The organism is Streptomyces sp. NPDC107522, assembly GCF_055657525.1.
Map to the genome: position 1 here is coordinate 1 of NZ_JBVKAU010000009.1, position 230686 is coordinate 230686.

Annotated in this window: 184 protein-coding genes, 1 tRNA gene, 1 rRNA gene, 5 pseudogenes and 1 riboswitch (1 of these 192 cut by a window edge); of the genes and pseudogenes, 116 read left to right on the top strand and 75 right to left on the bottom strand. The window is 70.6% G+C overall.

What is annotated here, in order from left to right; translation table 11 throughout:
- From rrf to ACZ7L6_RS26900, 3 genes are all read left to right on the top strand, one after another.
- Positions 1-95: ribosomal RNA gene (gene rrf, locus ACZ7L6_RS26890) — 5S ribosomal RNA — on the top strand; the annotation flags it as partial.
- A gap of 113 nt (positions 96-208) precedes the next feature.
- The gene (locus ACZ7L6_RS26895; protein WP_471928582.1) at positions 209-871 is read left to right on the top strand and encodes a DegT/DnrJ/EryC1/StrS family aminotransferase; all 663 of its coding nucleotides are present in this window, start codon (positions 209-211) and stop codon (positions 869-871) included.
- A gap of 78 nt (positions 872-949) precedes the next feature.
- Positions 950-1022 (top strand) — tRNA-Thr (locus ACZ7L6_RS26900).
- Between the two features lie 63 nt (positions 1023-1085).
- Here ACZ7L6_RS26900 and ACZ7L6_RS26905 read toward each other — a convergent pair.
- Positions 1086-3836: a SpoIIE family protein phosphatase gene (locus tag ACZ7L6_RS26905; protein ID WP_471928138.1), complete on the bottom strand. Its 2751-nt coding sequence runs from the start codon at positions 3834-3836 to the stop codon at positions 1086-1088.
- A gap of 386 nt (positions 3837-4222) precedes the next feature.
- On the opposite strand from ACZ7L6_RS26905, the gene ACZ7L6_RS26910 reads away from it, so the two are divergent.
- From ACZ7L6_RS26910 to ACZ7L6_RS26950, 9 genes are all read left to right on the top strand, one after another.
- Positions 4223-9697, top strand: coding sequence for a HAMP domain-containing protein (locus tag ACZ7L6_RS26910; protein ID WP_471928140.1), 5475 nt, complete (start codon positions 4223-4225; stop codon positions 9695-9697).
- A gap of 244 nt (positions 9698-9941) precedes the next feature.
- A complete protein-coding gene (locus ACZ7L6_RS26915; protein ID WP_471928142.1) occupies positions 9942-10622 on the top strand; it encodes a response regulator in 681 nt (226 codons plus the stop codon).
- 171 nt (positions 10623-10793) lie between these two features.
- Entirely contained in the window at positions 10794-13535 is a 2742-nt protein-coding gene (locus tag ACZ7L6_RS26920) for a DNA translocase FtsK (protein WP_471928144.1), read from the top strand.
- Positions 13536-13813: 278 nt separating this feature from the next.
- Positions 13814-14644, top strand: coding sequence for a helix-turn-helix domain-containing protein (locus ACZ7L6_RS26925; RefSeq protein ID WP_471928146.1), 831 nt, complete (start codon positions 13814-13816; stop codon positions 14642-14644).
- 94 nt (positions 14645-14738) lie between these two features.
- On the top strand, positions 14739-16220 hold the full coding sequence (rimO, locus tag ACZ7L6_RS26930; protein ID WP_471928148.1) for a 30S ribosomal protein S12 methylthiotransferase RimO: 1482 nt from the start codon (positions 14739-14741) through the stop codon (positions 16218-16220).
- Complete coding sequence (gene pgsA, locus ACZ7L6_RS26935) at positions 16217-16996, top strand: CDP-diacylglycerol--glycerol-3-phosphate 3-phosphatidyltransferase (RefSeq protein ID WP_471928150.1); 780 nt, start codon at positions 16217-16219, stop codon at positions 16994-16996. Before rimO ends, pgsA begins: the two co-directional genes overlap by 4 nt.
- The gene (locus ACZ7L6_RS26940; protein ID WP_471928152.1) at positions 16993-17538 is read left to right on the top strand and encodes a CinA family protein; all 546 of its coding nucleotides are present in this window, start codon (positions 16993-16995) and stop codon (positions 17536-17538) included. Before pgsA ends, ACZ7L6_RS26940 begins: the two co-directional genes overlap by 4 nt.
- A 109-nt stretch (positions 17539-17647) precedes the next feature.
- Complete coding sequence (locus tag ACZ7L6_RS26945) at positions 17648-18028, top strand: helix-turn-helix domain-containing protein (RefSeq protein ID WP_471928154.1); 381 nt, start codon at positions 17648-17650, stop codon at positions 18026-18028.
- A gap of 276 nt (positions 18029-18304) precedes the next feature.
- Complete coding sequence (locus ACZ7L6_RS26950) at positions 18305-18583, top strand: hypothetical protein (protein ID WP_471928156.1); 279 nt, start codon at positions 18305-18307, stop codon at positions 18581-18583.
- Here ACZ7L6_RS26950 and ACZ7L6_RS26955 read toward each other — a convergent pair.
- The 3 genes from ACZ7L6_RS26955 to ACZ7L6_RS26965 form a co-directional block, all read right to left on the bottom strand.
- A complete protein-coding gene (locus tag ACZ7L6_RS26955) occupies positions 18531-19292 on the bottom strand; it encodes an SDR family NAD(P)-dependent oxidoreductase (protein WP_471928158.1) in 762 nt (253 codons plus the stop codon). The genes ACZ7L6_RS26950 and ACZ7L6_RS26955 overlap by 53 nt on opposite strands.
- A gap of 32 nt (positions 19293-19324) precedes the next feature.
- Positions 19325-20203 (bottom strand): Fpg/Nei family DNA glycosylase, encoded by an 879-nt coding sequence (locus ACZ7L6_RS26960; protein ID WP_471928160.1) that lies wholly within the window; start codon positions 20201-20203, stop codon positions 19325-19327.
- Positions 20204-20467: 264 nt separating this feature from the next.
- Positions 20468-25438, bottom strand: a complete 4971-nt coding sequence (locus ACZ7L6_RS26965; protein WP_471928162.1) for an ATP-dependent helicase — start codon at positions 25436-25438, stop codon at positions 20468-20470.
- A 142-nt stretch (positions 25439-25580) separates the two neighbouring features.
- Here ACZ7L6_RS26965 and ACZ7L6_RS26970 point away from each other — a divergent pair.
- The 3 genes and pseudogenes from ACZ7L6_RS26970 to ACZ7L6_RS26980 all read left to right on the top strand — a co-directional run.
- A pseudogene (locus tag ACZ7L6_RS26970) lies at positions 25581-26560 on the top strand (AraC family transcriptional regulator); the annotation flags it as partial.
- Complete coding sequence (locus ACZ7L6_RS26975) at positions 26443-27174, top strand: AzlC family ABC transporter permease (RefSeq protein ID WP_471928164.1); 732 nt, start codon at positions 26443-26445, stop codon at positions 27172-27174. The pseudogene ACZ7L6_RS26970 and the gene ACZ7L6_RS26975, both read left to right, overlap by 118 nt.
- Positions 27171-27479 (top strand): AzlD domain-containing protein, encoded by a 309-nt coding sequence (locus tag ACZ7L6_RS26980; protein WP_471928166.1) that lies wholly within the window; start codon positions 27171-27173, stop codon positions 27477-27479. The genes ACZ7L6_RS26975 and ACZ7L6_RS26980 overlap by 4 nt, the downstream gene beginning before the upstream one ends.
- A 6-nt stretch (positions 27480-27485) precedes the next feature.
- On the opposite strand, the gene ACZ7L6_RS26985 is transcribed toward ACZ7L6_RS26980, so the two are convergent.
- A complete protein-coding gene (locus tag ACZ7L6_RS26985) occupies positions 27486-28430 on the bottom strand; it encodes a hypothetical protein (RefSeq protein WP_471928168.1) in 945 nt (314 codons plus the stop codon).
- An 80-nt stretch (positions 28431-28510) separates the two neighbouring features.
- On the opposite strand from ACZ7L6_RS26985, the gene ACZ7L6_RS26990 reads away from it, so the two are divergent.
- The 4 genes from ACZ7L6_RS26990 (at position 28511) to recX (ending at position 32465) form a co-directional block, all read left to right on the top strand.
- Positions 28511-28705: a DUF3046 domain-containing protein gene (locus tag ACZ7L6_RS26990; protein ID WP_433048907.1), complete on the top strand. Its 195-nt coding sequence runs from the start codon at positions 28511-28513 to the stop codon at positions 28703-28705.
- Between the two features lie 60 nt (positions 28706-28765).
- Complete coding sequence (locus tag ACZ7L6_RS26995) at positions 28766-30037, top strand: AI-2E family transporter (RefSeq protein ID WP_471928170.1); 1272 nt, start codon at positions 28766-28768, stop codon at positions 30035-30037.
- 291 nt (positions 30038-30328) lie between these two features.
- Positions 30329-31456: a recombinase RecA gene (gene recA / locus ACZ7L6_RS27000; RefSeq protein WP_433048913.1), complete on the top strand. Its 1128-nt coding sequence runs from the start codon at positions 30329-30331 to the stop codon at positions 31454-31456.
- A gap of 4 nt (positions 31457-31460) precedes the next feature.
- Positions 31461-32465, top strand: coding sequence for a recombination regulator RecX (gene recX, locus ACZ7L6_RS27005; protein WP_471928172.1), 1005 nt, complete (start codon positions 31461-31463; stop codon positions 32463-32465).
- A gap of 372 nt (positions 32466-32837) precedes the next feature.
- On the opposite strand, the gene ACZ7L6_RS27010 is transcribed toward recX, so the two are convergent.
- From ACZ7L6_RS27010 to ACZ7L6_RS27055, 10 genes are all read right to left on the bottom strand, one after another.
- Positions 32838-33269 carry a rhodanese-like domain-containing protein gene (locus tag ACZ7L6_RS27010; RefSeq protein ID WP_471928584.1) on the bottom strand — a complete coding sequence of 144 codons (432 nt, stop codon included), beginning with the start codon at positions 33267-33269 and terminating at the stop codon, positions 32838-32840.
- Between the two features lie 98 nt (positions 33270-33367).
- The gene (locus ACZ7L6_RS27015) at positions 33368-33916 is read right to left on the bottom strand and encodes a cupin domain-containing protein (protein ID WP_471928174.1); all 549 of its coding nucleotides are present in this window, start codon (positions 33914-33916) and stop codon (positions 33368-33370) included.
- An 88-nt stretch (positions 33917-34004) separates the two neighbouring features.
- Positions 34005-34091 carry a putative leader peptide gene (locus ACZ7L6_RS27020; protein WP_313960178.1) on the bottom strand — a complete coding sequence of 29 codons (87 nt, stop codon included), beginning with the start codon at positions 34089-34091 and terminating at the stop codon, positions 34005-34007.
- Positions 34092-34205: 114 nt separating this feature from the next.
- A complete protein-coding gene (locus ACZ7L6_RS27025; protein ID WP_471928176.1) occupies positions 34206-35849 on the bottom strand; it encodes an FAD-dependent monooxygenase in 1644 nt (547 codons plus the stop codon).
- A 758-nt stretch (positions 35850-36607) separates the two neighbouring features.
- Positions 36608-36952 carry a hypothetical protein gene (locus ACZ7L6_RS27030; protein ID WP_471928178.1) on the bottom strand — a complete coding sequence of 115 codons (345 nt, stop codon included), beginning with the start codon at positions 36950-36952 and terminating at the stop codon, positions 36608-36610.
- 305 nt (positions 36953-37257) lie between these two features.
- Entirely contained in the window at positions 37258-37395 is a 138-nt protein-coding gene (locus ACZ7L6_RS27035) for a hypothetical protein (protein WP_471928180.1), read from the bottom strand.
- A gap of 946 nt (positions 37396-38341) precedes the next feature.
- Positions 38342-39250 carry an amino acid ABC transporter permease gene (locus ACZ7L6_RS27040; protein ID WP_471928182.1) on the bottom strand — a complete coding sequence of 303 codons (909 nt, stop codon included), beginning with the start codon at positions 39248-39250 and terminating at the stop codon, positions 38342-38344.
- The gene (locus tag ACZ7L6_RS27045; protein ID WP_471928184.1) at positions 39247-39912 is read right to left on the bottom strand and encodes an amino acid ABC transporter permease; all 666 of its coding nucleotides are present in this window, start codon (positions 39910-39912) and stop codon (positions 39247-39249) included. Before ACZ7L6_RS27045 ends, ACZ7L6_RS27040 begins: the two co-directional genes overlap by 4 nt.
- 79 nt (positions 39913-39991) lie before the next feature.
- Positions 39992-40834, bottom strand: a complete 843-nt coding sequence (locus ACZ7L6_RS27050) for a glutamate ABC transporter substrate-binding protein (RefSeq protein ID WP_471928186.1) — start codon at positions 40832-40834, stop codon at positions 39992-39994.
- 99 nt (positions 40835-40933) lie between these two features.
- On the bottom strand, positions 40934-41710 hold the full coding sequence (locus ACZ7L6_RS27055) for an amino acid ABC transporter ATP-binding protein (RefSeq protein ID WP_471928188.1): 777 nt from the start codon (positions 41708-41710) through the stop codon (positions 40934-40936).
- 288 nt (positions 41711-41998) lie between these two features.
- On the opposite strand from ACZ7L6_RS27055, the gene ACZ7L6_RS27060 reads away from it, so the two are divergent.
- Positions 41999-42685, top strand: a complete 687-nt coding sequence (locus ACZ7L6_RS27060) for a response regulator transcription factor (protein WP_433048937.1) — start codon at positions 41999-42001, stop codon at positions 42683-42685.
- Between the two features lie 9 nt (positions 42686-42694).
- Positions 42695-44086 carry a sensor histidine kinase gene (locus ACZ7L6_RS27065; RefSeq protein WP_471928190.1) on the top strand — a complete coding sequence of 464 codons (1392 nt, stop codon included), beginning with the start codon at positions 42695-42697 and terminating at the stop codon, positions 44084-44086.
- A 180-nt stretch (positions 44087-44266) separates the two neighbouring features.
- Here the strand turns inward: ACZ7L6_RS27065 and ACZ7L6_RS27070 are convergent, their stop codons facing one another.
- Positions 44267-45262: a TAXI family TRAP transporter solute-binding subunit gene (locus ACZ7L6_RS27070; protein WP_471928192.1), complete on the bottom strand. Its 996-nt coding sequence runs from the start codon at positions 45260-45262 to the stop codon at positions 44267-44269.
- A gap of 355 nt (positions 45263-45617) precedes the next feature.
- Here ACZ7L6_RS27070 and ACZ7L6_RS27075 point away from each other — a divergent pair, with 355 nt between their 5' ends.
- Positions 45618-46022 (top strand): pyrophosphohydrolase domain-containing protein, encoded by a 405-nt coding sequence (locus ACZ7L6_RS27075; protein ID WP_471928194.1) that lies wholly within the window; start codon positions 45618-45620, stop codon positions 46020-46022.
- Here ACZ7L6_RS27075 and grpE read toward each other — a convergent pair.
- The 3 genes from grpE to ACZ7L6_RS27090 form a co-directional block, all read right to left on the bottom strand.
- Positions 45946-46521 (bottom strand): nucleotide exchange factor GrpE, encoded by a 576-nt coding sequence (gene grpE, locus ACZ7L6_RS27080; protein WP_471928196.1) that lies wholly within the window; start codon positions 46519-46521, stop codon positions 45946-45948. The genes ACZ7L6_RS27075 and grpE overlap by 77 nt on opposite strands.
- Before the next feature lie 40 nt (positions 46522-46561).
- Positions 46562-48415 (bottom strand): molecular chaperone DnaK, encoded by a 1854-nt coding sequence (gene dnaK, locus ACZ7L6_RS27085; protein ID WP_471928198.1) that lies wholly within the window; start codon positions 48413-48415, stop codon positions 46562-46564.
- 115 nt (positions 48416-48530) lie between these two features.
- Positions 48531-48914: a J domain-containing protein gene (locus tag ACZ7L6_RS27090; RefSeq protein WP_471928200.1), complete on the bottom strand. Its 384-nt coding sequence runs from the start codon at positions 48912-48914 to the stop codon at positions 48531-48533.
- Between the two features lie 199 nt (positions 48915-49113).
- Here ACZ7L6_RS27090 and ACZ7L6_RS27095 point away from each other — a divergent pair, with 199 nt between their 5' ends.
- Positions 49114-49542: an Hsp20/alpha crystallin family protein gene (locus ACZ7L6_RS27095; protein ID WP_471928202.1), complete on the top strand. Its 429-nt coding sequence runs from the start codon at positions 49114-49116 to the stop codon at positions 49540-49542.
- A 77-nt stretch (positions 49543-49619) separates the two neighbouring features.
- On the opposite strand, the gene ACZ7L6_RS27100 is transcribed toward ACZ7L6_RS27095, so the two are convergent.
- Positions 49620-49760 carry a hypothetical protein gene (locus tag ACZ7L6_RS27100; RefSeq protein WP_471928204.1) on the bottom strand — a complete coding sequence of 47 codons (141 nt, stop codon included), beginning with the start codon at positions 49758-49760 and terminating at the stop codon, positions 49620-49622.
- A gap of 350 nt (positions 49761-50110) precedes the next feature.
- Between ACZ7L6_RS27100 and ACZ7L6_RS27105 the strand changes: the two genes are divergently transcribed.
- Entirely contained in the window at positions 50111-51169 is a 1059-nt protein-coding gene (locus tag ACZ7L6_RS27105; protein ID WP_471928206.1) for a hypothetical protein, read from the top strand.
- A gap of 102 nt (positions 51170-51271) precedes the next feature.
- Here the strand turns inward: ACZ7L6_RS27105 and ACZ7L6_RS27110 are convergent, their stop codons facing one another.
- A complete protein-coding gene (locus ACZ7L6_RS27110) occupies positions 51272-52276 on the bottom strand; it encodes an alpha/beta fold hydrolase (protein ID WP_471928208.1) in 1005 nt (334 codons plus the stop codon).
- Positions 52277-52442: 166 nt separating this feature from the next.
- Here ACZ7L6_RS27110 and miaB point away from each other — a divergent pair, with 166 nt between their 5' ends.
- Both miaB and ACZ7L6_RS27120 read left to right on the top strand, forming a co-directional pair.
- The gene (miaB, locus tag ACZ7L6_RS27115; RefSeq protein WP_471928210.1) at positions 52443-53969 is read left to right on the top strand and encodes a tRNA (N6-isopentenyl adenosine(37)-C2)-methylthiotransferase MiaB; all 1527 of its coding nucleotides are present in this window, start codon (positions 52443-52445) and stop codon (positions 53967-53969) included.
- 233 nt (positions 53970-54202) lie between these two features.
- Complete coding sequence (locus tag ACZ7L6_RS27120) at positions 54203-54931, top strand: class III extradiol dioxygenase subunit B-like domain-containing protein (protein WP_471928212.1); 729 nt, start codon at positions 54203-54205, stop codon at positions 54929-54931.
- An 85-nt stretch (positions 54932-55016) separates the two neighbouring features.
- Here ACZ7L6_RS27120 and ACZ7L6_RS27125 read toward each other — a convergent pair whose 3' ends face one another.
- Together ACZ7L6_RS27125 and ACZ7L6_RS27130 are read right to left on the bottom strand one after the other, a co-directional pair.
- Positions 55017-55286, bottom strand: coding sequence for an antitoxin (locus tag ACZ7L6_RS27125; RefSeq protein ID WP_471928214.1), 270 nt, complete (start codon positions 55284-55286; stop codon positions 55017-55019).
- Between the two features lie 24 nt (positions 55287-55310).
- Positions 55311-55592, bottom strand: coding sequence for a hypothetical protein (locus ACZ7L6_RS27130; RefSeq protein WP_471928216.1), 282 nt, complete (start codon positions 55590-55592; stop codon positions 55311-55313).
- Between the two features lie 182 nt (positions 55593-55774).
- On the opposite strand from ACZ7L6_RS27130, the gene miaA reads away from it, so the two are divergent.
- From miaA to hflX, 6 genes are all read left to right on the top strand, one after another.
- Positions 55775-56713 carry a tRNA (adenosine(37)-N6)-dimethylallyltransferase MiaA gene (gene miaA, locus ACZ7L6_RS27135; protein WP_471928218.1) on the top strand — a complete coding sequence of 313 codons (939 nt, stop codon included), beginning with the start codon at positions 55775-55777 and terminating at the stop codon, positions 56711-56713.
- A 108-nt stretch (positions 56714-56821) separates the two neighbouring features.
- Positions 56822-57325, top strand: coding sequence for a hypothetical protein (locus ACZ7L6_RS27140; RefSeq protein WP_471928586.1), 504 nt, complete (start codon positions 56822-56824; stop codon positions 57323-57325).
- A 72-nt stretch (positions 57326-57397) separates the two neighbouring features.
- Positions 57398-58291, top strand: coding sequence for a diaminopimelate epimerase (gene dapF / locus ACZ7L6_RS27145; RefSeq protein WP_471928220.1), 894 nt, complete (start codon positions 57398-57400; stop codon positions 58289-58291).
- Between the two features lie 299 nt (positions 58292-58590).
- Complete coding sequence (locus tag ACZ7L6_RS27150) at positions 58591-60804, top strand: RelA/SpoT family protein (RefSeq protein WP_471928222.1); 2214 nt, start codon at positions 58591-58593, stop codon at positions 60802-60804.
- 302 nt (positions 60805-61106) lie between these two features.
- Entirely contained in the window at positions 61107-62801 is a 1695-nt protein-coding gene (locus tag ACZ7L6_RS27155) for a M1 family metallopeptidase (RefSeq protein WP_471928224.1), read from the top strand.
- A gap of 191 nt (positions 62802-62992) precedes the next feature.
- The gene (gene hflX / locus ACZ7L6_RS27160; RefSeq protein WP_471928226.1) at positions 62993-64486 is read left to right on the top strand and encodes a GTPase HflX; all 1494 of its coding nucleotides are present in this window, start codon (positions 62993-62995) and stop codon (positions 64484-64486) included.
- A 58-nt stretch (positions 64487-64544) separates the two neighbouring features.
- Here hflX and ACZ7L6_RS27165 read toward each other — a convergent pair whose 3' ends face one another.
- Entirely contained in the window at positions 64545-65756 is a 1212-nt protein-coding gene (locus ACZ7L6_RS27165; protein ID WP_471928228.1) for a trypsin-like serine peptidase, read from the bottom strand.
- Positions 65757-65930: 174 nt separating this feature from the next.
- Entirely contained in the window at positions 65931-67151 is a 1221-nt protein-coding gene (locus ACZ7L6_RS27170) for a trypsin-like serine peptidase (RefSeq protein ID WP_471928230.1), read from the bottom strand.
- Positions 67152-67508: 357 nt separating this feature from the next.
- Between ACZ7L6_RS27170 and ACZ7L6_RS27175 the strand changes: the two genes are divergently transcribed.
- The 4 genes from ACZ7L6_RS27175 (at position 67509) to ACZ7L6_RS27190 (ending at position 75027) form a co-directional block, all read left to right on the top strand.
- Positions 67509-69224, top strand: coding sequence for a diaminobutyrate--2-oxoglutarate transaminase family protein (locus ACZ7L6_RS27175; protein WP_471928232.1), 1716 nt, complete (start codon positions 67509-67511; stop codon positions 69222-69224).
- Positions 69225-69613: 389 nt separating this feature from the next.
- The gene (locus ACZ7L6_RS27180) at positions 69614-71653 is read left to right on the top strand and encodes an IucA/IucC family protein (RefSeq protein WP_471928234.1); all 2040 of its coding nucleotides are present in this window, start codon (positions 69614-69616) and stop codon (positions 71651-71653) included.
- An 84-nt stretch (positions 71654-71737) separates the two neighbouring features.
- Positions 71738-72571, top strand: a complete 834-nt coding sequence (locus tag ACZ7L6_RS27185; protein ID WP_471928236.1) for a GNAT family N-acetyltransferase — start codon at positions 71738-71740, stop codon at positions 72569-72571.
- 473 nt (positions 72572-73044) lie between these two features.
- Entirely contained in the window at positions 73045-75027 is a 1983-nt protein-coding gene (locus ACZ7L6_RS27190) for an ATP-dependent DNA helicase (RefSeq protein ID WP_471928238.1), read from the top strand.
- Positions 75028-75239: 212 nt separating this feature from the next.
- Here ACZ7L6_RS27190 and lexA read toward each other — a convergent pair whose 3' ends face one another.
- Positions 75240-76019: a transcriptional repressor LexA gene (gene lexA / locus ACZ7L6_RS27195; protein ID WP_093911680.1), complete on the bottom strand. Its 780-nt coding sequence runs from the start codon at positions 76017-76019 to the stop codon at positions 75240-75242.
- A gap of 563 nt (positions 76020-76582) precedes the next feature.
- Between lexA and nrdR the strand changes: the two genes are divergently transcribed.
- On the top strand, positions 76583-77152 hold the full coding sequence (nrdR, locus tag ACZ7L6_RS27200) for a transcriptional regulator NrdR (RefSeq protein WP_471928241.1): 570 nt from the start codon (positions 76583-76585) through the stop codon (positions 77150-77152).
- Positions 77153-77317: 165 nt separating this feature from the next.
- On the top strand, positions 77318-80212 hold the full coding sequence (locus tag ACZ7L6_RS27205; protein ID WP_471928243.1) for a vitamin B12-dependent ribonucleotide reductase: 2895 nt from the start codon (positions 77318-77320) through the stop codon (positions 80210-80212).
- 188 nt (positions 80213-80400) lie between these two features.
- On the opposite strand, the gene ACZ7L6_RS27210 is transcribed toward ACZ7L6_RS27205, so the two are convergent.
- On the bottom strand, positions 80401-80934 hold the full coding sequence (locus ACZ7L6_RS27210) for a TerD family protein (protein WP_471928245.1): 534 nt from the start codon (positions 80932-80934) through the stop codon (positions 80401-80403).
- A gap of 155 nt (positions 80935-81089) precedes the next feature.
- On the opposite strand from ACZ7L6_RS27210, the gene ACZ7L6_RS27215 reads away from it, so the two are divergent.
- The 3 genes from ACZ7L6_RS27215 (at position 81090) to ACZ7L6_RS27225 (ending at position 83392) form a co-directional block, all read left to right on the top strand.
- Positions 81090-81695 (top strand): YdbC family protein, encoded by a 606-nt coding sequence (locus ACZ7L6_RS27215; RefSeq protein ID WP_433049054.1) that lies wholly within the window; start codon positions 81090-81092, stop codon positions 81693-81695.
- 119 nt (positions 81696-81814) lie between these two features.
- Complete coding sequence (locus ACZ7L6_RS27220; RefSeq protein ID WP_471928247.1) at positions 81815-82474, top strand: histidine phosphatase family protein; 660 nt, start codon at positions 81815-81817, stop codon at positions 82472-82474.
- Between the two features lie 12 nt (positions 82475-82486).
- Complete coding sequence (locus ACZ7L6_RS27225; RefSeq protein ID WP_471928249.1) at positions 82487-83392, top strand: ADP-ribosylglycohydrolase family protein; 906 nt, start codon at positions 82487-82489, stop codon at positions 83390-83392.
- A gap of 376 nt (positions 83393-83768) precedes the next feature.
- On the opposite strand, the gene ACZ7L6_RS27230 is transcribed toward ACZ7L6_RS27225, so the two are convergent.
- On the bottom strand, positions 83769-85316 hold the full coding sequence (locus tag ACZ7L6_RS27230; RefSeq protein WP_471928251.1) for an MFS transporter: 1548 nt from the start codon (positions 85314-85316) through the stop codon (positions 83769-83771).
- A 185-nt stretch (positions 85317-85501) separates the two neighbouring features.
- On the opposite strand from ACZ7L6_RS27230, the gene ACZ7L6_RS27235 reads away from it, so the two are divergent.
- The 3 genes from ACZ7L6_RS27235 (at position 85502) to ACZ7L6_RS27245 (ending at position 87619) form a co-directional block, all read left to right on the top strand.
- Entirely contained in the window at positions 85502-86125 is a 624-nt protein-coding gene (locus ACZ7L6_RS27235; protein WP_471928253.1) for a TetR/AcrR family transcriptional regulator, read from the top strand.
- 82 nt (positions 86126-86207) lie between these two features.
- Complete coding sequence (locus tag ACZ7L6_RS27240; protein WP_471928255.1) at positions 86208-86909, top strand: ribonuclease HII; 702 nt, start codon at positions 86208-86210, stop codon at positions 86907-86909.
- A 68-nt stretch (positions 86910-86977) separates the two neighbouring features.
- Positions 86978-87619: a hypothetical protein gene (locus ACZ7L6_RS27245; protein WP_471928257.1), complete on the top strand. Its 642-nt coding sequence runs from the start codon at positions 86978-86980 to the stop codon at positions 87617-87619.
- A gap of 314 nt (positions 87620-87933) precedes the next feature.
- On the opposite strand, the gene ACZ7L6_RS27250 is transcribed toward ACZ7L6_RS27245, so the two are convergent.
- Positions 87934-88569 (bottom strand): hypothetical protein, encoded by a 636-nt coding sequence (locus ACZ7L6_RS27250; RefSeq protein WP_471928259.1) that lies wholly within the window; start codon positions 88567-88569, stop codon positions 87934-87936.
- Positions 88570-89018: 449 nt separating this feature from the next.
- On the opposite strand from ACZ7L6_RS27250, the gene ACZ7L6_RS27255 reads away from it, so the two are divergent.
- Both ACZ7L6_RS27255 and ACZ7L6_RS27260 read left to right on the top strand, forming a co-directional pair.
- Positions 89019-91178 (top strand): RecQ family ATP-dependent DNA helicase, encoded by a 2160-nt coding sequence (locus tag ACZ7L6_RS27255; protein WP_471928261.1) that lies wholly within the window; start codon positions 89019-89021, stop codon positions 91176-91178.
- A gap of 143 nt (positions 91179-91321) precedes the next feature.
- Positions 91322-91582 carry an MFS transporter gene (locus ACZ7L6_RS27260; RefSeq protein WP_471928263.1) on the top strand — a complete coding sequence of 87 codons (261 nt, stop codon included), beginning with the start codon at positions 91322-91324 and terminating at the stop codon, positions 91580-91582.
- A gap of 9 nt (positions 91583-91591) precedes the next feature.
- Here ACZ7L6_RS27260 and ACZ7L6_RS27265 read toward each other — a convergent pair whose 3' ends face one another.
- A complete protein-coding gene (locus tag ACZ7L6_RS27265; RefSeq protein WP_471928265.1) occupies positions 91592-91912 on the bottom strand; it encodes a hypothetical protein in 321 nt (106 codons plus the stop codon).
- A 112-nt stretch (positions 91913-92024) separates the two neighbouring features.
- Between ACZ7L6_RS27265 and ACZ7L6_RS27270 the strand changes: the two are divergent.
- The 10 genes and pseudogenes from ACZ7L6_RS27270 to ACZ7L6_RS27315 all read left to right on the top strand — a co-directional run.
- Positions 92025-92297 (top strand): annotated as a pseudogene (locus ACZ7L6_RS27270) (MFS transporter); the annotation flags it as partial.
- A 112-nt stretch (positions 92298-92409) separates the two neighbouring features.
- Positions 92410-92562, top strand: a complete 153-nt coding sequence (locus ACZ7L6_RS27275; protein WP_471928600.1) for a hypothetical protein — start codon at positions 92410-92412, stop codon at positions 92560-92562.
- Between the two features lie 96 nt (positions 92563-92658).
- The gene (gene mca / locus ACZ7L6_RS27280; RefSeq protein ID WP_471928267.1) at positions 92659-93546 is read left to right on the top strand and encodes a mycothiol conjugate amidase Mca; all 888 of its coding nucleotides are present in this window, start codon (positions 92659-92661) and stop codon (positions 93544-93546) included.
- 435 nt (positions 93547-93981) lie between these two features.
- On the top strand, positions 93982-95658 hold the full coding sequence (locus ACZ7L6_RS27285) for a DUF4192 domain-containing protein (protein ID WP_471928269.1): 1677 nt from the start codon (positions 93982-93984) through the stop codon (positions 95656-95658).
- A 658-nt stretch (positions 95659-96316) separates the two neighbouring features.
- The gene (locus tag ACZ7L6_RS27290) at positions 96317-98236 is read left to right on the top strand and encodes a glycogen debranching N-terminal domain-containing protein (RefSeq protein WP_471928271.1); all 1920 of its coding nucleotides are present in this window, start codon (positions 96317-96319) and stop codon (positions 98234-98236) included.
- 131 nt (positions 98237-98367) lie between these two features.
- Positions 98368-99126 (top strand): NUDIX hydrolase, encoded by a 759-nt coding sequence (locus ACZ7L6_RS27295; RefSeq protein ID WP_403343722.1) that lies wholly within the window; start codon positions 98368-98370, stop codon positions 99124-99126.
- A 175-nt stretch (positions 99127-99301) separates the two neighbouring features.
- Positions 99302-101344 (top strand): ABC transporter ATP-binding protein, encoded by a 2043-nt coding sequence (locus ACZ7L6_RS27300; protein WP_471928273.1) that lies wholly within the window; start codon positions 99302-99304, stop codon positions 101342-101344.
- Between the two features lie 163 nt (positions 101345-101507).
- The gene (locus ACZ7L6_RS27305) at positions 101508-102395 is read left to right on the top strand and encodes a FadR/GntR family transcriptional regulator (protein WP_471928275.1); all 888 of its coding nucleotides are present in this window, start codon (positions 101508-101510) and stop codon (positions 102393-102395) included.
- A gap of 430 nt (positions 102396-102825) precedes the next feature.
- The gene (locus tag ACZ7L6_RS27310) at positions 102826-104355 is read left to right on the top strand and encodes an RNA polymerase sigma factor (RefSeq protein WP_471928277.1); all 1530 of its coding nucleotides are present in this window, start codon (positions 102826-102828) and stop codon (positions 104353-104355) included.
- Positions 104356-104488: 133 nt separating this feature from the next.
- Positions 104489-105325 carry a serine protease gene (locus tag ACZ7L6_RS27315; protein WP_471928279.1) on the top strand — a complete coding sequence of 279 codons (837 nt, stop codon included), beginning with the start codon at positions 104489-104491 and terminating at the stop codon, positions 105323-105325.
- A gap of 115 nt (positions 105326-105440) precedes the next feature.
- Here ACZ7L6_RS27315 and ACZ7L6_RS27320 read toward each other — a convergent pair whose 3' ends face one another.
- Positions 105441-105671: a DUF7455 domain-containing protein gene (locus tag ACZ7L6_RS27320; protein WP_380865525.1), complete on the bottom strand. Its 231-nt coding sequence runs from the start codon at positions 105669-105671 to the stop codon at positions 105441-105443.
- 445 nt (positions 105672-106116) lie between these two features.
- On the opposite strand from ACZ7L6_RS27320, the gene ACZ7L6_RS27325 reads away from it, so the two are divergent.
- The 3 genes from ACZ7L6_RS27325 (at position 106117) to ACZ7L6_RS27335 (ending at position 110534) form a co-directional block, all read left to right on the top strand.
- Positions 106117-108240, top strand: coding sequence for a DNA gyrase/topoisomerase IV subunit B (locus ACZ7L6_RS27325; RefSeq protein WP_471928281.1), 2124 nt, complete (start codon positions 106117-106119; stop codon positions 108238-108240).
- A gap of 282 nt (positions 108241-108522) precedes the next feature.
- Complete coding sequence (locus ACZ7L6_RS27330) at positions 108523-108945, top strand: DUF485 domain-containing protein (protein WP_471928283.1); 423 nt, start codon at positions 108523-108525, stop codon at positions 108943-108945.
- Positions 108942-110534 carry a solute symporter family protein gene (locus tag ACZ7L6_RS27335; protein ID WP_471928285.1) on the top strand — a complete coding sequence of 531 codons (1593 nt, stop codon included), beginning with the start codon at positions 108942-108944 and terminating at the stop codon, positions 110532-110534. Before ACZ7L6_RS27330 ends, ACZ7L6_RS27335 begins: the two co-directional genes overlap by 4 nt.
- Positions 110535-110767: 233 nt before the next feature.
- Here the strand turns inward: ACZ7L6_RS27335 and ACZ7L6_RS27340 are convergent, their stop codons facing one another.
- From ACZ7L6_RS27340 to ACZ7L6_RS27355, 4 genes are all read right to left on the bottom strand, one after another.
- Positions 110768-111448: a response regulator gene (locus tag ACZ7L6_RS27340; protein WP_471928287.1), complete on the bottom strand. Its 681-nt coding sequence runs from the start codon at positions 111446-111448 to the stop codon at positions 110768-110770.
- A complete protein-coding gene (locus tag ACZ7L6_RS27345; protein WP_471928289.1) occupies positions 111445-113121 on the bottom strand; it encodes an ATP-binding protein in 1677 nt (558 codons plus the stop codon). The genes ACZ7L6_RS27340 and ACZ7L6_RS27345 overlap by 4 nt, the downstream gene beginning before the upstream one ends.
- A gap of 121 nt (positions 113122-113242) precedes the next feature.
- Positions 113243-114187 (bottom strand): sucrase ferredoxin, encoded by a 945-nt coding sequence (locus ACZ7L6_RS27350; RefSeq protein WP_471928291.1) that lies wholly within the window; start codon positions 114185-114187, stop codon positions 113243-113245.
- A gap of 151 nt (positions 114188-114338) precedes the next feature.
- A complete protein-coding gene (locus ACZ7L6_RS27355; RefSeq protein WP_471928293.1) occupies positions 114339-115589 on the bottom strand; it encodes a citrate synthase in 1251 nt (416 codons plus the stop codon).
- A gap of 110 nt (positions 115590-115699) precedes the next feature.
- Between ACZ7L6_RS27355 and ACZ7L6_RS27360 the strand changes: the two genes are divergently transcribed.
- On the top strand, positions 115700-116866 hold the full coding sequence (locus ACZ7L6_RS27360) for a citrate synthase/methylcitrate synthase (RefSeq protein ID WP_471928294.1): 1167 nt from the start codon (positions 115700-115702) through the stop codon (positions 116864-116866).
- Between the two features lie 144 nt (positions 116867-117010).
- Here ACZ7L6_RS27360 and ACZ7L6_RS27365 read toward each other — a convergent pair whose 3' ends face one another.
- From ACZ7L6_RS27365 to ACZ7L6_RS27375, 3 genes are all read right to left on the bottom strand, one after another.
- Complete coding sequence (locus tag ACZ7L6_RS27365; protein ID WP_471928295.1) at positions 117011-117670, bottom strand: hypothetical protein; 660 nt, start codon at positions 117668-117670, stop codon at positions 117011-117013.
- A gap of 604 nt (positions 117671-118274) precedes the next feature.
- Positions 118275-118511 (bottom strand): hypothetical protein, encoded by a 237-nt coding sequence (locus tag ACZ7L6_RS27370; RefSeq protein WP_115909518.1) that lies wholly within the window; start codon positions 118509-118511, stop codon positions 118275-118277.
- Between the two features lie 124 nt (positions 118512-118635).
- Entirely contained in the window at positions 118636-119187 is a 552-nt protein-coding gene (locus ACZ7L6_RS27375) for a DUF6082 family protein (protein ID WP_471928296.1), read from the bottom strand.
- Between the two features lie 320 nt (positions 119188-119507).
- On the opposite strand from ACZ7L6_RS27375, the gene ACZ7L6_RS27380 reads away from it, so the two are divergent.
- Positions 119508-120671: a CobW family GTP-binding protein gene (locus ACZ7L6_RS27380; protein ID WP_471928297.1), complete on the top strand. Its 1164-nt coding sequence runs from the start codon at positions 119508-119510 to the stop codon at positions 120669-120671.
- Here the strand turns inward: ACZ7L6_RS27380 and ACZ7L6_RS27385 are convergent.
- Complete coding sequence (locus tag ACZ7L6_RS27385; protein WP_471928298.1) at positions 120668-123124, bottom strand: DNA gyrase/topoisomerase IV subunit A; 2457 nt, start codon at positions 123122-123124, stop codon at positions 120668-120670. The two genes, ACZ7L6_RS27380 and ACZ7L6_RS27385, sit on opposite strands and share 4 nt — an antisense overlap.
- A gap of 468 nt (positions 123125-123592) precedes the next feature.
- Between ACZ7L6_RS27385 and ACZ7L6_RS27390 the strand changes: the two genes are divergently transcribed.
- The 4 genes from ACZ7L6_RS27390 to ACZ7L6_RS27405 all read left to right on the top strand — a co-directional run bounded on the left by ACZ7L6_RS27390 (position 123593) and on the right by ACZ7L6_RS27405 (position 128529).
- Entirely contained in the window at positions 123593-124972 is a 1380-nt protein-coding gene (locus ACZ7L6_RS27390) for a M16 family metallopeptidase (RefSeq protein ID WP_471928299.1), read from the top strand.
- Positions 124969-126357 (top strand): M16 family metallopeptidase, encoded by a 1389-nt coding sequence (locus tag ACZ7L6_RS27395; RefSeq protein ID WP_471928301.1) that lies wholly within the window; start codon positions 124969-124971, stop codon positions 126355-126357. Before ACZ7L6_RS27390 ends, ACZ7L6_RS27395 begins: the two co-directional genes overlap by 4 nt.
- Before the next feature lie 212 nt (positions 126358-126569).
- Positions 126570-126734, top strand: a riboswitch (cyclic di-AMP (ydaO/yuaA leader).
- A 12-nt stretch (positions 126735-126746) separates the two neighbouring features.
- A complete protein-coding gene (locus ACZ7L6_RS27400) occupies positions 126747-127544 on the top strand; it encodes a M23 family metallopeptidase (RefSeq protein ID WP_471928303.1) in 798 nt (265 codons plus the stop codon).
- Between the two features lie 286 nt (positions 127545-127830).
- Positions 127831-128529, top strand: coding sequence for a GntR family transcriptional regulator (locus tag ACZ7L6_RS27405; protein ID WP_471928305.1), 699 nt, complete (start codon positions 127831-127833; stop codon positions 128527-128529).
- 168 nt (positions 128530-128697) lie between these two features.
- Here the strand turns inward: ACZ7L6_RS27405 and ACZ7L6_RS27410 are convergent, their stop codons facing one another.
- Positions 128698-128979, bottom strand: a complete 282-nt coding sequence (locus ACZ7L6_RS27410) for an HPr family phosphocarrier protein (protein WP_016432192.1) — start codon at positions 128977-128979, stop codon at positions 128698-128700.
- 177 nt (positions 128980-129156) lie between these two features.
- Here ACZ7L6_RS27410 and ACZ7L6_RS27415 point away from each other — a divergent pair, with 177 nt between their 5' ends.
- From ACZ7L6_RS27415 to ACZ7L6_RS27430, 4 genes are all read left to right on the top strand, one after another.
- Positions 129157-132003 carry a bifunctional acetate--CoA ligase family protein/GNAT family N-acetyltransferase gene (locus ACZ7L6_RS27415; RefSeq protein ID WP_471928307.1) on the top strand — a complete coding sequence of 949 codons (2847 nt, stop codon included), beginning with the start codon at positions 129157-129159 and terminating at the stop codon, positions 132001-132003.
- A gap of 52 nt (positions 132004-132055) precedes the next feature.
- A complete protein-coding gene (locus ACZ7L6_RS27420) occupies positions 132056-132643 on the top strand; it encodes a DUF5998 family protein (protein WP_471928309.1) in 588 nt (195 codons plus the stop codon).
- Positions 132643-133836 (top strand): alkaline phosphatase family protein, encoded by a 1194-nt coding sequence (locus ACZ7L6_RS27425; RefSeq protein ID WP_471928311.1) that lies wholly within the window; start codon positions 132643-132645, stop codon positions 133834-133836. Before ACZ7L6_RS27420 ends, ACZ7L6_RS27425 begins: the two co-directional genes overlap by 1 nt.
- Before the next feature lie 67 nt (positions 133837-133903).
- Entirely contained in the window at positions 133904-134551 is a 648-nt protein-coding gene (locus ACZ7L6_RS27430) for a thymidine kinase (protein ID WP_471928313.1), read from the top strand.
- Positions 134552-134589: 38 nt separating this feature from the next.
- Here ACZ7L6_RS27430 and ACZ7L6_RS27435 read toward each other — a convergent pair whose 3' ends face one another.
- Complete coding sequence (locus ACZ7L6_RS27435) at positions 134590-135393, bottom strand: VOC family protein (RefSeq protein WP_471928315.1); 804 nt, start codon at positions 135391-135393, stop codon at positions 134590-134592.
- A gap of 295 nt (positions 135394-135688) precedes the next feature.
- Between ACZ7L6_RS27435 and ACZ7L6_RS27440 the strand changes: the two genes are divergently transcribed.
- A complete protein-coding gene (locus ACZ7L6_RS27440; RefSeq protein ID WP_471928317.1) occupies positions 135689-136540 on the top strand; it encodes a sulfurtransferase in 852 nt (283 codons plus the stop codon).
- A 371-nt stretch (positions 136541-136911) separates the two neighbouring features.
- Here ACZ7L6_RS27440 and sepH read toward each other — a convergent pair whose 3' ends face one another.
- The 3 genes from sepH to ACZ7L6_RS27455 form a co-directional block, all read right to left on the bottom strand.
- Positions 136912-137958 carry a septation protein SepH gene (sepH, locus tag ACZ7L6_RS27445; RefSeq protein WP_471928319.1) on the bottom strand — a complete coding sequence of 349 codons (1047 nt, stop codon included), beginning with the start codon at positions 137956-137958 and terminating at the stop codon, positions 136912-136914.
- A 463-nt stretch (positions 137959-138421) separates the two neighbouring features.
- On the bottom strand, positions 138422-139741 hold the full coding sequence (locus ACZ7L6_RS27450) for a D-arabinono-1,4-lactone oxidase (protein ID WP_471928321.1): 1320 nt from the start codon (positions 139739-139741) through the stop codon (positions 138422-138424).
- Complete coding sequence (locus ACZ7L6_RS27455) at positions 139701-140939, bottom strand: MFS transporter (RefSeq protein WP_471928323.1); 1239 nt, start codon at positions 140937-140939, stop codon at positions 139701-139703. The genes ACZ7L6_RS27450 and ACZ7L6_RS27455 overlap by 41 nt, the downstream gene beginning before the upstream one ends.
- 220 nt (positions 140940-141159) lie before the next feature.
- Between ACZ7L6_RS27455 and ACZ7L6_RS27460 the strand changes: the two genes are divergently transcribed.
- Positions 141160-142287: a ferrochelatase gene (locus tag ACZ7L6_RS27460; protein WP_471928325.1), complete on the top strand. Its 1128-nt coding sequence runs from the start codon at positions 141160-141162 to the stop codon at positions 142285-142287.
- Positions 142288-142295: 8 nt separating this feature from the next.
- Positions 142296-143120, top strand: a complete 825-nt coding sequence (locus tag ACZ7L6_RS27465; RefSeq protein ID WP_471928327.1) for an inositol monophosphatase family protein — start codon at positions 142296-142298, stop codon at positions 143118-143120.
- Positions 143121-143432: 312 nt separating this feature from the next.
- Here ACZ7L6_RS27465 and ACZ7L6_RS27470 read toward each other — a convergent pair whose 3' ends face one another.
- Positions 143433-143606, bottom strand: coding sequence for a hypothetical protein (locus ACZ7L6_RS27470; RefSeq protein ID WP_198948432.1), 174 nt, complete (start codon positions 143604-143606; stop codon positions 143433-143435).
- 420 nt (positions 143607-144026) lie between these two features.
- Here ACZ7L6_RS27470 and ACZ7L6_RS27475 point away from each other — a divergent pair, with 420 nt between their 5' ends.
- The 4 genes from ACZ7L6_RS27475 to ACZ7L6_RS27490 all read left to right on the top strand — a co-directional run bounded on the left by ACZ7L6_RS27475 (position 144027) and on the right by ACZ7L6_RS27490 (position 147561).
- Positions 144027-144680, top strand: coding sequence for a response regulator transcription factor (locus ACZ7L6_RS27475; protein WP_393456645.1), 654 nt, complete (start codon positions 144027-144029; stop codon positions 144678-144680).
- Positions 144681-144686: 6 nt separating this feature from the next.
- The gene (locus ACZ7L6_RS27480; RefSeq protein ID WP_471928330.1) at positions 144687-145919 is read left to right on the top strand and encodes a sensor histidine kinase; all 1233 of its coding nucleotides are present in this window, start codon (positions 144687-144689) and stop codon (positions 145917-145919) included.
- Positions 145920-146324: 405 nt separating this feature from the next.
- On the top strand, positions 146325-146621 hold the full coding sequence (locus ACZ7L6_RS27485; RefSeq protein ID WP_003997302.1) for a DUF4193 domain-containing protein: 297 nt from the start codon (positions 146325-146327) through the stop codon (positions 146619-146621).
- A gap of 13 nt (positions 146622-146634) precedes the next feature.
- The gene (locus ACZ7L6_RS27490) at positions 146635-147561 is read left to right on the top strand and encodes a hypothetical protein (RefSeq protein WP_471928332.1); all 927 of its coding nucleotides are present in this window, start codon (positions 146635-146637) and stop codon (positions 147559-147561) included.
- Positions 147562-147673: 112 nt separating this feature from the next.
- Here ACZ7L6_RS27490 and ACZ7L6_RS27495 read toward each other — a convergent pair whose 3' ends face one another.
- Positions 147674-148135, bottom strand: coding sequence for a DUF3093 domain-containing protein (locus ACZ7L6_RS27495; RefSeq protein ID WP_471928334.1), 462 nt, complete (start codon positions 148133-148135; stop codon positions 147674-147676).
- A 58-nt stretch (positions 148136-148193) separates the two neighbouring features.
- Between ACZ7L6_RS27495 and ACZ7L6_RS27500 the strand changes: the two genes are divergently transcribed.
- The 8 genes from ACZ7L6_RS27500 (at position 148194) to ACZ7L6_RS27535 (ending at position 156054) form a co-directional block, all read left to right on the top strand.
- The gene (locus tag ACZ7L6_RS27500) at positions 148194-148778 is read left to right on the top strand and encodes a PaaI family thioesterase (RefSeq protein WP_471928336.1); all 585 of its coding nucleotides are present in this window, start codon (positions 148194-148196) and stop codon (positions 148776-148778) included.
- Positions 148775-149335, top strand: coding sequence for a dUTP diphosphatase (gene dut / locus ACZ7L6_RS27505; RefSeq protein ID WP_471928338.1), 561 nt, complete (start codon positions 148775-148777; stop codon positions 149333-149335). Before ACZ7L6_RS27500 ends, dut begins: the two co-directional genes overlap by 4 nt.
- Position 149336: 1 nt before the next feature.
- Positions 149337-150095, top strand: a complete 759-nt coding sequence (locus ACZ7L6_RS27510) for a DUF3710 domain-containing protein (protein ID WP_471928340.1) — start codon at positions 149337-149339, stop codon at positions 150093-150095.
- Between the two features lie 160 nt (positions 150096-150255).
- A complete protein-coding gene (locus ACZ7L6_RS27515; RefSeq protein WP_471928342.1) occupies positions 150256-151419 on the top strand; it encodes an alginate lyase family protein in 1164 nt (387 codons plus the stop codon).
- A gap of 147 nt (positions 151420-151566) precedes the next feature.
- A complete protein-coding gene (locus tag ACZ7L6_RS27520) occupies positions 151567-154122 on the top strand; it encodes a DUF4118 domain-containing protein (RefSeq protein WP_471928344.1) in 2556 nt (851 codons plus the stop codon).
- On the top strand, positions 154119-154802 hold the full coding sequence (locus ACZ7L6_RS27525; RefSeq protein WP_471928346.1) for a response regulator: 684 nt from the start codon (positions 154119-154121) through the stop codon (positions 154800-154802). Before ACZ7L6_RS27520 ends, ACZ7L6_RS27525 begins: the two co-directional genes overlap by 4 nt.
- Positions 154803-154929: 127 nt before the next feature.
- Positions 154930-155328, top strand: a complete 399-nt coding sequence (locus ACZ7L6_RS27530; RefSeq protein ID WP_125525889.1) for an OB-fold nucleic acid binding domain-containing protein — start codon at positions 154930-154932, stop codon at positions 155326-155328.
- A 3-nt stretch (positions 155329-155331) separates the two neighbouring features.
- Entirely contained in the window at positions 155332-156054 is a 723-nt protein-coding gene (locus ACZ7L6_RS27535) for a DUF3159 domain-containing protein (RefSeq protein WP_471928348.1), read from the top strand.
- 195 nt (positions 156055-156249) lie between these two features.
- On the opposite strand, the gene ACZ7L6_RS27540 is transcribed toward ACZ7L6_RS27535, so the two are convergent.
- The gene (locus ACZ7L6_RS27540) at positions 156250-156927 is read right to left on the bottom strand and encodes a potassium channel family protein (RefSeq protein ID WP_471928350.1); all 678 of its coding nucleotides are present in this window, start codon (positions 156925-156927) and stop codon (positions 156250-156252) included.
- Complete coding sequence (locus ACZ7L6_RS27545; protein WP_433049216.1) at positions 156927-157598, bottom strand: potassium channel family protein; 672 nt, start codon at positions 157596-157598, stop codon at positions 156927-156929. The genes ACZ7L6_RS27540 and ACZ7L6_RS27545 overlap by 1 nt, the downstream gene beginning before the upstream one ends.
- A 505-nt stretch (positions 157599-158103) precedes the next feature.
- Here ACZ7L6_RS27545 and ACZ7L6_RS27550 point away from each other — a divergent pair.
- Both ACZ7L6_RS27550 and ACZ7L6_RS27555 read left to right on the top strand, forming a co-directional pair.
- Positions 158104-160152 (top strand): APC family permease, encoded by a 2049-nt coding sequence (locus ACZ7L6_RS27550; protein WP_471928352.1) that lies wholly within the window; start codon positions 158104-158106, stop codon positions 160150-160152.
- 140 nt (positions 160153-160292) lie between these two features.
- On the top strand, positions 160293-161621 hold the full coding sequence (locus ACZ7L6_RS27555) for a class I SAM-dependent RNA methyltransferase (RefSeq protein WP_471928354.1): 1329 nt from the start codon (positions 160293-160295) through the stop codon (positions 161619-161621).
- A 177-nt stretch (positions 161622-161798) separates the two neighbouring features.
- Here the strand turns inward: ACZ7L6_RS27555 and ACZ7L6_RS27560 are convergent, their stop codons facing one another.
- Positions 161799-164471, bottom strand: a complete 2673-nt coding sequence (locus ACZ7L6_RS27560; RefSeq protein WP_471928588.1) for a ricin-type beta-trefoil lectin domain protein — start codon at positions 164469-164471, stop codon at positions 161799-161801.
- Between the two features lie 464 nt (positions 164472-164935).
- On the opposite strand from ACZ7L6_RS27560, the pseudogene ACZ7L6_RS27565 reads away from it, so the two are divergent.
- A pseudogene (locus ACZ7L6_RS27565) lies at positions 164936-165094 on the top strand (alkaline phosphatase family protein); the annotation flags it as partial.
- Between the two features lie 149 nt (positions 165095-165243).
- Here ACZ7L6_RS27565 and ACZ7L6_RS27570 read toward each other — a convergent pair.
- From ACZ7L6_RS27570 to ACZ7L6_RS27590, 5 genes are all read right to left on the bottom strand, one after another.
- Positions 165244-165516, bottom strand: a complete 273-nt coding sequence (locus ACZ7L6_RS27570; RefSeq protein WP_471928356.1) for an HIT family protein — start codon at positions 165514-165516, stop codon at positions 165244-165246.
- A 106-nt stretch (positions 165517-165622) separates the two neighbouring features.
- The gene (locus ACZ7L6_RS27575) at positions 165623-166525 is read right to left on the bottom strand and encodes a carbohydrate ABC transporter permease (RefSeq protein WP_471928358.1); all 903 of its coding nucleotides are present in this window, start codon (positions 166523-166525) and stop codon (positions 165623-165625) included.
- Positions 166522-167508: a carbohydrate ABC transporter permease gene (locus ACZ7L6_RS27580; RefSeq protein ID WP_471928590.1), complete on the bottom strand. Its 987-nt coding sequence runs from the start codon at positions 167506-167508 to the stop codon at positions 166522-166524. Before ACZ7L6_RS27580 ends, ACZ7L6_RS27575 begins: the two co-directional genes overlap by 4 nt.
- Positions 167509-167709: 201 nt before the next feature.
- Complete coding sequence (locus ACZ7L6_RS27585) at positions 167710-168954, bottom strand: sugar ABC transporter substrate-binding protein (RefSeq protein ID WP_471928360.1); 1245 nt, start codon at positions 168952-168954, stop codon at positions 167710-167712.
- Positions 168955-169091: 137 nt separating this feature from the next.
- The gene (locus tag ACZ7L6_RS27590) at positions 169092-170156 is read right to left on the bottom strand and encodes a LacI family DNA-binding transcriptional regulator (RefSeq protein WP_471928362.1); all 1065 of its coding nucleotides are present in this window, start codon (positions 170154-170156) and stop codon (positions 169092-169094) included.
- Between the two features lie 127 nt (positions 170157-170283).
- Here ACZ7L6_RS27590 and ACZ7L6_RS27595 point away from each other — a divergent pair, with 127 nt between their 5' ends.
- Together ACZ7L6_RS27595 and ACZ7L6_RS27600 are read left to right on the top strand one after the other, a co-directional pair.
- A complete protein-coding gene (locus ACZ7L6_RS27595; RefSeq protein ID WP_471928364.1) occupies positions 170284-172407 on the top strand; it encodes an amylo-alpha-1,6-glucosidase in 2124 nt (707 codons plus the stop codon).
- Positions 172408-172846: 439 nt separating this feature from the next.
- Positions 172847-174118, top strand: coding sequence for an MFS transporter (locus tag ACZ7L6_RS27600; RefSeq protein WP_471928366.1), 1272 nt, complete (start codon positions 172847-172849; stop codon positions 174116-174118).
- Between the two features lie 294 nt (positions 174119-174412).
- Here ACZ7L6_RS27600 and ACZ7L6_RS27605 read toward each other — a convergent pair whose 3' ends face one another.
- Together ACZ7L6_RS27605 and ACZ7L6_RS27610 are read right to left on the bottom strand one after the other, a co-directional pair.
- Complete coding sequence (locus ACZ7L6_RS27605) at positions 174413-175405, bottom strand: immunity 49 family protein (protein ID WP_471928368.1); 993 nt, start codon at positions 175403-175405, stop codon at positions 174413-174415.
- 98 nt (positions 175406-175503) lie between these two features.
- Entirely contained in the window at positions 175504-176445 is a 942-nt protein-coding gene (locus tag ACZ7L6_RS27610) for a LysR family transcriptional regulator (protein WP_471928370.1), read from the bottom strand.
- Positions 176446-176565: 120 nt separating this feature from the next.
- Here ACZ7L6_RS27610 and ACZ7L6_RS27615 point away from each other — a divergent pair, with 120 nt between their 5' ends.
- From ACZ7L6_RS27615 to ACZ7L6_RS27645, 7 genes are all read left to right on the top strand, one after another.
- On the top strand, positions 176566-177549 hold the full coding sequence (locus ACZ7L6_RS27615) for a fumarylacetoacetate hydrolase family protein (RefSeq protein ID WP_471928372.1): 984 nt from the start codon (positions 176566-176568) through the stop codon (positions 177547-177549).
- Positions 177546-178508, top strand: a complete 963-nt coding sequence (locus tag ACZ7L6_RS27620; protein ID WP_471928374.1) for a cyclase family protein — start codon at positions 177546-177548, stop codon at positions 178506-178508. Before ACZ7L6_RS27615 ends, ACZ7L6_RS27620 begins: the two co-directional genes overlap by 4 nt.
- A gap of 177 nt (positions 178509-178685) precedes the next feature.
- Positions 178686-179816, top strand: a complete 1131-nt coding sequence (locus tag ACZ7L6_RS27625; protein ID WP_471928376.1) for an FAD-dependent oxidoreductase — start codon at positions 178686-178688, stop codon at positions 179814-179816.
- The gene (locus ACZ7L6_RS27630; RefSeq protein ID WP_471928378.1) at positions 179813-180811 is read left to right on the top strand and encodes an amidohydrolase family protein; all 999 of its coding nucleotides are present in this window, start codon (positions 179813-179815) and stop codon (positions 180809-180811) included. The genes ACZ7L6_RS27625 and ACZ7L6_RS27630 overlap by 4 nt, the downstream gene beginning before the upstream one ends.
- 12 nt (positions 180812-180823) lie before the next feature.
- Positions 180824-181762, top strand: coding sequence for a VOC family protein (locus ACZ7L6_RS27635; protein ID WP_471928380.1), 939 nt, complete (start codon positions 180824-180826; stop codon positions 181760-181762).
- 120 nt (positions 181763-181882) lie between these two features.
- On the top strand, positions 181883-182854 hold the full coding sequence (locus ACZ7L6_RS27640) for a fumarylacetoacetate hydrolase family protein (protein WP_471928382.1): 972 nt from the start codon (positions 181883-181885) through the stop codon (positions 182852-182854).
- A complete protein-coding gene (locus ACZ7L6_RS27645) occupies positions 182851-183594 on the top strand; it encodes an SDR family NAD(P)-dependent oxidoreductase (protein ID WP_471928384.1) in 744 nt (247 codons plus the stop codon). The genes ACZ7L6_RS27640 and ACZ7L6_RS27645 overlap by 4 nt, the downstream gene beginning before the upstream one ends.
- 69 nt (positions 183595-183663) lie before the next feature.
- On the opposite strand, the pseudogene ACZ7L6_RS27650 reads toward ACZ7L6_RS27645, so the two are convergent.
- Positions 183664-183765: pseudogene (locus ACZ7L6_RS27650) on the bottom strand (SDR family oxidoreductase); the annotation flags it as partial.
- 33 nt (positions 183766-183798) lie between these two features.
- On the opposite strand from ACZ7L6_RS27650, the pseudogene ACZ7L6_RS27655 reads away from it, so the two are divergent.
- Positions 183799-184173, top strand: a pseudogene (locus tag ACZ7L6_RS27655) (MmyB family transcriptional regulator); the annotation flags it as partial.
- Between the two features lie 85 nt (positions 184174-184258).
- Here ACZ7L6_RS27655 and ACZ7L6_RS27660 read toward each other — a convergent pair.
- Positions 184259-184423, bottom strand: a complete 165-nt coding sequence (locus tag ACZ7L6_RS27660; protein ID WP_471928386.1) for a hypothetical protein — start codon at positions 184421-184423, stop codon at positions 184259-184261.
- A gap of 482 nt (positions 184424-184905) precedes the next feature.
- Positions 184906-185448: a hypothetical protein gene (locus ACZ7L6_RS27665; protein ID WP_471928388.1), complete on the bottom strand. Its 543-nt coding sequence runs from the start codon at positions 185446-185448 to the stop codon at positions 184906-184908.
- Between the two features lie 83 nt (positions 185449-185531).
- Between ACZ7L6_RS27665 and ACZ7L6_RS27670 the strand changes: the two genes are divergently transcribed.
- The 4 genes from ACZ7L6_RS27670 to ACZ7L6_RS27685 all read left to right on the top strand — a co-directional run bounded on the left by ACZ7L6_RS27670 (position 185532) and on the right by ACZ7L6_RS27685 (position 191337).
- Positions 185532-185750 (top strand): hypothetical protein, encoded by a 219-nt coding sequence (locus tag ACZ7L6_RS27670; RefSeq protein WP_471928390.1) that lies wholly within the window; start codon positions 185532-185534, stop codon positions 185748-185750.
- Positions 185751-188690, top strand: a complete 2940-nt coding sequence (locus ACZ7L6_RS27675) for a S8 family peptidase (protein ID WP_471928392.1) — start codon at positions 185751-185753, stop codon at positions 188688-188690.
- Between the two features lie 753 nt (positions 188691-189443).
- A complete protein-coding gene (locus ACZ7L6_RS27680) occupies positions 189444-190610 on the top strand; it encodes an MFS transporter (RefSeq protein WP_471928394.1) in 1167 nt (388 codons plus the stop codon).
- Between the two features lie 85 nt (positions 190611-190695).
- Positions 190696-191337 (top strand): superoxide dismutase, encoded by a 642-nt coding sequence (locus ACZ7L6_RS27685; protein WP_471928396.1) that lies wholly within the window; start codon positions 190696-190698, stop codon positions 191335-191337.
- Positions 191338-191473: 136 nt separating this feature from the next.
- Here ACZ7L6_RS27685 and ACZ7L6_RS27690 read toward each other — a convergent pair whose 3' ends face one another.
- Positions 191474-193147 carry a purine-cytosine permease family protein gene (locus ACZ7L6_RS27690; protein ID WP_471928398.1) on the bottom strand — a complete coding sequence of 558 codons (1674 nt, stop codon included), beginning with the start codon at positions 193145-193147 and terminating at the stop codon, positions 191474-191476.
- Between the two features lie 236 nt (positions 193148-193383).
- Between ACZ7L6_RS27690 and ACZ7L6_RS27695 the strand changes: the two genes are divergently transcribed.
- Entirely contained in the window at positions 193384-193680 is a 297-nt protein-coding gene (locus tag ACZ7L6_RS27695) for a hypothetical protein (protein WP_471928400.1), read from the top strand.
- Between the two features lie 312 nt (positions 193681-193992).
- Here ACZ7L6_RS27695 and ACZ7L6_RS27700 read toward each other — a convergent pair whose 3' ends face one another.
- Both ACZ7L6_RS27700 and eno read right to left on the bottom strand, forming a co-directional pair.
- Positions 193993-195243: an ATP-grasp domain-containing protein gene (locus ACZ7L6_RS27700; protein WP_471928402.1), complete on the bottom strand. Its 1251-nt coding sequence runs from the start codon at positions 195241-195243 to the stop codon at positions 193993-193995.
- A 144-nt stretch (positions 195244-195387) separates the two neighbouring features.
- On the bottom strand, positions 195388-196671 hold the full coding sequence (gene eno / locus ACZ7L6_RS27705; protein ID WP_471928404.1) for a phosphopyruvate hydratase: 1284 nt from the start codon (positions 196669-196671) through the stop codon (positions 195388-195390).
- A gap of 134 nt (positions 196672-196805) precedes the next feature.
- Here eno and ACZ7L6_RS27710 point away from each other — a divergent pair, with 134 nt between their 5' ends.
- Positions 196806-197669 (top strand): winged helix-turn-helix transcriptional regulator, encoded by an 864-nt coding sequence (locus tag ACZ7L6_RS27710; protein ID WP_471928406.1) that lies wholly within the window; start codon positions 196806-196808, stop codon positions 197667-197669.
- A 48-nt stretch (positions 197670-197717) separates the two neighbouring features.
- Here the strand turns inward: ACZ7L6_RS27710 and ACZ7L6_RS27715 are convergent, their stop codons facing one another.
- Complete coding sequence (locus ACZ7L6_RS27715; protein ID WP_471928408.1) at positions 197718-198185, bottom strand: DUF6174 domain-containing protein; 468 nt, start codon at positions 198183-198185, stop codon at positions 197718-197720.
- 202 nt (positions 198186-198387) lie between these two features.
- On the opposite strand from ACZ7L6_RS27715, the gene ACZ7L6_RS27720 reads away from it, so the two are divergent.
- The gene (locus ACZ7L6_RS27720) at positions 198388-199161 is read left to right on the top strand and encodes a carbonic anhydrase (protein WP_471928410.1); all 774 of its coding nucleotides are present in this window, start codon (positions 198388-198390) and stop codon (positions 199159-199161) included.
- A 79-nt stretch (positions 199162-199240) separates the two neighbouring features.
- Here the strand turns inward: ACZ7L6_RS27720 and ACZ7L6_RS27725 are convergent, their stop codons facing one another.
- Complete coding sequence (locus tag ACZ7L6_RS27725) at positions 199241-202378, bottom strand: FAD-binding and (Fe-S)-binding domain-containing protein (RefSeq protein ID WP_471928412.1); 3138 nt, start codon at positions 202376-202378, stop codon at positions 199241-199243.
- Between the two features lie 71 nt (positions 202379-202449).
- Positions 202450-202932, bottom strand: a complete 483-nt coding sequence (locus tag ACZ7L6_RS27730; protein ID WP_471928414.1) for a MarR family winged helix-turn-helix transcriptional regulator — start codon at positions 202930-202932, stop codon at positions 202450-202452.
- Between the two features lie 123 nt (positions 202933-203055).
- Here ACZ7L6_RS27730 and ACZ7L6_RS27735 point away from each other — a divergent pair, with 123 nt between their 5' ends.
- Positions 203056-203574 (top strand): YceI family protein, encoded by a 519-nt coding sequence (locus ACZ7L6_RS27735; protein ID WP_471928416.1) that lies wholly within the window; start codon positions 203056-203058, stop codon positions 203572-203574.
- Here ACZ7L6_RS27735 and ACZ7L6_RS27740 read toward each other — a convergent pair.
- Entirely contained in the window at positions 203552-205252 is a 1701-nt protein-coding gene (locus ACZ7L6_RS27740) for a hypothetical protein (RefSeq protein ID WP_471928592.1), read from the bottom strand. The two genes, ACZ7L6_RS27735 and ACZ7L6_RS27740, sit on opposite strands and share 23 nt — an antisense overlap.
- Positions 205253-205380: 128 nt before the next feature.
- Positions 205381-209424 carry a molybdopterin-dependent oxidoreductase gene (locus ACZ7L6_RS27745; protein ID WP_471928418.1) on the bottom strand — a complete coding sequence of 1348 codons (4044 nt, stop codon included), beginning with the start codon at positions 209422-209424 and terminating at the stop codon, positions 205381-205383.
- A gap of 265 nt (positions 209425-209689) precedes the next feature.
- Between ACZ7L6_RS27745 and ACZ7L6_RS27750 the strand changes: the two genes are divergently transcribed.
- The 4 genes from ACZ7L6_RS27750 to ACZ7L6_RS27765 all read left to right on the top strand — a co-directional run bounded on the left by ACZ7L6_RS27750 (position 209690) and on the right by ACZ7L6_RS27765 (position 212464).
- On the top strand, positions 209690-210079 hold the full coding sequence (locus ACZ7L6_RS27750) for a cell division protein SepF (protein WP_048587163.1): 390 nt from the start codon (positions 209690-209692) through the stop codon (positions 210077-210079).
- A 93-nt stretch (positions 210080-210172) separates the two neighbouring features.
- The gene (locus ACZ7L6_RS27755; protein ID WP_471928420.1) at positions 210173-211486 is read left to right on the top strand and encodes an AAA family ATPase; all 1314 of its coding nucleotides are present in this window, start codon (positions 210173-210175) and stop codon (positions 211484-211486) included.
- Positions 211483-211809, top strand: a complete 327-nt coding sequence (locus ACZ7L6_RS27760; RefSeq protein ID WP_471928422.1) for a nucleotide pyrophosphohydrolase — start codon at positions 211483-211485, stop codon at positions 211807-211809. Before ACZ7L6_RS27755 ends, ACZ7L6_RS27760 begins: the two co-directional genes overlap by 4 nt.
- A gap of 184 nt (positions 211810-211993) precedes the next feature.
- The gene (locus ACZ7L6_RS27765) at positions 211994-212464 is read left to right on the top strand and encodes a DUF6099 family protein (protein WP_471928424.1); all 471 of its coding nucleotides are present in this window, start codon (positions 211994-211996) and stop codon (positions 212462-212464) included.
- Between the two features lie 359 nt (positions 212465-212823).
- Here ACZ7L6_RS27765 and ACZ7L6_RS27770 read toward each other — a convergent pair whose 3' ends face one another.
- Positions 212824-213000: a hypothetical protein gene (locus ACZ7L6_RS27770; RefSeq protein WP_471928426.1), complete on the bottom strand. Its 177-nt coding sequence runs from the start codon at positions 212998-213000 to the stop codon at positions 212824-212826.
- A 243-nt stretch (positions 213001-213243) separates the two neighbouring features.
- On the opposite strand from ACZ7L6_RS27770, the gene ACZ7L6_RS27775 reads away from it, so the two are divergent.
- Positions 213244-214167: an LLM class F420-dependent oxidoreductase gene (locus tag ACZ7L6_RS27775; RefSeq protein WP_471928428.1), complete on the top strand. Its 924-nt coding sequence runs from the start codon at positions 213244-213246 to the stop codon at positions 214165-214167.
- A 109-nt stretch (positions 214168-214276) separates the two neighbouring features.
- Here ACZ7L6_RS27775 and ACZ7L6_RS27780 read toward each other — a convergent pair whose 3' ends face one another.
- Genes ACZ7L6_RS27780 through ACZ7L6_RS27790 form a run of 3 tightly spaced genes read right to left on the bottom strand, consistent with a single transcriptional unit; the run spans position 214277 to position 217645 of the window.
- Positions 214277-215287 carry a nucleotidyl transferase AbiEii/AbiGii toxin family protein gene (locus ACZ7L6_RS27780; protein ID WP_471928430.1) on the bottom strand — a complete coding sequence of 337 codons (1011 nt, stop codon included), beginning with the start codon at positions 215285-215287 and terminating at the stop codon, positions 214277-214279.
- A gap of 7 nt (positions 215288-215294) precedes the next feature.
- Complete coding sequence (locus ACZ7L6_RS27785) at positions 215295-215474, bottom strand: hypothetical protein (protein WP_471928432.1); 180 nt, start codon at positions 215472-215474, stop codon at positions 215295-215297.
- On the bottom strand, positions 215471-217645 hold the full coding sequence (locus tag ACZ7L6_RS27790; RefSeq protein ID WP_471928434.1) for a hypothetical protein: 2175 nt from the start codon (positions 217643-217645) through the stop codon (positions 215471-215473). Before ACZ7L6_RS27790 ends, ACZ7L6_RS27785 begins: the two co-directional genes overlap by 4 nt.
- Positions 217646-217820: 175 nt before the next feature.
- On the opposite strand from ACZ7L6_RS27790, the gene ACZ7L6_RS27795 reads away from it, so the two are divergent.
- Entirely contained in the window at positions 217821-219308 is a 1488-nt protein-coding gene (locus ACZ7L6_RS27795; protein WP_471928436.1) for a 3' terminal RNA ribose 2'-O-methyltransferase Hen1, read from the top strand.
- Positions 219305-221854 (top strand): polynucleotide kinase-phosphatase, encoded by a 2550-nt coding sequence (locus ACZ7L6_RS27800; RefSeq protein ID WP_471928438.1) that lies wholly within the window; start codon positions 219305-219307, stop codon positions 221852-221854. Before ACZ7L6_RS27795 ends, ACZ7L6_RS27800 begins: the two co-directional genes overlap by 4 nt.
- A 3-nt stretch (positions 221855-221857) precedes the next feature.
- Here the strand turns inward: ACZ7L6_RS27800 and ACZ7L6_RS27805 are convergent, their stop codons facing one another.
- Both ACZ7L6_RS27805 and ACZ7L6_RS27810 read right to left on the bottom strand, forming a co-directional pair.
- On the bottom strand, positions 221858-222757 hold the full coding sequence (locus ACZ7L6_RS27805; protein WP_471928440.1) for an NAD(+)/NADH kinase: 900 nt from the start codon (positions 222755-222757) through the stop codon (positions 221858-221860).
- Positions 222754-223791, bottom strand: coding sequence for an SPFH domain-containing protein (locus ACZ7L6_RS27810; protein WP_471928442.1), 1038 nt, complete (start codon positions 223789-223791; stop codon positions 222754-222756). The genes ACZ7L6_RS27805 and ACZ7L6_RS27810 overlap by 4 nt, the downstream gene beginning before the upstream one ends.
- 120 nt (positions 223792-223911) lie before the next feature.
- On the opposite strand from ACZ7L6_RS27810, the gene ACZ7L6_RS27815 reads away from it, so the two are divergent.
- Complete coding sequence (locus ACZ7L6_RS27815; protein WP_471928444.1) at positions 223912-225135, top strand: arginine deiminase; 1224 nt, start codon at positions 223912-223914, stop codon at positions 225133-225135.
- 61 nt (positions 225136-225196) lie between these two features.
- Positions 225197-226204: an ornithine carbamoyltransferase gene (gene argF, locus ACZ7L6_RS27820; protein WP_471928446.1), complete on the top strand. Its 1008-nt coding sequence runs from the start codon at positions 225197-225199 to the stop codon at positions 226202-226204.
- Positions 226205-226311: 107 nt separating this feature from the next.
- Here argF and ACZ7L6_RS27825 read toward each other — a convergent pair whose 3' ends face one another.
- The gene (locus ACZ7L6_RS27825) at positions 226312-226764 is read right to left on the bottom strand and encodes an ATP-binding protein (protein ID WP_471928448.1); all 453 of its coding nucleotides are present in this window, start codon (positions 226762-226764) and stop codon (positions 226312-226314) included.
- A gap of 325 nt (positions 226765-227089) precedes the next feature.
- Between ACZ7L6_RS27825 and ACZ7L6_RS27830 the strand changes: the two genes are divergently transcribed.
- Both ACZ7L6_RS27830 and ACZ7L6_RS27835 read left to right on the top strand, forming a co-directional pair.
- Positions 227090-227917, top strand: a complete 828-nt coding sequence (locus ACZ7L6_RS27830; RefSeq protein ID WP_471928450.1) for an enoyl-CoA hydratase family protein — start codon at positions 227090-227092, stop codon at positions 227915-227917.
- A 2-nt stretch (positions 227918-227919) separates the two neighbouring features.
- Positions 227920-230313 carry a bifunctional salicylyl-CoA 5-hydroxylase/oxidoreductase gene (locus tag ACZ7L6_RS27835; RefSeq protein WP_471928452.1) on the top strand — a complete coding sequence of 798 codons (2394 nt, stop codon included), beginning with the start codon at positions 227920-227922 and terminating at the stop codon, positions 230311-230313.
- Positions 230314-230349: 36 nt separating this feature from the next.
- On the opposite strand, the gene ACZ7L6_RS27840 is transcribed toward ACZ7L6_RS27835, so the two are convergent.
- Positions 230350-230686, bottom strand: the 3' portion of a protein-coding gene (locus tag ACZ7L6_RS27840; RefSeq protein WP_471928454.1) for a PaaX family transcriptional regulator. The gene runs 476 nt beyond the window's last position; 337 of the gene's 813 nt are visible here — the last part of the coding sequence; the start codon falls outside the window, past its right edge; its stop codon occupies positions 230350-230352.

Here is a 230686-nt window from a genome sequence, read left to right on the forward strand (position 1 = left end):
AAACGCCCGGTTACATTCCGAACCCGGAAGCTAAGCCTTACAGCGCCGATGGTACTGCAGGGGGGACCCTGTGGGAGAGTAGGACACCGCCGAACTCCTTTTATCGGGTTGGACCCGGAACTTCGGTTCCGGGTCCAACCCTTTTTTGTTGTGCGTCACCTGAAGTTCACGTACCGCAACCAACATCCCCCGTATGGGTACTGCTGCAATGCTCAGGGCCGCCGGCGTCGGAGTCGGTGACGAGGTTGTCGTACCGGCGTTCGGGAACGTCGAAGTCGCCGAGGCCGTGGTCCTGGCCGGGGCGCTGCCGGTGTTCGCCGACATAGACCCGCTGACCTACTGCCTGGACGCCGTCGCTGTCGAGGCGGTCATCACTCCGCGGACGGCGGCCGTCGTCGCCGTACACCGCTTTGGTCGGACGGCCGATATCGCTGGGTTGCACGACATCGGGCAGCGGCACGGGTTGTTGGTGCTGGAGCAGGGGGAGTCCGAGGCTCCGTACGACGAGATAGCTCAGCGCCGGGAGCGAGCGTCGTATCTGGACGCGAAGTTGAAGGGCGTGCGCACGCCCGAGGGCGGTGACGGGCACACCTACCAGCAGTACGTCGTGCGCGTGCCCGGTAACGGGCGGCCGGATCGCGACGCATTCGCTCGGGCCGTTCGTGCCAAGGGCGTTGAGTGCCGGGTTCCGGTGAAGACGCCCGTGCATCGGCTGCCGGAGTTCCGGCGGTGTGTATCTCTTCCGGAGACCGAGCGGGCCGCTGATGAAACGTTGGCTCTGCCCGTCGACGCCTCGCTGACCAAGCGGGACTTGCAGAGGGTCGTGTCCGCCTGCAACGCGCTCGGAGGACTGCTCCAGCCCGCCTTCTGAGGCGAATTTGGGAGCACGGGCGTGTTCGGGGTATGATCTATTCCGTTGCCGCGAGGGAAACTTCGCAAAAGGCAGCTGGCCCCTATAGCTCAGTCGGCAGAGCGTCTCCATGGTAAGGAGAAGGTCAACGGTTCGATTCCGTTTGGGGGCTCCGGACAGAAGGCCCCGCCCATTCGGGCGGGGCCTTTCTCATGCCCTTCTCCTGATCTCTTCCTCAGTCCTTGTGGATGCCCGGCACGCGCATCGCCAGGATCGCCATGTCGTCGGACGGGGCGTCCGAGGCAAAGCGTTCGACCGCGCGCATGATGCGGGCCGCGACCGCGCCGGCCGTCAGGCCCGTGCAGGTGGTGAGGACGTCGGCGAGGCCGTCGTCGCCGAGCATGCGGCTGCCTTCGCGGCGCTCGGTGACGCCGTCCGTGACGCAGAGGAGGACGTCGCCCGGGTCGAGGGTGACCGTCTGCTCGTAGAGCTCCAGGTCGTCCATGACGCCGAGGAGTGGCTGGGGTTCGGCGGCCGGTTCGACGGTGCCGTCCTGGCGTAGGCGGAGCGGGAGCGGGTGGCCGGCGCAGACCACCTTCAGCTCGGCACTGCCGTCCTCCTGCGGCCTCAACTCGCCGTAGAGGAGCGTCAGGAAGCGGCTGCGGGCGCCCTCGTCGAGGATCGCGGAGTTCAGGCGCTCCAGCACGGCGGGGCCGCTCAGGCCCTCGCGGGCCAGGAGGCGGAGTGCATGCCGGGCAAGGCCGGTGACCGCCGCCGCGTTCGGGCCCGTACCGCAGACGTCGCCGATGGCGAAGCCGTAGGCGCCGTCGCTGATCGGGAAGAGGTCGTAGAAGTCGCCGCCGACCTCGTTGCCCTCGCCAGCCGCGCGGTAGATGACCTCGACCTCGACGCCGTCGATCTCGGGGAGCTCAGGCGGCAGGAGGCTGCGCTGAAGGGACTGGCTGATGGCTGTGCGCTCGGAGTAGAGGCGGGCGTTGTCGAGGGCGAGGGCGGCTCGGCGGCTCAAGTCCTCGGCGAGTTCCAGGATTTCCTGGCGAAAGTGCTCGTCCGTCGGCTTGCCGAGGGTCAGCATGCCGATGACCCGGTTGCGGGCGACCAGCGGGAGGACCACCGTCTCGCCGCCGACCGCGGACGCCGTGGCCAGGGTGGGGCCGATGCCGGTGCTGATGCGGCCGACGGGCTCGCCCAGGCCCAGGCTGCGCATGGAGGTGCGCAGGGCGGCCTGGTGCGCGGACTCGGCGGGGGCCGACCAGACGCGGGCGCCGGGCGTCGCGATCGGTTCCGGCGGGGGGATCTTGGACAGCAACGACTTGATGCCGTCGATGAGTTCCTCGTCCTCGTGCAGGACGTACGAGAGGTACGGCTCGGAGGCCTGGTCGGCGATCGTGTAGACCGCGCACCAGGTGGCCAGGGTCGGGACCGTCATCTGGGCCATCAGGGCCAGGGTCTGGTCGCGGTCCAGGGTGCCGGCGAGGAGGTCGGAGGCCTCGACAAGGAAGCTGAGGGAGCCTCTGCGCAGGCGTTCGAGTTCGCCGAGGCGGGCGGATTCCACCGCAAGGGCGATGCGGTCGGCGGCGAACTGGAGGCGTAGTGCTTCTTCGTTGGAGTATCTGGCGGGCGCTTCGGCGGCGACGCCGAGGGAGCCGGTGAGGCGCCCCTCGACCTTCAGCGGGACCGTGACGACCGAGCGCATGCCGGTGCCGCGCAGCAGGGGTACGGCGCCGGGGACCATGGTGAGGTCCTCGTGGACCGCGGGCATGCGGGCCGAGCCGTAGCGGCCGGGGCCCGCTTCGACGGGCACGCGCGCGAAGCGCTGGCGGGCGGAGGGCAGGCCGGTCGAGGCACGGACCTCCAGCTCCGTTTCGTCGTCGGTCGCCAGGAGCAGGAACGCGGAGTCGCCGTCGAGCATGTCGCGGGCGCGTTCCACCGTGCGCTGGAGGAGGCCGTCGAGGTCGTCCGGGGCCGGGGAGCCGATGAACACCTCGAAGGGGTCGGTGCTCTGGGACTCGGAGGTGGTGGAGGTGTCGGACGGCGGGACGCGCAGCGGGGTCTGCAGGACGGCGCGTTCGTGGTCCCGGACCAGGAGGCACACCGTGGACGGTTCGCCGTCCGTGTCGCGGACGCGGAGGTGGGAGGCGTAGACCGGGATGACGCGGCCGTTGGCGCCCCTTATGCCGTAGCTGCCTTCCCAGCGCGAGAGTTGGAGCGCCTCCGCGATGCCGGTGCTGGTGCCGGGGGTGTGCGGCCAGGCCGCGAGGTCGGTCAGGGGCTTGCCGATGACCTGCTCCGCGGCGTAGCCGAAGAGATCCTCCGCGTCCTCGTTCCAGGACGAGATGGCGCCCGTACGGTCGATCTGGACCACGGCGACGCGGACGCGGCCGTCGGCGAGCGGGAGGAGGTCGGAGGGCAGGGACGGGCCGGCGGCGCGGGTGCCCACCGGGCGCTCGGGGAGGTCCAGTTGGAACCAGACCTGCTTGTAGGTGGGGGTGTACTCGACGCCCCAGCGGGTGGCCAGGGCCGCGCACAACTGGAGGCCGCGGCCGCCCTCGCGGTCGGGGCTGCCCATGTTGACGGGGGAGCCCTGGAGGGGGATCTCGCGCTCCGGATACCGGTCGGCCACCTCGATCCGCACGCCATCCTCACTGCGCAGACACAGGACGTCCGCGGAGGTGCCCGCGTGCACGACGGCATTGGTCACCAGTTCACTGGTGAGGACTACGGCGTCGTCGACGATGTCGGCGAAGCCCCAGCCCTGGAGGGTGTCGCGGACGAAGGAGCGGGCGCTCGCGACCGATCGCCCGACGGGATCGAAGCTGGCTGCCGCGCGCGCGGTGATCACAGAACTCCTCGTCCGGTTGTCGACGTGCAGGGCTCCGTGGCCGCCCGGGTCGCGCCGCTGGTGCGGCATCTGCGCGCCCGTCGGCCGGTCCGGGGATGGTCCCCCCGGGATCAGTCCGGTGGTCATGTCCGGCTGCCCCTCCGATGCCCGCTCGTGCTCCTCCTGCCACCGCCCAGGCCGGACGGGACCGGCGCGGCTGGACAGCCGCATGCAAGGTTACTTACCTTCGCCGTCCGTGCGGATGCCGGTCTGCAGTGTTTCCGTCCGGAGGGTGTGCGGACGATGTGCGAAGCTGCCGAACTGTTATGGCCGGGTTCAGGCAGGGTGAAACACTGGGCAAGCTTCTTGTGAAGGTCCGGGCAGGCTGAGTGACATTCGCGTACCGCGGGCAGCAGCCCGGGGTGTGGCCTGGTATATCCGGCAGGAATGCCCAGCAGTAACAGGTACACGGGTACGCCGAGCAGTGGAACCCGAGCACAGCAGTAACGGTCGACCCCTGCGGGAGGGACACAGTGGAGTCTGGCGCAGCGACGCGGAGCACTAAGACGCGCGCGAAAGGCGGACCGTCCCTGAAGAACGAGCGCAAGACGCGAGGCGGGACCACTGCGGTGGACACGGCTGCCCTGAACCGGCTGCTGGCGGCCCTGGTGTCGATGCGCGACGGGAACTTCCGGAAGCGGCTCACCGTGTCCGGGGACGGCGTGATGTCGGAGATCGCGGCGGTCTTCAACGAGGTGGCCGACCGCAATCTCCACCTGACGGGTGAGCTGGCGCGTGTGCGGCGCATGGTGGGGCGTGAGGGCAAGCTCACGGAACGGCTGGAGACGGGCGCCTGTGAGGGCTCCTGGGCGGCTGCCGTCGACAACTCCAACGCCCTGGTCGACGACCTCGTACGGCCCGTCTCCGAGGTCAGCAGGGTGCTGTCCGCGGTGGCCGAGGGTGATCTGTCGCCCCGCATGGAGCTGCGGACGCAGGCGCCGGACGGAACCGGGCATCCGCTGCGGGGTGAGTTCCTCAAGGTCGGGCGGACTGTAAACAACCTTGTCGATCAGTTGTCGACGTTCACCGACGAGGTCACACGTGTGGCCAGCGAGGTGGGCACCGAGGGCAAGCTCGGCGGGCAGGCACGCGTGCGTGGCATGTCGGGTTCGTGGAAGGACCTCACGGACTCGGTCAACACGATGGCGTACCGGCTGACTGCTCAGGTGCGGGACATCGCGCTGGTGACCACGGCGGTCGCCAAGGGTGATCTGTCCCGGAAGGTCACGGTTCACGTGGCCGGCGAGATGCTGGAGCTGAAGAACACCGTCAACACGATGGTGGACCAGCTGTCGTCCTTCTCCTCCGAGGTGACGCGAGTCGCGCGCGAGGTGGGCACCGAGGGCGAGCTCGGCGGCCAGGCGCAGGTCCCGGGTGTGGCCGGCGTGTGGAAGGACCTCACCGATTCGGTGAACCTCATGGCCGGCAACCTGACGGCCCAGGTGCGAGGAATCTCGCAGGTGACGACGGCGGTCGCCAACGGTGACCTGTCGCAGAAGGTGACCGTGTCGGCGCGCGGCGAGGTCGCGCAGCTCGCGGACACGATCAACCAGATGACCGAGACGCTGCGGATCTTCGCGGACGAGGTCACGCGTGTGGCCAACGAGGTGGGTGCGGCCGGGCAGCTGGGCGGTCAGGCGAACGTGCCGGGCGCGGCGGGTACCTGGAAGGACCTGACGGACTCCGTCAACACGGTGTTCCGGAATCTGACCATTCAGGTGAGGGACATCGCGGCCGTGACCACGGCGGTCGCCAACGGTGACCTGTCGCAGAAGGTCACGGTCAATGTGGCCGGCGAGATGCTCGAGCTGAAGAACACCGTCAACGGCATGGTGGACCAGCTGTCGTCCTTCGGCTCCGAGGTGACGCGTGTCGCCCGTGAGGTCGGTGTCGAGGGTGAGCTCGGCGGGCAGGCGCAGGTGCCGGGTGCGGCGGGGACGTGGAAGGACCTGACGGACTCCGTCAACACGGCGTTCCGGAACCTCACCGGACAGGTGAGGAACATCGCCCAGGTGACCACGGCGGTGGCCAACGGTGACCTGTCGCAGAAGGTCACGGTCGACGTCTCCGGCGAGATGCTCCAGCTCAAGAACACCGTGAACACGATGGTGGACCAGCTGTCGTCCTTCGCCGACCAGGTCACGCGGATGGCCCGGGACGTGGGTACGGAGGGCCGCCTCGGCGGTCAGGCGGTCGTACCGGGTGTGTCGGGTACGTGGAAGGAGCTCACCGACTCCGTCAACTTCATGGCCGGCAACCTCACCTCTCAGGTGCGGCAGATCGCCCAGGTGACGACGGCGGTGGCCCGTGGTGACCTCTCGCAGAAGATCGACGTCGACGCGCGCGGCGAGATCCTCGAGCTGAAGAACACCATCAACACGATGGTCGACCAGCTCTCCGGCTTCGCCGACCAGGTGACCCGGGTCGCGCGCGAGGTGGGTACCGAGGGCCGGCTGGGCGGTCAGGCGCAGGTGCCCGGCGTCGCCGGTGTGTGGCGGGACCTGACCGACTCCGTGAACGGAATGGCAGGAAACCTTACGGCTCAGGTGCGCAACATCGCCCAGGTCGCCACTGCGGTGGCCCGGGGTGACCTGTCGCAGAAGATCACCGTGGACGCGCGCGGGGAGATCCTGGAACTGAAGAACACGCTGAACACGATGGTGGACCAGCTGTCGTCGTTCGCGGAGGAGGTCACCAGGGTCGCCCGCGAGGTGGGTACCGAGGGCCAGCTCGGCGGTCAGGCCGAGGTGCAGGGCGTCTCCGGCACCTGGAAGGACCTCACCCAGTCCGTGAACTTCATGGCGAACAACCTGACCATCCAGGTGCGTCAGATCGCCGAGGTCACGACCGCGGTCGCCAAGGGCGACCTGTCGAAGAAGATCACTGTTGACGCGAAGGGCGAGATCCTCGAACTCGTCACGACCGTCAACACGATGGTCGACCAGCTGTCCAGCTTCGCCGAGCAGGTGACCCGGGTGGCCCGTGAGGTGGGCACCGAGGGCATCCTGGGCGGCCAGGCGCACGTTCCGGGTGTCACGGGCATCTGGAAGGACCTCAGCGGCAATGTGAACCTGATGGCCAAGAACCTGACCATGCAGGTGCGGAACATCTCCCAGGTCGCGGCGGCCGTCGCCAACGGTGACCTGACGCGGACGGTGACGATCGAGGCGCGCGGTGAGGTCGCGCAGCTCGCCGACACCTTCAACACGATGGTGAAGACGCTGAGTTCGTTCGCCGACCAGGTCACCAAGGTGGCCCGCGAGGTGGGCACGGACGGCATCCTCGGTGGTCAGGCGCATGTGCCGGGTGTGGCCGGTACGTGGAAGGACCTCACCGAGTCCGTGAACCAGATGGCGTCCAACCTGACCGGTCAGGTGCGGAACATCGCCATGGTCACCACTGCCATCGCCAAGGGTGACCTGACCAAGAAGATCGACATCGACGCTCGCGGCGAGATCCTCGAGCTCAAGACGACGATCAACACGATGGTCGACCAGCTGTCGTCCTTCGCCGAGGAGGTCACCCGAGTCGCCCGCGAGGTGGGCACGGAAGGCCAGCTCGGCGGCCAGGCACGCGTGCGTGACGTCGACGGCACCTGGCGCGACCTCACCGAGTCCGTGAACGAAATGGCAGGAAACCTTACTCGGCAGGTGCGTGCCATCGCGCGCGTGGCGACCGCGGTGACCCGCGGTGACCTGAACCTGAAGATCGACGTCGACGCGTCCGGCGAGATCCAGGAACTCCAGGACTACATCAACAAGATGATCGCCAACCTGCGCGACACCACGATCGCCAACAAGGAGCAGGACTGGCTCAAGGGCAACCTCGCCCGGATCTCCGCGCTGATGCAGGGCCGCCGCGACCTGGAGGACGTGGCGTCGCTGATCATGAGCGAGCTGACGCCGGTCGTGTCCGCGCAGCACGGCGCGTTCTTCCTGGCGATGCCGCTGGTCGACGGCAAGGACATGAGCGCCGAGAGCGAGGACCAGTACGAGCTGCGGATGCTGGGGTCGTACGCCTACTCGATGGGGTCCATGCCGACGTCGTTCCGGCCCGGGGAGGGCCTGATCGGGACGGCCGCCATGGAGAAGCGCACGATCCTGGTCGAGAACGCGCCCAGCGGCTATCTGAAGATCTCCTCCGGGCTCGGCGAGGCCCCGCCCGCGCAGGTGATCGTCCTTCCGGTGCTGTTCGAGGGCAAGGTGCTCGGCGTGATCGAGCTGGCCTCCTTCACCCCCTTCACCCAGATCCAGAAGGACTTCCTCAACCAGATCGCCGAGATGATCGCGACCAGCGTCAACACCATCTCCGTCAACACCAAGACCGAGGTGCTGCTGAAGCAGTCGCAGGAGCTCACCGAGCAACTCCGTGAGCGGTCGGCGGAGTTGGAGAACCGGCAGAAGGCCCTCCAGGCGTCCAACGCGGAACTGGAGGAGAAGGCCGAGCTGCTGGCCCAGCAGAACCGCGACATCGAGGTCAAGAACACGGAGATCGAGGAGGCGCGGCAGGTCCTGGAGGAGCGTGCCGAGCAGCTCGCCGTCTCCATGCGCTACAAGAGCGAGTTCCTCGCCAACATGTCGCACGAGCTGCGTACGCCGCTCAACTCGCTGCTGATCCTCGCCAAGCTGCTCGCCGACAACGCCGAGGGCAACCTCTCGCCGAAGCAGGTCGAGTTCGCCGAGACCATCCACGGCGCCGGCTCCGACCTGCTCCAGCTGATCAACGACATCCTCGACCTGTCGAAGGTCGAGGCGGGCAAGATGGACGTCTCCCCGACGCGTATCGCGCTCGTCCAGCTCGTCGACTACGTGGAGGCCACCTTCCGCCCGCTGACCGCGGAGAAGGGCCTGGACCTGTCCGTACGGGTCTCGCCGGAGCTGCCCGCCACGCTGCACACCGACGAGCAGCGGCTGCTGCAGGTGCTGCGGAACCTGCTGTCCAACGCGGTGAAGTTCACCGACTCCGGCTCGGTGGAGCTGGTCATCCGGCCCGCCGGGATGGATGTGCCGCAGTCGATCCGGGAGCAGCTGCTGGAGGCCGGTTCGCTGACCGAGGCCGACGCGCCGCTGATCGCTTTCTCGGTGACCGACACGGGCATCGGGATCGCGGCCAGCAAGATGCGGGTGATCTTCGAGGCGTTCAAGCAGGCGGACGGCACGACCAGCCGCAAGTACGGCGGTACAGGGCTGGGGCTGTCGATCTCGCGGGAGATCGCGCAGCTGCTCGGCGGGGAGATCCACGCGCAGAGCGAACCGGGGCGCGGTTCGACGTTCACGCTGTATTTGCCGCTGCACCCGAGCGAACTGCCTCCGCACGGCTACCAGCAGCAGCTGCCGGCCCTCGACCCGGGCGACCTGGTGGCCTCGGCCGCCGATCTGTCGGAGCTGTCCGACGTGGAGATCGAGACGCCGGCCGAGGTGCGGTCGTACCGGGAGACTCAGAACGGCGCCGCCGCGCTCTTCAGGCGCCGCCGCCGGGCCGCGACCGAGCTGGAGCAGCGGCCGGTGCAGCAGGAGCAGTGGTCGGTGGCGGAGCAGCAGGCGGTGCCGCAGTCGTTCCGGGGCATCCGGTTCGGCGGTGAGAAGGTGCTGATCGTCGACGACGACATCCGTAACGTCTTCGCGCTGACGAGCGTCCTGGAGCAGCACGGCCTGTCCGTCCTGTACGCCGAGAACGGCCGTGAGGGCATCGAGGTCCTGGAGCAGCACGACGACGTGGCGGTCGTCCTGATGGACATCATGATGCCGGAGATGGACGGGTACGCGACGACCACGGCGATCCGCAGGATGCCGCAGTTCGCCGGGCTCCCGATCATCGCGCTGACGGCCAAGGCGATGAAGGGCGACCGGGAGAAGGCGATCGAGTCGGGCGCGTCCGATTACGTGACGAAGCCGGTCGACCCCGATCATCTGCTGGCGGTGATGGATCAGTGGATGAGGGAGCAGTGACAGGAACCAACAGTGTTCACACGGAGTTGCTGACTCAGTGTGCTCGAAGCCGTGTAGAAGTGCGGGATTCGGGGAACCTTCTGGTCTCCTGCTGCGTTTCTGCTACGTGCACAGTGACATCAGGGTGACAGGGTGTGGCGACAGGCGGGGTGCGGCTACCATGACCGGCACGAGGACGGGCGGCGTAAGGGAGTCGTCCCCTGGGGCGGAGCCCGGTGCACTGCCGGGGCGAGGAGGGCGGGCCATGGTGCAGAAGGCCAAGATCCTCCTGGTCGATGACCGGCCGGAGAATCTGCTGGCGCTGGAGGCGATCCTCTCTGCGCTCGATCAGACCCTGGTGCGGGCATCGTCCGGGGAGGAAGCGCTCAAAGCACTGCTGACGGACGACTTCGCGGTCATTCTGCTGGACGTCCAGATGCCGGGAATGGACGGTTTCGAAACCGCAGCGCACATCAAGCGGCGGGAACGGACCCGGGACATCCCGATCATCTTCCTCACCGCGATCAACCACGGCCCGCACCACACCTTCCGCGGCTACGCGGCGGGCGCGGTGGACTACATCTCCAAGCCGTTCGACCCGTGGGTGCTGCGGGCGAAGGTCTCCGTTTTCGTCGAGCTGTACATGAAGAACTGCCAGCTGCGCGAGCAGGCGGCGCTGCTGCGGCTCCAGTTGGAGGGCGGCGGCAAGGCCGGAGGCGCCGAGTCGAAGGAGCCGGCGGGCCTGCTGGCCGAGCTGTCGGCGCGGCTCGCCGCGGTCGAGGAGCAGGCCGAGGCGCTGTCCAAGCAGCTGGACGACGAGTCGGCGGACGCGGCGGCGGTGGCCACAGCGGCCCATCTCGAACGCAAACTCACGGGACTGCGGCGGGCGCTGGACGCGCTGGAACCGGGCGCCGGGAGTGCGTCCTCGGTGCCTTCGCAGAACTGACGGTGCGACGGCGCCGGTTGGCGGGGAACCTCCTCGCGGAAGCGCGGGATCGTCCTGTGCGTGACCGGTCAGTGAACCGGCGTCAGTTCGCCGCATCGGCAAGGGCGACACGAACGGGTGAAGCAGTGGGCACACGTGTCCACTGTCTTCTCCACCGGTAACCTCACATCCATGGCCTCACGTTCCTCCGCAGCCAAGAAGCCGCCCGCGAAGAAGGCGGCCGCTTCAGCGAAGGCTCCGGCGAAGAAGGCCGCCGCCAAGAAAGCCCCCGCCAAGAAGGCGCCGGCCAAGAAGGCCGCGGCGAAGAAAGCCGCGCCGCCGCCGAAGCCCGCACCGAACCCCACCGGGGGCATCTACCGGCTCGTGCGCGCCGTCTGGCTCGGGCTCGCGCATGCCGTCGGCGCGGTGTTCCGCGGCATAGGGCAGGGCGCGAAGAACCTCGACCCCGCCCACCGCAAGGACGGCATCGCGCTGTTGCTCCTCGGCCTCGCGCTGATCGTCGCCGCCGGCACCTGGTCCAACCTGCGCGGTCCCGTCGGTGACCTCGTCGAGATCATCGTGACCGGCGCCTTCGGCCGGCTCGACCTGCTCGTGCCGATCCTGCTCGCGGTCGTCGCCGTACGGTTCATCCGGCACCCCGAGAAGCCCGAGGCCAACGGCCGTATCGTCATCGGACTGTCCGCGCTCGTCATCGGCGTGCTCGGCCAGGTCCACATCGCCGTCGGCTCGCCCGCCCGCAGCGACGGCATGCAGGCCATAAGGGACGCCGGCGGGCTGATTGGCTGGGGTGCGGCGACCCCGCTGACGTACACCATGGGCGAGGTCCTCGCCGTACCGCTGCTCGTGCTGCTCACGATCTTCGGTCTGCTCGTGGTCACGGCCACCCCCGTCAACGCCATCCCGCAGCGGCTGCGGCACCTGGGCGTGAAGCTCGGCATCCTGCCCGACCCCGACGAGGACGAGGAGTTCGCCGAGGACGACCAGCGCTACGACGACCAGTGGCGCGAGGCCCTGCCCGCGTCGCGCGGCCGCAGGCGCGGTCCGGCCCCCGAGGCGTACGACCCCGACAGAGCCGAGCAGGAGGCCCTCTCGCGGCGTCGCGGGCGGCCGAGGCGCTCCGCGGTGCCGCAGCCCGAGATGGACCGTCCCATGGACGCTGTGGACGTCGCAGCGGCCGCCGCTGCCGCGCTCGACGGCGCCGTGCTGCACGGGATGCCGCCCTCGCCGATCGTCGCCGACCTCACCCAGGGCGTCAGCGTGGGCGACCGCGCGGAGACCACCCCGGTGCCGACGCCCGTCCCGGCCGCGCGCCCCAAGCAGGAGAAGCTGCCCAAGGGCGACGTCCCGGACCTGACCAAGTCCGGGGTGCCGGACCTCACCAAGGCCGCGCCCGACGAGATCCGCGACCTGCCTCCGCGCGCCGAACAGCTCCAGCTGTCCGGTGACATCACGTACTCGCTCCCGTCGCTCGACCTGCTCGAGCGCGGCGGCCCCGGCAAGTCGCGCAGCGCCGCCAACGACGCCATCGTCGAGTCGCTCACCACCGTCTTCACCGAGTTCAAGGTCGACGCCCGCGTCACCGGCTTCACGCGCGGGCCTACGGTCACCCGCTACGAGGTCGAGCTCGGGCCCGCCGTGAAGGTCGAGCGGATCACCGCGCTGACCAAGAACATCGCGTACGCCGTCGCCAGCCCGGACGTGCGGATCATCAGTCCGATCCCCGGTAAGTCCGCGGTCGGCATCGAGATCCCCAACACCGACCGCGAGATGGTCAATCTCGGTGACGTGCTGCGCCTCGCGGCCGCCGCCGAGGACGACCATCCGATGCTGGTGGCGCTCGGCAAGGACGTCGAGGGCGGCTATGTGATGGCCAACATCGCGAAGATGCCGCATGTCCTGGTCGCCGGTGCGACCGGTTCCGGTAAGTCGTCGTGCATTAACTGCTTGATCACTTCGGTCATGATGCGCGCGACCCCTGAGGACGTCCGCATGGTGCTGGTCGACCCCAAGCGCGTCGAGCTGACCGCGTACGAGGGCATCCCGCACCTGATCACGCCGATCATCACCAACCCGAAGCGGGCCGCCGAGGCCCTGCAGTGGGTCGTACGGGAGATGGACCTCCGGTACGACGACCTGGCGGCGTACGGCTACCGGCACATCGACGACTTCAACGAAGCCGTCCGGAGCGGCAAGGTGAAGGCGCCGGAGGGCAGTGAGCGCGAGCTCCAGCCGTACCCGTACCTGCTGGTCATCGTCGACGAGCTCGCCGACCTGATGATGGTCGCGCCGCGTGACGTCGAGGACGCGATCGTGCGCATCACGCAGCTCGCGCGCGCGGCCGGCATCCACCTGGTGCTCGCCACCCAGCGGCCGTCGGTCGACGTCGTCACCGGTCTCATCAAGGCGAACGTCCCGTCACGGCTCGCCTTCGCCACCTCGTCGCTCGCGGACTCGCGCGTCATCCTCGACCAGCCCGGCGCCGAGAAGCTGATCGGCAAGGGCGACGGCCTGTTCCTGCCGATGGGCGCGAACAAGCCCACGCGTATGCAGGGCGCTTTCGTGACCGAGGAAGAGGTCGCGGCGGTCGTCCAGCACTGCAAGGACCAGATGGCGCCAGTCTTCCGGGACGACGTCGTCGTGGGGACGAAGCAGAAGAAGGAGATCGACGAGGACATCGGCGACGACCTCGACCTGCTGTGCCAGGCGGCCGAGCTGGTGGTCTCCACGCAGTTCGGGTCGACGTCCATGCTGCAGCGCAAGCTGCGTGTCGGGTTCGCCAAGGCCGGGCGGCTGATGGACCTCATGGAGTCACGGGGCATCGTCGGGCCCAGCGAGGGATCCAAGGCTCGTGACGTTCTTGTGAAACCTGATGAGCTGGACGGCGTGCTTGCCGTGATCCGCGGGGAGGCTTAAAGGGAGTCCGGGGCGGAAACGGCCCCGATGGTCGCCGTACGGGCGGGTGGGCGAGGAGCCGATGCCCGATCGTGACTCATCCGTAAGCGATCATTGAGCAACCGTTTCCCGTCGGCGTACGTCAAGTTGAGCGAAGCGACAATCTCGTACCCCACCATCAGCGTGTCCGGCCATTCTGATGGCGTATAAAGTCCCACCGCCCGGTTGCCTCACCCTTTCGCACCCCCCCTAGACTGAACCTCCAGCACAGGTGGCTTAAACGCTCGAAAGGCGCCCCCGTGTCCATCGGCAACTCCCCTGAAGACGAGCGTCCGTTCGAAGACGTGTCCGAGGAAGCCCGTCCCTCGATCGGCCGTGCCCTGAGGCAGGCCCGCATCGACGCCGGGCTGACCGTCGACGACGTCAGCAGCGCCACCCGGGTCCGCATCGCCATCGTGCATGCCATCGAGGCGGACAACTTCGCTCCCTGCGGCGGCGACGTGTACGCCAGAGGCCACATCCGGACCCTGGCCAAGGCCGTCCACGTCGATCCGGCTCCACTCCTCGCCCAGTACGACGCCTCCCACGGCGGACGACCGGCGCCGACCCCGGCTGCCCCGCTGTTCGAGGCGGAACGCATCCGTCCCGAGCGACGCGGGCCCAACTGGACGGCGGCCATGGTCGCCGCGATCGTCGTGGTGATCGGCTTCGTCGGGTTCACCGCGTTCAAGGGCGACGCCGAGGGCGGGAAGTCGGCGGTGGCTGAAGGCGGCTCGACGCCCACGGCCGACAAGACCAAGCCCATCCCGAAGACCGACAAGCCCAAGGACCCGAAGCCGTCGGACAGCGCCATCGCGGCCGTCCCCCAGGACAAGGTGACCGTCCAGGTCAGCGCCGCGGACGGCAGGAGCTGGATCTCCGCCAAGGACCACAACGGCAAGCTGCTCTTCGACGGACTCCTCAAGCAGGGCGACTCCAAGACCTTCCAGGACAGCGAGAAGATCAACCTCGTCCTCGGTGACGCGGGCGCGATCGACCTCTACGTCAACGGCAAGAAGATCGAGGACGACTGGCAGCCGGGCGCCGTGGAGCGCCTGACCTACACCAAGGGCGACCCGCAGGCCGGATAAGTCCGGCCGAAGGGGTGAGGACCACACGGGGTTGGCCAAGATCGGCCAACCCCGTCGACGTGGGGTGTCAGTCAGACAAAGTAGTCTTGAGCCCATGCCTGAACGCCGTACCGTCGCACTCGTCACTCTTGGCTGCGCCCGTAACGAGGTGGACTCGGAGGAGCTCGCAGGCCGCTTGGAGGCGGACGGCTGGGACCTCGTGGAGGACGCCGCGGACGCGGATGTCGCCGTGGTCAACACGTGTGGCTTCGTCGACGCCGCCAAGAAGGACTCCGTCGACGCGCTCCTGGAGGCCAACGATCTCAAGGGGCATGGGAGAACCCAGGCCGTCGTGGCGGTGGGCTGCATGGCCGAGCGGTACGGCAAGGACCTCGCCGAGGCCCTCCCCGAGGCCGACGGCGTGCTCGGCTTCGACGACTACGCGAACATCTCGGACCGCCTGCAGACCATCCTGAACGGCGGCATCCACGCCGCTCACACCCCGCGCGACCGGCGCAAGCTGCTGCCGATCAGCCCGGCCGAGCGGCAGGAGTCGGCGGCCGGCGTCGCGCTTCCCGGGCATGCCCCCGCCGACCTTCCGGAGGGGCTCGCTCCGGCGTCCGGCCCCCGTGCGCCCCTGCGCCGCCGCCTCGACGGCTCCCCGGTCGCCTCGGTGAAGCTGGCCTCCGGCTGCGACCGGCGCTGCTCCTTCTGCGCCATCCCGTCCTTCCGCGGCTCCTTCATCTCACGGCGCCCGAGCGACGTCCTGAACGAGACGCGCTGGCTCGCCGAGCAGGGCGTCAAGGAGATCATGCTGGTCTCCGAGAACAACACCTCGTACGGCAAGGACCTGGGCGACATCCGCCTGCTGGAGTCCCTCCTGCCCGAGCTCGCCGAGGTCGACGGCATCGAGCGGGTGCGCGTGAGCTACCTGCAGCCGGCCGAGATGCGGCCCGGACTGATCGACGTGCTGACCTCGACCCCGAAGGTCGCCCCGTACTTCGACCTGTCCTTCCAGCACTCCGCCCCCGACGTGCTGCGCGCGATGCGCCGCTTCGGCGACACCGACCGCTTCCTGGAACTGCTCGACACCATCCGCGGCAAGGCGCCCCAGGCCGGTGTGCGCTCGAACTTCATCGTCGGCTTCCCCGGCGAGACCGAGGCCGACCTGGCCGAGCTGGAGCGGTTCCTGAACAGCGCGCGACTGGATGCCATCGGTGTCTTCGGCTACTCCGACGAGGAGGGCACGGAAGCCGCGACGTACGACGACAAGCTCGACGAGGACGTAGTCGCCGAGCGGCTGGCACGTGTCTCCCGGCTGGCCGAGGAGCTCGTCTCGCAGCGGGCCGAGGAGCGCGTCGGGGAGACCGTGCACGTGCTCGTGGAGGCGGTGGACGCCGAGGACTCGGCGGAGGGCGCGTACGGCCGTGGGGCGCACCAGGCGCCGGAGACGGACGGCCAGGTGCTGCTCACGAGCGGCGCGGGGCTGAGCATCGGTCGTATCGTCGAGGCGAAGGTGGTCGGCACGGAGGGCGTCGACCTGGTGGCCGAGCCGCTGCAGGGCACGCTCGCGTGTAGTGAGGAGGCGGGCAGATGACCGGAGTTCCGGCGTCCGCCGCGGGTGGCTCCTCCCCGGCGGGTGCGGCAGGCAAGGTGGGTGCCATGGGTTCGTCCAAGGCCGGTGGCTCGACGGCGACCGGTGCGGAACGCGGTGGCGCCGAAGCCGGTGTGCCGGACGGGGCGAAGCCCGCGCGCGGCGGGAAGATCGTGGCGGCGGCCGTCAACCAGGCCAGCGTCTGGAACATCGCCAACTTCCTGACCATGCTCCGGCTCGTCCTTGTGCCCGTCTTCGTCGTGCTGATGCTGGCCGAGGGTGGATACGACCCCGCCTGGCGCTCGTTCGCCTGGGCGGCCTTCGCTATCGCCATGATCACCGACCTGTTCGACGGTCATCTGGCCCGGACGTACAACCTCGTCACGGACTTCGGGAAGATCGCCGACCCCATAGCCGACAAGGCGATCATGGGTGCGGCGCTCATCTGTCTGTCCGCGCTGGGCGATCTGCCGTGGTGGGTGACGGGAGTCATCCTCGGCCGGGAACTCGGGATCACTCTCCTGCGTTTCCTGGTCATCCGGTACGGCGTGATCCCGGCGAGCCGGGGCGGCAAGCTCAAGACCCTCACGCAGGGCGTGGCCGTCGGGATGTACATCCTGGCGCTGACGGGGTGGCTGGCCACTCTGAGGTTCTGGGTGATGGCTGCGGCGGTCGTCCTGACGGTGGTGACCGGACTCGACTATGTGAGACAAGCCATTGTGCTGCGCAGGCAGGGAATCGCCGAGCGCAAGGCCGCGTTGGAGGAGACGGAAGCGTGAATTCCACGGCCGCCGACGTCGTGCGACTACTCACAGTGAGAGGCGAGACGCTCGCTGTCGCCGAGTCGCTGACGGGCGGACTGGTTGCGGCGGAAGTCACAGCCGCCCCTGGGGCATCAAAGGCGTTCCGGGGGTCGGTGACCGCCTACGCCACCGAGCTCAAGCACCAGCTGCTCGGCGTCGACGCCACTCTGCTGGCCCAGCACGGAGCGGTGAATCCGCAGGTCGCGGCCCAGATGGCGGTCGGCGTACGGAAGGCTCTGGGGGCCGACTGGGGCATCGCGACGACCGGCGTCGCGGGACCCGAGAGGCAGGACGGACAGCCCGTGGGAACGGTTTTCGTGGCCGTGGACGGGCCCTTCGCCCCTGGTTCCGGTTCCGCCGGTGGCGGAAAAGTGGAGGCGCTGCGGTTGAACGGCGACCGCGCGGAAATTCGTATGGAGAGTGTACGGAGCGTACTCGCACTGCTCCTGAAGGAGCTTGCGAGCGAACACACTGGGAATGAGCGGGCACAGGATACGGAACAGAACGGGGGGTTTTGATGTTTGCAGCCCTGAGTGAACACGACATCGCTCCCCGCACGGCCGCGGCGCAAGGCGGTACGGTGGGGCGTGAAGGATGCGGCTACGCGGTCCGAGGAGGGAGCCACCGATGATTCTGCTCCGTCGCCTGCTGGGTGACGTGCTGCGTCGGCAGCGCCAGCGCCAGGGCCGTACTCTGCGCGAAGTCTCCTCGTCCGCCCGAGTTTCACTCGGCTATCTCTCCGAGGTGGAGCGGGGGCAGAAGGAGGCTTCCTCCGAGCTGCTCGCCGCGATCTGCGACGCGCTGGACGTACGGATGTCCGAGCTCATGCGGGAAGTGAGCGACGAACTCGCGCTCGCCGAGCTGGCCCAGTCCGCTGCGGCCACTGCGAGCGAGCCTGTGCCCACGTCGGTCCGTCCGATGCTGGGTTCCGTGTCGGTGACCGGTGTGCCACCGGAACGGGTGACCATCAAGGCGCCTTCCGAGGCGGTGGACGTGGTCGCCGCGTAACGGTGCCGTCGGTGCGCATGGGATGACCATGTGCTGAGAAGTTGTGTGAGGCCCCGGCCGGGCCTTCTCCAGGGAGATCTGGGGGAGTGCGGTCGGGGTTTCGTGCTGTACAGGGCGTGCAGGTCCGTTTGCCGGTGGGTGGCCCGGCGGTCATCGTGGAGGTGTGACGGCGCCTGACGCGCCGTGATGGCGTTGGCCCGCGCTGCATCCGTGTGCCGTTGGTGCGCCCTCCCGGTGGGTGAACGGGCGCCCTAGCCTCGGGCTGGAGGTGAGTGGATGGCACGGCCGATAGCGCGCTGGGGGGTGGCTCTCGGGTTCGGTGCGCTGTGGTGGTGGGCCGTGCTGCGGCTCGCGCTGGTGCCGCAGGCGGGGGCGCTCGAAGGGGCCGTGGCGGCCGGAGGATGGGGTCTGAGCCTGTTGCCGGTGCACTGCGTGCCGAAGGCGCGGGCCGCGGGAGCCGTCGATCCGCGGCGCTGGGCGGAGGCCTGGCGGGCGGGGCGGGCTACCACGGCATCGCCACACCGCCGTTCGGACGAAGGATCTGCCCCGTCGTGAAGGACGAAGCGTCCGACGCCAGGTGCAGCACGGCGTGCGCGACGTCCTCCGGCTCGCCGACCCTGCCCAGCGGCGACATCCGGGCCATGAACGCCTCCGTCTGCGTCTGGGCTTCGCCGTGGTGGTCGGTCATGGGCGTGCGGATCCAGCCCGGTGCGACCGCGTTGACTCTGATGCCGTATCGGCCGATCTCGTTCGCCAGGGTTTTCGTCAGCTGCACGACGGCTGCCTTGGCCGCGCCGTAGCAGAGCAGGCCGGGGCCGCCGGTGTCGACGGCGCCCGAGGCCATGGTGATGATGCTGCCCTTGGTGCGCTGGGAGAGCATCGCGCGGGCGGCCTCCTGGCAGGCGTAGAGCACGCCCTTGAAATTGACGTTCAGTACACGGTCGAGGTCCTCGTCACGGGTCTCCAGGACCGGGCTGCTGTGCATGATCCCCGCGACCGCGGCCATCACATCGAGACGCTCGCAGGAGGCGACGGCCCGGCGGAGCTGGTCGCGGTCGGTGACGTCGAGGTGGTGGGTGCGGGCGGTGCCGCCGCTCGCCTTGATCAGGGTCGCCGTGTCGTGCAGGCCCTGGGCATCGCGGTCGGCGCAGTGCACGGTGGCGCCGGCTTCGGCGAGCAGCACGGCCGAGGCGCGGCCGATGCCGCTGGCCGCGCCGGTGACGAATGCGGTGAGTCCGGTGAGGTCGTACGCCTTGACGGCCATGAAGGGACGGTACGAGGATTTCTGACGGGGCGTCAATTAGTCGTACGGTGCTGAGTCCCGCGGCGTGAGGGGGTGCCGGGTGCCGGGCTCGGGGCGGGGCCCGCCTGGCAGTTGGGGCACCAGTAGGTGGGGCGCTCGCGGGAGCCGTCGCCCTGGTCGGCCGCGCGGATCGGGGTGGTGCAGCGCAGGCAGGGGCGATTCGTGCGGCCGTACACGAACAGGTCCTGGCCGCGGCGGCCCGTCGTACGGCGGATCGGGCGGTCGCGGTTGGCTTCCAGCAGCTTCTTGGCGAGCACGGGCAGTTGGGCGGTGTGCTCGGCGGGGAGGGCGCCGACCGGCAGCCAGGGGGTGACGCGGAGCAGGAAGCAGAGCTCGCTCTTGTACACATTGCCGATGCCGGCGAGGTTGCGCTGGTCCAGCAGGGCCTCGCCGAGGGGGCGGGCCGGGTCCGCGAGGAGGTTGTCGAGGGCGCGGTCGGGGTCCCAGTCCGGGCCCAGGAGGTCGGGGCCGAGGTGGCCGACGGCGCGGTGTTCCTCGGCGGTGTGCAGGAGCTCCAGGACGGGGAGGCGGTAGCCGACGGCTGTGCGGGTTGTGTGGGCTGTGTGGTCTGTGCGGGGTTCGGCGGCAGCGAGGATCACGCGGATCTGGTGGGCGGGGCCGCCCGTCCAGCGTTGCTGGTCCGTGTAGACCTTCCAGGAGCCTTCCATCCCCAGGTGCGAGTGCAGCGTCAGGCCGCCCTCGACGCGGGTGAGGAGGTGTTTGCCGCGTGGGGTGACGTCCAGGACGCTGCGGCCCGTGAGGTCGACCGTGGCGTACTTCGGTACCCGGAAGTCGGTGCGGGTCAGGGTTTTGCCCGCGAGGGCGGTGTGCAGCCGTTTCGCGGTTTGCCAGACCGTGTCTCCTTCGGGCATGGGTCCAGGGTGGCATGGGGTGGGGTGGGGCGTCGGCGGTGCTGGGTGCCGGTTGCGGTGCGAGGTGGGGTGGCCCCGGCGGCTGTGGGTTGCGTGGGGTGAGGGGTGCGGCTGGAGGGTGGCTTGGTGGGATGAAGGGTGCCGTCGGGTGGCGGGTTGGAGGGGATGAGGGCGCGGTCGGTGACCGCACGGTGGGCTGAGGGTGCAGGTGGCGAGCGGGGCGGGGCTCGGGTGGGGCTCAGCGGCCGGGCGGGCGCGGTGTGGTCAGGCGCGTAGGCGTAGGCCTCGGGGTGTTGCGATGAAGCCCGCTCCTTCCAGGAGGGTGCCTAGGGGGGACGTCAGGGCGGAGGCGCCGTTCACGCGTTCCACCGTGACCGTGCCCAGGGAGCCCGCGCGGGCGGCTGCGGCGAGGGCCTCCGCGGCCGTGTGCAGTCGGGGGTCGTCCGCGGGGTCGGTGTCGGGGGCCGAGGGCCAGGCCAGCAGTGTCTTGCCGCCGCGCTCCATGTAGAGGGTCAGCTCACCGTCGACGAGCACCACGAGGGAGCCCGCCTTGCGGCCCGGCTTGTGCCCGGCACCGGTGGGAGGCTCGGGCCAGGCCAGGGCGGCGCCGTACGCGTTCGCCGGGTCGGCGGCGGCGAGGACGACGGCTCGGGTGTCGGCGGCCGGGCGGTTGCGACGGGAGGCGAAGCCTGGGCCGGATCCGTACGGTGTGCCGCCGTTGTGCCACGCGGGGGCTTGCGGGGCGCGCGGGCCGGCCTGGGGTGCGCGGTCGCGGGGCGAGACGTAGTCGCCGGGGCCCAGATGGGCGTCCAGGAAGTCGTGGTCGAGGTCGGGGATGTCGTATGCGGGGGCCGCGTCATGGGCGCCGTACGGGTCAGCGCTGTCAGGGTTGTCGTACGTGCCGAAGTCGGCCGTGGTGCCGAGGCTGTCGGTACCGTCGGGGCCAGGAGGGCCGTAGCCGTCGGGGGCGCTCGGGCCGGGCAGGCCTTCGCCGCGGTCGCGGGCGTTGGCCACCGCGCGCAGGCGGTCCACCGCGCCGTCCATCGCGAACTGGGCGGCGCCCAGTCCCTCGACCACGTAGCCGCGCCGCGCCTGGCCGCTCTCCTCGAAGGCGGACAGGATGCGGTACGTCGCCGAGAAGCCGCCCTCGACGCCCTCCGCGGTGACCGCCCCCCGGGTCACCACGCCATGCCGGTCGAGGAGTGCGCGGGCCAGGGCGTGGGCGCGCACGGTGGGGTCGGGTTCGTGCGCCGGGAGCAGGGACCAGCGGCCGGCGACGGTCGGCGGGCCGGTGCGGGAGGCGGGGCGGGCGGCGGCCGTGAGGGAGCCGTAGCGGCCGCGCGGAACGGTGCGCTTGGCCCGGTGGGCCGTGGAGCCGGCGGTGCGGCCCGAGCCCAGCAGGGAGCGCATGGGTGCGAGCGTGTCGTTCGTCAGGCGGCCCGACCACGCCAGCTCCCAGAGGGCGTCGGCGATCTGGGGGTCGGTGACGTCGGGGTGGGTGGTGACACGGATCTGATCGGCGATCTGGCGGAAGAACAGGCCGTAACCGCCGGAGAGGGCGTCCAGGACGGACTGGTGCAGCGCCGTCAGCTCCAGGGGGTGCGGCTGCGGCAGGAGCAGTGGCGCCGCGTCCGCCATGTAGAGGGAGACCCAGCCGTCCTTGCCGGGGAGCGAGCCCGCTCCGGCCCAGACCACCTCTCCGGCCGCGGTGAGCTCGTCGAGCATCGCGGGGGTGTAGTTGGCGACGCGGGACGGCAGGACGAGCTTCTCCAGGGCGGACGCGGGCACGGATGCGCCCTGCAACTGCTCGATGGCGCGGACCAGTCCGTCGATGCCTCGCAGCCCGTGTCCCTTGCCGATGTGCTGCCACTGGGGCAGGAACTGGGCGAGCGCGGGCGGCGGTACCGGCTCCAGTTCATGCCGCAGGGCGGCGAGGGAGCGGCGGCGCAGGCGGCGCAGGACCGCGGCGTCGCACCACTCCTGCCCGATGCCGGCCGGGTGGAACTCGCCTTGTACGACGCGCCCGCTCGCCGCCAGCCGCTGAAGGGCGCCCTCTGTGATCGCCACGCCCAGGCCGAAGCGGGCCGCTGCCGTGGCCGAGGTGAACGGGCCGTGGGTGCGGGCGTAACGGGCGAGGAGGTCGCCGAGCGGGTCCTTGACCGGCTCGGTGAAGGCCTCGGGCACGCCGACCGGCAGGGCCGTGCCGAGCGCGTCGCGCAGGCGTCCCGCGTCCTCGATCGCCGCCCAGTGGTCGCCGCCGGCGATGCGGACCTTGATGGCGCGGCGGGCGGCGGCCAGTTCCTGGGCCCAGTGCGGTTCGGCGCCCCGCTCGGCCAACTCGGCGTCCGTGAGCGGGCCGAGGAGGCGGAGGACGTCCGCGACGCCTTCGACGTCCTTGACACGGCGGTCCTCGGTGAGCCACTGGAGTTCCTGCTCCAGCTCCGTCAGCACCTCGGCGTCGAGCAGCTCCCGCAGCTCCGCCTGGCCGAGCAGCTCGGCCAGCAGGCGCGAGTCCAGCGACAGGGCGGCGGCACGGCGCTCGGCGAGTGGGGAGTCCCCCTCGTACAGGAACTGGGCGACGTACCCGAAGAGGAGCGAGCGCGCGAAGGGGGACGGCTCGGGGGTGGTGACCTCGACCAGGCGCACCTTGCGGGACTCGAGGTCGCCCATGAGCTCTGTCAGACCCGGGACGTCGAAGACGTCCTGCAGGCACTCGCGGACCGCCTCCAGGACGATCGGGAAGGAGCCGAACTCGCCGGCCACCTGCAGCAGTTGGGCGGCGCGCTGGCGCTGCTGCCACAGCGGGGTGCGCTTGCCCGGGTTGCGGCGCGGCAGCAGCAGCGCGCGGGCGGCGCACTCGCGGAAGCGGGACGCGAACAGGGCCGAGCCGCCGACCTGGTCGGTGACGATCTGGTCGACGTCGCCCTTGTCGAAGACGACGTCCGCCGCACCCACGGGCGCCTGGTCGGCGTCGTACTCCGTGCCGGCCTTCATCGGTTCCTGGTCCAGGAGGTCCAGGCCCATGAGGTCGGCGTCGGGCAGGCGCAGCACGATGCCGTCGTCGGCGTGCATGACCTGTGCGTCCATGCCGTACCGCTCGGAGAGTTTCGCGCCGAGGGCGAGGGCCCAGGGGGCGTGGACCTGGGCGCCGAAGGGGGAGTGCACGACGACCCGCCAGTCGCCGAGCTCGTCGCGGAAGCGCTCGACGACGATCGTGCGGTCGTCCGGGACGTGGCCGCAGGCCTCGCGCTGCTCGTCCAGGTAGGACAGGACGTTGTCGGCCGCCCATGCGTCCAGACCGGCGGCGAGCAGACGCAGGCGGGCGTCCTCCTTGGGCAGCGAGCCGACCTCGCGCAGGAACGCACCCACCGCGCGGCCCAGTTCGAGTGGGCGGCCCAGCTGGTCGCCCTTCCAGAAGGGAAGGCGGCCCGGTACGCCCGGGGCGGGGGAGACCAGGACGCGGTCGCGCGTGATGTCCTCGATGCGCCAGGAACTGGTGCCGAGCGTGAAGACGTCCCCGACGCGGGACTCGTAGACCATCTCCTCGTCGAGCTCGCCGACCCTGCCGCCGCCCTTCTTGGGGTCGGCTCCGGCGAGGAAGACCCCGAAGAGACCGCGGTCGGGGATCGTGCCGCCGGAGGTGACGGCGAGGCGCTGGGCGCCGGGGCGGCCGGTGATCGTACCGGCGACGCGGTCCCAGACCACGCGCGGGCGAAGCTCCGCGAAGGCGTCGGACGGGTAGCGGCCGGCGAGCATGTCGAGGACCGCGGTGAAGGCGGATTCGGGGAGCGAGGCGAACGGGGCGGCCCGGCGGACGGTGGCGAGGAGGTCGTCGAACTGCCAGGTGTCCATCGCCGTCATCGCGACGACTTGCTGCGCCAGGACGTCCAGGGGGTTGGCCGGGACCTTGAGGGACTCGATGGACCCGGTGCGCATCCGTTCGGTGACCACGGCCGCCTGGACCAGGTCACCGCGGTACTTCGGGAAGACCACGCCTGTGGAGACCGCGCCGACCTGGTGTCCTGCGCGGCCGACGCGTTGCAGGCCGGAGGCCACGGAGGGGGGTGATTCGACCTGGACCACGAGGTCGACGGCGCCCATGTCGATGCCCAGTTCGAGGCTGGAGGTGGCCACCACCGCGGGGAGACGGCCCGCCTTGAGGTCCTCCTCGACCAGGGCGCGCTGTTCCTTGGAGACCGAGCCGTGGTGGGCGCGCGCGATGACCGGCGGTGCGCCCTGGGCTGCGCCCGAGCCGCCCATGAGTTCGGCCGGGGCGTGCTGTTCGTCCAGGGTTTCGCCGGTGGCCCGTTCGTAGGCGATCTCGTTGAGGCGGTTGCACAGGCGTTCCGCGAGGCGGCGGGAGTTGGCGAAGACGATGGTGGAGCGGTGGGCCTGGACCAGGTCGGTGATCCGCTCCTCCACGTGCGGCCAGATCGAGGGGCGCTCCGTGCCTTCGGAGCCGTCGGCCACCGGCGAGCCGCCGAGTTCGCCGAGGTCTTCGACGGGGACCACGACCGAGAGGTCGAACTCCTTGCCCGACTTCGGCTGGACGATCTCCACCTTGCGGCGGGGGGAGAGGTAGCGGGCGATCTCGTCGACCGGGCGGACGGTCGCGGACAGGCCGATGCGGCGGGCAGGCTTCGGGAGGAGCTCGTCCAGGCGCTCCAGGGAAAGGGCGAGATGAGCGCCGCGTTTGGTGCCCGCCACCGCGTGGACCTCGTCCAGGATCACCGTCTCGATGCCGGTCAAGGCGTCGCGTGTGGCCGACGTCAGCATCAGGAACAGGGACTCGGGGGTGGTGATCAGGATGTCCGGGGGGCGGGTCGACAGGGCTCGGCGCTCTGCGGCAGGGGTGTCGCCCGAGCGGATGCCGACCTTGACCTCGGGCTCGGGCAGGCCCCGGCGTACGGATTCCTGGCGGATGCCGGTCAGGGGGCTGCGGAGGTTGCGCTCCACGTCGACGGCCAGGGCCTTCAGCGGGGAGACGTAGAGGACGCGGCAGCGTTTCTTGGGGTCGGCCGGCGGGGGTGTGGAGGCCAGCTGGTCCAAGGCCGCGAGGAAGGCGGCCAGCGTCTTGCCGGAGCCGGTTGGGGCCACGACCAGCACGTCCGAGCCCTCGTTGATGGCTTTCCACGCGCCTGCCTGGGCTGCGGTGGGCGCGGAGAAGGCGCCCGTGAACCAGCCGCGGGTTGCGGGGGAGAAGCCGTCCAGGGCTCGGTGTCCTTTGCTGACCATGCGTCCATCCTGCACCCGGGGTCTGACAATGCGGCTGAGCTGGGCGAACGTGATCAGGCTGCGGGTTCGGTGGGAGTGCGCGCCGATGCCTGCGGGTGGGTGCGCCGCTCAGCGGCCCGTCGGCTTCGCTGAGAATGGGGGTATGGCAGGTTCGGGCGAGCGGGCGCGGCACTGGCGGTATGCCGAGTTGCCCGGTGTTGATCTGCTGCGGGCCCAGTACGTGCGGAAGACGTTTGTCCGGCACACCCATGAGCACTTTGTGATCGCTGCCATCGCGGAGGGTGTGGAGGTCTTTCACCATCGGGGTGCCGATCAGTACGCGGGGGCCGGTGCGCTTGCGTTGGTCAATCCGGATACGCCGCATACCGGGCGGGCGGGGGTTCCAGAGGGGTGGCAGTACGGGGCCGTGTATCCGTCGCCGGAAGTGGTGGCGGAGATCGCGGCCGAGACCACCGTGATCCGTGGGACGCCGGGGTTCGTCAGGCCGGTGCTGGATGATCCGTACGCCGTGGGGCTGGTGCATCAAGTGCTGCGTGCCGCGGACGAGGGCAACGCGCTGGCTGCCGACACGTTGCTTCGGGTTGCCGTGACCCGGTTGCTGCGGTTGAACGGTGGGGCGCTGCCGCAGCGGAAGGTGAGGACGGCGGGGGACCGGATCGCGCTACGCGCGCGTGAGGTGCTGGAGGCGCGGATGGCCGAGCCGCCGAGTCTGGAGAAGCTGGCTTCCGATCTGGGGACCGGGCCGTTCGCCTTGTTGCGGGCGTTCCGGGATCTGTATGGGATGCCGCCGCATGCTTGGCTGACCGATGCGCGGGTACGGCGGGCTCGGCGGCTGCTGGACGCGGGTGGCTCGCCGGCGGAGGCCGCCGCTGCCGTGGGATTCACCGATCAGCCGCACCTGAACCGGCACTTCACCAGGATCGTCGGCGTTCCGCCGGGCGCCTATCAGCGGGAGCGCAAGAACGTACAAGACGCCTGGCAGGGGCTGTCCTAGCGTCGCAGGCGTGGCAGAACAGAGAGCTCTCGAAGACCTCCGCGACGTCGGAGGCAAACCCGACGGGGTTGTCGTACGGGACGCCCTGGGCGTCGGAGTGGCCGTCGGGCTGTCCGGGTTCGCCTTCGGGGTGACGTCGGCCGGCAGCGGGCTCACGGTCGTGCAGACCTGTGCGCTCAGTCTGCTGGTGTTCACGGGGGCGTCACAGTTCGCGCTCGTGGGGGCGCTCGCGGCCGGTGGCAGTCCGTTGACCGCGGCCGCGGGGGCCTTCTTCCTGGGCGTGCGCAACGCCTTCTACGGGCTGCGGCTGTCGCAGTTGCTCAGCCTCACGCGCGCGGTGCGGCCGTTCGCCGCGCAGTGGGTGATCGACGAGACGGCCGCTGTCGCGCTCGCGCAGCCGACGCGGCGCAGTGCGCGGATCGGGTTCCTGGTGACAGGGCTGAGTCTGTATGTGCTGTGGAATCTCACCACGCTGGTCGGTGCGCTGGGGGCCGAGGCCCTTGGTGACACCGATGCCTGGGGGCTCGATGCGGCCGGGCCCGCCGTGTTTCTGGCGTTGCTCGCGCCGATGCTGAAGTCCGCGAACGAGCGCGCTGTCGCAGGTCTGGCCGTGGTTCTGGGGCTCGGGTTGTTGCCTGTGCTGCCTGCCGGTGTGCCTGTTCTGGTGGCCGCTCTCGCGGCGCCGGTCGTGCTGTGGGCCGACGGGCGTCGTAGGCGAGACGTGCGGGAGGGGGAGCTGTGAGCACCTGGATCGCCATCGGCGTCACCGCTGTCGGCTGTTACGCCGTCAAGCTTGCCGGGCTGCTCGTGCCCGCGGGGGCTCTGGAGAGGCCTCTCGTCCGGCGTCTTGCAGCACTGTTGCCCGTCGCGCTCCTTGCCGCTCTCACGGCTCAGCAGACGTTCGGCGACGGGCATGCGCTTGTGGTGGACGCAAGGGTGGCCGGAGTCGCCGCGGCTGCCGTGGTGCTCGTACTGCGGGCCCCGTTCCTGCTCGTCGTCGCGGCGGCCGTGGTGGTGACGGCCGGTGTGCGGGCGATCGGTGGGTGAGGTGGGTCAGCCGATGTGGCGGCCGTGCGCCCTGAGCGTGCGGAGCGCCTCGATCGTCACCATGGGGCGGGCTTCAAGGGCGGTGCCCGGCGCCCATCGGCGCCAGCGGATGGGCCAGCCGCCGTCCTCCTGCTGCTCGCCGGCCAGGTGGTCGAGGGAGCGGCTCATCTCGTCGTCCGTGAACCACGCGCGCGCGAGGGAGCGCGGTGTCTTCGCGTAGTCGTGCGGGAAGTGGTGCTCGCCGGGGGCGTAGCCGGGGGAGACCGGGTAGGCGTCCAGGTTCTCCGGCTCCAGAGCCGCCAAGCGCTGTTCGCGCACCAGGCGGCCGAGGCGATCGGCGGCCGCCTCCGCGCGCGTGCGGTCGGGAGCGGAGTCCAGGAAGGCCACGGCGGCCTCGATCTCGTAGGGGTGGGACTTCTCCAGGGACTCGACCGCCTGCCAGCAGAAGTCCGTGGCCCGGAACAGCCAGGCGTGCCACACCTCGTTTCGGTGCAGCAGACCGACCACGGGCCCGGTGGCCAGGAGTGAGCTGGGCGGGTCGTCCACGATCGGGATGAACGGGGCCGCGGGGTAGCCCCGCTGGCCCGGGTGGATCGCCGGGAGGGCGCCGTCCGGGGTGGAGACCGAGGTGAGGTAGCGGCATACGCGGTCCACGCGCTGTCCGCCGCAGCGTTCGATGGCGTCCAGGACGCGGAGTGCGTGACCGGTGTGCAGCGGCTGGCTGACCGGGCCGCGCAGATCGGGCTCCAGTGCGTGGCCGTACCCGCCGTCCTCGTTGCGGTAGGCGTCCAGCGCGGTCTCCACCGGGTCGGCGGCGCCGTTCAGGAAGTGGTGCGCGAAGAGTCGCTGCTCGAGCACGCGCGCGGTGAGCCAGATGAACTGCTCGGCGCGGAAGAGCGGGGAGTGCGCCGGAGGCGGCGGGGGGAGTGGGGAAGCTCCGGTTTCGGCCATGCGTCAGACCGTAGGGCGGAAAGCGGTCTCGGCAAGCGGTCCCGGCGCAGGCCCACCCTCAGGGGCGGGATACTGGACGCATGCGGTTGACGGTCTTCTGGCAGCGGATGGCGGACCACTTCGGTCCGGGATACGCCGACACCTTCGCGCGCGATCACGTCATGTCGGAGCTCGGCGGGCGCACGGTGCACCAGGCGCTGGACGCCGGCTGGGACGCCAAGGACGTGTGGCGTGTGGTCTGCGCCGTCATGAACGTTCCGGGGGAGAAGCGCTGACCGGTCAAGAAGATCGCAGGACGGCAGCTGATTGTCGGCTGCGTGGGTGACACTTGCTCCGTGGCACGCACTGACGAGACCGGGCAGCTCGCCCGGCACGGATCCCCGTTCGGCACGACGCCGCCCACCCCGCCTCCGGGCGAGGGCGCCGCCGGGCCGAGCGCCCGCATGCCGCGCTGGCTGCCGCGCGCCATGGTGCTCGCGCTGGCGCTGGTCGGCGCGTTCCAGCTGGGCAGCTGGGCCTTTCACCAGCTCACCGGGCTGCTGATCAACATCCTCATCGCGTTCTTCCTGGCGCTGGCCATCGAGCCCGCGGTGAGCTGGATGGCCTCGCATCGCATGCGCCGGGGACTGGCCACAGCCATTGTCTTCCTCGCGGTGATCGTCGTGTCGGCCGGCTTCGTGACGCTGCTCGGCTCCATGCTGGCGAACCAGATCATCAAGATCGTCGACGAATTCCCCAAGTACCTCGACTCCGTCATCAACTGGATCAACACGCACTTCAACACCGAGCTGCGCCGCGTTGACGTCCAGGAGGGGCTGCTCCGCTCCGACTGGTTGCGCGACTACGTCCAGAACAGTGCCACCGGCGTCCTGGATGTGTCCGCCCAGGTCCTGGGCGGCCTCTTCCAGCTGCTGACGATCACGCTGTTCTCGTTCTACTTCGCCGCGGACGGCCCCCGGCTGCGGCGTGCGCTGTGCTCCGTGCTGCCGCCCGCCAGGCAGGCCGAGGTGCTGCGTGCCTGGGAGATCGCGGTGAACAAGACCGGCGGGTATCTGTACTCGCGCGGTCTGATGGCGCTCATCTCCGGCGTAGCCCACTACATCCTGCTGGAGTTCCTGGACGTGCCGAACGCGCCGGTGCTCGCCGTGTGGGTCGGCCTGGTGTCGCAGTTCATCCCCACCATCGGCACGTATCTCGCGGGCGCCCTGCCCATGCTGATCGCGTTCACGGTCGATCCCTGGTACGCGCTCTGGGTGCTGATCTTCGTCGTGGTCTACCAGCAGTTCGAGAACTATGTGCTGCAGCCCAAGCTGACCTCCAAGACGGTCGACATCCACCCCGCGGTCGCCTTCGGCTCCGTCATCGCGGGCACCGCCCTCCTCGGCGCGGTGGGTGCGCTGATCGCCATCCCGGCGGTCGCCACGCTGCAGGCGTTCCTGGGGGCCTATGTGAAGCGGTACGACGTCACGGACGACCCCCGCGTCCATGGTCACCGGGGGCGCGGACCGGGGCACAGCCTGGTCACGCGCGCGCGTCAGCTGTGGACGCGACGGCCGACGGAGCAGCCCCCGGCAGAGAGGGGAAGTTCCGGGGACGGCTCCGCCTGAGCCGGTTGTGCGGCCGTCCCGCGACGGCAGCGGGTGATCGGCCCGGAGCCCGGGGCGTTGTCAGGCCGCGGACGTAGTCTCGGAAGTGCCGCGCGGTGCGCTTGACACGAAAATCGAACATCCATTCTCATGGAGGCTCCGGCGAGGCTCTCGGCGGGCATTTCGCCACGTTTTCGACCCAGAGGTGCCCGAGTTATCCACAGGCCGGACGGGCGTCGGGGCGCATTGTCAGTGGCAGGCGTTAGCGTCTTTGACGTGAAGCGATCGACTCAAGCAAACCGGGTGGAACCCATGGCAGGAACCGACCGCGAGAAGGCCCTGGATGCCGCACTCGCACAGATTGAACGGCAATTCGGCAAGGGCGCGGTCATGCGCATGGGCGAGCGGGCGAAGGAGCCCATCGAGGTCATCCCGACCGGGTCGACCGCCCTCGACGTGGCCCTCGGTGTCGGCGGACTGCCGCGCGGCCGTGTCGTGGAGATCTACGGACCGGAGTCCTCCGGTAAGACGACCCTGACCCTGCACGCCGTGGCCAACGCGCAGAAGGCCGGCGGCCAGGTCGCGTTCGTGGACGCGGAGCACGCCCTCGACCCCGAGTACGCGAAGAAGCTCGGCGTCGACATCGACAACCTGATCCTGTCCCAGCCGGACAACGGCGAGCAGGCGCTGGAGATCGTGGACATGCTCGTCCGCTCCGGCGCCCTCGACCTCATCGTCATCGACTCCGTCGCCGCGCTCGTCCCGCGCGCGGAGATCGAGGGCGAGATGGGCGACAGCCACGTCGGTCTGCAGGCGCGTCTGATGAGCCAGGCCCTGCGGAAGATCACCAGCGCGCTCAACCAGTCCAAGACCACCGCGATCTTCATCAACCAGCTCCGCGAGAAGATCGGCGTGATGTTCGGTTCGCCGGAGACCACGACCGGTGGCCGGGCGCTGAAGTTCTACGCCTCGGTGCGCATCGACATCCGCCGCATCGAGACCCTCAAGGACGGCACGGAGGCGGTCGGCAACCGCACCCGCTGCAAGGTCGTCAAGAACAAGGTGGCGCCGCCCTTCAAGCAGGCCGAGTTCGACATCCTCTACGGCCAGGGCATCAGCCGCGAGGGCGGCCTGATCGACATGGGCGTGGAGCACGGCTTCGTCCGCAAGGCCGGCGCCTGGTACACGTACGAGGGCGACCAGCTCGGCCAGGGCAAGGAGAACGCGCGCAACTTCCTGAAGGACAACCCCGACCTGGCCAACGAGATCGAGAAGAAGATCAAGGAGAAGCTGGGCGTCGGCGTGCGCCCGGAGGAGCCGGCCGCCGAGCCGGGCGCGGACGCCGCGGTCTCCGCCGCCCCGGCCGACGCCGCGAAGACGGTGCCCGCTCCGGCGGCGGCCAAGGCAGCCAAGACCAAGGCTGCGACCGCCAAGAGCTGATCCCGTGACACGGCGAACCGACTGGGCCGAGTACGCCGCCTATCCGGACGTCCCGCGTGAGCGGGGGAGAGGCGGCGACGAGGGCCTCTCCGGGATGGGCGGGCACGCCTACGGAGAGGACGCGGCTCATGGCACGGACGGGGGGAACGACGGTACGGCGCCGTACGGCAGGAGGTCGTCGTACGGGGGGTACGGCGACGAGTCGGGCCGGACGTATGACGATCAGCCGGGCTTGGCCCATCAGGGCCGACCGGGCCTGGCATACGGCGATGAGCAGCCCTCTGGCTCGGTGGGCGGTGAAGCGTGGCCCGAGGACGGCCCGGTGCGGCGCGGCGCAGCCGATGCGTCCGGCCGTGGCTCGCGCCGCGGCCGTGGCAGGGCTCGGGGCTCGGAAGGCTCGGATGGCTCGGGCGGTGCCCACGGGCGTCGTCGGCGCGGCCGAACAGAGCCGTCCGGTGAGGACGGAGGCGCCTCTTCCTCGTCGAGGGCCGAGAGGGGTGCGCCCCCCGCGGACCCGGTGGAGCAGGCGCGGGCGATCTGTCTGCGCCTGCTCACCGGGACCCCGCGCACACGGAAGCAACTCGCGGACGCCCTGCGCAAGCGGGAGATCCCCGACGATGCCGCCGAGGAGGTGCTGTCGCGGTTCGAGGAGGTCGGTCTCATCAACGACAGCGCGTTCGCGGACGCCTGGGTGGAGTCACGGCATCACGGCAGAGGGCTGGCCCGACGCGCGCTCGCCCAGGAACTGCGGACCAAGGGCGTCGACTCCACCCTGATCGATGCGGCCGTCGCACAGCTCGACTCCGAGCAGGAAGAGGCGACCGCACGCGAACTCGTCGCCCGCAAGCTCCGCTCCACGCGAGGGCTCGACCGCGACAAACGCCTGCGCCGCCTCGCGGGCATGCTCGCCCGCAAGGGCTACCCCGAGGGGATGGCTCTGCGGGCGGTGCGACAGGCGCTGGAGGAAGAGGGCGAGGACACGGAGTTCCTCGGGGACGAGGGGTTCTGATCCCGGTAGGTGCCTGCGAATAGAGGGCGCCAGGGGGCAGGGGGGGGCTGGGAGTAGAGGGGCTGCAAGTGGGCGGAGGTCCGCGAACGTAGGGTTCCGGCCCCGGACACGGTGGACGCGCGGGGGCGCCCATCGCGTTCGGGGCCGGGTTCGCAGCGAGGGGAGAGACCGGGGGTAGTTGAGGGGCGAGGCTTGCGGTGGGGCCGGGTGGGGAGCTCCGCAGGAAAGCCAACGCGTCGGCCCCCGGGTCAGCGATGTGCTGACTCCGCCGGTCAGCGGTGACACCCCGACGAGTTCGAGCGGGGCAGCGGCACAGGGCAGGTACACGGCCCGCCTTCCCTCTGCCCTCGGCACCGACCCACAGAGCAGCCTCTAAGCTGCCTCCGCCTCCACGCCTGACTGCGCCGCCGTCACCGGGAACCCTTCCGCCCGCCACGCCTGGAACCCGCCGACGAGATCGGTGGCCCGGTGCAGCCCCAGTCGCCGTAGGGATTCGACTGCCAGGCTCGACGCGTAGCCCTCGTTGCAGATCACCACGACTCGCAGGTCGTGGCTCGTTGCCTCGTGGGCGCGATGGCTGCCCTGTGGATCGAGCCGCCACTCGAGTTCGTTGCGCTCGACGACGAGGGCGCCGGGGATCAGTCCGTCCCGTTCGCGCAGGGCCGCGTACCGGATGTCGACCAGCAGAGCCTCGCCGCGCTGCGCGAGCTCGTACGCCGCTCGCGGCTCGATCCGGGTGTAGCCGGCGCGTACCCGCTCCAGCAACTCGTCGATGCCGACCGGTTGTTCCTCCACGCCGTCCACACCTGACTTCCGTTTGCCTCCGTGGACTGCCTGTTCGCCGACGCCGCCCACTCTCACGTTCAGCTCACCCTCGCCGACCGACTGCTCACCCACGCCGCTCACTGCCAGTCCTCCGGCCGCTCCACCTGCTCCAGTCGCAGGATCGGGCCGCTGCGGCTGAAGCGGCGGATCTGCGGTAGGGGCGGATAGTAGGCGTGGACGGAGATCGCATGCTGGTCGGCGGACTCGTTGAGGACCTCGTGCACATGGTGATGCCCGAAGGAACGGCCCTTGCCGGTCGGCAGCCGGCGTTCCCGGTCCACGTCGTCCGTCAGTTCCAGCGTCTTCCAGCCGTCGGCGGGCAGCCGGACGGCGAGCGAGTTCTCCTTGAGCTCACCGGCCGCCGTCACGAAGGCCCCGACCGAGTCGGCGTGGTCGTGCCAGCCGGTACCCGTTCCGGGCGGCCAGCCGATGAGCCAGGCCTCGCTGCCGCCGGGACCTTCGAGCCGTACCCAGGTACGGCCCTCGGGATCGAGCGGAAGCGAGGCGATCAAGTCGGCGTCGGCGGCAGTACGCCGTACGAAGTCGAGAAGGTCCGCCTGCGTCGGCGTGGAAACCGGCGCAACACCCGGATGAGAAGGGGAAACGGCGGCAGAGGAGACAGACACGTGCACCGTCCTGAAGAGAGTTCGCGAAGAGCGCGCCACGCCACAGGCGAAAGGAGTGGCGTGCGCGAGAAGAAAGGGGGATGCGAGTTCAGCAGGACGGGCGACACACGCAGCCCGCATAGCGGACGAGGTCCATATGGACCCTCCGCCACAGGCGCACACAGGTGTCGGTCATGGTCGGGAGTACACCATGGCGGTGCGAACCGGTCAACTCACTGTCACGATGCGGACCGCACAGTGACGGTGAGTGCCGCTTCCGTACGACGCCTTCAATCTCCGTACGACGAAATCAACGCGACCCAGCCGCGGCCCCAGCCTCCGCAGCCGCCCCGGCCTGTGCCTTGACCGGTCCGTCCAGCGCTGCCTCGGCCGCCGAGTACAGGTCGGCCGGCCGCACCCCGCTCAACGCGGTCACCAGGTGGCCGTCGGGCCGGATGAGCAGCACGGTGTGCGCGGCCGCCCCGGGATAGCTCCCCGCGACCAGCAGCTCGGCCGGATAGGGCAGCGCCGTCACCGCCGCCGCCAGCCGGGGCATGACGCCGGCGGACACCCAGTGCTTGCGGTCCCACACCTCCGTGCCCGGGGCGATCAGTACGACCAGCAGCGCGCCGCGTCCGAGCCGGTCCCGCAACCGTACGAAGGAGCCGTCCTCCGCCGTGACCCGCACGTCCATGACCGGCGCGCCGGGCGGCGTGGCCACGGGGACCTCGCCCTCCAGATGCCCGGGAGAGAGTGGCGAGTCGGCGTACGTCCCGGGCGCGCCGATCGCTCCGTGCCCCAGGTGGCCGTCCATCAGCAGCGCGTCATGGCCCCGGGCGGAGCCGGGGACGACCGCGCGCAGCCCTCCACCGCCGCGCAGCAGCGGCAACGCCTGGTCGGCGGCGCGCAGCCGGGCGGCGACGACGGCGCGCCGCTCCGCCTGGTAGCTGTCGAGCAGTGCCTCGCGCGGCCCGTGGTGCCAGGCCGGCGCCAGCTTCCAGGCGAGGTTGTCGGCGTCCCGCAGGCCCTCCTCGAGGCCGTGTGTGCCGAGCGTGCCGAGGCAGTGCGCCGCGTCCCCGGCGAGAAAGACGCGGCCCACGCGCCAGCGGCGGGCCAGGCGGTGGTGGACCGTGTGCACTCCGGTGTCGAGGAGTTCGTACGGCGGTGTAGGCCCGTCGGTCCATCCGGCGAGCGTCTCCCGGATGCGGGCCACGAGCATCTCGGGGGTGACCAGGTCCTTGCCCGGCGGCAGCAGCCAGTCGAGGCGCCACACCCCGTCCGGGAGCGGCCGTGCGGTGACCTCGCCGCCCGAAGGTCCCGACGTCCGCCACGGTGGCATCCGATGGAGCAACGCCCGACCGTCCCACGGAAGTTCCGCCCGCAAGGCGGCCACGGCGTGTCGCTCCACTGCCGTACGGCCGGGGAAGCGGATGTCCTGGAGTTTCCGGACGGTGGAGCGCGGGCCGTCGCAGCCGACCAGGTAACTGCCGCGCCACCAGGTGCCGTTGGGGCCGCGGGTGTGGGCAGCGACGCCCGAGGGCTCCTGCTCGATGGCGTCCAGGCGGCTGTCCACGGCGACCTTGACGAGCGGTTCGCCGGCGAGGGCCGCGCGCAGGGCGCCGGTCAGTACGTGCTGGGCGATGTGCAGGGGGGCGGGGTTCGAGCCGCCCTCGCGCCCTGCTTCGGCGTCGTCGAACGTGACCTCGCGCATCACCTGCTTGCGCCGCATTGCCCGCCATCCGGACCAACGGACTCCGACCTTGGCGAGCGGAACACCCGTCAGACGCTCCATGAGGGCGGCGGTGTCCTCGCGCAGTACGACGGTGCGCGCGAGGCGCGGCTCGTCCTTGCCGGGCCCCTCGTCGAGAACGACGGACGGCACCTCCTGGCGGGCCAGGGCCAGGGCGAGCGTGAGCCCCACGGGCCCCGCTCCGACGATGATCACCGGGTCCACGGCGCGGCGCCCCCTGCCCGCAGTGGTGTCCCGAGGGACGCAAGTGAACAGAAAGTTGGAGCAGGGTGCACGATCACAGAACGTATGCAACCCATTGCCGGTGCTTGCGTCAAGTGACGGAAGTGGTCTAGTGATCATGTCAAGGCAAGTGACTGGGTTCCGCCACTCTCAACAGTTCGACACTGACGGCGTCGGTCGCGAGACCACAGATGTAACTCGTCTCTGCGACAGTGCGAGATCCTCAGCACGCAGCAGACGGTTGCAGATGCCCGCGCACTGAGTTGGGTCGGAAGACCGTTTGGGCGCCTGGGTCACTCGACGGGTGCAAGGGTCCTGTGGGCGCGGCTGAGCCGCCTCGCGGTCGCGTTGCTCGTGATGAGCGCCTTTGCAGGGGCCGATGTCGAGGAACGGGGTCGACTCGGCGGGAGATCCTTGGCTGCCGAGATCGACGCCAGAAGCGACTGCCAGACTGGATGGCCCAAGGAGATATAGCTAATCATTCGCAAGGCGCGGACGTATTCGAATGCTCTACCACTTAACCGCCACCCCACGACCAACTCAGAACAACTGAGGAAGGCGTCTGGGACATTCGACCGGCTCTCAGCAGAGATTGAAGGTGAGGTCCGTTGAACGAGGCAATGATATTTTAGGGTTGCACCGAAAGGAGTAATTGGTGCCCGACATGTGTCGGGCACCAATACGGTTTATTTCATGGCGTGTAAGGAACTCGCCATGGCGCTCTGTCTACGGGTGCAGACCTAGCACTTGTAGATGCCGACGAAGCTGCCGACAAGCCCTTGCTGGAACTCGCGATTTCCCTTCTTCCCGGCAGGGATTGTGAAGCACTGGTGCGATATGTCCCCGTGGTGGTCCATGATCCGGGCCGCGGCGCGCACCGAGTGCGAGCAGTGGTTGTTGTAGTAGACGGTCGTGGTTACGCTTCCGGGCTTGTAGGAGAAGTTCACTCTCTTCGAGCCGGTGTCGCAACCCCATGAGTTCTGCGCTGCCGGACCGTCGAAGGCCTGGGCGTTCCCGCCGAAAGCGGGAATCATGAGAGCGGCGCTAAGGGCAACTGTGCTGACCCTGAAGATTACCTTCCGCAAGGTTCTTCCGTTCCTGTGGGGGTGGGCTTTCTATTGCATCTGCGATGTTTTCATCATCGACAGGGCGAAGCAATGATCTTGAGCTAGATTTGAGCTTGATGATCTTGGTGGAATTTGCAATTCCGCTTACTGTGCTTGAGTTCCGGCTGTCGTTGTTGGTTATGCAGGGCGGAGGATGAGTCCGGTTTCTACGAGACAGCCATTGAGGAGTGTGGGGCGGTACTGGATCTCACGGATATCCTGGCGAACGGTGAGCATGAGGTGGTCTGTGTGGGTGAAGGCGACGTTGGCGGCGTAGCTCCTCCTCACAGCAGCGCCAAGATGCATGTGACTGGGTTGAACTCGGGCGCGTAAGCGGGCAGCCGGACGACGGTCAGCCGCTCCTGACCGCTGGTGAAATGACGCAGGTCCGCGCAGACGTGGGTGCTGAAGGAGTCCCACATCAGGACGATGGGGGCGCCAAGCTGCAGGTGTGTGGCGATGAGCAGGTCAAGGCAGCCCGTCCTGGCAAAGCTCCGACAGCCGTCGGCGTTTGCCGCTGTGTCTTTTGAGCCGGTAGATCAGGGGTGGTGGCTGACCTGCCACGTAACAGGACAAGGCGGCGATGGACAGCTGGCGCGAAGTGCGGCCGCGGACCCTGATCACCGGGGTGTGGCCTTGCCTGGCGTGCGGTCGGCGGCGTCACCGAGAAGCCGGCCTCGTCCTCGATGAAAGGATCCATGCATCGAGCGCTGCCGCGGTGCTTCCACCTGCGACCAGGTTTCCTTCGCCCAGCCGCGGATCGCCTCCTCGTGGAAGCAACGCTTGATCACGGCCCTGATCCCGGGCAGTGTCCACTGCCAATTGGGCCGGCCGTGCGCGACCGGCCTCTAGTCGAGCTCCGCCTCCAGCACAGCGGCCTGGGCCTTGCTCAGCCATGGAGACGAGGCGGAACCGCCGACCGGAAAGCCCGTGGCCCAGGCTCGTCGCCACCGCTGCACGGAGCGCACACTGATCCTTAGCTCCTTGCGATCGCCGAGTTCGGCTCCCTGTGGGCGAAGCGGTCGGTGGCCAGCATCCGGATGCCTTCACGGAACTGCCGTTCACCTGTCAGGCAACCTGCACATACCGCAACAGCGCACCACGACGATCACGCTCTGTCCGCAGCTACGACAACCCGAATTCAAGCTCAGCAGCTTCGGCATTTCTGAGCCCGTCGGATCCTCCGAAGCGCCGTTCAGGCTGCCGCACAGGTTGAGGGCAGCGTGAGGGCCCGGTTGTCGCGCGGGTCGTCGCCGAATCCCACATTTCCAGTCGTCTGGCGGAGGGGTTGCCGATGAGTCACCCGTAGCAGCGTATGGGGGCAGTAGCATCGTGTGCCACTGCCCCCGTGAGTCTCATACTGCCTGGTTACCTCTCGGCACCGGCCCCAAAGCTGCCGCCTACCGCGGCGGGGTTGAGTTCCTCTGTGTCCTCGGCACTGAGCACCGCACCCGTGCTCTTCTTGCTGCGCCTGAGCCTGCCCTCCAGCCAACTGGCGAAGGTCGTGAGGGCGAAATTGATGGCCACGAAGATTACAGCCACAATCGTGAAGCTGGCGATGGTGTTCGCACCGTAGAACGCACTCATCGGTCGGACCGCCGCGAGCAGCTCGGAGAAGTTGAGCAATGCGCCGCCGAGCGCGGTGTCCTTCACGATGACGACCAACTGGCTGACGATCGCGGGCAGCATCGCAGTGACCGACTGCGGAAGCAGCACGGACCGCATTGTCTGGCCCTTGCGCAGGCCGATCGCCATCGCCGCTTCGGACTGTCCCTTGGGCAGGGCCAGGATGCCGGCGCGAACGATCTCCGCGAGTACCGACGCGTTGTATAGGACAAGTCCGGTGACGACCGCGTACAGCGGACGGTCGTCTGTGCTGATGTCGGTGAACTGGGAGTACGCCTGGTTGGCGAAGAGCATCAGAATCAGCACCGGGATCGCACGGAAGAACTCGACCACGGCACCAGAGGGCCAACGCACCCACCCGTGGTCGGAGAGGCGCGCGATACCGAAGAACGCACCCAGCGGCAGCGCGATGACCATGGCGAAGGCCGCTGCGATGAGGGTGTTCTCCAGACCGGGCCAGATGTACGTGGTCCACACTCGGGAGTCGGTGAAGAAGGGCTTCCACTTCTCCCAGTCGAGCTGGTTCCTCTCGTTGAGTTTGTTCACCACCCACCAGGCAGCGGCGGCGAATACGATCACAAACAGCGCCGAGAGGATGACGTTCCGCCGTTTGGCTCGGGGCCCCGGGGCGTCATAGAGGACCGAACTCATCGCTTCACCGCCACCTTCTTGCTCACCCAGCCGAGGAACAGACCGGTCGGGAGGGTGAGGCAGACGAACCCGAACGCGAAAATGGCGGAAATGAGGAGGAGCTGCGCCTCGTTCTCGATCATCTCCTTCATCAGGAACGCGGCCTCAGTCACACCGATCGCCGCCGCAACGGTGGTGTTCTTGGTCAGCGCGATCAGCACATTCGCCAGCGGCCCGACCACCGAGCGGAATGCCTGAGGAAGGATGATCAGGGTGAGCACCTGAGTGAAGTTCAGCCCGATGGCGCGGGCTGCCTCGGCCTGCCCGACGGGCACGGTGTTGATGCCGGAGCGCAGCGCCTCACAGACGAACGCCGACGTGTAGGCGATCAGACCGAGCACTGCGAGCCGGAAGTTGATGGTCTCGAACTCCTCGGAGCCGAGAGAAATACCGAGGGTCTGAAACAGACCCAGCGAGGTGAAGACGATGATGATCGTCAACGGGATGTTCCGCACCACGTTCACGTAGGTGGTGCCGAAGCCGCGCATCAGGGGGACGGGACTGACGCGCATCGCGGCCAGCAGGGTTCCCCAGACGAGGGACCCAATGGCGGAGTAGACGGTGAGCTGCACCGTCGTCCAAAACGCCCCTAGTAGGTCGTAGCCTTCAAGAAAGTCGAACACGATCTCCCGCGCTTCCGCACATGGGGGAGGGCGCGGTGCGCCGCCACAGAGGACGACGCACCTGCCCGACCGCCCTGATTCACTTGACGATGACGCCGATCTTCGGGGCGGGCTCGTTCTTGTAGTTGGCGGGGCCGAAGTTCTTCTTCACGGCCTCCTCCCAGGAGCCGTCCTGGACCATCTTCTCCAGGGCGGTGTTGATCTTCGCCTTGAGGTCGCTGCCCTCCTTGACGCCGATGCCGTAGTTCTCGTTGCTCAGCTTCAGACCGGCCAGCTTGAACTTGCCCTTGAACTGTTCCTGGGCGGCGTAGCCGGCGAGGATCGAGTCGTCGGTGGTCAGCGCGTCGACGGCCTTGTTCTCCAGGCCGGTCAGGCACTCCGAGTAGCCGCCGTAGGTCTGCAGCTGTGCGTTCGGAGCGATCTTGTCCTTGACGTTCTGCGCCGACGTGGATCCGGCGACGGAGCAGAGCTTCTTGCCGTTCAGATCCTCGCCCTTGGTGATGTTGTCGTCGGCGCGAATGAGCAGGTCCTGGTGGGCGAGCAGGTAGGGACCGGCGAAGTCGACCTTCTGGTCACGTTCGTCGGTGATGGAGTACGAGGCGGCGATGAAGTCGACGTCACCGCGCTGGAGCATCGTCTCGCGGTCGGCGCTCTTCGCTTCCTTCCACTCGATGTCGTCGGCGTTGTAGCCGAGCTCCTTGGCCACGTACGTCGCCACGTCGACGTCGAAGCCCTCGTACGAGCCGTCTGCGGTCTTCTGGCCGATACCCGGCTGGTCGATCTTGATGCCGACCGTGATCTTCTTGCCGTCGCCCGAACCCGAGCCACCCTCGTCGTTGCCGTTGTCGCCACCACAAGCAGTAGCGGTGATCGAGAGGACGAGCGCAGCGGCCGCCGCGGCGGAGACCTTGCGGAGCTTCATGGTGAACATCCTTTGCGTGATGAAGAGATGCGTCCCGCCAGAGGGTTGTCCCCTCGGAGGGTTGGATGACGCAGGTCGTCGGGTGCGTGAAGCAGTCCGTCAGTGGTGCAGGATCTTGGACAGGAAGTCCTTGGCGCGGTCGCTGCGCGGGTTGCTGAAGAACTGGTCCGGCACAGCTTCTTCGACGATCTTGCCGTCCGCCATGAACACCACCCGGTTGGCGGCCGAACGGGCGAAGCCCATCTCATGGGTGACGACGATCATGGTCATGCCGTCGCGGGCGAGCTGCTGCATGACCTCCAGGACCTCGTTGATCATCTCCGGGTCGAGGGCCGACGTCGGCTCGTCGAAGAGCATGACCTTGGGGTCCATGGCCAGCGCCCGGGCGATGGCCACACGCTGCTGCTGGCCGCCGGAGAGCTGGGCGGGGTACTTGTCCGCCTGGCTGGCCACACCCACCCGATCGAGCAGGGCGCGGGCCTTCTCCTCGGCCTTCTTCTTGTCCGTCTTACGGACCTTGATCTGGCCCAGCATCACGTTCTCGAGCACGGTCTTGTGCGCGAAAAGGTTGAAGGACTGGAAGACCATCCCGACGTCTGCGCGCAGCCGGGCCAGCTCCTTGCCTTCCTGGGGCAGCGGCTTGCCGTCGATGGCGATCGTGCCGGAGTCGATCGTCTCGAGGCGGTTGATGGTGCGGCACAGGGTGGACTTCCCGGACCCGGAGGGTCCGATGACCACGACGACCTCGCCGCGGGCGATCGTGAGATCGATGTCCTGGAGTACGTGCAACGCGCCGAAGTGCTTGTTCACGTCTTTCAGGACGACCAGCTCGCCGGTCGCGGCCACATCTTCCTTGGCCACCGATACTTCGGTCATCGCTCTCAGGCTCCGTCCTCCTCGGTTTCGGAGGACAGTAGTAACCGTATCCGACCTGCGTCATTACTTCTGAGGGGAATCTGAGCATCACGATCCGATAGCAATCGGACACACGTCGTAGCACTTGTGACCTGGGGCCGTACCGGCCGGAAAACGGAATACGGCCGTAACCGGAACCCTCTTGACGTGGTCGTCGTCCATCAGCGTGACTGCCATGGTGCACGCGCGCGCGTGCCTGCACTGTGTACCCACCTGAATCGTACGGCCGATGAACCGAAGGGGGCCGGGATGAGACTCCTCCTCGTCGAGGACGACAACCATGTCGCAGCCGCGCTGTCCGCGGTCCTGGCGCGGCACGGTTTCGACGTCACGCACGCGCGTAGCGGCGAGGAGGCCCTGCAGGCGCTCGTCCCCGAGGGCAACGGCTTCGGTGTCGTCCTCCTCGACCTCGGCCTGCCCGACCAGGACGGCTACGAGGTCTGCGGCAAGATCCGCAAGCGCACCAGCACCCCGGTGATCATGGTCACCGCGCGCTCCGACGTCCGCTCCCGCATCCACGGCCTCAACCTCGGGGCCGACGACTACGTCGTGAAGCCGTACGACACCGGAGAGCTGCTCGCCCGGATCCACGCGGTGAGCCGGCGCACCGTGCAGGAGGACACCGGCACGGGCGGCGACGGTGTGCTGCGCCTGGGCGCGGTGCACATCGAACTGCCCACCCGTCAGGTCAGCGTGGACGGTTCGGTCGTCCAGCTGACCCGCAAGGAGTTCGATCTGCTGGCCCTGCTCGCGCAGCGCCCCGGCGTGGTGTTCCGCCGGGAGCAGATCATCAGCGAGGTGTGGCGCACGAGTTGGGAGGGGACAGGACGCACTCTTGAGGTGCATGTGGCGTCCCTGCGCGCCAAGCTGCGCATGCCGACGCTGATCGAGACCGTACGCGGCGTCGGCTACCGGCTCGTCGCCCCGGCCGCGTAGCGGGTAAGGGTGCGCACTCGTCTTCTCCCGCTGCTCATCGTCCTGATGGCGGCCGTCCTGCTCGCACTCGGTGTACCGCTCGCCGTCAGCCTGGCCTCGGCCCAGCAGCAGAAGGTGGTCGTCGACCGGATCGACGACACGGCGTACTTCGCGGCCATCGCGCGGCCCGCCGCCGACACGGTCTCCGGATCCCGCGACGACCTGCGCATCCTCAGCCGGGAACTCGAGAGCTACTACGAGGTCTACGGCATCCGGGCCGGAGTGTTCCTGCCCAATGACACGCCGCTGGCCAACGGGCCGACGACCTGGTTCCTGCCCGAGACCGGCGAGGTGCGCGACGCCTTCGAGGAGTCGCTGCTCAGCCGGCGCAGCCACGACCCGAAGCAGGTGTGGCCCTGGCAGCGCAACCGCCTTGTCATCGCTTCGCCGGTCATCCGGGACGGTGACGTCGTCGCGGTCGTCGTCACCGACTCGCCCACCGGGGAGATGCGTTCGCGGATCCTGGAGGGCTGGCTGATCATCGGCGCGGGTCTGACCGCCGCGATGCTGGTGGCCGTCGGAGCCGCGCTCAGGCTGACCGGCTGGGTGCTCAGGCCGGTTCGGGTGCTGGACAGCACCACGCACGCGATCGCCAGCGGGCGCCTGAAGACACGGGTCGCGGTGGCCAGCGGTCCGCCGGAACTCCGGCGGCTGGCCCGGTCGTTCAACGAGATGGCGGACAACGTCGAGGACGTGCTGGAGCAGCAGCGCGCCTTCGTCGCCGACGCCTCGCACCAGCTGCGCAACCCGCTCGCGGCGCTGCTGCTGCGCATCGAACTGCTCGCTTTCGAACTTCCGGAGGGCAATGCGGAGATCGCCTCGGTCCAGGCCGAGGGCAAGCGCCTGGCGCAGGTCCTGGACGACCTGCTCGATCTTGCCCTCGCCGAGCACACCGAAGCCGACCTGCGGCTCACCGACGTCGGTGCGCTGACCGCCGAGCGCGTCGCGGCGTGGGCGCCGACCGCCGAGGCCAAGGGGGTACGGCTGGTGGGGGACTGCCCGGCCACCACGGCCTGGGCCGACCCGGTGGCGTTGTCCAGCGCGCTGGACGCGGTGATCGACAACGCGGTCAAGTTCACTCCGAAGGACGAGCGCGTCGAGGTGACGGTCACCTCGAACGGCGGTACGTCGACGATCGTGGTGGCCGACCACGGCCCCGGCCTCACCGACGAGGAACTCGCCCGCATCGGCGACCGCTTCTGGCGCAGCGGCCGGCACCAGAACATCAAGGGCTCGGGCCTGGGCCTGTCGATCTCGCGGGCGCTGCTCTCGGCGGGCGGGGGCTCGATGTCGTACGGCCGCAACGAACCGCACGGGCTGCGGGTGACGGTGACGGTGCCCAGGACGGCGCCGACGCAGTAGCGGGGGCGGTGTCCACACCGTGGCCGGGTTGGCGCAGGCACAGAGCGGGGTTGGTGCAGGCACAGTGCGGCGTCGGCGCCGGCACAGTGGCGGGGGTGGTGCAGGCGCAGTGGCGGGGCCGGCGCGGGCACAGTGCGAGGTCGGCGCAGGCGCGGTGGCGGGACCGACGCCGACAGGCTTCTACGGTTTGACCGAGCGGTAGTAGCGCCGGGCGCCCTCGTGCAGAGTCAGGGGATCGGTGTAGATCGCCGTGCGCAGGTCGACCAGCTGCGCGGAGTGCACGTGGGCCCCGATGCCGTCGCGGCTCTTGATCACCGTGCGGGTCAGCCATTCGGTGAGCCGGGGGTCCATGTCCTTGCGGGTGATCAGCAGATTGGAGACGGCGATCGTCGGCACCGTGTCGCCGTTCTGGATGGTGGGGTAGGCCGACTCCGGCATGTTGGTCGCGCGGTAGAAGTGGGCCACGTCGCCCTGGGCGTGCACCTTGGCGACGAGGTCGGCTTCGATGGGAACGAACCGGAACGAGGAGGTCTCGGCGAGCTTCTCCAGCCCGTCCGTCGGCACCCCGCTCGACCAGAAGAACGCGTCGAGCTCGTGCCCCAGCCGCGCGGGTCCGGTGTCGATGCCGTCCGACCGGGGCGTGATGTCCTTCTCCGGGTCGATGCCGGCGGCCTCCAGCACGCGCGTGGCGATCAACCGGACGCCCGAGTTCGGCAGCCCTATGGCCACCCGCTTGCCCTTCAGATCCGCGACGGAGCGGATGTCGGAGCCCGGCGGGACGACGAGCTGGACGTAGTCGTCGTACAGGCGAGCGACGCCGCGCAGCCGGTCGATGACGGGCTTGCCGCCGATCTTGTACGTGTCCACCGCGTCGGCGGCGGCGATGGTGAAGTCGGCCTGCCCGGTCGCCACGCGCTCGACGTTCTCCTGCGAGCCGTCACTCGTCAGCAGCCGCACCTTCAGCTGCGGCATGTCCTTGGCGAGCTCCTTGCGCAGCAGGGCGCCGTACTCCTGATAGACCCCCGCGCGCGTGCCCGTACTGAAGGTGATCGTCCCGCTCGGCGGCTCCTCACCCAGGGGCAGCAGCCACCACAGCAGCAGCCCCAGGGCGACGAGCCCGGCGGCCGCGCCCCGCAGGGCCCGGCGCCTGCTGATGCGGGTGAGTGCCTTGGACATGGCCGAGATCCTGCCAGCCGGTACGCGGTGCTGACCAGGGCAGGGGTCACAGGGAGGGGAGGAGAGGGCGGACGTCTGAGCTGGACGCGCCCGATCAAGCTTGGAACGGCTCCACGGTCCAGCCCCTGGAAGCCTCCGCAGCCCAGCCCTGGACGCCTCCGCAGCCCAGCCCTGGACGCCTCCGCAGCCCAGCCCTTGGACGCCTCCGCGGCCCATCCATTTCCAGCCCCTGGACGCCTCCATGGGCCAGCCCTGCCCCTGGACGCCTAGGCAGTCCGGGCCTGGACGGCTCCACGCCCCGGCCCTGGACGCCTCGCCCCCAAGGACTGTCGGACCCGGCCGCTACAGTCGGCGCATGAGCTCCTCGCCCGCCGACCTGGTCCGTGAATTCCACCTCGCCTTCGGGCTGGACGCCCGAAGTACACCGACCGAGGTTTCCCCGGAACTGGCCGCGCACCGTGGGGAACTGCTCGCCGAGGAGGCCGCCGAGGTCGCCGAGGTGTGTGTCAGCGGTCCGCTCGACCGGCTCGCGCACGAGCTGGCGGACCTCGTCTACGTCGCGTACGGCACGGCGCTGGTCCATGGGATCGACCTCGACGCCGTCCTGGCCGAGATCCACCGCTCCAACATGACCAAGCTGGGCCCCGACGGCCAGGTCGCCCGCCGGGCCGACGGCAAGGTGCTCAAGGGGGAGCACTACCGGGCGCCGGACGTGTCGGCTGTGCTGCGCCGTCAGGGGTGGGCGACCGGCGGGGCGTAGGGCTCTCGCCGGTACGCCGGCCCTTCTCGGGGCCCTGTGCGGGTGGAGGCGGACCGGTGGCCTCGACGTGGGCCGGGCGCAGCAGCAGCTCGCCGAGCCGGTAGCCGGGGCGCAGGATCTCCGTGCAGGTCAGGCCGTCGGCGTCGGTGGAGATGTGATGCGTCAGGGCCTCGTGGCACGTGGGGTCGAAGGGGTCGCCCTCCTCGCCGAACGACGTCACCCCCAGCGAGCCGAGCTGGGCCCGCAGGGTGTCGGTGATGTCCTTCAGACCCGGTGTCATCGGCTCGTGCGCGCAGGCGCGGTCGACCGCGTCCAGAACGGGCAGGAGGGCGCGGACGACGTTGGCCACCGCGATCTCCCGTACGGCCATGCGGTCCCGCCGCACCCGCTTGCGGTAGTTGTCGTACTCGGCCTTCACCCGCTGCAGGTCGCCAGTGCGCTCCTCCAGCAGACGCCGCAGCTCGGTGGGGTCCGCGTCCTGCGGCCGTCCCTTCTCCATCGTCACCTCCGTGGGGTGCTCCCCAGCGTCACCTCCGGCGTCAGCCCGTCCGCGGCTTGTCGTCGTCGACGATCTCGGCGTCCACCACGTCCTCGTCGGCGGAGGTGCTCTCCTGCCCGGTCGCACCGCCGGAGGCGGACGGCTGAGCCTGCGCGTACATGGCCTGGCCCAGTTTCTGGCTGACGGAGGCGAGCTTGTCGATGCCGGTACGCAGGGCCGCGGCGTCGGCCTCCTCCTTTAGCTTGTCCTTCAGCTCGGCGACGGCCGACTCGACCTCGGACCTGGTGTCGGCGGGAACCTTGTCCTCGTTGTCCTTGACGAACTTCTCGGTCTGGTAGACGAGTTGCTCGGCCTGGTTGCGGGCCTCGGCCGTCTCCCGGCGTGTGCGGTCCTCCTCGGCGTGCTGCTCGGCCTCGCGGACCATGCGGTTGATGTCGTCCTTGGGCAGCGCCGAGCCACCGGTCACGGTCATCTTCTGTTCCTTGCCGGTGCCGAGATCCTTCGCGGAGACGTGCATGATCCCGTTGGCGTCGATGTCGAAGGCGACCTCGATCTGCGGCACGCCGCGCGGGGCGGGCGGGATGCCGGACAGCTCGAACATGCCGAGCTTCTTGTTGTAGGCCGCGATCTCCCGTTCGCCCTGGTAGACCTGGATGGTCACCGACGGCTGGTTGTCCTCGGCGGTGGTGAAGATCTCCGAACGCCGGGTCGGGATCGTCGTGTTGCGCTCGATGAGCTTGGTCATGATGCCGCCCTTGGTCTCGATACCGAGGGACAGCGGGGTGACGTCCAGCAGCAGGACGTCCTTGACCTCGCCCTTGAGGACACCGGCCTGCAGCGAGGCGCCGACGGCGACGACCTCGTCGGGGTTGACGCCCTTGTGCGGGTCCTTGCCGGTGAGCTCGCGGACCAGGTCCGTCACCGCGGGCATCCGGGTCGAACCGCCCACCAGGATCACATGGTTGATGTCCGACACCTTGATCCCGGCGTCCTTGATCGCGTTGTGGAAGGGCCCCTTGCAGCGCTCCAGAAGATCGGCGGTCAGCTGCTGGAACTGGGCGCGGGTCAGCTTCTCGTCGAGGTGCAGCGGGCCTTCGGCGGAGGCGGTGATGTACGGCAGGTTGATCGTCGTCTCCGTCGAGGAGGACAGCTCGATCTTGGCCTTCTCGGCGGCCTCACGCAGCCGCTGCACGGCCATCTTGTCCTTGCTCAGATCGACGCCGTAGCCGTTCTTGAACTGCTTGACCAGGTGGTCCACGACCCGCTGGTCCCAGTCGTCACCGCCGAGGTGCGTGTCGCCGTTGGTGGCCTTCACCTCGATGACGCCCTCGCCCATCTCCAGGAGCGACACGTCGAAGGTGCCGCCGCCGAGGTCGAAGACGAGGACCGTCTGGTCGTTCTCCTTGTCCAGCCCGTACGCCAGCGCCGCGGCGGTCGGCTCGTTGATGATCCGCAGGACGTTCAGCCCCGCGATCTCCCCGGCCTCCTTGGTGGCCTGCCGCTGGCTGTCGTCGAAGTAGGCGGGCACGGTGATCACGGCGTCGGTGACGTCCTCGCCGAGGTACGCCTCCGCGTCCCGCTTCAGCTTCTGCAGCACGCGCGCGGAGATCTCCTGCGCGGTGTACCGCCTGCCGTCGATGTCGCCCGTCGCCGGGAAGCGCCAGGCGTGGTCCCCCATGTGCCGCTTGACCGAGCGCGCGGTGCGCTCGATGTTCGTCACGGCCTGCCGCTTGGCGACCTCGCCGACGAGCACTTCGCCGTTCTTGGCGAAGGCCACGACCGACGGTGTGGTCCGGGCACCTTCCGTGTTGGTGATGACGGTGGGCTCGCCGCCCTCGAGGACCGAGACCACCGAGTTCGTCGTACCGAGGTCGATTCCGACCGGGCGCGCCATCTGCGTTCTCCCTCCTCATCGCATCCAGGCCCGAGGTCGTCAGCGCAGCCCGTCACCGAGAGCGCCGCTCGTCGCCGAGTGCGCCGCGCCCGGCTGTCGGGCGGGCTCTCGCGGATCAGCGGGTCCACTCCCAGCGGACCGGCCCCACCCGCAGCGCAGGGATACGCCGCCCCGGTCCGCCGATGCGCAGCACCACGGCGGCCGTGACACCTGTGACGCGGCGGGGCCGAACGGGAGCCGGGACGGGGGCCGGGGCCGCGACCGCGGGGGTGCGCCGACGGTCGTAGGCCGCACGCGAGACGGGATCGCGGAGCACGTCGTAGGCGGCCATCACCTCGGCGAAGCGCCGCGCCGTCCCGGCGTCCACCCGGATGTCGGGCCGCAGTTCACGGACCCGGCGGCGGAAGGCCGCGGTGATCCCGGCAGGCGATGCCGACGGCTCCGCCCGCAGTACGGCGTACAGATCCGGCGCGGAGCCGGTGGCGGCCCGAGCCTGCATCGTCCACACCTCCTCGCACCCCCTCCGAGCTGCGGGTTCTGTGTCAACCTGCCTACTGATCTGAATAAAACTTGAGTGCCCTATTGTCAAGCCCGAGAGGGGCGAGGTATACGAAATGGTGCGAAGGAACTCCGGACTCCCGGAGCCCGGAGACGCGGATGCCGCCTAGCGGCTCCCACCAGGCGAAAGGAGTTGAACGATGGTCCTCATCCGCACGGACCCCTTCCGGGAACTCGACCGGCTCGCCGAGCAGGCGTTCGGCACCCTCGCCCGGCCGTCCGCCATGCCGCTCGACGCGTATCAGAGCGGGGACGAGTTCGTCGTCCACTTCGACCTGCCCGGCGTCGACCCGGACGGTGTGGACCTCAGCGTGGAACGCAATGTCCTCACCGTGCGCGCCGAGCGCACCGGCCCCGACGTCAAGGCCGACGACGTCCTCGTCGCCGAACGGCCGCACGGCGTTTTCAGCCGTCAGCTCTTCCTGGGTGAGTCGCTCGACCTGGAGAAGATCAGCGCCGACTACGACGCCGGCGTGCTGACGCTGCGCATCCCGGTGGCCACGGCGGCCAAGCCGCGTCGTATCGAGGTCAGCAGCGGGGACAGCGGGTCGAAGCAGATCGCGACCTGAGCGAGCGGGGGCCGCGGCGTACCGCGATCACTGGGCGTGCGGAGGTACGCCGCGGCCGCCACCGTACGCAGTGGTACTCAGTCCTCGGGGGCGCCGTCGGCCACCCGATAGGTTTTGGTCCAGGTGGCGCCGCAGCGGCAGCGGGAGAACTCGACCAGTTCTCCCTCTTCGCTCACCCGGACGCCGTCCCCGATGCGCACGTGAACGTGCTCGCCCATCACTCGTCTCCCTCCGACCGGTGGAAGGCATCCTTCAGTGGAAGGCCTCATTCAACGGGGTGTCCGAATTGGGGTAAAAGGGTGATCGCATGGTGAGACGGACGGGGAGCGGTTCTGGTGCGTCGAGCTGCGGCCCCCGGCTCCTGGAGAGACCCCGGTGGACAGCACCGCTACGCCTCGCTCGGGCACTCCCCGTTCCGCTTCAACGGGCGATCTTCGCGTGGGTCCCCCAGGATGGTGGCGGTTGCCCGGTCAGGGGGCCGTCGAGGGCAGCCGTTCCCGTGTGCGGCTGACTGCTGCTGCCTTCTGTGCGGCGGACTGCCGCCCCCTTCCTCACCCAGGAGCCCCTCATGGCAGTGATGACGGAGGAACTCGTACCGGCGTTGGAGGACGCGCATCAGGCCCATACCGCGGTCCTCGACCGGCTCCGCACGGATGCGACGGTCACGCCACCCGGCCCGCACCGGCAGTTCCTCGAACGCCAGGCCGCCGAGGTCGAGATCGGCCTCGAGCGCATTCAGCGCCAGAAGCGTGCCCTGCGTCCCCGGGGCGTGCTGGGGACCGCGGCCGGTGTGACGCGTTCCGTCTCGCGGGGCGCGGTGCGTACGGCGATGCTGCCGCTCACGATCGGATCGAAGGCCGTGAAGGGCATGCTGCCCGGCTCGGGCCCGGCCGATCCGCGACAGCTGATGAGGAACGCGGAGGACGAGTACGCGGCGGCCGCGCGGGCGCTGGCGGCGTGCCGGGCGGGGGAGGTCCTCGCCGAGCAGATGGACGACCAGTCCACCGCCGACCTGCTCGGCTCGCTGCGCCGCCAGGACGAGGAACTGCTGCAGGAACTGGAGTACAGCCTCGCCGAACACGCCCGCGCCGTGGCGACGGCCGGCAACGGCCAGGTCCCGAGTGAAGGCGCGAACCCCGGTCTGGCCGACACCGCGGCCCAGGCGATGTGGACAGCCCTCGGCCGCGCACGCGACGTCGCCCAGCGCGGGGTCCGGATGGCCCGGGGCGCGGTCGGAGGCAGGGCGTGGGAGAAGGAGATGCCCGAGCCCGGCCCCATGGCCGAGGAGATCCTGGGAGCGGTCAGGCGGGAGGAGGATCTGCCGATTCCCGGGTTCAGCACGCTCAGCGCACATCAGATCGAGAGGCAGCTGCGCACCCTGTCCCAGCTGGATCTGACGGTCGTCGAGGGTTATGAGCGCGCCCACGACCGCCGCAAGAGGGTCCTGGACGCCATCGAGCAGTTGCGCGCGGCCGAACCGTGGACCGGCTACGACGCCATGGCCACGGACGAGATCTCCGCAAGCCTGCAGGACGCCCCCACCGACGTGGCCCGCCAGGTGCTGGAGTACGAACGACGCCACCGGCAACGCCAGGAGGTCATGACCACCGCCGAGGCACACGTCTGACCGCGACCGGCTGCGGCGTGGCAGGCGGCCTCGGACTTGCTGGACCCTGGACGATCCTGCACGACCTTGACGGTGACGGGCACCAGTCCTATGACTGCTTCCCTATGGCTGCTTCTCGGATCCGGTGGCGTGCAGGATCGTGCGAGCGACCAGCTCGGGTGCGTCCAGCATCGGAATGTGGCCGCAGTCGGGCAACGGCACCAGGCGGGCGTTCGGGATCGCTGCCAGGGCGCGGTCCGCCTGGCGAGGTGGCAGAAGCCGGTCGCGGGTACCCCACGCGATCGTCACCGGCACGTCGGGGATGTCGCCGGTGAACAGACCCGGTGCGCGTCCGGCTGCCAGGGTCGCCTCGAACCCCGCCGAGTCCCGTAGCGTCCGCAGCGCCGCAGCCACGGCCGCCGGCGCGCACAGTTCCGGCCGGCCGTACAGCGTGCCGGTCAGGACGGCGCGGGCGGGCGCGGTACGCACGAGCGCCTCCAGCGCCGGAAACGGCAGCAGTCGTACCCCCTGACGAGCCGCGCTCACCATGGCGTACGTGTACCGCCGCTCCATGCCCGTCCAGAAGCCGGCCGGAGCCAGCGCGGTCACGCTGCGCGCCAGCCCGGCCTGCCCCAGGCGCAGCGCGATCAGCCCGCCCAGCGAGTGCCCCACCACGTGCGGCCGCTCCACGCCGAGCTCCGTGAACACCGAACCCAGCCACAGCACGGCCGTGTCCAGGTCGCGGGGGACACCGGGATCCAGGTCCGGAGACTGGCCGAACCCCGGCAGGTCCATCGCGATGGTCTCGCGCTCGTCGATCAGCAGCGGCATGACCGGATCCCAGGCCAGCCGGTGCGAGCCGAGCCCGTGCAGCAGGACCACGGGTTCGCCGGCCCCCTGCCGCTCGTACGCCACCGTGACGGGCCCCAGGTCCGCGGCCTGCCCCTGCACGAACCAAGCCGCCCGCGGCCCGACGACCACGTGTCCGCACGCACCGTCGGCACCTGCCGCGGACGGCCGCAACAGTGGCGGTCCGCCGGGCAGGAGGTCCCACAGGCATGCTGCGACCCGGCCGACGCGGCCACCGCCCCGGCCGGCCGCTGAAACGAGCGCCGACATCCAGGCCATCGCTGACCACCTCACACGCCCTGGCCCATTCCGTCACAGGACCAAGCTCAGGTAACTCTCATTACGGGAACAAGGCGCCAATCCTCCACATTCCTGACAGGGGCACGGTCCACAGGCCGAAGAGGACGAGTGCCGGCCTTCTCCTGCCAGCGCCTACCCTTGAGCCATGACCAGCAGCAGCGACCGGAGCCCGGCAGTGGACGTCCCCTCTTCGAAGACGTATGAAGTGCGCACCTACGGGTGCCAGATGAACGTCCACGATTCCGAGCGATTGTCGGGGCTGCTCGAAGAGGCGGGTTACGTACGCGCGCCCGAGGGCTCGGACGGCGACGCGGACGTCGTCGTCTTCAACACCTGCGCGGTCCGTGAGAACGCCGACAACAAGCTGTACGGCAACCTCGGCCACCTCGCGCCGATGAAGGCCAAGCGGCCCGGCATGCAGATCGCGGTCGGGGGCTGTCTGGCCCAGAAGGACCGCGACACCATCGTGAAGCGGGCGCCCTGGGTGGACGTCGTCTTCGGCACGCACAACATCGGCAAGCTGCCCGTCCTGCTGGAACGCGCGCGCGTGCAGGAAGAAGCACAGGTCGAGATCGCCGAGTCGCTGGAGGCGTTCCCGTCGACGCTGCCGACCCGCCGCGAGAGCGCCTACGCGGCCTGGGTGTCGATCTCCGTCGGCTGCAACAACACCTGCACCTTCTGCATCGTCCCGGCCCTGCGCGGCAAGGAGAAGGACCGCCGCCCCGGCGACATCCTCGCCGAGGTCGAGGCCCTGGTCGCCGAGGGCGTCTCCGAGATCACGCTGCTCGGTCAGAACGTCAACGCGTACGGCTCCGACATCGGCGACCGCGAGGCGTTCAGCAAGCTGCTGCGGGCCTGCGGAAACATCGAGGGCCTGGAGCGCGTCCGCTTCACCTCCCCGCACCCGCGGGACTTCACCGACGACGTCATCGCCGCCATGGCCGAGACGCCGAACGTGATGCCGCAGCTGCACATGCCGCTGCAGTCCGGCTCGGACACGGTCCTCAAGGCGATGCGCCGCTCCTACCGCCAGGAGCGCTATCTCGGGATCATCGAGAAGGTCCGCGCCGCCATCCCGCACGCCGCGATCACCACCGACATCATCGTGGGCTTCCCGGGCGAGACCGAGGAGGACTTCGAGCAGACGCTGCACGTCGTGCGCGAGGCCCGCTTCGCCCAGGCCTTCACCTTCCAGTACTCCAAGCGCCCCGGCACTCCGGCGGCCACCATGGACAACCAGATCCCCAAGCAGGTCGTCCAGGCGCGTTACGAGCGTCTCGTCGCCCTCCAGGAGGAGATCTCCTGGGAGGAGAACAAGAAGCAGGTCGGCCGCAAGCTGGAGCTGATGGTCGCGGAGGGCGAGGGCCGCAAGGACGGCACCACCCACCGTCTGTCCGGCCGCGCCCCCGACAACCGCCTGGTCCACTTCACCAAGCCGGAGCAGGAGGTCCGCCCCGGCGACGTGGTGACCGTCGAGATCACGTACGCCGCCCCGCACCACCTCCTCGCCGAGGGCCCCGTCCTCGACGTGCGCCCCACGCGCGCGGGCGACGCCTGGGAGAAGCGCAACGCCGCCGAGGCCGCCAAGCCCGCGGGCGTGATGCTGGGCCTGCCGAAGATCGGCGTGCCGGAGCCGCTGCCGGTGGTCACCGGCGGCTGCGCCGTGGACTGACCTCGACCGACCGACCGACCGACCGACCGGACCGACCGACCGACCGACCGGACCGACCGACCGGACCGACCGACCGGACCGACCGACCGGACCGACCGACCGGACCGACCGGACCGACCGGACCGACCGGACCGACCGGACCGACCGGTCCGACCGGGCCACGACTACGGCCGCCTGGCGGGGCGGGAGACGTATCCCGGGTGACGTCGGAGCGTCGCAGTAGGCTGCCGATCATGCTTGTCGCCGCCGCAGTCTGCCCCTGCCCGCCGCTCCTCCTGCCCGAGCTCGCCGCGGGCGCCGCACCCGAGCTGGACGCCGCGCGTGCCGCCTGCACGGACGCGCTCGGCGTGCTCGCGGCCGCCCGGCCGGACCGGCTCGTGGTCGTGGGGCCCGGCGAGGAGAGCGGGCATGCGGCGTATCCGCAGGGGGCGCGGGGTACCTTCCGCGGCTTCGGCGTGGACATCGACGTACGGCTGGGCCGGGCCGAGGGCGACGCGGACGCTCCGGCGCTGACGGAACGCCAGCTTCCGTCCTCGCTGGCCGTGGCCGCGTGGCTGCTGGAGCGGACCGGGTGGTCGGATGCCCCGATCGAGGGACTCGGTGTGGGGGAACCACTGACGGCCGAGCGGTGTACCAATATCGGAAGGGACATCGCCGCCCGGGGCGAGCGGGTGGCGCTGCTGGTGATGGGCGACGCCAGCGCCTGCCGCACGCTCAAGGCCCCCGGCTACCTCGACGAGCGGGCGGCCCCCTTCGACGCGTCCGTCGCGCGTGCGCTGGGCAAGGCGGACGTGGAGGCGCTCAAGGCGCTGGACATCGAGCTCGCGCACGAGCTCAAGGTCTCGGGCCGAGCCCCCTGGCAGGTCCTTGCGGGCGCAGCCGAGGATGCGGGTCTTTCGGGCACCTTGCTGTACGACGCGGCGCCGTACGGCGTGGGGTACCTGGTCGCGACCTGGTCGTAGGGCCCGCCCGCCTGAAAACGACGGATGTGAAAACGACGGACGGCCGGGAGCGGTCAAGCTCCGCGGCCGTCCGTCGATATGCCGGTCAGGTGGTCGGCGGTGGCGCGTCCGGCGGCGGCGTGCTGCTGCCGGTCGCCGTGTCGTCGCCCTTGTGCGCGAGTCGGTCCATGGCCCCCTTGGCCTTGCCCGTACCCGTCTGGATCTTGTTGCTGTACTTGCCCTTGGTCTTCTCGTCGACGACCTTCGCGGCCCTGTCGATGCCGTGCTGGACCTTGTCCTCGTGCCGCTGCGCGAAGTCGGAGACCTTGTCCTTGGCCGGGGCGAGTTTGGCTTTCAAATTATCCATCAGACCCATGCTTCACCTTCCCGCGCGGGGCAGTTACGTGCGGGCGCCCTCGCCGGCCTCACTGTCGGCCACCTCGTCGGCGGACTGCTGCTTGGGGATCTCGACGCCGTCGTCGGTGTCGGCCTCGGCGGACTCCGCGGCCGTCGGCTGTGCCGCCGACCGGTCCGTCTCCTCGGCCTTCGCCTCGGTCGGCTCCTTCGCCTCCGCAGCCTCGTCCGCCGCGGGTTCGGCCGTTGGTGTGTCGGCCTGCGCCGCGGCGGTTGACGCCTCCTCCGTAGCCTTCGACCTCCGGAGAAGCCGTGCAAAAACGCCCATATCCACTCCATACGTTACTCGTGCGGGCGAAATCCCGCGTCGTCCGGTGCGTCCGTTTGCGCCGCCCGGTCGCCGCCTCCGCGAAACCGGCGGCGAGAACCTCGCAACTGGCAACGACCCCGCGCGCGTGCCGTCACGTAACTCGTTCGAGACCACCCCATGAGGTTTGCGAGACTGGGGCGGTGAGCAGTGCACCCCCCGCCCCCCGCGTCATCGCCGTCGTCGGACCCACCGCGGCCGGAAAGTCCGATCTGGGCGTTTTCCTGGCCTGGCAGCTCGGCGGCGAGGTCGTCAACGCCGACTCCATGCAGCTCTACCGAGGGATGGACATCGGCACCGCAAAGCTGACGCCCGAGGAACGGGCCGGCATCCCGCACCACCTGCTGGACATCTGGGACGTGACGGTCACGGCGTCGGTCGCCGAGTACCAGCGGCTCGCGCGGGAGCGGATCGACGCACTGCTCGCCGCGGGGCGCTGGCCGATTCTCGTCGGCGGCTCGGGTCTGTACGTCCGCGGCGCCGTCGACAATCTCGAGTTCCCCGGCACCGACCCCGAGGTCAGGGCCCGGCTGGAGGAGGAGCTCGCGCTGCGCGGCTCCGGGGCCCTGCACGCCCGCCTGGCCGCCGCCGACCCCGAGGCCGCGCAGGCGATCCTGCCCAGCAACGGGCGCCGTATCGTCCGGGCTCTCGAAGTGATCGAGATCACCGGGCAGCCCTTCACCGCCAACCTCCCCGGCCATGACTCGGTCTACGACACGATCCAGATCGGCGTCGACGTCGCGCGCCCCGAGCTCGACGAGCGCATCGCACGCCGGGTCGACCGGATGTGGGACGCCGGACTCGTGGACGAGGTGCGCGCACTGGAGGCGCAGGGGTTGCGTGAGGGGCGTACGGCCTCGCGCGCGCTCGGCTACCAGCAGGTGCTCGCGGCGCTCGCGGGGGAGTGCACCCTCGAAGAGGCGCGGGCCGAGACCGTACGTGCCACCAAGCGCTTCGCGCGCCGCCAGGATTCATGGTTCAGGCGCGATCCACGGGTGCACTGGCTCAGTGGGGCTGCGGCGGATCTCACAGAACTTCCGCAGCTGGCATTGGCGTTGGTCGAACGACCGGTTACAGCCTGATCACGTCATGGCATCGGGACGCTCCGGCCGCCATCCGGGCCTCCGGCGCCGTGCCATCATCGAGCTTCGATCGACCAAGTGGAGTCCGAGTTGGGAGGGCGCGTGGCGATGGAGGCCGGCCCTCGCGACACCGCACAAGGCACCGAGAACGTCACCACCGACGGTGCCGAACGGGAACAGGACGGCGACCTTCCGGTCCCCGGCGGGCTCGACGAGGCGGAGGGCGGCGTCACCGACGACGGCCCCGAGCCCGAGGAGATGTACGCGAGCGGCCCGGAGGTCGAGGTCGAGCTGCGCCCGCAGCGCCGACTGCGCATCTGGCAGCTCGCACCCATCGTGTCCCTGGCCGCGGTCGGCTCCCTGATGTTCGCGTTCCCGCTGGCCTTCGACTTCGGTGACAGCGGGGCCGTGATCGCCATGCTGGGGCTGCTGATCTGCTCCTGCGCGGCCGGCTGGGGCATGATGGCCGCCCGCCGGGTGGGCTACACCTGGCCCGGGCTGCCGCAGCGGGGCTCCGGGCGCCGGCCGGACTGGCGCGTGGTGCTGGCGTACGTCCTTGTCGTCGCCGCGGTCGTCGTGCTCGCCGTGTGGCGCGTGGCCCGGCTGCGCTGACCTCCACGCGCGCGTGGGCCGTCGTAGCCCCGGGCACGACGGGTTGTCGTACCGACCCCTTACGATCGAGGAATGAGCACGCGGATCGCTTTCCTCAAGGGTCACGGCACCGAGAACGACTTCGTGATCGTCCCGGACCCGGAGAACGTCATCGACCTGCCCCCGGCCGCAGTCGCCGCCCTGTGCGACCGCCGCGCGGGCATCGGCGGTGACGGACTGCTGCACGTGGTCCGGTCCGCGGCGCACCCCGAGGCCAGGGACATGGCGGCCGAGGCCGAGTGGTTCATGGACTACCGCAACGGCGACGGCTCCGTCGCGGAGATGTGCGGCAACGGCGTGCGCGTGTTCGCGCGCTATCTCCAGCGCGCCGGACACGTCACCGAGGGCGACCTCGCCGTCGCCACGCGCGGGGGCGTGAAGACCGTGCACATCGCCAAGACTGCATCCAACAGCGGCTCCGCCGCGGGTGACATCACGGTCGGCATGGGCAAGGCGCGGTTCCCCGAGGGGGACGTCACAGTCAGCGTCGGCGAGCGCAGCTGGCCCGCGCGCAACGTGAACATGGGCAACCCGCATGCCGTCGCCTTCGTGGACGACCTCGCGCATGCCGGCGACCTGTACTCCCCGCCGCCGTTCAGCCCGGCCTCGGCCTACCCGGACGGGGTCAACGTGGAGTTCGTGGTCGACCGGGGGCCTGGGCATGTCGCGCTGCGCGTGCACGAGCGTGGTGCGGGCGAGACCCGGTCGTGCGGCACGGGCGCGTGCGCCGTAGCCGTGGCCGCGGCGCGGCGGGACGGGGCCGACCCGGCCGTCACCGGCGCCCCCGCGACGTACACCGTCGACGTGCCCGGCGGCACCCTGGTGATCACCGAGCGGCCCGACGGCGAGATCGAGATGACCGGCCCCGCGGTGATCGTCGCCGAGGGAGAGATCGATGCGGAGTGGCTGGAAACGCTCGGTCGCTGAGTGGTTCCGTGACTTGGCATCAGAGGTTTGGGGAGCTCACGGCCTGAGAGTTGTGTCGTGGGCTTTGCGGACACACTTCGGAATCACGAACTCCGGTTCGCCGTATGGCGCGAAACCGTAAACCTGTGAACCCTCGCTCGAATGGGTGATCCGTTTCACGCTCGGCGAGAGGCGGTCAGCCGCACGTGATGGGCTCGGTAGCATCAAGCACCGGCCCGGACGGGGGAGAAGTCGCCATCCCCTGAGCCGTGTCCGCCATGGGGCACCCCGTCCGCCGGTCCACGCAGCCGGAGGTGCCCATGAGTGCGGAGGCAACGAACCCCGCGACGCCAGGCCCGGTAGCAGGCCCTGCGACGCCTGCCGTGCCCCGCAGGAAGGCCCGCGCCCGGCTCGATCTGCGCCGCCTCGGCCGGGCGGCGCTGCTCGGCCCCGCATCCCGCGACCGGCTGCCCGACGCGATCAGCCATGTCGTCGACGCCCACCGCGCCCACCACCCCGAGGCCGACCTCGAACCGCTGCGCCGCGCCTATGTGCTGGCCGAGTCCTCGCACCGCGGCCAGATGCGCAAGAGCGGCGAGCCGTACATCACGCATCCGCTCGCCGTGACGCTCATCCTTGCCGAACTCGGCGCCGAGACCACGACCTTGACGGCCTCCCTGCTGCACGACACCGTCGAGGACACCGACGTGACGCTCGATCAGGTCCGCGAGCAGTTCGGCGAGGAGGTGCGCTTCCTGGTCGACGGCGTGACGAAGTTGGAGAAGGTCGACTACGGCGCCGCCGCCGAGCCCGAGACCTTCCGCAAGATGCTCGTCGCCACCGGCAACGACGTCCGCGTGATGTCGATCAAACTCGCCGACCGGCTGCACAACATGCGCACACTCGGGGTGATGCGCCCCGAGAAACAGGTCCGCATCGCCAAGGTGACCCGCGACGTCCTCATCCCGCTCGCAGAACGGCTCGGCGTCCAGGCGCTCAAGACCGAACTGGAAGACCTGGTCTTCGCGATCCTGCACCCCGAGGAGTACGAGCACACACGCGAGTTGATCGTCGACAACGCCTCCCGTGCGGACGACCCGCTCGCCGAGATGGCCGACGAGATGCGCACGGTCCTGCGTGAGGCCGGCATCCAGGCCGAAGTCCTGATCCGGCCACGCCATTTCGTCTCCGTGCACCGAGTCGCCCGTAAGCGGGGGCGGCTGCGCGGCGCCGACTTCGGACGGCTGCTGGTGCTCGTGAACGAGGACGCGGACTGTTACGGCGTCCTGGGTGAACTGCACACCTGTATGACGCCGGTCGTCTCGGAGTTCAAGGACTTCATCGCCGTCCCCAAGTTCAACCTGTACCAGTCGCTGCACACCGCCGTCGCCCGCGCGGACGGTCAGGTCGCCGAAGTCCTCATCCGCACCCACCAGATGCACAAGGTCGCCGAGGCCGGCGTCGTCGCGCTCGGCAATCCCTACGCTCCTCCTTCGGAGGAGCAGTCCGCTTCGAGCGACGGCGAGCGCGCGGACCCCACGCGTCCCGGCTGGCTGTCCCGCCTCCTCGACTGGCAGGAGGGCGCACCCGACCCGGACACTTTCTGGTCGACCCTGCGCGAGGACCTCGCCCAGGACCGCGAGATCACCGTCTTCCGGCCCGACGGCGGCACCCTGGGCCTGCCCGAGGGAGCGACCTGTGTGGACGCCGCGTACGCGCAGTACGGCGAGGACGCGCACGCGTGCATCGGGGCCCGCGTCAACGGCCGCCTGGCGACGCTCAGCACGGTTCTGCGGGACGGTGACACCGTCCAGCTCCTCATGGGCCAGGACCCGGCCTCGGAGCCCTCCAGGGAGTGGCTGGAGCACGCCCACACGGCCGCCGCCCGGATCGCCATCCAGCGGTGGCTGGCCGCCCATCCGCCGCAGAGCGACGCCTCCGGTGAGTCCGTGGCGGCGCCGGCGCGGCCCACGGCGGACGGATCGGCGGGCCAGGAGCCTGCCTCGCAGGAGCCGCCCGCCCGCCCGGCTGCCGAGGGCCCGGACTTCCGCCCGGCGGCCGTCCCGACCGGGCGCTCCACGACCGCCAGCGTCCTCGTCGACCGGCCCGGCGCGACCGTACGCCTCGCCGGCTGCTGTACGCCCGTACCACCCGACGAGGTCACCGGATTCTCCGTGCGCGGGGGAGTGGTGACTGTCCATCGTGTCGGGTGCGCCGCGGTGGCGCGGATGAAGAACGCAGGGCGTGCGGAGGTCGGCGTGCGCTGGGGTGACACCACCGAGTGCCGGGTGACGCTGGTCGCCGAATCGTTCGTTCGCCCGCACCTACTGGCGGACCTCACGGAAGCGATGGCCCTGGAGGGCGCGGAAATCGTCTCGGCGACGGTCGAGCCCCCGACCCAGCAGCGGGTCCGCCACACCTACACGGTTCAACTGCCGGATGCGGCTCAGCTCCCGGGGCTGATGCGGGCCATGCGGAACGTGGGGGGCGTGTACGACGTGCGGAGGGCGCAGCCGTCGGAGCAGGGGGCGTGAAGGTGCGAGCTCGCGCCGGGCGGGTTGGCGCGAGGCTGGGGGCGTTGATGCGAGGCCGGGCGCGCACGGTGGAGCCGGCCCACGGAACGTCTTGGACGGGGTCCGCCCCCACGTGCCTCACCGGAACCCTGGGTCGCGACTGATCCCATTGGCCCCATCAGACCTCAAGCACCAGTAGCCCCCCCGGGTCGGCCGCGCACCAGGCTTCGCTCCCGACCCCTGAACCAACTCGACACGCCCGTTCGAGTGTGCCGGTCGCGAGTCGTCGACGCGCGGCACGTGCGCGCTGATAGCGGTGGTGCATGCTGCTCACCCCCCGCACCGAGGCTCAGCGACCAGTCCCTGGCGCCCCTCGCCCTCGTCCCCGCCCTGCCTGGCGCCTCAAGATGCCCACTTTGCTCGCCCTGGCCGTCTCCACCTGCCTCGTCGCCGCGAGCGCTCCCGCCACGCCCCTGGGTGTCGGCGACCGCCTCTACCCGTACCTGGGCAACCCCGGCTACGACGTGGCCTCGTACGACCTCTCGTTCACCTATCCGGGCACCAACAGCAAGCCCCTCCAGGCCGTCACCAGGATCGACGCCTGGACCACCTCGGAGCTCGAACGCTTCAACCTGGACTTCGCCCACGGCAAGGTCGAGTCGGTCGAGGTCGACGGGGAGCCGGCGTCGTTCAGCAGCGCCGGTGAGGACCTCGTGATCACGCCCCAGGAGCCGTTGCCCGAGGGCAGCTGGATGCAGGTCACCGTGCGGCACACCAGCGACCCCAAGTACGGAGCCGACCGGGAGGGCGGCTGGGTGCGGACCGCTGACGGCCTCGCCATGGCCAACCAGGCCGACGCCGCCCACGTGGTGTTCCCGTGCAACGACCATCCCTCCGACAAGGCGCTGTTCACCATCCGGGTCACCGCGCCCAACGGCTACACCGCCGTCGCCAACGGTCTGCGGACCGACGTGGACCGCGCGCGCAAGGCGACGACATGGACGTACCGCACCCGGCATCCCATGGCCACCGAGCTCGCCCAGGTGTCCATCGGCCGCTCCACGGTGCTGCGTCGCACCGGCCCGCACGGACTGCCCCTACGGGACGTCGTGCCCACCGGGCAGCGTGAGCGGCTCGAACCGTGGCTGAAGAAGACCCCCGGCCAGATCTCCTGGATGGAGAGCAAGGTCGGCCCGTACCCCTTCGAGACGTACGGCCTGCTCATGGCCGAGGCCGACACCGGCTTCGAGCTGGAGACCCAGACCCTCTCTCTCTTCGAGAGAAGGCTCTTCACCGAGTCCGCCTTCCCCAAGTGGTACATCGAGTCGATCATGGTGCACGAGCTGGCGCACCAGTGGTTCGGCGACAGCGTCAGCCCGCGCAGCTGGTCCGACCTGTGGCTCAGCGAGGGGCACGCCACCTGGTACGAGGCCCTGTACGCGGCGGAGAAGGCGGGTAGGCCGCTGGAGGCACGGATGAAGGCCGCGTACGCCGCCTCCGACCGCTGGCGTGCGGCCGGCGGACCGCCCGCGGCCCCCAAGGCGGCCGAGCCCGGCAAGAAGAACGGCATCTTCCGGCCCAACGTCTACGACGGCGCGGCCCTGGTCCTGTACGCCCTCCGGCAGGAGATCGGCCGCCCGGCCTTCGAGCGCCTGGAACGCGCGTGGGTGAGCCGCCACGAGCACGGAGCCGCCTCGACCGCGGACTTCGTCGCGCTCGCGGAGGAAGTCTCCGGACGCCACCTCGACGGGTTCATGCATGCCTGGCTGTACGGCAAGAAGACCCCGCCGATGCCCGGCCAGCCGGAGTGGAAGGCTGCGGACCCGGAGAAGACGGCCGGGAAGACCGGCAAGTCAGGGAAGACGGGCAAGTCAGGGAAGACCGAGAAGATCGGAAAGACCGAGAAGACCGAGAAGACCGGAAAGGCCGGCAAGGCCGTCACGGCCTCGAAGAGCGGGAAGGACGCGACGGCCGCGAAGAGCGAAAAGGCCGGGAACACCGCGGGAACCGCGAAATAAGGCGGTGACGAGACGTCCCGTGCCGTGCGACCATCTTCGGGTCGGCACGGCGCGGGACACGGGAATCTCCCGGGGTACTCGTGCGTTGTGAGCAGTGACGGATCAGTTCCCCGGCGCCACGGACCCTTCCGAAGCGCCGGTGTCACTGCCACCGTCGGCACAGACGGATTCCCCATCGACGTAAGGACCCAATGACCTCCTCTTCTTCCTTTTCCCAGGACACTCAGCGCGTGGCGCACAGCTATCCCGAAGGTCTTCGGGCCGATGCCCTGATGGAAGAGGACGTCGCCTGGAGCCACGAGATCGACGGAGAGCGGGACGGCGACCAGTTCGACCGTTCCGACCGCGCGGCTCTACGCCGTGTGGCGGGCCTCTCCACCGAGCTCGAGGACGTCACCGAGGTCGAGTACCGCCAGCTCCGCCTGGAGCGGGTCGTGCTCGTCGGCGTCTGGACCTCGGGGACCGTGCAGGACGCGGAGAACTCGCTCGCCGAACTCGCCGCCCTCGCGGAGACCGCGGGCGCGCTTGTGCTCGACGGCGTGATCCAGCGCCGCGACAAGCCCGACGCGGCCACCTATATCGGCTCCGGCAAGGCCGAGGAGCTGCGGGACATCGTGCTGGAGACCGGCGCCGACACCGTCATCTGCGACGGTGAGCTCAGCCCGGGCCAGCTCATCCACCTCGAAGACGTCGTCAAGGTCAAGGTCATCGACCGTACGGCCCTGATCCTCGACATCTTCGCCCAGCACGCCAAGTCCCGAGAGGGCAAGGCGCAGGTCGCGCTCGCGCAGATGCAGTACATGCTGCCGAGGCTGCGAGGCTGGGGTCAGTCGCTGTCCAGGCAGATGGGCGGCGGCAAGGGCGGCGGCCTCGCCACCCGTGGTCCCGGTGAGACCAAGATCGAGACGGACCGGCGACGGATCCGCGAGAAGATGGCGAAGATGCGCCGGGAGATCGCGGAGATGAAGACCGGCCGCGACATCCAGCGCCAGGTGCGCCGACGCAACAAGGTGCCGTCGGTCGCCATCGCGGGCTACACCAACGCGGGCAAGTCCTCGCTGCTCAACCGCCTCACGGGCGCGGGCGTCCTGGTCGAGAACGCGCTGTTCGCGACCCTCGACCCGACCGTGCGCCGGGCCGAGACCCCGGGCGGGCGGCACTACACGCTCGCGGACACCGTCGGCTTCGTACGCCACCTGCCGCACCACCTGGTCGAGGCGTTCCGCTCCACGATGGAGGAGGTCGGCGACTCCGACCTGATCCTGCACGTGGTGGACGGTTCCCACCCGAACCCGGACGAGCAGCTGGCCGCCGTGCGCGAGGTGATCAGGGACGTCGGCGCCACCGACGTACCGGAGATCGTCGTGATCAACAAGGCCGACGCGGCCGACCCGCTGACGCTCCAGCGGCTGCTGCGGATCGAGAAGCGCTCCATCGCGGTCTCGGCCCGTACCGGCCAGGGCATCGACGAGCTGCTCGCGCTGATCGACAACGAGCTGCCGCGCCCTTCGGTCGAGATCGAGGCGCTCGTGCCGTACACGCTCGGCAAGCTGGTCGCCCGCGCCCACACCGAGGGCGAGGTGATCTCCGAGGAGCACACCCCGGAGGGCACGCTGCTCAAGGTGCGGGTGCACGAGGAGCTGGCGGCAGATCTCGCGCCGTACGTACCCGCTCGCGCGGTCTGAACCGCAAGCGTGAAGTCCCGCCCCCTGTACCAGGGAGCGGGACTTCAGCGTCTCGGCGTCACCGACCGCCGTACGTCTTGCTCATGTTCTGGTACAGCGCCTCGGCGTTCGTCCCCAACTGCGGGCCCGCGAGCCAGGTGTTGTCCTGCGGGCCGATCGACGTGTTCGACACCAGCTTCGTCGCGCCGTCCACCACCCGGAACCAGCCGCCGCCGGACGAACCGCCGGTCATGGTGCAGCCGATGCGATACATCGTCGGCAGCGTCGGGCTCAGCGAGAGGCGGCCCGGCCGGTCGAGGCACCTGAACATCTGCAGCCCGTTGTACGGCGGCGCGGCCGGGTAGCCCCAGGCGCCCATCGTGGCGACGTCGGTCGCAGGCGGCGCCGAGAAGTCCACGTCGAGGGCGGCGCCGACCGTCTCCTCTAGCGACTTGGCGCCCTGCTCCGGCTTGACGTGCAGGACGGCGTAGTCGTACGCGGCACCCGCGCCGCCCGTCTCCGAGCCGCCCTGGATCCACTCGTTCGACGTCGAGACCCAGTCGGCCCACCAGTTGCCGTAGGGGGCGGTCTCCGAGGCCGCGGCGTTGTTCAACTGCGCCTCGGACTGGCCGAGGTCGTTGTAGGCCGGCACGAAGACGATGTTGCGGTACCAGCCGCCGTTGCCACCGGCGTGCACGCAGTGGCCGGCCGTCCAGACGAGGTTGGACTTGCCGGGGTGGTTGACGTCCTTGACGACCGTGCCGGAGCAGACGGCCGGGCCGTCGGGAGAGTCGAAGAAGACCTTGCCGACAGGGGCCGCGTTCTCGTGGTACGGCGTCTTCTCGGCCGTGGCCTCGACGGGCGCCGGCTCAGGGTCGCTGACGCCCTGGTTGGCCGAGGCGTCCTGCGTGGTGATCGTCTTGTTGGCCTCCTTCGCGGACTGCATCCGCTCGGGCTTCCACAGGCCCTCGATCACCGGGTTGACGAAGTCCTTGGCCTCGCTGAGCCACTTGTCCTTGTCCCAGTTCTTCCAGCCGCCGTCGGTCCACTTGTCGACATCGATGCCGTGCTCCTTGAGCTTGTCGGCGATGTCGGCCGGGATCTGGATCTTTCCTCCGTCGCCGTTGTCGGCGGCCCGGGACGCGGCCGCCGCGGCCTTGTCGCTCGCCGCGTCCTGCGCCGAGCCGCCACAGGCTGTCGCGGTGAGCGCCAGGGCGGCGACGAGGCCGGTGGCGGTGAGGAGGGAGCGCCGCCTGCGCCGTGGCGCTGCGGGCGTACGTGTGGAGCGCATGGTGCGATTAACCCCCGTTGGAACGTGCTCTGCGGTCGGCCCTGATGCCCGGTGCGCGACACCCCACTATGCCCGTGGAGTTGAGGCTGATCGGCGGTGAGGCGGTGAAGGTTTCTCCCCACCGCCCCGCCGCCGGCGCCTACGGTGCCGTCACTGACCGGCCTCCCGCGAACGTCACTGACTGGCGAACTTCTCACTCACCGAGTCGAAGATCGTCTTGGCTTCCTTGCCCAGCCGCGGGCCGGCGAGCCAACCCGCTTCCACCGGCCCGATCGAGGTGTTGGACACCAGGGCCGGCTTGCCGTCCGAACCCGTGGCGACCCAGCCACCACCGGACGAACCGCCGGTCATGGTGCAACCGATGCGGTACATCGTCGGATCCGACGCGTTGAGCGACAGCCGACCCGGCTTGTCCTGGCACTGGTACAGCTTCTGTCCGTCGAACGGCGCCGCGGCCGGGTAACCGATCGCCTTGATGCCGGCGACGTCGGGCACGGCCGGGGCGTTGAAGTCCACCGGAAGGGCCGAACCCACCGTCTCCTCCAGGGACTTGCCGTTGCTGCCCGCTTCCGGCTTCACATGCAGCACGGCGAAGTCGTACGAGGCGCCGTCCCCGCCCGTCGGGCCGCCCTGCTTGATCCACTGGTCCGAGGTCTGAGCCCAGTCGGCCCACCAGACGCCGTACGGAGCGACCTCCTCGCGGGTGGCGCCCTCCAACTGAGCCGTGGCCATGCCCGCGTTGTTGTACGAGGGCACGAACGCGATGTTGCGGTACCAGCCGCCGCTCTTGCCCGCATGCACACAGTGGCCCGCGGTCCACACCATGTTGGACTTGCCCGGGTTGGCCGGGTCCTTCACGACCGTCGCCGAACAGACCATCGTGCCTTCCGGGGAGTCGAAGAGCACCTTGCCCGCCTCGGGAGCGTTGGCGTGGTACTCAGGCGGCACGGCCTGCGCGTCCACCGGCTCCGGCGTCGGGTCGGTCACACCCTGGTCACCCGAGAGGTCGCTGTCGTCGACACCGCGGTCCGGGTCCTCGGCCTCCCGCATGCGGTCCGGGTCCCACAGCCCCTCGATGATCGGGTTGATGTAGTCCTTGGCCTCGCGCAGCCAGTCGTCCTTGTCCCACTTCTTCCAGGCGCCGTCCTTCCACTTGTCGATGTCGATCCCGTGCTCTTTGAGCCTGTCCTTGATGTCGTCCGGGATCGTGATCTCGCCTTCACCTCCGGCCGCCGCGGACGCGGTGGCCTCGCCGCCCGCCTCGGCATCGCCCGACTCACAGGCCGTGACGGTAAAGGCCAAGGCCGCGGCGAGCGCGACCACGGGCAGCGGGGAAGTTCTGCGACGCGCGCCCCTCCCCCCGCGAGCGGTGAACGACGGCCGTATGGATCGCATGATCTGACTCCCCGTGAGGTGAACGGTACTGGGCGCCGCGGCCGTGAACTCCCGCTGATCACCTGCTGGTTTCGCGTGGACGGCACGGCACGTCGGAACGGCATCACACACTATGCGCTCGCCGTGGGGGAGTTCCGACGGAACGGCAACGGTTTCGCTACGGCAAGGATCTTGAAGCAACCCGTAACCCGGTGCACGGTCGGCGGTTGGTAGCGGTTGGGGCCCGCTGGAACGTGGGTGGTCCCCAGTGCCCAGTTCCCCGGAGTTTCGAGTGGACGCTCGCGGGGCTTCGTATGTCGGGTCGGGCGAGGATGCGAGAGACCTGCTCGCCCCTGGACAGCGGGAGGACAGGGAGCCATGGCCGTGACCGAATCTTTGCGCGGGGAGACATCCGAGTCGGCAGGGGCGCGTGCCGTGCACGAGGGGATCCTGCGGCGACAGTCGGCGCGCGAGTCGGCGGCCCGAACCTACGCCCGTGCCCTGCCGATAGTGCCGGTACGGGCGCGAGGGCTGACCATCGAGGGCGCGGACGGCCGCCGCTACCTGGACTGCCTGTCGGGCGCCGGGACATTGGCGCTCGGACACAATCACCCGGTCGTCCTGGAGGCCATCCGCAAGGTTCTCGACTCGGGCGCGCCGCTGCATGTCCTCGACCTGGCGACCCCCGTCAAGGACGCCTTCATCACCGAACTGTTCCACACCCTGCCGCCCGGTCTCGCCGGGCATGCGCGTGTGCAGTTCTGCGGGCCGGCCGGCACCGACGCGGTGGAGGCCGCCTTCAAACTCGTCCGGGCCGCGACCGGCCGCACCGGAATCCTCGCCTTCAGCGGCGCCTACCACGGGATGACCGCCGGAGCGCTCGAAGCATCCGGGGGCGCCTACGACGTACGGGTCGCACGCCTGCCCTACCCGCAGGACTACCGCTGTCCCTTCGGCGTCGGCGGCGAACGCGGCGCCGAACTCGCCGCCCGCTGGACCGAGTCCGTTCTGGACGACCCGAAGTCGGGAGTGCCGCGTCCCGCCGGGATGATCCTCGAACCCGTCCAGGGAGAGGGCGGAGTGATCCCCGCCCCCGACGCCTGGCTGCGGCGCATGCGGCAGATCACGGCCGACCGGTCCATTCCACTGATCGCCGACGAGGTGCAGACAGGAGTCGGGCGCACCGGTTCCTTCTGGGCGGTGGAGCACAGCGGCGTCACCCCCGACGTGATGGTCCTCTCCAAGGCCATCGGGGGCAGCCTTCCGCTGGCCGTCATCGTCTACCGCGACGACCTCGACGCCTGGCAACCCGGCGCCCACGCCGGCACGTTCCGCGGCAACCAGCTCGCCATGGCCGCCGGTACGGCCACTCTCGCCTACGTCCGCGAGCACCGGCTCGCCGAGCGGGCCGCTGAACTGGGCTCGCGGATGCTCAGCCAACTGCAAGGTCTTGCAGGGGCGTTCGAGTGCATCGGTGATGTGCGGGGGAGAGGGCTGATGATCGGGGTCGAGGTGGTGGAGCCAGACGATTCCCGGCAGGGAGAGGGCCGCCCCGCGAACCTGGCAGGGGCGGAAGGGGCGGGAGGTAGGCACGGGTTGGACCTCCTGGCTGCTCTCGATGGCGACGGAGGCGTTCCCCACCAGGCCGACGGAGGTGTTCCCCACCAGGCCGAAGGGGGCGCCGCGGCTGATCTCGGTCGTGCCGGAGGCGGCAGGGGCGGCCCGGTAGGGCTCGACCCTGCCGGACATGCACCCGGCTCCTCGGTGGGCCTCGCCTCCACCGGCCGGAGCGCCGGGGCGATGGCAGCGGAGGGCCGGGATCGTCACCCTCGACCCGCTGCCCCCGAAATTGCGGCCGCCATCCAGCAGGAGTGTCTGCGCCGCGGCCTGATCGTCGAACTCGGCGGCCGCCACTCCAGTGTCGTACGGCTGCTTCCGCCCCTGACCATCACCGACGAACAGGCAGCCGCGGTACTGGACAGGCTCGCCGACGCGGTGGACGCGGTGTCCCGCGCCCACACCGGTGACGACCGTACGCACCAGCCGAACCCACGGCACCGTCGGCACGACGACCGTGCCGATTGGGCGGGGTAGCTCGGCAGTCGCTGAGGACGTGCCGACGCACACCCCACCCCGTACACGCACGTCAGCCTGTGTCGCTCCACCCACGCCGGAGCCACCACTCACTCGCCGGCGCCCCATCGCTTCCCCACCGAACCTCGCCTCCAACTGACCAACCCCCGCAACCGCACTTTGGGAACGCGGCCCCTCAAACCCACGCCCACCCTCATTCCAGAACGTCGGCCGTCGCCGTACGGGCCAGAACCACCTCAAGAGGACCAGCCTTGATCACCACCCCTGCATCCGACGGCCGTGCCGACGCCCGAACGCGAGGCTCCTCCGACACCCACCTCTCCCAGCAGGAGCCGCCCGCATCGACGACCGCGCCGGCTCCTCGCGGGCAGGGGCGTGCTGCCGCACCGATGGCTACATCCGCACAGGCAGGTACGTCCGCACAAGCACGTACATCCGCACAGGCAGGAACGTCCGCCCTGGCGGATACGTCCGCAGAGTCCCGCACGCCCGCCCGGGTAGGCGCCCTCGCACAGGGAGGCCCACCCGCACTGGAAGGCGGCGCGTCGCAGGAACGCGCATTGCCGCAGGGAGGTGCGGGTGCGCCAGTGCAGGTACGGGCGACGCCGGCGCAGGCAGTCGCACCGCACATCGAGCAGCTGCACAGTGCCGCTGCCGACCTCCTGGAGCATCCCGACCCGCACACCGCAGCCCAGGCCGCCGCTGTGGAGAACCTGCTCCGCTGCTGGGTACGCGAGACCAACATCCCGGCTCCCGACAACGGAACCCTCCGCGTCCCCCTGCCCGCCACCGGTACGGCCCTGCTGATCCCGGTCCGCTACTGGTCCGCGACGGGGTGGCACCGCTTCGGTCCGCCACGCCTGGCCGACGCACCGGACCACTCCCCACCGACCGACGCCGTCACCCTTGCCGCACTGCTCACCCGGGAGACGCCTGGTGGAGCAGACTCCGCCTCCGCTGCCACCGACCTCGTCGCACGCGTCGCCGACTCCGTCCGACGAACCGCCACATTCATCAGCGAACGCCGGGACAAGCCCACCGAAGGCTCCGACGTCTTCCTCACGGCCGAGCAGGCACTCATGCTCGGACACCCACTCCATCCGACGCCGAAGAGTCGCGAGGGTCTCTCCGAGTCCGAAGCACGGCTGTACTCACCGGAGTTGCGCGGCTCCTTCCCTTTGAACTGGCTGGCGGTCGCTCCCTCCCTCCTCGCCACCGACTCGGCATGGACCGAGCGCGGTCGTGTCGTGCCCGCGGCCCACCTCACGGCCCGCCTGGCCGGCTCTGGGCTGCCGTTGCCCGACGGCTACGGAGCCCTGCCTCTGCATCCCTGGCAAGTGCGCGAGGCCCGGCATCGTCCCGAGATCGCGGCCTTGCTCGATGCAGGACTGCTCCGGGACCTCGGTGCCCACGGCGCACCGTGGCATCCCACCTCCTCCGTTCGAACCGTCCACAGATCCGACGCCACAGCCATGCTCAAACTGTCGCTGGGCCTGCGCATCACCAACTCCCGGCGTGAGAACCTCCGCAAGGAACTGCACCGCGGCGTCGAGGTTCATCGGCTTCTGCGCAGCGGCCTCTCGACGGAGTGGCAGGCCGCGCACCCGGGCTTCGACATCGTGCGCGACCCGGCCTGGCTCGCCGTCGACGCCCCGGACGGTGGCCCCATGGCCGGCCTCGACGTGATGATCCGGCACAACCCGTTCACCCCTTCCGACGACGTGTCCTGCGTAGCCGGACTCGTCTCGCCCTGCCCTCTGGCACAGACAGACACCGCCGCGGGTCGACCCGGGCCGGACAGGCGGCCCCTGCAGTCCCGTCTTGCCGAGGTGATCCTGTGTCTCGCCGCCCGGACAGGCCGTCCCCGCGGGGCCGTGGCCGCCGAGTGGTTCCTGCGCTATCTCGAACATGTCGTCCGACCAGTGCTGTGGCTGGACTCCGAGGCAGGAATCGCCCTGGAGGCACACCAGCAGAACACGTTGCTCCTCCTGGACGGCGACGGCTGGCCTTCGGGCGGCCGTTACCGCGACAACCAGGGCTACTACTTCCGTGAGTCCCGGCACGCGGATCTCGACGCACGACTGCCCGGCATCGGCGAGCACAGCGACACCTTCGTCTCGGACGAGGTCACCGACGAGCGCTTCGCGTACTACCTCGCGATCAACAACGTCCTCGGTCTCATCGGAGCCTTCGGCTCCCAGCGTCTCGCCGACGAACAGGTGCTGCTCGCTGCCTTCCGCCGCTTCCTGGGCGATGTCGCCTCCGGTCCCGCCAGGCTGCGCACGCCACTACCCGCCCAGCTGCTCGACTCACCGGTTCTGCGCTCCAAGGCCAACCTGCTGACCCGGCTGCACGGCCTCGATGAACTCGTCGGCCCGGTCGACACCCAGTCCGTGTATGTCACCATCGCCAACCCCCTGCATTCCTGACCATCACCAATGCCTCTGCTTGTCGCCAACTTCCTTCACCCCTGGGGAACATGACCCACCCCGCCTCCTGAGAGGAGCGTCGCCGTGCCTCCCACCGACGCGAGTGCCAACGCCGGTACCGCCCCCTTCGCGGACATCGACATCGCCATGGGCACAGGTAGTCGCGAGACCTCGATCCACAAGACCGTCGGCGGATCCACAGACAGTGCAGACAGTGAGGACACGCTGGACCTGCGCCTGCCCGACGAATTCGTGGCGCTCTTCGCGGAGGACACCGATGCGGACGGCGCGCGGTGCTCGCGCGGTGCCGGCACTGCCGCGCGCGTCTTCGTCCATCCGATCGCCGATGATCTACTCGACCACGTCGCCGACTGGGGACCCATCGGCACACCAGCTGGAGTGCTGCACCTCGTCCCCGTACGCGTCGAGCGAGACCTTCCGCTCATCAGCCGGTGGATGAACGACCCTGCCGTCGCGGCGTTCTGGGGGCTCGCCGGACCTCAGAACGCGGCTGAAGAGCATCTGTGGTCCCAGCTCTCCGGTGACGGGCGCAGCGTTCCCTGCCTGGGCATGCTGGACGGCACGCCGATGAGCTACTGGGAGATCTACCGAGCCGACCTTGACCCGCTGGCCCGGCACTATCCCGCTCGGCCTCATGACACCGGAGTCCACCTCCTCATCGGTGCCGTCGGCGACCGCGGGCGAGGACTTGGTGGAACCCTTCTCCGAGCCGTTGCCGACCTTGCCCTCGACAAGCGGCCTGCCTGCGCTCGTGTCGTCGCCGAACCCGACATCCGCAACACCCCTTCCGTCGCTGCTTTCCTGAGCGCCGGCTTCCGGTTCTCCGCCGAGATCGAACTGCCCGCCAAGCGGGCCGCCCTCATGGTCAGAGACCGGAGCCTGCGCCATCTGCTGTGACGCCATGTCGCAGCGTCGTCACTTTTGGTACACCGCTCGCGCCGATCCGGTTCCCACTCCCGGCCAACCGATTTCAGGGCCTGGCGGCTCGACTCCTGACGGCTCGATTCCTGCCGACCCGATTGCCGGCCGAACCGACCTCTTCCATGACCGGGTCGATTCCCCGAGGCGTGTGGCGAGCAGGGTCGGTCGGCCCGGCGCACTCGCCGTCCCGCCACAATCCAAGCCGATCAACCTCACAAAGCACCCCGCCTGCAATCCGTGCCCGGCGACCCTCACCGTCCCGGAATCGCCACGGACAACCCCGAACCGACTTCGATCGCGCTCGAACCACTCCTGACCTCGATCGAACCGATCTCGCACGCACCCGAACCGATCCGATCCCCACCCGAGGAACCCCCGGTCTTGATCCAACCCCTCGTCCCCACCGTGATCGCCCGTTTGTCAGTGCCGGGCCGTAGGGTGGTCGCGCTATGACAAAGCCCTCACTCCCCGAACTCCTGCATGCTGCCGTCACTGCCGTCGGCGGTACGGAGCGCCCAGGCCAGGTGACCATGGCCGAATCCGTCGCGGAGGCGATCGACGGCGGTTCCCATCTGCTGGTCCAGGCCGGCACCGGCACCGGAAAGTCGCTGGGCTACCTCGTGCCCGCGCTCGCGCACGGGGAGCGCGTCGTCGTGGCGACGGCCACCCTGGCCCTGCAGCGCCAGCTCGTGGAGCGGGACCTGCCGCGCACGGTCGAGGCACTGCACCCGCTGCTGCGCCGTCGCCCCGAGTTCGCGATGCTCAAAGGCCGGTCGAACTACCTGTGTCTGCACCGCCTGCACGAGGGCGTGCCCCAGGACGAGGAGGAGGGCCTCTTCGACCAGTTCGAGGCGGCCGCGCCCACCAGCAAGCTGGGTCAGGACCTGCTGCGGCTGCGTGACTGGGCGGACGAGACGGAGACGGGCGATCGCGACAACCTGACGCCCGGCGTGTCCGACCGGGCCTGGGCCCAGGTGTCGGTGTCGTCGAGGGAGTGCCTCGGCGCTTCCAAGTGCGCCTACGGCGCCGAATGCTTCGCCGAGATGGCCCGTGAGCGTGCCAAGCTCTCCGAGGTCGTCGTCACCAACCACGCGCTGCTCGCGATCGACGCCATCGAGGGCGCCCCGGTTCTCCCGCAGCACGAGGTCCTGATCGTCGACGAGGCACACGAACTGGTCTCCCGGGTCACCGGAGTCGCCACCGGCGAACTCACTCCAGGCCAGGTCAACCGCGCGGTGCGCCGCGCCGCGAAGCTCGTCAACGAGAAGGCCGCCGACCAGCTCCAGACCGCCGCCGAGGGCTTCGAACGGCTGATGGAGCTGGCTCTTCCGGGCCGCCTGGAGGAGATCCCCGAGGACCTCGCCTACGCGCTCATGGCGTTGCGCGATGCCTGCCGCACCGTCATCTCCGCGATCGGCGCCACTCGCGACAAGTCCGTGCAGGACGAGGACGCCGTCCGCAAGCAGGCACTGGCCTCGGTCGAAACCGTGCACGACGTGGCCGAGCGGATCACCAACGGCTCCGAGTGGGACGTCGTCTGGTACGAGCGTCACGACCGCTTCGGAGCGTCTCTGCGCGTGGCTCCCATGTCCGTGTCGGGACTCCTGAGAGAGAAGCTCTTCGCCGACCGCTCCGTCGTGCTGACCTCCGCGACCCTGAAGCTGGGCGGCGACTTCAACGGCGTCGGCGCGTCCCTGGGCCTAGCCCCCGAGGGCACGGAGGGCGACGACCTCCCCCAGTGGAAGGGCGTGGACGTCGGCTCGCCCTTCGAGTACCGCAAGCAGGGCATCCTGTACGTCGCCAAGCACCTGTCCCGCCCCGCGCGGGACGGCGATCGCGCGGACATGCTCGATGAGCTGACCGAACTGATCCAGGCCGCCGGAGGTCGCACGCTCGGCCTGTTCTCCTCGATGCGGGCTGCCCAGCTGGCCGCAGAGGAGCTTCGCTCTCGCATCCCCGAGTTCCCGATCCTCCTTCAGGGCGAGGAGACGCTCGGCGAGCTGATCAAGAACTTCGCGGCCGATCCGAAGACGTGCCTCTTCGGCACGCTGTCCCTTTGGCAGGGCGTCGACGTCCCCGGTCCCAGCTGCCAGCTGGTCGTCATGGACAAGATCCCGTTCCCGCGTCCGGACGACCCGCTGATGAGCGCCCGCCAGAAGGCGGTGGAGGAGGCCGGAGGCAACGGCTTCATGGCGGTCGCCGCCACCCATGCCGCGCTGCTCATGGCCCAGGGCGCCGGCCGCCTCGTACGGGCGTCGGGGGACCGCGGTGTGGTCGCCGTACTGGACCAGCGGCTGGCCACGGCCCGGTACGGAAGCTATCTGAAGGCGTCACTGCCCGACTTCTGGTACACCACCGACCGTAATCAGGTCCGGAAGTCGTTGGCAGCGATCGATGCGGCGGCGAAGCAGGCGGAGGCGGACCAGCAGTAGCGCGTGGACCAGCCGTAGCGTCGGCGGTTGGCCTGTCATGGCGCCGTGACAGGCCAACGATCCGGAGTCCGCCGACGTCGGCCCTCGGACAGCACGAGGGCGCCCAGCCCGCCCCACCATCGAGCCCACAACAGCACAGGGCCCCGGAACCGGCGCAGGGGTCCCGGGGCCCGGTCAGGGGGCGACGCCTTCGGCTCCGCCCGCTGCAGCCGTCACACGCGGCGCAGCACTGCCACCACCTTGCCCAGGATGGTCGCGTCGTCGCCGGGGATCGGCTCGTACGCCGAGTTGTGCGGGAGGAGCCAGACGTGGCCGTCCTCGCGCTTGAAGCGCTTGACGGTGGCCTCTCCGTCGAGCATCGCGGCCACGATGTCGCCGTTCTCGGCCACCGGCTGGCGCCGGACCGTGACCCAGTCGCCGTCGCAGATCGCGGCCTCGATCATGGAGTCACCGACGACCTTCAGTACGAACAGCTCGCCGTCGCCGACCAGCTGCCGGGGAAGGGGGAAGACGTCCTCGACCGACTCCTCCGCGAGGATCGGGCCACCGGCGGCGATACGGCCGACCAGCGGCACGTACGACGCGGCGGGCTTGCCGGCGGTGTCCGTGGGCTGCACCGAGGCGGCCTGGTCGGAGCCGCGCACCTCGTACGCGCGCGGGCGGTGCGGGTCGCGGCGGAGGAAGCCCTTGCGCTCCAGTGCCATCAGCTGGTGTGCGACCGAGGACGTGCTGGACAGGCCGACCGCCTGGCCGATCTCCCGCATCGACGGCGGGTAGCCACGCCGCTGCACCGAGTCCCGGATGACCTCGATCACGCGGCGCTGCCGGTCCGTGAGCCCCGAGCTGTCCGCCCGGATGCCGGGAGGTCGGCCCGGGAGGGAGCGCTTGTGTCCCTCGGGATTCATGGCTTCGTTCATCGCATGCACCGGCTCGAGTCGGCCCTGGGAGCGGTCCTGGGCAGTGATGGTGGCACTGTCTGCGGTGGTGGTCACGTCGGCCCCTCTCGATGGTCTCCCTGCTGCACAACGGTAGTTGCTTTCGAAAGGTTGCGCCAAACACACGTTCGAGTGAAAAATCGCGAATTGCCTGACGTGATCATGTGTCTGGGTGTATGGCTAACGCGCTGCTCGGCGGACAAAAGGGCCCATTGTTGTACTCTTCACCGTCGGCGTACGACCTCGTGGGTTGTCGCCCCAGTCTGCCATCCGGCATCGGATCAACCGTGGACTGACCCCCATCTGTGCGGGAGTCGCACGTCCCCTCCGTGTGGCGCTCACGGTATCTCCGTATGTGCTGCAGGGATACGGCTGCGCATGCATGTGTGCGGCGAGCCGTCACGGCCACAACGCACATGCCCGTGCGGACGCGACACGCGCGCATGGCGTGCATGTATGAGCCAATCCCCACATCTAGTGGTTGGATTGCAGCAGCAGCCCAGAAGTTGTGGTCCCCCCGGTCTTCGGACGGTCGGAGATCGCCTATGCTTGGGGCTGCTTCGAGGGGCCCATGAGGCCCAGCGAGGCTATTGAGTCTGCTGTGAGGAGGGTTGGGAGTTATGCACTGCCCCTTCTGCAGGCACCCCGACAGCCGTGTCGTCGACAGCCGTACGACCGACGACGGCACGTCGATCCGCAGGCGCCGCCAGTGTCCTGACTGCTCCCGTCGTTTCACGACCGTGGAGACGTGCTCGCTGATGGTGATCAAGCGGTCCGGAGTCACCGAGCCGTTCAGCCGTACCAAGGTCATCAACGGTGTCCGCAAGGCATGCCAGGGACGACCTGTCACCGAGGACGCGCTCGCCCAGCTCGGCCAGCGGGTCGAAGAGGCTGTGCGGGCCACCGGAAGCGCCGAGCTGACCACCCACGACGTGGGGCTGGCCATACTCGGCCCGTTGCAGGAACTCGACCTCGTCGCCTTTCTGCGATTCGCCTCCGTCTACCGGGCGTTCGACTCGCTCGAGGACTTCGAGGCCGCGATCGCGGAACTGAGGGAGGCGACGGGGAGCCCCGTCGCGGACGACGACGACCGCGAAGACGACGCAGGCGCAGTCACGGGGGGCCGGGAAGACGAGCGCGGGTCCGGAGGGGCTGCACAAGTCCCCGTGCCCGCCAACGCCGCCGACTGAGGGCGGGCCGGTTCCGGTCCTCGGACTACGGAGCCGGCCTTGAGGCGGCGACAGAAGACCTGCTGCGGGTGGCGATCAGAGGGTGCCCGCAGCACCAGACAGAACACCGTGCCACGGGGAACATCGGGGCACTTCAGGGCGTTTTAGCCCGTACAGGGAGGCGGCATGACAGAGACGGCGAGCGGTCCGGCACGGAGTTCCCGCGCCAAGGGCACCAAGGCGACCAAGGGACTGCGTATCGAGCGCATCCACACCACCCCCGGCGTGCACCCGTACGACGAGGTGGCCTGGGAGCGCCGTGACGTCGTCATGACCAACTGGCGCGACGGCTCGGTCAACTTCGAGCAGCGCGGCGTCGAGTTCCCCGACTTCTGGTCGGTGAACGCGGTCAACATCGTCACCAGCAAGTACTTCCGTGGTGCCGTCGGCACCCCGCAGCGCGAGGTGAGCCTGAAGCAGCTCATCGACCGCATCGTGAAGACGTACCGGAAGGCCGGCGAGGACTACAAGTACTTCGCCTCGCCCGCCGACGCGGAGATCTTCGAGCACGAACTGGCGTACGCCCTCCTGCACCAGATCTTCAGCTTCAACAGCCCCGTCTGGTTCAACGTCGGTACCCCGCAGCCCCAGCAGGTCTCGGCCTGCTTCATCCTGTCCGTCGACGACTCCATGGAGTCGATCCTCGACTGGTACAAGGAAGAGGGCATGATCTTCAAGGGCGGCTCCGGCGCCGGCCTGAACCTCTCCCGCATCCGCTCCTCCAAGGAGCTGCTGTCCTCGGGCGGCAACGCCTCCGGTCCCGTCTCCTTCATGCGTGGTGCCGACGCCTCCGCAGGAACGATCAAGTCGGGTGGTGCCACCCGCCGCGCCGCCAAGATGGTCATCCTCGACGTCGACCACCCCGACATCGAGGACTTCATCGAGACCAAGGTGAAGGAAGAGGAGAAGATCCGCGCCCTGCGCGACGCGGGCTTCGACATGGACCTGGGCGGCGACGACATCACGTCCGTCCAGTACCAGAACGCCAACAACTCGGTCCGTGTGAACGACGAGTTCATGAAGGCGGTCGAGCAGGGCGGCAAGTTCGGCCTCCGCGCGCGGATGACCGGCGAGGTCATCGAAGAGGTCGACGCCAAGGCCCTGTTCCGCAAGATGGCCGAGGCCGCCTGGGCCTGCGCCGACCCGGGCATCCAGTACGACGACACCATCAACCACTGGCACACCTGTCCGGAGTCCGGCCGTATCAACGGCTCGAACCCCTGCAGCGAGTACATGCACCTGGACAACACGTCCTGCAACCTCGCCTCGCTGAACCTGATGAAGTTCCTGAAGGACGACGGCAAGGGCCACCAGTCCTTCGACGTCGAGCGCTTCGCGAAGGTCGTCGAGCTCGTCATCACCGCGATGGACATCTCCATCTGCTTCGCCGACTTCCCGACCCAGAAGATCGGTGAGAACACGCGCGCGTTCCGCCAGCTCGGCATCGGCTACGCCAACCTCGGCGCCCTGCTGATGGCGACGGGGCACGCGTACGACTCGGACGGCGGCCGGGCCCTCGCCGGCGCCATCACCTCCCTGATGACCGGCACGTCGTACCGCCGTTCCGCCGAACTCGCCGCGGTCGTCGGCCCGTACGACGGCTACGCCCGCAACGCGCAGCCGCACCTGCGCGTCATGAAGCAGCACGCCGACGCCAACGCCGAGGCCGTTCGCATGGACGACCTGGACACGCCGGTCTGGGCCGCCGCCACGGAGGCCTGGCAGGACGTGCTGCGTCTCGGTGAGAAGAACGGTTTCCGTAACTCCCAGGCGTCCGTCATCGCCCCGACCGGCACCATCGGTCTGGCGATGTCCTGCGACACCACCGGCCTCGAGCCCGACCTCGCGCTGGTCAAGTTCAAGAAGCTGGTCGGCGGCGGCTCGATGCAGATCGTCAACGGCACCGTCCCGCAGGCCCTGCGCCGCCTGGGCTACCAGGAGGAGCAGATCGAGGCGATCGTCGCCCACATCGCCGAGCACGGCAATGTGATCGACGCTCCGGGCCTCAAGCACGAGCACTACGAGGTGTTCGACTGCGCCATGGGCGAGCGGGCCATCTCCCCGATGGGCCACGTCCGGATGATGGCCGCGATCCAGCCGTGGATCTCCGGCGCCCTGTCCAAGACGGTCAACATGCCGGAGTCGGCGACCGTCAAGGAGGTCGAGGAGATCTACTTCGAGGCCTGGAAGATGGGCGTCAAGGCGCTCGCCATCTACCGCGACAACTGCAAGGTCGGTCAGCCGCTCTCCGCGAAGACCAAGGAGAAGGAGAAGGCCGAGATCACGGAGAAGGCCGAGGCCACCATCCGTGAGACGGTCGAGAAGGTCGTCGAGTACCGCCCGGTCCGCAAGCGCCTCCCCAAGGGCCGTCCCGGCATCACCACGTCCTTCACGGTCGGCGGCGCCGAGGGCTACATGACCGCCAACTCCTACCCGGACGACGGTCTTGGCGAGGTCTTCCTGAAGATGTCCAAGCAGGGCTCGACTCTCGCGGGCATGATGGACGCCTTCTCCATCGCCGTCTCGGTCGGCCTGCAGTACGGCGTTCCGCTGGAGACGTACGTCTCGAAGTTCACCAACATGCGCTTCGAGCCGGCCGGCATGACGGACGACCCGGACGTGCGGATGGCGCAGTCGATCGTCGACTACATCTTCCGTCGCCTGGCGCTGGACTTCCTGCCCTTCGAGACGCGTTCCGCGCTCGGCATCCACTCCGCCGAGGAGCGTCAGCGTCACCTGGAGACCGGTTCGTACGAGCCGTCCGAGGACGAGGTCGACGTCGAGGGCCTGGCCCAGTCGGCGCCGCGCGCCCAGGAGCTGAAGGCCGTCGCCACCCCGAAGGCCGAGGCATCAGCGGCCAAGCCCGCCCCGCAGCAGGCCCACACCAGCGCCGAGCTCGTGGAGATGCAGCTGGGCATCCAGGCCGACGCCCCGCTGTGCTTCTCCTGCGGTACGAAGATGCAGCGGGCCGGTTCCTGCTACATCTGCGAGGGCTGCGGTTCGACCAGCGGTTGCAGCTGACGCCGGGCAGGGGCCTGGCCCCGATCGTCGGGTAGCTCTTGAGGAGCCCTGACGGAAGGTCCCTCGGGAGGGGCGCCGATCACGTGTCGGCGCCCCTTTTCGCTGTGTCCACGCGCGCGTAGCACCTGCGTTGGTCCACGCGCGCGTGGGGCGCGCCCTGTTCTGTTCCACGCCCGCGGCAGTGTCTTTCAGGGCTGGCGAGCCCTGCCCATGGTCGCCGTGAACGTCGCCGGGTCGTCCTCGAAACCGTGGACGCCGGGGCGGAAGTCCCACGTGCCCGACTCCTGGCGTACGAACTCCGCGACCGTCGCCGCCGTCGAACCCAGGACGCCACCGAAGTCGTCCTCGGCCAGGACGGTGTAGTCCTCGCGTATGCGCAGGGCCGGCTTGATGACGCTGACGAACGTGCGCTTCGCGGGGCGTTGCTGAATTACGACTCCGACCATCACGCGCGCGTACCGGCTGTCGAGCCGGTCCAGTTCCACGGTCAGGACCTCGTCCCAGCCGAAGCCCTTGCCGTCCTTGCTGTCCCGGTTGAGATAGATGGTGCCGTCGGGGGAGCGGCTGTCGAAGTGCACCACGTAGGCGGGGTCGCCGTGCGGGTCGCTCGCCAGGTAGGTCGCGGCGACTATGTCCAGGTCGGTGGGAGGCTGCCCGGCCGGACTCGGGTCCCACTTGACTGAGATCTCGGCCTTCCGGATCCCCTTGTTGATGGCGCTCATCAGGCTTCCCCTTCCCCGTTCGCGTATGCCGTCAGCCTGAACTGCCCGGCAGAAAAGGCCGGTTGTCCATCCTGCCACGCACGCCGGATCGTGCGCCGGGGAGCTCTCCGGTCGAGCGTGACCGACGCCACGCTCCGTGGCCTTACCATGGCGCGGTGCTGGTCAAGTGGATTCGCTGCACCGTGGTGGACCGCCGCGGGTTCGAGCGGGGGCAGCGAAAATGGGCGGGGCTTCTGGGGGAGCCGGGGTTTCGGGGGCAGGGTGGTGGGTGGAGTCGAGGGCGGCAGGGGGTGGTGCACATCTTCTCGTTCTGGGAGAGCCGTTCCTTCTACGACTCCTTCATGGCCCGCTCCCACGACAGGCTGGCGGCGGCCCAGTCGGGCACCTACAAGGACATGCAGGTCAAACTCTTCGACTACCGCTTCGATGTGAAGACCGGCTTCGAGCCGCGTTTCACCGACGCGGACCTCGTCAGGGTGGCCCATTGCCGTGTCCATGAGGACCGCGCCGAGCACTTCACCCTCATGCAGGAGAAGGTCTGGAACCCCGCGATGGCCGGTTCGCCCGGCATGATCCGCGGGCTGTTCGGCGAGGCGCCGGGCCATGAGTTCCTCGTACTGTCGATGTGGCGGTCGGCAGCGGAGCATGGCAAGTACCGCACGGAGCGCGTGGAGCGACTGGCGCTGAGAGCCCAGACCGAGGCGGACGTCGCGGCCCTAACAGGTGACATCGTGGAGCTCGAACCGACCTGGACCGTTTGAAATCCGAACCTGTTAAACGTGCGGTCCGGTGTGACCTGTGGTGCAGGAAGTGTGTGACCTACGCCGTATGGGGCCCCTAGGAGTCCTCGATCGACCGTCACTCGATCTAGGGTTTTGGCATGGCACGACCACGGCGCATCGTCCTTGTCCGGCACGGCGAGTCAACGGGCAATGTTGATGACACCGTGTACGAGCGTGAGCCCGACCATGCGCTGGCGCTGACCGAGCGGGGCTGGCGGCAGGCCGAGGAGACGGGCAAACGGCTGCGTGAGGTGTTCGGCCGTGAGCGTGTCAGCGTCTACGTCTCCCCTTACCGACGTACGCACGAGACCCTGCGCGCCTTCCACCTGGACCCCGAGCTCATACGGGTGCGCGAGGAGCCCCGGCTGCGTGAGCAGGACTGGGGGAACTGGCAGGACCGCGACGACGTACGACTCCAGAAGGCCTACCGGGACGCCTACGGGCACTTCTTCTACCGCTTCGCCCAGGGCGAGTCCGGCGCCGACGTGTACGACCGGGTCGGCAACTTCCTGGAGAGCCTGTACCGCAGTTTCGAGGCCCCTGACCACCCGCCGAACGTGCTGCTCGTGACCCACGGCCTGGCCATGCGGCTGTTCTGCATGCGCTGGTTCCACTGGACAGTCGCGGAGTTCGAATCGCTGTCGAATCCGGGGAACGCGGAGATGCGGATGCTCGTTCTCGGGGACGACGGCAAGTACACGCTTGACCGGCCTTTCGAACGCTGGCGGGATCCGGAACCGTACGGGATCACCGGATAGAGTGGCAGGGCGATGACCGCTGATTCCTCTTCCGAAGGGCGCCTGGACCGCGCCCTCGCCAGCCTGCGCGGACTCGCGGTGGGGGACGCGCTGGGCTCTCAGTTCTTCGTGCCGGTGAACTATCCGCTGCTGAAGCATCGAGAGCTGCCGCCCGGCCCCTGGCAGTGGACCGACGACACCGAGATGGCCTGCTCCGTGGTTGCCGTCCTGGCCGTCCATCACCGCATCGACCAGGACGCTCTGGCCCGCTCCTTCGCCGAGCACCACGATTTCGACCGGGGCTACGGCCCTGCGGTCAACCGGCTGCTGCGCCTGGTCCGGGAGGGCGGGGACTGGCGCGAGCTCGCGGCCGCGCTCTTCAACGGACAGGGGTCCTGGGGCAACGGCGCCGCGATGCGCATCGCCCCTCTCGGCGCCTGGTACGCGGACGACCCGGAGCAGGCGACCCACCAGGCCGAGATCTCGGCCTATCCCACACATCAGCACCGCGAGGCCGTCGTCGGCGCCATGGCCGTCGCCGCGGCCGCCGCGCTGGCCGCCGCTCCCGGCGGTCCCCCCAGCCCTGAATCGCTTCTCGACGACGTCATCGCTCTCGTTCCGAAGAGCGCGGTCGGTGCGGGCCTGCGGCGCGCCCGGGACATGCTCGACTACGGCGACGCGGCCACAGTCGCGGCGGTCCTGGGCTGCGGGCGGCGTACGACGGCTCACGACACCGTGCCCTTCGCGCTGTGGTCGGCGGCGCGGGCTCTCGGTGACTACGAGCGGGCCTTCTGGACGACTGCGCAGGTAGGCGGTGACGTGGACACCACGTGCGCCATCGTGGGCGGGGTGATCGGCTCCGGGAAGGCAGGATCGGTGCCGGCCGAGTGGGTGGAGCGGACCGAGGCACTGCCTGAATGGGTGCCCACGTCGGCGTAGAGCAGCGCCCCTGACCTGCTGACCGAGCTGCCGGATCCTCGTCCGGGGCCGGATCGTCGATAACTTTCTGTGCCTGTCGGGAACTCTGTGTGACCGCTGGTCCGTTGTCGGGGCAGTTGGCGTGCGGCCGCTGGGGCCGCACCCGCAGTGACACTCGAGGGGCGCAGGGGGTGCAGCCATGGGGCTCATGTCAGTGCTGTTCGCGCTGTTCGTCGTGGCGGCTGCCGCGTCGGGCGGGTTTCGGCTTTTCTGCGCCACCGGCGCCTGTGCGACGTCGGTCGCCGTGAGGGTGGTGCGGATGGCCGGCTCGTCGTCCTCGCCGTCTGTCCCCCGGACGCGATCCGGCCATCCGCGGCCCTTCGCGGGCCCGGCCGGGTCAGCCGGCCATCGGGCCCGCGGTGCCGGCGAGGGCTTCCAGGTCGCTCTTGCGGACCCGGATCACGAACCATGCGGTGGCCAGGGCGAGTACGGCCATCGCGGCGGCCGCCACGAACCCCGTCGCGATGCCCTGCGTGAGCACTTCATCGCCCCACGAGCCGGGAAGCTGATGCGTCTTGGCGAACTCCGCCTTCTGCTCGGCCGATCCCTCCGTCATGAACTTCGGGAGCTGCTTCTCCGCCTCGTCCCTGCTGGCTGTGCCGAACACCGTCGTCAGGATGGACAGGCCGAGCGAACCGCCCACCTGCTGCGTCACGTTGAGAAGACCGGACGCGGCACCGGCCTCGTGCTGGGCGACACCGGAGACCGCGGTGATGGTCAAGGTCACGAAGTTCAGACCCATGCCGAAGCCGAACAGGAGCATCGGCCCGAGGACTCCACCGACATAGGAGCTGTCGGCGGTGATGAGGGTTTGCCAGGCAAGCCCGATCGCCACGAGCGCCGAGCCGACGAGCATGAACGGCTTCGGGCCGAGCACCGGCAGGAAACGCTGCGACAGGCCCGCGCCGACTGCGATCACGACCGTCACCGGCAGGAAGGCGAGACCGGCCTCGATCGGGCTGTACTGCAGTACGTTCTGCACGAACAGCACGATGTAGAAGAACATGCCGAACATCGCCGCGGCCAGGCTGAGCATGATCACATACGTGCCCGAGCGGTTGCGGTCGGCGAACATCCTGAGCGGGGTGATGGGCTCCTTGGCCCGCGACTCGATGAACGCGAAGGCCAGCAACAGGACCACCGCGGCGGCGAAGGACCCGATGGTCAGGCTGTCCCGCCAGCCCTCGTCCGCCGCGCGGATGAAACCGTAGACCAGGGACGCCATGCCCGCGGTCGAGGTCAGTGCGCCCGCTATGTCGAAGCGGCCGGTGTGTCGTTCGGACTCGCTGATGTACAGCGGCGTGAGCAGGGCGATCACGATGCCTATCGGCACGTTGACGAAGAGCACCCACCGCCAGTCGAGCCACTCGGTGAGCATGCCGCCCGCGAGCAGGCCGATGGCGCCACCGCCTGCGGAGACCGCGGCGAAGACGCCGAACGCCCGGTTGCGTTCGGGGCCTTCGGGAAACGTGGTGGTGATGAGCGCCAGAGATGTGGGCGACGCGATCGCGCCACCCACGCCCTGGAGCACGCGTGCGGCCAGCAACTGCCAGGGTTCCTGGGCGAGTCCGCCGAGCAGCGAGGCAAGAGTGAACAGCAGGATGCCGGTCATGAAGACCCGGCGGCGGCCCAGGATGTCACCGGCGCGGCCGCCGAGAAGCAGCAGGCCGCCGAAGGTGAGCGTGTAGGCACTGACGACCCACGTGAGGTCGGTGGTGCTGAACTTGAGCGCGTCTTGAATGTGCGGGAGTGCGATGTTCACAATCGTCGCGTCGAGTACCACCATGAGTTGGCAGGCCGCGATGACGGTGAGCGCGATGCCGGGATGCCCCTCCCGGCGGGCCGCACCTGGTTTCTGATCCTTGATCAACTGAGAGGTTGTCACTATGGGTCCCCCACAAATGCCTTAGTGAACGCTCGCGTTCACTGTCGCGTCAACCGTAGTGAGTCCTCAGTAGTGAACGCAAGCGTTCACTGAAGTCGTCATCGCGCGGCGTTTCCCCCGTAGTTGCCGCGTGATGCTCCCCTCTCCCCGCAATTCCGCTTCCCTTGTTCGTTGGAGACGCTCAGATGGTTACCTCGCGCTGGACGGCCGCCCCCGCTCAGACGGCCTCCCTCCGCCGGCGCGGCGCCGTGCTCGAACGCGCGATCCTCGATGCCGCGCTGGAACAACTCAGTACGGTCGGCTGGAACGGCCTCACCATGGAGGGCGTCGCCGCCGGTGCCCAGACCGGCAAGGCCGCCGTCTATCGGCGCTGGCCGTCCAAGGAGGATCTCGTCGCTGATGCGCTGCGGGCCGGGCTGCCGCGTTTCGAGTCGGCTCCCGACCTGGGGAGCGTGCGCGAGGATCTGCTCGAGCTGTGCCGGCAGGCGCGGGAGGCGATGTTCTCGCGCCCCGGTTTCGCGCTCCGCTCGGTGATTCACGAATGCGACAGCCTCCAGGCGGAACGCTTCCATGGCGTGATCTTCGAAGGAGTCGTGGAGCCCACCAGCAGGTTGCTCCGTGACGTCATCACCCGCGGAATCGAGCGAGGGGAGGTGCGGGCCGACGCGGCGAACAGCTATGTCTTCGATGCCATTCCGGCGATGATGATGTACCGGTCGAAGATGTGCGCCAGCGAATGGAGTGATCGGGACATCGAGGAGATGATCGACCAGCTGATGGTTCCTCTGCTCCGCCCGACGGGGCTCTGAGCGATCGCTTGGCCGGCCTGGAGGCAGCTTCGGCGAACCAGGGTGTCGAAGCCGGTTCCGGGCGGCGTACGCTAAGGGCGCCATGCCGTACGAACCGCCTACTCACACCGTCGAGCGCTCCCTTCGAGCCACGACCGGAGCGAAGATCATTGCCGGTGTCGACGAGGTGGGGCGCGGTGCCTGGGCAGGGCCCGTCACCGTCTGCGCGGCGATCACCGGACTGCGCCGGCCTCCGCAAGGCCTCACCGACTCCAAGCTGCTCACCGTCAAGCGGCGTACCGCACTCGACGAGGAGTTGCGGAAGTGGGTGACGTCGTACGCCCTCGGGCACGCCTCTCCGGAGGAGATCGACGACCTGGGGATGACGGCCTCGTTGCGGCTCGCGGCGATGCGCGCCCTGGACGCCCTGCCGGTCCGGCCCGACGCGGTGATCCTCGACGGGAAGCACGACTATCTCGGGGCTCCCTGGAGGGTCCGTACGGTGATCAAGGGCGACCAGTCGTGCGTGGCGGTCGCGGCGGCCTCGGTGATCGCCAAGGTTCAGCGCGACAAAATGATGGCCGAACTGGGTATCGACCATGCAGACTTCGGTTTTGCGGACAACGCCGGGTATCCGTCGCCCGTGCACAAGGCCGCACTGGCGGAGCGGGGACCCACCCCGCACCACCGGTTGTCGTGGGCGTATCTTGATGCGCTGCCCCAGTGGCGGCATCTCAAGAAGGTCCGCACCTGGGTGGAAGGAAGCGTTCCGGAGATCGAGGGGCAGCTCGGCTTCGATTTCTGACGATTCCGCTCGCACTTGTGTGCCACCCGCCCGCGCGAGTCGCACCAGCGTTTGATAAACATCAGCTCATGCCTCTCATTCCCGAGGAGCCTCAGATTCACGAGAGTGCCCAGGGTCCCCGCGCCACTCCGGCCAGCGGCCGTACCGCGCCGACCCCCCGCCCCGTACCCGGTCCCCGCCCCGCGGGGGCCTCGCGTCCCGGTCGGCCCGGGCCCCCGCGGCCCGCGCCGCCGGTGCAACGTACGCCGCGTGACGTCTCCGTGGCCAAGCCCGGACCGTCGGGCCCGGCTGCCCCTGCCGCCCCCGTCCAGGCCGCGGCGACCCCGCAGATCCAGCTGATCCCGGCCTCGCCCGAGGGCGCGCTCGACGCTGCCGAAGAGGCCGTCGACCTGCTCCTGGAGTCGGGCCGTGCCCCCGGCGACGTGCTGGTGATCACCACGGGCGAACAGCACCCGTGGGCCGCTCACGAGCTGTCCTTCGGGGAAGCCTCCTACTGGGCGCAGCACGACGCGGGCGACGACGTCTTCTACGCCGATGCCTCCGCCGCGGGCCGTGCCGCGTCGCGTCCTGTGGTCGTGGTCGCCGTCAACGGCGGTCCCGACACCGCTGCCGCCACCGCGCTGCCTCTGGCCCTCGGCCGGGCGAGTGCCCTGCTGATCGTCTGCGGTGACCCGCAGCGGATCAACTCGGTGCTGGGCGCCGGCGTCTGAGCCGGTTGCGGCTCGGTCCGGGGGACACTCCGCGGGACAACCGGGGGTAGGGCATGCTGTGGCGTCGCCTGCGAGGCGGGGCTCTTGGCGTGCCCGGACGTGGGGGACGTGTGCGGAGCTCGCCGTGCGCGGGCCCCGTCGGCCCACGACGCGACTGCATGCCGTACGGATGGCTCGGCGCGGGCGTTCAGGCGCGCGTCGGCCTTGGGCGTCGTACGTCGGGCCGTCGCTGGACGACGTATCGCATGCGCGGCACGGCGTGATCCTGCCGTCCGCCGAGACCCTCCGTCCGCCGAGACCTTCCGTCGGTGTCCTCAGCGCGCCGCCGCGCGCCGGAGGACTTCCGAGGCCGCGCCGCCGGTGCGGGGCGCCGGGACCGGTGTCTCGGACGTGGCGAAGGGCTCCGGTGCCGAGTCGGCGTTGGGGCGGCGGCCGCCGCGACCCTCGCCGAGGACCTGCCAGCCGTCACGGGTCAGCGTGATGTACGCGCCGCAGCGCAGGCCATGCAGGGTGCAGGCGTCACGCAGGCCCCACATCCAGGCGCCGTCCTCCTCCGTCCAACGGGCGTCGCCGTCGCGGCAGTAGAGCAGCACCGCCGTGCGCACCGGGGTGCGGCGGCGCAGGTCGTGCGGGATGACGCGGCGCAACTGGGCGAGCAGGGCGTTGCGGAACATCCAGCCGTCGGCCGGGGCCGGGCGGCGGGTGAACGAGGCACTCGCCCGCAGCCGCTCGTCCGGGTCGAGTACGGCCACGATCGCGGTGGCCGGCCCGGGGCGGTGCCGTGAGTGCAGACCGCTGACGACCTCCCGCGGGTTGCGCAGCAACGGGATTCCCGCGGCGGCCCACTCCGCGGGTTCGAGCATGCGGGCCAGGGGGTTGGCGGATGCGGCGGACAGGTCGGCTGACGTCGACATGGATGCCGCGGAGGACGGAGCGAATCCGAAGGTCACGGTCCTCCCTTCGGCTACGCGCCCACACTGCGGGCGGGGTCGGATTCGGGGGAGCGCGCACCGCAGCAGAGCCCTACCGGATCACGGACGAGCCGTGCGGGGAGCGGACCTCAATTCTTCCTGGCGAACCGGGTTGCGGCAACGAGCAATTGGGGTCGCCGCCCGATATCTGATGGTCTGTGGGTTATATCCCTACCCGTTGGTCACCGTGCGATGCCAGGGCAACCCGGCACAAGCAGGTCGTACGCCGTTGACCTGTGAGGATCCGGGGCGCGTCGCGTGGGCTGGTACGCGTGCGGCGCGGACGTTGCGGTCAGGTGCCTCGTGCGGCGCGCGGCGAGGCCGGTGCACCGGGCGCAATCAACCTTGCACATCCGGGACCGACGGCGCCACCCCCTGTGCACAGGGTGAAGTGGCCGATTGTCAGTGGCGTCGGGTTGCATGGGGTCATGGACGTTCTGGAGCTGCGCGCTGAAGCCGATGCCATCCTCGCTGAGCTCGTCGGTGCCCCCGGGGGAGCGGCGCGCCTGCGGGAGGATCAGTGGCAGGCGGTGGCGGCTCTGGTGGAGGAGCGTCGGCGGGCCCTGGTGGTGCAGCGCACCGGCTGGGGAAAGTCGGCGGTGTACTTCGTGGCCACCGCGCTGCTGCGCCGGCGTGGCTCCGGCCCCACGGTGATCGTCTCGCCGCTGCTGGCGCTGATGCGCAACCAGGTCGAGGCGGCGGAGCGGGCGGGCATCCGGGCGCGCACGATCAACTCGGCCAATCCGGAGGAATGGGAGCTCATTTACGGGGAGGTCGAGCGCGGCGAGACCGATGTTCTCCTCGTCAGTCCCGAACGTCTCAATTCCGTGGACTTCCGCGAGCAGGTGCTGCCCAAGCTCGCGGCCACGACCGGTCTGCTGGTGGTCGACGAGGCGCACTGCATCTCCGACTGGGGCCATGACTTCCGCCCGGACTACCGGCGGCTGCGGGCGATGCTCGCCGGGCTGCCCGGCGGTGTACCGGTCCTGGCCACCACCGCGACCGCCAACGCGCGGGTCACCGCGGACGTGGCCGATCAGCTGGGCACCGGTGGCGGCGAGGCCCTGGTGCTGCGCGGCCCGCTGGACAGGGAGAGCCTGCGGCTGGGTGTCGTCCAGCTGCCGGATGCCGCGCATCGCCTGGCCTGGCTCGCCGAGCACCTGGACGACCTGCCGGGCTCGGGGATCATCTACACGCTCACAGTGGCCGCGGCCGAGGAAGCCACTGCCTTCCTGCGGCAGCGCGGCTTCCCGGTGGCCTCCTACACGGGGCGCACCGAGAACGCCGACCGGCTGCAGGCCGAGTCCGACCTGCAGGAGAACCGCGTCAAGGCACTGGTCGCGACCTCGGCGCTGGGCATGGGCTTCGACAAGCCGGACCTGGGCTTCGTGGTCCACCTGGGCTCGCCGTCCTCGCCGATCGCCTACTACCAGCAGGTGGGGCGCGCCGGGCGAGGCGTGGAGCACGCCGATGTGCTGCTGCTGCCGGGCAAGGAGGACGAGGCCATCTGGCGCTACTTCGCCGATACGGCCTTCCCGCCCGAGGCGCAGGTACGCCAGACCCTGTCGGCCCTGGCCGGCGCGGGACGGCCGCTGTCCGCCCCGGCCCTGGAGGCCGTGGTCGACCTCCGGCGCACCCGGCTGGAGACGATGCTCAAGGTGCTCGACGTGGACGGAGCCGTCAAACGGGTGAAGGGCGGCTGGATCTCCACGGGAGAGCAGTGGGTCTACGACGCCGAGCGGTACGCCTGGGTCGCTCGGCAGCGGGCGGCCGAGCAGCAGGCCATGCGTGACTACGTAAGTACGTCCCAGTGCCGGATGGAGTTCCTGCGCCGGCAGCTGGACGACGACGGGGCCGCCCCGTGCGGCCGTTGCGACAACTGCGTGGGCGCCTGGGTCGATTCCGGTGTTTCGACGGAGGCGTTGACCGGGGCGGCGAAGGAACTGGACCGCCCGGGGGTGGAGATCGAGCCACGCCGCATGTGGCCGACGGGAATGCCCGCTCTGGGCATCGACCTCAAGGGACGTATCCCGGTCAAGGAGCAGTGCTCCACCGGCCGGGCCCTGGGGCGGCTCTCGGACATCGGCTGGGGCAACCGGCTGCGGCCGCTGCTGGCCGAGAACGCGCCCGACGGTCCGGTCCCCGACGACGTCCTGCGGGCCGCGGTGGCGGTCCTCGCCGACTGGGCGCGCTCTCCGGGCGGCTGGGCGCCCGAGGTCCCGGACGCCTCCGCACGACCGGTGGGCGTCGTGGCCGTACCGTCCGTGACCCGTCCGCAGTTGGTCGGTTCCCTCGCTCAGGGAATCGCGTCCGTCGGCCGCCTCCCCTTTCTGGGCACCCTGACGTACACCGGCCCGAGCGGAGCGCACGCGGCACGTCGCAGCAACTCCGCCCAACGCCTCAGAGCGCTGTCCGGCGCCTTCACCGTCTCCGGGGAACTCGCCGACGCCCTGGCACGCTCTGCCGGCCCCGTCCTGCTCGTGGACGACTACACCGAAACCGGCTGGACCCTCGCGGTCGCCGCCCGCCTGCTGCGGCAGGCCGGCACCGAGAAGGTGCTTCCGCTGGTCCTCGCCGCGGCGGGCTGAGCTTCCAGGCCGGGGTGAGCATTTCTGCGGATCGGCGCGGTGCTGGTTCTCGGCGCCGTCCTCGCGCGGCTCGACACCACGATCGTCAACGTCGGTGTGGGCTCCATGGCCGACGGGCTGGACGCGTCGCTGACCGCCATCCAGTGGGTCAGCACGGCTACCTGCTGGCCGTCGCCCTCGTGGCGCCGCTGTCCGGCCGGCTCGTGGACCGGTTCGGCGGCAGGCGGGCCTGGCTGCTGTCGGTGGCCCTGTTCGTCGTGGCCTCCGCGCTGTGCGGGGCGGCGTGGTCGCCCGGCTCCCTGATCGCCTTCCGCGTGTTGCAGGGAGTGGGGGAGGGCTCATGCAACCCATCGCGCAGGCCGTCATCGCCCGGATCGCCGGACCGCAGCGCATCGGCGGGCTGATCGGCGTCATCACCGCACCGGTCGCCCTGGCACCCCGTCCTCGGACCGGTCATCGGCGGCGTGATCGTGCACAGTGCCGAATGGCGCTGGCTGTTCTACGTCAACGTGCCCGTCGGCCTGATCACGCTCGTCCTCGCCGCCCGCATCGTGCCCCGCGACGACGAACGTGTCGGCGGTCTGCGGCCCGACGGCCTCGGCCTGTCCCTGCTCCCGCCGGGGCTCGCCCTGTTCGTCTACGCCCTCGCACAGGTGGGCGGAGGCGGATTCGAGCCGCTGGACGGCGCACTGCTCGTGGCGGGCGTCGCCCTGCTCGCCGGCTACGTCGTCCACGCGCTGCGCACCCGTAACACTCCGCTGGTCGACCTCCGCCTCTTCGCCGGACGCGGCTTCACCCCTCGCCGCCGTCAACACGTTCCTGCTCGGCGCCGCCCTCTACAGTTCGATGCTGCTCCTGCCGCTGTACTTCGTGCAGGTGCGCGGCATGAGCGTGCTGGAGGCGGCGCTGATGCCGGCCCCGCAGGCGCTCGGCACCGCCGTGATCACCCCGTACGCGGGCCGGGTCACCGACACCTACGCGCCGCGCGCCGTGGCCGTCACCGGCATCCTGCTCACCGTCGCCGGAACCGTGCCCTTCGTCCTCACCGGGACCGGACCCGGCATCGCCGTCCTCGCCGTCGCGCTGTTCGTCAGGGGAGTCGGGCTCGGCGCGATCATCCCGCCGAACGTCGCGGCAACGTACACCTTCGTGACGCGCGGTCAGATCCCGGCCGCCACCAGCGCCCGCACTAAACCGCGTCGGCGGCTCCCTGGGCACCGCCGTGCTCGCCGTGATCCTGCAGACGGCCCTGGTCGGCGCCGCGGAGGGAACGCAGGGCGTGGCCGACGCCTACGCCCAGACCTTCTTGTGGGCCCTTGCCCTCAGCACCCTCACGCTCGTCCCGGCGGCGCTGTATCCCCGGCACGCTCCGGGCAAGGGCTGAGAGCCGGTGCCCACCGGCTCCGTGGGACGGTCGTACCGCTAAGAAACCTCCCGAACGCGGCGCCCCGGCACGGCACTTCGCACGACAGGAGAAGCAATGACCACCACTGTTCGAACGACCCGCGCGGGACTGCGTCTGATGACCGTTCACGCCCACCCGGACGACGAGTCGAGCAAGGGCGCCGCCACACTCGTCAAGTACGCCCGTGAGGGCGCCGGCGTCCTGGTGTGCACCATGACCGGCGGCGAGCGAGGCGACGTGCTCAACCCCCGCCTCGACCGGCCCGAGGTGTGGGCCGAACTCCCCGAGCGACGCCGCCGCGAGATGGCCCGCGCCCGCGAAATCCTCGGCGTGGACCAGCGGTTCCTCGGGTTCACCGACTCGGGTCTGCCCAAGGACGGTGAGGATCTCCCGGAGGGGTGTTTCGCCCTGCAGCCCTTGGAGACCGCCGCCCGCCCGCTGGTGGAGGCCGTGCGCGCCTTCCGGCCGCACGTCCTCGTCACCTACGACGAGAACGGCGGCTACCCCCACCCCGACCACATCAAGACCAACCAGGTGGCGGTGGAGGCCTTCGCGGCCGCCGGCGACCCCGCCCGCTATCCCGGCACGGGCGAGCCGTGGCAGCCACGGAAGCTGTACTACACCTGCGCGTTCAACAAGGAGTACTTCGAGGCGATCGACGCCGCCATGACCGGGGCCGGACTCGAGTCGCCGGCCCGCGCCGTACTGGACAACTGGCCCGACGCCTGGCCGACCTGGGAGGCGACCACCCGGATCGAGTGCGCCGAGTACTTCCCCGTCCGCCGTGCGGCGCTGCTCGCCCATGAGACGCAGGTCGACCCGGACGGCCCCGAACTGTCCTGTCCACTGGACCTGGAGGCCGAGGCCTGGCCGACGGAGGACTACCACCTGGTCGCCTCGCACGTGCCTTCCTCGGTGCCGGAGGACGACCTCTTCGCGGGGGTGTCCTCCGACGCGCACTGACCGTCGACCCGGGCTCCAGGCGGACCCGACCGGCCGCAGCGAGGCCAGGCCGCACTGGACGGGCCGCCGCACATCGCGCTGCCGAAGGTGACCCCCTGCAGCGATCCGGGCTGGTTCGGCTTCGAGCTCACGGTCGACGCCGAGGCACCCTTCGGACGGGTGGAGCGCGTCCGGTATCGAGGAGCTGCGGCTCGCGCCGGACGACCAGGTGGCCCATACCGTCACCGCCTTCGCGGTCGCGGTGCGGCAGGGTGCTCCGCCCGACGGCGACTGCCTGGGGCAGGCCGCCATGCTCGACGAGGTACGTCGCTGTGCGCGCCCACGACGCGGGGCAGCCCGCCGCGACGGCTGACGGAGCTCCTGTCTTGTCGTGTCCCTGGTCCGACTTATCCACAGGGCAAAGCGGAGCCTCGGCATCCGCGAGATCGTCTGCGCATGACGAACCACAGCGAAGCGACGGGATCTCCCGAAGGCAACGACATCTCGGGCAGCGAGCGGCACCTCGGCACGGCGTACGACGGGCACCTGCCCGAGAACCAGGTCACCCTGCGCACCCCGGCCGAACTCGCCGACGCCCTGCCGTATCTCCTCGGATACCGCCCCGAGGACAGCATCGTGCTCGTCGCCCTGCACGACCGGGACGGCCGCGGCCGGTTCGGCGGGCGGGCGCGGCTCGGCATTCCCGCCAGTGCGGACGACTGGGACTCCGCGGCCGGGCAGCTGGCCCAAGGACTGGTGAGGGGCGGCGAGCGCAGGGGAGCCCGGCCGGAGCAGATGGTCGCCTTCCTCTGCCAGGAACCGGCACAGGGCGAGACGGGCCGACAGGTCATGGAACGGCTGCGGCCACTGGCCCAGAAGACGCGCCTCGCGTGCGGCAGCCTGGACGTACCGGTGATCGAAGCCCTTTGCATCTCGGACGGCCGGTTCTGGTCGTACTGCTGCGACAAGGAGGAGTGCTGCCCGCCCGAGGGCCGGCCGATGGGGCTGCCCGGGACATCGGTGCTGGCGGCCGCGGCCACGTATGCCGGAGTGCAGGTGCGCGGCACACTGCGCGAGTTGCGGGCCAGGCTGCTGCCCTGGGAGACCGCCGCAGCGTTGCAGCAGGAGATCGCCCTGGACACCGTCGGCATGGCACTGGTCCCCAGGATCCTCGACGACGCGACTCGCGCGGGTGTGGCGGAGGAGACGCTGCACCTGGCCGAGCGGCTCATGAGCCGGTTCGCCGCGGCCCCGCCCGTGTCCGGGACGCTCACCGGGGATCTCCGCGACGACGAACTCCTCGGACACGACGAAGCCGCGAGGCTCATTCTGGGCCTGCAGGACCGCGCGACCCGCGACCGCGCGGCCGAGTGGATGGAGGGCGGCGAGGCCGGTCCCGCCCTCCGGCTCTGGCGAGCGCTGGCCCGCCGCTGTGTCGGACCCTACGGCGAGCACGCCGCGGCGCCGCTCACCCTCGCCGGCTGGGTCGCCTGGTCCACCGGCGACGATCTGGAGGCCCGGGAAGCCCTCGCCATGGCACTCGGCGCCGACCACGAATACCTCTTCGCCCGCCTGCTCCACCAGGCCTGCAACGAGGGGCTGGACCCCGAGTCGATCCGCCGCTGCCTGCGTGCGGAACGCATGGCCCGCGAGCGGACGGGCGCGGTGCGGGACGACAAGCAGGGGGACGTGGGAGGACCGGTACGGGGTGAGGTGGCTGAGCGCGAGGTGGAGGAGCGCGAGGTGGTTGAGCCGGAGGTGGAGGGGTGCGAGGTGGTTGAGCGAGAGGTAGTGAGGTGCGAGGTCGTTGAGCCCGACGTGGTGAGGTGCGAGGTGGCGGAGTCGCAGTCGACGTCTGAGGCGGGTGAGCGTCACCGGTCTCGGCCTACGGCGGATTCGGCCGGGAGCCTCCATCGCTCCGCGAGGACCGCCGGGCGGGAGCGGAAGACGGGCGCCTCCCGCCCGCGTGCGCAGGCGGGGACGCATCCCGATGCCCCGCGGCCGGCCGGCAGGGCTGCACGCACCTCGAAGAGCCCGGCTCTGCGTGCCTCGAAGAAGGGTGCCGACGCGAAGATTCGGCCCCGCCCGGACGGCGCGCGTCCTGGAAGGGGCGGTGGTGAGGAGGACGCGTGAGCGGCTGAGGAGCAGGCCCTTCTCCGGGGCGTCGAGGGGACGGCGGGTGAGGGCGGCATCGTGACGGTGCGGTGGACATGGCCGGTGCGGGAGAGGGCGCGGATGCTGGGGAGGCACTCGAGGCGGTGGAGGCAGCGGATGCGTTGGAGGCGGCGGATGCGGCAAAGGTAGCGGTTGCCGTGAAGCTGCGGCTGTTGTCCGCCGGTGACTCAGGAGACGGGATGGCCCTTTGGCCGAGTCACCCGTAACGGGCGTGACCTGGAGGGATCGCTCCCCGTTCACCTGAGTGGCGGAACGCCCGGACCAGCCGCATCACTGCACCGCCCCTGTCACTCGGGATCCCCAGTCGGCGCTGCACACACACGAGGCGCACAGAGCGCAGAGGAGCCGCCCCATGCCCCAGCCGACTTCGACCTCCGCGGCCACGGACAGTCGCTCCACCGCTGCCGGGCCGGTGCCGTCCCAAAGGCAGCTTGCCGGGCGGGCCCTGGGGCCACCCTCTGCCCGACCGGCGTACGAGAGCCCACCTCTGGTCCGGCGGCCGCTGCCAGGTGAGAACGGCGGCGCGGGGCGTTCCTCCCCGCCTCAAGGCGTCCCCTCGCCGGCTCAGCCGCCGACCGCGCGTCGGTCGGGCGACCTGCCTCCCACCCATGACGTCATGATCTGCGTCGCCCTCCCGGGCCTCGCCATCTCGACGGACCAGGGGCAGCTGAACGGCCGGGGACTCGAGGGGTTCTACCGCGCGGGTCGGCGCCTGCTCTCGCGTTGCCGGCTCCGGGTGGCCGGACGCGAACCGCTGGCGGTCCAGGCCCGCATGACCGGGGCCGACTGTGCCCGCTTCGTGGGTACGCTGCGCGCCTCCCCGCAGGCGAGCCCCGACCCGGACGTCGTCGTCGAGCGGACCCGTCACGCGGACGGCACCGAGCGCATCACGCTGCACAGTGCGGCCGCCCGCCCGCTACGCGTGCCGGTCGAGGTCGCCCTGGGTACCGACCTGGCCGATCTCGGTGCGATCGCGTGCGGCAACGCGGGTCCGGAACTGCCCGCCAGCGTCCACGACTCCGGCCTGCGCTGGTCGTCCGCCAGGGGGAACTCGGCAGTGACGGCCGACCCGCCGCCCGCCGACGCGCTGGCCTCCGCTGGGCTGCTGCGCTGGGAGTTGGCGCTGCCCGCAGGCGGCAGTGCGAGCATCGAGCTGCGGGTGCGTCCGGACCGAGCGGGCCCCGTGCGGGCCGTGGGCCGGGCGGCGACCAGCCCGCTCGCCCCGGCGCGGGCGGCCGGCGACGACCCCAGGGTGGAGGCCCTGCTGCGGACGAGCATCGAGGACCTCCAGGCCCTTCTGCTGCGCGACCCCGACCACCCGTCCGACACGCACCTGGCAGCCGGTGTGCCCTGGCGCTGCGGACTGGCCCCGGCCGACGCCCTTGCCGCGGCCCGCATGACCCTGCCCCTGGGCACCCGGCTCGCCGCAGGCACGCTTCGCACGCTCGCCCGTACCCAACTCCTCTGCCAGGGCGCGCAGTTCGGCATGATCCCCGGGCCGATACGGGACGCGGGCACGTATCTGCCGCCGAGCTGCACCGGTACGAAGGCCACGCTCCTCTTCCCCGTGCTGCTCGCGGAGGCCCGACGCTGGGGGCTGGCCGAGCCGGAGACCGAGGAGCTCCTCCCGGCGGCACAGCGGTGCCTGACCTGGCTGCGGGCCACCGCGGGTGACGGCACGTACCTGCGCGACCCGCACCCCGGCGGTCCCGTCCGCTGCGAGACCCAGGCCCACGCCCATCGAGCGGCACTGCTCGGCGCCGATCTCCTCGACGCCTGCGGCAGACCTGGCGGGACAGAGCTGCGGCAGTGGGCCGGGACGCTGCGGACGGCGTTCCGCGCGGACCTCTGGATCGACGACGTGGGCGGCGGCCGACCCGCCGCCGCCCGGACCCCGGACGGACGCCTCGTGCCGCATCTCGGCGCCCCCGCCGTCCATCTCCTCGACACCGGCCTGCTCGGCGGCGGAGAACAGGCCCCCGGCCTGCTCGACAAGGTGCAGATCGTACAGCTCGCCCGGCTGCTCGGCGCTCCGGCCATGGACTCGGGCTGGGGCCTTCGCGGACTGGGCACGAAGGAGGCGGGACACAACCCGTTCGGTCACCGCAGCGGTGCCGTGCGGGTCCACGCGACCGCGCTGGCCGTCGCGGGCCTGGCCGCGGCCGACTACGAGAAGGAGGCGAGTTCGCTGCTGCGGGGCGTACTGGCCGCGGCAGAGGCGTTCGGCCACCGGCTGCCCGAGATGTACGCGGGGGAGCAGCGCACCGACGGCAGCGCTCCTCTCCCGCACCCCGCGGCCTGCCGTCCCGCGGCCACGTCAGCGGCTGCCGGGGTGCTCCTGCTGACCACGCTCGCGGGCATCCGCCCGGACGCCCCCGGGGGGACGGTCACGTTGCGCCCCATGCGCAGCGCGCCGCTGGGCGAGATCGTCCTGACGGGCCTGCGCGTCGCCGGCGCCCCCTTCTCCCTACGGGTCGGCAGGCTGGGCCTCGCCATGGTCGAGGAGGCGGCCGACGGGCTCCAACTGCGAGCGTGACCTCGTGCGACGTCACACGGCACGACCTGCGGGGGAGCACGGTGCGGCTGATTCCGGTCCGAATTGGATCAGCCGTCGACCAGGTCGGCGAAGGGAGTGTTTATCGTCAAGCAGACGACTATGATCGCCGCATGCCCTACGACCCGTCAGCCTTTCCGCCCTTTGCCGTCACCGTGGACCTGGTCGTGCTGACCGTGCGCCGCCATGCCCTGTGCGCGCTGGCGGTGCGCAGGGGCGAGCCGCCGTTCCAGGGGCGCTGGGCGCTGCCCGGCGGGTTCGTACGGGCGGACGAGGACCTGGCGCAGGCCGCCGCGCGCGAGTTGGCCGAGGAGACCGGGCTGCGCGCGCACGACCCGTCCGTCCCCGCGCAGGACAACGGCGCCCACCTGGAGCAGCTCGCGACATACGGCGACCCCAAGCGGGACCCCCGGATGCGCGTCGTCAGCGTCGCCCACCTCGCGCTGGCCCCCGACCTGCCCGCCCCCCGCGCGGGCGGCGACGCCAGCAACGCCCGCTGGGCGCCGGTCGACGAACTGCTGCAGCAGGGCGGGTACGGCCGTGACGGCGAGCCGGTGGCGCCGCTCGCCTTCGACCACGCGCAGATTCTGGCCGACGGTGTCGAGCGCGCCCGCTCCAAGATCGAGTACTCGTCGCTGGCCACGGCGTTCTGCCCCACCGAGTTCACCGTGGGCGAGCTGCGCCGTGTCTACGAGGCGGTGTGGGGCGTGGCGCTGGACCCCCGCAACTTCCACCGCAAGGTGACGGGCACGCCGGGCTTCCTCGTGCCCACCGGCGGCACCACCACCCGCCAGGGCGGACGCCCCGCCCAGCTCTTCCGGGCCGGCGGAGCCACGCTGCTCAACCCTCCGATGCTGCGTCCCGAGGTCTGACGCGAGAGCCGGTACGGGACGCCTGACTCGGCCGGCATGAGGTCGATCCGGGCTCGGGATGACAGGAACCCAGGGCGAGCACAAGCGAACAGGGATCCGGTCCGGCCGACTGCCGCACAGGCAGAAGGCCTTGCGCTGCCCGGAAAAACGGACATAACGCGCTATCTTGCTGAGGGTGATCCAGGCCATCGGACTGACCAGCGACCCTCGCAAGCAGCTTCCTCCCGCAGTCGACGACGTCACCTTCGAGGCGTGCGCGGGCCGTGTCACCGCGCTGCTCGGGGCGTCGGGAGCGGGCAAGACGACGGCGCTCAGACTCATGCTCGAACTCCAACGCGGCCGTGGAATCACCTACTTCAGAGGCCGCCCCCTGCACCGCATCGCTCATCCGTCGCGCGAGGTCGGCGTGCTTCTGGGGGAGGTCCCCGGGCACCCGGCCCGCACCGTCCGCGGCCATCTGCGCATGCTCTGCGCCGCAGCGGGCGTCCCGGCACGGCGCGCCGACGAAGTCCTGGAGGTGGTCGGCCTCGTCAGCCTGCGCGACGAACGCCTGGGCACGCTCTCGCGCGGCATGGACCGCCGCCTCGGCCTGGCCTGCGCGCTACTGGCCGACCCGCACACCCTCGTGCTCGACGATCCGGCGGACGGGCTCTCGACCCGCGAGAGCCGTTGGCTGTACGACATGCTGCGCGCACACGCGGCCCAGGGTGGCACGGTCCTGCTGACCACGGCCGACCCCAAGGAGGCCGCACGAACGGCCGACCGGGTCGTCACCCTGGAGCGGGGCAGAGTCGTCGCCGACCAGGAGGCCGCCGACTTCTCCCGCACCCGGCTGCGCCCCCGCGTCGCCGTCCGCAGCCCCCACGCCTCCCGCCTGGCCGCTCTGCTCACCAAGGAGGCGCGCACCGCACAGCGCTCCGTCGAGGTAGTGCGCGAGGGCGGCAACCGCCTCTCCGTATACGGCAGTACATGCGCCGCTGTCGGCGAGACCGCCTACCGTCACGGCATCCTCGTACACCAACTCGCCGACGAGATCGGGGACATGGGGCCGGGCGCCGAGACCGGCGTATCGCACCTCGTGACGGAGTCGCAGATCGGCGAGGCGCGGCCGACGCCGGTCGCTGAAGCGATCGCAACTCGTGATCGCGAGCGTGAGACCACGGCGTCTCCGGCGCTCGTGCCCGCGCCGGGCAAAGGGGCGGACACGGCCCACGATCTCGCGGCGCTGCCGGACGCGCCGCCGACGCCGCGCGGGAAACCGTACACGCCACAGGCGCGCACGAGTGAGCCCCGACCGGCCGACGCACCCCCCGAGGGGAACGGGCCCATCGAGGGTGACGGGTCCACCGAGAGCGAGGGGCCCTCCTCGCCGGCCGCCGGGCCGCGCTCGCCTGCCTCCTCCGTCGAGGTCCTTCCCGATCTCCCACCCCCCATCTCCGTCCGCCCCGCCCCCAGCCCCCTGCGCCCCCTCCGCTACGAACTCCGTCGCGCCGCCGGAGTCGGCACCGGGTTCCTCACGGCCGCCGCGGTGCTCGTGGTGTCCGCCCTCACCGCCGTACTGCTCGCCCGCATCGGGCACACCCCGCACCACCGTCTGCTGGTCGCGTGGCCGCGGGAGCTCCCGCTGCCGCCCGCGGCGCTCGGGGCAGGGCTGCTCGGTGCGATCGCGTTCGGCGACGAGTTCCGCCACCCCGCCCTGGCCGCGGATCGCGGCACCGTGCCCCGCCGGCTGGGGCTGCTGGCCGCGAAACTCCTCGTCGCCTCCGCCACCGCCCTGGCGCTGGCCGTCCTCACCGTCGGCTGCGACATCGAAGTGCTCTATCTCGTCTACGGACGGGAGCTAGCGGAAGTTCCCGCCGACTGGCTCTGGCTGAGCGCGAGTTGGATCGGGCTCGTGATCGGCTGTGCCTGGGCCGGCGTACTCGCCGCGGGACTCTTCCGGTCGACCACGGCCGGACTCGCGGCGGTGGTCGCCGTACCCGTCCTCCTCGTACCGCTCGTGCGGAAGGTCATGGAAGGGCCCTCGGTGCGGACGGCGGCCGGTTTTCCGCTGCGGCTGCGGGAGGTGCTCCTGTCGCAGTGGCCGTTCGGCGGAGAGCGCTATCTGGCCGCCGTCGCGCGCGTGGTCGCCCAACCCGTCGGCGGCGCACTGACGTTGTCGCTGGCCGCGCTGCTCGCCGCCTATCTGCTCACGACCATGCGCAGCAGGGTCCGATGACGACCGTCCGTGCTCTTCCCGGCCCCGTCGTGCGCACAACTCCCCGGGGAAAGCCCATTTCTTTCCGATAAGGCGTCAATTGCGACGGGGTGAGCGATCACCCTTTCGTGTGCTTTTCACCAAAGACCTCAAGGGAGTTGGGGACGACGCCGACAAAGGATCCGTGAGTACCCTTGCGCACACCATGATGACCGCCGCCCGCTCCGCAGACTCCGGCCTCGCCGGCCCGGGCGATCTCGACCGCTACCCCTACGCCGAGGCCCCCGTCGCCGACCGCGTCGGATCCCCCGCCTGGGAGGGCGCGGACCCGGACCTGGGCCGTGTCGGCCGGCGCGCCGCGGGCAGCCGCGGCCGCGGGCTGCACGGCCAACTCGTCCAGCAGCTCGGCCAGATGATCGTCTCCGGCGACCTGGGGGCCGACCGTCCGCTCGTGCCCGAGGAGATCGGCCAGCGATTCGAGGTCTCCCGCACCGTCGTCCGGGAGTCGCTCCGCGTCCTGGAGGCCAAGGGCCTGGTCAGCGCCCGCCCGAACGTCGGCACGCGCGTGCGCCCCGTCAGCGACTGGAACCTCCTCGACCCGGACATCATCGAGTGGCGGGCCTTCGGGCCGCAGCGCGACGACCAGCGCCGGGAGCTGAGCGAGCTGCGCTGGACGATCGAGCCCCTCGCCGCCCGCCTCGCGGCCGGGCACGGGCGCGACGACGTCCAGCAGCGGCTCGCCGACATGGTCGAGATCATGAGCCACGCCATGGGGCAGGGCGACGTCCTCACGTTCTCCCGCGCCGACACCGAGTTCCACAACCTGCTCATCCAGGTTGCGGGCAACCGCATGCTGGAGCACCTCTCGGGGATCGTCTCGGCCGCCCTCCAGGTCTCCGGCGGCCCGGTGACCGGCTGTGACCGGCCGAACGAGACGTCGCTGGCCCACCACAGCAGGATCGTCGACGCCCTCGCCACCGGCGACGGCGCCGGCGCCGAGGCGGCCATGCGTCAACTGCTCACCGTCCATCCCGAGGTCGAGCGCGTGGTGCCCGCACCCCGCGAGCACTGACCCACGCACCCGGGTCGCGCGGCTGAGGACGACGCCTCCCCCCTCCTGGGGCATCGCCCGGTCCGCGCACCCTCTCCCGTCGGGCCCGCAGGATCCACTCCGATCCTGCGGGTCCGACGGTGCGACGAGGCAGCGGAATCGCCGTACAGTGCAGAGGGCAAGCCGCGGTCGACCCCTTCTGTCCATGTCTGACCGTTTTTGGTCGGTTACGGGATGTGACTCGGGCCACGCAGATTGGGCGTAACACTCGGGGGACCAACGCGATGACCTAAGAGGTGACAGCCGAGGAGGGAATACGGACGCCGTTCAAGGCGCTGTGCATCTTCCCGGCCCCCGCCCGCACCGTCGGCCCATCCCCAGGCCGGTGGTCGGCTCCTGTCCGCCGTGGACGGGGCCGGAAGCCGTTTTCCAACGTTCCGAGAGGTTGTTCGTGTCGGCCAGCACATCCCGTACGCTCCCGCCGGAGATCGCCGAGTCCGTCTCTGTCATGGCTCTGATTGAGCGGGGAAAGGCTGAGGGGCAGATCGCCGGCGACGATGTGCGTCGGGCCTTCGAAGCTGACCAGATTCCGGCCACTCAGTGGAAGAACGTACTGCGCAGCCTCAACCAGATCCTCGAGGAAGAGGGTGTGACGCTGATGGTCAGTGCCGCGGAGCCCAAGCGCACCCGAAAGAGCGTCGCAGCGAAGAGTCCGGCCAAGCGCACCGCCACCAAGACGGTCGCGGCGAAGACGGTGACCACCAAGAAGGCCACCGCCACCGCCACCCCGGCGGCGCCCGCCGTCGACCCGGCCGTCGAGGTCGAGGCCCCCGCGAAGAAGGCCGCTGCCAAGAAGACGACCGCCAAGAAGGCGGCCGCGAAGAAGACCGTCGCCAAGAAGACGGCGGCCAAGAAGACCACCGCCAAGAAGGACGACGTCGAGCTGATCGAGGACGAGGTCCTCGAGGACGCCAAGCCCGGCGAGGAGCCCGAGGGCACCGAGAACGCCGGCTTCGTGCTCTCCGACGAGGACGAGGACGACGCGCCCGCGCAGCAGGTCGCCGCGGCCGGCGCCACCGCCGACCCGGTCAAGGACTACCTCAAGCAGATCGGCAAGGTCCCCCTGCTCAACGCCGAGCAGGAGGTCGAGCTCGCCAAGCGCATCGAGGCGGGCCTGTTCGCCGAGGACAAGCTGGCCAACGCCGACAAGCTCGCCCCCAAGCTCAAGCGCGAGCTGGAGATCATCGCCGAGGACGGCCGCCGCGCCAAGAACCACCTCCTGGAGGCCAACCTTCGTCTGGTGGTCTCCCTCGCCAAGCGCTACACCGGCCGCGGCATGCTCTTCCTGGACCTCATCCAGGAGGGCAACCTCGGTCTGATCCGCGCGGTCGAGAAGTTCGACTACACCAAGGGCTACAAGTTCTCCACGTACGCCACCTGGTGGATCCGTCAGGCGATCACCCGCGCGATGGCCGACCAGGCCCGCACCATCCGTATCCCGGTGCACATGGTCGAGGTCATCAACAAGCTCGCGCGCGTGCAGCGCCAGATGCTCCAGGACCTGGGCCGCGAGCCCACCCCGGAGGAGCTGGCCAAGGAACTCGACATGACCCCCGAGAAGGTCATCGAGGTCCAGAAGTACGGCCGCGAGCCCATCTCGCTGCACACCCCGCTGGGCGAGGACGGCGACAGCGAGTTCGGTGACCTCATCGAGGACTCCGAGGCAGTCGTCCCGGCCGACGCGGTCAGCTTCACGCTCCTGCAGGAGCAGCTGCACTCCGTCCTGGACACCCTGTCCGAGCGCGAGGCGGGCGTCGTCTCGATGCGTTTCGGTCTCACCGACGGTCAGCCGAAGACCCTCGACGAGATCGGCAAGGTGTACGGCGTGACGCGTGAGCGCATCCGCCAGATCGAGTCCAAGACGATGTCGAAGCTGCGCCACCCGTCGCGCTCCCAGGTGCTGCGCGACTACCTCGACTAGTCGACATCCGTACGACGCGGAAGGCCCGGTCCCCCGAGTGGGGGCCGGGCCTTCCGGCTGTCGAGCGGGTGCGGGGTGACGTGTGCTGAATCACTCTGGGTGTTCCACGACCACCAGTGAGTGAGGAGCGCGCATGCGTCGTCTCTTGACCCGGGCGCTGACCGGGCCGCTGGCCCTTGCCGCCGCGGCGGCAGCCATACCGTTGGCGTCCCCTGCTCCTGCGGCCGCCGACAGTGTCGTCGTCGGCGGGTTCCCGGTCGATGTGTCCGAGAGTCCGTGGACCGTGGCGCTGTCCAGTCGTGACCGGTTCGGAGGTACGCGGGCCGGTCAGTTCTGCGTCGGTGTGGTGGTCGGCCGGTCCACCGTGCTCACCGCGGCCCACTGCGTGAGCGAGGAGGTCCTCGGGGTCGCCCCGGACCAGCTGCGCGATTTCAGTGTCATCACCGGCCGTACGGACCTGCTGTCGAACCGGGGACAGGAGATCCGCGTCCGCCAGACGTGGGTGAACCCGGCCTACGACAGCGCCACCAATGCGGGTGACTTCGCCGTCCTCACCCTCGCTCAGCCCCTTCCGGCGAGCTCGGTGATCGGGATGGCAGGCGCCGGCCATCCCGCCTATCTGCCGGGGACGTCGGCCCTGGTCTACGGGTGGGGGGACATCACCGGCGCGGGCGACTACGCGCGCGGTCTGCGGGCAGCGCGCGTGCATGTCCTGCCCGACGCCCTGTGCCGGAAGGCGTATCCGGGCGGCGGGGACGGCAGGTATCTGGCCGACAGCATGGTCTGCGCCGGGGAGGTGCAGGGAGGCCGGGACGCCTGTCAGGGGGACAGCGGAGGGCCGCTGGTCGCTCAGGGGAAGCTGATCGGGCTCGTCTCCTGGGGCACCGGCTGCGGTCGCGCGGGCAGTCCCGGCGTCTACACGCGGGTGTCCGAGGTCTTGCGGGCTCTGCGGTGGAGCGCGCGGACGTGAGGGGCTGACAGGGCCTGAGCTCGCGCGGTATGAGCGCGGGCGGCCGCCCCTGCTCTCAGGGGCGGCCGCCCGTCAACCGGCCTGTGCCGGAGCTGGCTCGTCGTGATGCGAGGTGTCAGCGCTCTTCGTCGGACGCCGATGCGGGAACGGACGTCAGCCGCTCCGTCTCGTCCTGTATCTCAGCGGCGATCTTCTTGAGTTCCGGCTCGAACTTGCGACCGTGGTGGGCGCAGAAGAGCAGCTCTCCGCCGCTGAGCAGGACGACGCGCACGTACGCCTGTGCGCCGCAGCGGTCGCAGCGGTCAGCGGCCGTCAGCGGGCTCGCGGGGGTCAGAACAGTAGTCACGTCGCCTCTTCTCTAGCTCGACGAGCTGTCGTACCAGGGTCAACATCCAACCAGCCCCAAAACGTTCCCGCTCGTGGCTTCTCCCTCAGTGAAATTTTTCCGAGGGGGCTGGCTGCTGCCGGCTTGGCGGCGAATGTGCCGTATCGCGTCTCTGTCTTGCTTACGGTTTCGCGCTGTCGGTCAAGGTCGGATCCTCCCGGCCGGGTTGCCGGTTTGTTCATGAGGACGTGCCCGGAGCCTAAATGGTTCATGCCTGGAAGGGAACGTGATATGTACTTCACCCCATCGAGGGATCGAACAAGCATGCGAGCCTGGACTAGTCTGTGTTTCGCACGAGGGTGGCGTTACAACGGCTCTACCAGGCCTGGGTACCCTCTTGACGGCGACCGAAGCCGCGCCCTTACCCACTAGGGCGCCACCTGAAATTCAGCGAGGAGCGAACCGCGTGACCGCCGAGACGTCCGTGCCGTCCACAGCGCTGCTGGCAGGAGCAGACCGGGACGGTTCCAACTACACCGCGCGGCACCTCCTCGTCCTCGAGGGCCTCGAGGCCGTGCGCAAGCGCCCGGGCATGTACATCGGCTCGACCGACAGCCGCGGTCTGATGCACTGCCTGTGGGAGATCATCGACAACTCCGTCGACGAAGCCCTCGGTGGTTACTGCGACCACATCGAGGTGATCCTCCACGACGACGGTTCCGTGGAGGTCCGGGACAACGGCCGGGGCATCCCGGTCGACGTCGAGCCCAAGACCGGTCTGTCCGGCGTCGAGGTCGTCATGACCAAGCTGCACGCCGGCGGCAAGTTCGGCGGCGGCTCGTACGCCGCTTCCGGTGGTCTGCACGGCGTGGGCGCCTCCGTGGTGAACGCCCTGTCCGCGCGGCTGGACGTCGAGGTGGACCGGGCCGGCCACACGCACGCCATCAGCTTCCGGCGCGGCGTCCCCGGCGCCTTCGCCGCCGACGGCCCGAACGCCAAGTTCGACGCCAAGAGCGGCCTGCGCAAGGCCAAGAAGATCCCCAAGACCCGGACCGGCACGCGCGTGCGCTACTGGGCCGACCGCCAGATCTTCCTCAAGGACGCCAAGCTCGCCCTCGAGACGCTGCACCAGCGCGCCCGCCAGACGGCGTTCCTGGTGCCCGGCCTGACCATCGTCGTGCGCGACGAGTTCGGCCTCGGCGAGGGCGGCAGCAAGGGCGAGGAGTCCTTCCGCTTCGACGGCGGCATCAGCGAGTTCTGCGAGTACCTCGCCACCGACAAGCCGGTCTGCGACGTCCTGCGCTTCTCCGGGCAGGGCACCTTCAGGGAGACCGTCCCGGTCCTGGACGAGCACGGTCAGATGACCCCCACCCAGGTCACCCGAGAGCTCGACGTCGACGTCGCCATGCGCTGGGGCACGGGATACGACACGACCCTGAAGTCGTTCGTGAACATCATCGCCACCCCCAAGGGCGGTACCCACGTCGCCGGCTTCGAGACGGCCGTGACCAGCACGCTCAACGAGGTGCTGCGCGTCAAGAAGCTGCTGCGTGTCGCCGAGGACGACATCGTCAAGGACGACGCCCTGGAAGGCCTCACCGCGGTCGTCACCGTGCGCCTCGCCGAGCCGCAGTTCGAGGGCCAGACCAAGGAGGTCCTCGGCACCTCGGCGGCCCGCCGCATCGTGAACACCGTGATCGCCAAGGAGCTCAAGGCGTTCCTGACGTCCACCAAGCGGGACGCCGCCGCGCAGGCACGCGTGGTCCTCGAGAAGGCCGTCGCGGCCGCCCGTACGCGTATCGCGGCCCGCCAGCACAAGGACGCGCAGCGCCGGAAGACGGCGCTGGAGTCCTCGTCGCTGCCCGCCAAGCTCGCCGACTGCCGCAGCGACGACGTCGACCGCAGCGAGCTGTTCATCGTCGAGGGAGACTCCGCGCTCGGCACCGCCAAGCTCGCCCGGAACTCCGAGTTCCAGGCGCTGCTGCCGATCCGCGGCAAGATCCTCAACGTCCAGAAGTCGTCTGTGACCGACATGCTCAAGAACGCCGAGTGCGGAGCGATCATCCAGGTCATAGGGGCGGGTTCCGGCCGGACCTTCGACATCGACGCGGCGCGCTACGGCAAGATCATCATGATGACCGACGCCGATGTGGACGGCTCCCACATCCGCACCCTGCTGCTGACGCTGTTCCAGCGCTACATGCGGCCGATGATCGAGGCGGGCCGGGTCTTCGCCGCGGTGCCTCCGCTGCACCGGATCGAGCTCGTCCAGCCCAAGAAGGGGCAGGACAAGTACGTGTACACGTACTCGGACCGTGAGCTGCGCGACAAGCTCATGGAGTTCGAGAGCAAGGGCATCCGGTACAAGGACTCCATCCAGCGGTACAAGGGTCTCGGTGAGATGGACGCCGACCAGCTGGCCGAGACGACGATGGACCCGCGCCACCGCACGCTGCGCCGGATCAGCCTCACCGATCTGGAGGCCGCCGAGCGGGTCTTCGATCTGCTGATGGGCAACGACGTGGCGCCGCGCAAGGAGTTCATCTCCAGCTCGGCGGCTACGTTGGACCGGTCGCGGATCGACGCGTAGCCGCTGCGCTGGGCTTGGGCCGGGAATTCGGCCTCGGCTTCGCCTTCGGCCTGTTCCGGGGTTCCCACCCGCACCGCCCGTGCGGCTTTCGTCGTCGGGTGCGGGTGGCCCCCGTGGGGGCTGAGCGTCATCGGCGGCTGCGGGTGCGTCGCAATATGCGGCTTCCGTGGGTGAATCACCTGATGGTGTGAAGCGCGCGGAGAAGCAGAGTCGTAGATCTTTCCGTTCTGTCCATGCTTGGGCATGTACTCAAGCGACGGTCGTTCCCGCGACGCCAGAAGTATGCGGTACGACGATCCCTGGTACGACGCCCTCGCCTCGGGATGGGGGGAGTCGGACGGTACGGACGCTCCTGACACGGCCCCGACAGTCGCGGCCGACGTGTACCTCGAGGTGCAGCGCAGTGCGGCCTTCCAGGAAGTGCGCCGTCGTTACCGGAGGTTCGTCGTGCCGGCGGTCGTCCTCTTCCTCTCCTGGTACGTGGCATACGTCGTGACTGCCACGGCCGCGCCGGGGCTGATGGCCAGGCCCGTGGCGGGCGCGGTGAACGTCGCGATGGTGGCGGGGCTCGGACAGTTCCTCACCACCTTCCTGCTCACCTGGGCCTACGCCCGCCACGCGCGGTTGCGCCGGGATCGGGCGGCGCTCGAACTGCGCTGGGCCACACAGGAGTTGACGCGCGTCACAGGGGGTGGTGCCTCGTGACGGACGATCACCAGACTCTGGCGCTACTGCTGTTCAGCGTGTTCGTCGCGATCACCCTGGCGATCACGACATGGGTGAGCCGCAACCGGCGTGGTTCGGCCGAGGAGTTCTACGCGGGCGGCCGGCTCTTCTCGCCCATGGAGAATGGTTTTGCCATCGCCGGTGACTACATGTCGGCCGCCTCCTTCCTCGGCATCTCCGGACTCATCGCCCTCTTCGGCTACGACGGGCTGCTGTACTCGGTGGGCTTCCTCGTCGCCTGGCTGGTGGTGCTGTTCCTGGTCGCCGAACTGGTGCGCAACTGCGGCCGGTTCACACTCGCCGACGTGGTCGCCGCGCGGATGAGGGAGCGTCCTGTGCGGATCGCCACGGGAACTTCCTCGGTCACCGTGTCCGTTCTGTATCTGGTGGCGCAGATGGTGGGCGCGGGCACCCTGGTCGCGCTGCTGCTGGGAGGCAAGGGCGAGGCGGCGCAGGCCTGGACCGTCATCTGCGTCGGCGCGCTCATGGTGATCTATGTGTCGTTGGGAGGGATGCGGGCCACCACCTGGATCCAGATCGTCAAGTCCGTCCTGCTGCTCGGTGGCACTGTCGCGTTGACCGTGCTCGTCCTGCTGCGCTTCCACGGCGACTTCGACCGGCTGCTGCTCACGGCGGCCGAGCGCAGTGGTCACGGTGACGCCTTCCTGGCGCCCGGTCTGAAGTACGGCGGGGACTGGACGGCCCGGCTCGACTTCATCAGCCTGGGCCTCGCGCTGGTGCTGGGCACCGCCGGGCTGCCGCACATCCTGTCCCGCTTCTTCACCGTGCCCACCGCCCGCGCGGCCCGGCGCTCCGTGGTGTGGGCGATCGGGCTCATCGGCGGCTTCTATCTGATGACCATCGTCCTGGGCTTCGGCGCGGCCGCGATCGTCGGTCCCGAGGCCGTGCGCGGGTCGAACGCGGCCGGGAACACGGCGGTTCCGCTGCTCGCCCTCGATCTGGGCGGCGGCGCGGATTCCACCGGAGGAACGGTTCTCTTCGCCGTCGTCGCCGCCATCGCCTTCGCGACGATCCTCGCGGTGGTTGCCGGAATCACCCTGTCCTCCTCGGCCTCCGTGGCCCACGACCTGTACGCCTCGCTGCGGCGCCGGCACGCGAAGCCACGCAGCGAGGTGGCCGTGGCGCGTGTCGCCGCGGTCGGCATCGGCGCGGTCGCGATCGCCCTCGGACTGCTGGCCCGCGATCTCAACGTCGCCTTCCTGGTGGGCCTCGCCTTCGCCGTCGCCGCGTCCGCCAATCTGCCGGTGCTGCTGTACTCCCTGTTCTGGCGGGACTTCACCACGCGCGGTGCCGTATGGGCCGTGTACGGCGGTCTGGTCCCGGCCGTGGTGCTCGTGGTGCTGTCGCCGGTGGTGTCGGGCAGCCCCGAATCGCTGTTCCCCGGCGTCGACTTCCAGTACTTCCCCCTGCAGAACCCCGGCCTCGTCTCGATCCCGCTGGGCTTCGTCGCGGGCTGGCTCGGCACGGTCACCTCGGCGGAGGTCCCCGACCAGGCCAAGCACGCGGAGACCGAGGTGCGGTCGTTGACCGGGGCGGGGGCCGTCTAGGCGGGCGGGGGGCGGGTCAGGGCGGCGGCGCCTTCGTCGTCGTACGACATCCCTGTCACCGATGGCTGAAGCGGACCCCGGCACCGACCTCGGTGTGCAGGGCTGAAGCGACCCTGGAAGGGCCGCGTGGAGGTGACCCGCGCACGGCGCCGAGCCGTCGGCTGATATTTGTGCGGCCGGAATCCGTACAAGGGGTGGGCACGGTCCCTTCCCCCGCCCCCACGGGCCGTGCCTCAGGCGCGGGTCGCCCACACATAACGGTGTTCCGGGCGACCCGCGTCGCCGTACTTGAGGGTGAGGCGGGCCCGTCCCGTGCGTTCCAGGAGCTTGAGATAGCGCTGGGCCGTCTGGCGGCTCACCCCGGTCCGCTCGGCGATCTCCTGGGCCGACAGCGGGCCTTCGGCGTTCATCAGGGACTGGCGCACGAGTTCCGCCGTGGTGGGGGAGTGGCCCTTGGGCAGGTCGGGCTCCGACGACGCGGACAGGGCGCCGAAGATGCGGTCCACCTCGGCCTGTTCCGCCTCGCCGCCGCCGTCGAGGGTGCGGCGCAGCTCGGCGTAGGCCTCCAGCTTGGCGCGCAGGCCCGCGAAGGCGAAGGGCTTCACCAGGTACTGGAGCGCGCCGTGCCGCATCGCCGCCTGCACCGTGGACACGTCCCGGGCCGCCGTCACCATGATCACGTCGGTCTGGAGGCCGCGCCGCCGCATCTCCTGGACGACCGACAGTCCCGTCTCGTCGGGCAGATAGTGATCCATGAGGACCAGGTCCAGCTGCGGCAGCTCCTCCACCTGGCGCAGCGCCTCGGCCGCGCTGTGCGCCTCGCCCGCCACGTGGAAGCCCGGCACCTTCTCGACGTAGGCGGCGTTGACCCGCGCCACGCGCGTGTCGTCGTCCACGACCAGAACCTCGATCATCGCGACTCCTCCTCGGCGACGGTCTGCGGATCGGACGGCACGGTGAGGGCCGGTTCCAGGTCCGGCTCGGCCAGCGCCTCGGGCAGTACGACGGTGAACTCCGCGCCTCCGCCGGCCGCCTCGCCCACCGTCGCGCTGCCGCCCTGCCGTTCGGCGAGCCTGCGCACGAGGGAGAGCCCGATGCCGCGCTCGCGGTGGGCCGGGCGCTTCTTGGTGGACCACCCTTCGGTGAAGATCGACTCACGGTGCTCCTCGTGGATGCCCGGCCCGGTGTCGCGCACCCTGAGGGTCGCGGTACGCCCCTCGGCCCGCAATTCGACCTCCACGCGCGCGTGCACTGTGCCCGCGACGGCGTCGAGTGCGTTGTCCACCAGGTTGCCGACGATCGTGACGAGCCCTCTGGGGTCGATCAGCCGGTCCGGGAGCCCCGTCCGGTCCGAGAGGCGCAGTGCGACGCCGCGCTCGGCCGCCACCGTCGCCTTGCCGACCAGCAGGGCGGCGAGCAGCGGGTCCTGGATCTTCTCGGCGACCTGCTCGGCCGTGGCCCGGTGGTCGCCGACCACCTCGCCGACGAACTCCACGGCGTCGTCGTACATCTCCAGTTCGAGCAGCCCCAAGAGCGTGTGCATGCGGTTGGCGTGCTCGTGGTCCTGGGCGCGCAGGGCGTCGATCAGGCCGCGCGTCGAGTCGAGTTCCCGGCCGAGCTGCTCCAGCTCGGTGCGGTCGCGCAGGGTGGCGACGGCGCCGCCGTCGTCGGTGGGCATGCGGTTGGCGACCAGGACGCGCTGGCCGCGGACCGTGAGCAGATCGGTTCCCGTCACCCGGCCGGCCAGCACATCGGTCGTACGGCCCTCGCCGAGCGCCTCGTCGAGGGAGCGGCCGACGGCCTCGTCCCCGATGCCCAGCAGGCGTTGCGCCTCGTCGTTGAGGAGGCGGACACGGCCGCCGCGGTCCAGGGCGACGACGCCCTCCCGGATGCCGTGCAGCATCGCCTCGCGTTCCGCGAGCAGCGCCGAGATGTCGGAGAAGGCCAGGTCGCGGGTCTGCCGCTGGACCCGGCGCGAAATGAGCCAGGCCGCCAGCGCGCCGACCGCCAGGGCGCCGCCCGCGTAGGCGAACAGCCCGGGGATCGCGTGCAGCAGCCGGGCTCGCACGCTGTCGTAGGCGATACCGACCGAGACCGCCCCGACGATCCGGCCGTCGCTGTCGCGCAGCGGGACCTTGCCGCGGGCGGTGCGGCCCAGGGTGCCGTTGTCGATCTGCATGACCTCGTGGCCGGCGAGGGCCTGGCCCGGGTCGGTCGAGACGATCCTGCCGATCTCGCTCGGGGTGGGATGGGACCAGCGCACTCCGCGCCGGTCCATCACGACGATGTACTCGGCTTTCGTGGCCTTACGGATCCGCTCCGCCTCCCGCTGGACCGGGCCGCCTGCCGTCGCGGGTGTGCTCACCAGGTCCTCGGCGATCTGCGGCTGGACCGCGGTGGTCTGGGCGATCGACAGTGCGCGGCGCATCGCCTGGTCGTCCAGCTGGTCGCTGAGCGGAGCGAGGAACAGACCGGTCGCGAGCACCGCGACCCCCGCGGCGATCGCCACCTGCATCAGCAGCACCTGTGCGAACATCCGCCGGGGCAGACCGAGGCGCAGGCGACGTGCGGGGGGAGTGGGGCTCATACCCACGACGGTACGTGGGCGTGCGGCAAGTCCCGTAGAGGGATGTGGTGTGGATCTCTTGATCAATGTGGTGATCAATGTGGCGCTGCCGGTCCACCTTCGGGTGACCCGGTACGTCCCGTCAGCTCGCGAGCGCCGCCGTCATGGTGAGTTCGCGCACCGCCACCACGTCCATCCGCGCGGGCGAGCCCAGCACCGACGCCCCACAGCTCTCGGGGCGGGGCGGCGCGGAGGCGCCCTGGGCCACCACGACCCGCCAGTGACGTCCGTCCACGTGGGCGACCGTCACCTCCCAGCGCGGGGCAGCGCCGTCGGTCCGTACGACGCTGAGCGCCTCTGCGGCGGCCTCGCCCGTGGCCGTGCGTACGGCCAGCTCGGCGGCCTGGCCGGGCCGCTCCCAGGCCGAGTTCCCGCGGCAGCCCTCGACGACGATCCGGCCCTCCTGGACGCTGTGCAGAACCTCCTTGACGGCGGGGGCCTGCGCCCGGCCGTACGCGTAGCCGTACGGCAGCACGAGCAGCGTCGGTGAGAACCGATGTCCACCGAGATGGGTGACCTCCCAGACACCGTCCACGCCGGAGGCGGTGAGCTCGGCCGCGAGAGGGCGGCCGAGGAGTGCGCAGCAGCGGTCCCGCTTGCCGTTGGTGCAGACGAGGGCGAGCGGATCGCCGGTGTGGGGCCGCCCCTGGAGTACCGAGTCGAAGGTGTGGTGGTTCCCCGTGCCGAGGGCGGCGAAGTCCAGGTCGAGCAACTGCTGCGGGTCGCGGATCGTGGCCGCGTGCAGCCATACGTTGCCGGGCACGGTGTGGGCCGCGTAGACCTGGCGCTCGGCCGGGGTCCCGCAGTCGGCGTGCCTTCCGGGGCGGCGGATCAGCGCGATGCGCACGCCCGTGCCCTTTGCCGCCGCCTCCAGGGCGCGGCCGAGCACGGGGTCCAGGTGGCTCTGGGTGAGCGCCTTGGCACCCCACGGACCGGGCTGTTCCACGAGCAGCCAGGTCGTCGCGGTCGCCGCGGTCCCCGCGATCGGCTCGTCGAGGTCCCGCGAGACGGTTGAGCACGTACTCACAGAGGTGAGCCTAACCTGACTTGAGCCGGGGGACTTCCCGAGGGTGTATCTGTCGTGCCGACGGGAGTGTTCGGCGGTACTGCGGAGAGCGTTCGGCGGTCTGGTGGGGAGGAGGCGTTCCGCGGTTCTGGTGGGGAAGCGTTCGGCGGTGCTACTCCGGGAGCGGCTGAGGCGGCTTCGGGCCCGTGTAGTGCCCGCTCGGCCGCATCCGCAGGGGGCGCTCGCCGTACTCCTCCAGGGCGTGGGCGATCCAGCCCGCCGTACGGGCCACGGCGAAGATCGTCTCGCCTGCCGAGGAGGGCATGGCGGAGGACGCCGTGAACACGGCCAGGGCCAGGTCGACGTTGGCGTGCAGCGGGGCGTGGCGGGCGGCCGTGGCGACGATGTCACGGGCCGCGGCGAGGGCGGGCTCGGCGCTGGGGATCCCCTCCAGGAGCTCGAACAGGACACGCGCGCGTGGGTCCTCGCCGGGATAGAGCCGGTGACCGAGCCCCGGAATGCGCCGGCCGGCCCGCAGCTCCTCGGCGATCACCGGCCCCGCGTCGCCCTGGTCGAGCACCTCCATGATCAGCTTGTGGGCGAGGCCGCTGGCCGCGCCGTGCAGAGGGCCCTCGATCACACCGAGCCCGGCGGAGACGGCCGCGTAGGCGTGTGCGCGGGCCGAGGCGGCGACGCGCACGGCGAGCGTCGAGGCGGCCAGGTCGTGGTCGACGAGCAGGGCGAGCGCCGTGTCCAGGACCCGCAGGGCGGCCTCGTCGGCGGGGCGTGCGCTCAGCCGGCTCCACAGACGGTGCGCGAGTGAGCCCTCGTTGCGGTAGGCGAACCCCACACGCGTGAGGGCGGCGACCAGGGTGGGGATGAGGGTGCGTGCTGTGCCGAGCACGGCCTCCTCGGACAGGTCGAAGCGCAGTGGGTCCGCCGCCGCGGCGGCGATCGCTGCGACCCGCAAGCGGTCGGTGGGACCGGCGTGTTCGGGCAGGGCGTCGACGGCGCTGCGGGCGGCGGTGACGGAGGACTCGGGGGCGGCGAAGGTGACGCCGCGGCGCAGCCGGCCGGTCCAGAGCCACTCGGCGACCTCTTCGTAGGAGTGCCGTGCGGCCAGTTCGGTCGCGTCCACGCCTCTGAAGTAGTAGCGGTCGGTGTCGATGAAGGTGAGGCCGGTCCGTACTGACAGCTCACCGCCGGATCCCGAACCGGCCGGGCTCTCCCGCTTGTTGCGCCGGGCGAGCGTCTCGACCTCCTTCGCGGCGAAGGTGCTGCCCCGGCCGCCGGGCACGCGGCGGCTGCTGAGGTGACCGCGGCTCACGTACGCGTACACGGTCTCGGGCTTCACGCCGAGCAGCTCGGCGGCCTCCTGGGTGGTCAGCCGCCGCCCCGCCGGGCCGGGTTCTTGATCGCGCATGGGGTCACCGTATCCAGGCCGACGAACATTGAGTGCTGACATTGATTCAATCAACATTGACAGAAAAACAGTCAAGCATGGACAGTCAAATCAAGTCCAGGGAGGAAATCATGTCCGTCAACAGGTCAGCAGCCGCGCTCGTCGACGTGCCACGTGGACTCGCGGGCGTCGTCGTGACCGACACCGAGGTCGGCGACGTCCGGGGCCTCGAGGGCTTCTACCACTACCGCCAGTACTCGGCCGTCGAACTCGCGCAGACCCGCCCCTTCGAGGACGTCTGGCACCTCCTCGTCCACGGTGAACTGCCGGACGCCGAACGCGCCGCCGCCTTCGCCGCCGAGACCGCCGCGCTGAGGCGGCTCCCCGACGAGGTGCGGGCGGCCCTGCCCGCGATCGCGGCGGCGAGCGGACGCTCCGGCCCGCTGGCCGGCCTGCGCACCGCGCTGTCCCTGCTCGGCGCGGCGCAGGGCTTCCGGCCGGTGTACGACATCGACGCCGACCAGCGCCGCCGGGACACCCTCGTCGCGGCCTCGGCCGTACCGACGCTGCTCACCGCACTGCACCGGCTGGGCAGCGGACTTGATCCTGTTGAGCCCCGCGAGGATCTGTCGTACGCGGCGAACTATCTGTACATGCTGACGGGATCGGAGCCCGACCCTCGCCGGGCGCGGGCGGTCGAGCAATACTTGATCTCGACCATCGACCATGGATTCAATGCGTCAACCTTCACGGCCCGCGTCATCACCTCCACAGGTGCGGACGTCGCGGCGTGCCTGGCCGGAGCCGTGGGCGCGCTGTCGGGGCCGCTGCACGGCGGTGCGCCCAGCCGTGCGCTGGACACGCTGGACGCGATCGGCACTCCCGACCGCATCGACTCCTGGATCCGCGAACGCGTCCTCGCCGGCGACCGCATCATGGGCTTCGGCCACCCCGTCTACCGCACCGAGGACCCCCGCTCCCGGATGCTCCGCGAGATCGCCCAGAACTTCGGCGGCCCGCGCGTCGACTTCGCCGTGGAGGTCGAACGTCGCGTGGAGGCGATCCTCGCCGAACTGAAGCCCGGCCGCGAACTCCACACGAACGTCGAGTTCTACGCGGGAGTGGTCATGGAGCTGTGCGGTCTGCCACGCGAGATGTTCACCCCGACGTTCGCGGCGGCGCGGGTAGTGGGGTGGAGCGCCAACATTCTGGAACAGGCACAGGACTCGAAGATCATCAGGCCGGTGGCGCGGTATGTGGGGCCGGGGGCGCCGGTGAAGGTGCCGGCGATGGGCTGAGACATGCCGCAGGTCCGGCGCTGATCGCGGTGTCGGACCTCATGTGATCAGTGCCTCGCAGCCGCAATCGGCGCGCGAGCCGCTCGGGGCGTACACGGCCCCGTCGTGCGGCCTGCCCGGCGCCCATGGGCAGGTATGTCCCAGTCATCTCTTGCGGAGCCGCTTGATGGTGCCTTGGACGGCGTCGACCGCGCTCCGCGCGGCTTCGAGTGCGGCCCCCTGACGACGGCAGAGGTCGAGGATCTCGGCCGATGCCTCCTCGGTCAGCTTCTGCGCGAAGTCGTTGGGCAGCGCTGTCCTCTCGTACGCCTCCACGGTTGCAACGACAGTGCCGATCGGAATGGAGGGGAACGTCTTCTCGGCTTGCTTGAGGCGTCGGCGAAGATCGCCAAGGTCGGCCATGTCGGCCTTCGTGGCCGAGAGGGTGGCCAGCTTGTCGAGAGACACGGCCGTGTCGTCCACCAGAATGTCGACCGGCTCTACGAGTCGGTCCACCTTGTCGCGTCGGCGGTGGACGATCGTGAAGGTCACGCCGACCACAGCGGCGACGCCGGCGACGCCGGCGAAGACCGCAGCCCACGTCCACGTGCCGTTCAAGCCACCGTCGGCTGTGCTGTCGGCGTCGAACGGCGGGTAGGTCAGCACGGGAGGCGGCGAGGCCCTCTCCGTCGAAGGCGGCGTTGCGGACACCCGAGGACCGGCGCTGGATGTGACAACGCTCTGAGCAGTCGCGGCGGTGGCGTGGCGAGCCTGCGGCAGCAGCAATGCCGTCCCGAGCACGGCGGTGGCGGTCAGGCGGCTCACCCGTACGGGGAGATTGCGCCTCCGCCCAGCCCCGCGGCGGGAGGCATCCGTGCAGGTCGGAGTGGTGCTGAAGAGGGACAGATCGGGATGGGATGCGTGGGCGGCCATCCGGGAGATGGCATGCTTGAACAGCACTGGACTGACTCCTGGCATGGGGAATGCTGGTGTACTCCGCCGCTCCCCGTCAGGCCTGCGAAACCTGGGGAGCGGCGGTCCTGTGTCGCTGCACGACAGCAAGCGGACGTGGTGATCGGGGCCGACGGTGATCATCGGTTCCCTGGGGGCAGAGTTGCCTTGCTGAGTTCGAAGGGCTCTGGGCGTGTCTCGCTCGGAGCTGACACAAAGCCCGTGTCGTAAAGGCCGTGGCGCGGTCTCTGGCAGTGGCCGGCTGAAGGTGCCGGAGAGAGCCCTCAGACTTGCGTGTTGCCCGGCGCGGTTCTACGTGTGGCCTGGTGCCGTTCTGGCGCCAGGCCTCATCGGTGGGGATCGAGCAGTGACGGGGTGCTGGCTGCTCGCCGGGTCGGTGGCCCGGCTCGCTCGAGGTTGCGCGCGGCCGGGGAGCGTGACGGTACGTCTGGGGTGGAGGCGTGCTCGTACGGTGGTCTCAGGCGTCGGGGATGTCTGCCTTGGCGCGGATCAGCGTCTCGCGGCTGACGATGACGATGCGTTCATAGTCCGCCCGGGAGGCGTCGGCGGGGAGTTCACGCTCAAGCGCCTCGGTTGCCTCGGTGCCGATGACGGCGAAGTTGCCGTCGCTCAGCTCGAACACGTCCGGGCAGTTGGCTCCCGAGGCACTGCCACGGGCACTGGGAGGCACACCGATGCGGCGCACGATCTTCAAGGGTTACCGATCCTTACGAAGGGTTTCGTGGTCGGCAGCACGTTACTGGGATTCCTGAGGTGTGTCGGTAAAGTCCACGCGACTCGTGTCGGGGGCGTTGACCGATGCCCCCTGGCGTGCTTGATCAAGCAGGTGGCGGGTCACCCACCACCCACCACTCGTCCGTGTCGGCCTCTTCGAGATCCTGGATGAGGCCGTCGACCATGCGCCCGATCCGGGCCTCTTCGGACGAGTGCTTCAGTGTCGCGCGCTGCCCCTTGGAGGCCTCCCAGTACTCGCGCATCAGGGGGTTCTGGAAGAGCTCCCGCGCATGCCCGTAGAACTCCCCCTGGTCGACTATCCCTGCTCGATACAGGTGGTAGAGGTTGATGTACCAGGCATTGGCGTAGAAGTACTGCCGCCGCCTCTCCGCCGGAATGTCCGGGTCATAGGTGTCGATCACGGAGGCCAGCGACGGATCATCGATCGCCCTGGACAGTAACTCCCAATGCATACGCTGCTGATGTGCGAGGGCCCGGCGCTGGGAGGCGAGTTCCTCTAGCTCAAGGCGCCTGACCTGCAGCCGCTCGGCTTCCAGGCGCTGCCGGCGCGCGGCCAGCGTCATCCCGGCGGTGGCGAGAAGCAGACCGGCCGCGGCGGAGCCCAGCCTCCCCGCGGCATTCTTCTTTGTGGCCATGTCAACCCCCGAATCAGGCGGCCGTCCGCCGGTCGTCGGGGTGCGGGTCGACTGGAGGGGACCGGCGAGCGGTGGGCGGCGCTTGCCGTCTCCCAGAGTGCCGAGCGGCTCTGATCGGCGGGGAGGCGGAGAGGAGGCGCACGGAGGGAAGCGAGGGTCGCACGCTCCGGCGCCTTGCCCAACGTCTGCCCGGCAAGTGCTGCTAACAATCGTTCACTTCGCGGTGTTTCTCGCGGCTCGTATCCTGGGGCGGCATTCAACCCTCGTACGTGCGCCGAGCCGCGAGCCGGTGCACCCGTCGGCGTGAGAAAGGTCGCACGTTGAGTCAGCCGAACCCTGGTCCGCAGCAGATTCCGGTCGTCGTACTCGCCGGATTCCTCGGTTCCGGCAAGACGACTCTGCTCAACCACCTCCTCCATCGCAGCGGAGGTACCCGTATCGGCGCCATCGTCAACGACTTCGGCGCCATCGAGATCGACGCCATGGCCGTCGCCGGCGCACTCGGCGACTCCACCGTCTCCCTGGGGAATGGTTGCCTGTGCTGCGCGGTCGACGCCAGTGAGCTGGACGTCTATCTGGAGCGGCTCGCCCGCCCCGGCACCGGCATCGATGTCATCGTCATCGAGGCCAGCGGACTCGCCGAGCCCCAGGAACTCGTGCGCATGGTCCTGGCCAGTGGGCATCCGGGCATCGTGTACGGCGGGCTCGTCGAGGTCGTCGATGCCGCCGAGTTCGACGACACCCGCGCGAAGCACCCCGAGATCGACCGGCACCTCGCCCTTGCCGACCTCGTCGTGGTCAACAAGCTCGACCGGGCGCCGGAGGGTGATCGTGTCCTTGGACTGGTCCGCGAGCTCACCGACCGCGCGGCCGTCGTCCCCGCCACCTACGGCCGTATCGACCCCGCGTTCCTCTTCGACTGCCGACCCAGCGAGGAGCGCATCGGGCAGCTGTCCTTCGACGACCTGCACGAGCGAAACGAACCGCACGAGCACGAAGAACCGCACGCGCACGACGAGGACCACACCGGCCACCAGCACACCGACCACCAGCACACCGACCACCAGCACACCGGTTACGACAGTCTGTCCTTCACCTCCGAAGTCCCCCTCGACCCGCGCCGGTTGATCGCGTTCCTCGACACCAGGCCCGAGGGGCTGTACCGGATCAAGGGGTACGTCGACTTCGGGCCCTGCGACGTACGGAACCGCTACGCCGTCCACGCCGTCGGCCGGTTCCTCCGCTTCTACCCGGAGCCGTGGGCGCCCACCGACACCCGCCTCACCCAGCTGGTGCTCATCGGCTCCGGCATCGACGCGGTCGCTCTCGGCAAGGAACTTCAGGCGTGCAAGCGCGACGCCCCACACGCCGACGAGCAGGGCATGTGGGGCGTGCTGCGCTACGTACAGGATCCGGAGGAATACGTACAGGGCCCGGACCAGTACGTACAGGCCCCGGATGAAGGCGCCTTCGAGGAGGCCTAGACCGGTCCGGCCACCACCGCCACCGTCTTCGGCAGCGACACGCCGGAGCCGTCGCGGCGCGGGTCGATGTCCGGGAGGTCGGCCGGGGAGCCGTTCTTCTGCGCGGCCCGTGCCGGGGCAGGGCCCGCCCAGGCCAGGGACAGGCAGTCCTCGCCCTTCAGGAACCGCTGGCAGCGCACGCCTCCGGTGGCGCGGCCCTTGCGGGGGTACTGGTCGAACGGGGTCAGCTTGGCGGTCGTCTGGACGGAGTCGTCCAGGGTGCCGCGCGAGCCCGCGACGGTGAAGACCACCGCGTCCGCCGCCGGGTCCACCGCGGTGAAGGAGATGACCTTCGCCCCCTCGGCGAGCTTGATGCCCGCCACGCCACCGGCGGGACGGCCCTGTGGGCGGACCTGCGAGGCCTGGTAGCGCAGCAGCTGCGCGTCGTCCGTGATGAAGACCAGGTCCTCCTCACCCGTGCGCAGCTCGACCGCACCGACGATCCGGTCGCCCTCCTTGAGCGTGATGACCTCCAACTCCTCCTTGTTGGACGGGTAGTCGGGCACCACACGCTTGACGACGCCCTGTTCCGTGCCGAGCGCCAGACCCGGGGAGGACTCGTCGAGCGTGGTCAGACAGACCAGAGTCTCGCCGTCCGCCAGGGAGACGAACTCCGACAGCGGCGCGCCGCCCGAGAGGTTCGGTCTCGACGCGGTCTCCGGCAGCTGCGGCAGATCGACGACGTTGATCCGCAGCAGACGGCCCGCGGACGTCACCGCGCCCACCTCACCACGGGCCGTGGCCGGCACCGCCGAGACGATCACGTCGTGCTTGGCGCGCTTGGCGTCCTCGGCTTCCGCGAAGGGATCGCCGTTCGCCGTACGGGCCAGCAGCCCCGTCGAGGACAGCAGCACCCGGCACGGGTCGTCCGCCACCTGCAGCGGCACGGCGGCGGCCGGGGCGCCCGCCGACTCCAGCAGGACCGTACGCCGCTCGGTGCCGAACTTCTTCGCCACCGCGGCCAGTTCGGAGGAGACCAGCTTGCGCAGCTCCGCGTCCGACTCCAGGATCCGGGTCAGCTCGGCGATCTCCTGGCCCAGCCGGTCCTTCTCCGCCTCCAGCTCGATGCGGTCGTACTTGGTGAGCCGGCGCAGCGGGGTGTCGAGGATGTACTGGGTCTGCACCTCGGACAGGGAGAAGCGCTCCATCAGGCGCTCCTTCGCCTGCGCGCTGTTCTCGCTGGAGCGGATCAGGCGGATGACCTCGTCGATGTCGACGAGCGCCGTGAGCAGGCCCTCGACCAGGTGCAGGCGGTCGCGCCGCTTGCTGCGGCGGAACTCGCTGCGGCGCCGGACGACCTCGAAGCGGTGGTCGAGGTAGACCTCCAGGAGCTCCTTGAGGCCCAGGGTGAGGGGCTGGCCGTCGACCAGCGCGACGTTGTTGATGCCGAAGGACTCCTCCATCGGCGTCAGCTTGTAGAGCTGTTCCAGGACCGCCTCGGGCACGAAGCCGTTCTTGATCTCGATGACCAGGCGCAGGCCGTGCGCGCGGTCGGTGAGGTCCTTGACGTCGGCGATGCCCTGGATCTTCTTCGAGCCGACCAGATCCTTGATCTTGGAGATCACCTTCTCCGGACCGACCGTGAAGGGCAGCTCGGTGATCACCAGTCCCTTGCGGCGGGCGGTCACGGTCTCAATCTCGACCGTCGCGCGGATCTTGAAGGTGCCGCGGCCCGTCTCGTACGCGTCCCGGATGCCGGTCAGGCCTACGATCCGGCCGCCCGTGGGCAGGTCGGGGCCCGGGACGTGCCTCATCAGGGCGTCCAGATCCGCGTTCGGGTGGCGGATCAGGTGGCGGGCGGCCGCGATGACCTCGGAGAGGTTGTGCGGCGGCATGTTGGTGGCCATGCCGACCGCGATGCCCGAGGAGCCGTTGACCAGCAGGTTGGGGAAGGCGGCGGGCAGGGCCACCGGCTCCCGCTCCTGGCCGTCGTAGTTGGGGTTGAAGTCGACCGTGTCCTCGTCGATCGACTCGGTCATCAGGCTCGTCGCCGCGGCCTGCCGGCACTCGGTGTACCGCATGGCGGCCGGCGGGTCGTCGTTGCCCAGCGAGCCGAAGTTGCCGTGGCCGTCGACCAGCGGGACGCGCATCGAGAAGGGCTGGGCCATGCGCACCAGGGCGTCGTAGATCGACGCGTCGCCGTGCGGGTGCAACTTACCCATGACCTCGCCGACGACGCGGGCGCACTTCACATAGCCGCGGTCGGGGCGCAGGCCCATCTCGTTCATCTGGTAGACGATGCGACGGTGCACCGGCTTGAGACCGTCGCGGGCGTCCGGCAGGGCGCGGGAGTAGATGACCGAGTACGCGTACTCGAGGAAGGAGCCCTGCATCTCGTCGACGACGTCGATGTCGAGGATCCTCTCCTCGTACGAGTCGTCGGGCGGCGGGGTCTTCGTGCTGCGGCGGGCCATCGCTGCCGGCTCCTTCTGTCTGCTGGTCGCGCGAGCGTTTGACGGGTCTGACGCGGACCATTGTGGACCGCGGCACTGACAACCACCGACCAGGACCCGATGTTGGGCTCCCGCCAGGGGTTCGAGAAGTGTCGCCGACGCCCCTGGTCCTCCGCATCCGACGGGGAGGATTCGGTATCAACCGCATCTACGGTCACTCCTCTTGCAACGGGGGACAGCTCGCGCAGGGGGCGGGCAACCGACCTCACCGGTGCGCTCGGACCCCGCGACGGCAAGTCCGCGCCGCGCGACCGTTCACTCCCCGGAGTGATCGCCGGGTACCTGCCCGAGGCCGTCGAGGAGGGCGTCCCGGCACGGCGTTGTGACCGGGAACTTCGCCGACCCTTCGGACGCTGCATACAGTGGCAGGAACTGAGCACGAACTGCTCGACACAACGCAGTGCACTTGACCGGAAGGACACCTTGCCCATGGGTCACACGGCCACACCGGAGGCACAATCCGGCGGCCTCACCGCGACGGAGCACCGCCTGGCCAACGGCCTGCGGGTAGTGCTCTCCGAGGACCACCTCACGCCGGTCGCGGCGGTCTGCCTCTGGTACGACGTCGGCTCCCGCCACGAGGTCAAGGGCCGTACCGGACTCGCCCACCTCTTCGAGCACCTGATGTTCCAGGGCTCGGGAAGCGTGAAGGGCACGGGTCACTTCGAGCTCGTCCAGGGCGCGGGCGGCTCGCCGAACGGCACGACCAGCTTCGAGCGCACCAACTACTTCGAGACCATGCCCGCCCACCAGCTGGAGCTCGCGCTGTGGCTGGAGGCCGACCGCATGGGCAGCCTGCTGATGGCGCTCGACCAGGAGAACCTGGACAACCAGCGCGATGTCGTCAAGAACGAGCGCCGCCAGCGCTACGACAACGTCCCCTATGGCACGGCGTTCGAGAAGCTGACCGCCCTGTCGTACCCGGACGGACATCCGTACCACCACACCCCGATCGGCTCGATGGCCGACCTGGACGCGGCCAGCCTGGAGGACGCCCGCGCGTTCTTCCGCACCTACTACGCGCCCAATAACGCCGTCCTGTCGATCGTCGGCGACATCGACCCGGAGCAGACGCTCGCCTGGGTCGAGAAGTACTTCGGCTCCATCCCGGCCCACGACGGCAAGCCCGAGCCGCGCGACGGCTCGCTGCCCGAGATCATCGGCGAGCAGCTGCGCGAGGTCGTCGAGGAGAACGTCCCCGCGCGCGCGATGATGGCCGCCTACCGGCTCCCGACAGACGGCACGCGCGAGTGCGACGCCGCCGACCTGGCGCTGACCGTCCTCGGCGGCGGCGAGTCCTCCCGTCTCTACAACCGGCTCGTACGGCGTGACCGTACGGCCGTGGCGGCGGGCTTCGGCCTGCTGCGCCTGGCCGGGGCGCCCTCCCTGGGCTGGCTGGACGTGAAAACCTCCGGTGATGTCGAGGTGCCCGTGATCGAGGCGGCCGTCGACGAGGAGCTCGCCCGCTTCGCCGCGGAGGGCCCGACCGCCGAGGAGATGGAGCGCGCCCAGGCCCAGCTGGAGCGCGAGTGGCTGGACCGGCTCGGCACGGTCGCGGGCCGCGCCGACGAACTGTGCCGGTACGCCGTCCTGTTCGGCGACCCGCAGCTCGCGTTCACGGCCGTGCAGCGCGTCCTCGACGTCACCGCCGATGAGGTCAAGGCCGTCGCCAAGGCCCGCCTGCGCCCCGACAACCGCGCGGTGCTCGTGTACGAGCCGGTCGCCGGCGAGGCCGACGACCTGGAAGCCGCCGCCGAGGACGCCGCAACCGCCGAGACCACCGACGAGAACGAGGAGTCGGCGCAGTGACCGAGCTCGCCAGCATGGAGTTCCACCCGCAGCCCCAGGCCGGCGAGGCCCGGCCCTGGGCGTTCCCGGCGCCCGAGCGCGGCAAGCTGGACAACGGCCTGACGGTCCTGCGCTGCCACCGCCCCGGCCAGCAGGTCGTCGCCGTCGAGGTGCTCCTGGACACGCCCCTGGACGCCGAGCCGAAGGGCCTCGACGGCATCGCCACGATCATGGCGCGCGCCCTGTCCGAGGGCACCGACAAGCACACCGCCGAGGAGTTCGCCGCCGAGCTCGAGCGCTGCGGCGCCACCCTCGACGCCTACGCCGACCACCCCGGCGTGCGCGTCAGCCTCGAGGTGCCGGTCTCCCGTCTGCCGAAGGCGCTCGACCTGCTCGCCGACGCCCTCAGGGCGCCCGCGTTCGCCGACGCCGAGGTCGAGCGCCTGGTGCGCAACCGGCTCGACGAGATCCCGCATGAGATGGCGAACCCCTCGCGCCGCGCCGCCAAAGAGCTCTCGAAGGAGCTGTTCCCGGCGACCTCGCGCATGTCCCGCCCGCGCCAGGGCACCGAGGACACGGTCGCGGGCATCGACTCCGCGGGCGTACGCGCCTTCTACGAGCGGCACGTCCGCCCCGCCACCTCCACCGTCGTGGTCGTCGGCGACCTCACGGGCGTCGACCTCGACGCCCTGCTCGGCGACACCCTCGGCGCCTGGACCGGCCGTGCGGCCGAGCCTCGCCCCGTCCCGCCGGTGACCGCCGACGACACCGGCCGTGTCGTCATCGTGGACCGTCCCGGCGCCGTCCAGACGCAGCTGCTGATCGGCCGCGTCGGCCCCGACCGGCACGACCGCGTGTGGCCCGCGCAGGTGCTCGGCACGTACTGCCTCGGTGGCACCCTCACCTCCCGGCTGGACAAGGTCCTGCGCGAGGAGAAGGGCTACACCTACGGCGTGCGCGCGTTCGGACAGGTCCTGCGTTCCGCCCCGGACGGCACCGGCGCGGCGATGCTCGCCATCAGCGGCTCCGTCGACACCCCGAACACCGGTCCCGCGCTGCAGGACCTGTGGACGGTGCTGCGCGGCGTCGCCGCCGAGGGGCTCACCGACGCCGAGCGGGACTTCGCCGTGCAGAACCTCGTCGGGGTGGCGCCGCTGAAGTACGAGACCGCCGCCTCCGTGGCGAACACGCTGGCCGACCAGGTCGAGCAGCACCTGCCCGACGACTACCAGGCGACGCTGTACCAGCAGCTCGCCGCGACCGGCACCGTCGAGGCCACCGCCGCGGCCGTGAGCGCGTTCCCAGTGGACCGTCTGGTGACGATCCTCGTCGGCGACGCGGCCGAGATCCGGGAGCCCGTGGAGGCGCTCGGCATCGGCGAAGTCACCGTCGTGGCAGCCGAGTAGAGGACACGCAAGCGCCGCACAGCGGCACGCGCGCGTAGGGCCCTGGTGACGGAAGAGTCACCAGGGCCCCCTTATGCCCGAATTGAGGGAGAGGTTGCCTGTATTGCCTGTGGGATGCGCTACAAAAGCCGTGATCCGTTTGGGGATTGAAAGATGCCCCGTTTAGCGTCTTCCGGGCTGTCCGTCAGGCAGTGCGCCGCGCCCGCGGCACCGGACAGCCATCGCCGAGTCCCCGTACGGCGCGAGCCAGGGGAGCCGGGGACCCACCCGTAGTCCCTGGGGTGAATCGGACGCCCGCGCGCCAGCGAGGGGGCCCGTAGGAGACCTTCCTGCTCCGAACCCGTCAGCTAACCCGGTAGGCGAGAGGGAAGGAAAGGATCAGCCACTTCATGGCGTTCAGCTGCGCCACCGGGAAGTCCACCGAGAAGAAGCGTCCCACTGGGAAGCACCGCCGGCCCGGCCGGTTCGAGCGCACCACGGCCCGCGCGGCCGGCGTCGCCGCGCTCACCGCCACCGGCGTCATAGGCACCCTGGCCGCCCCGGCGCTCGCCGCCGAACCGGCCGCGGAGCAGACGGGCCTCATCCCCGTCATCACCGTCGACAACTCGATCGCCGACCAGATCGACGCCCAGGCCGCCGCACAGGAGCAGGCCGCCAAGGAGGCCGCGGCCCTCAAGAAGGCCGCCGAGGAGGCCGCGCGCAAGAAGGCGGCCGAGAAGGCCAAGAAGGAGCGCGAGGCCAAGGAGCGCGCCGCCCGCGAGGCCGAGCGCAAGCGCCTGCTGTCCTACGTCGCCCCGATCGCCGGCTCGTACATCTCCACCGGCTACAAGGCCGGCGGCGCCGTCTGGTCCTCCGGCAGCCACACCGGCGTCGACTTCCACGCCGCCAGCGGCACCTCCGTCCACGCGGTCGGAGCCGGCACCGTCGTGGAGGCCGGCTGGGGCGGGGCGTACGGCAACCAGGTCGTGATCAAGATGAACGACGGCACGTACACCCAGTACGGCCACCTGTCGTCCATCGGCGTCTCGGTCGGGCAGACCGTGACGCCCGGCCAGCAGATCGGCCTGTCCGGCGCCACCGGCAACGTCACCGGGCCGCACCTGCACTTCGAGGCCCGCACGACGGCGGAGTACGGCTCCGACATCGACCCCGCCGCCTACCTCCGCTCGCACGGCGTGAACGTCTGACGCCTCACTCGGCGTCTCACCGAAGCCACGCCGCACGAAGCACCCGCAGTCCCGAAGCCCCGCCTCGCGACGCACCGCAACCGCGAAGCTCCCGGCTCACGCTGCACCGCAACCCCGAAGCCCCCGGCTCCCCGAGCCGGGGCTTTCGGCGTTTCTGAGACGATCCGCTGTCCAAAAAATATCCCTGGATTCCGACCCGCCGTCGGAAATTCCGGCCGGTTGCCATAGAGTCACTCAACACACGTCATTCGTCGACGTTTCACGGGGATTAAAGCGGAGGTCGGTCATGCGTATTCCGGCGCACTCGGTATGCACGGCGATCCGGGACGACATCGTCGCCGGTGTCTACGAGCGCGGCAGCCGGCTCACCGAGGAACTCCTCGCACGCCGCTACGGCGTCTCCCGCGTCCCCGTGCGGGAGGCCCTGCGCACCCTGGAGGCGGAGGGCTTCGTGGTGACCCGGCGGCACGCGGGCGCGTGCGTCGCCGAACCGACCGAGCAGGAGGCCTCCGACCTGCTGGAGATGCGCGGCCTCCTGGAGCCGCTCGGCGCCTCCCGGGCCGCCCAGCGGCGCACCGAGGCCCATCTGAAGGTGCTGCGCGGCCTCGTCAGGCTGGGCCAGGAGCGGGCCCGGAGGGGGAACAGCGACGACCTGCGCTCCCTGGGGGGCTGGTTCCACGAGACGCTCGCCCAGGCCTCCGGCAGCCCCGCCCTGACCTCGATGCTGACCCAGCTGCGGCACAAGATCGCCTGGATGTACGCCGTGGAGTCGCCGGCCGATCCCGTGGAGTACTGGACCGAGCACGGCGCGATCGTGGACGCGGTGGCGCGCGGCGACGGCGAGCGCGCCCGGGCGATCACGGCGCTGCACACCGAGCGCTCGACTGCCGCGCACCGGCTGCGCTTCGGCTCCGGCGGCGTTGATCGCGCGGAGCGTGTGAGGAATTCGCAACATCCCGTAAACATGCCGAGCCTGCGGCATTAACACGGGCGCCGTATACAAAGAGGTGATATTCGGCGGCGGGGAATTTCCGCTGCCCTTTTTCGGGTCCGCGGTGAATTCCTGTGACTGCTGCTCGAAAACAGCGAAGCCGCGTCCGCCGGAAAGGCAGACGCGGCTTCACCGCTAACCGCGGAGATCCGACCGGTCCGTTCAGACCGTCTCGGGCAGCTCCTCGAGGCCCTCGGAGACCAGCTTCGCCAGACGGTCGAGGGCGGCGTCCGCACCCTCGGCGTCGGAGGCGAGGACGATCTCCTCACCGCCCTGGGCGCCCAGGCCCAGGACGGCCAGCATGGAGGCCGCGTTGACGGGGTTGCCGTCGGCCTTGGCGATCGTCACCGGGATACCTGCGGCCGTGGCGGCCCGGACGAAGATGGAAGCGGGGCGGGCGTGAAGGCCCTCGGCCCAGCCGACGTTGACGCGGCGCTCAGCCATGTGATGCTGCCCTTCGGTGTTCAGGGTTGTCTAGACCAGTTTCCCACACGCGTGAAGCCTGCCGGGAGGGACAAACCGCCCCTCCTGAGGTGACCGTCGGGTCGCGGCCTCGACCCGACATACGTCCTCCACAGACTGCCTCGCGCCGTTGTCGGACGCGAGCCGTACTCTGGCCCCATGCAGAGCGCCTCGGACCGGCACGAGTACCCCGCCCACTGGGAAGCCGACGTGGTGCTGCGCGACGGCGGCACCGCACGCATCCGCCCCATCACCGTTGATGACGCCGAGCGTCTGGTCAGCTTCTACGAGCAGGTGTCGGACGAGTCGAAGTACTACCGCTTCTTCGCGCCCTACCCGCGTCTGTCCGCGAAGGACGTCCACCGCTTCACGCACCACGACTTTGTGGACCGGGTGGGACTCGCGGCCACGGTGGGCGGCGAGTTCATCGCAACCGTACGCTACGACCGGATCGGCCCCGACGGAACGCCCGCGTCGGCACCCGCCGACGAGGCCGAGGTCGCCTTCCTCGTGCAGGACGCCCACCAGGGCCGCGGCGTCGCCTCCGCCCTCCTCGAACACATCGCCGCCGTCGCCCGCGAGCGCGACATCCGCCGCTTCGCCGCCGAGGTGCTGCCCGCCAACACCAAGATGATCAAGGTGTTCACCGACGCCGGGTACACCCAGAAGCGCAGCTTCGAGGACGGCGTCGTACGCCTGGAGTTCGACCTGGAGCCGACGGACCGCTCGCTCGCCGTGCAGTACGCGCGCGAGCAGCGCGCCGAGGCGCGATCCGTGCAGCGGCTGCTGGTGCCCGGTTCCGTAGCCGTCATCGGCGTCGGCCGCATGCCGGGCGGGGTGGGCCGCAGCGTCCTGGACAACATCAGGGACGCCGGGTTCACGGGGCGGCTGCACGCCGTGAACAAGGCGTTGCCGGAGGACCTCAAGGAGCTCGACGGAGTGCCGGCCCACCGCTCCGTGCGGGACATCGACGGGCCGGTCGACCTCGCGGTGGTCGCCGTGCCCGCCGAGCACGTCCCCGAGGTGGTCGCCGAGTGCGGTGAGCACGGCGTGCAGGGGCTGGTCGTGGTCTCCGCCGGGTACGCCGAGAGCGGGCCCGACGGCCGCGAGCGGCAGCGTGCGCTCGTCCGGCACGCGCGCGCGTACGGTATGCGCATCATCGGGCCGAACGCCTTCGGGGTCATCAACACAGCGGCGAGCGTCCGCCTGAACGCCTCACTGGCGCCCCAGATGCCCCGCCCGGGACGCATCGGGCTGTTCGCGCAGTCCGGTGCGATCGGGATCGCACTGCTGTCCCGGCTGCACCGTCGCGGCGGCGGGGTGACCGGCGTCACCGGTGTGTCGACCTTCGTCTCGTCCGGCAACCGGGCCGACGTGTCCGGCAACGACGTCCTGCAGTACTGGTACGACGACCCCGACACCGATGTCGTACTGATGTACCTGGAGTCCATCGGCAACCCCCGCAAGTTCACCCGCCTCGCCCGGCGTACGGCGGCCGCGAAGCCGTTGGTCGTGGTGCAGGGGGCGCGGCACGGCGGCGCGGCGCCGCAAGGGCACGCGGTACGGGCGACGCGGTTGCCGCACGCCACCGTGTCCGCGCTGCTGCGGCAGGCCGGGGTGATCCGGGTGGACACGATCACCGAGCTGGTGGACGCGGGGCTGCTCCTCGCGCGCCAGCCGCTGCCGGCCGGGCCGCGCGTGGCGATCCTGGGGAACTCCGAGTCGCTGGGGCTGCTGACGTACGACGCGTGCCTGTCCGAGGGGCTGCGGCCGCTGCCGCCGCTGGACCTGACGACGGGGGCGTCGGCGGCGGACTTCCACGCGGCGTTGTCGCGCGCGTTGGCCGACGAGACGTGCGACGCGGTCGTCGTCACCGCCATACCGGCGATCGGGGACGCGTCGACCGGCGATGCGGAGCTGGCTCAGGCCCTGAGGTCGGCGGCCGAGCGCGTGCCGGGCAAGCCGGTGCTGGTCGTGCACGTCGAGCTCGGCGGCCTCGCGGAAGCACTGTCGGCCGCGGCGAGCACTGCCCCCAAGGCGGGCACGAAGGCGCCCGGCACCGCGAGCCGCGCCCACCCCTTCCGCCCCCTGGACTTCCCGGCCGACCCGCAGCCCGAACAGCCGGACACCGATGAGAACGCCCCGCGCCTCATCCCCGCCTACCCCGCCGCCGAACGCGCCGTCCGTGCCCTCGCCGAAGCCGTCAAGTACTCCCAGTGGCGGCGCGAGGCCGCCGACCCCGGCAAGGTGCCCGAGTACGAGGACATCGACGAGAAGGGGGCCGCCCAGCTGATCGACGGACTGCTCGCGCGCGGGCAAGGGCTCACGCTCGGCACGGACGAGACCTGTGACCTGCTCGGCAAGTACGGCATCCAGGTGCACCGCGCCCTGCACGCCCCCACCCCGGACGCCGCCGCCGACGCCGCCCGCACCCTCGGCTACCCCGTCGCCCTCAAGGCCACCGCACCCCACCTGCGCCACCGCGCCGACCTCGGCGGCGTACGGCTCGATCTCGCGGACGAGGAGCAACTGCGGCGGGCGTACGCCGAGTTGACCGCCCTGTTCGGCAAGCCCGAGGAGCTGCGACCGGTCGTGCAGAGCATGGCACCGCGCGGTGTGGACACCGTCGTAAGGGCCGTGATCGACCCGGCGGCCGGCGCCGTGCTGTCCTTCGGGCTCGCCGGAGCCGCCTCCCAGCTGCTCGGGGACATGGCGCACCGGCTGATCCCGGTCACCGACCGGGAGGCCACCTCGATCGTCCGCTCGATCCGTACGGCACCGCTCCTGTTCGGCTGGCGCGGCTCCGCACCCGTCGACACACCTGCCCTGGAGGAGCTGCTGCTGCGGGTGTCGAGGCTGGTCGACGACCACCCGGAGGTCGTCGCGGTCACCCTGGAACCGGTCGTCGTCGCCACCCACGGCCTGAGCGTGCTCGGCGCCTCCGTACGCCTCGCACCGCCACCCGCCCGCGACGACCTCGGGCCGAGGACCCTCCCCGCGTACTGAGACCGCCGTGAGCGGTCCCTCGCAGTCAGTGGTCCCCCGTAGGATGGGCGTCATGGCCAAGACCAGTACGACGACCCAGGGGCTGCGTGCGGCGATCGAGCGCAGCGGCTACTACCCGGCCCTCGTGGCCGAGGCGGTGGAGGCCGCTGTGGGCGGCGAGCCCATCCGGTCGTACCTGGTCCATCAGGAGACGACGTTCGACCAGAACGAGGTGCGGCGGCACGTGACCGTGCTCGTCCTCACCGGCAACCGCTTCATCGTCAGCCACACCGACGAGCAGGCCGCGGACAACACCTCCCCGACGCCGTACGCCACGACGTCCACGGAGTCCGTGAAGCTCGGCCGGATCTCGTCGGTCGTCGTCAGCCGCGTCGTCGCCAACCCGGAGCAGTACACGCCGGGCACCCTGCCCCGCGAGGTCGTCCTGACCATCGGCTGGGGCGCCGTCTCCCGCATCGACCTGGAGCCCGCCGCCTGCGGCGACCCCAACTGCGAGGCCGACCACGGCTACACGGGCAACTCGACGGCGGACGACCTCAGCCTCCGGGTCAGCGAGGCCGGTGACGGCCCGGAGACGGTGCGCCAGGCGCTCGTCTTCGCGCAGGCCCTCTCCGAGGCGACCGCGGACGTCGCCCGCTGATGGTCCAGCACACCGCCTGGGATCCCCATCCGGAACCCCTCGCCGTCACCTCCGCGCCGCCCCCCGAGTACGGCAGCGGCTCGCTCGCCGATCTGCTGCCCACGCTGGCCGCCGGCATGGCCGTACCGGACATGACCGCCGCGATCCCCGAGCTGACCCCCGCCGACCGGAACTGCGTGTTCCTGATCGACGGCCTCGGCTGGGAGCAGCTGAAGGCGCACCCGGAAGACGCCCCCTTCATGAGCTCCCTGCTCGGCAGCTCGCGCGGCGGCACCGGACGCCCGATCACCGCCGGCTACCCGGCGACCACCGCGACCTCCCTCGCCTCCATCGGCACCGGCCTGCCGCCCGGCGCGCACGGCCTGCCCGGCTACACCGTGCGCAACCCGGAGACCGGCGAGCTGATGAACCAGCTGCGCTGGCAGCCGTGGACGTCGCCGCGCGCCTGGCAGCCGTACCCCACCGTCTTCGAGCTGGCGCACCGCGCGGGCGTGCACGCGGCCCAGGTGTCGTCACCCACGTTCGAGAACACCCCGCTGACCAAGGTCGCGCTCAGCGGCGGAACGTTCGTCGGACGGCTGACCGGCGAGGACCGCATGGACCTCGCCGCCGAGCAACTGGCCGCCGGTGACCGCTCCTTGGTCTACACGTACTACGCCGAGCTGGACGGCGCCGGGCACCGCTTCGGCGTCGACTCGGACACCTGGCGCGGCCAGCTCATGTACGTCGACCGGCTCGTCCAGCGCCTCGCCGAGCAGCTCCCGCCGCGCAGCGCGCTCTACGTCACCGCCGACCACGGGATGATCGACGTGCCCTTCGACGAACAGCACCGCATCGACTTCGACGAGGACTGGGAGCTGCGTGCCGGCGTCGCCCTCCTCGGCGGCGAGGGCCGCGCGCGGCACGTGTACGCGGTGCCGGGCGCCGAGCAGGACGTCCTGACCTGCTGGCGCGAGGTCCTCGGCGAACAGTTCTGGGTGGCCTCGCGGGACGAGGCGATCGCGGCGGGCTGGTTCGGGCCACGGATCGACGAACGGGTCTACGACCGTCTCGGCGATGTGATCGCGGCCGCGCGGGACGACGTCCTGATCATCGCGTCCGAGCGGGAGCCGAAGGAGTCGGTGATGGTCGGCAACCACGGTTCGATGACCCCCGCCGAGCAGCTGGTCCCCCTGCTCGAAGTACGCTCCTGACGCCCTGCCCGCCTCGTCCGTCCGCCACAGCGGACCGATCCCTTCACCGAAAGGTGCTCAACTCCACATGCCCGAGCTGGTGTTCTTCTGCGGAACGATGGACTGCGGGAAGTCGACGCTGGCTCTCCAGATCGAGCACAACCGTTCGGCGCGTGGTCTGCAGGGCATGATCTTCACCCGTGACGACCGCGCGGGCGAGGGCAAACTGTCCTCCCGGCTCGGCCTGGTCACGGACGCGGTGGAGGTCGAGGACGGCGCCGACCTGTACGCCCATCTCGTCGACCACCTCTCCCAGGGCGGCCGCGCGGACTACGTCATCGCCGACGAGGCCCAGTTCCTCGCACCGGAGCAGATCGACCAACTCGCGCGCGTGGTCGACGACCTGGGCCTCGACGTCTACGCCTTCGGCATCACGACCGACTTCCGCAGCAAGCTGTTCCCCGGCTCCCAGCGCCTGGTGGAACTCGCCGACCGGGTCGAGGTGCTCCAGGTCGAGGCCCTGTGCTGGTGCGGCGCCCGCGCCACGCACAACGCCCGCACGATAGGCGGGGAGATGGTCGTCGAGGGCGCCCAGGTGGTCGTCGGCGACGTCAACCAGGCGGACGCCGTCGGCTACGAGGTGCTGTGCCGCCGCCACCACCGCCGCCGTATGACGGCGGCAAGCGCACGGGCCGCGGCGCTGTCGCCCGACGTCCTGCCGGTGCAGCCGGTCTGAGCGGCCGTCCCGTTCGGCAGCCCGGCTGCCGGGCACCGTCAGTGCGGGTTCTCGATGAGGGAGAACCGCGCCCCTTCCGGGTCCGACACCGTCGCAACGCGGCCGTGGGCGCTGTCGTGGGCCGGTGCGAGGACATGGCCGCCGAGCTCGACGATCCGGGCCAGCGTCTCGTCCGTGTCGGCGACTTCGAAGTACGTCATCCAGTGCGGGCCCCGGTCCCGGGGCAGGGCGTGGCCGACGCCGTGGATACCGGCGACCGGGCGGCCGCCGATGTGCAGGGTGACGTAGTCCAGGTCGGCGGAGACCACCGGCTCCTCCTCGAAGGCGAACACGGTCTCGTAGAACTTGGCGACGTTCACGGTCTCGAAGGTCAGCAGCTCGTTCCAGGCGGGGGTGCCGGGCACGCCGGTGACGTCGGTGCCGCGGTGGGCCGCCGTCTGCCACACGCCGAAGACGGCGCCGGCGGGGTCGGAGCAGATCGCCAGCCGGCCGGCCTCGGCGGCGTCCAGCGGTCCCACGCCGACGGTGCCGCCGCACAGCCGTACCGTCTCGGCGGTCAGGTCCACGTCGTTCGAGGCGAAGTAGGGAGTCCAGGCGATGGGCAGGTGGCGGTCGGGCGGCAGCTGGCCGATGCCGGCCACCTCACGGCCGTCGAGCAGGGCCCGTACATAGGGGCCGAGTTGCTGGGGGCCCGGCTGGAACTCCCAGCCGAACAGCGCTCCGTAGAACTCCTGGGTCGCGGCCGGCCCGTGCACCATCAGGCTCACCCAGCAGGGCGTGCCGGGCGCGTGCCGGGCGTGCGTGTCGCCGTTCGGGCCGGCCGACCCCCGTGCATCGGTCATCGTCACTCTCTCCTCGGCCCCTCGCGGTGGCCGCGTCGCTTCCGCTGTCCGGACCCCCGAGCCGATGCTGCACCACCCGTGGCCGCGCGCGCTGCGGGCGCGCCGCCGCACGACGGCCGGTGCCCGGAGGATGCCCGGTGTGCGATTTACCGCCCGTTTCCGTGCGATTGCCGACGGATGTCGATCGGCTGTACAGCATGTGCCTGATCCCGTACGCCTCGTGATCGGGCCTGTCCGGCGGGCAGAGTAACCGGAGCCGGGCGACTCGGCCACCCCGTGCGCAAGGATGGTGACCATGAACGCCATCATCTCCGCATCCGAACTCGCGAGCGAACTGGCGGGCGAGAACCCGCCGGTGCTGCTCGACGTCCGCTGGCAGCTCAGCCTGGCCAAGGCGGCCGGTGAGCCGCCGTTCGACGGCCGGGCCGCGTACGAGGCCGGGCACATCCCCGGCGCGGTCTACGTCGACCTGGACCGGGAACTGGCCTCCGCGCCCGGTCAGCGCGGCCGTCACCCGTTGCCGGACCTGGCCGAATTCGGCGCGGCGATGCGCCGGTCGGGCGTGTCGTCCCGGACGCCGGTCGTCGTGTACGACGGCGGGCAGGGTTGGGCAGCGGCCCGCGCGTGGTGGCTGCTGCGCTGGACGGGTCACCCGGATGTGCGGGTCCTCGACGGCGGACTGCCGGCCTGGGAGGGGCCCGTGGAGACGTCCGTACCGACTCCGGCGGAGGGCGACTTCGAGCCGGCGCCGGGGGCGACGGGGCTGCTCGACGCCGACGGTGCCGCGGCGCTCGCCCGATCCGGGGTGCTGCTGGACGCCCGTGCGGGGGAGCGGTACCGCGGCGAGGTGGAGCCGATCGATCCGCGCGGCGGCCACATCCCGGGCGCCGTGTCCGCGCCCACGAACGAGAACGTCGGAGCCGACGGCCGCTTCCTGCCCGCCGCGGAACTCCGGGCGCGCTTCAAGATGCTGGGCGCCTCCGAGGAAACGGAAGTCGGCGTGTACTGCGGCTCGGGCGTCTCCGGCGCGCATGAGGTGCTGGCCCTGGCGGTCGCGGGCATTCCGGCGGCGCTGTACGTCGGTTCGTGGTCGGAGTGGTCGTCGGATCCTTCGCGGCCGGTGGCTGTGGGGGCGGATCCGCAGTAGGGCGGGAGCAGGGGCGATCCGTGGGGTGCGCGGCACCCGGCGCTGGGGCCGAGGCGGGGGGCGCCGCGCAACCCGGCGCTGCGGGTGCGGCCTCTCCAGGCTGCGTCGGCCGGTCGGGCCTGCGGGCTGCGTCGGCCCCTAGGGTCGGCCGTGGCGGTGGATCCGGCCGGCAGGCTACGTCGGTCGATCGGGCCCGCCGGCTCCGCTGACGTGCCGACCTCCGGCGTGCGCGAAACTCCGCGACCGTGCGCCCAGCAGGCGTCACTGGTTCCCGTCGCCGTTGCGCCACAGCCCCGCGCAGACCGAGGGCCGCGTTGCGACCAACGCGGCCCTCGTCCTCGTACGGCCGAATCCAACAGCCGTACCGCCGACTACTCCTGCTTCTTCCTGCGCGTCCCGAACACGATCTCGTCCCAGCTCGGGACGGCGGCCCGGCGGCCAGGACGGACGCCGTCCGCTTCGGCCTGGCGGTCCGTGGCGCCGATGAGGCGGTCGCGGTGGCTGCCGACGGAGCGGGGCATGAGGACGTCCGCGTAGGCGGAGCCGGCACCGGCCGAGGCCGCGGGGGCGGGAGGTTCCTCCTCGGCCGGTTCGGCGGCGGGAGGCTCCTCCGTGTCCGGTTCCACCGGGCGCTCCGGCACCACCAGGTCGCCACGGAAGCTGGGCACCGCCTCCAGCAGGCTGGTCAGCGAGTCCCGGTCCTCCGTGGTCTCCTCGGCCGGTTCGGAGGCCTGGGCCGGCAGGCTCGGCCGCGCGGTCTCGAGGGCACGGTCCATCGAACGCTCGCGCGGAAGCCGGGCGATACGCGGCACGAACGGGAAGCTGGGCTCCGGCGCGGCGAGGTCGTCGGACTCGCCGATCAGCGAGCGCGCCTCGTCGTCGACGGCCTGGACGAGCCGCCGGGGCGGGTCGTACGTCCAGCTCGCCGAGTGCGGTTCGCCCGCCACCCGGTAGACCAGCAGTACCTCCCAGGTGCCGTCGTCCCGGCGCCAGGAGTCCCACTGCACGCTGTCCTTCTCGGCACCGCGCAGCAGCAGCCGCTCCTGCACGGCCTCGCCGAGCTGCGGCCCGGCGGCGTTCTCGCCGGGGCGGCGGACGGGAGTCTTGCGGGCTCGTTCGGCCATGAAGGCGCGCTCGGCGAGCACGGGGCCCTCGAAGCGCCGTACGCGGTCGACGGGGATGCCGGCGAGCTGGGCGACCTCTTCCGCGGTGGCACCAGCGCGTATACGCGCCTGGATGTCGCGGGGGCGGAGATGGCTCTCGACCTCGATCTCGATCTGGCCGAGGCGGGGGCGGTCGCCGCGGACGGCGGCGCGCAGGCGCTCGTCGATCGGAAGCGTGTACTCCGTAGAGTCGGCAGCCTTCAGCACCAGCCGTGTGCCGTCATTCGAGACGGCCACGACACGCAGTTCGGGCATGGGGACCTCCCGGGTGGTGCCTGCCGACGTCACGTGCGTCGCTGCTTCCGCTAGTCGAGTGTGGCCTGCCCGGGTGCAGCCTGCCACAACCTTGCCGAGTTGCCCGGCGTGTCGGGCGCGGGCCCTGGATCGCCGTTATGGCACGGTTACCTATTCGCAACGCTAAGTGACCAACTCCGTCACCCTGTGCAACTAGCCCCCTCCCGGCGGTCCTTGAAGGTCGCGGACGCCCTGGCGGGAGACCGGACCCAGGGCTCGCAACAGTACTCCATTTGGGCCACGTGCGTGGATTGGCACGCCGCCCAACTTCTGGCAAGAGGCGTGACCCGGCCGCCGGTTGAGCGTTTTTAGGATCTTCAAAGTGGCGTACTTCACGCAAACGTCAGAAACGGAACTAATGCTTTCGTCCGTACGTCCCGTTCCCGCGCAGTTGGTCGAGTGGGTCGGCTGGGCCGGTCGACCGCTACGCCCCCAACACCCGCCGCAAGTAGTCGTTCTGGAACCGGCGGTCGGGGTCGAGCCGGTCCCGCAGTGTCGTGAACTCGCCGAAACGCGGATAGACCTGGGCGAAGTACTCGGCGTCCCGCGTGTGCACCTTGCCCCAGTGCGGCCGCCCCTCGTGCGCGGTGAAGATCCGCTCGGCAGCGGTGAAGTACCGCTGGTACGGGGTGCCCTTGGCCATGTGGACGGCGATGTAGGCGCTGTCGCGGCCCGAGGCGGTGGACAGCGTGATGTCGTCGGCCGGAGCGGTGCGCACCTCGACGGGGAAGCTGACCCTGAGGCCGGAACGGTCGACCATGGCCTTCAGTTCGCGCAGCGTCTCGACGACGGCCTCGCGCGGAACGGCGTATTCCATCTCAATGAACCGCACCCGGCGCGGTGATGTGAAGACCTTGTAGGGGATGTCGGTGTAAGTCCGCGCGGACAGCGCCTTGCTGGAGATCCGGGCGATCGCCGGGATCGTGGCCGGCACCGCGCGGCCGACCCACTGGGCTACCTGGAACACGCCGTTGGAGAGGAACTCGTCCTCGAGCCAGCCCGCGACCTGCCCCACCGGCTTCTCGGGTCCCGCGCTGCGGTTGTTGCGCTTGGTGTTGGTGCTGCCGGTGTGCGGGAACCAGTAGAACTCGAAGTGCTCGTTCTCCGTCCAGAGTTCGTCGAAGTCCGCGAGGACCTTGTCGAACGGCATCGGCTCCTCGCGCGCGGAGAGCAGGAAGATCGGCTCCACGGCGAACGTGATCGCGGTGACGATGCCGAGCGCGCCGAGGCCGATGCGCGCGGCCGCGAAGACCTCAGGGTTCTCCTTCTCGGAACAGGTGAGCACCGAGCCGTCGGCCGTCACCAGCTCAAGCCCCTTGATCTGGGCGGCGATCGAGGCGGAGTCACGGCCCGTGCCGTGGGTGCCGGTGCTGGTGGCGCCGGAGACCGTCTGCTCCATGATGTCGCCCATGTTCGTGAGCGACAGGCCCTCGCGCGCCAGGGCCATGTTGAGTCTCTTGAGCGGGGTACCGGCCTCGACCGTGACGGTCATGGCCGCACGGTCGATGCCGCGGATGCCGGTCAACAGTTGAGGGCGGATCAACACACCGTCCGTGGCGGCAATGGACGTGAAGGAATGTCCGCTGCCGACCGCCTTCACCTTCAGGCCGTCCTCGGCGGCCCGGCGTATCGCCGCGGACAGCTCCTCCACGGAGGCCGGAGTGACCTCCCGCGCGGGGCGAGCGGCGACATTGCCGCCCCAGTTACGCCACGTGCCGTTCCTGCCGCTCGCTGTGCTGCTCAACGGTGCCTCCCCGACGCGGAGCCGGCCTGCTGAGCCGGCGGTACCCCAGGAAACCGACCGCGACCGCGACGGCCCCGGACACCGCCGGAACCCCGTACCCGGCGTCCGCACCGGCCGCGTCGATCACCCAGCCGGCCGCGGAGGAGCCGAGCGCGACCCCGACCGCGAGCCCGGTGCTCACCCAGGTCATGCCCTCGGTCAGTTGCGCGCGTGGTACGTGCTCTTCGATCAGGGACATGGTGGTGATCATCGTGGGAGCGACGGCCATGCCCGAGGCGAACAGCGCCACGGCCAGAAACGGCAAGTTTCCGACCAGTAGGAGGGGGATCATACTCACGGCCATCGCGCATATGCCCAGCAGCCAGCGAGGTTCGGGCGCCCCCTTGAAGCGCAGGAGCCCGAAGACGAGGCCGGCCGCACAGGAGCCCGCCGCGTACAGCGCGAGGACCACGCTCGCGGCGCCCTTGTGGCCCTGCTCGTCGGCGAAGGCGACGGTGACCACGTCGACGGACCCGAAGATCGCTCCGGTCGCCACGAAAGTGGCCACCAGGACCTGCAGTCCCGCCGAGCGCAGGGCCGAGCTGCCGCCGTGGCGCTCGCGCGGATGCGGCGCGGGCTCGGTGGCCCGCTGTGCGGTCAGCCAGAAGACACCGACCGCCAGGAAGCAGCCGGCGAGCAACGGACCGGCCTCCGGGAACCACGCGGTGGACAGGCCGATGGAGATGATCGGCCCGAAGATGAAGCACACCTCGTCGATCACGGACTCGAAGGAGTACGCGGTGTGCAGCTGAGGCGTCTCCCGGTACAGCGCTGCCCAGCGGGCGCGGGTCATCGCCCCGACGCTGGGCACGCAGCCGATGCCGACGCACGCCACGAACAGAACCCAGTCCGGCCACCCGTAGTGCGCGGCGAACAGCAGCACGGCGCCCGCCGCGAGCGAGACCAGCGTCGCCGGACGGAGCACCCGGCGCTGCCCGTACTGGTCGACCAGCCGGGAGACCTGCGGCCCCGCCACGGCCGCGGCGAGCGCGATGGTGGCCGACAAGGCGCCGGCGAGGCCGTACCGCCCGGTCAGCTGCGAGATCATCGTGACCACGCCGATGCCCATCATCGACAGCGGCATCCGGCCGAGGAAGCCCGCGGCGGAGAAGCCCTTGGTGCCGGGGGCGGCGAACAGGGCGCGGTAGGGGCTGGGCACGGGGGGTCTCCGGTCGGGCGGGAGCAGCGCGGACTGCGGCGGCTCGGGAAGGCTCGGGGCGGCTCGGTAAGGCTCAGGAAACTCAGGGCGTCTCAGTAAGGCGCGTGGACAGCCGATACAGCTTACGAGCGACCCTAACGCACCCTGCCGGACGAACCGGGAACCCGGGTGGTCACCCCGCCGTTTCCCGGCTGTCAGTACCGGATGACAGGATCGACCCATGCCAGACGCGCGCGATGCCAACCCCTACGACGCCCTGCTGCTGCTCTCCTTCGGCGGCCCCGAGGGCCCGGACGACGTGATCCCGTTCCTGGAGAACGTCACGCGCGGGCGGGGCATCCCCAAGGAACGCCTGAAGGAAGTCGGCGAGCACTACTACCTGTTCGGCGGCGTCAGCCCCATCAACGACCAGAACCGTGCCCTGCTGGACGCCCTGCGCAAGGACTTCGCCGAGCACGGCCTGGATCTGCCGATCTACTGGGGCAACCGCAACTGGGCGCCGTACCTGACGGACACGCTGCGCGAGATGGTCGCCGACGGCCGCCGCCGCATCCTCGTCCTCGCCACCAGCGCCTACGCCTCCTACTCGGGCTGCCGCCAGTACCGCGAGAACCTCGCCGACTCGCTCGCCGCCCTGGAGGCCGAGGGCCTGGAGCTGCCGAAGATCGACAAGCTGCGGCACTACTTCAACCACCCCGGCTTCCTGGAGCCGATGATCGACGGTGTGACCGAGTCCCTCGCCGACCTCCCCGAGGAGGTCCGCGACGGCGCCCACATCGCCTTTTCGACCCACTCGATCCCGACCGCGGCCGCCGACAGCTCCGGCCCGGTCGAGGACCACGGCGACGGCGGCGCGTACGTCGCCCAGCACCTGGACGTCGCGCAGCTGATCGCCGACGCCGTCCGCGAGCGCACCGGCGTCGACCACCCCTGGCAGCTCGTCTACCAGTCCCGCTCCGGCGCCCCGCACATCCCGTGGCTGGAGCCGGACATCTGCGACCACCTGGAGGAGCGCCACGCGGCCGGCGTCCCCGCGGTCGTGATCGCCCCCATCGGCTTCGTCTCCGACCACATGGAGGTCCTCTACGACCTCGACACGGAGGCCAAGGCCAAGGCCGAGGAGCTGGGCCTGCCGATGCGCCGCTCCGCCACCGTCGGCGACGACCCGCGCTTCGCCGCCGCGATCCGCGACCTCGTCCTGGAGCGCGCCGCCGTGGAGCGCGCGGAAGAGGTCACCCCGTGCGCCCTCGGCGCGCTCGGTGCGAGTCACAACCTCTGCCCGGTGGGCTGCTGCCCGTCCCGCGCGCCCAAGCCCGCCGCCGCGGGCGCCGACAGCCCCTACGCCTGAGGAGCCCCGTGACCGACCCCCTCGACCCTCTGCACACGGAACTGCTCACCGTGGCCCGGGAGGCCGCCCGTCGCGCGGGCGAGCTGCTGCGCGACGGCCGCCCGGCCGACCTCGCGGTCGCCGCGACCAAGTCCAGCCCGATCGACGTCGTCACCGAGATGGACATCGCGGCCGAGAAGCTGATCACGAACCTGATCTCCGAGCACCGCCCGGACGACGGCTTCCTCGGCGAGGAGGGCGCCTCCACCGAGGGCACGAGCGGCGTCCGCTGGGTGATCGACCCCCTCGACGGCACGGTCAACTACCTGTACGGACTGCCGACCTGGTCGGTCTCCATCGCCGCCGAGCAGGACGGGGAGGCGGTGGTGGGGGTCGTCGCCGCCCCCATGCGCGGGGAGACGTACCACGCGGTGCGCGGGGGCGGTGCGTGGGCCACGGGAGCGTGGGACGGCGAGCGGAGGCTCGGCTGCCGGCCTGCAGCGCCCCTCGACCAGGCGCTGGTGTCGACCGGCTTCAACTACGTCACCGAGGTTCGCCGCCATCAGGCCGACGTCGCCCAGAGGCTGATCCCGATGCTGCGTGACATCCGGCGCGGGGGCTCAGCGGCGGTCGACCTGTGCGACCTGGCTGCGGGACGCCTGGACGGGTACTACGAGCGGGGCCTGAACCCCTGGGACCTGGCGGCGGGGGACCTGATCGCCCGGGAGGCGGGCGCGCTGACCGGTGGGCGGCCTGGAGAGCGGCCGTCGCGCGATCTGGCGGTCGCAGCGACGCCGGGGGTGTTCGAGCCGCTTCAGCGGCTGTTGGAGGAGTTTGGGGCCTGGCACGACTGACGGGGGGTTCGCCAGCGGCGCTGCGGGGTCAGCCCTGCAGCTGGTGTGCCGAATGTCTGGCTCGGTCGCCTACGGGGCGCCACATGCCGGTGTCGAGGGCACGACCGTGCTCGGCGCTGCGCGCCTCCGCGCGCTCGTGCCCTCGACACCGGCGCGCCCCTGCGGCTCCCTCGCGGCCGGTGTCGTCGGCCCAGTGAGGTTGGTGGGCTCTCACCCGGCGTTGGTGGTGGGCTGTCACCCGGCGTTGGTGGAGTACGCAACGGCCCCCGGCGCTGGATTCGCCGGGGGCCCGCTGTCGTGCTCACGAGCTGATCAGACGCTGTACGCGCCGACCTCCACACCGTGCTCGGCGGCGAGGCGGCGCAGGTCGTCGAGCTCGCCCTGCTCCACCTCGACGAGGAAGTCGTCGCCCTCGTCACGAGCCCGCGTCAGGTCGGACTCGGTCGCCTTTATGCGCTGCAGAAGTCCTGCGGTGAATGCGTCCATGCTGCGCCCCCTCGTCCTGGGTCGGTGGGTCGGTGGCACGGGGGTGTGCCGTTCGGAAGGGGCGATCACGTCTCCAGTAGATGCCCAGCGCTGCCCTGCTGGGCGGCGACGGTGCCGGACACCCACACCCACTCTGCGGAAAGCGGATCGCCTCGTACCGCATGGTGGTGCGGCACAAGCAGAGCGTGATCGCGGGGTGTACAAGCCGTCCTCCCCCCGCTCCCTTCCGCGGAAACCTCAACCGGAAGAGAAAATCTCGCATTCCCGGGCTTCACACCCGTCCTTCATGGCCCGCTCACCCGTCTTACCGCCGACTTATGGCGGAAAAGGGCAGGATGGAGGCCAAGACACCCCGTCAACAAGACCCTGCCCGCGCGCCGGACAAGCGCTACGCGGGTGGACACAGGAAGGACAAGCGACGTGCGCGTACTCGTCGTCGAGGACGAGCAGCTGCTCGCCGATGCGGTGGCCACCGGACTGCGCCGGGAGGCCATGGCCGTCGACGTCGTGTACGACGGTGCGGCCGCCCTGGAACGCATCGGCGTCAACGACTACGACGTGGTCGTCCTGGACCGCGACCTCCCGCTGGTGCACGGCGACGACGTCTGCCGCAAGATCGTCGAACTCGGCATGCCCACCCGCGTGCTGATGCTCACGGCCTCGGGCGACGTCAGCGACCGTGTCGAGGGACTCGAGATCGGCGCCGACGACTATCTCCCCAAGCCCTTCGCCTTCAGCGAGCTGACGGCACGCGTGCGTGCCCTCGGCCGCCGTACGAGCATCCCGCTGCCGCCCGTGCTGGAGCGCGCCGGCATCAAGCTGGACCCGAACCGCCGCGAGGTCTTCCGCGACGGCAAGGAGGTGCAGCTCGCGCCGAAGGAGTTCGCCGTCCTGGAGGTGCTGATGCGCAGCGAGGGCGCAGTCGTCTCGGCCGAGCAGCTGCTGGAGAAGGCATGGGACGAGAACACCGACCCGTTCACGAACGTGGTGCGGGTGACCGTCATGACGCTGCGGCGCAAGCTGGGCGAGCCGCCGGTGATCGTCACCGTGCCCGGTTCCGGCTACCGGATCTGATTCCCCATGGCCGCGACACCCGCGCCTCCCCAGGCGCCCCCGAAGCCCACGTGGGACCCCCGCAGGCCGGAGCCCACCTTCCCGTGGCTGCGCCCCACCATCCGGATACGGCTCACCCTGCTGTACGGCGGCATGTTCCTGATCGCCGGCATCCTGCTGCTGTCGATCATCTATCTGTTCGCCGCCAACGCGCTGAACGTGGGCAGTGAACTGCCCTTCAAGATCCTCTCGGGGCAGGTGGCCAGCGAGAGCTGCAACTTCCCGAGAGAGCCGACCGCGACCGAGCTCAACCACGCGATGGCCGAGTGCGCGAACCAGCAGCGCGAGCACGCCTTGGACGACCTGCTCAGCCGCTCCCTGCTGGCCCTGCTCGGTCTCGCCGTCATCGCCTTCGCCTTCGGCTACGCCATGGCGGGCCGCGTCCTGTCCCCGCTCGGCCGGATTCTGCGCACCGCGCGCTCCGTGGCGGGCTCGGACCTGTCCCGCCGTATCGAGCTGGACGGACCGGACGACGAGCTCAAGGAACTGGCCGACACCTTCGACGACATGCTGGAGCGGCTGCAGCGGGCCTTCACCGCTCAGCAGCGCTTCGTCGGCAACGCCTCGCACGAGCTGAGAACACCGCTGGCGATCAACCGCACGCTGCTCGAGGTGCATCTGTCCGACCCGAACGCGCCGGTGGAGCTCCAGCAGCTCGGCAAGACGCTGCTCGCCACCAACGAGCGCAGCGAGCAACTCGTCGAGGGGCTGCTGCTGCTCGCCCGCAGCGACAACCAGATCGTCGAGCGCAAACCGGTGGACCTCGCGGAGGTGGCCGAGCAGGCCGTCGACCAGGTGCACGCGGAGGCGGAGGCCAAGGGCGTGGTGATCCGCAGCGAGCAGAAGCCCGCGGTCGTGCAGGGCAACGGCGTGCTGCTGGAACGGATCGCGCTCAACCTGGTGCAGAACGCCGTCCGCTACAACATCCCGGAGGGCGGCTGGGTCGAGGTCACCACCGAGGTCCAGCACGGGCAGGCGGTCCTGGTCGTCGCGAACACCGGGCCGGTGGTGCCGGCGTACGAGATCGACAACCTCTTCGAGCCGTTCAGACGGCTGCGCACGGAACGCACGGGCAGCGACAAGGGCGTCGGCCTGGGGCTGTCCATCGTGCGGTCCGTGGCCCGGGCGCACGGCGGGCACATCTCGGCGCAGCCGCGCGAGGGCGGAGGTCTCGTCATGCGAGTCGCCCTGCCGATCTGAGATCATGTGCGCCGACGCAGGGCCGGTACGCGGGGATGTTCGCTTTGCGCGGAATTTTCTGGGCACTCGACGAACAGCTCCGTGTGTGATCGATCACAAGAGCGGTTTTCTGGCCATCTACTCTCCGTGATCATGCGACCTGTCGGAAAGCCGGGAAAATCCGGGTTTTCGGGGGTCCTGATCACGGGAAGTACACGGTGAGACGCCTTTGAACTGCGGTATCAGGACCGTGTACGGTCCCGTTCGCCATCCAAGCCGATCACTCTTGAGGAGTCCGGTTGGGTGTCGATTGAGTAACAGACCTTGATGTGAGGCAAAATCTCCGCCTCGGGTCGGGCACAAGTCCGGCCTCTCACGCGTTACGTGCGCTGGAGACACCGCAGACACCCAGAGGGGGAGAGCGACATGGCAACGGATTACGACACCCCACGCAAGACCGACGACGACGTCGACTCGGACAGCCTTGAAGAGCTCAAGGCCCGGCGGAACGACAAGTCGACCTCCTCTGTGGACGTCGACGAGTTCGAGGCCGCGGAGGGGCTTGAGCTGCCCGGCGCCGACCTCTCCAATGAGGAGCTGGCCGTCCGGGTGCTGCCGAAGCAGCAGGACGAGTTCACGTGCATGAGCTGCTTCCTGGTGCACCACCGCAGCCAGCTGGCCCGGGAGAAGAACGGTCAGCCGATCTGCCGCGACTGCGACTGAGGCCGGGTCGGCCGTGACTGGCTCGACCCCTCCTCGGAAGCGCCGCTTCTCTCGACGGGGAGCGGACCAAGGGCCGCCCGACGGCCCGCATGGCGCGCGTGACGACGAGCGGGGCTCACCCGGTGCGGGAGCCTCGCTCGAACCCACGTCCGGCCGGGCCGACCTCCCGGCCCCGGCGGAGGTTCCCGCGCCCGTCACCCGGCGGAGGGGCGCGGTCATCCGGGAAAGGGCCCGGGAAGGCGTCCGTAAGGGCGGCAGCCGCGCCAGGGCGGGCATCGGGTACCTCGCCGACCGGATCATCGAGAACGCCCCGCGGATCCCCGTACGGGACCTCGCGACGCTTCGTCGGCAGTTCCCGGGCCTCGGGCCCGAGCAACTCGCCGACAAGCTCGTGGCGGGCGCGGCGAACGCGAGCTCGACGGTCGGTGCGGGAGTCGGCGCGGCGGCGATGCTGCCGGTGCCGCCCGCGATGCCGACGGAACTGGCCGCCGAGATCACCGGTGTGGCCGCGATCGAGCTGAAGATGATCGCCGAACTGCACGAGGTGTACGGCGTACGCCCGCCCGGCAACCTCAAGGACCGCAGCACCGCCTATCTGTCCTCGTGGTCCGAGGAACGCGGCATCGACCCGATGAAGCCGGCGACCGTCAACGCCGCGCTCGGCGGGCAGATGAAGCGGGAGCTGCGCCAGCAGATCATGAAGCGGATGGTCCGGAATCTGCCGAACCTGATGCCGTTCCTGGTGGGTGCCGCCGTGGGCGCGGTCATGAACCGCCGGGACACCAAGAAACTCGCGGCGCGGATCCGGGCGGACCTGAGGAAGGTCCAGGTGCCCTGGGACGAGTTGCCGCAACTGCCCCCGCTGGAGCGTCCGGCGCAGCCGCTGGAGATGGGGGACATCACGCGGCCGCACGGGCGCAAGGAGCTAGGGGGCGGCTGAGACCGCGCCGTCGTGGAACGGCCGTCGAGAGGCCGTCCGGGAGGGCTCGGCGAAGGTTTTGCGACCGGCTGAACAAGTCTTGACCAGGCCGGTGACGGCCCGTTCGGGTGTGCTAGACGGCCGCCTTGGCCGCCTCGATCGCCTCCGCCAGACGCTGCGGCTCGCGGGTCGACAGATACAGGTACGGGGTCGGGTCCTCGGGGTCGGTGACCTCCACGCGCAGGGCCGTGGGGATGTAGGCGCGCAGCAGCAGGAAGGCCCGGGTGTCGGCTTTGTGGGTGCGCCAGGCGCGGGCCTCCTCCGCGTCCAGGACGTGTGCCTCGCCCAGGGCCCGCACCGGGATCTTCGCCTCGCCCGCGATCAGGGAGTCGCCCACCACGCGGATGCGGACCGAGCCGTACGAACTGGCCGCGACGGCCGCCGCTGCGGTGCCGCCGACCAGGGCGGCGAGCATGGGCAGCGTGCCGAAGGGCAGGACGATCAGGGCCAGGGAGACCCCGGCCAGGAACGAGATCAGCCACCAGGAGCGGGGGGCGGTGAGACGTTCTTCGTACGGGGTGGCGGAGAGCTGCATGGAGCCAAGCTTGGCACGGTGTCCGGAACCTGCCGACGCGCGGGTAAGGTCTGCGGCTGTGAGTGGTATTTCAGCGGCTCTCAAGCCCCCGGCCGACGCCGTGAAACCGGCCCGTCACCCCGATGCTCCCGCGCCCGGTGAGCTCCTCGGTGCGCACTACGGCGAGTGTTTCGGCTGTGGCGGTGAGCAGGCCCACGGCCTGCACCTGGAGGCGCGAGCCGGGGAAGGCGTCCGGATCACCGCCGAGTTCACCGTGCAGCCCGCCCATCAGGGCGCGCCGGGGCTCGCGCACGGCGGTGTGCTCGCGACCGCTCTGGACGAGACCCTCGGCTCGCTCAACTGGCTGCTGCGCACCATCGCCGTGACCGGGCGGCTGGAGACCGACTTCGTGCGGCCGGTTCCGGTGGGCACGGTGCTGTACCTGGAGGCCGAGGTGACGGCGGTGGCGGGCCGCAAGATCTACTCCACCGCCACCGGACGGATCGGCGGCCCCGAGGGGCCCGTCGCCGTCCGTGCCGACGCGCTCTTCATCGAGGTGAAGGTCGACCACTTCATCGACAACGGCCGCCCGGAGGAGATCCGGGCCGCCATGAACGACCCGGACCAGGTCCGGCGTGCCCGTGCCTTCGAGGTGAACCCGTGAGCCGTGACCCCCTGAACGTGCTGATCCGGCGCGTCGACCCCGACGTACCGCTTCCGACGTACGCACACCCCGGTGACGCCGGCGCCGATCTGCGCACCACCGAGGCCTGTGAACTGAAGCCGGGGGAGCGGGCGGTGCTGCCCACCGGGGTGTCTGTGGCGCTGCCGGAGGGGTACGCGGCCTTCGTGCACCCCCGTTCCGGCCTGGCCGCCCGCCTCGGTGTCGCCCTCGTGAATGCCCCGGGGACGGTTGATGCCGGGTACCGTGGGGAGATCAAGGTGATCGTGGTGAATCTCGACCCGCACGAGCTCGTGCGGTTCGAGCGCTTCGACCGGATTGCCCAACTGGTCGTCCAGCAGGTCGAGAGGGTTCGCTTCCAGGAGGTCGCGGAGCTTCCCGATTCGGCGCGGGCCGAGGGGGGCTTCGGGTCCACCGGCGGCCATGCCGCGGTGGACGGCTGGGGCGGCACAAGCGAGACAAGCGTTGAGGCCGCCGATGGCGGCACTACGGGTGGGAATCGATACGCTTCGGTCGTATCCGACCGGGAAGGACAGTGACGTGTTCGGACGTCGCAAGAAGAAGGGTGCCGCCGAGGACGCGGCCGGCGAGCCCGAGCAGGTCGTCGACATCGACACTGAGGCGGACGACGACGGCACGCGCGAGCGCGTACGGCTCGAACCGGAACCGCGGCCCGACGGGCCCTGGGACAGCTCCGAGGTCCGTGACCCCGGCGAGGGCCGGGTGGACCTGGGCGGCATGTTCGTGCCGGGCGTCGACGGCATGGAGCTGCGCGTCGAGGTAGCCGGTGACGCGATCGTCGCGGCGACCGTCGTGCTGCGCGACAGCGCCATCCAGCTGCAGGCCTTCGCCGCGCCCAAGCGTGAGGGCATCTGGGGCGAGGTGCGCGAGGAGATCGGCTCCGGCATCACTCAGCAGGGTGGCATCATCGACGAGGTCGAGGGCCCGCTGGGCTGGGAGCTGCGGGCCCAGGTGCCGGTGCAGCTGCCGGACGGCACGGGTGGTTTCCAGGTCGTGCGGTTCGTCGGCGTGGACGGTCCGCGCTGGTTCCTGCGCGGTGTGATCTCGGGCCAGGGCGCGGTGCAGCCGCAGGCGGCGGGTCTGCTCGAGCAGATCTTCCGGGACACGGTCGTGGTCCGCGGCGAGGGCCCGATGGCGCCCCGCGACCCGATCGTCCTGAAGCTGCCGAACGACGCCCAGATGGTTCCCGAGGGCGTCCAGCAGGAGGAGGCGGGTTCGCGCTTCTCCGGCGGCATGGGTCAGCTGCAGCGCGGGCCGGAGATCACCGAGGTGCGCTGAGCAACGTAGAGACATCAGGGCCGTATCCCCCACGGGATACGGCCCTTTCTCGTGCGTGAACCCTTGACGGCCCATTGATCTGTACCTACCGTCTCCGGCCAACGCGCCCGTTCATAAAGGCGCTTCGCGTTCATATACGAGAACGGAAGGCCCCCCACGCATGCGCAGAACCGCTCTCTTCGCGGCCGCCGCCCTCGTCGCCGGTGTCCTCGCCTGGCCCGCCGACGCCGCTCCCACCACCTTCGTCCACCCCGGAGTCACCGTCTCCAAGGGCCAGTTGGACTTCGCCCGCTCCCAGGTCAACGCCGGCGCCCAGCCCTGGAAGGGCGCCTTCGACCGGATGATGGCGAGCAAGTACGCCGATCTGAACCGCACCCCCAAGCCCCGCGCGGTCGTCGAGTGCGGTTCGTACTCGAACCCCAACCACGGCTGCACCGACGAGCGCGAGGACGCGATCGCCGCCTACACCCAGGCCCTCGCCTGGTACGTCACCCGCGACGAGCGGCACGCGAAGAAGGCCATCGAGCTGATGGACGCCTGGTCCGCGGTGATCAAGGACCACACCAACAGCAACGCGCCCCTGCAGACGGGCTGGGCCGGCTCCTCCTGGCCCAGGGCCGCCGAGATCATCAAGTACACGTACACCGGCGGCTGGCCGAACTCCGGCCGGTTCGCCACCATGCTCCGCACCGTCTATCTGCCCGAGATCATCAACGGCTCGAACTCCAACGGCAACTGGGAGCTGTCGATGATGGAGGCCGCCGTCGGCATCTCGGTCTTCCTCGAGGACAAGGCGTCGTACGACAAGGCCATGGCCAAGTTCCGCACCCGGACCGCCGCCTACGTCTACCTGTCCTCCGACGGCGAGCTGCCGAGGACCGTGCCGAGCCAGAACCTCGACACCCGGGACAAGGTCGTCAAGTACTGGCAGGGGCAGTCCACCTTCGTCACCGGCCTCACCCAGGAGACCTGCCGCGACCTCACGCACACCGGGTACGGAATCTCCGCCATCTCCCACGTCGCGGAGACCAGCCGGATCCAGGGGCAGGACCTGTACGGCACCGACGTCGGCGAGCGGCTGCGGCACGCGCTCGGGTTCCAGGCCAAGTACGAGCTCGGTGCGGCCGTGCCCAGCTGGCTGTGCCGGGGCTCGCTGAAGCTCGGGCTCGGCCCGGTCACCGAGGTCGGGCACAACGCCCTGGCCAACCGTCTCGGCCACGCCATGACCAACACCGAGACGCTCAACCAGCGGGGCCGCCCGGCGGGCTCCAACAACCTCTTCGTCGCCTGGGAGACCCTCACCCACGGCGACAACCCCGGCTGAGACGCCGGCCGGGAGCCCAGCGGGCGGCGGGAGCGTCAGAGTTGCGTCAAAGACGCTCCTGCCGCCGCACCCGGACCCGTTTGTCGCGATTCCTGGTCGTAAGGTCGACGCTGCGTGGGCAGCAACGGCCGGAACACAATGGGGACCATGGGACGCGGCAAGCTTCGGATCTACCTCGGTGCGGCACCGGGCGTCGGCAAGACGTACGCGATGCTGTCCGAGGCGCACCGCCGTGCCGAGCGGGGCACCGACTGCGTGGTCGCCTTCGTCGAGCACCACGACCGGCCGCGCACCGAGGTGATGCTCCACGGGCTGGAGCAAGTGAGGCGCAGGGAACTGCCATATCGCGGGAGCGTCTTCACCGAGATGGACGTCGACGCCGTCCTGACGCGGCGCCCGCAGGTGGCGCTCGTCGACGAGCTCGCCCACACCAACATCCCCGGCTCGCGCAACGCCAAGCGCTGGCAGGACGTCGAGGAGCTGCTCGCCGCGGGCATCGACGTCATATCGACCGTCAACATCCAGCATCTGGAGTCCCTGGGCGACGTCGTCGAGTCGATCACCGGCATACGGCAGCAGGAGACCGTGCCGGACGAGGTGGTGCGCCGGGCCGACCAGATCGAGCTGGTCGACATGTCGCCGGAGGCGCTGCGGCGGCGGATGGCGCACGGCAACATCTACAAGCCGGACAAGGTCGACGCGGCGCTGTCGAACTACTTCCGTCCGGGCAATCTCACCGCACTGCGGGAGCTTGCCCTGCTGTGGGTGGCGGACCGGGTCGACGAGTACCTGAAGCAGTACCGCAGCGATCACCAGGTGTCGAAGATCTGGGGTTCGCGCGAGCGGATCGTCGTCGGGCTGACCGGCGGTCCGGAAGGGCGGACCCTGATCCGGCGGGCCGCCCGACTCGCGGAGAAGGGCGCCGGCGGCGAGGTACTGGCCGCCCACATCGCCCGCAGCGACGGCCTCACCTCCGCCTCACCCAAGGAACTCGCCGTCCAGCGCACCCTCGTCGAGGACCTCGGCGGCACCTTCCACCACGTCGTGGGCGACGACATCCCGGCGGCGCTGCTGGCCTTCGCCCGCGGGGCGAACGCCACCCAGATAGTGCTCGGCTCCTCACGCCGCAAGAGCTGGCAGTACGTCTTCGGACCCGGCGTGGGCGCCACGGTCGCCCGCGAGTCGGGCCCCGACCTCGACGTGCACATCGTCACGCACGACGAGGTCGCCAAGGGACGTGCACTGCCCGTGACCCGGGGAGCACGCCTCGGCCGTTCCCGGATTCTGCGGGGCTGGCTCGTCGGCGTCGGCGGTCCCGCGCTGCTCACCCTGCTGCTGACCCACGTCGACGCCGACCTCGGTCTCGCGAACGACATGCTGCTGTTCCTGACCCTGACCGTGGCGGCGGCCCTGCTCGGCGGGCTCCTCCCCGCACTGGCCTCGGCGGCGGTCGGCTCCCTGCTGCTCAACTGGTTCTTCACGGAACCGGTGCACCACATCTCGATCGCCGACCCGAAGAACCTGCTCGCGCTCGGGATCTTCGTGTTCGTGGCGGTGTCGGTGGCCTCCGTGGTGGACCTGGCCGCCCGTCGCACCGACCAGGCGGCACGGCTGCGCGCCGAGTCGGAGATCCTGTCCTTCCTCGCCGGGAACGTGCTGCGCGGCGAGACCAGCCTGGAGGAGCTGCTGGAGCGGGTTCGCGAGACCTTCGGCATGGAGTCGGCGGCCCTGCTGGAGCGGCAGAGCGACGTCGACCCCTGGACCTGTGCGGGCCGGGTGGGCCTGGGGCGGGCGCCGGCGCGGCCCGAGGACGCGGACGTCGACGTACCCGTCGGCGACCACATGGCGCTCGCGCTGACCGGGCGGGTGCTGCCCGCCGAGGACCGCCGGGTGCTCGCCGCCTTCGCCGCGCAGTCCGCCGTCGTCCTCGACCGCCGGCGCCTCCAGAGCGAGGCCGACCAGGCCAAGGAGCTGGCCGAGGGCAACCGCATCCGTACGGCGCTGCTCGCAGCCGTCAGCCATGACCTCCGTACCCCTCTCGCCGGCATCAAGGCGGCGGTCTCCTCGCTGAGGTCCGACGACGTGGCGTGGTCCGAGGAGGACGAGGCGGAGCTGCTGGAGGGCATCGAGGAGGGCGCCGACCGGCTCGACCACCTCGTCGGGAACCTCCTCGACATGTCCCGGCTGCAGACCGGCACGGTCACCCCTCTCATCCGCGACATCGACCTCGACGAGGTGGTGCCGATGGCGCTCGGCGGGGTGCCGGAGGAGCGCGTGGAGCTGGACATCCCCGAGACGCTGCCCATGGTCGCCGTGGACCCCGGGCTGCTGGAGCGGTCGGTGGCGAACCTGGTGGAGAACGCCGTCAAGTACAGCCCGGACGCCGGCGCCGTCCTCGTCGCCGCGAGCGCCCTGGCGGACCGGGTCGAGGTCCGGGTGGTCGACCGCGGGCCGGGCGTCCCCGACGAGGCGAAGGAGCGCATCTTCGCGCCCTTCCAGCGCTACGGCGATGCCCCGCGCGGAGCCGGCGTGGGCCTCGGCCTCGCGGTCGCCCGTGGCTTCGCCGAAGCCATGGGCGGCACCCTCGACGCCGAGGACACACCCGGCGGCGGCCTGACCATGGTGCTCACCCTGCGGGCGGCGGGCTCGCGCCCCGAATCCCTTGAAGAACGCCTCGCGGAACCCGAAAGGCAGGCCACATGACCCGGGTGCTCGTGATCGACGACGAGCCGCAGATCGTGCGCGCCCTCGTGATCAACCTCAAGGCCCGCAAGTACGAGGTCGACGCGGCCCACGACGGGGCCACCGCCCTCGAACTCGCCGCCACCCGCCACCCCGACGTGGTCGTCCTCGACCTCGGTCTGCCCGACATGGACGGCGTCGAGGTGATCCGCGGCCTGCGCGGCTGGACCCGGGTCCCGATCCTGGTGCTGTCCGCCCGGCACTCCTCCGACGAGAAGGTCGAGGCGCTGGACGCGGGCGCCGACGACTACGTCACCAAGCCCTTCGGCATGGACGAGCTGCTGGCCCGGCTGCGGGCCGCCGTCCGACGGGCCGAACCGACCGGGGGCGGCGAGGAGGACGTGATCGTGGAGACCGGGGAGTTCACCGTCGACCTGGCCGCGAAGAAGGTCAACCGGGGCGGGAAGGACGTACGGCTGACCCCCACGGAGTGGCACCTGCTGGAGGTCCTGGTACGCAACACGGGGCGCCTCGTCGGCCAGAAGCAGCTGTTGCAGGAGGTGTGGGGGCCGTCGTACGGGACGGAGACGAACTATCTGCGGGTGTACATGGCCCAGCTGCGGCGGAAGCTGGAGGCGGACCCCTCGCATCCCAAGCACTTCATCACCGAGCCCGGGATGGGGTACCGGTTCGAGAAGTGACCGGTCGAGAGGCGACCGGTCGGGAAGTGGCCGGTCGATTCGAGAAAAGAGCCGGTCAGAGAGGGTCGGTTCGAGGGCGGGCACCACGGGTACGAAGGTGTCGGTGCACCCCGGTAGGCTTCAAGTCATGAGTGCTGTTCCTCGTTCCGAAAAGTCGGTTGGCCGGTTCCGGCGCATGCTCGACCGGCTCTCCTCGTCGCAGGAGGACCTGGAGTCCGAGGAGCTGCGTGAGGACGCCGAGACGGCCGGATGCACCAGGATCGGTGACTGCCGTGACCGCCAGATCGTGACGGTTACTGGTACCTTGCGCACGGTCACCCTGCGGCCGCGTGCGGGAGTCCCGGCCCTGGAGGCCGAGCTGTTCGACGGCTCCGCCGCCCTGGACGTGGTGTGGCTCGGCAGGCGCTCCATAGTCGGCATAGAGCCGGGGCGCCGGCTGATCGCATCGGGCCGGATCTCCATGAGCCGAGGCCGCCGGGTGCTGTTCAACCCGAAATACGAACTGAGACCCCTCGGACGGGAGTAGCCGGTGACGTCGCTCGACAAGCCGACTGAAGACACCACCGCAGACGCCGAGCAGGATGCCCGGGCGGTGACCGAGGCCGCGCTGTTCGAGGCCTTCGGCGGCATGCGCGGCATGATCGAGACGGTGCTGCCCGGTCTTCTCTTCGTCACCATCTACACGATCAACAAGGACCTGCACCTGTCGGCCATCGCCGCGCTCGTGGTGTCCCTGGTGCTCGTCGTGGTGCGGCTGGTGATGCGGGACACCATCAAGCACGCGTTCAGCGGTGTCTTCGGCGTCGCCTTCGGTGTCGTGTTCGCGATGATGACCGGCAACGCGAAGGACTTCTATCTGCCCGGCATGCTCTACACGCTGGGGCTGGGGCTCGCGTACATCATCACGACGCTGTGCGGGGTGCCGCTGATCGGGCTGATCCTCGGGCCGGTGTTCAAGGAGAACCTCTCCTGGCGCAAGCGGAACCCCGGGCGCAAGAAGGCGTATGCGAAGGCCAGTTGGGCGTGGGGGCTGATCCTGCTCGCCAAGTGCGCGATTCTCTTCCCGCTGTACTGGTGGGCGGACACGACGCAGCTGGGGTGGGTGCTGGTCGCGCTGAAGATCCCGCCGTTCCTGCTGGCCGTGTGGCTGACGTGGGTGTTCCTGGCGAAGGCGCCCGCGCCGATTGACGTGTTCGCGGAGATGGAAGCCGAGGAGAAGGCGCGGGAAGCTGCTGCTCGGCCGACTGAGTAGGCACCCTGCGTTGGTGCAGGCCCGCCGGGGGCTGCCGCCCCCAGACCCCCGCTTCGGCCCCGAAAGGGCCTCGTCCTCAAACGCCGGACGGGCTGAGATTGCCTGGACCGGCGCTGGGAAGTGACCGTTGGCGTGAACGGCGAAGGGCGCCCCGCAAGCTGTGGGGCGCCCTTCCTGCCGTATCGCGCGAAGCGGCTAGCTCGCCGTGTCCTCCCGGCGGACCGACAGCAGGTCCTCCAGCTGTTCCTCCCGTGCCTGCGCGGCCACGAACAGCAGCTCGTCGCCGGCCTCCAGGGAGTCCTCGCGGGACGGGGTGAGGACGCGGGTGCCGCGGATGATGGTGACCAGGGACGTGTCCTCGGGCCACTCGACGTCGCCGACCTGGGTGCCGGCCAGGGCCGACTCCTCGGGGAGGGTCAGTTCGACGAGGTTGGCGTCGCCGTGGCTGAAGCGGAGGAGGCGGACCAGGTCGCCGACCGATACCGCTTCCTCGACCAGGGCGGACATGAGGCGGGGGGTGGAGACGGCGACGTCGACGCCCCAGGCCTCGTTGAACAGCCACTCGTTCTTGGGGTTGTTCACGCGGGCCACGACGCGCGGGACGCCGTACTCCGTCTTCGCCAGGAGGGAGACGACCAGGTTGACCTTGTCGTCGCCCGTCGCGGCGATCACCACGTTGCAGCGCTGCAGCGCCGCCTCGTCCAGCGACGTGATCTCGCAGGCGTCGGCCAGCAGCCACTCCGCCTGCGGCACGCGCTCGACCGAGATGGCGGTCGGCGCCTTGTCGACGAGCAGGACCTCGTGGCCGTTCTCCAGCAGTTCGCCCGCGATGGAGCGGCCCACCGCGCCGGCACCGGCAATGGCGACCCTCATCAGTGACCGCCCTCCTCTTCGGGACCCTTGGCGAAGGACGCCTCGACCTTGTCGACCTCGTCGGTGCGCATCATCACGTGCACCAGGTCGCCCTCCTGCAGCACCGTCTGCGAGGTGGGCAGGATCGCCTCACCGAGGCGGGTGAGGAACGCGACGCGGACGCCGGTCTCCTCCTGCAGCGTGCTGATCTTGTGGCCCACCCAGGCGGCGGACGCGTGCACCTCGGCGAGCTGGACGCCGCCGGTGGGGTCCCGCCACAGCGGCTCGGCGCCCGAGGGCAGCAGACGGCGCAGCATCTGGTCGGCCGTCCAGCGGACCGTGGCCACGGTGGGGATGCCCAGGCGCTGGTAGACCTCGGCGCGGCGGGGGTCGTAGATCCGGGCCGCGACGTTCTCCACGCCGAACATCTCGCGGGCCACGCGCGCGGAGATGATGTTGGAGTTGTCACCGCTGGAGACGGCGGCGAACGCGCCCGCCTCCTCGATGCCCGCCTCGCGCAGGGTGTCCTGGTCGAAGCCGATGCCGGTGACCCGGCGGCCGCCGAAGCCGGGGCCCAGCCGGCGGAACGCGGTGGGGTCCTGGTCGATCACGGCGACCGTGTGCCCTTGTTGCTCCAGGGTCTGGGCAAGAGCGGAGCCCACCCTTCCGCAACCCATGATGACGATGTGCACGGTCTTACCCCGCACTCCTCGTTAGGCGTCTGACTTGCGTGAACGTGGTGCTCATATCCTTCTCTCGGTTCGCCGGGCAACAGGCGCGGGCCGGTCGCGGACCGCTGGGCAACATCATGCCGGGGATTACCGGCGATGATCCCTCGCGGTTCGGATCGTGGGAGCGCGTGTGCCTCAGTCCACCGTAACGTCAGGGTCGGACACACCGACCAGGCACCGTCTCACGCGACGAGGGGCCCCCTCAACGGCGGTTGAAGCTGCGGAGGCTGGCCAGGGCCAGGGCCGCGAGTCCGGCGAGCGCGACGAGGGCACCGACGAGCTGAGCGGTCGTCTGCGACATGAGGTCTCCCGGATGTGATGAGCGTACCGACGCAGGTCATGGAGGCACGCGGACCTCTTCCGGATCGGAGCCCGGCGCGAGCGGAGGACCGAATTCACCCCCGCGCCGCGCGCGATTTCACCCGGATGTGCTCCGCCCCAGGCAGGGGGCCTACGATTCTCTGTTGTGTCCAAACTGACCGACGTGCCCAAACGGATTCTGATCGGGCGCGCGCTGCGCAGTGATCGGCTGGCGGAAACGCTCCTGCCGAAGCGCATCGCCCTGCCCGTCTTCGCTTCCGACCCGCTGTCGTCCGTGGCGTACGCGCCCGGAGAAGTGCTGCTGGTCCTCTCCATCGCGGGCGTGTCGGCGTACCACTTCAGCCCCTGGATCGCGGTCGCGGTCGTCGTGCTGATGTTCACCGTGGTCGCCTCCTACCGGCAGAACGTGCACGCCTACCCCAGCGGCGGCGGCGACTACGAGGTGGCGACCACCAACCTCGGACCCAAGGCCGGCCTGACCGTCGCGAGTGCCCTGCTCGTCGACTACGTCCTGACCGTCGCCGTCTCCATCGCCTCCGGCATCGAGAACCTCGGCTCCGCCGTCCCGTTCGTCGTCGAGCACAAGGTCCAGTGCGCGGTCGGCGTCATCGTGCTGCTGACGCTGATGAACCTGCGCGGCGTCAGGGAGTCAGGCAGCCTCTTCGCGATCCCGACGTACGTCTTCGTCGCGGGCGTCTTCATCATGATCGCGTGGGGCGCGTTCCGCGGGCTGGTCCTGGACGACACCATGCGGGCGCCCACGGCGTCGTACGAGATCAAGCCCGAGCATGAGGGACTCGCGGGCTTCGCGCTCGTCTTCCTGCTGCTGCGCGCCTTCTCCTCCGGCTGTGCCGCGCTGACGGGCGTGGAGGCGATCTCCAACGGTGTCCCGGCCTTCCGCAAGCCCAAGTCGAAGAACGCCGCGACCACGCTCGCGATGATGGGCCTGCTGGCCGTCACCATGTTCTGCGGCATCATCGCGCTCGCCATGGTGACCAAGGTCCGCATGGCCGAGAACCCGGCCGTCGACCTGCTGAAGGACGGTGTCGCGGTCGGCGCCGACTACGTCCAGAACCCCGTGATCACCCAGGTCGCGGAGGCCGTCTTCGGCAAGGGCAGCTTCTTCTTCATCGTGCTCGCCGCGGCCACCGCCCTGGTGCTGTTCCTCGCGGCCAACACCGCCTACAACGGCTTCCCGGTGCTCGGCTCGATCCTCGCCCAGGACCGCTATCTGCCGCGCCAGCTGCACACCCGCGGCGACCGGCTCGCCTTCTCCAACGGCATCGTGCTCCTCGCGGGCGCGGCCGCGCTGCTGGTGTGGATCTACGGCGCCGACTCCACGCGCCTGATCCAGCTGTACATCGTCGGCGTGTTCGTGTCCTTCACGCTCAGCCAGACCGGCATGGTCCGCCACTGGAACCGCCTGCTGGCCACGGAGAAGGACCAGGCCAAGCGCCGGCACATGGTCCGCTCCCGTGCGATCAACACCTTCGGCGCCTTCTTCACCGGGCTGGTCCTGGTCGTCGTCCTCGTCACCAAGTTCACGCACGGCGCCTGGGTCGCCCTGCTCGGCATGGTGATCTTCTACGTGACGATGACGGCCATCCGCCGCCACTACGACCACGTCTCCGAGGAGCTCGCCGCCCCCGAGGGCCCGAGCGACGACAGCGTACGGCCGTCCCGCGTGCACTCCGTCGTCCTCGTCTCCAAGATCCACCGCCCCGCCCTGCGCGCCCTGGCCTACGCCAAGCTGCTGCGCTCGGACACCCTGGAGGCGCTCAGCGTCAACGTGGACCCGGCGGAGACCAAGGCGCTGCGCGCGGAGTGGGAGCGGCGCGGCATCGACGTACCGCTGAAGGTGCTCGACTCGCCGTACCGCGAGATCACGCGCCCGGTCATCGACTACGTCAAGAGCCTGCGCAAGGAGTCCCCGCGCGACGCCGTGTCGGTCATCATCCCCGAGTACGTCGTCGGCCACTGGTACGAGCATCTGCTGCACAACCAGAGCGCGCTGCGGCTGAAGGGCCGGCTGCTGTTCACGCCGGGCATCATGGTGACCTCCGTGCCGTACCAGCTCCAGTCCTCCGAGCTGGCGAAGGCCAGGGCCCGCAAGCGCCAGGAGTGGAACGCACCGGGTTCGGTGCGGCGGGGGCCGGCCCAGGAGCGGGCGAAGGAGCCGGACGCCCGGCGCTGACGCGGGCAGGGAGCACTGACGGGGGCAGCGGCGCGATCGGGAGCACGTAGACTGGTGGGCTGTTGTCCAGGCCCTCCGGAGACCTCTGTAGAGGGCCGTACCCCGGCCGTATCCCCTTTTCGATCTGGAGTCACCCCGCCATGCAGGCAGAACCGAAGAAGTCGCTGGTGGGGGAGGAGTACGAGGTCGAGATCGGCCCCGTCGCCCACGGCGGGCACTGCATCGCCCGCACCGACGCCGGCCAGGTGCTGTTCGTCCGGCACACGCTGCCCGGCGAGCGGGTCGTGGCCCGGGTGACCGAGGGCGAGGAGGGCGACCGCTTCCTGCGCGCCGACGCGGTGGAGGTGCTGTCCGCCTCCAAGGACCGCATCGAGGCGCCCTGCCCCTTCGCCGGTCCCGGCCGCTGCGGCGGCTGCGACTGGCAGCACGCCAAGCCGGGGGCGCAGCGCCGGATGAAGGGCGAGGTCATCGCCGAGCAGCTCGAGCGGCTCGCGGGACTGACGCCGGAGGACGTCGGCTGGGACGGCACGGTCATGCCGGCGGAGGGCGACAAGCTGCCGGCCGGACAGGTGCCGAAGTGGCGGACGCGCGTGCAGTACGCCGTCGACGCCGATGGCCACGCCGGACTGCGCCGGCACCGCTCGCACGAGGTCGAGCCGATCGACCACTGCATGATCGCCGCCGAGGGCGTCAGCGAACTGGGCATCGAGAAGCGCGACTGGGCGGGCATGGCCGGGGTGGAGGCGATCGCGGCGACGGGATCGCAGGACCGGCAGGTGATCCTGACGCCGAAGCCGGGGGCGCGACTGCCGCTGGTGGAGCTGGACCGGCCGGTGTCGGTGATGAGGGTCGGCGAGAAGGACGGCGGGACCCACCGCGTCCACGGCCGCCCCTTCGTCCGCGAGCGCGCGGACGGCCGTACGTACCGCGTCGGCAGCGGCGGCTTCTGGCAGGTCCACCCGAAGGCCGCGGACACCCTGGTGACGGCGGTCATGCAGGGCCTGCTGCCGCGCAAGGGCGAGATGGCGCTCGACCTGTACTGCGGTGTGGGCCTGTTCGCTGGGGCCCTGGCCGACCGGCTCGGCGAGAAGGGCGCGGTGCTCGGCATCGAGTCCGGCAAGCGCGCGGTGGAGGACGCCCGGCACAACCTGGCCGACTTCGACCGGGTGCGGATCGAGCAGGGCAGGGTCGAGACGGTGCTCCCCCGTACCGGGATCACCGAGGTGGACCTGATCGTCCTGGACCCGCCGCGCGCCGGGGCGGGCCGGAAGACGGTCGCGCATCTGGCGTCGCTGGGCGCGCGGCGGATCGCGTACGTGGCGTGCGATCCGGCGGCGCTGGCGCGGGACTTGGGGTACTTCCGGGATGGGGGGTATCGGGTGCGGATGTTGCGGGCGTTCGATCTGTTTCCGATGACTCATCATGTGGAGTGCGTGGCCATCCTTGAACCGGTGGCCAAGGGCTCCTGACCTGTAGCGTGCCTGCGTTGTGCCTGTCAGGTGACAGCCTTGATGAGTCTGGTGCACGACGTGGTGGCGCGAACGTCTTCGTAGGGATGCACCGGTACGGAACGGGCGGGAGTTCGGGTGCCGGTGCGGGACGGTGTGGCCGCCGTGGCCGCCGTCCCGCACCGGGCGCGCTTCACCTCAGTTGGGCACGGTCCATTGCTGGTTCGTGCCGGTGTGGCAGGTGTAGAGGATGAGCTTGCTGCCGTTGGCGGTGGCGCCGGCGTTGACGTCCAGGCATTTGCCGGAAGCGGGATTGCGCAGACGCCGGGCAGCGGGTTCGTAGGTCCACTGCTGGGTGGGGGCTGCGGTGCAGGGGGAGACGGTGACCGGGGTCAGGTTGGTGGCGGTGGCCGCGGTCATGCAGACGCCCAGGGCGCGGATCGTACCGTCGGTGGAGAGCTGCCAGGTCTGGTTGGGGCCGCCGTGGCAGTCCCAGATGGCGAGCTGGGTGCCGGTGGTGGTGTCGGCGCCCGGGATGTCCACGCAGCGGCCGGAGCCGACTCCCTTGACCGGGCCGGTCGGTGTGCCGGTGCCGGGTGCGTCGCCGGTGGGCGCGGTGCCGGTGGGCAGTGTGGCGCCGGAGGCGACGACGGTGAAGGCCGCGCTGGTCGACTTGGTTCCGGTCTTGATGTGGAGCGTGCCCGAGCGTGCTGCCGGGTCGAAGAACCAGCCGGTGGCAGCGGCGTCGAAGGCCGCCTTCGTGGCGTGGGCGGGGAGCGGCTTGCCGTCCAGTTTCACGGTGGTGGGGGCGCTGCTCACGCGAAGGTCCAGCTGGTAGCCGCGCGAGGCGGCCTTGCCGGTGTAACTGCCCTGGGAGGCGCCGACGTTCACGGTGATGTCGCCGGTTCCCCGGTCGGGGGCCGTGACCTCGACCTTCTGGCGCGCGGACGCGCCGGTCCGGTACGCGCGGGTCACCCCGTCATCCTCGTACAGGGTGAAGGACGAGGAGCCGCGCGGGTGGATGTCGAAGGTGATCGGGGTGCGGGGCTTCTCGCCGCTGTGGTTCATCTGCGGCCACATCGGCACGATCGAACCGGCCTTCACCAGCAGCGGCAGGGTGTCGAGGGGGGCCTTGTAGTCGTCGATCCAGCCTGGGCCGGTCCAGGTCTTGCCGGTCCAGTAGTCGGTCCAGGTGCCGGCGGGGAGATAGATGTCGTCTCGGGTGGTGGTGTCGGAGGTGACGGGGGCGACGAGGAAGGCGTCGCCGGCCATGAACTGCTGGGAGGTGAGGTTGCCCCGGGAGACGGCGTCATCGGGGAACTCCAGGGCCATGGGGCGGACGGTCGGCACTCCCGTCTGCGAGGCGCCTGCCGAGTGGGTGTAGAAGTAGGGGGTCAGCCGCATCTTCAGCTTCAGGTACTTGCGGTTGACCGACAGATAGGGCTCGGCCCACCGCCAGGGCTGCTTGTCGTTGTACCCGGTCGACGGGTTGGTCGCGCCCCAGCCGGACATGGTCATGAAGGCGGGGGTGAAGGCCTTCCACTGCAGATCGCGGGCGTATGTGGGGCCGGAGCCGCCGTAGATGCCGTCCACATCGCCCGTGGCCCAGTTGAAGCCTGAGAAGCCCGCACCGGCAATGGCGGGCACGTGCCAGCGCATGTCGTTCCAGGTGCCGTGGGTGTCGCCGGTCCAGACGACGGCGTTGCGATGGGTGCCGGCCCAGCCGTCGACCGTCCAGACGAAGCGGCGCGCGTCGGAGTTGTTCTCGATTCCGTTGACGGCCGACTGGACGCCGTCGAAGGCGGGCTCGTAACCGCCGCCGACCCAGGCGACGTCGGTCTTCACGCCGCGGGTTCCAGCGGTGCCGACCTCCCAGGCGATGTTCGACAGGCTCCGCTGGGTCCACAGACCCGTCTGGAAGCCGAGCTTCTTCAACTCACCGACGGTGGACGGCAGGTCTTCGTACTCGCAGCCATAGCCGTCGTTGGGCAGGAACCAGCCGGACGGCATGTCCTTGGCGCGGGCGTCCTTGGCGTAGGCGAGGACGTCAGGGGTCTTGAGGTGGCCCGGCCGGTTCTGGGGCCCCTGCTCCGGATCGGTGTTGTACGTCGACCAGCAGTCGGCGTTGCCGAGTTCGAGTCCCCAGATGGGAGCGAGGAACGGCTTGCCGGTGACGTCGGTGTAGTCGCCGAGGAGGTTCTTGGGGGTGTCTCCGACGAAGAAGTAGGCGTCGTACCGGTTTTCGTCGTGCCGGGTGGTGACGGGGGAGAGGAAGTCGTACTGGCCCGGCTTCCAGGTGTTGCGCATGACCGCGTAGCCGTTGGTCGACATGTAGAACGGCGCGGGGCTGGCGTTGGTGTTCTCCTTCCACTGGTTGTCGACCTTGATCGGGACGGACATGCCTCGCAGCGCCCACTTACCCAGGCGGAGACCGGTGCCGTAGAACTGCTCGTCGGCGCCGCGGGACAGGGTCTGCGTGGCGCTGGTCCCGTCCCAGGTCAGGCCGGTGGTCTCGGACCAGACGAGGGTGGTGTTGTCCGCCTTGTAGAGGGCGAACCGCAGCGGGGACTTGTAGGCGCGCAGGGTGAGGGCGCCGGTCGTGATCCGGTAGTGGTCGCCAGCGTCGGCGTAGGTCGGATTGACCGCGCCGAACTCGGTGTTCGTGGCGAGCTTGCTGCCGGCGGGATCGGTGAAGGTGCCGTCGGGTGCGAGCCAGAGCCGGAAGATGTCGGCGCGGGCGAAGTCGACCCGGACCTTGGCCGACCCGGCGGTGATCGTGAAGGTGTCGCCGGTCTGGCTGAACCCGGTGACGTTGCCGAGGGTCGCGGCGGAGGCGGGCGGTGCCGTGACCAGTGCTTGGGCCAAGCACATGGTGAGGAGCAAGGCGAGGAGTGCACCGGATCTGCGGTGCCACGGGCGGACGGGGTTCATGGCGGTCCTCTCGTCAGGTAGGCCTGTATTGCCTGGACGGTGCAGTTGCCGATGAAGCCGTTGATGCCGACGGGGACGTATCAAGCGGGCAGCGCCCAGCTCTGGTTGTGCTGATTGAATCCGCAGGTCCAGACGCGGAGGGACCGTGCACCGGCCGCGCAGACCGCGATCACATTGATCGTGCTTTCGCGCATAGCTTTGTCCTCAACTCGCAATCGTGGATAAAGTTGAGTGATAGGCGGCAGTTTCGAGCATATTCGAGCATCCATGCCAGCCGGAGTGTGCACCAGGATCGAGCTCGGGTCCAGAGGGAACTGGGTGACTGTGAAGAAAAGTCCATGAAGGAGCCTGCGGAGTTTGCAGGTTCGGGGATGATCAGCGGCGCCGGCTCGACGACGCCCGCGCCCCTGGATCCGTCACCTGTCCGAGGCAGCCACGGCCGCCTCCCCGACGACCCGAACGACGGCCCACTCATCCTGTGCTCCACGCCCGGAGCCGTCACAGGTCCGATCCGGGCCACGGACGTGAAACCGCTGCTGCTGAAGCTCGCCGGTCTCGCCTGACTCCACTGGCCCTCACTCGGTGCGTTCGCGGCGATGCCGGCGTACGTCCTTCATGCGAGGGACGCCCCGGGCGGCAACGGCCTCGCGGAGGCGGGAGGCCATCTCGGCTGCTTCCTGCGGTGGCACGGACAAGACGCCGTGCTCGGTCATCAGGGCGTGGAACTGCTGCTGCTCGTAGGGGACGCCGGCCGGCCTTCGTCCAGGTCGCGGACCACGTGCTCGATGTGCGCCTTCGGCGCGACGAGCACTTTCCCCCGCACGGTGGGCCATCGATCGAGGAACGCGATGTGGTCCTGGTCCTCGAAGACCGTCTCCTGTGGGTAGTCCGGATGCCCGGCCAAGAACGCGCAGACGAAACACAGCCCGCTTCGTGCACGAGCCGTATATGCCTCAAGGCCCATGGGCTGCCGGTCGGTTGACACCTGCACTCCTCTCATCGGGGTGCTCTCGGCTTGTGACAGCCACCCGAACCGCGAAGCCTTGCCGGCAGGGCCTGTGAGCAGCCCGGCGCTCCAGGGACCCCGGGGGTTACTCCTTGACGGCTCCGGCATTGGCGCCCTGGACGAAGTAGCGCTGGAAGCAGAAGAACAGCGCGGCGACGGGCAGTGTGGCCAGCAGGGCTGCGGCGAGTTTCAAGGGGTACTGGGTGCCGCCGCCCAGGCCGCCGGAGACGAGGCGGGCGAGGCCGGTGGTGAGGGTTTCGTACTGGCTGGACTGGGTGGCCACGAGGAAGTGGGTGAACTCGTTCCACGAGCCCTGGAAGGACAGGATGGTCAGGGTGAGCAGGGCGGGGCGGGCCATGGGCAGGACGACGGACCAGAAGGTGCGGAAGACACCGGCGCCGTCGACGCGGGCGGCCTCCTCCACTTCCCGGGGGATCGACTCGAAGAACTGCTTCATGATGAAGATGCCGGCCGCGTCCACCATCAGCGGCAGGATCATGCCGGTGTAGGTGTCGAAGAGGCCGAAGGTGTTGAGGACCAGGAACCTGGGGATCAGCAGCGCCACCCCGGGCACCGCCATGACGGCGAGGATGAAGCCGAACAGCAGCGTGCGGCCGGGGAAGCGGAGTCGGGCCAGCGCGTAGCCGGCCATCGCGTCGAACAGGACGCGTGCGGCGGTGACGACGACGGCGACGAAGGCGGAGTTGCCGAGCCAGCGCGGGAACGGGACTCCGTCGTCGGCTTGGCCGGCTCCGAACAGGCGCTGGTAGGCGGCCGTTGTCGGGGTGGTGGGGAGCAGGCCCAGGGGGTGGGCGGCCGCGTCGGGGTCGGTCTTGAAGCCGGTGACCAGCTGGATCACGAACGGCATGAGGTAGAGCAGGCCGAGCGCGGCCACCGCCGTGTAGCCGAGGATGCGCAGCGAAAGGGGGAAGCGGCCCAGGACGGGACGTCCCTGTGCCCGGGCGGTGGCCGGGGACTTGGCGCTCATCGGGTCCTCCGGGTGCGGGGGGTGCGCTCCCGGAAGAGGAAGCGTTGGACGGCGGTCATGGTGAGGATCAGCGTGAGCAGGAGGAACGCGATGGCCGCGCCCTGCCCGAAGTCGGCGTCGCCGAAGGCGGAGGAGTACGACAGGAAGGCCGGGGTGAGGGTGGTGTTGCCGGGGGCGCCCTGACTCATCACGTACACCTGGTCGAAGACCTGCCAGGTGCCGATCAGGCCGAGGGTGAGGACGAGGAAGAGCACCGGCCGCAGCGCGGGCAGGGTCACATACCGCAGCATCTGGAAGCGGCTGACGCCCTCGATGGCGGCGGCCTCCTCCAGTTCGCGCGGGATGCCTTGGAGGGCGGCGAGGAAGATCAGCATGAAGGTGCCGGAGGTCGTCCACACGGCGAGCAGGATGATCGTGCACATCGCGACGGACGGCCCGGACAGCCACTCGAACCAGGACAGTCCCATGAAGGAGCGGTCGGCGAGGGCGCCGGTGGGGTGGTCGGTGTCCACGATGCCGAGGCCGCCGAGGACGAGGGAGAGCACGCCGCGGGAGTCGGTGAACCAGTTCGGCCCCTTCACCCCGATCCAGGACAGCACGGTGTTGACGGCGCCGCTGCCCTGGAACAGGAACAGGAAGATCGTGGAGACGGCGATCGAGCTGGTGACCGAGGGGAAGAAGAACGCGGTGCGCAGGGCGCTACGGCCGCGCAGCATCCGCTGGTTGACGATGATCGCCAGCGTCAGCGCGAGGATCGTCTGCAGCGGCACCGTCAGCAGGACGTAGTAGAAGTTGTTGCGCAGGGAGGTCGCGAAGAGGGTGCGGTCGAGGCCGTCCTGGGTGAGCAGAGACCGGTAGTTGTCGAGGCCGACGAAGTCCGCCTGGCCGCTGAAGGGGTTGGACTGGCCGTCCCAGTTGAGCAGGCTCACCCACAGCGCCATCAGGGTCGGCAGGACGAGGAACAGACCGAGGACGATCACCATGGGGCTGACGAACAGCCAGCCCCAGGCACCTTCGGCGCGGCGCCCCACGCGCGGGGCGGGCTTGGCGCGGGGCGCCGCGGCCGGGCCGCCCCCGCCGGGCGCGTCAGGTGCGCCCGGCGAGACGGCCGTACGGGAACCCACGCCCGCGCGGGAACGCGCGGCCGGGCGAGGGGTCTGTGACGTACGCGAGAACATGGCTGCTCACTCGCCCGTCGTGAGAGCCGGTTCGCCGTTGCGCTGCAGGTCGGCGAGGATCTTCTTCGGATCGCCGGTGGCCAGCCCGGCGAGGTCGGTGTTGAACTGGGTGAGCACCTTGTCGAAGCCCGCGACGGTCACCGGACCCTGCGCGTAGGTGGTCGCGTCGGCCCACGCCTTGGCGGACGGGTACTTCTTCGCGTACTCGGCGAGGGCGCTGCTCCGGGAGGGCATCACGCCGAACCGGTCCGCGTTCTTCAGCATCTGCGCGCTGCCGGTCAGGTACTTCACCAGGTCCACGGCGGCTGCCCGGTGGGCGCTCTCCTGGGCGACGCCCCAGCACTGGCTGAAGGCGAGGGTCCCCTTGCCGGCCGGGCCGGCGGGCAGCGGGACCACCGTGTACTTCACGCCCGGGTAGTCGGCCTTCATGCCGCCGGTGAGCCAGTTGCCCTCGATGGTCATGGCGGCCTTGCCCTTGCCGAGGGCCTCGCCGCCCCAGTTGGTGTCGACCTGGTTGGCGTACTTCAGGGAGCCGGACTTCAGCAGCGACCGCACATAGTCGAGAGCCTGGGTGTTCTGCGTGCTGTCGGCGGTCATCTTCGTCTGGTCGGCGTTGGTGATCCAGCCGCCGGCCTGTCTCATGAAGACGCCTATACGCGCGTACTCGCCGTTGATGACCAAACCCGTGACGTCACCCTTGGTCAGCTTCGCGGCGACCGTCTTCAGCCGGGCCCAGGTGGTCGGGTAGTCCTTCGCGGTCAGCCCGGCCTTCTTCCACAGGTCGGTGTTGATCGCCAGGGCGAGGGTGGAGGTGTCCTTGGGCAGACAGACCAGCTTGCCGTCGTGGGTGAACGAGGCGCGCAGCTGGGCGGAGAAGTCGTCCGCGTCCTTGATCTGGTCGCCGTAGGGGTAAAGGGAGCCGCCCTTGGCGTAGTTGGCGAACTGGCCGGCGTCGACATAGAAGGCGTCCGGCGGCTTGTGCCCGGCAAAGGCCTGACCGAGCTGCTGGTTCATGTCCTTGGCGACGTCCACGGTCACCGAGTTGCCGGACTGCTCGGCCCAGGCCGCCGCCGCCTCCTTGACGGCCTTGGTCTCCGCGTCGCCCGAGGAGGCAATCAGCACGGTGAGGTGCTGCTTGGAGCTGGTGTCCTGCGTGGTCTTCTTGTCGTTGCCGAAACTCGACGAGCAGCCGGTGGCGGAGAGGAGTGCCGCGCAGGTGATGAGGGCTGCGGCGGCCGTACGGTTGACCATGGATTCCTCCGGGGTGCGGGGTGGTGCAGGGCGGCTCCACCCGAGCCACGCAGGGATCGTGGGCCCGGGGTGTGGGGGTGGAGGAGGGCGGAACGTTTCGGGGTGAGGGGACCCGGGGTGGCGGGGGCTGCGGGTGCCTACTCGCCGGCGATGGACGTTGATGCGGTGCTGCTGTCGCGGATGACCAGGGACGGCTGCAGCAGAAGCCGCTCGGGCGGTGCGTCGGGGGTGGCGATACGCGCCAGCAGCAGCCGTACGCACTCGCGACCGACTTCTTCCAGCGGCTGGGCGAGAGATGTCAGGGCGGGGGAGAGGATCTCGGCGGTCGGTGAATCGTCGAAGCCGACCACGGCGACGTCACGGCCGGGCAGCGCGCCGCGCTCGCGCAGCGTCTGATAGCAGCCGAGCGCCAGCATGTCGCTGGCCGCGATCACAGCGGTCGCGCCGGCGTCCAGGAGCGGCTTCACGGCGGCGCGGGCCGCGTCGATGTCGTTCACGCTCTGCCCGCGCCGCCCCCGGGTGGGCAGCCCGTGCCGCTTCATCGCTCGAAGCCAGCCCTCCGCACGGTCGTCACCGGCGCCGGAGGAGCCACGTTCCCAGCCCAGGAAGGCGATCTTGCGATGCCCCTGGGCGACCAGGTGCTCGACCGCGGCATCCGTACCCGAGGCGCCGTCGACGTCGACCCAGTCACCGATCTGCCGCCCCGACCACATCCGGCCGAACCCGACGAACGGCACGCCCCGCTTGGCCAGCCACGCCTGGCGCGGGTCGCTGCGGTCGGTACCGCTGAGCACGAAGCCGTCGACCTCGTGCTGGGCCAGCAGTTCCTCGTAGCCCTTCAGGCTCGGGCCGTCGGGCGGGGAGGCGAACAGCAGGATCCGGTACCCGGCCTCGTCGACGGCCTGCGACAGGGCGTGCAGGAAGCGGTCCATGACCGCACCCGCGGCGCCGGGCGGGGTGGGCTGGATGCCGTAGCCGATCAGCTTGCTGGAACCGCTGCGCAGTGTCTGCGCGGCGCGGCTGGGGCGGTAACCCGTCTCGTCGATCGCACGGCGGACTCGCTCCAGGGTCTCGGGCCGCAGCATGTCCGGCGAGTTGATCGCGTTCGACACGGTCTGCGCGGAGACCCCGGCGCGGGCGGCGACCGTAGCGAGGGTCACCGGGCCGCCCTTGACCGAGGGGTTCTTGCTGGAGCGAGGCATGCGGCTCTCCGGCTTGCAGATGAGTTTTGGATTCAGTTTTAGCGTTCCAAAGTCGTTGCCAAGGCTTTGGCGAGGGACTTACTGTCCTTGGAACGCTAAAACACTGAGAGGTTCTACTCCCTTGGACATGAATGTCAAGACTCAGGACCCCGGCGGTGCGGTCACGGCGCCCGCCACCGCGGCGGGCGGTCTGCAGCCGTTCCTGCACGACGCCGTCGTCACCCTGTGCGCGCCGAGCCTGGTGATCTCACAGGCAAGTGGGCAGCTCAGCGGGGGAGCGGACGGCTTCTACCACGGCGACCGCAGGGCCCTGTCCCGGCTGACGGTCGCGGCTGAGGGCATCCCCCTGGCACAGGTCCAAGGCGGATTGCGGGGCGCACATCGGGCGGACTTCCGCGCGATCCTGCGGGGCCTCGGCGAGGTGACGGCGGACCCCGCGGTCGCCCTGCACCGGCGCCGCCGCACGGAGGCCGGCCGGATGGAGGAGGTCGTCGAGATCACCAACGCGGGCACCGAGCACGTCCACCTCCGGCTCACGGTGACCGTCGGCACGGACCTCGCCACCATGCAGCAGGTCAAGTCCGGGCAGGCCCTGGCGGCAGTACCGCCGCAGGCCGTGGACGCCGACGGCGTCGGTCTGTCCTGGACCGGCGGCGACTTCGTCGTCAGCCTGGTCAGCGAACCCGCGCCGGACGCCCTTCAGCTGCCGACGGGGCAACTGTCGTACGACATCGCCCTCCGGCCCGGTGCCTCATGGAGCATGACACTGAACTGCACCGCGGCCTACGCGGACGGCGACCAGTTCCCGGCCCCGCCCGCTGACCGACTCCCCTGGCGTGTCCCTGTGGTTCGCAGCGCGGACCGCGGTCTCGACCGCTGGCTGGAGCAGTCACTGGCCGACCTGGACCGTCTGCGCCTGACCGACCCGCAGTCCCCCGACCCGGATCGCCCGGACCAGTTCCTGGCCGCCGGCGCCCCCTGGTTCCTGACCCTCTTCGGCCGCGACTCGCTCTGGGCCGCCCGCATGCTCCTCCCGCTCGGCACCGACCTCGCCGCCGGCACCCTGCGCACGCTCGCCCGCCGCCAGGGCGCCGTGACCGACCCGACCCTCGAGGAACAGCCGGGCAAGATCCTGCACGAGGTACGCCGCGGCACCCTCCAGAGCGCCGACCCCTTCTCCCTCCCACCGGTGTACTACGGCACCGTCGACGCCACCTCCCTGTGGATCACCCTCCTCCACGACGCCTGGCGCTGGGGCCTGTCCTCCGGGGAGGTCGAACTGCTGCTGCCGCACGCCGAGTCGGCCCTCGCCTGGATGCGCAACCAGGCGGACGCGAGCGCCGACGGCTTCCTCAAGTACAGCGACCACAGCGCCCACGGCCTGGCCAACCAGGGCTGGAAGGACTCGGGCGACTCCATCCGCCACCGCGACGGCCGCCTCGCCACCCCGCCGATCGCGCTGTGCGAAGTCCAGGCGTACGCCTACGAGGCGGCACGCGGCGGGGCAGCGCTGCTGCGGGCGTTCGGCCGCCCGGGGGCCGACCAGTGGGAGGAGTGGGCCGAGCAACTGGCCGACCGGTTCCGCAAGCACTTCTGGGTGGAGGACGAACGCGGCCCCTACCCGGCCGTCGCCCTCGACCGCGACGGCCGGCCGGCTGACGCGGTGACCTCGGGCTTCGGCCACCTCCTCGGCACGGGACTGCTCAACGAGGAGGAAAGCGCACTGCTGGCCGCCCGGCTCAGTGGCCCCGACCTCGACGCGGGCCACGGCCTGCGCACGCTGAGCAGCGACTCGGTCGGCTTCAACCCCTACGGCTACCACACAGGTTCCATCTGGCCCCACGACACCGCCATCGCCGTACACGGCCTGGTCAGGGCCGGCTTCCCGGACGCGGCCGCATCCCTGGCCCAGGGACTGCTGACCGCCTCGGCCGCCTTCGACGCCCGCCTGCCCGAACTCTTCGCCGGCCACGGCAGTCAGGACAGCCCGTGGCCCGCCCCGTACCCGGCCTCCTGCCGACCCCAGGCCTGGGCGGCCACCTCCTCGGTCCTCGTGCTCCAGGCCGCCCTCGGCCTCCACGCGGACGTCCCCGCCGGAACGGTCACCGTGACGCCCGGTTTCGCCTCGGCGTACGCACCGCTCACCGTGACAGGACTCCAAGTCGGCGGGAGTCGGCTGGACGTCACCGTCACGGCCGACGGAACAGTGAACGTCGTCGCGCCGGAAGGGCTGACCGTGATCACACGCTGATGCCACGCCGCTGAGCCATCCTGGCCAGCCGCGCCTTCCGTGCGCATTGCGGCAGGCCCGCCGCCTGGCCGTTCTCGCCTACCGGCGTGTCCTGCGGCTGCCGGGCCGCTGATCGCTCGGCGGCCCGCGACTCCCGTGGTCGGCGAGCAGTGTCCCTCGGCCTGGTCGGTCCGGGTCGGGGCACCGCCGCCTGCGCTACCGGAAGGGCAGTTGATGTCATCAGTGGCTTCTCCAGGGGCCATTCATGGCATGGATGAGCTGGATACGCGATTCGGATCGCTCAGGGGATGGCAGCGGGGACCCGGGCCGCCCATAGTCGTCCCTACCGCACGCCGCTGTCCGGACCAGCGGCCGACGTGCGGCCATCCTCGGCATGCCGTGCGCCGTCGGCGCCCGTGACAGGCATGCCTGCTTCCGTACGCCGTCCCCTGGAGTCGCCATGCCCGGTTCCGTTTCGCCAACGCCGCCTGCCACCGCGGCCGATGATGTCGCCGCGTCGTCTGTCGCCGTCTCGGGCGCGGCGCATCTGCTGCGGGTGACGCTGCTGATGGCCGGCAGCTGTCTGCCGATCCTGGGGGCGGTGCTGATCGCTCCGGTGCTGCCGAAGATGCAGGACCACTTCGAGTCGACCCCGGGTGCCAAGGCGCTGGTTCCCCTCGCGCTGACCGTCCCGGCGCTGGCACTGGCGCTGCTGGCCCCGTTCGCCGGGGTGATCGTGGACCGGCTGGGCCGCAAGCGGCTGCTGATCGTGGCCACCGTGCTGTACGCCGTGTTCGGAACGGCCCCGCTCTATCTGGACTCCCTGGGCGCCATCATCGCCGGCCGTGCGCTGGTCGGTGTCACCGAGGCCGCGATCATGACGTGCTGCACCACGCTGATCGGCGACTACTACTCCGGTCACCGGCGGGTGAAGTACCTCGCGCTGCAGACGATGTGCGCCTCCGCGTCGGCCACCGTCTTCTTCGCGATCGGCGGTGCCGCCGGCTCGGCGGGCTGGCGTGTGCCCTTCTGGGTCTACGCCGTGAGCCTGGTGCTCGCCCCGCTGATGGCCACCGCTCTGCCCAACCCGGCTACCCGCACGACCACCGACGAGACCCCGGCCGAGGCGGAGACCCGCCGGGCCTTCCCCTGGCGGCGGTTGGCGGGCATCTGCGCCCTCACCTTCTTCGGGGCGATGGTGTTCTACACCGTCCCGGTGGAGATGTCGTACCTGCTCGACGACCTCGGCGTGGAGAACTCCGGCGTCATCGGCCTGGCCACCGCGATCGCCAGCGCCGCCACCGTCGGCGGAGCGGTCACCTTCGCCCGGCTGGGGCGCTCCCCGGCCCCCATGCTGCCCGCCGTTCTCGCGCTCTGCGCGGTCGGCTTCGGGGTGATGTTCCTGGCGGGCAACGCTCCGTTGCTGGTCGTAGGAGCGGTGATCAACTGTGTGGGTACGGGCATGCTGCTGCCCGCCCTCCTCACCAGCGCGATGTCCCGGTTGGCGTTCGAGGACCGCGGCCGCGGCACCGGGCTGTGGATGGCGGCCTTCTTCGGCGGCGAGTTCGTCTGCCCGCTCGTACTGCTGGCCGTGGAATCGGCGGTCGGCAGCCTCGCCGGTGCGGTGGGCGTGCTGGGGCTGGCCGCCGGCCTCGTCGCGGCGGGTCTCCTGGCGGCCCGCCGCCGCGCCGGCGCCGTCGATCCCCGGCCGCTGCCGGAACAGGTGGCCTGACGGCACACGCTCCACCGGGACCGCCACGATGCGCCGGCGCGCGGCCGCACGCATCGTGGCTGGGCCGTGTCTTTCGGATCATCGCGAAAGACACGGACTGAGGCTCGGCGTCGCCGCGGCTACCGGGGGCGCAGGGCGTGGAGATCCGGCAGAGGGCGTACGCCGACGTGGGGCAGGGTGGTCTTCCGTCCTTGGCTGTCGCACCGACGTACGCGCTGCCTCGGTGGGGACGAGTCCGTCTCCACGACGATGTCCTGGATGTCGGGCCAGGCCCGCTTCCGCATCCCGGGTGGCCTACTTGGCGGCCCAGCAGCCCAAGGTGTTCCGGTTCCCCTCCGCCGCCCGGCGCGGCGCGTCCGGCGATCCCAGCAGACCGTACGGCAGATACCCGGACCGGACACCGAGTTCCCACCCGTGGACCTGGACGGCGAGGCAGGCCAGGGCGAGGGTGCCGAGGGGGAGGAGGGACCGGGGCGCGGGATCACCGGCATCGGCCTCGACGCTCTCCCGGTATGCGACCAGCCGGGCGACGAGGGCGTCCTCGAAGGCGTGCTGGTCGTCGTCGAGGAGTACGCGGAGCAGCCGCTGGTCCGCGCTCAGCGCGTCGCCGACCTCGTCGAGCCGTCGGGCGGCCTCCGCGCGCTCTTCGGCGTCCGGCTTGCGCAGCGGAACCGTGGGCCAGTCGCGGGGCAGATGCCCGGCCGCCTCGGTGAGATAGGGGCACAGGGCGTCCATGGCGGCGAGGTCGGCGGGGTAGGAGACGGAGGTGTACCGGTTGTAGGGCACGCCGTCACGGATGGCGGGCGCGTAGTCGCCGCGCAGCAGCAGCCCGGTGACCCGCTCCCAGTCCCACACATGCCCGCTGACGACACATATCTCGAACATGTCGAGCCAGGTCCGCGCGGTGGGCGCCTCCTGGACGACGTCCCGGAAGGTGATGGGCCCGTCCCCGAACTCGTCGTCGTCCGGGTCCGTGCTGATCCGCTCCCCGACGAGGGGGAACCGGAGTTCCTGGTCCCCGTCCGGGAAGCACATGATGCTCAGCACTCCGTGCACACACTCCGCGGCGGTGACGGCGACCGTGCCGGCCGCAGCGTCGAGCCCCGGCTCCGTCACCGTTCGCGCGGCGACATGGTCGAGCAGTTCGGCCGCCATGGCCCGGATCAGCGTCGGCGAGATGCTGCCGTACCGCAGCGAGTGCCACCGCGTGTAGGCCCGCCCGTCGATGTCGTCGAGCGCCTCGGCCAACCGCTGCTCGCCGACCTGATGACATGGCACATTCCGCACGTAGCCCGTCCCTTCATGAACTCCACGACCGGACGAAGCACGTTATCAACGGGCACTGACAGCACCGTTCGCGTCCACCCGGTGCGACCGCATTCCACTCAGCCCCGCGCCCCCGTGACGAGGTCGCCATTGCCGTTGCCCGTCAGCGTCGCCCCCACCTCCGCGGCCTTGTGCCGCAGCCAGATGTGGGCCGCGTCCTGGGTGTGTACGGGGTGCCACCACAGGGCCTCCTGTACGGGGACGGCCTCGAAGGGGCAGGGCAGGACGCGTACCGCGGCGGAGCGGACCGCCCTGCGGGCCAGGCGTTCCTGGAGCATGGCGATCCGGCGGGTGCCCTCGACCATGTGCGGCAGCAGCTGGAACGTCTGCACGGAGACCTCCACCTGGGGACTGATGCCGAGCATGCTCAGCTGGCGGGCGGCCGGGGCGTCGTAGGGGCGCTGGTAGACGGCCCAGGGCAGCCGGGCCAGGTGGTCGAGGGTGAGGGTGTCGCCGACCTCGGGGTGGTCGTCGGCGATCAGGCACAGCCACCGGTCGCTGTAGAGCTCGACGGCGGGGAAGCCGTCGATGATGCCGTGCGGCATCAGCAGTCCGTCCACGGTGCTCAGCGTGGTCGCCGTGTTCTCCACGACCCCGGGCGCCGGGTGCTGGAAGGTGAACCGGATGCCGGGCGCCTCGTGGTGGACGGCGCGGGCCAGGGCGGCGCCGAACACGGCCGCGCCGTAGTCGGAGGCGAGCAGCGTGAACTCGCGGGACTCGGCGGCCGGGTCGAAGTCGGCCTGGCTGGCGAAGACGCGCTCCAGCAGGTCGCAGGCGGTCGCGCTGCGGTCCCGCAACGCGACGCCGAGCGGCGTCAGTTCGTAGGAGTTGCCGGTCCGGGCGAGCAGTTCGTCGTCGAAGTGGCGGCGCAGCCGGGACAGCGCCGCGCTCATCGCCGGCTGGCTCAGTCCGATGCGTTCGCCGGCCCGCGTGACGTTGCGTTCTTCCAGCAGCGCGCGCAGGGCGACGACCAGATTGAGGTCGAGTCGGGACAGGTTCACCGGGCACCACCTGGCAGGCGAGAGGCATTCACCGTGTGGATGTGGCTCATCCACAGGATTCATTTCCGCGATCGGATGATCCAGGTCAGAGTAGACCGCAACTCAGCGGGAGGAAATCTCATGGCAACGCTCGCGCAACCCGCCGGCCCGTTCGCGCTCGGCACGCTCTCCGCACCGGACGGGAGCCCGTTCCCCGGCCTCGTGGTCCGGGACCGGGTGCTGGACCTGAGCCAGGCCCTGGCCTGGGAGCCGGCCGACGTGCGTTCCGTGCTCGAACGGTGGGAGGACGCCCTCCCCGTCCTGCGCACCCTCGCGGACGAGGACGCCCTGGAGTGGCAGCCGCTGGAGGGCCTGCGAGTGCATGCCCCGGTCGAGCCCCGGCAGATCTTCCACTCCGGTGCCAACTACCGGCAGCACGTCATCGACCTGGAGGTCGCTCACCGTGCCCCCGACGACCCCCGCACGGTCGAGGAGGCACGCGCCGAGATCGCCGCGGTCATGGACCGCCGGGCCGCCGAGGACCTGCCGTATGTGTTCATTGGCCTGCCCACCGCCCTCACCGGCCCGTACGACGACGTCGTACTCCCCTCGTGGGCGCAACAGCCGGACTGGGAGCTGGAGTTGGCGGCCGTCATCGCCAAGCCCGCCTACCGGGTGTCCGTCGAGGAGGCCATGGCGTACGTCGCCGGGTACACCATCGCCAACGACCTCACCGACCGCGCCACCGTCTTCCGCCGGGACATGAAGGCCATCGGCACCGACTGGCTGCGCAGCAAGAACGCCCCCGGTTTCACGCCGCTGGGACCCTGGATCGTCCCGGCCGCGTCGATCGCGGACCCGGGTGACCTGCGGGTCACGCTGAAGCTCAACGGCGAGACCATGCAGGACGAGTCCACCGAGGACATGCTCTTCGGGACAGCCCGCCTGGTGTCGTACATCTCGCAGACCGCCCGGCTGCTGCCCGGCGACCTGGTGCTCACCGGCAGCCCGGCCGGCAACGGCATCCACTGGGGGCGACTGCTGCGCGACGGGGATGTCATGGAGGGGTCGATCACCGGGCTGGGCGTACAGCGCACCCGCTGTGTGGCGGAGACGCCGCGATGAGCCCGAACCGGCACGACCCCGAGGGCGCGATCGCCGAGGCCGCCAAGGCGTATTCCAACTGGGGGCGCTGGGGCGCGGACGACGTGCTCGGCACGCTCAACTTCCTCGACGAGGCCAAGCGCCGGGAGGGTGCCGCGCTGGTGCGGCGGGGCGTGAGTTTCTCGCTGTCGCAGCGGTTCGACATGAACGGGCCGCAGAAGGGCTGGCGGCGCCGGACCAACCCCGTGCACACCATGCTCGACACCGGCACGGACGCGGCCCTGGGCAACCAGGGCTTCCCGCACGGCATCGGCGGCGCCGACGACGTGATCGCGATGCCGCTGCAGTGCTCCACCCAGTGGGACGGGCTCGGGCACATCTTCGACCACGGGTTCGCCTGGAACGGGCGTCGCGCCGACAAGGTGGTCACCTCCGACGGCGACCTCGTCACCGGCATCGAGCACATGGCGCCGTATGTCGCCGGGCGGGGAGTGCTGCTGGACGTGGGCCAAGTGATCGGCCGGGACGGTGAGTTGTCCGATGGCTTCGCCATCACCGAGGAACACCTCATCGCCACTGCCGAGGCCCATGACGTGATCGTGGACCGCGGCGACATCGTCCTCGTACGCACCGGTCAGCTCGCCCGCGCCAAGCGCGACGGCTGGGGCGACTACGCGGGCGGGCCCGCGCCGGGGCTGTCGTTCACCACGGCCGGGTGGCTGCACCGCAGCGAGATCGCCGCGATCGCCACCGACACCTGGGGCTTCGAGGTCCGGCCGAACGAGTTCGAGCACGCCTTCCAGCCGCTGCACCAGGTCGTCATCCCCAACATGGGACTGCTGATCGGCGAGATGTGGGACCTCGACACGCTCGCCGCCGACTGCGCGACCGACGGCGTGTACGAGTTCTGGCTCACCGCCGCCCCGCTGCCCATCACCGGAGCGGTCGGCTCCCCGGTCAACCCGATCGCCGTCAAGTAGCCCGCAGAGCAGGCCGGATGGGTCCTTACGGGACAGCAGCGACGCATCCGGCCCACGCCCACCGCTCCACCCGCTGACGGGTGACTCAGCAGAGCCCCCTGGCCCGTCCTCGCGGCGGGCGAGCCGCACCCCCGCCGCCCGAAGCCGCGCGGCCCAACCTCGGGAGGAATCCCCGACATGGCAACCAATCGCCGAGTCCTGGTCATCGGCGGCGGTGCCTCAGGCAACGCCGTGACCATCCTGCTGCGCCGCGCCGGCATCGCCGTCGACCTGATCGAGGCCAGGCCCGACTGGAACGCCACCACCGGCTCCGGCATCACCCTCCAGGGCAACGCCCTGCGGGTCCTGCGCGAACTGGGTGTGTGGGAGCAGGTGGAGGCCTCCGGATTCCCCTTCGGCACACTGGGCATCACCACCCCCGACGGCACCGTGCTGCACGTCGCCGAGGACATCAAGACCGGCGGTGACGACCTGCCCGCCACTCTCGGCATGCAGCGCCCCCAGCTCCAGCAGATCCTCATCGACACGGTCCGCGCCTCCGGCGCCACCGTGCGCCTGGGCACCACCGCCGAGGCCCTGGAACAGGATGCCGACGGCGTCTCGGTGCGCTTCAGCGACGGCACCGACGGCCGCTACGACGTGGTGATCGCCGCCGACGGCCTCAACTCCGCCACCCGCGCCGCCATCGGCATCACCGAGAAACCCGAGCCGACCGGCATGGCCATCTGGCGCATCGCGGCCCCGCGCCCCGCGGGCGTGGAGCGCAGCGACCTCGCCTACGGCGGCTCGGCCTACATCGCCGGCTACACCCCGACCAGCGAGACCACCCTCTACGCGTTCGTCGTCGAGGGATGCCGCGAGCGTGCCTCCATCGACCCCGCCGACCACGCCGACGAGATGCGCCGCCTGGCGCAGGAGTACGGCGGCGCCTGGCCGGAGATCACCAAGCACATCACCGACCCGACGAAGGTCAACTACACCTGGTTCAACCGGATGCTGGTCGAGGGCTCGTGGCACCGCGGCCGGGTCGTCCTCGTCGGCGACGCCGCGCACTGCTGCCCGCCCACCATCGCCCAGGGCGCGGCCATGTCCCTGGAAGACGCCCTAGTCCTCGCCGAGCTGCTCACGAGCGGACGGGACTGGGACGACGAGCTGTTCCGGGCCTACTACGAGCGCCGCGTCCCCCGGGTGCGGACCGTCGTCGAGGCGTCCGTGCAGATCGGCCAGTGGCAGCTGGACGGCGTGCGCGACGCGGACGTCCCCGGGCTGATCGGTCGCACCATGAGCATGCTGAAGGAGCTGCCGTGACATCCCCCACCGTGGATGTGCACGCCCACGTCCTGCTGCCCGAAGTCGACGCCCTGGTGGCGGACCTGCCGGGACTGGCCGGGGCCAGGGCCCTCGACGCCCGCCGCAACGGTCCCGCGGCCCTCGCCGTCAGCGGCCCCATGGTCCGCGAGCGCGCCCCCAGGATGACCGACGTCGGCGCACGGCTGGCCGCCATGGACGCGCAGGGCGTCGACGTGCAGCTGGTCAGCCCGTCCCCCTCGCACTACCACTACTGGGCGGACGAGGAGACGGCCGAGAAGGTCTACCGGCTCGCCAACGAGGCGACGGCCGCCCACTGCGCCCAGGCTCCCGGACGGCTCCACGGCCTCGGGCTCGTGCCCCTGCAGCATCCGCAGCAGGCCGTGCGCGCCCTCGAACACGCCCTGGAGCAGGGCCTGTCGGGAGTCGAGATCTCCAGCCACGCCCCCGGCCGCGAGCTGTCCGATCCGGCGTACGAGCCCTTCTGGTCCCGCGCCGAGGAGAGGGGCGCGATCCTCTTCCTGCACCCCTTCGGCTGCACGCTCGACGAGCGCCTGGACCAGTGGTACCTGTCCAACACGGTCGGCCAGCCGGTGGAGAACGCGGTCGCGCTGTCGCACCTGATCTTCTCCGGCGTGCTGGACCGGCACCCGTCGCTGAAGCTGATCGCGGCGCACGGTGGCGGCTACCTGCCCACCCACATCGGCCGCTCCGACCACGCCTGGTCGACCCGCTCCGACGCGGGCGCCGACTGCGCCCACCTGCCCAGCAGCTACCTCAAGCGCCTGTACTTCGATTCCCTCGTCCACGACCCGCACGTGCTGCGCGAGCTCGTCCGGACCGCGGGCGCGGACCGGGTGCTGCTCGGCTCCGACTACGCCTTCGACATGGGCACCGAGGACCCGCTCGCCGCCCTGCGCGCCGCCCGGCTGCCCGACCCCGACTTCCACGCCGTACGCGGTGCGAACGCCGCCGCGTTGCTCAACCTCGCCTGAGGAGGGCCCCACATGTCCAACCGCCTGCTCACCCACCTGCGGCACGTCGACCTCGCCGTGCCCGACTACGACAAGCAGCTCGACTTCTACGCCGGCGTCTGGGGCCTGACCAAGGTCGCCGAGGACTCCGGCATCTCGTTCCTGGCCGCCGAGGGCAGTCCCGAGCAGTACGTCGTACGGCTGCGCAAGGCCGACGAGAAGCGCCTGGACCTGGTCTCCTACGGGGTGGCGAACGCGGCCGACGTGGACACGCTCGCCGAGCAACTCTCCGTAGCAGGCGTGCAGTTGATATCGCAGCCGGGCAAGGTGGACACCCCCGGCGGCGGCTACGGCTTCCGCTTCTTCGACGTCGACGGGCGCACCATCGAGGTGTCCGCCGACGTCGAGGTCCGGCAGCACCGCAAGATCGAGGAGAAGGAGTCGATCCCGGTCAAGCTGTCGCACGTCGTGCTGAACTCACCGGACCTGGACAAGACCAAGGCGTGGTACGAGGAGCACCTCGGCTTCCGGCTGTCCGACACGCTCGGCCATCCGCACATCGGTGACGTCATGCACTTCATGCGGATCAGCAACCAGCACCACTCCATGGCCATCGCCAAGGGCCCGCACACCTCCCTGCACCACATCTCCTTCGAGATGCGCGGCATCGACGAGTACATGCGCGGCTCCGGCCGGGTGATGCGGGCCGGCTTCAGGAAGATCTGGGGGCCGGGCCGGCACATGGCGGGCGACAACACCTTCACGTACTTCCTCGACCCGCACGGCAACACCGTCGAATACACCACGGAGTTGGAGCTGCTGGACGAGGACACCTGGCACCCGCACGTCTACGACTTCTCCCAGCCCGAGGTCACCGACCAGTGGGGCACCGCCAATCCCATGAACGAGCTGGTCACCAAGGAGTCCTTCAACGACGTCGACCGAGGCGTGTTCGTAGCCCCGCCGGTCTGATCCGCAAGCACCCCCGGTCACCGGGGGTGCGGCAGCCCTGTCACGCCCTGACTCCCCGCCGCGCCCCCGGCCTCGTTCCCCTGTGCTCCTTCCGCCGTCCTCCCGTCGACAGGACCCCCCATGCGTTTCGCCGCGTACGAGTACCGCAACCGACGCCACGTGGCCGTCGTCGAAGAGGACGGCACGCTCTACCCACTTCCCGGAGTACGTTCCCTGGCCGGGCTCCTCGCCGACGGCGACGGCCTGCCCCAACTGCTCGACACGGGCGCGGCGATGCTCGACGTCCCGGCCGGCCCGCACGTCTCGGACGTACGGCTGCTGCCGCCGCTGCAGCCGCCCACCGTGCGGGACTTCGTCACCTTCGAGGAGCACGTCGAAGGCGTACGGCGCTCCGTGGACGGCACCGCCGGCGTGCCCGAGCGGTGGTACGCGGCGCCGACCTTCTACTTCACCAACCCCTACGCGGTGTACGGCCCGCACGACGACATCCCGATGCCGCCGGGGTCGGCCGTACTCGACTTCGAACTCGAAGTCGCCGCCGTGATCGGCCGCGAAGGCCGCGACCTCACCCCCGAGCAGGCCCGGGACCACATCGTCGGCTACACGGTCTTCAACGACTGGTCCGCCCGCGACCTGCAGTCCGCCGAGATGAAGGTCGGCCTCGGCCCCTGCAAGGGCAAGGACACCGCCACCACCCTCGGCCCGTACCTGGTCACCGCCGACGAACTGGAGCCGTACCGCGACGCCGACGGCTTCCTGCGGCTGGCGCTCACCGCTTCCGTGAACGGCGAGGTCGTCGGCAAGGACCTGCTGTCCAACATGAGCTGGACCTTCGAGGAGATGGCCGCCTACGCCTCCCGCGGCACCTGGGTACGCCCGGGAGACGTGCTCGGTTCCGGCACCTGCGGCAACGGCGGCTGCCTGGCCGAGCTGTGGGGTGTGCGCGGCAGACAGGATCCGCCGCCGCTGAAGCCCGGCGACACGGTGACGCTCACCGTGGAGGGCATCGGTTCCGTGTCCAACACCGTCGTCCCGGGCGCGGCACCGGTGCCGCTGCCGACGGGCCGCCGCCGCAGCCGGGAGCGGCCATGACCGCTCCGTACACCAAGAGGCTGCTCGGCAAGGTCGTGGTCGTCACCGGCGCGGCCCGCGGCCAGGGCGCCGCCGAGGCCGAGGCGCTGACCCGCGAGGGCGCCCAGGTGATCGCCACCGATGCCGTCGACGCCCCGGGATGCCGCAGGCTCGACGTGACCAGCGAGCAGGACTGGGCCCGACTCGCCGCCGAACTGGGGGAGTCGTACGGCCAGGTGCACGGCCTGGTCAACAACGCCGGCATCACCTGGCGCGCCCGCCTCGACGACGTACGCCCCGAGGACATGGCCCGCGTCCACGCCGTCAACGTCACCGGACCGCTGCTCGGCATCCAGTACCTGGCACCGCTGATGCGCCCCGGGGCATCGATCGTGAACGTCGGCTCGTCGGCGGCGCTGACCGGCCACTACCCGGTGGCGTACACGGCGAGCAAGTGGGCGCTGCGGGGCCTGTCGGCCACCGCCGCCATGGAACTGGGACCACGTGGCATCCGCCTGAACACCATCCACCCCGGCTACATCGAGACCGAGATGACTGCCTCCGCCGCACCCGCCTTCCGCGAGGCCAACCTCAGCGGGACACCGCTCGGCCGCACCGGCACCGTCGACGACATCACCCCGCTCGTCACCTTCCTCCTCTCCGACGACGCGTCCTTCATCACCGGCGCGGAGATTCCCGTGGACGGCGGACTCACCGCACACGGCGGCGCCAAGCCGATCTCGGACGCCGTACGCAACTAGCAGGGACGGAAGGGTCCTTCGTTTCATGGACAAGGTAAGTGCGAGTGCTTCGTGGGCGGTTGCCGAGAGTCAGTGGGCGGTGAAGCCACCATCGACGGGGAGAGCTGTTGCGGTGACGAAGCCGGCGCCGGGGCTGCACAGCCACAGGACGGCCGCTGCGACCTCGTCCGCCCTCCGTTCCTCGACCCGCGTGCCCAGGATTTCTACGCCGACATCGACGAGGCGAAGAACCAGCTGGTCGCGGTACTCCGCGCGACCGCCGGACGCGACCCGCTGGACCAGCAGGTGACCGAACTCATCGGCGAGCTCTCCGCCCGCAGCACCGATTTCAGCACCCGCTGGGCCAAGCACGACGTGCGCCGCCACTCGCGCGGACGCAAGGTCGTCCACCACCCGGCCGTCGGCAGGATGGACCTCGCCTACGACGACTTCGCGCTGCACGGCGACCCGCACGTCTCCATCACCACCTACACCGCAGATCCCGGCACGCCCAGCGCGGACGGTCTCACCCTGCTGGCGACCTGGGCCGATACGCAGAAGCACGCGAACAGGCCGACTATCCCAACCGAGAACGCGTAGGCCGGGGCACCCCGTACACCGCCAACCTCGACGTACCCTTGCGGCGACGAAGACCGGACTGTCGTCCGTGAACTCCTGAACCGCCTCAGCAGCAGGGCCCACGAGGAGGCAGCGAGGTATGGGCAAGGGACTGCGGCTCCAGCAACAGTCGACTGCCGTGCGTGGACGCCTTCTCGGCCAACTGCTCCACGGCGCGGTCGGCCCAGACGCGCTGTATGTCCTCCAGGTCGGGCAGGAAGGTGCCCGGCACGCTCTGCGCTGGGGGGCCCGGTCTCCGCCGCCTACATCGTCTTCGCCGTCGTCACGGGCGCCGGCAGCGTCACCTGAGTCGTCGCGCGGAGGATCTTCGCGGGTCACAGCACCCAGCAGGTCATAGTCGGCTCGCAGGCCGCGAGGCCTGTCCGGTGAGCGCCTGGGCGATCTGCAGAGCTGACCGACGCGGGACCATTCGACGAGTACCACGTCACCGGGGCGGAGGATGGATTCCAGGTCGGCGGCAGCGATGGCGTTGTCGCCTACCCGCGCGATGTCCGGGACGTGTGTCGCGCCGATGCGCCCGCACCGCCCACGAGCAGCCTCGATCCGTCTGCCGGAGGCCGGGCCGGGCGCCCGGCGAAGAGCAGCCACCGGTCGACCTGCGCAGCTGGGCCCTTTGTGCCCGGCGCTCCTGGATGTCCACCGCCCGGGGAGATGGGGCAGCGAACCCAACCCAGTGAGCGGGCCCGGGCTCGCTCACGGTTCGGGGCAGTCCTCGTCGGACCCCTCGGTGTGCCACCCGCTCTCGCTCGTGACCCGGACCCTCACCGGGTCGGCCGAGGGCCTGCCGAGGTGGTGTGCGGCGGCGGCCGTGCAGGTCAGCTGCCGGGTGGCTGTGCGCGTCAACGCCCGCATTCCGGAGGGGAGTTCCACCGAGAGTGTGTCGCCGTTGGCGGTCACGGTGGGGGCGTCCGACGGGCGGTCTCCGAACTCGTCGGCGGTGGGCGGCGGGAGCGGTGCGGAGGTCGGCGGTGCGGGCATTTCGGTGGTGAGGCCCTTGCCGGCTTCGGCGGACGTCGGTCCGCGCATCAGCAACTGCAGCGCCGCCCCGGCGTCCGTGGGGTGGGCGGTCGAGCGCGGGACCGCGACGAGGGTGTCACCGTGGACGAAGTAGACCTGTGTGATCGGGGGGATCCCGCTCGCGGGGCCACCGGCCTCCACCACCCCGGTCGCGGGGATCTCGCAGGACGAGAGCGCGAAGAGGGAAGCCAGCAGTGCGAGAGCGCGGACGGCATTCATGACCTGCCCTCCTCGGGTGACTCACGGTCACGCTGGTCACCGGCGACCGCGTCCTGGTCGACGGCGACGGCCGGGTCTCCGGGGTGGAGCGGGCCCCGGGCCGGAAGGACATACCCTTCTCGATCCGGGAGGTCGCCGGACACACCCGGGTCGTCCCCGGTGACGCCGAACTGCTGCTGGCCCAGCGCAAGTTGGACACGCGGCTGTTCGACGTGACCCAGCTGATCAAGGATGGCTACGACGACGCGGGCCGCTCCGACGTCCCGCTGATCGTCACGTTCAAGGGCAAGAAGACGCCCTAGATGAGCCCGTTCACCGCGGCCGGGGCCCGGATGGGCCGTGCGCTGCCCGTGGTCAACGGCAAGTCGATGCGGTCCGTCAAGAAGCGGACGGCCGACTTCTGGGACACCGTCACCGCCGCCGGATCCGGGGCCGTCGAGAAGGTCTGGCTGGACGGCCGCCGCAAGGCCTCCCTCGACAAGAGCGTCCCGCAGATCGGCGCGCCGACGGCCTGGGCCGCCGGGTACGACGGCACCGGGGTCAAGGTCGCGGTCCTGGACACCGGAGTCGACACCGGCCACCCGGACCTCGCGTCCCAGGTGGTCGAGGAGAAGGACTTCTCGGGCTCCGACGGCCCCGGCGACAAGTTCGGCCACGGCACGCACGTGGCGTCCACCGTGGCCGGCACCGGCGCCAAGTCGGACGGCAGGTTCAAGGGCGTGGCGCCGGGCGCGAAGATCCTCAACGGCAAGGTCCTGGACGACACCGGCTCCGGCTCGGACTCCGGGATCATCGCCGGCATGGAGTGGGCGGTGGCCCAGGGCGCGGACGTCGTCAACCTCAGCCTCGGCGGCACCGACCTGCCCGGCACCGACCCGATGGAGGAGGCGGTCGACCGGCTCTCCGCCGCCTCCGACACGCTCTTCGTCGTCGCGGCGGGCAACGAGGGCGAGTCCGGCGAGGGCACGGTCGGCTCGCCCGGCAGCGCGGACGCCGCGCTCACCGTCGGCGCCGTCGACAAGTCCGACGCCCTCGCCGACTTCTCCAGCCGCGGTCCGCGCGTCGGGGACAGCGGGGTCAAGCCCGACCTGACCGCGCCCGGTGTCGAGATCACCGCCGCGGCGGCGGCCGGCTCTCTCGTCGAGAGCGAGTACCCCTCCGGCGTCCCCGGCTACGCCACCCTCGACGGTACGTCCATGGCGACCCCGCACGTCGCGGGCGCCGCCGCCCTCCTCGCCCAACAGCACCCCGACTGGAGCGGCGAGCGCCTCAAGGCGGTCCTCACCGGTTCCGCCAAGCCGGGGACGTACAGCTCCTTCCAGCAGGGCACCGGACGTACGGACCTGGTCCGGGCGCTGGAGCAGAGCGTCGTCACCGAGCAGGGTCCGCTCGACTTCGGTGAGCAGCAGTGGCCGCACGCCGACGACAAGCCGTCCACCAAGCAGCTCACGTACCGCAACCTCGGCACCGAGCCGGTCACCCTGGACCTGTCCGTCGACGCCTACACGGTGGCCGGAAAGCCCGCCGCCGAAGGCATGTTCAGCGTCTCACCGCAGCGGATCACCGTCCCGGCGGGCGGCACGGCGAGCGCCGAGGTCACCGCGGACACCCGCGCGGGCGGCGCCGACGGCAGCTTCGGCGGCTCGGTGCAGGCGACCTCCGCCGACGGCAAGGTCCAGGTGCGGTCCGCCGTCGGCGTGGCGCGCGAAGTGGAGTCGTACAGCCTGACGCTGAAGCACATCGACGAGGACGGCCGGCCGACCGGCGACGCCGCGACCGCGGTCGCCGGCCTCTACAGCGACCTCTACGCCGAGTGCGCCGACGAGCAGGACGGCGAGCTGACGGTACGGCTGCCCAAGGGCGACTACATCCTCAGCGGTGTGATCCACCCGCAGACCTCGTCCCTGGCCCACGCCGTCCTGCTGGAGCCGAAGTTCCGGCTGGACGGCGACAAGACGGTCACCGTCGACGCCCGGCGGGCGAAGCCGGTGGACATCACCGTGCCGGACCCGGCGGCCGAGAACACCGACGCCACGGTCGCGATCGGCTTCGGGCGGGGCGAGGGGCTGAGCGACGGCTCCCTCCAGTACCTGATGCCCACCTTCGAGGGCTCGCGGTTCGGGCGGCTCGGCGGCGGGGAGGCCGTGGAGAGGCTGACCGCCCTGTACTCCGGCAACTGGACCGCGAAGGCCGGGGACGGCAGGCCGGTCAACTACCACGCCGCCTGGTACCGGAAGGGCAGCCTGGACGGCTTCACCGCGCGGGTCGAGCGCAGGCAGTTGGCGAAGGTCGACCTGCAGGTGGGCGAGGCGGTCGACGGCCGGCGCGTCCAGGCGGAGGTGAGCCCGCACCTGCCGGACGGCGACCTGGTGCGCGGTTTCACCGACATGCGGGGTGATCTCCCGTTCCGGAGCACCGAGTACATCCTCGACAACGGCGTGAAGTGGTCGGTGCGCACCTGGCAGGTCTCGGGCGAGGGCCGGGAGTCGGTCTTCGAGAACTTCCTGATGAGGATGGACCAGACCTGGAAGGCGGGCCACAGCTACCGGGAGCGGTTCGGTGTCGGCGTCTTCGGCCCGGCCTTTGGCGGCCCCGACTCCCCCGGACCGGCCAGGGGCTTCCCCGGCGCCGGCCGCTCCGGCAACACCCTCCGGGCGTATCTGCCGCTGTTCGGTGACGGCGGCGGGCACTGGGGCACCAGCGACACGACCTCCGTGACGACCAGGCTGGAGGCGGACGGCAAGGAGATCTCCGACGAGTACGGCATCCCGCCGACCGACGGCGTCACCGAGTACACGGTTCCCGCCGAGGACACCGCGTACACGCTGACCGTGGACAACTCCCGCGACCCGGCCGTGTACGCCGTCAGCACCCGCGTCCGCGCGGAGTGGACCTTCCGCTCCGCCCGGACCCCCGAGGGCGACTTCGCCGCGCTGCCGCTGTCGACGGTCCGCTTCAGCCCCGACCTGACCCTGGCCAGCACGGCGAAGGCGGGCCAGCGCTTCAAGGTTCCCTTCACCGTCGAGGGCGCGGCGGCCGGGCAGCGACCCGCGAAGCTCGCCTTCCAGGTGTCGTACGACGACGGCGCCACCTGGCAGCCCGCCAGGGCCGTCGGTGGCACGCACCTGTCGCTGAAGCACCCGGCGAAGGCGGGCTCGGTCTCCCTGCGCGCCGAACTGACGGACCGCAACGGCAACACGCTCGTCCAGACGATCGAACGCGCCTACCTCACCACCCCGTAACCCCTGGTGCCTCACGCTGCCCGGGAGCGTACGCGCTGTTCGAAGCCGCTTGGGCAAGCGCGACCGACCTGGCCACCTTCCTCGATCCGAGACGGCCCCGCATCGATGAGCAGGCCGCCAAGGTCCTGCGCGCCCTGTGCTCCGGCGCCACCGACGAGGCAGCCGCACGGGAACTGGGCATGTCGCTGCGCACCTACCGCCGCCGGGTCGCGGAGCTGCTCGCCGGCCTGGAGGCGGCCTCACGGTTCCAAGCCGAGTACGGGCGGGGGAGTTGGGGCTGATCCGCAGCTGATCCACACGGCACGGGTCGAGGCGGCGCACAGGACTTCGAACTGGCGGCGCAGTTGGCGGCCGAGGACCGGATCCGCCTGGTCGTAAGAAACCCGTTGTCGCGACCGACGACGCTGTGGTTACGATGCGCGACGACCCATCTCACAGCGACGGTCAACGTCGTATCGACGGTCGACCTCGTATCGGGGAACGCAGAAGGGGACACGTTGCAGTCGGCGTCACGCGCCACGGGTGGTGAGCGAGCAGGCCGCAGGCCGCGCAACGCACAGGCCACCTGGTGGCCGCTGATTCGAAGACTCACCACGCACCGCTGAGCCTTGCCGCGAGCTCTGCCGCCAGGCACGGCGCGGTTCCACGTGCCCACCTCTTCTCATCCGGCCGGTATCCGGCATGCCCGCGGCCCGTCGCGCCCTCGCGCGGACCCGGCGCCCGCCTGCGCCCCGGCCCTTCCCTCACGAGGCCATGAACAACAAGAGATTTCTGCCTGCGCTGCTCGTCGTGGCGCTGATCGGCACCATCGTCGAGCTGGACATGTCCGTGCCCAGCTTCCCCGACATCGCACGGGCGCTGGACGCGTCCGAGTCGTCGGTCCAACTGACCTTCACCTACAACTTCTTCGGCTACTGCCTGGGTGCCCTCGCCTACGGGCCGCTGTCCGACCGGTTCGGCCGGCGCGGCGTCATGCTGGCCGGAAACACCGTCATGCTGGCCGGCGCGCTGGGCTGCGCCATCGCGCCGACCATCGAGTTCCTGCTGGCGTCCCGGTTCGTGCAGGGTGTCGGCGCCAGCACATCCGTCGTGCTCGTGTTCGTGATCATCGCGGACGTCTACGAGGGCACCGAGCTGCTCAGGATGTTCGGGCTGACCAACGCCGCCATGTCCACCTTCATGACGGCGGCCCCGGCCCTCGGCGGCCTGGTCAACCGCACGATCGGCTGGCGCAGCAACTACGCGGTGGTCTTCGGCATCACCCTGGTGTCGCTGCTGCTGATGGCGCTGTTCCTGCCCGAGACCCGGGCCGAACGGGTCAAGGTCGGCGTCCGGCAGGTGGCGGGCGACTACCGACGGCTGCTGGGCAGCAAGGAGTTCGTCGCCGCGTCGCTCGTACCCAGCCTGCTGTTCGCGGCGTACATGGTGTTCATCGCCGCCGGCTCGTTCCTGTACACGGACACCTTCGGCCTGTCCACGCTCGCCTTCGCGGGCAATCTGCTGGTCATCGTCGCGTCGTTCGCCGTCACCAGCCTCTTCGCCGCGAGGCTCATGACCCTCCTCGGCGGACCCGGACGCACCGTGGCGTGCGGCATCGCCGCGACGGTGATCGGGGTCGTGCTGTTGCTCGCCCTCGGTGACGGCCCGGTGTCCACCACCCTGTCGCTGGCCGCGTTCTGCGTCGGCTTCGCCGCCGTCTACCCCGTCGTCTTCGGCCGGTCCCTCCAGGTCTTCCCCGAACTGCAGGGAGCGGCGTCCTCGCTGAACATGAGCGGCCGGGCGCTGCTGGTCACCCTCTTCACCGGTGTCGCGAGCAGCCTGTTCACCGGCGACGTCACCGTCACCGCCGGGGTGATGGCCGTGGCCACCGCCGTGGCCGCACCCCTGGCCTTCCTCAAGCCCCGGGCCGCGAGGTCCTAGGTCCAAGGCCTGATCGAAAAGGCATCACTCTTGCTGTTAGCGTGCAGCTGCACATCATTCGCAATAACGTCGGAGGACGTTGGACATGGCGGTTTACACGCTCCCGGAGCTTCCGTACGACTACTCGGCGCTCGCGCCGGTCATCAGCCCGGAGATCATCGAGCTGCACCACGACAAGCACCACGCGGCATACGTGAAGGGCGCGAACGACGCGTTGGAGCAGCTCGCCGAGGCGCGGGACAAGGAGTCGTGGGGCTCGATCAACGGTCTGGAGAAGAATCTGGCCTTCCATCTCTCCGGGCACATCCTGCACTCGATCTACTGGCACAACATGACCGGCGACGGCGGCGGCGAGCCGCTGGAGAAGGACGGCGTGGGCGAGCTGGCGGACGCGATCGCCGAGTCCTTCGGGTCCTTCGCCCACTTCAAGGCGCAGCTGTCCAAGGCGTCGGCGACGACCCAGGGTTCGGGCTGGGGCGTGCTGGCGTACGAGCCGTTGAGCGGTCGCCTCATCGTCGAGCAGGTCTACGACCATCAGGGCAACGTCGGCCAGGGCTCGACCCCGATCCTGGTCTTCGACGCCTGGGAGCACGCCTTCTACCTGCAGTACCGCAACCAGAAGGTCGACTTCATCGAGGGCATGTGGCAGGTCGTCAACTGGCAGGACGTGGCCAAGCGCTACGCCGCCGCCAAGGAGCGCGGCGACAGCCTGCTGCTCGCGCCGTGAAGCGGTGACCGCATCCGCCCAGACGTCCTGCCAGTGATCGTCTTCTCAACCTTCACTTGCAGGCGGCACGACGAAGGGCTCCCGCACGGACGTGACGTGCGGGAGCCCTTCGGGGTCCGGAGGGAGTGGATGAGCGTCAGCGGTGGACGGGCGCGGCCGGCAGTACGTGGTCGCCGACCTTGTCCGTGCTCAGGCACAGCGAGCAGACGACGGCGTCATGCGTCCGGCAGGCCGCCAGGTCCGGGCGCTCGTAGGGCTGGTGGCAGACATGGCAGTCGTACGTCGTCGCACTCGGGTTGCCCTCCGCGTCCAGCAGCGGCTCGTCGATGCCGTCGTCGGCGCGGCGCAGGTAGTACTTGCCCTGGGTGACGACGGCCATGAGCGGGGTGAGGGCGAACGCGATCACGGCCGCGGCGACCGGGGAGTACGGCTGCAAGGTGTCGCCCAGCGCGTGGAAGTACATCGCGATCGACAGACCGGAGGCGGCGACGAAGGCCACCACGCCGACCGGGTTGACCGCGTACAGCATGCCCCGGCGGAACTCCGGCTGGAGCGGGGACAGCTTCAGTACGTACTTGTTGACGCCGATGTCGGTGGCGACGGTGACGACCCAGGCGATGGCGCAGTTCGAGTAGAAGCCCAGGATGCTGTTGAGGAAGCTGAACATGTCGGCCTCCATCAGGGCCAGCGCGAAGCCCAGGTTGACCAGGACGAAGACCATGCGGCCGGGGTAGCGCCCGGTGACGCGTGTGAAGGAGTTCGTCCACGCCAGTGAACCGGAGTACGCGTTCGTCACGTTGATCTTGATCTGGCTGATCACGACGAGGGCCACGGCCAGCGGGACGACCATCCAGGACGGCATCATCGCGTCGAAGGCGCCGCGGAACTGCTGGATCGGCTCGGGGGCGGCGGCCGGGCCGACCTTGGCGAGGATGTATACGGCGAGGAAGACACCGATGGCCTGCTTCAGCGCGCCGAGCACCACCCAGCCGGGGCCGGCCATGACCACCGCCGTCCACCAAGTGCGCTTGTTCGCCTCGGTCTTGGGCGGCATGAAGCGCAGGTAGTCGATCTGCTCGCCGATCTGTGCGATCAACGACAGGCACACGCCCGCGCCCAGCAGCACGGACGCGGTGTTGACGCCGCCGTCGCCATCCGTGCCGGCGTAGGCCAGGAAACGGTCGACCGTGCCGGGGTCGGTGGCGATCAGGTAGACCAGCGGGGCGACCATCAGCAGCAGCCAGACCGGGGTCGTCCACACCTGGAGCTTGCTCAGCGCCTTCATGCCGTAGACGACCAGCGGGATCACCATCAGCGTGGACACCAAGTAGCCCAGCCACAGCGGCATTCCGAGGCCGAGCTTCAGGCCCTGGGCCATGATCGAGCCTTCGAGGGCGAAGAAGATGAAGGTGAAGCTGGCGAAGATGACGCTGGTCAACACCGAGCCGTAGTAGCCGAAGCCGGAGCCGCGGGTGATCAGGTCGAGGTCGATGTTGTAGCGGGCGCCGTAATACGCCAGGGGGAAGCCCGTGATGAAGATGACGACGGCGGCGACCGCGATCGCCACGAGCGCGTTGCCGGTGCCGTGGGCCAGGCCGATGCCGGCGCCGATGGAGAAGTCGGCCATGTAGGCGATGCCGCCGAGTGCCGTGGTGGCCACGACCATGGGGGTCCAGCGGCGGTAACTGCGGGGCGCGAAGCGGAGGGTGTAGTCCTCCAGGGTCTCCTTGATCGCCTGATCGGTACCGCGCGCCGACTGCGGCGCGGTTCCCGGTTCGGTGACTTCTGCCAGTCGTGGCTCGGTGCTCACGCCTCGCCTCCTTGCTGCGGGTGGGGGACTGCAGTCGTGGCCATGAGGAGGGACGCTAGGCAGGAGTCGTTACACCTAAATACTTCCTGGATGAAGGAACTGTTTCCGACGGCTCCTCAGATCGCGAGCCTCGGCGTGCCGTGAGAATATATTGGGATTTTTCCTCTTAATCTCTTCTCACTGTACGAAGTCGATCCCGCATGGATCGCAACTCCCCTCACTCCATCGGAGATGACATGCACAAGCTTCGCAAGGCTGCCGTCCTGGTCGTCGCCCTTGGCAGCGTCGGACTCCTGGGCACCGGCACGGCCACCGCTCAGGGCCTCGACGGTGGCGGCGGCAAGGGCGGGGACAAGGTCAGCATCCTGCAGAGCTCCTCCTGCAAGTCGCACGACCTCAACGTCGACGTCCTCGGCCAGGTCGGTGTGCTCAACGGCGCGCTGGGCAACGCGCTCGGCGGCGAGGGCAACTCGGGTGGGCAGGACGACACCCACCTGGGCTCGGGCATGGGCTGCAACAACTCGGGCTTCTAGGTCGGGGCCTTCCGGTGGAGTACGGAATCCCGGAAGCCGGTCAGGGCCTGGTCCGCGTACATGGACCAGGCCCTGACCGGTCCAGGTGCCCGTATACGTGTCATGCGGCGCGTACAGCCCGCTGACAAGGGCCCCCGCAGCCGCTTGGCCTCGATCGCCTTCGTCCCCGCGTGCAGGGCCGTGGTGCCCTCGAGCCCGGCCGCTGCGAAGGCGGCACGCTCCTCGGACTTCCCCGGCGCGCGCCGCCACCTCTCGACGCCGAGCCGGCGAGGTCGCGGAAGAGGCGAGCTTCTGCACGGGCTTGCGCACGGATCAGGTCACTTTCACCCGGGTGTCGGTGATCACCTGGGCGGCGAGGTGAAGGGCCTCGTCGACGGACGCGGCCCGCGCCACGACGTGCCCGACCCGGCCGGAACTGTCGGCCGGCTCGGGCACGCGTTGCCCGGGACGGATATGGATCCGGCTGTGGGTGCCGGGCACGTCGGGGATGACGACGTCCTCCAGAACTCCCGCCCGCTCGGGCAGCACAAAGCGCACCGCGGCCGCCGCGTCACGGGTCGGCGCGGTGTGCGGCAGCTGCCCGGTCACGGCCTGCAGATAGGCGGCGGCCTCGCTGACGCCGGTCGCGGCCTCGACGATCTCGCAGATGTTGTCCCCGGGCAGCCGGGCCCCGGTCTCGATGACGACCGGCTCTCCGCCGGGAAGGATCTTCACCTCGGTGTGGGCGATGCCGTTGCGCACCCCGACGGCGAGCGCGGCGCGCGCCGCGGCGTCCTGGATCGCCCGCACCGTGCGCGCGTCGAGCCCGGCCGGACAGGAGTGTCCGGTCTCCACCCGGTACCTGCCCGCCGTGGTGTCCTTGCGGACCACGGGCAGCGGGTACGGCACCCCGTCGTGCACGACCGTGTCGGCGGAGAACTCCTCGCCGGGCACATAGCTCTGCAGCAGCACGCGCGAGTCCAGCGGCAGACCGTGCGGCTCGGCCCGCGTGAACCGCCCGGCGGCGGCCACGGCGGCATCGAGCCCGTCCGGGCCCGCCACGACGCTCACGCCCCAGGAGCCGCCCTGCTCGGCGGGCTTCACGACGAGCGGCCACCCCAACCGGCCGGAAGCGGCCACCTGGTGGGCCTGCTCGGCGGTGGCGACCACCGCGTCCGCAGGGGCCGCCACACCCGCCGCACGGAACGCCTCCGCCATGGCGATCTTGTTGCGCGCGGCCTTGGCGCGCAGCGGATCGTTGCCCGGCAGCCCGAGGCGCGCGGCGAGCATGGCCGCGAGAGGGGTCAGCAACTCCCAGCAGACGGCGACACCCGCGATGCGGTGCGTGCGGCAGAACGCCTCCATGTCGTCCAACGCGCGTGCGGAATCAGCCAGTTCGGTCAGACACACCCCGGCGAGGCCGCGGGCCAGCCAGGGCTCGTAACCGGCGTGAACCCGCTCGTCGGTGGCCGCGTACAGCCGTATGCCCAACCGGGCCGCGGCCCTCACAAGGAAGGGTCCCGCGTTGCCCAGGGGCTCGATCACCATCACGCCGGGCATGTCCGGCTCGTCGCTGCTGTCCACCCGCCCAGTGGATCGGTCGCGGCGGTGCACCGTCCATCGGGCTGTTCTCTGAAAACAACTCCTTGATGGCAGCGCCGAGTTGGCCGAAGGTACAACGATCACACCCTGTCGGGGTCGGCCAGAAGCGAAGCCGGTGGCGCCGGGTCAGCGGCGCAGCCCCAGCGCCTCCCCGCCCGCATACCGGGCCTGTGCGCCCAGCTCCTCCTCGATGCGGACGAGCTGGTTGTACTTGGCGGTGCGGTCGGCGCGGGACAGCGAACCGGTCTTGATCTGGCCGCATCCGGTGGCGACGGCGAGGTCGGCGATGGTGGTGTCCTCGGTCTCGCCGGAGCGGTGGGACATCACGACGGTGTAGCCGGCGCGGTGCGCGGTGGCGACGGTGGCCAGCGTCTCCGTGAGGGTGCCGATCTGGTTCACCTTCACCAGGATCGAGTTGGCGATGCCGTCCCGGATCCCGGCGCGCAGCAGCGTCTCGTTGGTGCAGAAGACGTCGTCGCCGGTGAGCTGGCAGCGCTCGCCCAGCCGGGCGGTCAGCGCGCGCCAGCCGTCGTGGTCGTCCTCGGCCATCGCGTCCTCGATCGAGGCGACGGGGTAGCGGTCGACGAGGGTGGCGAGGTAGTCGGCGTGTTCGGCGGACGTGCGGCGGACGCCCTCGCCCGTGTAGTCGTAGATCCCGTCGTGGAAGAACTCCGACGTGGCCGGGTCCATGACGAGGGTGATGTCGGTGCCCGGCTTGTAGCCGGTCTGCTCGATGGCCCGTACGACGAAGTCCAACGCCTCGTCGGCGGTGCGCAGGTCGGGCGCGAAGCCTCCCTCGTCGCCGACGTTCACGCCGTGGCCGGCCGCGATCAGGTTGCCGCGCAGGGTGTGGAAGACCTCCGAGCCCATGCGGACGGCCTCGGCGAAGGTGGCCGCGCCGATGGGGGCGATCATGAACTCCTGGAAGTCCAGCGGATTGTCCGCGTGGGCACCGCCGTTGACGATGTTCATCATCGGCACCGGCAGCAGACGGGCGTCGACTCCGCCGACGTAGCGGTACAGCGGCAGGCGGTGGGCGGCCGCGGCGGCCTTGGCGGTGGCCAGGGAGACGCCGAGCAGGGCGTTGGCGCCGAGCCGTGACTTGGTGTCCGTGCCGTCCAGCTCGATCATGGTGCGGTCCACGGTCGCCTGGTCCTCGGCGTCGAGCCCGATCACGGCGTCCGCGATGCTCTCGTTCACCGCGTCGACCGCGCGCCGAACTCCCTTGCCGTGGAAGCGGGTCGGATCCCCGTCGCGCAGTTCCACCGCCTCTCGGGCGCCGGTCGAGGCTCCGGACGGGACCGCGGCGCGGCCGAGCGATCCGTCCTTGAGTTCCACGTCGACCTCGACGGTCGGATTGCCCCGGCTGTCGATGATCTCCCGTGCGACGACCCGGCTGATGGCGGTCACGACATCTCTCCTCGCGCTGGGCCCGCGGAGCGGCGGGCGTAAGTACCCCTCGGGAAGTTCCCTTTGGAGAGTTCCCCTTGGAAAGTTCCCTTTGGAAACAAAGTGAGTCCCGAAAGGGAACCTACTATGGGTGCATGAGGATGCACAACGCCGACGAGACCTGCGGCATCGCCCAGGCCGCCCTGGTCCTGGGCGACTGGTGGAACGTACTGGTGCTGCGGGAGGTCGCCCGCGGCCATGTCCGCTTCGACGCGCTGGCCGCCGAGATCGGCCTGTCCCGCAAGGTCCTCACCGAGCGGCTCGGCCGGCTCGTCGCGGCCGGGGTGCTGCGGCGCAGCCTCTACCAGCGACGCCCGGTGCGCTACGAGTACGTCCTCACCGACGCCGGAGCCGCGCTGTTGCCCTTGCTGGTCGCCATGCAGGACTGGGGCGACCGGTGGGTGCTCGGCGACGGAAGCCTCACCGCGACCGCGGAGGCGGACGGTGCCGAACACGCCCGCGTCCACGCCCTGGTGGGCACGCCTGTGCCGGACGGCCTCGAACTGCCCGGCGCGCAGGGCGGGGAGCTGCCCGTCGTCTCACCGGACGCCGCCGCCACCGTGCTGTTCACCTACCCCGGCACGGGGATCGAATGGGGCCCGATCCCCGGAGCCGCAGGCTGCACGCTGGAGAACCGGCTCTTCCGGGACGCCTGGCCCGACTTCCGCCGGGCGGACGTGGAGGTGCGCGGCGTCAGTACCCAGCTCGCCGAGGAGCAGGCGGAGTTCGCCCGCGCCGAGGACATCCCGTACCCCCTTCTCTCCGACGCCGCCCACCAGCTGGCCGCGGCCCTGCGGTTGCCGACCTTCCGCGGCGCGGGCCGACTGCGGCACAAGCGGCTGATCCTGGTCGTCGACGCCCAACGGACCGTACGGCACGCGGTGTTCCCTGTCGTCGACATCCCTCACGCGGTCGCCGAGAGCCTGCGCGTGGCGGCGGAGTGCGCGCGGGCGGCGTGAGCGGGGGGAGCGCGGCGAGCGGGGTGACAGGGGCACCGGCAGACTCACCTAGCGGTCGCCCGGCTCGTAGGCGCTGATGTCGTAGCGGGCCTCGTCGTCGATCGCGTTCTTCTCCCAGTCCAGGGAGATGCTCACCGGATGCCCGTCGGCCGCGTACTCGGCCTCGGCCGTGTCCGCGTCGTCCCGCCGTGCCTGTTCGAGCTCGTCGAGGAGTTCCCGCAGGGTGGGCACCGTGTCGGGCGTGTCCTCGACCAGCCGTCGGGCGCTGTCGTCGAGGCCCTGCGCCTTGATCACGTCGCCGTCGCGGACCGTGATCCGGAAGGAGCCGAGCAACGCCCGCTCCCCTTCGCTCGATCGGAGCGTGTAGCTGTACGAGGCGGGCTCCTGCCAGGGGGCCCGGCTCTGAGTCACCGCCTTCTCCGTGCCGTTGCCGCAGGCGGCGACCGCGCAGAGCAGCCCTCCGATCAGCACGGCTCGGCCCACGGCAGGGCGGGTGGGAGATACGGCGGCGGTCATGGTGGCAGTCCCTTCGACGACGACTACCGCTATGACGCCGGTCGCCCGGGGAACGTTCGCCGGAACCCCCGCCCGGCCACTCTCCGTGATTTGGACGCGCCCTTCTCGTGCGCTTGATCAGCCCTGTACGGGCCTTAACTGCCCCTTCGCAACAGTGGCATCACCCGCCCCACCAGGGAAAACACCAGAAGGGATGAGTGCCATGGGCAGTGCCTCGCTTCCGCAGCGCCGAGCCGTTCTCACCGGAGGGCTCGTGGCCACCGCGGCCGTGATCACCGGCTGTTCGTCGAAGGCGGACGCCGGCACCGCGGCGCCGAAGGTCACGCCCGCGGCAGCCGCGGCAACCCCTTCGTCGTCGGCGAGCGCAGCCCCCGCCACACCTCGGGCGGCGTTCGACCGGCTACTGGAGGGCAACGAGCGGTGGGTCGCCGGAGCGCTCCAGCGCCCCCATCAGGACCTCGCCCGGCTCAAGGCGGTCGCCGAGGAGCAGGATCCGTACGGCGTCGTCGTCTCCTGCATCGACTCCCGGGTGGACCCGGAGCTGACCTTCGACACCGGGATCGGCGACCTGTTCGTGATACGCACCGGTGGGCAGGTGGTCGCGCCGGTGGTCACCGGCTCCGTCGAGTACGGGCCGCTGACCGCGGGGAGCCCGCTGATCGTCGTCCTCGGGCACCAGCGCTGTGGCGCGGTCAAGGCGTCGTACAAGGCGCTGAAGGAGGGCAAGCCGCTGGGCGGCAACCTGCAGTCGATCGTGGAGGCCCTCCGCCCGGCGTACGAGGCGATATCCAAGGAGAAGCACGCCGACCCCGTCGACGCCATGATCCGGGCCAACGCCCAGCAGACCGCGGCCGACCTGCGGCGCAACGCCAGTCTCGCGCCGCTCGTGAAGAAGGGCGAGCTCGCCGTCGTCAGCGCCTACTACTCGCTCGACACGGGCCGGGTGGAGGTCCTCTCCGGGAGGCCTGCCGCCTGACGGGGGGATGACCGGCCGCCGTTGGGGGGGCGGCCGGTCACCATCCGTCGAAGTGCGGGCGCCCACGGCCCGCCCCCGCTCAACCCCGCATCGCCCGAACCATACGAGCCGCCCCCGCGGCCACCCCACCCACGGCCAAGCCCGCCGAAGCGAGTGCGAGAGCCCGTGCCCGGCGCCCCGGAGGGGCCGGCCGGACCCCCGGAGCAACCCCGTACGCACTCGGCGCCACCTCGGACACCGGCAGTGCCGAGGCCAGCAGTTCCGCCAGGTGGACGGCCTCGTGGCCGCCGCTGTCGAACTCGTGGATCTGCGTACGGCAGCTGAAGCCGTCGGCGAGGACGACGGTCCCGGCGTCCTCCTCGCGCAGCCGCGGCAGCAGGACGCGTTCCGCGCAGGCCTGGCTGACCTCCAAGTGGCCGCGCTCGAACCCGAAGTTGCCGGCCAGACCACAGCAGCCGGATGCCAGCTGTTCAGCGTCCACCCCGGCGCGGCGCAGCAACTCGTCGTCGGCGTCCCAACCCAGTACGGCGTGCTGGTGGCAGTGCACCTGGGCGAGCGCGCGGGCGCTTCGGTCGGGCACCTGAGGCGGCTCGTATCCAGGGCTGTGCTCGATGAGCAACTCGGCCAGTGTCACGGTCTGTTCCTCCAACCGGCGTACATCCCGGTCGCCGGGGAACAGTTCACCCGCGTCCGACCGGAACACGGCCGTGCAGCTCGGCTCCAGGCCGACCACCAGCCCGCCCTCCCGGAGATGACCGGCCAGATGGCGGACGGTCCGGGCCAGGACGCGTTCGGCGACGCCGAGCTGGCCGGTGGAGATCCACGTCAGCCCGCAGCACAGGGGCTCGGTGGGCATCGTGACACGCCAGCCCGCGTGCGCCAGCAGCTCCACCGCCGCCTGGCCGACATGCGGATGGAAGAAGTTGCTGAAGGTGTCCGGCCACAGCAGCACCGACCCGCGCTCCCCGTCGCCGTAACAGCCGTCCGGCGCGCGGCGGGCGAACCACCGCTGCAGCGACTGCCGTGCGAACAGCGGCACTTCCCGCTCCTCGACCCCGGCCATGGCGACCGCGGCCCGGGACAGCGGCGGAGTGTGGGTGAACGCGTTGACCACCGGGCCGAGCCCGCCCCGGCCCACGGCCTGCGCGACCACCGGCAGCCAGCCCATCGACAGGTCCGAGCGGGGCCTGCGCCAAGGACGGCCCGCGTAGTGGTGCGAGAGGAACTCCGCCTTGTACGTCGCCATGTCGACATCGGCCGGGCAGTCGCTCTTGCAGCCCTTGCAGGCGAGGCACAGGTCGAGGGCGTCCTTCACCGCCTGCGAACGCCAGCCGTCGCGGATGGCGCTGTCGCCGTGCCCGTCGAGCATCTCGAACAGCAGCCGGGCCCGGCCGCGCGTGGAGTGCTCCTCCTCCAGCGTGACCTGGTAGGACGGGCACATCACCGCGCCGCCCTCGCTCTCCAGCCGTCGGCACTTGCCCACGCCCACGCACCGGTTGGCGGCCTCGGCGAAGGACCCGCCGTCGTGGGGGAAGCGGAAGTGCAGGTCGCGGGGGTCGTACGGGGCCCAGTCGCTGCCGATGCGAAGGTTCTCGTCGAGCCGGTACGGCGCCACGACCTTCCCCGGGTTCATCCGGTCGGCGGGGTCGAAGATGCCCTTGAGCCGGCCGAACGCCTCCACCAGCTCCTCCCCGAACATCCTCGGCAGCAGCTCGCCCCGGCTCTGCCCGTCCCCGTGCTCGCCGGAGAAGGAGCCGCCGAACTCGACCACGAGATCGGCCGCGCGCTCCATGAACCGCCGGTAGTCGGCCACCCCCTCGGCGCTGTACAGATCGAAGGGGATCCGCGTGTGCACGCACCCCTGCCCGAAGTGGCCGTAGAGGCTGGGCCCGGTGTCGCTCTGGTACCCGAACTCCTCGAACAGGCCGCGCAGCCGCCGCAGATAGTCGCCGAGCCGCTCCGGCGGCACCGCAGAGTCCTCCCAGCCCTCCCAGGTGTCAGGACGGCCCGGGATGTGCGCGGTGGCGCCGAGCCCGGCCTCGCGGACCTGCCAGAGCTGCTCCTCGTGGGAGGGGTCGTCCAGGAAGGCGACCTCGGCGTCGTGCTCCGACTCGTGCAGCCCGTCCAGCATCCGGTGCGCCCGCTCGTCGGCCTCCTGAAGGGTCTCGCCGCCGAACTGCACCATCAAGAAGGCGTTTCCTTCGGGCAGTTGGGAGATCGCCTGCTCGTTGAGGTGCTTGAGCCGCTCGTCGTACACGAGGTGGCGGTCCACGCCCTCCAGCGCGATCGGCTCGTACGGCAGGATCGCCGGTACGGCGTCCGCGGCGCGCATGATGTCCGGGAACCCCAGCACCACCAGCGAGCGTTCCTTCACCACCGGCACCAGTTCGAGCTCCGCCCGCAGGACGGTGACCAACGTCGACTCGCTGCCGACGAGCAGCCCGGCGACGTCGAAGCCGTGCTCGGGCAGGAGCGAGTCCAGGTTGTAGCCGGAGACCCGGCGGGGGATGCGCGGGAAGCGGCGGCGGATCTCGTCGGCGTAGGCGTCGCGCAGGGCGCGCAACCGCCGGTACACGGCGGCCCGCAGGTCACCGTGCCGCTCGATCTCGGCGTACTCGTCGTCGCTCGTGTCCCCGCACCAGAAGCGGGTGCCGTCGTAGAGGAGCACCTCCAGACGGGCGATGTTGTCGACTACCTTGCCGTTCGCCTGCGCGGTGGCGCCGCAGGAGTTGTTGCCGATCATGCCGCCGATCGTGCAGTTGGCGTGGGTGGCGGGCTCGGGGCCGAAGCGCAGCCCGGTCGGGGCCAGTTGCCGGTTGAGCTCGTCGAGGACGATCCCCGGCTGGACGACACACCTGCGGGCGTCCACGTCGACGGACTCCAGACCCGTGCAGTACTTCGACCAGTCGATGACGACGGCCGTGTTGGTGCACTGCCCGGCCAGCGAAGTCCCCCCGCCCCGCGACAGCACGGGCGCTTCGTGCTCCCGGGCGACGGCCACCGCCTCCGCGGCCGCCTCCGGCGTGTGCGGCACGACCACGCCGATGGGCGTCTGGCGGAAGTTCGAGGCGTCGGTGGAGTACGCGGCCCGGCTCCCCGCGTCGAAGCGGACCTCACCGTCGACGCGCTCGCGCAACGCGGCCTCCAGGGCGGCCGGGTCGGGCGGGGGCGCCGCCTCGCGGCGGACGACGGGAGCGGGCAGGTCCAAGGTGCCCATGAACCCCTCCTCGGTGTCGGTACGGGCACCGCCCGGGTACCCGCAACCGCACCGGGGACTACTCCGGCTTCCTACTCCGGCGTCGCCTCCGCCGCGAAGTCGGGCATCAGCGCGCACATCGCCTGCCGCTGGGTGGGACCCATGAACCGCGCCAGTGCCTCCTTGACCGTCTCCGCGAGGACACCGGAGGCCTCCTCGATCAGGCGCCGGGCCTTTTCGGTGAGGGCGACCTCGACGCCGCGCTTGTCGCCGCAGACCGACTTGCGGGTGACCAGGCCGGCGTGCTGGAGGCAGGCGATCTGGTAGGTGAGGCGGGTCTTGGGGCGGCCGAGGAGCTCGGCGATCCGCGTCATGCGCAGGGCCTGGCCGGGGTCCGCGGCGAGCAGGCACAGGACCAGGAACTCGTCGTGCGAGACGTCCAGCCGTTCCTTCACCACGCTGCGCAGCTCCTGCTCGACGGCTCCGGTCGCGGCCAGCATCAGCATCCAGGCGTGGAGCTCGACGGGGAGGAGTCCGTCGCCGGAGGCGGAGGGGCAGTCGGGGAGGTCGGCCATGAATTCGAGTGTAGCCGTTGTTCAAATTTGGAGTATCGGCTAGCGTGTGGTCATCCAAATTTGGACTACAGGCTCGATGATCGCCGATGACCCGACCCCCCCGATGACCAGGAGTGAAAGATCATGACCGTCGCCGTCGAAACCGGAACCTGGCAGCTGGACTCCGCCGCCTCCACCGTCGCCATCCGCCACAAGACGTTCTGGGGGCTGGTCACCGTCAAGGGCACCTTCGCCGCCGTCACCGGCAACGGCGAGGTCCGCCCCGACGGCTCCGCCGTCGGCACGATCACCCTGGACGCCGCCTCCCTCGACACCAGGAACGCCAAGCGTGACGAGCACCTGCGCGGCGCCGACTTCTTCGACGTCGCCAACCACCCCGACCTCACCTTCGCGGTGCGCAGCGCCGAACTCCGCGCCGACGACACCGTGCACATCGTCGGTCAGCTCACCGCCCGTGGCGTCAGCCAGCCCAGGTCCTTCGTCGCTCGCGTCGTCGGCGCGGACGCCGACGCGCTCACCCTGGACGCCGAGTTCAGCGTGGACCGCGACCAGTTCGGCATGGGCTGGAACCAGCTCGGCATGATCCGCGGCCTGACCACGGTCGCCGCCACGCTCCGCTTCACCCGGACCGCGGCAGCCTGACGTCGGCACTCGACAGCGTCTGCGGTACGGCCGTGAAGGCCCGCAGCCGGATCCGCGTGCGGGGACGGGGGAGGACGAACCTCCCTGCGGGCGGCCGGAGTTCATAGCGCGCCGAGCTGTGGCCGGGCAGGAGGGCCGGGCCCCGTACGACCGTCCAGTACGGATCCATCCCCTGGCCCGTGGTCAGCGTGAAGTGGGGCGTGAGGGCGGCGGCGTCCGTGTTGGCGACCTCGACATCGAGGCCGGACAGGGCGGTCGGCGTCGCCCACCGCACCGACGTCACCCGCATGCCCAGCGGAGGCATCCCGGTCGCCGCCCATGCCGCGCCCGCCAGGGCCGGGGTGAGCAGCAGCAGGGCCGCCGCGATCCGCGCCGGGCGTCGGACCAGCAAGCGCGGGCGCGGCTGCCAGGCAGTGGCGAACTCCGACGCCGGCGCGGTGACCGCCGCCGCCAGCCACAGCGGCGTCATCATCAGGTAGTAGCCGTCCTGCGACCGGGTCGCCAGAAAGAACGCGCACCACGGCAGCACGGTCGCCGCGGGCCCCAGCCGCCGCACGAACAGCACGAACAGCGCGAGCAGCCCCGCCGCCAGCAGCATGCTCGCGTGGGAGTACCAGTCGAGCCGGTCGCTGCCGTCGGTGAAGTACAGCGAGACGCCGACCACGCCCTGCCCGTGGATCACCGCGCCCTGCGTCAGCGGCAGCGCGATGCCCCGGACCCAGGTGCCCGGCTCACTGACGACGAAGTACGTGTTGACCAACAGCCATACGACCCCGGCGGCCCCGGCGATCCGCGCCACGACCAGCGCCGCCGCCCGCGCCCCCAGCTCCCCGCGCCGCACGGCGTAGATCCCGGCCAGCAGGAACGGCGCCACGAACCACGGCAGTTGCTGCGCCGCGCACGCCGCCCCCAGACACGCCGCCCGCGCCAGCCCGCCGGCCCCGAGCCGCCCGCCCCGCCCCATCCGCGGCCACCGCACCACCACCGGCACCAGCAGGGCCAGCGCCACGATCGCCGGATAGCCGAGGCGGCCGTAGGACGGCAGAAACCCGAAGCCGAGGCACGCCATGGTCGCCGCCGACCGCCACGGCGCGGGCAGCATCCGCCACAGCGCGACCGTGCCGGCGAGGAGCGCGGCCGTGCTCACCGCCGTGGCCGGCGTGCCACCGTGCCCCAGCCACAGCAGCGGCGCGCTCAGCAGCGGGGTCAGGGGCGGATAGCCGTACGTGAAGTCGTAGCCGCCCGTAACCGTCGGCGTGAGCGCCACGCCGTGGCCGAAGAGCCAGGGCCACGGCTGCCCGTACACGGGGTGCCCGGCGACCAGCTCGCGGGCGGCCTGGGTGGTGAGGACCGCCTCGTCGCTGCCCTGGTGGTTCATCGCCCACGCGCAGAGCGTCAGCGTCACGGCGGTCACCAGGACGCACAGATCCAGCCGCGCCAGCGACCTCGCCCGCCGCACGACCAGCGCCAGCACGCCGCAGACCAGGATCGAGGCGTAGCACACCGAGATGGCGGCGGCCACGACGAGCCGGTGGCTCGCCGCCTGCGTCCAGATCGCCCGCGTGCCGATGAAGAGGCTGATGTCCGCGAGGAGGGTCAGGACGCGGTGCCACTGGGCGGGCGGCTCCGGTGCCAGGACGGCCGGTATCGACGACTGTGTCCGCCGGGCGGGTGTCACCGGCTGCGGTTCTGCTGCCAACTGCACGGCACCGGACCGTAATCAGGCCTGGTGAGCGGGGTGCCGAGGGAGGTGAAGAGTCCGGTGTGAGGCGGGTGAGAAGAACTCCGCGCGATCGCCGTGACCGGTCAGTAGACGTCCCGGACGTACCGCTTCGCCGCCGCCAGCTGTTTCACGTACGCCGACGCCTCGGCCTCCTCCAGCCCGCCGTGCGCGACCGCGATGTCCCTGAGGGCCCGGTCCACGTCCTTGGCCATGCGTGAGGCGTCGCCGCAGACGTAGAAGTAGGCACCGTCCTGCAGCCAGCGCCACAGCTCCGGGCCGTGCTCGCGCATCCGGTCCTGCACGTACACCTTGTTGCGCTGGTCGCGGGAGAAGGCGGTGTCGAGCCGGGCGAGGGTCCCCTCGTCGAGCAGCGCGGTCAGCTCGTCCTCGTAGTAGAAGTCGCTGGCCCGGTGCTGCTCGCCGAAGAACAGCCAGTTGGGTGCCTTGTGCCCGAGCGCGCGCCGCTCCTGGAGGAAGCCGACGAAGGGCGCCACGCCCGTGCCGGGGCCGACCATCACCATCGGCGTCGAGGCGTCCGCCGGCGGCCGGAAGTGCGGGGAGCGCTGCACGAAGACCGGCACCTCCGTGCCCGGCTCGGCGTCGGCGAGGAACGGCGAGCAGACCCCGCCGCGCGGCCGGCCGTGCAGGTTCTCGTACCGCACGACGGAGACCGTCAGCGAGACGCTGTGCGGGTCCACGAGCGGGCTGGACGATATGGAGTACAGCCGCGGCTGGAGCTTCTTCAGCACCCCGGCCCACTCCTCGGCGCCCGCCCGCACGGGGTGCTCGGCGATGACGTCCACGGCCTGCCGCCCCCAACTCCACTGGGCCAGACCGTCCTTGTTGTCGGGGCGCAGCAGGCGGCGCAACTCGCGGTCGTCACGGACGCGTTCGGCGACGAAGCGCAGCAGGTCCGGAGTGATCCTCGTGATGTCGAGATGCCGGTGCAGGGCTTCGGCGAAGGACACCGCACCCACTCCGTCCACCTCCACGGCGGCCGACCCGTCGACACCGGTCACCGCGAGCCATTCCTCCACCAGCGCGGGCGAGTTGACCGGCCGTACGCCGAGGGCGTCGCCCGCCTCGTACGTCAGCGAGGTCCCGCTCGTGTCGAAGGTGAAGCGCCGCACCTCCTTGCCCGCGCCGGGCAGGCTCAGCAGCCGGTTGCCGACGAGGCGGGCGGTGGCGGGGGCGGGCTTGGACTTGGGCTTGGCCTTCGGATTATCGGCCGGCTTCTCGACGGCGGGGGCGTCCGCGCCGCCCAGCACCGTGAGGACCTCGTCGAGCCACGCCCCGGCAGACGGCTCGTAGTCCGGTTCGCAGTCCGTACGGGGAGCCAGGCGCAGCGCACCCAGTTCGTCCAGCCGTGCGTCGAGCCGGCGCCCGTGCCCGCAGAAGTCGTCGTACGACGAGTCGCCGAAGGCGAGCACGGCGTACCGCACTCCGTCCAGCCGTGGAGCCCCCTCCTCGGACAGCGTGTCCCAGAAGCCGGACCCGTTGTCGGGCGCGTCGCCGTCGCCGAACGTGCTGGTGATGAAGAGCAGGTCGGCCGTGCGGGCGAGGCCGCGGACGTCGGCGTCGTCCATGCCCACCAGGGTGGTCCGGTGCCCGGCCGCGCTCAGCCGCTCGGCGGTGGCGGTCGCGAACTCCTCGGCGTTGCCGGTCTGCGAGGCCCACAGCACGACGACCTCACGGCCGTCCTGCGCACGCGGTTCCACCGCGGTCCGCGAGTACATGCCGGCCAGGACGCCGTTCACCCACAGCGCGTGCTCGGGGCTGAAGGGCGCGTCCGGCGGGAGCACGGGGACGCCCGGCGCACCGGAGTCGATCCCGGCGAGGAACCCGGTGAGGTAGAGGCGCTCCTGTGCGGACAGGACGGGCGGCGGCGCGGGTTCGAGCCCGAAGGGATCAGCCGAGCCGGGGGTGACGGCCGTGGGTGTCAGCGCCTCGACGGGCTCGTCCGGCACGGGAGCCGCCGTGGGCTCGTTGATCTTCGCCAGCGAGACGGCGCACACCTTGAACTCGGGCTGGAAGGAGATCGGATCCACCGCGTCGCTCGTCACCGCGTTGACGCTCAGGTACTCCCCGAACAGGTCGTTCCAGTGGAACGGCGCGAAACAGCCCCCCGGCCGCACCCGGTCGGTCACCACCGCAGGCAGCACGGCCCGCCCCCGCCGCGAGGCGACCTCCACCCGGTCCCCGTCGGCGATCCCCAGGGCATGCGCGTCCTGCGGATGCACCTCCACGAACGGCCCCGGGTTGAGCTTGTTGAGCTTGGCGACCCTTCCCGTCTTCGTCAGCGTGTGCCACTGGTGCTGCACCCGCCCGGTGTTCAGTACGAAGGGGTAGTCGTCGTCCGGCATCTCGGCGGCCGGCATGTGCGGACGCGCATGGAAGACACCCCGCCCGCTCGCCGTCGGGAACCGCAGCCCGCCCTCGGCGTCGACGTACCGGATCGGATTGCGCTCGGGCCCGTCCACCTCGGCGGCGGGCCACTGCACCGGCGTGTCCCGCAGCCGCTCGTACGTCACCCCGCGCAGATCCCAGCCGGTCACCGGGTTCCAGGCCCGCCGTATCTCCTCGAAGACGTCCTCGGCACTGTCGTACGAGAACCCCTTCTCGTACCCCATCGCACACGCGACGGCCGCGATGATCCGCCAGTCCGCCATCGCCTCGCCCGGCGGATCGGCCACCGGCCGGGTCAGCGTGAGGTTGCGCTCACTGTTGACGAAGACGCCCTCGCCCTCGGTCCACAGCGCGCCGGGCAGCACCACATCGGCGTACGCGTTGGTCTCGGTCTCGCCGAACACGTCCTGCGTGACGACGAACTCGGCGGCCTCCAGCCCCTCGATGACCGTCCGGCGGTTGGCGACCGAGGCGACGGGGTTGGTGCAGATGATCCAGCAGGCCTTGATCTCGCCGTCGGCCATCTTCTGGAACATCTCGACCGTGCCCTTGCCGACCCCGTCGGCGCGCAGGGTGCCCGGCGGCAGCTCCCACAGCTGCTCGACGAAGTCCCGCTCGGCGTCCACGGCGACGGACCGCTGCCCCGGCAGCCCCGGCCCCATGTACCCCATCTCACGTCCGCCCATGGCATTGGGCTGCCCGGTGAGCGAGAAGGGGCCGGAGCCCGGGCGGCAGATGGCGCCGGTCGCCAGATGCAGGTTGACCAGGGCGTTCGTGTTCCAGGTGCCGTGCGTGGACTGGTTGAGCCCCATCGTCCAGCAGCTCATCCACTCGCCCGCCTCGCCGATCAGCCGGGCGGCCGCGCGCAGGTCGTCCTCGGCGAGCCCGGTGATCTCCGCGACGGCGGCCGGCGTGTAGTCGGCGAGGAACTCCGGCATCGCCTCCCAGCCCTCGGTGTGGGCGGCGATGAAATCGGGGTCGGTGTGGCCGTTCTCGACGAGCAGGTGCAGCAGCCCGTTGAGGAGGGCGAGGTCAGTACCCGGCTTGACCTGCAGAAACAGATCGGCTTTGGCAGCGGTGGCGGTGCGTCGCGGGTCGACCACGATGAGTTTGGCGCCCGCCTTGACCCGCTCCATCATGCGGAGGAAGAGGATGGGGTGGCAGTCGGCCATGTTCGAGCCGATGACGAGGAAGACGTCCGCGTGGTCGAAGTCCTCGTACGACCCGGGCGGCCCGTCGGCGCCGAGCGACAGCTTGTAGCCCATGCCCGCGCTGGCCATGCACAGCCGCGAGTTCGACTCGATCTGGTTGGTGCGGATGAAGCCCTTGGCCAGCTTGTTCGCCAGGTACTGGGCCTCCAGGCTCATCTGCCCGGAGACATAGAGGGCGACCGCGTCCGGCCCGTGCTCGTCGATGATCGTGCGCAGTCGGCGGGCCGTCTCGGCGATCGCGTCGGCCATCGGGGAGGGCACCGGCTCCTCGCCCCGGTCGTCCCTGACCAGCGCGGTGGTCAGCCGCCCGGGCGCGGCGAGCATCTCGGCCGTCGTGGCGCCCTTGGTGCACAGCCGGCCCGCGTTCGCCGGGTGCGCCTTGTCGCCGGACGCCTTCAGGACCGTACGCCGTCCGTCGGGCCCCATCCCGACGTCCAGCAGGATTCCGCAGCCGACCCCGCAGTACGTGCAGACCGTCCGGACCTGAGTCGTGGAGGTGGTCGAGGTCACGCGCTGCCCTTCTCCGGCGGTCGGGGGTGGTGTCTAGAGCGTACGAATTGCCCGTTACGTCGATGTCACATCCCTTGATCATGAGGAGTTACGTCGGCCACACAGCCGCCCGAGGCACGATGTGAGGGGTGACGATCGCGGGCCGTGGCGCGATGTGAGGGGTGTGGGGCGGTCGCGGTCCGTGTCGCTGTTGGGCCGAACGGGTGACTTGGCGTAAGAATTGGCTGGTGCAGGCATTGAAGGCGAGTCAAGGCGGGGGGAGCCGGTGAACAGCCACGACGTCACCGATGAACAGTGGGAGGGGCTCGCCCAGGTCGTGCCGTTGCGCGGCCGAGACGCCTGGCCGTCCGCGGTGGACCACCGAGTGCCCCCCGAGGCGGTGACGGAGCCGCGACGCCGGTTCGTCGTCCTGCGGGTCAATGTGTTCGCGGACGCCCGTGACGTCGCCGAAACACTGATGGCCGGGATTCCGGTGCTGCTGGATCTGACGGGGGCGGAGACCGAGGTCGCCAAGCGCGTCCTCGACTTCAGCACGGGTGTCGTCTTCGGGCTGGCGAGCGGGATGCACCGGGTGGACCGGAACGTGTTCCTGCTGACGCCGCCGGGGACCGAGGTGAGCGGGCTGATGGAGGGGGCCGGGGTTCCGGGCACGTGAGGCGGCGGCTGGTCTGCGGGGCGGTCGCTCGATCGTAGGAAGCTCCTCGGGGTGGAACGGTTCGCCTGACGGCCGGGGTCCTACGGTCCGGGCATGGGTGTGTCGTCTGTGCCGTCTGTGTCGGGGACGTCCGGGGCCTCCGGGACTTCTGGGGCTTCTGGTGCATCGGCTGTGTCCGGCGCATCCGTGTCCGGCGGGGATGAGCCGTCTGCGGCGCGCCCCGCGGGCGCGGCGATCCACCCCGACCGGCCTCGCCTCACCGAGCTGCGGCTGTCCGCGTTCGCCCGGCATCGGGGGGCCGTGTTTCCGCTCGGGGCGTACACGCTCTTCGCCGGGCCGAGTGGGTGCGGGAAGTCGAGCGCGTTACGGGCGTACGAGGCACTGGCGCGGCTCGGTGGTGGTGCCGGTGTCGGGGAGGTGTTCCCCGACCCGGTGGCCTGTGTGCCGGAGCGGGCCCGGCCCGATGCGCAGCGGCGGCGCGGCTTCCGTATCGGCTGCACGGTCGACGGCCCCGAGGGGCCGGTCCGGCTCGACGTCGCCGTGCAGGCCGAGCCCGAACTGCGCATCGTGGGGGAGCGGTTGAGCGCGGGCGGTGTGGTTCTGCTGGAGACGGCCCTGCGGGATCCGAGCCGGCCCTGGGTGCAGGCCGCCTGGCACACGGCAGGTCAGTCGCCGGTGACACGGGCGCCGCTGCCCGACGACCGGCTCGGTACCGCCCTGCTGCCGCTGCGCGTGGCGGGCAGGACGGACGGGCAGCGGCGGGTGCTCGCCGCCGCGGAGCAGACGGTGGTGGCCCTGCGGTCGGTCTTCGCCTGCGATCCTCGGCCCGACCGGATGCGCAGGCCCGTGCCGGTCGGGTCCGGGCGGCTGCTCGGCGGCTGCGACAACCTCGCCGACGTGCTGTGGCGGACCCGGGCCGAGTGCGGGCGGCGGCATGCGCAGCTCGTGGGCGCGGCGCGGGCGGGGTGTGCCGGGGCGGTGGCGGATGTGGTCGCGGAGGTGCTCGGGGACGGCACGGTGCGGGCGCTGCTCGACCGGGGGGACGGGGTTCGGACGGAGCTCGGCCGGCTGGGCGACGGTGAGCTGCGGTATCTCGCGCTGGCGCTGGTGCTGCTGACCGGGCCCGGGGTGCTGGAGGTCGATCCGGTCGGCGAGGTGCCGGAGGCCATGCAGGCGCTGACCGTGCTGGTGGACGGGTTCGATCGGGGGCTCGATCCGGTGCAGCGGGGGGAGTTGGTCGGGTTGGCGGCGCGGATGGGTGAGCGGGGGCATATCCGGGTGGTCGGGGCGGTGAGCGACGTGGCAGGGGTGCCGGGAGCCGGCGGCGTGTCGGGAGTCGGTGGGGTGGCAGGAGTCGATGGGGTGGCGGGGGCCGGTGGGGTGACGGTGGTACACCTTGAGCCGTGACCGAACCTCTTGATGTCGCCAAGCTGCAGCGCAGGCTGGCCGAGTTCGCCGCCGCGCGCAACTGGCAGCCGTATCACACGCCCAAGAACCTCGTCGCGGCGCTGAGCGTGGAGGCGTCCGAACTGGTCGAGATCTTCCAGTGGTTGACTCCGGATGAGTCGGCGCGGGTCATGGACGACGCGGAGACCGCGGAGCGGGTGACGGACGAGGTCGCGGATGTGCTGGCGTATCTGTTGCAGCTGTGCGAGGTGCTCGGGATCGATCCGCTGGCGGCGTTGGACGCGAAGATCGACCGGAACGAGCGCAGGTTTCCGGCGCCGTAAGGAGCGGTGGAGTCCACTTTCACTCTCCGTGTTCGTTTCATGGTGCGTAACTGAAAAGTTGTCCGCAGATTTCCGTCTTCCTCTGGCTTTTCGTCTCAGGGGCCTTCACTCTGGGTAGTGGACAAGGGAGTTCGGGAGTTCGGGTGGCGCGTGGGCAGCGCGTCGGGACGGACGGGGACAGCGGATGGACGCGGTGCGGCTCATCGTGACGAGCAGGCGTGCGTTGGCCGGTAGTGGGGGCGCGCCGGAGATCATGACCGAGGTGTGGCAGGCGCAGGCCCTGGCCCAGGCGATAGGGAGCCGGCTGGCGGTCTTCGGCCCACCCGAACTGCGCGGCGAGGCACTGGGGTTGACCGAGCTGGCCGGGCGTGGCTGCGGGGTCCTGGACGCACCGGATCTGACGGAGGGCGACTTACGCGCCGCGCAGCTCACGGAGCTGGGGGATGCCCGGCAGGCGCTGATGCACCTGGGGAGCCTGCTGGGGGAGGTGGGAATTGCCCTGGTCGGTGTGGCCAGCGGCGCGGATGACGAGGCGACGTACTGGCAGTGCATGGAGGCGATCGACGCGGCGGACGAGTCGCGGGACCGGGTACGGGAGATGCTCCGCAGACTGGCGGACCGGGATCAGGTGCTGGCGGAGAGGGAGGCGGGATAGCGGGCGCCTCCGGCGGTCGGGCGGGCCTTGGCACAGGGTGAGCCCCGCATCTCAGCGCCGGTCCAGGCTTTTCAGCCCGTCCGGCGTTTGAGGACGAGGCGCCACCGTCCCCAGCCCCCACCCACCCGCAGGTGGCCGCACTTCTCGACGCCGGTCTGCATCTTTCAGCCCGTCCGGCGTTTGAGGACGAGGCCCCTTCAGGGCCGACGGGGATCCAGGGGGCGGGGCCCCCTGGCGGGGTGGAAGGGGCGGAGCCCCTTCAAGGATGGGACGGGTAGGGGCGGCGGGGGCGAGAAATCGCGGGCCGCACACCGTCCCCCAAGCACCGACGCCGCCCACCACCCCAGCCAACCGGAACCTCAGCAGACCTCCCCGTCCTGCCGCTTCCCACGCCCCGGCCCCCCGGTCGCCTGCAGATCCGCATCCAGGGCCGACAGGTCCGCGTTCAGCGCTGCCATCAGCTCCTCCATCTGCTGCAGCAGCCCCTTCGGCTGACCGGCGCCGCCGGCCTGCTGCGGTGTGGATTCCTCGGACATGACGGCCTCCTCGGCCTCCGGCCCCCGACAGAAAGTGGGCCGACATGGTGACGCTCCGGCGGTCAACGGCCGGCGCGGGCGCCGGGCGGTCCGGCTCCGACCGAGCCAACGATCACCGTCGGGGCCGGTCACTGGCCCGGCCCGGCGGCCTGCAAGGGCGTTGACGGAATTCACCCGACCGGGGCGGCCAGGGCCAGGGGGACCCGCGAGGCCGACCGGTGCCGCGGCGTGCAGGATGGAGGTATGGATCTTCGCATCTTCACCGAGCCCCAGCAGGGGGCCACCTACGACACCCTCCTCACCGTGGCGAAGGCCACCGAAGACCTTGGCTTCGACGCGTTCTTCCGGTCGGACCATTATTTGAAGATGGGCTCCGTGGACGGGCTTCCCGGACCCACCGACGCCTGGATCACCCTCGCCGGCCTCGCACGGGAGACCAGGCGGATCCGCCTCGGCACCCTGATGACCGCGGGCACGTTCCGGCTGCCCGGCGTCCTCGCCATCCAGGTCGCGCAGGTCGACCAGATGTCCGGCGGCCGGGTCGAACTCGGCCTGGGCGCAGGGTGGTTCGAGGAGGAGCACAAGGCGTACGGCATCCCGTTCCCGAAGGAGAAGTTCGGGCGGCTGGAGGAGCAGCTGGCCATCGTCACGGGACTGTGGGCGACGAAGGTCGGTGAGACCTTCGACTTCCACGGGACCTATTACGACCTCACCGAGTCGCCCGCGCTGCCGAAGCCGGCCCAGGACAGGATCCCCGTCCTGATCGGCGGTCATGGCGCCACCCGCACTCCGCGGCTGGCCGGAAAGTACGCCGACGAGTTCAACATGCCGTTCGCCTCGGTCGAGGACAGCGAGCGGCAGTTCGGGCGGGTGCGGGCCGCCGCCGAGGAGGTCGGTCGCAAGGGGGACGACCTCGTCTACTCCAACGCCCTCGTCGTGTGCGTGGGCAAGGACGACCACGAGGTCGCCCGGCGCGCTGCCGCGATCGGGCGTCAGGTCGACGAGCTGAAGCTCAACGGGCTCGCCGGTTCCCCGGACGAGGTCGTCGACAAGATCGGCCGGTACCAGGAGATCGGCTCGCGGCGGATCTACCTCCAGGTCCTCGACCTCGACGATCTGGACCACCTGGAGCTCATCTCCTCGCAGGTTCAGTCGCAGCTGTCGTAATTCCCCTCACGAATACCTCTGTTCGCGGCCCTCGGGACCACGTGGCCCGGGGGCCGTCGCGCGTGCGCCATCTACGCCGCCCACTGGCCCCTGGCCTCCGGAGGCATCGCTACGGCGCGGTCACCGAGGTCAGCGCACGGCCCAGCCGGTCCAGCCACTCCTCGGCAGGCCCCTGCACCGCTGGGTGCTCCGCGCGAAAGGGCTCCCACTCCACGGACCACGACCGCACCACGTCCCCGGTGGGCGGCGCCACTCCCGGCGGAAACACCGTGCGCAGCAGCCGCGCGGGCAGCCGCATACCCCGTGTCTCGGCGAGCAGGACGGCGTCGTACAGGTCCTTGCCCTGTGCCCCTCCCTCGGCCGAGGCGTCCGTGTGCAGCCACAGCAGCTTCCATGCCAGGGACAGCTCCCGGCTCGCGGTCCGCACCACGGCCGGCGCACCGCCGTCGGCGCGGGGCACCGCCGTGCACACGGGCGCCTGCGGAAGCCGTTCGTCACGGGCGAAGTCCATGCGGGCCTCGCCGGGCGGCAGGCCCTCGGCGCGCCAGGGGACCGTCACCCGGACACCCGGGGTGTCGTACTCGGCGTAGGTCCAGGTGCCGTCGTCACGGGCCGCGTCCGGGTCGAGGACGACACCCGGCGCGGCGACCGGCCGTTGCCGTACGAGGTCGAGCAACTCCCTGTGGGGCGGGACGGTTTCGGGTTCGGGCTCTGGGCCGGTGACCCAGCGCAGACCCTCCGGGGGTCGCACGGCTCGCAGTCCCCGGGTGTCGTGCTCCTCCTGCTCCCACATCTCGTAGGCGCCGGCACCGTCCGCCGCCTCCGGCCACTGCTGGACCACCGCCAGGTCGTCCACGTAGGGATACGGGTCCAACGGGTCGATCGGCACGATCAGCGGTCGCGGGACGATCCAGTCGAGGTCTCCCGGCTCCCGGGCCCCGGCCCCCACCCACGCCGGCATCACCATGCTGCCCCGCAGCACCAACTGGTCGGCCAGCGAGGACTCTGCGACGAGTCGGAGCAGATGGTCGAGTGCCGCGCGGCGTGCCCTGCGCCACCGCAGGCGGGCGGAGACATCGGCGGGCATGCCGGCGGTCATGTCGGTCGGCCGGTCCGTCACGGTGAGCTCAGCCCCCGCCCGTGCTCTCGTCGATCCGGCCACGGTCCAGGTCCGGGCCGTCGCCGTGGACGGCGAACCCGTCGGCGCACAGCCGCTCCGTCCGGCGCGGGAGGCGGTCCTCCGCATCGGATGCGGCTGTCGCCGTCAGCATGAGACCGGGCTCGAACTCCCCCGTGAATTCCTTCACTCAGGCGCCGCCTCCCCGTCCAGTGCCGACAGCGTCGCCCGGGCCCGGGCGCGCAGCCGCTCGTCGGCGTGGATGATCTGGTCCTCCAGTCCCGAGGTCACCACTCGGCGGTCCCCGTCCGCCAGGGCCGCCAGCTGGTCAAGGTGTGCGTCCGTGAGGTGGCGCCTGCCCAGCGCCAGCAGCGCCTCGAACGCCGTGTCCGGGTCGTGGTTGTGCTCCGCCGCGGTCAGCACCGGATCGGCCAGCGTCCCGCGCAGCTCCTCCTCGACGCCGATCGCCAGCAGCGCCAGCGCGCAGGCCGGGGCGTGCAGCGGCGTGGCGAGCATGCGCTCCAGTGCCGGGCGCAGGGGGCGTGCGGCGGGCCCGAGCCGTGCCGCCAGCCGTGCGGCCCGGACTCCCGTCCAGGTGAACCACGGCCCGTCGGATTCCGCGAGCACCGTGCCGAGGATGCGTACGGCCTCCGTGGCATCGCCGGTGATCCGCCACAGCGCCTCGGCCAGCCGCACGTCGGCGTCCAGCTGCGGGGTGGCCCGCTGCTGTCCGGGGTCGCTGAGCGCGGCGCGCAGGTCGGGCACCAACTCTGCGGCAGCCGCGCCCAGTTCGGCGATGCGCTCGGCGGCGTCGCGGACGCCGTAGTAGTGGCCCGAGAGCCGGGAACGGACGGCCGTGCGGACCGCGGACGCGTCGCCGGTCAGCTCGTACAGCGCGTGCGCCGCGGCGAGGCGGCCCTCCTCGGACCCGTCGTGCGCCGCCACGCGCAGCCGGTCCTCGACGCGCCCCCGCACCGGGCCCTCGGCGGGGCACAGGGCCACCAGAGCCTTCGGCCCGACGAGCGGAACACGGGGCAGCGCGTCGAGCAGCTCGGGCACGGCGGCGGACGCCTGCGCGCCCCAGGAGGTCAGCAGCAGGGTGAGGTGGATCGGCTCGTTGCCGCGCACCTCCGGGTCGGCGAGACGCCCGCGGACCGCGTCGAGGAGCAGGGGCTCGAAGGGCAGCGTCGCCGCGTCCGCCGTACCGAGGCCCCGGGACCCGGACGCCACGGCGAGCGCGCGAGGGCGCCGGGGCAGGTCGGCGGCGAGCAGGCGCGCGGCGCGTGCGGGGGCGACGGTCACGAGGGCCGCCAGTGCGCTGTCCGCCGGGTCGTCGGCCTCGGGACCGGTGGCGAGGCGGGTCAGGGCTTCGGCGAGAGCGTCCGCCACCGAACCCGTCGCCAGGTCCGCGATCTTGTGCAGCAGACTGAGGACGTGCGGCGCGGAGGACGGGTCGTCGAGGAGGGGCACCAGCCGGGGGAGGAGCCGCGCCGGGGCGGCACGCGAGATCATGCAGGTGTGGTCGGCGGCCCACACCGCCTCCGCGCGCACCTCGGGCCCCGGAATCGCCAAGGCGGCCTCCAGGAGCCCGAACGCCGCCTCCCGTTCCTCTTCCGTGCCCCGGCGCAGCAGCGCGTCGACCACGGCCCGCAGCGGCTCACGCCGACCCTCGTCCAACCGCTCCGAGACCAAGTCGTCGGCCGGGAGCACCGAAAGGGTCGCGTCGAGAAGGGCGGCGTCCCACGGCAGACCCGCATCCAGAGAGGCCAGCACACCGGCGATGCGCAACTCCGCAGGACCCGCCGCATCCAGCGCCGCCACGGCCGTACCCGCACTCGCCTGCGGGTCCAGCCGGGCCATGGCGGTCAGCAGCTCCGCCCGGACGACCGGCTCCCGCTCCACGGCCCACCGCCGCTCCAGCGCCGGCCACGCCCGGTGCCGCGCGGCGGTGTGCCCGGACATCCACGCCGCCGCCTGCCGCACCTGCGCGTCCTCGGCGTCCAACAGCGGGAGCACCAGGGGCAACTGGGCGGCGACGGCGTCGCGGCACGCACCGCGGGCCACCCCGTGCTCGTCGGCGCTCTCGGCTATGGAGCCGAGCAGGGCCAGCACATCGGCGCTCCGGCACCCGGCCGCCGCCAGCCGTGCCAGGAACGGCACCGCCTCCACCGTGGCCGCGTACACCGTGCCCTGGTGCCAGATGTTGCCGTAGAGCTCATGCAGAGCCTCCCCGGCCGCCTCGGCGTCGTCGTCGGTCAGCGCACGCAGCACGGCAGGAACATCCTCCGCACTGCCGTACGCGTGCTGCAGGGCGGCCCAGGGCCGGTCGTCGAGCCCGGTGAGGGCATCCGCGAGATCCATGGCCGGATCTTGACAGAGGGCACTGACAATCAGGGTCGCGGGGGCGCCGCGGGAAGGGCGGGACGGGGCGGGAACGGACGGGGCGAAAAAGCCCGGGTGGTTCCGACACGCCCTCTGTACCTTGTACAGGCGGCGCACATGCGCAGCTCAGACCCTATCCAAAGGCCAACCCACCGTGTTCCTGACGATCACTACCACCGGCACCCCGGACCGCCCCGCCACCGATCTCGGCTTCCTGCTGCACAAGCACCCCGAGAAGGCGCAGGCGTTCTCCACGTCCTACGGCAAGGCGCACGTCCTCTACCCAGAGGCGGACGCCCAGCGCTGCACGGCGACGCTGCTGTTGGAGGTCGACGCGGTGGCACTGGTCCGGCGCGGCAAGGGCAAGGGCCGGGGCGGCGCGCCCGACGCGGCACTCGCGCAGTACGTCAACGACCGCCCGTACGCCGCCTCCTCACTGCTCGCCGTCGCGCTCAGCGCCGTGTTCTCCAGCGCGATGCGCGGCGTGTGCAACGCCCGCCCCGAGCGCGCCGCCCAGCCGCTGCCCCTGCGCATCGAGGTGCCCGCGCTGCCGGCCCGAGGCGGCCCGGAGCTCGTGCGACGGCTGTTCGAGCCGCTCGGCTGGGCGGTGACCGCCGAACCCGTGCCGCTGGACGTGCAGTTCCCCGAGTGGGGCGACTCGCGCTACGTCCGTCTCGTCCTGGAGTCGGAGGCGCTGACCCTCGCCGAGGCCCTGCGTCACCTCTACGTCCTGCTCCCCGTCCTCGACGACGCCAAGCACTACTGGGTCGCCCCCGACGAGGTCGACAAGCTGCTGCGGGCCGGTGAGGGCTGGCTGCCGGACCACCCCGAGCAGAAGCTCATCACCAGCCGGTATCTGTCGCGCCGCTGGTCGCTGACCCGCGAGGCGATGGAGCGGCTGGAGCTGGTGCGGCTCGCGGAGGCCGACGACAGCGAGGTCGAGGAGATCGACAACGCCGTCGAGGCCGAGAGCGAGGCCGAGGAGAAGCCGACCCCGCTCGCCGTGCAGCGCCGGGACGCGATCGTCGCCGCGCTCAAGGCGTCCGGTGCCGCCCGCGTGCTCGATCTCGGCTGCGGGCAGGGCCAGTTGGTGCAGGCCCTCCTCAAGGACCCGGCGTTCACCGAGATCGTCGGCGTGGACGTGTCGATGCGGGCGCTGACGATCGCCGGGCGGCGGCTCAAGCTGGACCGGATGGGGGAGCGGCAGGCCTCACGCGTGAAGCTGTTCCAGGGCTCCCTCGCCTACACCGACCGCCGGCTCAAGGGCTACGACGCCGCCGTGCTCAGCGAGGTCATCGAGCACCTCGACCTGCCCCGGCTGCCCGCCCTGGAATACGCGGTGTTCGGCTCCGCCCGCCCGAGGACCGTCCTCGTGACGACTCCGAACGTGGAGTACAACGTCCGCTGGGAATCCCTCCCGGCCGGCCATGTCCGGCATGGCGACCACCGCTTCGAGTGGACGCGCGAGGAGTTCCGCGCGTGGGCGAAGGCGGTGGCCGAACGGCACGGGTACGGCGTGGAGTTCGTACCCGTCGGGCCGGACGATCCGGAGGTGGGGCCACCCACACAGATGGCCGTCTTCGAGATGAGCACCGGTACACAGAGCAACGTGAACGACGAGAAGGAGGTGAAGGCCGCATGAGCGAGACCACCCAGGCACCGAACGGGCGTGTCCTGCCCGTCACCGACCTCTCCCTCGTCGTGCTCGTCGGCGCCTCCGGCTCCGGCAAGTCCACCTTCGCCCGCCGGCACTTCAAGCCCACCGAGATCATCTCCTCCGACTTCTGCCGCGGACTGGTCTCCGACGACGAGAACGACCAGAGCGCGACGAAGGACGCCTTCGACGTCCTGCACTACATCGCGGGCAAGCGCCTGGCCGCCGGCCGTCGTACGGTCGTCGACGCCACGAGCGTGCAGCAGGACTCCCGGCGGCAGCTGATCGACCTGGCCAAGCGGTACGACGTGCTGCCGATAGCCATCGTGCTCGACGTACCGGAGGACGTGTGCGCCGAGCGCAACGCGGCCCGCACCGACCGGGCCGACATGCCGCGCCGGGTCATCCAGCGGCACACCCGTGAACTCAGGCGGTCCATAAGGCACTTGGAGCGCGAGGGTTTCCGCAAGGTGCACGTCCTGCGGGGCGTGGAGGACATCGAGAACGCCACCGTCGTCACCGAGAAGCGCTTCAACGACCTGACCCACCTCACCGGTCCCTTCGACATCATCGGCGACATCCACGGCTGCGCGTCCGAACTGGAAGCGCTGCTCGGCAAGCTGGGCTACGTCGACGGCGTCCACGCCGACGGCCGTACCGCCGTCTTCGTCGGCGACCTCGTCGACCGGGGCCCCGACAGCCCGGGCGTGCTGCGCCGGGTGATGTCGATGGTCAAGTCGGGCAACGCGCTGTGCGTGCCCGGCAACCACGAGAACAAGTACGGCCGCTACCTCAAGGGCCGCAAGGTCCAGCACACGCACGGACTCGCCGAGACCGTCGAGCAGATGGAGGGTGAGAGCGAGGAGTTCAAGCAGGAGGTACGGGAGTTCATCGACGGGCTGGTCAGCCACTACGTCCTCGACGGCGGCCGACTGGTCGTCTGCCACGCCGGTCTGCCGGAGAAGTACCACGGCCGTACGTCGGGGCGGGTCCGCTCGCACGCGCTGTACGGCGACACCACCGGGGAGACCGACGAGTTCGGGCTGCCGGTGCGCTACCCGTGGGCCGAGGACTACCGAGGCCGGGCGGCCGTGGTGTACGGCCACACACCGGTCCCGGAGGCCACGTGGCTGAACAACACGATCTGCCTGGACACCGGCGCCGTCTTCGGCGGCAAGCTCACCGCGCTGCGCTGGCCGGAGCGGGAGCTGGTCGACGTACCGGCCGAGCAGGTCTGGTACGAGCCGACGAAACCGCTGCGGAGCGAGGCACCCGGCGGGCACGACGGGCGGCCGCTCGACCTGGCGGACGTGCACGGGCGCAGGGTCGTGGAGACCCGGCACGAGGGCCGCGTCTCGATCCGCGAGGAGAACGCGGCGGCGGCCCTGGAGGTCATGAGCCGCTTCGCGATCGACCCGCGCCTGCTGCCGTACCTCCCGCCGACCATGGCACCGACGGCGACCAGCAACGTCGAGGGCTACCTGGAGCACCCGGCGGAGGCCTTCGCGCAGTACCGCGAGGACGGCGTCGAGCGGGTCGTGTGCGAGGAGAAGCACATGGGATCGCGGGCGGTGGCCCTGGTGTGCCGCGACGCGGAGGCCGCCCGCAAGCGCTTCGGCGTGGACGGTCCCACCGGGTCGCTCTACACCCGCACCGGCCGCCCCTTCCTCGACGACGAGTCGGTGACGGAGACGATCCTGGAGCGGGTCCGTACGGCGGTCGGCGAGGCCGGCCTCTGGGACGAGCTGGAGACGGACTGGCTGCTGCTCGACGCCGAGCTCATGCCGTGGTCGCTGAAGGCGTCGGGACTGCTGCGCTCGCAGTACGCGGCGGTCGGCGCCGCCTCCGGAGCGGCGTTCCCGGGCGCGCTGGCCGCGCTGGAGGGCGCGGCGTCCCGCGGCATCGACGTGACCGGCCTGCTGGCGCGCCAGCGCGAACGGGCCTCGGACGCGGCCGCGTTCACGGAGGCGTACCGCCGCTACTGCTGGACGACGGACGGCCTGGACGGCGTACGCCTGGCCCCGTTCCAGATCCTGGCGGTCCAGGGCCGCAGCCTCGCCGCCCTGCCGCACGACGAGCAGCTCACGCTCCTCGACCGGCTGGTGGAGCACGACAGCACCGGTCTGCTCCAGACCACCCGGCGCCTGTACGTGGACACCGGTGACCCGGAGTCGGTGCAGGCCGGCGTCGACTGGTGGCTGGAGATGACCGGCAGGGGCGGCGAGGGCATGGTCGTGAAGCCGCTGGGTGCCGTGGTGCGAAGTGGCGAGGGCCGTCTGGTCCAGCCCGGCATCAAGTGCCGGGGCCGGGAGTACCTGCGGATCATCTACGGTCCCGAGTACACCCGCCCCGACAACCTGGACCGGCTGCGCAAGAGGTTCCTTAACCACAAGCGGTCCCTCGCCATCCGCGAGTACGCGCTGGGGCTGGAGGCCCTGGACCGGCTGGCGGAGGGCGAGCCGCTGTGGCGGGTGCACGAGGCGGTGTTCGGGGTGCTGGCGCTGGAGTCGGAGCCGGTGGACCCGCGGCTGTGACGGTCATCCGACGAGGCGCAGACGGTCCCGGCACACCCCCACCCGGACCGTCTGCCCCCAGGTGAGCTCGACCGCGTCCGACTCCATCCCGTCCCCGAACGCGACCAGCCGCTCGGACTCGACGGTGAACTGGAGACGGGTCGCGGTGGCGAGCTCCCCGGCCACCAGGGATGTCCCGGTGGCCGGGGACGGCCAGGCCTCGCGGACGAACCACAGGAGCCGTTTCTCCGTGGGGGCGGGCAACCGCAGTCGCCCGCCCCGCTCCTGCCACACCGACCGGATCCAGCCGGTCGCCCCCGTGCCCGTGCCGATGATCACCCCAGACGAAGCCTGGGCCTCGACGACACCCCCGTCGCCCTCCAGGCCCAGGCGGTATCGGGCCGTCTGGTGTCCGGCGGCGCCCAGGTAGATCTCGTTCAGTGCCACGAGGCGTTGTGTGTCGTCGGCGACGGCCTCGACCATGGTGAGTTCGTCGAAGGGGCCGCTTCCGGATTGCGTGGACGCGAACAACTTGGCCGCGTCCGCGGGACGGTGGCGCACCAGGACGCCCGGGTTGCGGCCGGGGTCGGTGTCGATGCCCAGCACCGGCTGTCCGGCGAGGTACTTGGCCACGTTCGCGACCAGCCCGTCCTGCCCGACCACGACCACCACGTCCTCCGGCGCGAACAGGAACCGGTCCAGGTCGGCCCGCTCCACCCTGGCCTGACGCCAGGTCAGAGGGATCGCCGAGGCCACCTCCGTCAGCGCCTGTCGCGTCCGGCGGTGCCGTTCGGCGACCTCCTCGATGTCCCTGCCGCGGGAGGAGAGGAAGAAGGCGGCCTGGCCGTGCGTGCCGTGCCGGGCCACCAACTCCTCGTACTCCGTGGTCCGATGGACGAGGACGACCCGGGGAGCGAGGCTCACGCCTGCTCCTGGGCGCCGAGCCGGGCGAGCAACCCCGTCAGCACGTCCGGCGACACTGTCACGCTGTCGATCCTGGGCAGGTTCTCCGCCAGCCGTGTGCCGGTGAGGGCGTGCAGCGTGGCCACGTCCACCTCCGCGTGCACCCGCAGCCAGGCCGCCTGCGCCTGCGCCCGCGCTTCACCGACCTCACGCGCCCCCTCGGCCTCCGCCCGGGCCAGCCGTACGGAACGGGTGGCCTCGGCCTCGGCGAGCCGTACCGTCCGTGCCGCCTCCGCCTCCGCCCGGACCGCGTCGGCCGCCGCGTGCTCCTCCGCCTCCCGCCGCGCGTTCGTGCCCCGCTGGTCCACCAACTGCTCCTCACGGCGGGCGAGTTCGATCTGGCTGGCCAGTTCGTTCTCGGCGATGGTCCGCTCCCGTTCGACGGCCACCGCACGCCGCTCGTACGTCGCCCGGTCCGCCTCCTGCTGGATCTGCTCGCGCGCCGGGGTGCGCAGCGCCCGCTCCACCTCCGGTTCCGGGCGCAGCGCGACGACGCGTACGGCGACCACCTCGATGCCGGTCGCCGGGAGGCGGGGTTCCCCGGCCAGGCCCGCCGCGATCCGCTCCCGCACCGCCGCGACCCCGTCGACCAGCGCCGCCGACAGCGGCGTACGGGCCAGGACGTCCAGTGCGTGCTGCTGGGCCGTCTCCGTCAGGAGCGTCCCCAGCTGTTCCAGCGGAGTGCCCCGCCACGCGCCCGTGTCCGGGTCGACGGAGAAGTCCAGGCGGGTCGCGGCCACCGCCGGGTCGCTGATCCGGTAGGTGACCGTCGCCTGGACGGCCACGTCCTGGAAGTCGGACGTACGGGCATGGAAGGTCATCGCCAACTCCCGGTCGTCGACCGGCACTTCGGAGAGTGCGGCGGTCAGCGCCCGGAACCAGAAGCTGAGCCCGGGGCCGTCGTGCAGCAGCTTTCCGCCGCGGTGGTGGCGGATGTGTGCCGTGGGCGCGCCGCGCAGATGGCGCCAGCCGAGGCGCCGGGTGATGTCGGCCATGAAGCCCCCTCTTTTCGTCGTCGAGACGATAAGCGTGAGGCCTGCTTGTCGTCAAGAGGACGAAAACAAGATGGGGGCGAGTAGGGGGTGAACGCGGCCCCCGATGGTCAGGATGGAGGCATGGGATTCCATGTCGACTCCGAGGCCGGGCGGCTGCGCCGCGTCATCCTGCACCGGCCGGATCTCGAGCTCAAAAGGCTCACCCCCAGCAACAAGGACGCGCTGCTCTTCGACGACGTGCTGTGGGTGCGCCGGGCGCGCGCCGAACACGACGGGTTCGCCGACGTGCTGCGCGACCGTGGTGTCGCCGTCCACCTCTTCGGCGACCTGCTCACCGAGGCCCTGGAGATCGCGGTGGCCAGGAAGCTCGTCCTGGACCGGGTCTTCGACGAGAAGGAGTACGGGGTGCTCGCCACCGACCACCTCCGTGCCGCCTTCGAGGGCCTGCCCGCGCGCGAGCTGGCCGAGGCCCTGGTCGGCGGCATGACCAAGCGGGAGTTCCTGGAGGCGCACCCCGAGCCGACCTCCGTGCGCTTCCATGTCATGGAACTCGACGACTTCCTCCTCGCGCCCCTGCCCAACCATCTCTTCACCCGTGACACCTCCGCCTGGATCTACGACGGCGTCTCCGTCAACGCGATGCGCTGGCCGGCCCGGCAGCGCGAGACCGTGCACTTCGAGGCGATCTACCGGCACCACCCGCTGTTCCGCGAGGAAACGTTCAACTTCTGGTCCGAGGGTCAGGCGGACTACCCCTCCACCATCGAGGGCGGCGACGTCCTGGTCATCGGCAACGGGGCGGTTCTGATCGGGATGAGCGAGCGGACGACCCCCCAGGCCGTCGAGATGCTCGCCCACAAGCTGTTCGCCGCCGGGTCAGCGCAGACGATCGTGGCCCTGGACATGCCCAAACGGCGTGCCCTGATGCACCTGGACACCGTGATGACGATGGTCGACGGCGACGTCTTCACCCAGTACGCCGGGCTCGGCATGCTCCGCTCGTACACCATCGAACCGGGCACCGGCGACAAGGAGCTGAAGGTCACCGACCATCCGCCGGAGCACATGCACCGCGCGATCGCCGCCGCCCTCGGGCTGAGCGAGATCCGCGTCCTGACCGCGACCCAGGACGTCCACTCGGCCGAGCGCGAGCAATGGGACGACGGCTGCAATGTGCTCGCCGTCGAGCCCGGTGTCGTCGTCGCCTACGAGCGGAACTCCACCACCAACACGCATCTGCGCAAGCAGGGCATCGAGGTGATCGAGATCCCGGGCAGCGAGCTGGGGCGGGGGAGGGGTGGACCGCGGTGCATGAGCTGTCCGGTCGAACGGGAGGCCGTATAGAAATTCTGAAGGTCGTATAGACTTCCAGAGTCCCCTGTTCTCGTACCTCTGGAGCGCCCCCATGGCGACTGTCCCGACCGCCCTCGCCGGCCGCCACTTCCTCAAGGAGCTCGACTTCACCGAGCAGGAGTTCCGCGGGCTGGTCGAGCTGGCCGCCGAGCTGAAGGCCGCCAAGAAGGCCGGGACCGAGACGCAGTACCTGCGGGGCAGGAACATCGCGCTGATCTTCGAGAAGACCTCGACGCGTACGCGCTGCGCGTTCGAGGTCGCGGCCGCCGACCAGGGCGCCTCGACGACGTACCTGGACCCCTCGGGCTCGCAGATCGGCCACAAGGAGTCCGTGAAGGACACCGCGCGCGTGCTCGGGCGGATGTACGACGGGATCGAGTACCGCGGGGACAGCCAGCAGAAGGTGGAGGAACTGGCGGAGTACGCGGGCGTGCCTGTATTCAACGGCCTGACGGACGACTGGCACCCCACCCAGATGCTGGCCGACGTGCTGACGATGACCGAGCACAGCGCCAAGCCGCTCAAGGAGATCGCCTTCGCCTACCTGGGCGACGCCCGCTTCAACATGGGCAACTCCTACCTGGTCACCGGCGCGCTGCTCGGCATGGACGTGCGTATCGTCGCGCCTAAGACCTACTGGCCCGCCCAGGAGATCGTCGACCGGGCCCGGGAACTCGCCGAGACCAGCGGGGCGCGCATCACCCTCACGGAGGCGGTCGAGGAGGGCGTGGCGGGCGCGGACTTCGTTGCCACCGACGTCTGGGTCTCCATGGGTGAGCCCAAGGAGGTGTGGGACGAGCGGATCACTGCGCTCGGTTCTTACGCCGTGACCATGGACGTGCTGCGCGCCACGGGCAATCCGGACGTCAAGTTCCTGCACTGTCTGCCGGCCTTTCACGATCTCGGCACGAAGGTGGGGCGCGAGATTTTCGAGAGCCACGGGCTGGAGTCGCTCGAGGTGACCGACGAGGTGTTCGAGTCGGGGCACTCGGTGGTCTTCGATGAGGCGGAGAATCGGATGCACACGATCAAGGCCGTTTTGGTGGCCACGCTGGCTTGATTTTGTGGAAGCGCCGTAGGGGTGTGGATCGTCCGCCGGGTGCTGGTTGTGTGTGGCTGGTCGCGCCCGCGCGGCGGTAGCCGCAGATTCAATACAGCCCCGCGCCCCTAGGTGGGCTGTCGTTGAGCGGGGATGATCGGCAGTCGGAACCACACTGCCTTGCCTGCGTCGGTGGGGCGGTGGCCGCAGGATGAGCTGAGGGCGCGGATCAGGAGTAGGCCCCGCCCGTGCTCTTGCCACGGGTCGGGCTCACCCTCGGCCGGCCGTGTGAGGTTGCCCGGCGGGGCGGGGTCCGGGTCGTGGACCTCTACCTGGCAGCCGGACGGCAGTAGCTCCACCACCAGCTCTATCGGGGCGTCCCCGGCGGTGTGCTCCACGGCGTTCGCGACCAGTTCCGCCGTGAGGAGCTCCGCGGTGTCGCTGTCGGCGGCGTGCTCCAGCTCGGCCAGTGCCGTACGGACGAGAGCCCGTGCGACGGGCACGGCCGCGGCGGTGTGCGGCAGCGCGATGCGCCAGGAGGCGGAGGCGGCGGAGCGATCGTGCAAGGCGGGTCCGTTCATGAGCAGGCTGTCCTGCTTTCAACCTTATGAATGGTACGGCGCCACCCCGCAGAGACGTCCGGCGGGCGCCGTTCGGGACCTTCGGCCCCGACTGCTGGGCGGCTTACCCGGGTGAACGGCCGGCCTCGCACGGCTGATCCCGTCGTTACGGGTGTGTCGACGAGCCGTGACGGATGTGACGGGGCCGGGTCACATGGTCACACCCGGATGGCTTATTGCGTGCTCGTGACGATGGTCAAAGTTGGGTGATAACTTCGAAGGTGGAGCTCGAAGAGCAGAGCTCAGTGAACCAGTGCCCGCCGTCCGCCCGAGGAGGCCGCACGTCATGAGTCCCTTCACCGGCTCCGCCGCCGGCACCTCCGACTGGAAGCATCTGCGGGTCGAGCACGCCGACGGCGTCGCCACCGTCACCCTCGCCCGCCCCGAGAAGCTGAACGCGCTCACCTTCGGCGCCTACGCCGACCTGCGCGACCTGCTCGCCGAGCTGTCCCGGGAGAGGGCGGTACGGGCCCTGGTGCTGGCCGGCGAGGGGCGCGGCTTCTGCTCCGGCGGCGACGTCGACGAGATCATCGGCGCGACCCTGTCCATGGACACCGCCCAGCTCCTCGACTTCAACCGGATGACCGGGCAGGTCGTGCGGGCCGTACGGGAGTGCCCGTTCCCGGTGATCGCGGCCGTGCACGGGGTGGCGGCGGGGGCAGGGGCGGTCCTGGCCCTCGCGGCCGACTTCCGGATCGCCGACCCCACCGCCCGCTTCGCCTTCCTCTTCACACGGGTCGGCCTGTCGGGCGGCGACATGGGTGCGGCCTATCTCCTGCCGAGGGTGGTGGGTCTCGGTCACGCGACCCGGCTGCTGATGCTGGGCGAACCGGTCCGCGCACCGGAGGCGGAGCGCATCGGTCTCATCAGCGAGCTCACGGACGAGGGCCGGGCGGACGAGGCCGCACAGGCGCTGGCGCGCCGCCTGGCCGACGGCCCGGCACTGGCGTACGCCCAGACAAAGGCGCTCCTTACGGCGGAGCTGGACATGCCCCTGGCGGCAGCGGTCGAGATGGACGCCTCGACGCAGGCCCTCCTGATGAACGGCGAGGACTACGCGGAATTCCACGCGGCTTTCAGGGAGAAGCGCCCACCGAAATGGCAGGGGAGGTAGGGATGCTCTCGACCCAGGGGACTGTGCCGACCTCAGGGGCGCGGGGCTGTATTGAATCTGCGGCTACCGCCGCGTGGGCGCGACCAGCCGCAGCGAACCGGCAGCCGCCGAACAAGACCAGCCACCCCCTACGAGTCGCCATCATCGGCGGCGGCCCCGGCGGCCTCTACGCCGCCGCCCTGCTCAAACGCCTCGACCCCACCCGAGAAGTCACCGTCTGGGAACGCAACGCCCCCGACGACACCTTCGGCTTCGGAGTGGTCCTCTCCGACGAAACCCTGGGCGGCATCGAACACGCCGACCCCGTGGTCTACACGGCGCTCCAAAACCACTTCACCCGCTGGGACGACATCGACATCGTCCACCGAAGCACCCGCCAGACCTCCGGAGGACACGGTTTCGCCGCCCTCGGCAGAAAACGCCTCCTCGAAGTCCTCCACGACCGCTGCCAGTCCCTCGGCGTAGAACTGCGCTTCCGCTCCGAGGCCCCCTACGCCGCCTGGCTGGCGGAAACCCATGACCTCGTCATCGCAGCCGACGGTGTGCACAGCACCACCCGCGAGGCCTACGCCCATGTGTTCCGCCCCCATGTGGCCGAACACCGCTGCCGCTACATCTGGCTCGCCGCAGACTTCGCCTTCACATCCTTCCGTTTCGAGATCGCCGAGACCGAGCACGGCGTGATGCAACTGCACGGCTACCCCTACGCGCCCGACGCCTCCACCGTGATCGTCGAGATGCGCGAAGAGGTGTGGCGGGCCGCCGGGTTCGACGAACTCGACGAGGACGAGTCGGTCGACCGCTGCGCCAAGATCTTCGCGGAAGCCCTCCGCGGACGACCCCTGAAGTCCAACAAGTCGGCCTGGACCACCTTCCGCACCGTCGTCAACGAACGCTGGTCGCACGACAACATCGTCCTGCTCGGCGACGCCGCCCACACCGCCCACTTCTCCATCGGCTCCGGCACCAAGCTCGCCGTCGAGGACGCCCTCGCGCTCGCCGCCTGCCTGGAGGAACAGCCGGATCTCGCAAGCGCGTTGCGGGCGTACGAGGAGGAGCGCAAGCCGGTCGTCGCCTCCACGCAGCGGGCCGCCCGCGCGAGCCTGGAGTGGTTCGAGAACCTCGGTCTCTACCTCGACCAGCCACCCCGCCAGTTCGCCTTCAACCTGCTCACCCGCAGCCGTCGCGTCACCCACGACAACCTGCGCCTGCGCGACGCCCACTTCACCGAGACCGTGGAGCGCGCCTTCGGCTGCCCGCCCGGTACGCCCCCGATGTTCACGCCGTTCCGGCTGCGCGGCCTGACGCTGCGCAACCGCGTCGTCGTGTCCCCGATGGACATGTACTCGGCCACCGACGGCGTCCCCGGCGACTTCCACCTCGTCCACCTCGGCGCCCGCGCCCTCGGCGGCGCCGGCCTGGTGATGACCGAGATGGTCTGCGTCAGCCCGGAGGGACGGATCACCCCCGGCTGCGCCGGCCTCTACACCGGCCGGCAGGCCGAGGCCTGGAAGCGGATCGTCCAGTTCGTGCACGCCCAGGCCCCCGGCGCCGCGATCGGCGTGCAGCTCGGCCACAGCGGACGCAAGGGCTCGACCAAGCTGATGTGGGAGGGCATCGACGAGCCCCTGGACGACGGCAACTGGCCGCTCGTGGCGCCGTCCCCGATCCCGTACAAGCCGTACAGCCAGACCCCGCGCGAGCTGACCCGCGCCCAACTCACCGACATCCGCGAACAGTTCACCGCCGCGGCCTGGCGTGCCGCCCGCGCCGGCTTCGACCTCCTCGAACTGCACTGTGCGCACGGCTACCTGCTCTCCAGCTTCCTCTCGCCGCTCACCAACCTCCGCACGGACGCCTACGGCGGCTCCCTCGACAGACGGCTCCGCTTCCCGCTGGAGGTCTTCGACGCCGTACGCGGCGTATGGCCCGAGGAACGGCCCATGACCGTCCGTATCTCCGCCACCGACTGGGCCGAGGGCGGCACGAGTGCCGAGGACGCCGTCGAGATCGCCCGTGCCTTCGCCGCGCACGGCGCCGACGCCATCGACGTGTCGACCGGGCAGGTCGTGGCCGACGAGCAGCCGGAGTTCGGGCGGTCGTACCAGACTCCGTACGCGGACCGGATCCGGCACACCGCCGGCCTGCCGGTGATCGCGGTCGGTGCGATCTCCTCCTGGGACGACGTCAACTCCCTGATCCTGGCGGGCCGCACGGATCTGTGCGCCCTCGCCCGCCCCCACCTATACGACCCGCACTGGACGCTGCACGCGGCGGCCGAGCAGGGCTACGAGGGGCCGGGCGTCGTCTGGCCGACCCCGTACCGTGCGGGCAGCCGCCGCCCGCAGACCGGCCGCACGGACGCCCCCAAGCCGCGCTTGACGCTCGGCGGTTGAGTCACGGCCGTCGTCGAGCTCCTTGCTGTCCCTGGCTCACAGGCCGACGAACACCGCCCCCGCATCCCGCAGGCGCTCGTGCAGTCCCCGGAAAACGGCCGCCGAGCGCGCTCCCGGCCAGTCCTCCGGCAGCAGGCGGGCGGGCAGGCCGGGGTCGGTGTACGGGAGGTGGCGCCAGGAGTCCAGGGCGAGGAGGTAGTCGCGGTACGCCTCCTCGGGCGGGGTGTCCTCCCGTCGCTCCCAGTCGTGCAGCACGCGCGCGTGCCGGTCGAGGAACGCCTCGTGCTCCTTGGCGATCACGGCCAGGTCCCACCAGCGGGCGACGGCGTCGGCGGTCGGCGCGAAGCCGAGGTGCTCGCCGCGGAAGAAGTCG

Bases quoted from the DNA above. Each gene is read 5' to 3' on its own strand.
- ACZ7L6_RS27665 (WP_471928388.1), bottom strand. From the start codon at position 185,448: ATGAATGCCGTCCGCGCTCTCGCACTGCTGGCTTCCCTCTTCGCGCTC.
- recA (WP_433048913.1), top strand. From the start codon at position 30,329: ATGGCAGGAACCGACCGCGAGAAGGCCCTGGATGCCGCACTCGCACAG.
- ACZ7L6_RS26985 (WP_471928168.1), bottom strand. From the start codon at position 28,430: ATGGCCGAAACCGGAGCTTCCCCACTCCCCCCGCCGCCTCCGGCGCAC.
- nrdR (WP_471928241.1), top strand. From the start codon at position 76,583: ATGCACTGCCCCTTCTGCAGGCACCCCGACAGCCGTGTCGTCGACAGC.
- ACZ7L6_RS27330 (WP_471928283.1), top strand. From the start codon at position 108,523: ATGCGGTACGACGATCCCTGGTACGACGCCCTCGCCTCGGGATGGGGG.
- ACZ7L6_RS27165 (WP_471928228.1), bottom strand. From the start codon at position 65,756: ATGCGCTCCACACGTACGCCCGCAGCGCCACGGCGCAGGCGGCGCTCC.
- ACZ7L6_RS27020 (WP_313960178.1), bottom strand. From the start codon at position 34,091: ATGACCGACACCTGTGTGCGCCTGTGGCGGAGGGTCCATATGGACCTC.
- ACZ7L6_RS27170 (WP_471928230.1), bottom strand. From the start codon at position 67,151: ATGCGATCCATACGGCCGTCGTTCACCGCTCGCGGGGGGAGGGGCGCG.
- dnaK (WP_471928198.1), bottom strand. From the start codon at position 48,415: ATGGCGCGCCCGGTCGGAATCGACCTCGGTACGACGAACTCGGTGGTC.
- ACZ7L6_RS27180 (WP_471928234.1), top strand. From the start codon at position 69,614: ATGGCTACATCCGCACAGGCAGGTACGTCCGCACAAGCACGTACATCC.
- ACZ7L6_RS27315 (WP_471928279.1), top strand. From the start codon at position 104,489: ATGCGTCGTCTCTTGACCCGGGCGCTGACCGGGCCGCTGGCCCTTGCC.
- ACZ7L6_RS27835 (WP_471928452.1), top strand. From the start codon at position 227,920: ATGCTCTCGACCCAGGGGACTGTGCCGACCTCAGGGGCGCGGGGCTGT.
- ACZ7L6_RS27090 (WP_471928200.1), bottom strand. From the start codon at position 48,914: ATGCAGGCTCGGGCCGCCACCGGCTCCGCGCCGGATCTGTACGCCGTA.
- ACZ7L6_RS27645 (WP_471928384.1), top strand. From the start codon at position 182,851: ATGACCGCTCCGTACACCAAGAGGCTGCTCGGCAAGGTCGTGGTCGTC.
- ACZ7L6_RS27410 (WP_016432192.1), bottom strand. From the start codon at position 128,979: ATGGCTGAGCGCCGCGTCAACGTCGGCTGGGCCGAGGGCCTTCACGCC.
- ACZ7L6_RS27425 (WP_471928311.1), top strand. From the start codon at position 132,643: ATGGTCCAGCACACCGCCTGGGATCCCCATCCGGAACCCCTCGCCGTC.
- ACZ7L6_RS27685 (WP_471928396.1), top strand. From the start codon at position 190,696: ATGGCGGTTTACACGCTCCCGGAGCTTCCGTACGACTACTCGGCGCTC.
- ACZ7L6_RS27345 (WP_471928289.1), bottom strand. From the start codon at position 113,121: ATGAGCCCCACTCCCCCCGCACGTCGCCTGCGCCTCGGTCTGCCCCGG.
- ACZ7L6_RS27415 (WP_471928307.1), top strand. From the start codon at position 129,157: ATGCAGAGCGCCTCGGACCGGCACGAGTACCCCGCCCACTGGGAAGCC.
- ACZ7L6_RS27420 (WP_471928309.1), top strand. From the start codon at position 132,056: ATGGCCAAGACCAGTACGACGACCCAGGGGCTGCGTGCGGCGATCGAG.
- ACZ7L6_RS27615 (WP_471928372.1), top strand. From the start codon at position 176,566: ATGGCAACGCTCGCGCAACCCGCCGGCCCGTTCGCGCTCGGCACGCTC.
- ACZ7L6_RS27730 (WP_471928414.1), bottom strand. From the start codon at position 202,932: ATGGCCGACCTCCCCGACTGCCCCTCCGCCTCCGGCGACGGACTCCTC.
- ACZ7L6_RS27385 (WP_471928298.1), bottom strand. From the start codon at position 123,124: ATGGCCCGCCGCAGCACGAAGACCCCGCCGCCCGACGACTCGTACGAG.
- ACZ7L6_RS27530 (WP_125525889.1), top strand. From the start codon at position 154,930: ATGAGTGCTGTTCCTCGTTCCGAAAAGTCGGTTGGCCGGTTCCGGCGC.
- ACZ7L6_RS26895 (WP_471928582.1), top strand. From the start codon at position 209: ATGCTCAGGGCCGCCGGCGTCGGAGTCGGTGACGAGGTTGTCGTACCG.
- mca (WP_471928267.1), top strand. From the start codon at position 92,659: ATGACCACCACTGTTCGAACGACCCGCGCGGGACTGCGTCTGATGACC.
- ACZ7L6_RS27220 (WP_471928247.1), top strand. From the start codon at position 81,815: ATGGCACGACCACGGCGCATCGTCCTTGTCCGGCACGGCGAGTCAACG.
- pgsA (WP_471928150.1), top strand. From the start codon at position 16,217: ATGACCGGAGTTCCGGCGTCCGCCGCGGGTGGCTCCTCCCCGGCGGGT.
- ACZ7L6_RS27680 (WP_471928394.1), top strand. From the start codon at position 189,444: ATGAACAACAAGAGATTTCTGCCTGCGCTGCTCGTCGTGGCGCTGATC.
- ACZ7L6_RS27815 (WP_471928444.1), top strand. From the start codon at position 223,912: ATGGGATTCCATGTCGACTCCGAGGCCGGGCGGCTGCGCCGCGTCATC.
- ACZ7L6_RS27035 (WP_471928180.1), bottom strand. From the start codon at position 37,395: ATGTGGGACTCCTTCAGCACCCACGTCTGCGCGGACCTGCGTCATTTC.
- ACZ7L6_RS27485 (WP_003997302.1), top strand. From the start codon at position 146,325: ATGGCAACGGATTACGACACCCCACGCAAGACCGACGACGACGTCGAC.
- ACZ7L6_RS27240 (WP_471928255.1), top strand. From the start codon at position 86,208: ATGCCGTACGAACCGCCTACTCACACCGTCGAGCGCTCCCTTCGAGCC.
- ACZ7L6_RS27125 (WP_471928214.1), bottom strand. From the start codon at position 55,286: ATGGGTCTGATGGATAATTTGAAAGCCAAACTCGCCCCGGCCAAGGAC.
- ACZ7L6_RS27555 (WP_471928354.1), top strand. From the start codon at position 160,293: ATGCAGGCAGAACCGAAGAAGTCGCTGGTGGGGGAGGAGTACGAGGTC.
- ACZ7L6_RS26920 (WP_471928144.1), top strand. From the start codon at position 10,794: ATGGCCTCACGTTCCTCCGCAGCCAAGAAGCCGCCCGCGAAGAAGGCG.
- ACZ7L6_RS27140 (WP_471928586.1), top strand. From the start codon at position 56,822: ATGGAGGCCGGCCCTCGCGACACCGCACAAGGCACCGAGAACGTCACC.
- ACZ7L6_RS27495 (WP_471928334.1), bottom strand. From the start codon at position 148,135: ATGCAGCTCTCCGCCACCCCGTACGAAGAACGTCTCACCGCCCCCCGC.
- ACZ7L6_RS27575 (WP_471928358.1), bottom strand. From the start codon at position 166,525: ATGAGCGCCAAGTCCCCGGCCACCGCCCGGGCACAGGGACGTCCCGTC.
- sepH (WP_471928319.1), bottom strand. From the start codon at position 137,958: ATGCCCGAACTGCGTGTCGTGGCCGTCTCGAATGACGGCACACGGCTG.
- ACZ7L6_RS27640 (WP_471928382.1), top strand. From the start codon at position 181,883: ATGCGTTTCGCCGCGTACGAGTACCGCAACCGACGCCACGTGGCCGTC.
- ACZ7L6_RS27040 (WP_471928182.1), bottom strand. From the start codon at position 39,250: ATGAGTTCGGTCCTCTATGACGCCCCGGGGCCCCGAGCCAAACGGCGG.
- ACZ7L6_RS26965 (WP_471928162.1), bottom strand. From the start codon at position 25,438: ATGGTCAGCAAAGGACACCGAGCCCTGGACGGCTTCTCCCCCGCAACC.
- ACZ7L6_RS26950 (WP_471928156.1), top strand. From the start codon at position 18,305: ATGGCACGGCCGATAGCGCGCTGGGGGGTGGCTCTCGGGTTCGGTGCG.
- ACZ7L6_RS27400 (WP_471928303.1), top strand. From the start codon at position 126,747: ATGGCGTTCAGCTGCGCCACCGGGAAGTCCACCGAGAAGAAGCGTCCC.
- ACZ7L6_RS27600 (WP_471928366.1), top strand. From the start codon at position 172,847: ATGCCCGGTTCCGTTTCGCCAACGCCGCCTGCCACCGCGGCCGATGAT.
- ACZ7L6_RS27695 (WP_471928400.1), top strand. From the start codon at position 193,384: ATGCACAAGCTTCGCAAGGCTGCCGTCCTGGTCGTCGCCCTTGGCAGC.
- ACZ7L6_RS27790 (WP_471928434.1), bottom strand. From the start codon at position 217,645: ATGGATCTCGCGGATGCCCTCACCGGGCTCGACGACCGGCCCTGGGCC.
- ACZ7L6_RS27770 (WP_471928426.1), bottom strand. From the start codon at position 213,000: ATGTCCGAGGAATCCACACCGCAGCAGGCCGGCGGCGCCGGTCAGCCG.
- ACZ7L6_RS27295 (WP_403343722.1), top strand. From the start codon at position 98,368: ATGCCCTACGACCCGTCAGCCTTTCCGCCCTTTGCCGTCACCGTGGAC.
- ACZ7L6_RS27525 (WP_471928346.1), top strand. From the start codon at position 154,119: ATGACCCGGGTGCTCGTGATCGACGACGAGCCGCAGATCGTGCGCGCC.
- ACZ7L6_RS27825 (WP_471928448.1), bottom strand. From the start codon at position 226,764: ATGAACGGACCCGCCTTGCACGATCGCTCCGCCGCCTCCGCCTCCTGG.
- ACZ7L6_RS27635 (WP_471928380.1), top strand. From the start codon at position 180,824: ATGTCCAACCGCCTGCTCACCCACCTGCGGCACGTCGACCTCGCCGTG.
- ACZ7L6_RS27560 (WP_471928588.1), bottom strand. From the start codon at position 164,471: ATGTGCTTGGCCCAAGCACTGGTCACGGCACCGCCCGCCTCCGCCGCG.
- ACZ7L6_RS27715 (WP_471928408.1), bottom strand. From the start codon at position 198,185: ATGACCGCCGCCGTATCTCCCACCCGCCCTGCCGTGGGCCGAGCCGTG.
- ACZ7L6_RS27710 (WP_471928406.1), top strand. From the start codon at position 196,806: ATGAGGATGCACAACGCCGACGAGACCTGCGGCATCGCCCAGGCCGCC.
- ACZ7L6_RS27590 (WP_471928362.1), bottom strand. From the start codon at position 170,156: ATGCCTCGCTCCAGCAAGAACCCCTCGGTCAAGGGCGGCCCGGTGACC.
- ACZ7L6_RS27120 (WP_471928212.1), top strand. From the start codon at position 54,203: ATGCTTGTCGCCGCCGCAGTCTGCCCCTGCCCGCCGCTCCTCCTGCCC.
- ACZ7L6_RS27210 (WP_471928245.1), bottom strand. From the start codon at position 80,934: ATGAGCGCCATCAACAAGGGGATCCGGAAGGCCGAGATCTCAGTCAAG.
- ACZ7L6_RS27340 (WP_471928287.1), bottom strand. From the start codon at position 111,448: ATGATCGAGGTTCTGGTCGTGGACGACGACACGCGCGTGGCGCGGGTC.
- ACZ7L6_RS27245 (WP_471928257.1), top strand. From the start codon at position 86,978: ATGCCTCTCATTCCCGAGGAGCCTCAGATTCACGAGAGTGCCCAGGGT.
- ACZ7L6_RS27595 (WP_471928364.1), top strand. From the start codon at position 170,284: ATGAATGTCAAGACTCAGGACCCCGGCGGTGCGGTCACGGCGCCCGCC.
- ACZ7L6_RS27755 (WP_471928420.1), top strand. From the start codon at position 210,173: ATGGGTGTGTCGTCTGTGCCGTCTGTGTCGGGGACGTCCGGGGCCTCC.
- miaB (WP_471928210.1), top strand. From the start codon at position 52,443: ATGACCAGCAGCAGCGACCGGAGCCCGGCAGTGGACGTCCCCTCTTCG.
- ACZ7L6_RS27150 (WP_471928222.1), top strand. From the start codon at position 58,591: ATGAGTGCGGAGGCAACGAACCCCGCGACGCCAGGCCCGGTAGCAGGC.
- ACZ7L6_RS27515 (WP_471928342.1), top strand. From the start codon at position 150,256: ATGCGCAGAACCGCTCTCTTCGCGGCCGCCGCCCTCGTCGCCGGTGTC.
- ACZ7L6_RS27520 (WP_471928344.1), top strand. From the start codon at position 151,567: ATGGGACGCGGCAAGCTTCGGATCTACCTCGGTGCGGCACCGGGCGTC.
- ACZ7L6_RS27390 (WP_471928299.1), top strand. From the start codon at position 123,593: ATGGGTCACACGGCCACACCGGAGGCACAATCCGGCGGCCTCACCGCG.
- ACZ7L6_RS27095 (WP_471928202.1), top strand. From the start codon at position 49,114: ATGGTCCTCATCCGCACGGACCCCTTCCGGGAACTCGACCGGCTCGCC.
- ACZ7L6_RS27060 (WP_433048937.1), top strand. From the start codon at position 41,999: ATGAGACTCCTCCTCGTCGAGGACGACAACCATGTCGCAGCCGCGCTG.
- ACZ7L6_RS27190 (WP_471928238.1), top strand. From the start codon at position 73,045: ATGACAAAGCCCTCACTCCCCGAACTCCTGCATGCTGCCGTCACTGCC.
- ACZ7L6_RS27375 (WP_471928296.1), bottom strand. From the start codon at position 119,187: ATGGCCACAAAGAAGAATGCCGCGGGGAGGCTGGGCTCCGCCGCGGCC.
- ACZ7L6_RS27830 (WP_471928450.1), top strand. From the start codon at position 227,090: ATGAGTCCCTTCACCGGCTCCGCCGCCGGCACCTCCGACTGGAAGCAT.
- ACZ7L6_RS27620 (WP_471928374.1), top strand. From the start codon at position 177,546: ATGAGCCCGAACCGGCACGACCCCGAGGGCGCGATCGCCGAGGCCGCC.
- ACZ7L6_RS27810 (WP_471928442.1), bottom strand. From the start codon at position 223,791: ATGGCCGACATCACCCGGCGCCTCGGCTGGCGCCATCTGCGCGGCGCG.
- ACZ7L6_RS27625 (WP_471928376.1), top strand. From the start codon at position 178,686: ATGGCAACCAATCGCCGAGTCCTGGTCATCGGCGGCGGTGCCTCAGGC.
- ACZ7L6_RS27075 (WP_471928194.1), top strand. From the start codon at position 45,618: ATGAGCTCCTCGCCCGCCGACCTGGTCCGTGAATTCCACCTCGCCTTC.
- ACZ7L6_RS27070 (WP_471928192.1), bottom strand. From the start codon at position 45,262: ATGTCCAAGGCACTCACCCGCATCAGCAGGCGCCGGGCCCTGCGGGGC.
- ACZ7L6_RS27235 (WP_471928253.1), top strand. From the start codon at position 85,502: ATGGTTACCTCGCGCTGGACGGCCGCCCCCGCTCAGACGGCCTCCCTC.
- ACZ7L6_RS27440 (WP_471928317.1), top strand. From the start codon at position 135,689: ATGAACGCCATCATCTCCGCATCCGAACTCGCGAGCGAACTGGCGGGC.
- ACZ7L6_RS27725 (WP_471928412.1), bottom strand. From the start codon at position 202,378: ATGGGCACCTTGGACCTGCCCGCTCCCGTCGTCCGCCGCGAGGCGGCG.
- ACZ7L6_RS26960 (WP_471928160.1), bottom strand. From the start codon at position 20,203: ATGCCCGAAGGAGACACGGTCTGGCAAACCGCGAAACGGCTGCACACC.
- ACZ7L6_RS27360 (WP_471928294.1), top strand. From the start codon at position 115,700: ATGTCCGTCAACAGGTCAGCAGCCGCGCTCGTCGACGTGCCACGTGGA.
- ACZ7L6_RS27430 (WP_471928313.1), top strand. From the start codon at position 133,904: ATGCCCGAGCTGGTGTTCTTCTGCGGAACGATGGACTGCGGGAAGTCG.
- ACZ7L6_RS26915 (WP_471928142.1), top strand. From the start codon at position 9,942: ATGGTGCAGAAGGCCAAGATCCTCCTGGTCGATGACCGGCCGGAGAAT.
- ACZ7L6_RS26990 (WP_433048907.1), top strand. From the start codon at position 28,511: ATGCGGTTGACGGTCTTCTGGCAGCGGATGGCGGACCACTTCGGTCCG.
- ACZ7L6_RS27100 (WP_471928204.1), bottom strand. From the start codon at position 49,760: ATGGGCGAGCACGTTCACGTGCGCATCGGGGACGGCGTCCGGGTGAGC.
- ACZ7L6_RS27175 (WP_471928232.1), top strand. From the start codon at position 67,509: ATGGCCGTGACCGAATCTTTGCGCGGGGAGACATCCGAGTCGGCAGGG.
- ACZ7L6_RS27130 (WP_471928216.1), bottom strand. From the start codon at position 55,592: ATGGGCGTTTTTGCACGGCTTCTCCGGAGGTCGAAGGCTACGGAGGAG.
- ACZ7L6_RS27050 (WP_471928186.1), bottom strand. From the start codon at position 40,834: ATGAAGCTCCGCAAGGTCTCCGCCGCGGCGGCCGCTGCGCTCGTCCTC.
- argF (WP_471928446.1), top strand. From the start codon at position 225,197: ATGGCGACTGTCCCGACCGCCCTCGCCGGCCGCCACTTCCTCAAGGAG.
- ACZ7L6_RS27675 (WP_471928392.1), top strand. From the start codon at position 185,751: ATGAGCCCGTTCACCGCGGCCGGGGCCCGGATGGGCCGTGCGCTGCCC.
- ACZ7L6_RS26905 (WP_471928138.1), bottom strand. From the start codon at position 3,836: ATGACCACCGGACTGATCCCGGGGGGACCATCCCCGGACCGGCCGACG.
- rimO (WP_471928148.1), top strand. From the start codon at position 14,739: ATGCCTGAACGCCGTACCGTCGCACTCGTCACTCTTGGCTGCGCCCGT.
- ACZ7L6_RS27285 (WP_471928269.1), top strand. From the start codon at position 93,982: ATGACGAACCACAGCGAAGCGACGGGATCTCCCGAAGGCAACGACATC.
- ACZ7L6_RS27205 (WP_471928243.1), top strand. From the start codon at position 77,318: ATGACAGAGACGGCGAGCGGTCCGGCACGGAGTTCCCGCGCCAAGGGC.
- ACZ7L6_RS27155 (WP_471928224.1), top strand. From the start codon at position 61,107: ATGCTGCTCACCCCCCGCACCGAGGCTCAGCGACCAGTCCCTGGCGCC.
- ACZ7L6_RS27540 (WP_471928350.1), bottom strand. From the start codon at position 156,927: ATGAGGGTCGCCATTGCCGGTGCCGGCGCGGTGGGCCGCTCCATCGCG.
- ACZ7L6_RS27800 (WP_471928438.1), top strand. From the start codon at position 219,305: ATGAGCGAGACCACCCAGGCACCGAACGGGCGTGTCCTGCCCGTCACC.
- ACZ7L6_RS27470 (WP_198948432.1), bottom strand. From the start codon at position 143,606: ATGGACGCATTCACCGCAGGACTTCTGCAGCGCATAAAGGCGACCGAG.
- ACZ7L6_RS27405 (WP_471928305.1), top strand. From the start codon at position 127,831: ATGCGTATTCCGGCGCACTCGGTATGCACGGCGATCCGGGACGACATC.
- ACZ7L6_RS27225 (WP_471928249.1), top strand. From the start codon at position 82,487: ATGACCGCTGATTCCTCTTCCGAAGGGCGCCTGGACCGCGCCCTCGCC.
- dapF (WP_471928220.1), top strand. From the start codon at position 57,398: ATGAGCACGCGGATCGCTTTCCTCAAGGGTCACGGCACCGAGAACGAC.
- hflX (WP_471928226.1), top strand. From the start codon at position 62,993: ATGACCTCCTCTTCTTCCTTTTCCCAGGACACTCAGCGCGTGGCGCAC.
- ACZ7L6_RS27765 (WP_471928424.1), top strand. From the start codon at position 211,994: ATGGACGCGGTGCGGCTCATCGTGACGAGCAGGCGTGCGTTGGCCGGT.
- ACZ7L6_RS27720 (WP_471928410.1), top strand. From the start codon at position 198,388: ATGGGCAGTGCCTCGCTTCCGCAGCGCCGAGCCGTTCTCACCGGAGGG.
- ACZ7L6_RS26945 (WP_471928154.1), top strand. From the start codon at position 17,648: ATGATTCTGCTCCGTCGCCTGCTGGGTGACGTGCTGCGTCGGCAGCGC.
- ACZ7L6_RS27460 (WP_471928325.1), top strand. From the start codon at position 141,160: ATGCCAGACGCGCGCGATGCCAACCCCTACGACGCCCTGCTGCTGCTC.
- ACZ7L6_RS27110 (WP_471928208.1), bottom strand. From the start codon at position 52,276: ATGGCCTGGATGTCGGCGCTCGTTTCAGCGGCCGGCCGGGGCGGTGGC.
- ACZ7L6_RS27055 (WP_471928188.1), bottom strand. From the start codon at position 41,710: ATGACCGAAGTATCGGTGGCCAAGGAAGATGTGGCCGCGACCGGCGAG.
- ACZ7L6_RS27105 (WP_471928206.1), top strand. From the start codon at position 50,111: ATGGCAGTGATGACGGAGGAACTCGTACCGGCGTTGGAGGACGCGCAT.
- ACZ7L6_RS27775 (WP_471928428.1), top strand. From the start codon at position 213,244: ATGGATCTTCGCATCTTCACCGAGCCCCAGCAGGGGGCCACCTACGAC.
- ACZ7L6_RS27435 (WP_471928315.1), bottom strand. From the start codon at position 135,393: ATGACCGATGCACGGGGGTCGGCCGGCCCGAACGGCGACACGCACGCC.
- ACZ7L6_RS27480 (WP_471928330.1), top strand. From the start codon at position 144,687: ATGGCCGCGACACCCGCGCCTCCCCAGGCGCCCCCGAAGCCCACGTGG.
- ACZ7L6_RS27580 (WP_471928590.1), bottom strand. From the start codon at position 167,508: ATGGTGATCGTCCTCGGTCTGTTCCTCGTCCTGCCGACCCTGATGGCG.
- ACZ7L6_RS26955 (WP_471928158.1), bottom strand. From the start codon at position 19,292: ATGGCCGTCAAGGCGTACGACCTCACCGGACTCACCGCATTCGTCACC.
- grpE (WP_471928196.1), bottom strand. From the start codon at position 46,521: ATGGAGAAGGGACGGCCGCAGGACGCGGACCCCACCGAGCTGCGGCGT.
- ACZ7L6_RS27735 (WP_471928416.1), top strand. From the start codon at position 203,056: ATGACCGTCGCCGTCGAAACCGGAACCTGGCAGCTGGACTCCGCCGCC.
- ACZ7L6_RS27290 (WP_471928271.1), top strand. From the start codon at position 96,317: ATGATCTGCGTCGCCCTCCCGGGCCTCGCCATCTCGACGGACCAGGGG.
- ACZ7L6_RS27255 (WP_471928261.1), top strand. From the start codon at position 89,019: ATGGACGTTCTGGAGCTGCGCGCTGAAGCCGATGCCATCCTCGCTGAG.
- ACZ7L6_RS27355 (WP_471928293.1), bottom strand. From the start codon at position 115,589: ATGCGCGATCAAGAACCCGGCCCGGCGGGGCGGCGGCTGACCACCCAG.
- ACZ7L6_RS27585 (WP_471928360.1), bottom strand. From the start codon at position 168,954: ATGGTCAACCGTACGGCCGCCGCAGCCCTCATCACCTGCGCGGCACTC.